At 62.6% G+C, this 181533-nt stretch carries 167 protein-coding genes and 1 tRNA gene; 53 read left to right on the plus strand and 115 right to left on the minus strand.

What is annotated here, in order from left to right:
- Window positions 1-92: 92 nt before the first annotated feature.
- The 18 genes from GSQ83_RS30940 to GSQ83_RS05140 all read right to left on the minus strand — a co-directional run bounded on the left by GSQ83_RS30940 (window position 93) and on the right by GSQ83_RS05140 (window position 19262).
- Window positions 93-1790, minus strand: coding sequence for an ABC transporter ATP-binding protein (locus tag GSQ83_RS30940; RefSeq protein WP_158801800.1), 1698 nt, complete (start codon window positions 1788-1790; stop codon window positions 93-95).
- A gap of 136 nt (window positions 1791-1926) precedes the next feature.
- Window positions 1927-3558 carry an ABC transporter substrate-binding protein gene (locus GSQ83_RS05060; RefSeq protein WP_158801801.1) on the minus strand — a complete coding sequence of 544 codons (1632 nt, stop codon included), beginning with the start codon at window positions 3556-3558 and terminating at the stop codon, window positions 1927-1929.
- 30 nt (window positions 3559-3588) lie between these two features.
- Window positions 3589-4509, minus strand: a complete 921-nt coding sequence (locus tag GSQ83_RS05065) for an ABC transporter permease (protein ID WP_158801802.1) — start codon at window positions 4507-4509, stop codon at window positions 3589-3591.
- Between the two features lies 1 nt (window position 4510).
- On the minus strand, window positions 4511-5359 hold the full coding sequence (locus GSQ83_RS05070; protein WP_158801803.1) for an ABC transporter permease: 849 nt from the start codon (window positions 5357-5359) through the stop codon (window positions 4511-4513).
- 287 nt (window positions 5360-5646) lie between these two features.
- Window positions 5647-6561, minus strand: coding sequence for an SRPBCC family protein (locus tag GSQ83_RS05075; protein WP_158801804.1), 915 nt, complete (start codon window positions 6559-6561; stop codon window positions 5647-5649).
- 21 nt (window positions 6562-6582) lie between these two features.
- Window positions 6583-7413, minus strand: a complete 831-nt coding sequence (locus tag GSQ83_RS05080) for a phosphoenolpyruvate hydrolase family protein (protein ID WP_158801805.1) — start codon at window positions 7411-7413, stop codon at window positions 6583-6585.
- A gap of 1 nt (window position 7414) precedes the next feature.
- On the minus strand, window positions 7415-8620 hold the full coding sequence (locus tag GSQ83_RS05085; RefSeq protein WP_174246626.1) for a Tm-1-like ATP-binding domain-containing protein: 1206 nt from the start codon (window positions 8618-8620) through the stop codon (window positions 7415-7417).
- 25 nt (window positions 8621-8645) lie between these two features.
- Window positions 8646-9728 carry an ABC transporter ATP-binding protein gene (locus GSQ83_RS05090; protein WP_158801807.1) on the minus strand — a complete coding sequence of 361 codons (1083 nt, stop codon included), beginning with the start codon at window positions 9726-9728 and terminating at the stop codon, window positions 8646-8648.
- A 10-nt stretch (window positions 9729-9738) separates the two neighbouring features.
- The gene (locus GSQ83_RS05095) at window positions 9739-10800 is read right to left on the minus strand and encodes an ABC transporter ATP-binding protein (RefSeq protein ID WP_158801808.1); all 1062 of its coding nucleotides are present in this window, start codon (window positions 10798-10800) and stop codon (window positions 9739-9741) included.
- Window positions 10797-11072 (minus strand): hypothetical protein, encoded by a 276-nt coding sequence (locus GSQ83_RS05100; protein ID WP_158801809.1) that lies wholly within the window; start codon window positions 11070-11072, stop codon window positions 10797-10799. The genes GSQ83_RS05095 and GSQ83_RS05100 overlap by 4 nt, the downstream gene beginning before the upstream one ends.
- Window positions 11072-11905 carry a carbohydrate ABC transporter permease gene (locus GSQ83_RS05105; RefSeq protein ID WP_158801810.1) on the minus strand — a complete coding sequence of 278 codons (834 nt, stop codon included), beginning with the start codon at window positions 11903-11905 and terminating at the stop codon, window positions 11072-11074. The genes GSQ83_RS05100 and GSQ83_RS05105 overlap by 1 nt, the downstream gene beginning before the upstream one ends.
- Window positions 11902-12876 carry a carbohydrate ABC transporter permease gene (locus GSQ83_RS05110; RefSeq protein WP_158801811.1) on the minus strand — a complete coding sequence of 325 codons (975 nt, stop codon included), beginning with the start codon at window positions 12874-12876 and terminating at the stop codon, window positions 11902-11904. Before GSQ83_RS05110 ends, GSQ83_RS05105 begins: the two co-directional genes overlap by 4 nt.
- 2 nt (window positions 12877-12878) lie before the next feature.
- Window positions 12879-14378 carry an ABC transporter substrate-binding protein gene (locus GSQ83_RS05115; RefSeq protein WP_158801812.1) on the minus strand — a complete coding sequence of 500 codons (1500 nt, stop codon included), beginning with the start codon at window positions 14376-14378 and terminating at the stop codon, window positions 12879-12881.
- 105 nt (window positions 14379-14483) lie between these two features.
- Window positions 14484-15476 carry a dihydroxyacetone kinase subunit DhaK gene (gene dhaK / locus GSQ83_RS05120; RefSeq protein WP_158801813.1) on the minus strand — a complete coding sequence of 331 codons (993 nt, stop codon included), beginning with the start codon at window positions 15474-15476 and terminating at the stop codon, window positions 14484-14486.
- Complete coding sequence (dhaL, locus tag GSQ83_RS05125) at window positions 15473-16102, minus strand: dihydroxyacetone kinase subunit DhaL (protein ID WP_254065509.1); 630 nt, start codon at window positions 16100-16102, stop codon at window positions 15473-15475. The genes dhaK and dhaL overlap by 4 nt, the downstream gene beginning before the upstream one ends.
- Window positions 16103-16152: 50 nt before the next feature.
- Window positions 16153-17022 carry a sugar phosphate isomerase/epimerase gene (locus tag GSQ83_RS05130; RefSeq protein WP_158801814.1) on the minus strand — a complete coding sequence of 290 codons (870 nt, stop codon included), beginning with the start codon at window positions 17020-17022 and terminating at the stop codon, window positions 16153-16155.
- Between the two features lie 14 nt (window positions 17023-17036).
- The gene (locus tag GSQ83_RS05135) at window positions 17037-18200 is read right to left on the minus strand and encodes a Gfo/Idh/MocA family protein (protein WP_158801815.1); all 1164 of its coding nucleotides are present in this window, start codon (window positions 18198-18200) and stop codon (window positions 17037-17039) included.
- 18 nt (window positions 18201-18218) lie between these two features.
- Entirely contained in the window at window positions 18219-19262 is a 1044-nt protein-coding gene (locus tag GSQ83_RS05140) for a TIM barrel protein (RefSeq protein ID WP_216849938.1), read from the minus strand.
- A gap of 397 nt (window positions 19263-19659) precedes the next feature.
- Between GSQ83_RS05140 and GSQ83_RS05145 the strand changes: the two genes are divergently transcribed.
- Window positions 19660-21165, plus strand: a complete 1506-nt coding sequence (locus GSQ83_RS05145; RefSeq protein WP_158801816.1) for an arylsulfatase — start codon at window positions 19660-19662, stop codon at window positions 21163-21165.
- 84 nt (window positions 21166-21249) lie between these two features.
- Here GSQ83_RS05145 and GSQ83_RS05150 read toward each other — a convergent pair whose 3' ends face one another.
- The 5 genes from GSQ83_RS05150 to GSQ83_RS05170 all read right to left on the minus strand — a co-directional run bounded on the left by GSQ83_RS05150 (window position 21250) and on the right by GSQ83_RS05170 (window position 26284).
- Window positions 21250-21816 (minus strand): OmpA family protein, encoded by a 567-nt coding sequence (locus GSQ83_RS05150; RefSeq protein ID WP_158801817.1) that lies wholly within the window; start codon window positions 21814-21816, stop codon window positions 21250-21252.
- A gap of 292 nt (window positions 21817-22108) precedes the next feature.
- The gene (locus GSQ83_RS05155) at window positions 22109-23161 is read right to left on the minus strand and encodes an HAD family phosphatase (protein ID WP_158801818.1); all 1053 of its coding nucleotides are present in this window, start codon (window positions 23159-23161) and stop codon (window positions 22109-22111) included.
- A gap of 62 nt (window positions 23162-23223) precedes the next feature.
- Entirely contained in the window at window positions 23224-24084 is an 861-nt protein-coding gene (locus GSQ83_RS05160) for a hypothetical protein (RefSeq protein ID WP_158801819.1), read from the minus strand.
- A gap of 420 nt (window positions 24085-24504) precedes the next feature.
- A complete protein-coding gene (locus GSQ83_RS05165; RefSeq protein ID WP_158801820.1) occupies window positions 24505-25203 on the minus strand; it encodes an RlmE family RNA methyltransferase in 699 nt (232 codons plus the stop codon).
- Window positions 25204-25213: 10 nt separating this feature from the next.
- Window positions 25214-26284 carry a Ppx/GppA phosphatase family protein gene (locus tag GSQ83_RS05170; RefSeq protein WP_158801821.1) on the minus strand — a complete coding sequence of 357 codons (1071 nt, stop codon included), beginning with the start codon at window positions 26282-26284 and terminating at the stop codon, window positions 25214-25216.
- 54 nt (window positions 26285-26338) lie between these two features.
- Between GSQ83_RS05170 and GSQ83_RS05175 the strand changes: the two genes are divergently transcribed.
- Both GSQ83_RS05175 and GSQ83_RS05180 read left to right on the plus strand, forming a co-directional pair.
- Window positions 26339-27319, plus strand: coding sequence for a glycosyltransferase family 9 protein (locus GSQ83_RS05175; RefSeq protein ID WP_254065510.1), 981 nt, complete (start codon window positions 26339-26341; stop codon window positions 27317-27319).
- Window positions 27316-28641 (plus strand): dihydroorotase, encoded by a 1326-nt coding sequence (locus tag GSQ83_RS05180; RefSeq protein ID WP_158801822.1) that lies wholly within the window; start codon window positions 27316-27318, stop codon window positions 28639-28641. The genes GSQ83_RS05175 and GSQ83_RS05180 overlap by 4 nt, the downstream gene beginning before the upstream one ends.
- 174 nt (window positions 28642-28815) lie before the next feature.
- On the opposite strand, the gene GSQ83_RS05185 is transcribed toward GSQ83_RS05180, so the two are convergent.
- The 4 genes from GSQ83_RS05185 to GSQ83_RS05200 form a co-directional block, all read right to left on the minus strand.
- Entirely contained in the window at window positions 28816-31596 is a 2781-nt protein-coding gene (locus GSQ83_RS05185; RefSeq protein ID WP_158801823.1) for a PAS domain S-box protein, read from the minus strand.
- Between the two features lie 31 nt (window positions 31597-31627).
- Window positions 31628-32065 carry a response regulator gene (locus GSQ83_RS05190; RefSeq protein ID WP_158801824.1) on the minus strand — a complete coding sequence of 146 codons (438 nt, stop codon included), beginning with the start codon at window positions 32063-32065 and terminating at the stop codon, window positions 31628-31630.
- Window positions 32062-34290, minus strand: coding sequence for an ATP-binding protein (locus GSQ83_RS05195; RefSeq protein WP_158801825.1), 2229 nt, complete (start codon window positions 34288-34290; stop codon window positions 32062-32064). Before GSQ83_RS05195 ends, GSQ83_RS05190 begins: the two co-directional genes overlap by 4 nt.
- Before the next feature lie 64 nt (window positions 34291-34354).
- Entirely contained in the window at window positions 34355-34999 is a 645-nt protein-coding gene (locus GSQ83_RS05200; RefSeq protein ID WP_158801826.1) for a sensor histidine kinase, read from the minus strand.
- A 183-nt stretch (window positions 35000-35182) separates the two neighbouring features.
- Between GSQ83_RS05200 and GSQ83_RS05205 the strand changes: the two genes are divergently transcribed.
- Window positions 35183-36091, plus strand: a complete 909-nt coding sequence (locus tag GSQ83_RS05205) for a response regulator (protein ID WP_254065511.1) — start codon at window positions 35183-35185, stop codon at window positions 36089-36091.
- A 68-nt stretch (window positions 36092-36159) separates the two neighbouring features.
- On the opposite strand, the gene eno is transcribed toward GSQ83_RS05205, so the two are convergent.
- Window positions 36160-37437, minus strand: coding sequence for a phosphopyruvate hydratase (gene eno, locus GSQ83_RS05210; RefSeq protein WP_158801827.1), 1278 nt, complete (start codon window positions 37435-37437; stop codon window positions 36160-36162).
- A 68-nt stretch (window positions 37438-37505) separates the two neighbouring features.
- Window positions 37506-38144, minus strand: a complete 639-nt coding sequence (upp, locus tag GSQ83_RS05215; protein WP_158801828.1) for a uracil phosphoribosyltransferase — start codon at window positions 38142-38144, stop codon at window positions 37506-37508.
- Window positions 38145-38531: 387 nt separating this feature from the next.
- Here upp and GSQ83_RS05220 point away from each other — a divergent pair, with 387 nt between their 5' ends.
- Both GSQ83_RS05220 and GSQ83_RS05225 read left to right on the plus strand, forming a co-directional pair.
- Window positions 38532-39659: a glycosyltransferase gene (locus tag GSQ83_RS05220; RefSeq protein ID WP_158801829.1), complete on the plus strand. Its 1128-nt coding sequence runs from the start codon at window positions 38532-38534 to the stop codon at window positions 39657-39659.
- 11 nt (window positions 39660-39670) lie between these two features.
- A complete protein-coding gene (locus GSQ83_RS05225) occupies window positions 39671-40780 on the plus strand; it encodes a glycosyltransferase (RefSeq protein WP_158801830.1) in 1110 nt (369 codons plus the stop codon).
- 247 nt (window positions 40781-41027) lie between these two features.
- Here the strand turns inward: GSQ83_RS05225 and GSQ83_RS05230 are convergent, their stop codons facing one another.
- The 3 genes from GSQ83_RS05230 to GSQ83_RS05240 form a co-directional block, all read right to left on the minus strand.
- Window positions 41028-41348 carry a hypothetical protein gene (locus tag GSQ83_RS05230; protein ID WP_158801831.1) on the minus strand — a complete coding sequence of 107 codons (321 nt, stop codon included), beginning with the start codon at window positions 41346-41348 and terminating at the stop codon, window positions 41028-41030.
- The gene (locus GSQ83_RS05235; RefSeq protein WP_158801832.1) at window positions 41338-41787 is read right to left on the minus strand and encodes a glycosyltransferase family 25 protein; all 450 of its coding nucleotides are present in this window, start codon (window positions 41785-41787) and stop codon (window positions 41338-41340) included. The genes GSQ83_RS05230 and GSQ83_RS05235 overlap by 11 nt, the downstream gene beginning before the upstream one ends.
- 95 nt (window positions 41788-41882) lie before the next feature.
- The gene (locus GSQ83_RS05240) at window positions 41883-45218 is read right to left on the minus strand and encodes an AsmA-like C-terminal region-containing protein (RefSeq protein ID WP_158801833.1); all 3336 of its coding nucleotides are present in this window, start codon (window positions 45216-45218) and stop codon (window positions 41883-41885) included.
- Window positions 45219-45235: 17 nt separating this feature from the next.
- Here GSQ83_RS05240 and GSQ83_RS05245 point away from each other — a divergent pair, with 17 nt between their 5' ends.
- The 3 genes from GSQ83_RS05245 to rbsK are packed head-to-tail and all read left to right on the plus strand — an operon-like array spanning window position 45236 to window position 49582.
- The gene (locus GSQ83_RS05245) at window positions 45236-48184 is read left to right on the plus strand and encodes a bifunctional [glutamine synthetase] adenylyltransferase/[glutamine synthetase]-adenylyl-L-tyrosine phosphorylase (protein WP_158801834.1); all 2949 of its coding nucleotides are present in this window, start codon (window positions 45236-45238) and stop codon (window positions 48182-48184) included.
- The gene (locus GSQ83_RS05250) at window positions 48181-48648 is read left to right on the plus strand and encodes a peroxiredoxin (RefSeq protein WP_158801835.1); all 468 of its coding nucleotides are present in this window, start codon (window positions 48181-48183) and stop codon (window positions 48646-48648) included. Before GSQ83_RS05245 ends, GSQ83_RS05250 begins: the two co-directional genes overlap by 4 nt.
- Window positions 48649-48658: 10 nt before the next feature.
- The gene (rbsK, locus tag GSQ83_RS05255; protein WP_158801836.1) at window positions 48659-49582 is read left to right on the plus strand and encodes a ribokinase; all 924 of its coding nucleotides are present in this window, start codon (window positions 48659-48661) and stop codon (window positions 49580-49582) included.
- On the opposite strand, the gene GSQ83_RS05260 is transcribed toward rbsK, so the two are convergent.
- The 4 genes from GSQ83_RS05260 to GSQ83_RS05275 all read right to left on the minus strand — a co-directional run bounded on the left by GSQ83_RS05260 (window position 49576) and on the right by GSQ83_RS05275 (window position 52965).
- The gene (locus GSQ83_RS05260; protein ID WP_158801837.1) at window positions 49576-49839 is read right to left on the minus strand and encodes a DUF3072 domain-containing protein; all 264 of its coding nucleotides are present in this window, start codon (window positions 49837-49839) and stop codon (window positions 49576-49578) included. The genes rbsK and GSQ83_RS05260 overlap by 7 nt on opposite strands.
- 81 nt (window positions 49840-49920) lie before the next feature.
- Window positions 49921-49995: transfer RNA gene (locus GSQ83_RS05265), tRNA-Gln, on the minus strand.
- 18 nt (window positions 49996-50013) lie between these two features.
- A complete protein-coding gene (locus GSQ83_RS05270; protein ID WP_158801838.1) occupies window positions 50014-50943 on the minus strand; it encodes a 4-(cytidine 5'-diphospho)-2-C-methyl-D-erythritol kinase in 930 nt (309 codons plus the stop codon).
- Window positions 50944-51024: 81 nt separating this feature from the next.
- The gene (locus GSQ83_RS05275; protein WP_158801839.1) at window positions 51025-52965 is read right to left on the minus strand and encodes a tetratricopeptide repeat protein; all 1941 of its coding nucleotides are present in this window, start codon (window positions 52963-52965) and stop codon (window positions 51025-51027) included.
- A 233-nt stretch (window positions 52966-53198) separates the two neighbouring features.
- Here GSQ83_RS05275 and GSQ83_RS05280 point away from each other — a divergent pair, with 233 nt between their 5' ends.
- The 8 genes from GSQ83_RS05280 (at window position 53199) to GSQ83_RS05315 (ending at window position 61830) form a co-directional block, all read left to right on the plus strand.
- Window positions 53199-54206, plus strand: coding sequence for an aldo/keto reductase (locus GSQ83_RS05280; RefSeq protein ID WP_158801840.1), 1008 nt, complete (start codon window positions 53199-53201; stop codon window positions 54204-54206).
- 18 nt (window positions 54207-54224) lie between these two features.
- Window positions 54225-55070, plus strand: coding sequence for a uracil-DNA glycosylase family protein (locus tag GSQ83_RS05285; RefSeq protein WP_158801841.1), 846 nt, complete (start codon window positions 54225-54227; stop codon window positions 55068-55070).
- Between the two features lie 253 nt (window positions 55071-55323).
- A complete protein-coding gene (locus GSQ83_RS05290) occupies window positions 55324-57036 on the plus strand; it encodes a lytic transglycosylase domain-containing protein (protein ID WP_158801842.1) in 1713 nt (570 codons plus the stop codon).
- A gap of 9 nt (window positions 57037-57045) precedes the next feature.
- Window positions 57046-57588, plus strand: coding sequence for a molybdenum cofactor biosynthesis protein B (gene moaB / locus GSQ83_RS05295; RefSeq protein ID WP_158801843.1), 543 nt, complete (start codon window positions 57046-57048; stop codon window positions 57586-57588).
- A 24-nt stretch (window positions 57589-57612) separates the two neighbouring features.
- A complete protein-coding gene (gene recO, locus GSQ83_RS05300) occupies window positions 57613-58380 on the plus strand; it encodes a DNA repair protein RecO (protein WP_158801844.1) in 768 nt (255 codons plus the stop codon).
- Window positions 58373-60589 (plus strand): DNA topoisomerase IV subunit A, encoded by a 2217-nt coding sequence (gene parC, locus GSQ83_RS05305; RefSeq protein ID WP_158801845.1) that lies wholly within the window; start codon window positions 58373-58375, stop codon window positions 60587-60589. The genes recO and parC overlap by 8 nt, the downstream gene beginning before the upstream one ends.
- 120 nt (window positions 60590-60709) lie before the next feature.
- Window positions 60710-61147, plus strand: coding sequence for an antitoxin Xre/MbcA/ParS toxin-binding domain-containing protein (locus tag GSQ83_RS05310; protein ID WP_158801846.1), 438 nt, complete (start codon window positions 60710-60712; stop codon window positions 61145-61147).
- Entirely contained in the window at window positions 61144-61830 is a 687-nt protein-coding gene (locus GSQ83_RS05315) for an RES family NAD+ phosphorylase (RefSeq protein ID WP_174246627.1), read from the plus strand. The genes GSQ83_RS05310 and GSQ83_RS05315 overlap by 4 nt, the downstream gene beginning before the upstream one ends.
- Window positions 61831-61845: 15 nt before the next feature.
- Here the strand turns inward: GSQ83_RS05315 and GSQ83_RS05320 are convergent, their stop codons facing one another.
- The 9 genes from GSQ83_RS05320 to cysK all read right to left on the minus strand — a co-directional run bounded on the left by GSQ83_RS05320 (window position 61846) and on the right by cysK (window position 72016).
- Complete coding sequence (locus GSQ83_RS05320) at window positions 61846-62835, minus strand: ABC transporter permease (protein ID WP_158801847.1); 990 nt, start codon at window positions 62833-62835, stop codon at window positions 61846-61848.
- Entirely contained in the window at window positions 62832-64415 is a 1584-nt protein-coding gene (locus GSQ83_RS05325; RefSeq protein ID WP_216849939.1) for a sugar ABC transporter ATP-binding protein, read from the minus strand. The genes GSQ83_RS05320 and GSQ83_RS05325 overlap by 4 nt, the downstream gene beginning before the upstream one ends.
- On the minus strand, window positions 64405-65361 hold the full coding sequence (locus GSQ83_RS05330) for a substrate-binding domain-containing protein (RefSeq protein WP_158801848.1): 957 nt from the start codon (window positions 65359-65361) through the stop codon (window positions 64405-64407). The genes GSQ83_RS05325 and GSQ83_RS05330 overlap by 11 nt, the downstream gene beginning before the upstream one ends.
- 407 nt (window positions 65362-65768) lie before the next feature.
- Window positions 65769-67403 (minus strand): ABC-F family ATP-binding cassette domain-containing protein, encoded by a 1635-nt coding sequence (locus GSQ83_RS05335; protein WP_158801849.1) that lies wholly within the window; start codon window positions 67401-67403, stop codon window positions 65769-65771.
- Window positions 67404-67497: 94 nt separating this feature from the next.
- Window positions 67498-68799, minus strand: a complete 1302-nt coding sequence (locus GSQ83_RS05340) for an Hsp70 family protein (RefSeq protein ID WP_158801850.1) — start codon at window positions 68797-68799, stop codon at window positions 67498-67500.
- 103 nt (window positions 68800-68902) lie between these two features.
- The gene (locus GSQ83_RS05345) at window positions 68903-69637 is read right to left on the minus strand and encodes a glutathione S-transferase N-terminal domain-containing protein (RefSeq protein ID WP_158801851.1); all 735 of its coding nucleotides are present in this window, start codon (window positions 69635-69637) and stop codon (window positions 68903-68905) included.
- A gap of 19 nt (window positions 69638-69656) precedes the next feature.
- Entirely contained in the window at window positions 69657-70166 is a 510-nt protein-coding gene (locus GSQ83_RS05350; protein ID WP_158801852.1) for a cupin domain-containing protein, read from the minus strand.
- A gap of 58 nt (window positions 70167-70224) precedes the next feature.
- On the minus strand, window positions 70225-71085 hold the full coding sequence (gene cysE / locus GSQ83_RS05355; protein WP_158801853.1) for a serine O-acetyltransferase: 861 nt from the start codon (window positions 71083-71085) through the stop codon (window positions 70225-70227).
- 16 nt (window positions 71086-71101) lie between these two features.
- The gene (cysK, locus tag GSQ83_RS05360) at window positions 71102-72016 is read right to left on the minus strand and encodes a cysteine synthase A (RefSeq protein WP_158801854.1); all 915 of its coding nucleotides are present in this window, start codon (window positions 72014-72016) and stop codon (window positions 71102-71104) included.
- Between the two features lie 300 nt (window positions 72017-72316).
- Here cysK and GSQ83_RS05365 point away from each other — a divergent pair, with 300 nt between their 5' ends.
- Complete coding sequence (locus GSQ83_RS05365; protein WP_158801855.1) at window positions 72317-74038, plus strand: VRR-NUC domain-containing protein; 1722 nt, start codon at window positions 72317-72319, stop codon at window positions 74036-74038.
- Here GSQ83_RS05365 and GSQ83_RS05370 read toward each other — a convergent pair.
- The 7 genes from GSQ83_RS05370 to GSQ83_RS05400 form a co-directional block, all read right to left on the minus strand.
- A complete protein-coding gene (locus GSQ83_RS05370) occupies window positions 74035-74379 on the minus strand; it encodes a DUF302 domain-containing protein (protein WP_216849940.1) in 345 nt (114 codons plus the stop codon). The two genes, GSQ83_RS05365 and GSQ83_RS05370, sit on opposite strands and share 4 nt — an antisense overlap.
- Window positions 74380-74528: 149 nt before the next feature.
- Window positions 74529-75203, minus strand: coding sequence for an antibiotic biosynthesis monooxygenase (locus tag GSQ83_RS05375; RefSeq protein ID WP_158801857.1), 675 nt, complete (start codon window positions 75201-75203; stop codon window positions 74529-74531).
- A 17-nt stretch (window positions 75204-75220) separates the two neighbouring features.
- A complete protein-coding gene (locus GSQ83_RS05380) occupies window positions 75221-76216 on the minus strand; it encodes an alpha/beta hydrolase (protein WP_158801858.1) in 996 nt (331 codons plus the stop codon).
- 171 nt (window positions 76217-76387) lie between these two features.
- Window positions 76388-76801 carry a RidA family protein gene (locus GSQ83_RS05385; protein ID WP_158801859.1) on the minus strand — a complete coding sequence of 138 codons (414 nt, stop codon included), beginning with the start codon at window positions 76799-76801 and terminating at the stop codon, window positions 76388-76390.
- Window positions 76802-76816: 15 nt separating this feature from the next.
- The gene (locus GSQ83_RS05390) at window positions 76817-78292 is read right to left on the minus strand and encodes a 4-hydroxyphenylacetate 3-hydroxylase family protein (RefSeq protein ID WP_158801860.1); all 1476 of its coding nucleotides are present in this window, start codon (window positions 78290-78292) and stop codon (window positions 76817-76819) included.
- A 27-nt stretch (window positions 78293-78319) separates the two neighbouring features.
- Window positions 78320-78787, minus strand: coding sequence for a flavin reductase family protein (locus tag GSQ83_RS05395; RefSeq protein ID WP_158801861.1), 468 nt, complete (start codon window positions 78785-78787; stop codon window positions 78320-78322).
- Window positions 78788-78988: 201 nt separating this feature from the next.
- A complete protein-coding gene (locus GSQ83_RS05400) occupies window positions 78989-79660 on the minus strand; it encodes a DUF1028 domain-containing protein (protein ID WP_158801862.1) in 672 nt (223 codons plus the stop codon).
- Between the two features lie 126 nt (window positions 79661-79786).
- Between GSQ83_RS05400 and GSQ83_RS05405 the strand changes: the two genes are divergently transcribed.
- From GSQ83_RS05405 to GSQ83_RS05410, 3 genes are all read left to right on the plus strand, one after another.
- The gene (locus GSQ83_RS05405; RefSeq protein WP_158801863.1) at window positions 79787-80704 is read left to right on the plus strand and encodes a LysR family transcriptional regulator; all 918 of its coding nucleotides are present in this window, start codon (window positions 79787-79789) and stop codon (window positions 80702-80704) included.
- Window positions 80705-80926: 222 nt separating this feature from the next.
- Window positions 80927-81121, plus strand: coding sequence for a hypothetical protein (locus GSQ83_RS29780; RefSeq protein ID WP_159013900.1), 195 nt, complete (start codon window positions 80927-80929; stop codon window positions 81119-81121).
- 2 nt (window positions 81122-81123) lie between these two features.
- Window positions 81124-81411 carry a hypothetical protein gene (locus GSQ83_RS05410; protein ID WP_216849941.1) on the plus strand — a complete coding sequence of 96 codons (288 nt, stop codon included), beginning with the start codon at window positions 81124-81126 and terminating at the stop codon, window positions 81409-81411.
- Window positions 81412-82015: 604 nt separating this feature from the next.
- On the opposite strand, the gene GSQ83_RS05415 is transcribed toward GSQ83_RS05410, so the two are convergent.
- Both GSQ83_RS05415 and GSQ83_RS05420 read right to left on the minus strand, forming a co-directional pair.
- A complete protein-coding gene (locus GSQ83_RS05415) occupies window positions 82016-84349 on the minus strand; it encodes a hypothetical protein (protein ID WP_158801865.1) in 2334 nt (777 codons plus the stop codon).
- Between the two features lie 651 nt (window positions 84350-85000).
- Entirely contained in the window at window positions 85001-85192 is a 192-nt protein-coding gene (locus tag GSQ83_RS05420) for a hypothetical protein (RefSeq protein WP_158801866.1), read from the minus strand.
- A 206-nt stretch (window positions 85193-85398) separates the two neighbouring features.
- Between GSQ83_RS05420 and GSQ83_RS05425 the strand changes: the two genes are divergently transcribed.
- Window positions 85399-85653, plus strand: coding sequence for a DUF1902 domain-containing protein (locus GSQ83_RS05425; RefSeq protein ID WP_158801867.1), 255 nt, complete (start codon window positions 85399-85401; stop codon window positions 85651-85653).
- A gap of 20 nt (window positions 85654-85673) precedes the next feature.
- Here GSQ83_RS05425 and GSQ83_RS05430 read toward each other — a convergent pair whose 3' ends face one another.
- From GSQ83_RS05430 to mdoH, 5 genes are all read right to left on the minus strand, one after another.
- Window positions 85674-86102, minus strand: coding sequence for a hypothetical protein (locus GSQ83_RS05430; RefSeq protein ID WP_158801868.1), 429 nt, complete (start codon window positions 86100-86102; stop codon window positions 85674-85676).
- A gap of 78 nt (window positions 86103-86180) precedes the next feature.
- Complete coding sequence (locus GSQ83_RS05435; RefSeq protein ID WP_158801869.1) at window positions 86181-86420, minus strand: hypothetical protein; 240 nt, start codon at window positions 86418-86420, stop codon at window positions 86181-86183.
- A gap of 326 nt (window positions 86421-86746) precedes the next feature.
- Window positions 86747-87130, minus strand: coding sequence for a DUF427 domain-containing protein (locus GSQ83_RS05440; RefSeq protein ID WP_158801870.1), 384 nt, complete (start codon window positions 87128-87130; stop codon window positions 86747-86749).
- Between the two features lie 64 nt (window positions 87131-87194).
- Window positions 87195-87797: a TetR/AcrR family transcriptional regulator gene (locus GSQ83_RS05445; RefSeq protein ID WP_216849942.1), complete on the minus strand. Its 603-nt coding sequence runs from the start codon at window positions 87795-87797 to the stop codon at window positions 87195-87197.
- Window positions 87798-87829: 32 nt separating this feature from the next.
- Complete coding sequence (gene mdoH, locus GSQ83_RS05450) at window positions 87830-89542, minus strand: glucans biosynthesis glucosyltransferase MdoH (RefSeq protein WP_158801871.1); 1713 nt, start codon at window positions 89540-89542, stop codon at window positions 87830-87832.
- A gap of 137 nt (window positions 89543-89679) precedes the next feature.
- Between mdoH and GSQ83_RS05455 the strand changes: the two genes are divergently transcribed.
- Genes GSQ83_RS05455 through GSQ83_RS05465 form a run of 3 tightly spaced genes read left to right on the plus strand, consistent with a single transcriptional unit; the run spans window position 89680 to window position 92059 of the window.
- Complete coding sequence (locus GSQ83_RS05455; RefSeq protein ID WP_158801872.1) at window positions 89680-90630, plus strand: zinc-binding alcohol dehydrogenase; 951 nt, start codon at window positions 89680-89682, stop codon at window positions 90628-90630.
- A 3-nt stretch (window positions 90631-90633) separates the two neighbouring features.
- Window positions 90634-91038 (plus strand): 6-carboxytetrahydropterin synthase, encoded by a 405-nt coding sequence (locus GSQ83_RS05460; RefSeq protein ID WP_158801873.1) that lies wholly within the window; start codon window positions 90634-90636, stop codon window positions 91036-91038.
- A complete protein-coding gene (locus GSQ83_RS05465; protein WP_158801874.1) occupies window positions 91025-92059 on the plus strand; it encodes a glycosyltransferase family 4 protein in 1035 nt (344 codons plus the stop codon). Before GSQ83_RS05460 ends, GSQ83_RS05465 begins: the two co-directional genes overlap by 14 nt.
- Before the next feature lie 4 nt (window positions 92060-92063).
- On the opposite strand, the gene GSQ83_RS05470 is transcribed toward GSQ83_RS05465, so the two are convergent.
- From GSQ83_RS05470 to GSQ83_RS05500, 7 genes are all read right to left on the minus strand, one after another.
- Window positions 92064-92804, minus strand: coding sequence for a RibD family protein (locus GSQ83_RS05470; protein ID WP_216849943.1), 741 nt, complete (start codon window positions 92802-92804; stop codon window positions 92064-92066).
- Between the two features lie 74 nt (window positions 92805-92878).
- Window positions 92879-93916: an ABC transporter ATP-binding protein gene (locus tag GSQ83_RS05475; RefSeq protein WP_158801876.1), complete on the minus strand. Its 1038-nt coding sequence runs from the start codon at window positions 93914-93916 to the stop codon at window positions 92879-92881.
- Between the two features lie 15 nt (window positions 93917-93931).
- On the minus strand, window positions 93932-95482 hold the full coding sequence (locus tag GSQ83_RS05480) for an iron ABC transporter permease (RefSeq protein WP_158801877.1): 1551 nt from the start codon (window positions 95480-95482) through the stop codon (window positions 93932-93934).
- A 19-nt stretch (window positions 95483-95501) separates the two neighbouring features.
- Window positions 95502-96545, minus strand: coding sequence for an iron ABC transporter substrate-binding protein (locus GSQ83_RS05485; protein ID WP_158801878.1), 1044 nt, complete (start codon window positions 96543-96545; stop codon window positions 95502-95504).
- A gap of 124 nt (window positions 96546-96669) precedes the next feature.
- Window positions 96670-97497 (minus strand): carbohydrate ABC transporter permease, encoded by an 828-nt coding sequence (locus GSQ83_RS05490; RefSeq protein WP_158801879.1) that lies wholly within the window; start codon window positions 97495-97497, stop codon window positions 96670-96672.
- Window positions 97494-98399 (minus strand): carbohydrate ABC transporter permease, encoded by a 906-nt coding sequence (locus GSQ83_RS05495; RefSeq protein WP_158801880.1) that lies wholly within the window; start codon window positions 98397-98399, stop codon window positions 97494-97496. The genes GSQ83_RS05490 and GSQ83_RS05495 overlap by 4 nt, the downstream gene beginning before the upstream one ends.
- A 27-nt stretch (window positions 98400-98426) precedes the next feature.
- Window positions 98427-99704, minus strand: coding sequence for a sugar ABC transporter substrate-binding protein (locus GSQ83_RS05500; protein WP_216849944.1), 1278 nt, complete (start codon window positions 99702-99704; stop codon window positions 98427-98429).
- Window positions 99705-99818: 114 nt separating this feature from the next.
- Here GSQ83_RS05500 and GSQ83_RS05505 point away from each other — a divergent pair, with 114 nt between their 5' ends.
- The 3 genes from GSQ83_RS05505 to GSQ83_RS05515 all read left to right on the plus strand — a co-directional run bounded on the left by GSQ83_RS05505 (window position 99819) and on the right by GSQ83_RS05515 (window position 103751).
- On the plus strand, window positions 99819-100823 hold the full coding sequence (locus GSQ83_RS05505; RefSeq protein WP_216849945.1) for a questin oxidase family protein: 1005 nt from the start codon (window positions 99819-99821) through the stop codon (window positions 100821-100823).
- On the plus strand, window positions 100820-101998 hold the full coding sequence (locus tag GSQ83_RS05510; RefSeq protein ID WP_158801883.1) for an amidohydrolase family protein: 1179 nt from the start codon (window positions 100820-100822) through the stop codon (window positions 101996-101998). Before GSQ83_RS05505 ends, GSQ83_RS05510 begins: the two co-directional genes overlap by 4 nt.
- Before the next feature lie 73 nt (window positions 101999-102071).
- Window positions 102072-103751 carry a cyclic nucleotide-binding domain-containing thioredoxin-disulfide reductase gene (locus GSQ83_RS05515; RefSeq protein ID WP_158801884.1) on the plus strand — a complete coding sequence of 560 codons (1680 nt, stop codon included), beginning with the start codon at window positions 102072-102074 and terminating at the stop codon, window positions 103749-103751.
- A 41-nt stretch (window positions 103752-103792) separates the two neighbouring features.
- On the opposite strand, the gene GSQ83_RS05520 is transcribed toward GSQ83_RS05515, so the two are convergent.
- Window positions 103793-105229, minus strand: a complete 1437-nt coding sequence (locus GSQ83_RS05520; protein ID WP_158801885.1) for a carbohydrate porin — start codon at window positions 105227-105229, stop codon at window positions 103793-103795.
- A gap of 191 nt (window positions 105230-105420) precedes the next feature.
- Between GSQ83_RS05520 and GSQ83_RS05525 the strand changes: the two genes are divergently transcribed.
- From GSQ83_RS05525 to GSQ83_RS05535, 4 genes are all read left to right on the plus strand, one after another.
- The gene (locus GSQ83_RS05525; protein WP_158801886.1) at window positions 105421-106257 is read left to right on the plus strand and encodes a helix-turn-helix domain-containing protein; all 837 of its coding nucleotides are present in this window, start codon (window positions 105421-105423) and stop codon (window positions 106255-106257) included.
- 130 nt (window positions 106258-106387) lie between these two features.
- Complete coding sequence (locus tag GSQ83_RS05530) at window positions 106388-106750, plus strand: nuclear transport factor 2 family protein (protein WP_158801887.1); 363 nt, start codon at window positions 106388-106390, stop codon at window positions 106748-106750.
- A gap of 95 nt (window positions 106751-106845) precedes the next feature.
- The gene (locus GSQ83_RS29595; RefSeq protein WP_174246628.1) at window positions 106846-107013 is read left to right on the plus strand and encodes a DUF6726 family protein; all 168 of its coding nucleotides are present in this window, start codon (window positions 106846-106848) and stop codon (window positions 107011-107013) included.
- Between the two features lie 140 nt (window positions 107014-107153).
- Window positions 107154-107906 (plus strand): hypothetical protein, encoded by a 753-nt coding sequence (locus tag GSQ83_RS05535; protein WP_158801888.1) that lies wholly within the window; start codon window positions 107154-107156, stop codon window positions 107904-107906.
- 32 nt (window positions 107907-107938) lie between these two features.
- Here GSQ83_RS05535 and urtE read toward each other — a convergent pair whose 3' ends face one another.
- From urtE to urtA, 5 genes are all read right to left on the minus strand, one after another.
- Window positions 107939-108634 carry an urea ABC transporter ATP-binding subunit UrtE gene (gene urtE / locus GSQ83_RS05540; RefSeq protein WP_158801889.1) on the minus strand — a complete coding sequence of 232 codons (696 nt, stop codon included), beginning with the start codon at window positions 108632-108634 and terminating at the stop codon, window positions 107939-107941.
- Window positions 108635-108645: 11 nt separating this feature from the next.
- The gene (urtD, locus tag GSQ83_RS05545; RefSeq protein WP_158801890.1) at window positions 108646-109407 is read right to left on the minus strand and encodes an urea ABC transporter ATP-binding protein UrtD; all 762 of its coding nucleotides are present in this window, start codon (window positions 109405-109407) and stop codon (window positions 108646-108648) included.
- Window positions 109404-110570 carry an urea ABC transporter permease subunit UrtC gene (gene urtC, locus GSQ83_RS05550; RefSeq protein WP_158801891.1) on the minus strand — a complete coding sequence of 389 codons (1167 nt, stop codon included), beginning with the start codon at window positions 110568-110570 and terminating at the stop codon, window positions 109404-109406. The genes urtD and urtC overlap by 4 nt, the downstream gene beginning before the upstream one ends.
- Window positions 110567-112207: an urea ABC transporter permease subunit UrtB gene (gene urtB, locus GSQ83_RS05555; protein WP_158801957.1), complete on the minus strand. Its 1641-nt coding sequence runs from the start codon at window positions 112205-112207 to the stop codon at window positions 110567-110569. The genes urtC and urtB overlap by 4 nt, the downstream gene beginning before the upstream one ends.
- A 114-nt stretch (window positions 112208-112321) precedes the next feature.
- A complete protein-coding gene (gene urtA / locus GSQ83_RS05560; RefSeq protein ID WP_158801892.1) occupies window positions 112322-113686 on the minus strand; it encodes an urea ABC transporter substrate-binding protein in 1365 nt (454 codons plus the stop codon).
- A gap of 170 nt (window positions 113687-113856) precedes the next feature.
- Between urtA and GSQ83_RS05565 the strand changes: the two genes are divergently transcribed.
- The gene (locus GSQ83_RS05565; RefSeq protein ID WP_158801893.1) at window positions 113857-117240 is read left to right on the plus strand and encodes an ATP-binding protein; all 3384 of its coding nucleotides are present in this window, start codon (window positions 113857-113859) and stop codon (window positions 117238-117240) included.
- Window positions 117237-118121, plus strand: coding sequence for a DNA-binding response regulator (locus GSQ83_RS05570; protein ID WP_158801894.1), 885 nt, complete (start codon window positions 117237-117239; stop codon window positions 118119-118121). Before GSQ83_RS05565 ends, GSQ83_RS05570 begins: the two co-directional genes overlap by 4 nt.
- 14 nt (window positions 118122-118135) lie before the next feature.
- Here the strand turns inward: GSQ83_RS05570 and GSQ83_RS05575 are convergent, their stop codons facing one another.
- From GSQ83_RS05575 to GSQ83_RS05605, 7 genes are all read right to left on the minus strand, one after another.
- Window positions 118136-119071 (minus strand): acetamidase/formamidase family protein, encoded by a 936-nt coding sequence (locus GSQ83_RS05575; RefSeq protein ID WP_158801895.1) that lies wholly within the window; start codon window positions 119069-119071, stop codon window positions 118136-118138.
- Between the two features lie 61 nt (window positions 119072-119132).
- Window positions 119133-119759, minus strand: coding sequence for an urease accessory protein UreG (gene ureG, locus GSQ83_RS05580; protein WP_158801896.1), 627 nt, complete (start codon window positions 119757-119759; stop codon window positions 119133-119135).
- A gap of 584 nt (window positions 119760-120343) precedes the next feature.
- Window positions 120344-121015 (minus strand): urease accessory protein UreF, encoded by a 672-nt coding sequence (locus GSQ83_RS05585; RefSeq protein WP_158801897.1) that lies wholly within the window; start codon window positions 121013-121015, stop codon window positions 120344-120346.
- Window positions 121008-121493: an urease accessory protein UreE gene (gene ureE / locus GSQ83_RS05590; RefSeq protein ID WP_158801898.1), complete on the minus strand. Its 486-nt coding sequence runs from the start codon at window positions 121491-121493 to the stop codon at window positions 121008-121010. The genes GSQ83_RS05585 and ureE overlap by 8 nt, the downstream gene beginning before the upstream one ends.
- Window positions 121494-121627: 134 nt before the next feature.
- Complete coding sequence (gene ureC / locus GSQ83_RS05595) at window positions 121628-123334, minus strand: urease subunit alpha (protein WP_158801899.1); 1707 nt, start codon at window positions 123332-123334, stop codon at window positions 121628-121630.
- Between the two features lie 4 nt (window positions 123335-123338).
- Window positions 123339-123650 carry an urease subunit beta gene (locus GSQ83_RS05600; protein ID WP_158801958.1) on the minus strand — a complete coding sequence of 104 codons (312 nt, stop codon included), beginning with the start codon at window positions 123648-123650 and terminating at the stop codon, window positions 123339-123341.
- 8 nt (window positions 123651-123658) lie between these two features.
- Entirely contained in the window at window positions 123659-123961 is a 303-nt protein-coding gene (locus GSQ83_RS05605; RefSeq protein WP_158801900.1) for an urease subunit gamma, read from the minus strand.
- 217 nt (window positions 123962-124178) lie between these two features.
- Between GSQ83_RS05605 and GSQ83_RS05610 the strand changes: the two genes are divergently transcribed.
- Window positions 124179-124670 carry a hypothetical protein gene (locus GSQ83_RS05610; RefSeq protein ID WP_158801901.1) on the plus strand — a complete coding sequence of 164 codons (492 nt, stop codon included), beginning with the start codon at window positions 124179-124181 and terminating at the stop codon, window positions 124668-124670.
- Window positions 124671-124676: 6 nt separating this feature from the next.
- Here GSQ83_RS05610 and GSQ83_RS05615 read toward each other — a convergent pair whose 3' ends face one another.
- The 4 genes from GSQ83_RS05615 to GSQ83_RS05630 form a co-directional block, all read right to left on the minus strand.
- Window positions 124677-125555: an urease accessory protein UreD gene (locus tag GSQ83_RS05615; RefSeq protein ID WP_158801902.1), complete on the minus strand. Its 879-nt coding sequence runs from the start codon at window positions 125553-125555 to the stop codon at window positions 124677-124679.
- 82 nt (window positions 125556-125637) lie between these two features.
- On the minus strand, window positions 125638-126714 hold the full coding sequence (locus tag GSQ83_RS05620) for an NAD(P)-dependent alcohol dehydrogenase (RefSeq protein ID WP_158801903.1): 1077 nt from the start codon (window positions 126712-126714) through the stop codon (window positions 125638-125640).
- 384 nt (window positions 126715-127098) lie between these two features.
- Window positions 127099-127635: a Dps family protein gene (locus GSQ83_RS05625; RefSeq protein ID WP_158801904.1), complete on the minus strand. Its 537-nt coding sequence runs from the start codon at window positions 127633-127635 to the stop codon at window positions 127099-127101.
- Window positions 127636-127843: 208 nt separating this feature from the next.
- Window positions 127844-128317: a nuclear transport factor 2 family protein gene (locus GSQ83_RS05630; protein ID WP_158801905.1), complete on the minus strand. Its 474-nt coding sequence runs from the start codon at window positions 128315-128317 to the stop codon at window positions 127844-127846.
- 451 nt (window positions 128318-128768) lie between these two features.
- Between GSQ83_RS05630 and GSQ83_RS05635 the strand changes: the two genes are divergently transcribed.
- Window positions 128769-129110 carry a hypothetical protein gene (locus GSQ83_RS05635; RefSeq protein WP_158801906.1) on the plus strand — a complete coding sequence of 114 codons (342 nt, stop codon included), beginning with the start codon at window positions 128769-128771 and terminating at the stop codon, window positions 129108-129110.
- 68 nt (window positions 129111-129178) lie between these two features.
- Here the strand turns inward: GSQ83_RS05635 and GSQ83_RS05640 are convergent, their stop codons facing one another.
- The 10 genes from GSQ83_RS05640 to GSQ83_RS05685 form a co-directional block, all read right to left on the minus strand.
- The gene (locus GSQ83_RS05640) at window positions 129179-130189 is read right to left on the minus strand and encodes a substrate-binding domain-containing protein (RefSeq protein ID WP_158801907.1); all 1011 of its coding nucleotides are present in this window, start codon (window positions 130187-130189) and stop codon (window positions 129179-129181) included.
- 89 nt (window positions 130190-130278) lie between these two features.
- Entirely contained in the window at window positions 130279-131322 is a 1044-nt protein-coding gene (locus GSQ83_RS05645) for an ABC transporter permease (RefSeq protein WP_158801908.1), read from the minus strand.
- Window positions 131319-132122 (minus strand): ATP-binding cassette domain-containing protein, encoded by an 804-nt coding sequence (locus tag GSQ83_RS05650; protein WP_158801909.1) that lies wholly within the window; start codon window positions 132120-132122, stop codon window positions 131319-131321. The genes GSQ83_RS05645 and GSQ83_RS05650 overlap by 4 nt, the downstream gene beginning before the upstream one ends.
- 230 nt (window positions 132123-132352) lie before the next feature.
- Entirely contained in the window at window positions 132353-132517 is a 165-nt protein-coding gene (locus GSQ83_RS05655) for a hypothetical protein (RefSeq protein WP_158801910.1), read from the minus strand.
- 429 nt (window positions 132518-132946) lie between these two features.
- Entirely contained in the window at window positions 132947-134137 is a 1191-nt protein-coding gene (locus GSQ83_RS05660; protein ID WP_158801911.1) for an alpha/beta fold hydrolase, read from the minus strand.
- A 70-nt stretch (window positions 134138-134207) separates the two neighbouring features.
- A complete protein-coding gene (locus tag GSQ83_RS05665) occupies window positions 134208-134978 on the minus strand; it encodes an SDR family NAD(P)-dependent oxidoreductase (protein WP_158801912.1) in 771 nt (256 codons plus the stop codon).
- Window positions 134968-136167 (minus strand): L-2-hydroxyglutarate oxidase, encoded by a 1200-nt coding sequence (gene lhgO, locus GSQ83_RS05670; RefSeq protein ID WP_216849946.1) that lies wholly within the window; start codon window positions 136165-136167, stop codon window positions 134968-134970. Before lhgO ends, GSQ83_RS05665 begins: the two co-directional genes overlap by 11 nt.
- Entirely contained in the window at window positions 136167-137681 is a 1515-nt protein-coding gene (locus GSQ83_RS05675; RefSeq protein ID WP_174246629.1) for a sugar ABC transporter ATP-binding protein, read from the minus strand. The genes lhgO and GSQ83_RS05675 overlap by 1 nt, the downstream gene beginning before the upstream one ends.
- A gap of 7 nt (window positions 137682-137688) precedes the next feature.
- Window positions 137689-138699, minus strand: a complete 1011-nt coding sequence (locus GSQ83_RS05680) for an ABC transporter permease (RefSeq protein WP_158801914.1) — start codon at window positions 138697-138699, stop codon at window positions 137689-137691.
- A 29-nt stretch (window positions 138700-138728) separates the two neighbouring features.
- Window positions 138729-139823: a substrate-binding domain-containing protein gene (locus tag GSQ83_RS05685; protein ID WP_158801915.1), complete on the minus strand. Its 1095-nt coding sequence runs from the start codon at window positions 139821-139823 to the stop codon at window positions 138729-138731.
- 256 nt (window positions 139824-140079) lie between these two features.
- Here GSQ83_RS05685 and GSQ83_RS05690 point away from each other — a divergent pair, with 256 nt between their 5' ends.
- From GSQ83_RS05690 to GSQ83_RS05705, 4 genes are read left to right on the plus strand one after another with little or no spacing between them, the layout of a single operon-like run.
- Entirely contained in the window at window positions 140080-140787 is a 708-nt protein-coding gene (locus tag GSQ83_RS05690; RefSeq protein WP_158801916.1) for a GntR family transcriptional regulator, read from the plus strand.
- Window positions 140788-140823: 36 nt separating this feature from the next.
- Complete coding sequence (locus GSQ83_RS05695; RefSeq protein ID WP_254065514.1) at window positions 140824-142449, plus strand: GMC family oxidoreductase; 1626 nt, start codon at window positions 140824-140826, stop codon at window positions 142447-142449.
- Window positions 142450-142497: 48 nt separating this feature from the next.
- Window positions 142498-143286 carry an N-acyl homoserine lactonase AttM gene (gene attM / locus GSQ83_RS05700; RefSeq protein ID WP_158801917.1) on the plus strand — a complete coding sequence of 263 codons (789 nt, stop codon included), beginning with the start codon at window positions 142498-142500 and terminating at the stop codon, window positions 143284-143286.
- Between the two features lie 8 nt (window positions 143287-143294).
- Complete coding sequence (locus tag GSQ83_RS05705) at window positions 143295-144020, plus strand: SDR family NAD(P)-dependent oxidoreductase (RefSeq protein WP_158801918.1); 726 nt, start codon at window positions 143295-143297, stop codon at window positions 144018-144020.
- 47 nt (window positions 144021-144067) lie between these two features.
- On the opposite strand, the gene GSQ83_RS05710 is transcribed toward GSQ83_RS05705, so the two are convergent.
- The 3 genes from GSQ83_RS05710 to GSQ83_RS05720 are packed head-to-tail and all read right to left on the minus strand — an operon-like array spanning window position 144068 to window position 146953.
- Window positions 144068-144886, minus strand: coding sequence for an ATP-binding cassette domain-containing protein (locus tag GSQ83_RS05710; RefSeq protein WP_158801919.1), 819 nt, complete (start codon window positions 144884-144886; stop codon window positions 144068-144070).
- Between the two features lie 5 nt (window positions 144887-144891).
- Window positions 144892-145941: an ABC transporter permease gene (locus GSQ83_RS05715; RefSeq protein WP_158801920.1), complete on the minus strand. Its 1050-nt coding sequence runs from the start codon at window positions 145939-145941 to the stop codon at window positions 144892-144894.
- 49 nt (window positions 145942-145990) lie between these two features.
- The gene (locus GSQ83_RS05720) at window positions 145991-146953 is read right to left on the minus strand and encodes a substrate-binding domain-containing protein (protein WP_158801921.1); all 963 of its coding nucleotides are present in this window, start codon (window positions 146951-146953) and stop codon (window positions 145991-145993) included.
- A gap of 327 nt (window positions 146954-147280) precedes the next feature.
- Here GSQ83_RS05720 and GSQ83_RS05725 point away from each other — a divergent pair, with 327 nt between their 5' ends.
- The 4 genes from GSQ83_RS05725 (at window position 147281) to GSQ83_RS05740 (ending at window position 151306) form a co-directional block, all read left to right on the plus strand.
- On the plus strand, window positions 147281-148333 hold the full coding sequence (locus tag GSQ83_RS05725; RefSeq protein WP_158801922.1) for a LacI family DNA-binding transcriptional regulator: 1053 nt from the start codon (window positions 147281-147283) through the stop codon (window positions 148331-148333).
- Window positions 148334-148448: 115 nt separating this feature from the next.
- A complete protein-coding gene (locus tag GSQ83_RS05730) occupies window positions 148449-149342 on the plus strand; it encodes a sugar phosphate isomerase/epimerase (protein WP_158801923.1) in 894 nt (297 codons plus the stop codon).
- A gap of 13 nt (window positions 149343-149355) precedes the next feature.
- Window positions 149356-150528, plus strand: coding sequence for a galactonate dehydratase (gene dgoD, locus GSQ83_RS05735; RefSeq protein WP_158801924.1), 1173 nt, complete (start codon window positions 149356-149358; stop codon window positions 150526-150528).
- Window positions 150529-150589: 61 nt separating this feature from the next.
- Window positions 150590-151306: a glutathione S-transferase N-terminal domain-containing protein gene (locus tag GSQ83_RS05740; RefSeq protein ID WP_158801925.1), complete on the plus strand. Its 717-nt coding sequence runs from the start codon at window positions 150590-150592 to the stop codon at window positions 151304-151306.
- Here GSQ83_RS05740 and GSQ83_RS05745 read toward each other — a convergent pair.
- Entirely contained in the window at window positions 151303-152760 is a 1458-nt protein-coding gene (locus GSQ83_RS05745; protein ID WP_158801926.1) for a mechanosensitive ion channel family protein, read from the minus strand. The two genes, GSQ83_RS05740 and GSQ83_RS05745, sit on opposite strands and share 4 nt — an antisense overlap.
- Before the next feature lie 3 nt (window positions 152761-152763).
- Window positions 152764-153708, minus strand: coding sequence for a DUF3365 domain-containing protein (locus GSQ83_RS05750; protein WP_158801927.1), 945 nt, complete (start codon window positions 153706-153708; stop codon window positions 152764-152766).
- A gap of 343 nt (window positions 153709-154051) precedes the next feature.
- Between GSQ83_RS05750 and GSQ83_RS05755 the strand changes: the two genes are divergently transcribed.
- Window positions 154052-154810 carry an SDR family NAD(P)-dependent oxidoreductase gene (locus GSQ83_RS05755; protein WP_158801928.1) on the plus strand — a complete coding sequence of 253 codons (759 nt, stop codon included), beginning with the start codon at window positions 154052-154054 and terminating at the stop codon, window positions 154808-154810.
- 31 nt (window positions 154811-154841) lie between these two features.
- On the opposite strand, the gene GSQ83_RS05760 is transcribed toward GSQ83_RS05755, so the two are convergent.
- The 3 genes from GSQ83_RS05760 to GSQ83_RS05770 all read right to left on the minus strand — a co-directional run bounded on the left by GSQ83_RS05760 (window position 154842) and on the right by GSQ83_RS05770 (window position 158396).
- The gene (locus GSQ83_RS05760; protein WP_158801929.1) at window positions 154842-156368 is read right to left on the minus strand and encodes a peptide transporter; all 1527 of its coding nucleotides are present in this window, start codon (window positions 156366-156368) and stop codon (window positions 154842-154844) included.
- Between the two features lie 126 nt (window positions 156369-156494).
- Window positions 156495-157670 (minus strand): M20 aminoacylase family protein, encoded by a 1176-nt coding sequence (locus GSQ83_RS05765; RefSeq protein ID WP_158801930.1) that lies wholly within the window; start codon window positions 157668-157670, stop codon window positions 156495-156497.
- A 138-nt stretch (window positions 157671-157808) separates the two neighbouring features.
- Window positions 157809-158396 (minus strand): tyrosine phosphatase family protein, encoded by a 588-nt coding sequence (locus tag GSQ83_RS05770; protein ID WP_158801931.1) that lies wholly within the window; start codon window positions 158394-158396, stop codon window positions 157809-157811.
- Between the two features lie 565 nt (window positions 158397-158961).
- On the opposite strand from GSQ83_RS05770, the gene GSQ83_RS05775 reads away from it, so the two are divergent.
- On the plus strand, window positions 158962-159825 hold the full coding sequence (locus GSQ83_RS05775; RefSeq protein ID WP_216849947.1) for a CmcJ/NvfI family oxidoreductase: 864 nt from the start codon (window positions 158962-158964) through the stop codon (window positions 159823-159825).
- 43 nt (window positions 159826-159868) lie between these two features.
- Here GSQ83_RS05775 and GSQ83_RS05780 read toward each other — a convergent pair whose 3' ends face one another.
- The 11 genes from GSQ83_RS05780 to cls all read right to left on the minus strand — a co-directional run bounded on the left by GSQ83_RS05780 (window position 159869) and on the right by cls (window position 171036).
- Window positions 159869-160615: a glucose 1-dehydrogenase gene (locus tag GSQ83_RS05780; RefSeq protein WP_158801932.1), complete on the minus strand. Its 747-nt coding sequence runs from the start codon at window positions 160613-160615 to the stop codon at window positions 159869-159871.
- Between the two features lie 164 nt (window positions 160616-160779).
- Window positions 160780-162030, minus strand: a complete 1251-nt coding sequence (locus tag GSQ83_RS05785; RefSeq protein WP_158801933.1) for a dihydrolipoamide acetyltransferase family protein — start codon at window positions 162028-162030, stop codon at window positions 160780-160782.
- Window positions 162031-163038 carry an alpha-ketoacid dehydrogenase subunit beta gene (locus GSQ83_RS05790; protein WP_158801962.1) on the minus strand — a complete coding sequence of 336 codons (1008 nt, stop codon included), beginning with the start codon at window positions 163036-163038 and terminating at the stop codon, window positions 162031-162033.
- Window positions 163039-163049: 11 nt separating this feature from the next.
- Window positions 163050-164282: a thiamine pyrophosphate-dependent enzyme gene (locus tag GSQ83_RS05795; protein ID WP_158801934.1), complete on the minus strand. Its 1233-nt coding sequence runs from the start codon at window positions 164280-164282 to the stop codon at window positions 163050-163052.
- Window positions 164283-164427: 145 nt separating this feature from the next.
- Window positions 164428-164709 carry a hypothetical protein gene (locus tag GSQ83_RS05800; RefSeq protein ID WP_254065515.1) on the minus strand — a complete coding sequence of 94 codons (282 nt, stop codon included), beginning with the start codon at window positions 164707-164709 and terminating at the stop codon, window positions 164428-164430.
- A 199-nt stretch (window positions 164710-164908) separates the two neighbouring features.
- Window positions 164909-165682, minus strand: a complete 774-nt coding sequence (locus tag GSQ83_RS05805; protein ID WP_158801935.1) for an enoyl-CoA hydratase — start codon at window positions 165680-165682, stop codon at window positions 164909-164911.
- Window position 165683: 1 nt separating this feature from the next.
- Window positions 165684-166583, minus strand: a complete 900-nt coding sequence (gene mmsB, locus GSQ83_RS05810; RefSeq protein ID WP_158801936.1) for a 3-hydroxyisobutyrate dehydrogenase — start codon at window positions 166581-166583, stop codon at window positions 165684-165686.
- A 44-nt stretch (window positions 166584-166627) separates the two neighbouring features.
- Window positions 166628-167770: an isobutyryl-CoA dehydrogenase gene (locus tag GSQ83_RS05815; protein WP_158801937.1), complete on the minus strand. Its 1143-nt coding sequence runs from the start codon at window positions 167768-167770 to the stop codon at window positions 166628-166630.
- Between the two features lie 165 nt (window positions 167771-167935).
- Window positions 167936-168766, minus strand: a complete 831-nt coding sequence (locus GSQ83_RS05820; protein ID WP_158801938.1) for a 3-keto-5-aminohexanoate cleavage protein — start codon at window positions 168764-168766, stop codon at window positions 167936-167938.
- Between the two features lie 54 nt (window positions 168767-168820).
- Window positions 168821-169477 (minus strand): endonuclease/exonuclease/phosphatase family protein, encoded by a 657-nt coding sequence (locus GSQ83_RS05825; protein ID WP_158801939.1) that lies wholly within the window; start codon window positions 169475-169477, stop codon window positions 168821-168823.
- 134 nt (window positions 169478-169611) lie between these two features.
- Window positions 169612-171036, minus strand: a complete 1425-nt coding sequence (gene cls, locus GSQ83_RS05830) for a cardiolipin synthase (protein WP_158801940.1) — start codon at window positions 171034-171036, stop codon at window positions 169612-169614.
- A gap of 170 nt (window positions 171037-171206) precedes the next feature.
- Between cls and GSQ83_RS05835 the strand changes: the two genes are divergently transcribed.
- The 4 genes from GSQ83_RS05835 (at window position 171207) to GSQ83_RS05850 (ending at window position 175168) form a co-directional block, all read left to right on the plus strand.
- The gene (locus GSQ83_RS05835) at window positions 171207-171635 is read left to right on the plus strand and encodes a TIGR03668 family PPOX class F420-dependent oxidoreductase (RefSeq protein WP_158801941.1); all 429 of its coding nucleotides are present in this window, start codon (window positions 171207-171209) and stop codon (window positions 171633-171635) included.
- Between the two features lie 70 nt (window positions 171636-171705).
- Window positions 171706-172542 carry an LLM class F420-dependent oxidoreductase gene (locus GSQ83_RS05840; RefSeq protein ID WP_158801942.1) on the plus strand — a complete coding sequence of 279 codons (837 nt, stop codon included), beginning with the start codon at window positions 171706-171708 and terminating at the stop codon, window positions 172540-172542.
- 133 nt (window positions 172543-172675) lie between these two features.
- The gene (locus tag GSQ83_RS05845) at window positions 172676-173500 is read left to right on the plus strand and encodes an alpha/beta fold hydrolase (RefSeq protein WP_158801943.1); all 825 of its coding nucleotides are present in this window, start codon (window positions 172676-172678) and stop codon (window positions 173498-173500) included.
- Window positions 173501-173674: 174 nt separating this feature from the next.
- A complete protein-coding gene (locus tag GSQ83_RS05850) occupies window positions 173675-175168 on the plus strand; it encodes an FAD-dependent monooxygenase (RefSeq protein WP_158801944.1) in 1494 nt (497 codons plus the stop codon).
- Here GSQ83_RS05850 and GSQ83_RS05855 read toward each other — a convergent pair.
- Together GSQ83_RS05855 and GSQ83_RS05860 are read right to left on the minus strand one after the other, a co-directional pair.
- Window positions 175160-175537 carry a hypothetical protein gene (locus GSQ83_RS05855; RefSeq protein WP_158801945.1) on the minus strand — a complete coding sequence of 126 codons (378 nt, stop codon included), beginning with the start codon at window positions 175535-175537 and terminating at the stop codon, window positions 175160-175162. The genes GSQ83_RS05850 and GSQ83_RS05855 overlap by 9 nt on opposite strands.
- A 164-nt stretch (window positions 175538-175701) precedes the next feature.
- Window positions 175702-176268: a VOC family protein gene (locus GSQ83_RS05860; protein ID WP_254065516.1), complete on the minus strand. Its 567-nt coding sequence runs from the start codon at window positions 176266-176268 to the stop codon at window positions 175702-175704.
- 1129 nt (window positions 176269-177397) lie between these two features.
- On the opposite strand from GSQ83_RS05860, the gene GSQ83_RS05865 reads away from it, so the two are divergent.
- Window positions 177398-178699: a porin gene (locus GSQ83_RS05865; RefSeq protein WP_158801946.1), complete on the plus strand. Its 1302-nt coding sequence runs from the start codon at window positions 177398-177400 to the stop codon at window positions 178697-178699.
- A 102-nt stretch (window positions 178700-178801) separates the two neighbouring features.
- On the opposite strand, the gene GSQ83_RS05870 is transcribed toward GSQ83_RS05865, so the two are convergent.
- On the minus strand, window positions 178802-179092 hold the full coding sequence (locus GSQ83_RS05870; RefSeq protein WP_158801947.1) for a hypothetical protein: 291 nt from the start codon (window positions 179090-179092) through the stop codon (window positions 178802-178804).
- Window positions 179093-179699: 607 nt separating this feature from the next.
- Here GSQ83_RS05870 and GSQ83_RS05875 point away from each other — a divergent pair.
- Window positions 179700-180686: an ABC transporter ATP-binding protein gene (locus tag GSQ83_RS05875; RefSeq protein WP_158801948.1), complete on the plus strand. Its 987-nt coding sequence runs from the start codon at window positions 179700-179702 to the stop codon at window positions 180684-180686.
- A gap of 26 nt (window positions 180687-180712) precedes the next feature.
- A partial coding sequence (locus tag GSQ83_RS30340) for a PotD/PotF family extracellular solute-binding protein (RefSeq protein WP_254065517.1) occupies window positions 180713-181533 on the plus strand: 821 nt, incomplete at its 3' end.

Below are 181533 nucleotides of genomic sequence, written 5' to 3' on the forward strand. Positions count from 1 at the left end.
CTTCGGTGTCGCCACGCGTCGTCTCCTGCGCTGCCAGGAACTCAGCGAATCATAGCCACGCGAAGGTGTCTAGTTATTTCTCGGCCAGGACACTAGCGAGTCGCACCACGTTCCGGCCGGGCCCGTGGGTCCGGCAACGGGACAGCGGCAATGAGTTCGCGTGTGTAATCGACTTGCGGGTTGGCGAACAAGCTCTGTCGTCCGCCGGCTTCAACGATCAGCCCTCCCCGCATGACAGCGACATTGTGGCTCATCCGCTCCACGACAGCCATGTCGTGCGAAATGAAAAGATAGGCGAGACCGAGCGTCTCTTGGAGTTCGAGCATCAGGTCAAGCACGCGCGCGCGCACCGACACATCGAGCGCCGCGACACTTTCATCCGCCACAATAAGCTTGGGCTCCAGCGCGAGCGCCCGCGCAATACAGATGCGCTGGCGCTGGCCGCCGGAAAACTCATGCGGATAGCGCGAGGCGTGATCTGGCAAAAGACCGACGCGGTTGAGAAGTGAGGCAACGCGATCGCGCCGCTCCGCCTTTGTCCCAATGCCATGAATATACAGCGGCTCGGCAATGGCGGCGCCAACGGTCATTCTCGGGTCGAGCGAGGCATAGGGGTCCTGGAAGATCATTTGTGCGACGCGCCTGACAGGCTTCATGGATCCTTCCGAAAGGCCCTGAATTGCGACATCCCCGATCGTCACCTCCCCCAAGAACGGCACAAGACCGAGTACCGCCTTTCCGGTCGTAGACTTGCCCGAACCACTCTCGCCGACGAGCCCAAGGGTTTCGCCCTGGCTGATCGAGAAGGAAACGCCCTGCACCGCCGGAGGGTGGACCGTCCGCCGGCGAAACAAGCTGCCGGCCAAGCCGTAATCGACGGTCAGGTTCTTGACGGAGAGAACAGGCTCCAGCGGCTTCGGCGACGGAGTCTGGGGCATAGGGGTGATGCGAGGAGGCCCGTCACGTCCCGCCATGGCACCGAGACGAGGCACGGCCGCGAGAAGCTCGCGCGTATAGACCTCCCGGGGACACTCAAAAATATCGATCGCCGTGCCGGTTTCGACAATCCTGCCGTTGCGCATGACCACGACGCGGTCAGCCATCTCAGCAACGACGCCCATATCATGGGTGATCAGCATGATCGCCGCGCCGAATTCGCGCTGAAGCTCTCGCATTAGCTTGAGGATTTGCGCTTGCACCGTGACGTCGAGTGCCGTGGTCGGTTCGTCCGCCAGGAGCAGCTTGGGCCGACAGGACAGAGCCATGGCAATCATCACGCGCTGACGCATGCCGCCCGACAGTTCGTGTGGGTATTGCTTCAGGCGCCGGGCCGGATCGCTGATATGCACCACGTCCAACATGTCGCGCGCGCGGCTTTCAACGCTCCCGCCCTCCGAGCCTTGATGCGCCCGGATCGCCTCGAAAAGCTGGGCGCCGATGCTCATCACTGGGTTGAGCGATGTCATCGGCTCCTGGAAAATCATCGCGATCTCAGCACCGCGCACATCACGCATTGCGCCATTGGATATCTTCGTCAGATCGCGCCCGCCGAGGCGAATCGCGCCCTTCGCCACGCGCAGGGACATGTGAGGCAGAAGGCGCATGATCGAAAGGGCGGTAACGGATTTGCCAGAGCCGGACTCGCCTGCGACGCACAGCGTCTCGCCCGGCCCAACGTCGAAACTCACGCCGTCGATAATACGCCGCGCGCCTTCCGGAGTTAGCGCGTCAACGCAAAGATTCTCGATGGCGAGGACGGGTGGTACCGGCTGGCGGATGCCGTCAATCATCGCGCGAAAGCGGCGCGGTCGCGTGCCACGCGCATAGTCTGGCTTCTCCTCAGATCCAACTACTCAAGAAGGAGGGCTGTGCCGGTGACCGCGAGAAGCAGCCACCGGCATTGTCGCGGCGTGTTTGCGGCAGCCGCTACTTGTTCACGTAGATTGCCTCATAGTCGATGACGCGGGTCGGATCGAGATAGACCTCATCCGAGCCACCCATGCGCTTGGATTTGGCGAGGACACGCCGCTCATTGAACACCGGGATCCAGGGCGCGTCATTCTCTTGTATGTCCGTGAAGATCTTCGCCCAAGTCGCGTATCGTGCCTCCGCCTGAGCGGGAACAGGCATGGCATCCGCCGCCTGAGCACGCGCCTCAAACGCCTTGTTGCAAAACCACGACCAGTTCCAGCCACCTTGCACGGCGCTGCCGCAAGCGAGGATGGGCCCATAGAAATCGGAGGGATCAGGGAAGTCCGCGATCCACCCAAGGCCACCGGACCACACCATGGGCGCCTGTCCGGCCGTGCCGCCGGCGGCAATGACATTCGGATTGGCAAGCGCCTTGATCTCGGCTTTCACGCCGATCGCAGCGAAATCCTGCTGGATCGCCTGCGTGATGCGCGGCTGCGGATCTGTGTTGGAAGTGTAAATCGTCGTTGTGAACCCATCCTTCAGGCCGGCCTCGGCGAGCAGTTCCTTGGCCTTTGTGGGATCAAAGGCGTAACCGCTATAGCTCTTGTCGTATCCCGGCATCATCGGCGGCAAAACCTGCGATGCAGGAGTCGCGCGCCCATTGATGATGCGGACAATACGATTCTTGTCGATCGCCATGTTCAACGCCTGCCGCACTTTCGGATTGTCGAGCGGCTTGATCTGCGTGTTCAGCGTCACATAGCTCGTTTCCAACTGCTGGCGATCAACAATCATCCCCTTGAAATCGGGCGACTTCCTCATCTGTAGATATTTAGCGGGCGGAATGCCGTCGCCAGCGATGTCTACTTCACCTTTCTGGAGGCGAAGCAGCGCTACGAGTGGTTCCTGACCGACCTCTACTGTGTAGCTATCGACATAAGGCCGCTCTTTCACGAAATAATTCGGGTTTCTGACGAAGACGAGACGCTGGCCGACCGTCCACTCCTTGAGAAGAAACGCACCGGAACCGACAGGGTGCTTGCCGAAATCCCCCTTGGCAGCATCAACCGCTTCCTTCGGCACGACAGAAGCGAAATTGAGCGCCAACACGTTGAGGAAGGTCGCATCAGGTTGGACAAGGTTGAAGCGAACAGTGTGATCGTCAACCACGACGATGCCGTCCATCGTCTGGCTCTTGCCAGCGGTCATCGTGTCGGCACCCACGATCGAATGAAAGAAGCCTGCACCCGGTCCCTGGGTCTTCGGATTAACCGCGCGCTCGATCGAATATTTCACATCGGCGGCGGTGACTTCGCGCCCATTGCTGAATTTAACGCCGGGATGAATCTTGAAGGTGTAGGTCTTGCCGTCCGGCGATACGTCATAGCTGTCGGCAAGAGCCGGACCAAGCTCCGTCGTTCCCGGCTTATAATCGACGAGCCGCGAGAACATTGCATTGATCATCGACCAGTTCTGCCAGTCATAGCCGACGGCAGGATCCAGCGTGGCGATGTCGTCCTTGTAGGTCACGATGATATCGCCACCTTTGGACGGCGTACCCGAAACAGCAAAGGCGGCAGGCACGAGCGCTGTCGTCGCGAGCATCGCGGCAAACGCCGTCTTCTTCAGCAAGCTCTTTATCATCAACGAACTCCTTTGGTTGCCTTTGGCCGCCTACTGGGCACGGATACGAGGGTCGACGAAGGGTGCGATGAAATCGGCTGCCAGATTGCCAATCACGATGGCGAGGGCTGAGACGAGAGTGACGCCCATGATGATCGGCACGTCAACCTGTTGGATCGCCTGCCAGGCCAGTTGCCCGATGCCCGGCCAACCATAGACCGCCTCGACCACAACCACGCCGCCCATGAACTGGCCGATATCGATTCCGATCATTGCGATGATGGGCAGGATCGCATTCGGCAAAGCGTGCCGCATGACCACGCGACTGACCCGCAAGCCTTTGGCGTGCGCGGTACGCACGTAGTCCTGCCGCAGAACTTCGATCATGGCGGAGCGCACCATGCGCGCATACCAGCCGGCGCCCAATACGCCGAGTGTGACAGCGGGCAAGACGACATTCGCCGGAGTGCCAAAGCCCGACATTGGGAACCAGCCCAGCGTCGCCGCGAAAACGTAGAGAAGCAACAGTGCCACCACGAATTGCGGCGAAGACACACCGACGAAGGACAGCATCATGATCACGCGATCAATCGGGCCATCGCGCAGGACTGCTGCAACGACCCCAAAGGTCAGCCCGAGCACCACTTCAACGAAGATCCCAGCGGCCATGAGGATGAGCGTCGCTGGCAATCGGGCCAGAATGAGCGGCAGCACCTCGGTTTTCTCAGTATACGAACGGCCGAAATCACCATGGAGCAGACCATACAGATAGTGCAAAAACTGTAGGATGAGCGGCTGGTCCAGGCCGAGCTCATGACGGATAGCCGCGACAATCTGCGGGTTCGCGCTGCGCCCCGCAATCAAAACCGCGGGGTCCGCCGGCAGACAATAGAGCAAAACAAACGTGATGGCGGCGACGCCGAGGAGAATGAGCGCGGCTTGCCCAACCCGCCGGGCGAGGAACAACACCATGTCAGCCCCTCCCCCGTTGCGTCGGATCCAGGATGTCGCGCAACGCGTCACCGATCAGGTTGAAGGACAAGGCTGTCGCCAGGATCACCGCGCCAGGTATGAAGACGAGCCAAGGCGCATCCTGGAAGTAACTCTGGCTCTCGAAAATGATATTGCCCCACGAAGGCTGCGGTGGCTGCACGCCAATGCCGAGAAAGCTCAGCGTCGCTTCGAGCAGCACCGTCGTTGCAATCCCAAGCGTGCCCCAGACGATCGCGGTCGGCAAAAGATGCGGCAGAATATGGAAGACAATAATCCGAAAATTGCCCGCACCGAGCGACCGCTCGGCAAGGATGAAATCACGCTCCACGAGGCCGCGGGTTTCCGTGTAAACGATCCGCGCGACCTGCACCCAATTCACCAAAGCGATAACAAGCGCCACGATCCACAGGCTCGGCTTCAACAAAGCCGCGAGGGCTATGGCGAGCAGAAGCGCAGGAAAGGCCATCATCAGATCGGTGAATCGCATGAGAAGACTGCCAATCCACCCGCGCAGATACCCCGCGAGAAGGCCGACAACAAGGCCGATCACGACCGACGTGCCATTGGCGACAAGCCCGATAGTCAGCGACGTCCGGGCGCCAAACAGAAGCCGCGCAAATAAATCCCGGCCGAGCGTATCGGTGCCGAGAAGAAACGCCCGGCTTGGCGGCAAGGGCGCGCCATCCAGGGAGAGGCCATTCGTCAATTGGTCGTCCGGCGAATAATGCGCGATCCACGGCGCGAACAGAGCACCGAAAACCACCAATCCCACCGTCAACAGGCCGATGAGGGCTAAGGGACGCCGTGCAAGCTCGGTGAAGACGCGCATCAGCCGAGACACACCTGGAGGTTGTGCCGCGTTACTCCAACTCCCTCGACGACACTGGCTTGCACGAAAGCGCCTTCACTCGGAACTAGACCACAATATCCAATCGCTAGCAGGTCTACACTGCTCAGGGCGGCCCGCGAGATAAAATTCTCGCACGAATTCCTCGCACGTTGGAATGGCTCTTCCACGGGCTTCCCTGGCTCAGCCGAAGCGAGACCTCCATTCCCTCGGCGAGACGCCGGCCCGGCTGGAACCGGCATCGTCCGGCGACGGTCCCTGCGTCGGCTCTAAGCCACGAGTTTGGCACCCAGCGTATCGAACGCCCGCTGAAAGACTTCATGGTGCACGAACGGAATCAATTGCACGTCATCATGCGCCGAGGCGGTCCAGTCCGCGGTCCACACAGCAAAACACTCGCCCGATGATGTCACATCATGCAAACGGACTTCGGATCGGTAGTTGAGCCAGGGCTGACCGCTTTTGTTGATCCGATAGCCTAAGCTCCGATCGGCATCGGACAGACGGGTGAGTTGCTCCTCCAGCAGCCCGTCACCGAAACGGAAACTTCGGACGCCGGACACCTGGTCGGACCGCGCACCATCCATCATATGCATGTCGGAAATCGCCGGGTGCCATCCGGACATTCCAGCGAAATTGCGCACTTCCCGCCAGACGCCCGAAGCCGCCGCTGGTATCACCGAGGAGCAGAAGACCTTGGCCGGCCGCGAACCTTCCCAGCGTTCCGTGTGTACGACGGGAGAGGCCGCACCGCGCAGTTTGTCCGCCAGCGCCGCCAATCCGACCGCGAATACGGCGTTCGAAACAATATCGACATATTTCCCGGCGTCCTCCGGCTGCTCGTCGAAAGTCGCCGACCAGCGCGCGAAGGTTGCGTCACCGTTCGTCACCGGAATCAACTCCAGTGTCGAGACATAATTCCCGACCGGAAAAGCGGGTGTCTCGAAATTATATGAGAAGCTGTACCGGCTGTCGTCCAGCATCAGCAACCGCTCACGCGCGCCGCCGCCGCCATGAAGTTGCAACGAACGGATGCAACCAACCCTATCGGGTGGGTCGCCTTGCTCGATTTCGCTACTTGAGAGCGCGGGATGCCACGCTGCAAGCGCACCGAAGTCCCGTATGGTGGCCCACACAGTCTCGACTGGCGCCTCGATAATGGCACTCGCATAGGCCTGAGCCATGATATCCTCCCGCCCCGCCGATCAGCGGGTGATCTGCTTGAACCGGCGCGTTTGATCGATCAGCGCCGTCTCGGTCGGCAACCGCTCCATGCTCGATGCGCCGTAGAAGCCATGGCAGGCAGCGCAACGCCGCAGGATGAATTGCGCATCCTCCGGCTGAGCGATGGGCCCTCCATGGCACAGCAGGATGATGTCTTCGCGCACATTTCGAGCCGCCGCTGCAATGGCATTGATGCGCTCCACGCAGTCCGCCAAAGTGAGCGAAGTGGTAGCGCCAATCGCGCCGCCGGTCGTCAGACCCATATGCGCCACCAATATATCCGCCCCAGCCTCGGCCATCGCCCGGGCCTCGTCAGGGTTGAATACATAGGGCGTGGTCAGCAGATCTTTGGCGACGGCCAGGCGGATCATATCCACCTCCAGCGCGTAGCCCATGCCGGTTTCCTCTAGCCCCGTTCGGAATGTGCCGTCGATCAAGCCGACCGTCGGGAAATTCTGCACGCCCGAAAAACCGAGCGCCGCGAGATGGTCAAGAAAATAGTCGAAATTGCAAAATGGATCCGTCCCGTTGACGCCCGCCAATACCGGCGTCCGCCGCACAACAGGCAGCACCTCGCGCGCCATCTCGACGACAATTTCATTGGCATTGCCATAGGCCATCATGCCCGCGAGCGAGCCACGCCCGGCCATCCGGTAACGCCCCGAATTGTAGATCACGATGAGGTCTATCCCACCGGCCTCTTCGCACTTGGCCGACAAACCGGTACCCGCGCCGCCGCCCAGGATCGGCTGCCGATCGCGAACCATGGCATGGAAGCGCGCCATCATCTCGGACCGATTCATACGCGGCATCTCAATCCACCTTCATCACATCGCGGAATTGCTCCAGGACAACAGCCACGAAATCCGGAGAATTCACCCCATGGGGCACCCGGATCAAGCGACGCCGGTCGGTCTGCCGCACAGTCCGTTCCAGCGCCGAAAACAACGCCTCATCGGCCTCCGGATCATGAAACGCCTGGCCTGGTGCATCCAGCAGGGAGACGCCACCTTCGGGCAACAGAAATCGCACCGGCCCGTCGCACAGGTTGAGGCGTTCCGCAATCCAGAGCCCGATACGCTCGTTTTCCTCCGGCGTGGTCCGCATCAGCGTCACCTGCGGATTATGCACATACAGGTTCCGGCCGCGATATTGCGACGGAACCGTATCGCGAGCACCGAAGTTGGCCATGTCGAGCGCGCCGCAAGAACCCACATAGGGCAGCCGCGACCTCGCGATGGCGCCGAAGCGATCCTCGGTACAGGGGAACACGCCGCCCATCAGCAAGTCGCAAACCTCAGTCGTGGTCACGTCGATCACACCCGCCAGCAAGTCGGAATCGGCGAGCTTCTCCATGGACTGCCCACCCGTGCCGGTCGCATGGAAGACGAGGCAGTCGTAGTCGCCCTGCAACCCGGCAACCAGTTGGTTCACGCAGGGCGTGGTGACGCCGAACATGGTCAGGCCGATAGCGGGCCGATCCGCCGCTAAGGACGGTGCAGGGGCGCGCACCATTCCGACCATCGCATTCGCCGCATTGGCGAGCACGATGCGCGAAATCCGGTTCAGCCCGACAAGGTCAGTGACCGAATACATCATCGCGATGTCGCTCGGGCCGACATACGGCGCCACATTGCCCGATGCGACCGTGGACACCAGCAGCTTCGGTGTGCCAATGGGCAGCGCCCGCATCGCCGGCGCCACCAATGCACTCCCGCCCGAACCACCTAGCCCAAGCAGTCCGCCAACATCGTCGCGACTCAATATGAACCGCTCGAGCGCCACCGCCATCGCCGTAACCGAGCGGCCCCGATCGCCAGTGAAAACGGCCTCGGCACCGCCCGCATGATGACGCGCGACCTCGGCCGCCTCGATATCGGCGTGAAACCGATGCGGCTGGGTGGATACATCCACAAGCGCCGCTGCAATGCCCTGCTCGGCAATGATCTTGTGCACGTAAGCGAGCTCGGCGCCCTTCGTATCGCAAGTACCCGCCACGTAAATCCGTCCGCCTGGCATCCCGCCCACCCCTAACGACGCTTCGTCAGCCGAGCGCCCGCACGGCTTCGGGCAGTCGCTGGCCATCATTGAAGAAGACAGTGTGTTCCAGCGGACAACGGATGAACACGGTCGCGCCATCCGCTTGCGGCACACCCGGCGCGGTCTTCGCCTTCAGACGTGCCTCGCCCACCGCGAGACTAAGCAGATTCTGCCCACCGATAGTGATGCTCGAACGCAGCACGCGCGCCGGAACCGTATCCTGCGCGGGATCCAACAATACCTCGACATGCTCCGGCCTAATGCCAAGCGACAGTTCACCAGCCGCCGCCGCGGGCCTCTCTAACGGCCTCGGCAAAACATCGAACCGCAAGCCACTGTCTTCGCCACCCCGCGGTACCAAGAAATTCATGCCGGGATTGCCGAGGAACCAGCCGCCGAAGCGGCTCTCCGGCTTCTCATACATGATCCGAGGCGCGGTGCACTGCGAGATGCGCCCGGCCTGCATCAGCGCGATTTGGTCAGCGAGCGTCATCGCTTCAGTCTGGTCGTGCGTCACATAGATCACGGTCTGCCGCAAGCGCGCGCGGAATTCCTTGAAGGCGCGGATCAAGGCGAGCTTGGCGTGAACTTCGACATTGGTCGTTGGCTCGTCGAAAAGGATAACGTCGCACCGCCGCGCGATGGCACGGCCGACCGCGACTTTCTGCCGCATGCCGACATCGAGATCACCGATATGGCGGTCGCGCTCATCGGAGAGTTGCAGTACCTCCAGCACCTCATCCGCGCGGCGGCGGCGCTCGGCGGCCGACAGGCTGCGATCACGCTGGAGCGGCAGTTCGATATTCTCGATGACGCTGCAGGTCCGATACATCACCGGATACTGGAACACCATCGCCACATCGCGGCGGCGCGGCGCCAGATGAGTCACGTCACGCTCGCCGAATTTGATGCTGCCGCTGGTCGGCATTTCCAGCCCGGCGATCATGCGCATCAATGTCGTCTTGCCGCAGCCGGAGGGGCCGAGCAGGCACGTCACCGTGCCTTCCGCGAAAACCGCGGTGATGTCATCGACCGCCTTGAACTTGTCGAAAGCGCGGGAAAGGTGGCTCAACCGGATGTCAGGCATTCAAGCTCCCTTACCCGCGCCCAACCAACGCCCCGCTGGCGCGATCGAATACCAGCAGCCCCTCGCCGCGCACGACAAATGGAAACGGCGAATCAATGTCGAGATGCGCCACGCTCGGCGAGGGCACCGAAGTTACCAGGGTTTGTCCGCCAGCCTCGAAATACACGACGCATTCGGCGCCGAGGTTTTCCATCAGGCGCACCGTCGCTGGCGCACCATCCGCGCGATAGGCAATCTGTTCCGGGCGCGCCACAACGGCGACCTCGCCCACGAAGTTCGTGGGCGCTGAAAGCGGGAAGTCCACGATCCCGGTGCGGCAAAGCCCACCAGCATCCAGAACCCCGGCCAATACATTGCAGCGGGGGAACCCCACCAACTCCGCCGCCCGTAGGTGGCGCGGCGAATGATAGACCTCGGCCACCGGATTGGCTTCGACGACATGCCCGGCGTCGAGCACGATCAGATCCTCGGCCATAGTAAGCGCCTCCAGACTGTCGGAGGTCACATAGAGGAAGGTCGCGCCCAACTCGGCGCGCATGTCCTTCAGATCCTCCATCAGGCTTTCGCGCAGTTTGAAGTCCAGGCCGACCAGGGGATCGTCCAATAAGAACAGATCGGCGTTCTTCAGCATCCCCCGCGCGATCGCGGCCCGCTGTTTCTCCCCGCCACTCAACTGACTCGGCCGCTTGGACAAAAGCGGATTGATGCCCAGGATCTCGGCGACCTGCCCGACGCGGAGCGCGATCTCGGCGCGGCTCACATGCTGCAACGCCAGCGGATAGGCGATATTGTCGAAAACGCTGACATGCGGAAACAGCGCGAAAGATTGTGGCACGTAGCCGATGCGGCGCTGGGCGGCAGGAACATCGGTAATGTCGCGGTCATCGATCAGGATGCGCCCCTCACTGGGCTGCTCAAGCCCAACCAGCAGGCGCAGCAGCACCGATTTTCCGGCGGCCGGCGGGCCGCACAGCACCGTCAGCCGCTGCGACGCGACCTCCACCGTCACATCGTCGAGCGCCTTGACACCCCGATACGATTGGCTGACGCCTTGCAGACGGACCCGACTCATCCGCCGAGCCGCGCCAGATAGGGCACCAGCAGGATGCCGGCCACGAACACAACCGCGACGATCGCGAGCAACACCAATGTCAGGCGCAAGGCCCGGCCGAGCCCCGCCGTGCGCGGAAGATTACCCACCGCGATGTTCAGGATCGTCGCCACGATCACGGTCAGCAGCCCAAGCTGGTAGCCGCCAAAACTCCACTGCTGCACGATAAGCAGGAAGCCCAGACCCATGATGAGGATCAGCGCCAGTTCGGCGCGAGGCACGATACCGCGCATTACACTTCCCCGCGCACGGTGCCGAAGGTCATCCCTACCAACAAGTAGCGCTGGAAGAAATACACCACGAGTATAGGCGGAACGATGTAGACGGAGGTCAGCGCCGAGATAAACGTCCAGTCCACGCCACCATTGGAATACAGCCCGCTGGCGAGTGCCACCGGAATATTCGACGTAGAGATGCCGCCGATGATGTAGTTGAACAGGAACTCATTCCACACGAAGATGAAGTTGAAGATCGATGCCGCGATCACGCCAGGCATCACCTGCGGCAAAATCGTGCGAGTAATGATCCGCAGCCAGGAGGCTCCGTTGACGATGCCCGTCTCATCGAAGCGCGGCGACACGCCGTCGATGAAGCCCTTCAGGATCCAAACGGAAAACGGGATCGAAAACATCGCGTAGAACAGGATCATACCGGCATAGGTATCCTTCCACCCGAATCCTACATACATCAGATACACGGGCAGGATTGCAGCCGAGCCCGGCAGCATGCGGATCGACAGCAGCAGGAACATCAGGAAGTTGGTTCCCGGCGGTTTGAACCGCGAGAACGAAAACGCCGCCAGGAAAGACACCGCGACAGCGATCAGCACCGCAGCCACCGACAGCACCACGCTGTTGAACAACTGGTGTGGAAAGGAGGCGCTTGAGAAAAGCTTTGTGTAATTCGCGATCGTCGGCGTGAAAATCAGTTTTGGCGGTACGGCGAGAATCTGGTCGGCCGTCTTGAACGAGGACAACACGATCCAGAAGATCGGCGCGAAGAAGATCAGTGCCACCAGCCAAAGCAGCGCGTGATAGGCATGTTCGCGCCAACTGGTCGGCCTCATGATTCTGCCTCCCGCCGCTCGCGCCAGTGCAGCACAAAGATGAAGGTCGCGGTGAAAGCGATGGATATCAGCAGCAGGATCACCGCAAGCGCCGAGGACCACCCCATGTTGAACGCCTCGAAGGCCCGCCGATACAGCGTCATCGCCACGAGCTGAGTGGCGGAGCCGGGGCCGCCATAAGTCATGTCGTAGATCAGGTCCATGGTCTTGAAGGCATCGATCGTGCGCAGCAGTATTCCGAGCATCAGGATGAACTTGCCGTGGTGCAGTACGATCAGCCGCAGCCGCTGATGCCAGGCGAGCCGGTCGATCTCGGCCGCCTCTAGCTCAGCCTTCGGTACCGAGGCCAGGGCGGCCAAGGTCATCAGCACCATGAACGGCGTCCACATCCAGACATCGACGCCGAGAACGGCCGCGAAAGCCACCCGGCCGTCGCCAAGAAAATCGACGCTGGAAAAGCCGAGCCCTCGAATAGCGCTGTTCAAGACGCCAAAAGTCGGATCGTAGATCAGCCGCCAGAAGGTGCCCGCCGCCACCGGCGTCAGCACCATCGGTGAAAACAACATGGTGAGCGCGATCCGCCGCCCCGGCAGCCGGTGGCTGTTCCAGAACAATAGCCCGAGCGCCATGCCCAGCAAGGTCTCGGTGACGACGGCGAAAAACACGAACAGAAAAGTGCGGCTGAGATCAATCCAGACTCCGGAATCGTTCAGGATCGACCTGTAGTTGTAGAGGCCGGCGAAACGCGGTGGCCGGCCGCTCGTGAGTGAGAACCGATAGAAGCCGAGGCCCAGGAGCCACAGCGTTGGGATCAGGTTCCAGACGATGAAGAAGATCAGAACGGGTGCCAGCAACAGAAACGGCAATACGTCGCGCCGCCCAAGGAAACGGGTGAAGCCCTCCCAGGGTCCTGTGCTGGCGACCGGCGCGTCACGCGACTGGTTGATGGTCGCGGGCGCGCCGGGCTCCATCGTTACAGCCGGATACCGCTGCAGGCCCCGGTGGGTTCGGTCTGCGCGGTGCCCTCGTCATACAGGATACCCTGCTGCTTGCAGGCGATATATTTCAGCACCTTCGCTGGGTCCTTGAGCTCGCCGGTCATGTAGCCGGTCCAGCCTTCCTGCTGAACCGCGAGCATCTCGGCATATCGAGGATCGTGCCAGAAGTCGCTGCTGCGCTCGAGCATATACTTATAGGTACGGTTCCACGGATAGATGTCGTCGAAGCCCGGGCTGGTGAGCGTCGCCTTGTCGCAAGGCAAGCCACCACGCTTGAGGTAGTTCGCAGCGGTCTCCGGCAGATACCACCAGCGCATGAAGTCGAGCGCCACGCGCATATGGGCTTTATCGTTGAACGCGTTGATCACCCAGGGCTGGCCACCGATGACATAATTCCGGTTGAGCTTGCCGCTGGCATCCTTGAAGCCCGGCGGCGGCACGACCATCACCTTGCCCTTGAGGGCATCCGGCACCATCGTTGCGCCGGTCGCGACCCACTGCCAGGCCGCGAAGACCTTGCCTTGGGTGAAGGCATCGACCACCTGGGCGATAAAGTAATTCAGCGCACCGGGCGGGTTCCATTGCAGCATGGACTTGTAGAGTTCCATGGCTTTGGCGTTCAGCGGCGTGTCCATGATCCCTTCGACCTGGCCGGTCTTCGGATCCCAGATATCGCCACCCATGCTGCGAATGAAGGAGATCAGCGGGCAGCTCAGAGCGTCATATTCGCGCGAATATTGCATCGCGATGCCGTAATAGCCCTTCTCCGGACGGTTGAAGAAGGCGACGAGCTTCTTCCAATCGTCCAGGTCCATTTTCTCGAAGTCTTCCCAGGTGCGCGGCATCGGGCTGCCGTATTTCGCCTGGTATGCCTCCGCCTCGCCAGGCGCCTCGAGCCAGTCCTTGCGAATGAAGATGCCCTCGATGTCGCCGACCTGCGGAAATCCATAGAGACTATTCGTTCCGTCCGGATAGACCTGATAGGCTTGGCGCACGACAGGCGCATACCACTCGATATCAAGCGACTTGTCCTGAGCGATGATGTCGTTGAGCTTGACGATCCATTTCGGCGTCGCAAGCGCCCCGAGCCATTGGCTGTCGCTGATGATGATGTTGTATTCCTGGCTCTTCGTTGCCAGCGACGTTGCGGCCTTCTGGAACAGCGCGCCGAATGGCGCCCCGGCGAAGGAGAAGGTAACGTCGTAATTATAACGATCCTTCACGTATCTCGCGAAATCCGGAGACATGTCGACGCCGAGGCTGCTTGGTAGCCAGCCCGCGACGCCCAGGATCGACATATGAATCGACTGGCCCGCCAGCGGGTGCGGTTCCTTGCCAGCGGCGCGCGCGATATTCGGCACATACAAAGCGGCGGCGCCTAATGCCGCGGCCCCAGTCAGAAGTGTACGGCGCGGCAAGGACGCCGCCTCGTTCGGCGATATCAGGCTAGGCAAAGCAGGCTCTTTTGTAGCCATGGCCCATTTCCCCTTCTTATGTGGTCCGCTGCGCGGATCCTTTATTGCTTGGAACGCTAGACGGTCACCGATCAAACTGCAACGTCACCAATCGAGCCCAAGGTATTACATCCCCCATCGCAGCCCAGGCGTATGCACGGGCGCATCCCAGAGGGCGACCATATCGCGATCCAGCGCGGAAACCGTCAGCGAGCAGCCCGCCATATCGAGCGCAGTCACGTAGCTGCCCACAAGCGAACGGATCACGGTCAGGCCTCGCTCCTCCAGCCTGGTCCGCGCGGCATGATACATGACGTATAATTCCATGAGCGGCGTGCCGCCGAAGCCGTTGACGAACAGCAGCACCTCGCCACGCGCCTGTCCCAGATCATCAACAATGGCCGCCACCATGTCGCGCGCCAGCGCGTCGGCACCGGCGAGCTTTGCCCGCCGCCGCCCCGGCTCGCCATGAATGCCAACGCCTATCTCGATCTCGTCCTCACCGAGCACGAAAGTCGGCTTGCCGGCCGCGGGCACTGTGCAGCTGGTGAGCGCCACGCCCATCGATCGCGTCGCCTTGTTGACCCGCTCGCCCAGCGCGCGGCAGGCGGCCAGATCCTCGCCCCGCTCGGCGGCGGCACCTACGATCTTTTCCACGACCAGGGTGCCCGCAACGCCGCGTCGCCCGTTCGAGAAAGTCGACATCTCAACCGCCACGTCATCGTCGATCAGCACAGTCTCGATCCGCCGCCCGGCGGCATCCATTTCACGGGCCATGTCAAAGTTCATGACGTCGCCCTCGTAATTCTTGACGATGAACAGCAGCCCTGCCCCGGTATCGACGGCTTCGGCCGCCGCCATCATCTGGTCTGGCGTCGGCGACGTGAACACCTGCCCCGGACACGCCGCGTCCAGCATGCCATACCCAACGAAGCCCGCATGCAGCGGCTCATGGCCACTGCCGCCGCCAGAAATCAGACCGACCTTGCCCGGCTTCGACTTAACGCGGCGAACAAACTTGCGTCCCTCCCCCAGCACGACCAAATCGGCATGAGCTGCCGCGAAACCGTCGAGGCTCTCGGCAAGCACTGTCTCCGGCGCGTTGATGAGCTTCTTCATGGCGTCTCCTCCACAACTCCGCAGATCGCAGCGACAATGAGCGCGGCGGACCGGGCGCCCGCATCCATCCCGCCCACACTGCGCTCGCCCAGGAAAGACGCCCGACCGCGCACCGCCTGCATCCCGGCAGTCGCCTCGGCGGCGGCATGAGCCACAGCCGGCAGGTCGGTGGCATCGCCATGCAAGGCCGTGGCTACCGGCCCCAACACATCCAGCATCGTCTTGTGCCCAAACTCGGCCTTACCCCGCGCCCGCACGGCCGCGACGGCGGCATCCATCGCGGCAGCGGCGTCCGCCCTAGTCGGCGCCTCGGGAAGAACCTTGCCGGCGGCCATGAAGGCCGTGCCGAAAATCGCGCCGGATGCACCGCCCACCGTCATGACCAGCGTGCGACCAACCTCTTGCACAGCCTCCGGCAATGGCTTGGCGGCGATATCATCCAGCTTGGCCGTGACCGCCCCGAAGCCACGGTTCATGTTCAGCCCATGGTCCCCATCGCCCTGGGCCGCATCGATCGCCGTGAGTTCCTCAGCGTGGAGCGCGATCGTCTCGGCCACAGCCTCGATCAGACGCCGCCGCATGGTCTCGTCGATCTGCACACCGCCCTCCGCATTCTTATTTTGCACGAGCGTGACCGAAGGGCCCTGCGAGAGCAAGCCTGTTCGATGATGTGGGACTAAACGGCGCGGGAGGGCTGTCCCGCCCTCGCCCATTGCTCGCGCAGGAAATCATGGCCGAACTGGATGACTTCCTCATCGGAGGGAAAGAAGTCCCGCCAGACCCGCGTGGCCGCCGCCACTTCGGGAAGCGCGCGGCCAAACGCCTCGATCACGTGCCAACCGTCATAGCCAGCCCCGCGTAACGCCGCGAAGGTCGCTGCCCAGGGCACATGACCCTTGCCGGGCGTGCCCCGGTCATTCTCCGAGAGATGGACGTGGCTGATTCTACCGATATGCGGCGCGATTACGCCGACAGGATCTTTTTCCTCGATATTGGCGTGAAAAGTGTCGTACAGCAGCCCGTAATTTGGTTGTTGAACCTCATCCACGATGGCCGCAGCCGACGAAACCGTATTCGTCACGTAACACTCGAAACGATTCAACGGCTCGACGGCAAGCCGGATATTGCGGGCGGCCGCGTATTGGGCCGCAGCGCGATGAACCTCAACAACGCGATGTATTTCGTCTTGCGTGGGCGGCTCACCGGTAAAGACGCCAAGCGGCTGATAGAACGGACCGCACAACACCTCGCCACCCGCAGCCTCGATGCAGTCGATCGCCCACTTCAAATGTGCCAGGCCCGCCTCGCGCACCGCCGGATCACTGCTTGTGCAACTGCGAGCCTCATCCGGAATGACGGTGATGCCGGTGCAGCGCAATCCGCTATCCCGCACCACCTGGCCGACCCGCCGACAGTGTTCGGGCGTACCATCGAATAGCGGCAACTCCACGCCGTCATAGCCGATCTTCTTCAGCCGCTCGAAACGCGGAAAGATTGCCTCGGTGACTGATGGTGTCCACAGCAGCATATTGAAACCGAGGAGCATGGTGTCAGATCCCTCTACGAGGCTGATTGTCCGGTCGCCGCCGGCACCTCGGCCCATTGCCTGTCCCGAGCGGAACGCAGCACGGCGTCCGTGACGTTATCGGTCGCCAGCGCTTCACGAAAGCTCGGCACAGCGCCCCCCGTTCCGGCTAGCCCCGACAGAAAGTCGGCCATCTGATGGATGAAGCTGTGTTCGTATCCAATCTGAAGCCCCGGAACCCACCATTGCTTCATATAAGGATGATCGCCATCGGTTATGTGGATCGACCGCCAACCGCGCAGCGTGCCGGTGTCGCCATGGTCATAGAAGTCCAGCCTGTGCAGGTCGTGCAGATCCCAAGCAATCGAGCCATGCTCGCCGTTAATCTCCAATGTGTAGAGCGCCTTGTGACCCCGCGCATAGCGCGTCGCCTCGAAGGTCGCGAGCGAACCGTTGGCGAAGCGCGCCAGGAAGGCAGATGCGTCGTCGATACCAACTGCCTGCACTTTCCCGGTTTCCACATGCACACGCTGCTTGATAAAAGTCTCGGTCATCGCAGAGACTTCGCTTATTCCCCCGTTCAGCCACATGGCGGTGTCGATGCAATGTGCGAGCAGGTCGCCGGTAACGCCACTGCCAGCCACTGCGGCGTCAAGACGCCATAACCCGGCACCGCCTTGCGGTAGCTCGCTGGAGATTGTCCAGTCCTGCAGGAACTTCGCACGGTAGTGGAAGATGCGGCCCAGCCGTCCCTCATCGATGATCTGTTTCGCAAATGTGACCGCCGGAACACGACGATAGTTGTACCAGACCATATTCGCGACGCCTGCTTGCTCGACAGCCCGCACCATCGCCTCGCTCTCGGCCACGCTACGGCCGAGCGGCTTTTCGCATGCCACCATCTTACCGGCCTTGGCCGCGGCGATCGCGATTTCCGCGTGAGTGCTATTGGGCGTCGCGATGTCGATCAGGTCGATATCGGGCCTTGCCATAAGCGCGCGCCAGTCAGTCTCGACCGTCTCGTAACCCCAGTTCTCGGCGAAAGTCTTCGCCGTCGCCTCGGTCCTCGCGCAAACCGCTTTCAGCACCACATCTTGCGGCAGGTCGAAGAACTTACCGACCTGGCGAAAAGCATTGGAATGTGCCCGGCCCATGAAGCCGCAGCCGACCAAACCAACATTGAGCCTCTGCTTTGCCATGACGCTGCCTACCCGCCGCTATTGCCGCCAACCATGCGCGTCGCGAACCTTCAGCATCGCGCCAAGGATTTCTTCCCATGTTTGGGGCAGCAGCATGACATCATTGGAAAACATGCAGCCATCCCAACAAATATGTTGGAACGCTTTGGTCAGCTGCCCATCCGCGCCACGGAGCCAGGGCGCGGAATCCTTTACCGGATCGAGTTTGCCGTTCGGATCATCAGGCAGACAATGGCGGCCGGTCTTGTCGTGCGAACCAGTCCCCTTCACCGTCGCATCATTCTGCGCAACGTGAAAGTCTAGCGTCCAAGGCCGCAGCGCATCCGTCATTCGCTTCAGCGCCGCCTGCCAGGCGTCCTGGTCGTCCCAGGTGAAATTCGCGGGAAGAAGACGGTCGGCCTCCGCATTGACGCCTAGGGTGTAGAGCAGCGTATGGGCCATGTCGGCCTGAAAACCGAGCCGCTCCGGCCGCCCGACGCCCTCCAGAACTTCCAGCATCGTTCGCACACTTTGCATCCCGCCCCAGCAGATCTCACCTTCCGCAGCAAGGCGTTCGCCATGGGTCTCGGCCACGTCACAGGCACGCTGGAATGTGTCGATGATGAGTTTTGTGTTGCCCGCCGGATCCTTCTCCCAATCCGTGACGCTGGCGGCGGAGTCGATGCGAATGACGCCGCTCGGCCGAATACCAAGCCTGTTCAGCCTCTCACCAATGCTGCAGGCCTTTTCGACCTGTTGCACGAAGCGGCCGCGCTCCTCGGCATTGCCGGCCGCCGAGCCACCACCGACCGGCGGCCAGACCGGCGCCACCAGCGAGCCAATCACCAACCCTTTCGAAGCGACCTGGTCGGCAAGCCGCTTGAGATCGTCGTCCGTGGAATCGATGCTGGTATGTGGCTCGGCCAAAAAAAGATCGACGCCATCGAACCGCTGCCCGTCTACCTCCGTCGCCGCGGTGAGGTCCAACAATGTCTCGAATGCGATGAAGGGCTCCGCGCCCGGCCCCTTGCCGACGATTCCCGGCCACATTGCGTTGTGCATTTTCGGGAAATTGTTTCGCAATCCATCCTCCCTGCCGGCTCTTCATGGCCGGCTCGTCGCAAGCACTCTGGACAGTATCGGCAGGCGAGCCTCAGTGGATAGAATGGTCAATCGCCATCCCGTTAACCACCTTTGCTGCCCGGCTGTAGCGACCATTTGATGACGATCCGCTCTCTCGGTCAAGCATCCTCGCTGGCAGCGTTGGTTAGTAGTTCGCCGCACCGCAACATTGATGGCATCGACCATGCTTACTTTGCGAAGGCCGCGCTGGCGTCTATCGACGGCACGCAGCCTTCAGTTGTCCGCTGCAGGTGTCTCTTTCGCTCTATCGGGCCATGTGGCAGAAATGGTGGTGATCCGGAGGACACCTGCGGGTGGTTCGCTTTAAGCGCGTCGACATAACCAGAAGGGGCAAGCGGTGACAGACCGGAAGCCAAATATCCTCGTGATTTGGGGCGACGACATCGGGCAGACCAATATCAGCGCGTATAGTCGCGGCCTCATGGGCTACCGCACGCCGCATATCGATCGGCTTGCCAAGGAAGGAATGATCTTCACTGACAGCTACGGCGAACAGAGCTGTACTGCCGGGAGATCCGCATTCATTACGGGGCAAAGCGTATTTCGCACCGGCTTGAGCAAGGTTGGGCTCCCCGGCGCGGATCTCGGACTACGGCCGGAAGACCCGACTCTCGCCGAGTTGCTGCGACCGCTCGGTTATGCCACCGGGCAGTTCGGGAAGAACCACTTCGGCGACAAGGACGAATTCTTGCCGACGCAGCATGGGTTCGATGAGTTTTTCGGCTTCCTCTATCATCTCAATGCTTGCGAGGAGCCTGAACAGCGCGACTACCCGAACGAACAGGATTACCCGGAATTCGCCAAGCGGTTTGGGCCTCGAGGCGTGCTCCACTGCAAATCCAATGGGGATGGCAGCCAGACCATCGACGATACCGGGCAGTTGACCGCCAAGAGGATGGAAACGATCGACGATGAGATCGGCGCCAAGACAAGGGATTTCATCGACCGCCATGTGAAAGCCGACAAGCCGTTCTTCGTCTGGACGAACTCGTCGAAGATGCATTTCCGTACCCACCCGAAACCCGAGAGCCTCGGCCAGTCGGGTCGGTGGCAGTCCGAATACCATGATGCCATGATCGACCATGACAAATGGGTCGGCGAATTGCTTCAGCAGCTCGACGATCTCGGAATCGCGGACAATACCATCGTCATCTACGGAACGGATAACGGCCCGCATATGAATTCCTGGCCGGACGCCGGCATGACGCCTTTCCGCAATGAGAAGGATTCCAACTGGGAAGGCGCGTTTCGCATCCCGTGGCTGGTGCGCTGGCCCGGCGTCACGAAGCCCGGCAGCGAATGCAACGAAATCGTCTCGAATCTCGACTGGATGCCGACACTGCTGGCAGCTGCGGGAGATCCGGATATCAAGGAGAAGCTGCTAAAGGGGTATCAGGTAGGGGCTAAAACCTATCGGGTGCATCTCGACGGCTACAATTTCCTGCCGTTCTTCAAAGGTGAAGCCGAGAAGTCGCCTCGCGTGGAGTATTTCTACTTTTCCGACGATGGCGACCTGATGGCTTTCCGCTACGACAATTGGAAGCTCGTCTTCCTGGAGCAGCGGGCTGCCGGCACTCTCCTCATCTGGGCCGAGCCCATGGTCCAGCTGCGCGTACCCAAGCTATTCAATTTGCGCACCGATCCCTATGAGCGTGCCGACATCACGTCGAACACCTATTACGATTGGATGATCAACCACATATACTTGTTTGTTCCGGCGCAGCGGATCGTTGGCAATTTCCTGAGTACATTTGTCGACTATCCGCCGAGACAAAAGGCGGCAAGTTTCTCGATCGACCAGGTGATGGAGAAGCTGGCGCAGCACGGAGGCGGCAGCCACTGACTAACAGGCGTCTCTCGTCCAGCGGCTGCTGTCCGAGAGACGTCGCTATCAAATGTGACTTCTAAGTCGCTAAGTATTCCGCGGCTAGGCCGCAGGTGTGCCGAGCGTCAGCTCAACCCGCCTGTTCTTCGCCCGCCCTTGCGACGTGTCGTTCGATGCGACGGGATCGGCATCTCCGAAGCCCTGCGCCGAGATCAGCTCCGGCTTCACGCCTTGCGAGACAATAAACTGCATGACGTTTTCAGCGCGCTTCTGCGAAAGCTCCTGATTGGTCGTGATGCCCTGCTTCAGCAGCGCCGGACCGATCGGGGTATTGTCCGTGTAGCCATTCACGACGATCTTATTCTCCTGAGATGGAGCAAGCTTCATGGCCAATTTGGCGATGAGGTGCTTACCACGCTCGCTCATCTGCCAGCCGCCCGGCGAGAAGAGCAGATCGCTGTTCACAGTATATTTGATGGCGCCCTGCAACCGGCTGATCTGCGCCTTGTCGGTGGCGATTTGCTGCGACATCGTCGCTGTCTGCTGCTGGAGCTGCGTATTCTCGGCCTGGAGCGCATCGTATTTGCTCTCAGAGACGCCGCATCCCGCCAGCAGTAATGCGGCGAGCAATGGCGCGAAGGGAATTCCGCGCTTCAATATGGTGTTCATGGGCTTCAGTGCCTCTTTTCTTGAATGTACAGCAAAGGCTGTGGACTCGGAGTGAGCAAAGGAAAGCCCGCCAGACTTCCGGCCGGCTCGTTTCCGGCTCTGAGCTTAAGCGGAGAGATCGACCTGCGCTATGCTGTTTCGGTATAAATATAAAACTATCACGGCCAAGCGATGTGCAACTCCGGACAATTCTGCCGCGTCGAAGGCACTCAGGCTCGCCGCAGAACTCTTTATCCGACTGCGCCCGTCCAGAAGCGGCGTCTCGGCACGCACCATCGCCAACGGAGCCGCGTCATTTGGTCGATGGGAATATGCGCTTCCAGTCGTTTTTCATGCTAATGACTGTCCAGCCGCGAGCCTTGGCCTCGTCCATAAGGGACTGCGGGAATGTACCGACCTTGGTATCCGGCAGCCCTCCCGCCGGCCCGTAAGCATATTCGCGGTCCGCGTCGTCGTGATGGACGAGCATTTTCAGCCGCGCCCCGTCCCCCGCGCCCGTCCATTCCAGCATCTCGCGGTCACCGGTGGAATTGCCGAAAGCGGCGTAGGGGCGCTTGCCGATGAAGAGATCGATTCCGACCACCTTGCCGCCGAAATTGTCATCGAAAAACAACTTCGGCATCCGCATCAGTTCCGGCCGGCCGTTCTTGACCACGTAGGTCGTCGCGATACTGGACCCGATGACCTCTTGCGCCGGAATGCCGTAGACGCGCTGGCTGAGGGCGCGCACGAAGTCCTGCCCTCCGCCGGTGACGATGTAGGTCTCGAACTGGTTAGCCCGCAAATATTGCAGCACTTCGAGCATGGGTTGATAGACCAGCTCGGTGTAAAGTCGGTTGTATCTCGGGTGCTTCGCAGTCGCTAGCCACTGCTCGGCGATTGCCCGGAAATCCGCCTGACTCATGCCCGTGTGAGTCTCGGCGAGGATCTTCGCCCAGTCCGCCTCGCCGAAATGCGCCACGGCAGCCATATCATTGTTGAGCACCGCCCTGAATGGCTCTTCCGATCTCCATTCGGGATGCCGCGCAGACAGAGCATGCACACGGTCGAATGCGAACATGGCCTGGGTGTAAAGCGGATGCTCTACCCACAAGGTGCCATCTTGATCGAATGTGGCGATGCGGTCTTCCGGCGGAACGTAATTCGGGCTCCCCTTGTCCGTCGTCGCTCGCACGAAATCCCGTATGGCATCGTTCGCCGGTCCCTCGTTCCATGAGGGTAGGGGATCGGCCGCGGCCTCAGCCCATGCGAATTTCCGGGCGGCGATTGTCGCAAAGGACAGCACCGATAAGCCGGCCAACAAAGCCCGTCGTGGGAAGTCAGCCGGAACGGCGAAATATCTCATGGCGGTTCTCTTTGGCTCGCAACCGAGAATGAGCTAGCGCGAATACGCTGCGGTCACCTGCTCTAGAAGCGAAAGCCGATTCCGACGACTGGCCCGTAGGTGAGCGCCGAGAACGATCTATCTGCGGAATTGCGCAGGCTGCCACTGCCCTGACCTCTTGAACTTTCGATCGCGCGAAAGCCGAACTCCAAATCCACCAGCCTTGTCATGGCATAGGCACCCACGACCGAAGCGCCCCAGCCCCAGGAATTGTCATCAACACCAAGGCCTTGCGCCAGCGCAGCAACCTCGACTCGCCAGCGGGGAGAAGGCACGAAGGTCACGCGGCCGCCAATCCATGGCTGCACAAAACTACCGTTATTCCCGCCGCTGGCATGCAACGGACCCTCTCCCGTAACGGTCTCCGCTGAATTTATGTAAGCGAAGCCGGCGCGGGCATCGACCATGATCGGCACGCCCAACAGATCGCCCGAATAGACTTTGTAGCCAAATCCTGGCGCTATGCGCGTCAGCACAAGTGAAGCATTGGCGCGAAGCTCTCTTCTGCCGAACCGGCCTGTCGCCACGGTCGCGCTTTGGCTGCCATCGACATATTGCATGTCGAGTTCGGCCGACCAGGGCCCGTAGCGGACAAGGCCACTGCCCATGAAAGCCGCGTGCAGACTATGTGCTAGATCGGCCGGGGTCGGAAAACCGGAATCAACATCGACGCTCCCCAGCCTGGACGAGCCCGTATGAATCGTTCCGCTGATCGCGGGCAGCCATAGATAGGGTACTAGTTCCGTTTGGACTTGATACCGGCCGTCCTCCGCGTAGCCGTCCTTGATCGAAAAAAGCTGTGCGCGCGCCGCGCCGGCAGCGAAAAGGAACAGGCCAAATACGGCGGCGCAAAGCGCTGCCGTAAGCGGAATTCGGTCTCTCAACGAACGTTCCCTCGGTGGATGCATGGCACAGTTGCGCATGTGTTGCGCCATCCATCAAGCCGATCTCGTCTTCGCGAGCATGAACTCGCCTTGATACTCATGCGGATATTGGAGAGTTCGTTCGACGCAAGCTCGGTGCAGCGCGGCCGCACTTCGTTCAGGCCGATCTTTGCAGCCGCATCATTTTTCACAATGAAAACAGCCGGACGGCAGTAAATGCTGGCCACGACTCGTCCATCTTGCCGTCGTCAGGGCGCTGCGATGGAAAGGGACGAAGCTTCAGCCAAGCGGCATTAATACCAACTGGCAAAAATATTGACGGATCCGGCGGGCACCGTGTCATGCACGGCGCAGGGCGCCCGACAATCGATGAAGATTATCGCCGCGCGGTTGTCACCAAACGGAAATGACCCGCGCCCGTTAGCCCGCCCGGAACCCCGTCGCCACCACATAAAGCTCGCTCGACTCCTTGCGGCTCGCGGGCGGCTTGGCGTGCCGGACGGTGGCGAAACGGCGCTTCAGCGGGTCCAGCAAGTGCTTCTCGGCACCACCCTGGAATAGCTTCGTCACGAAAGCGCCGCCGGGCTCCAGCATCTCGAAAGCCAGTTCCAGCGCCAGCTCGGCAAGGGTGACGATCCGGATATGGTCGGTCGCCGCATGGCCCGAAGTATTGGGCGCCATATCCGACAGCACCAAAGTCGGCCGGCCGCCCAGCAGCTCGATGATGCGGGCCTGGTACTCCGGGTCGGTCGCATCTCCCTGGATGAGATGCGCGCCGGTTATCGGCTCGATCGCCAGCAGATCGATCCCGACCACCGCCGCCGCCCCGCGATCCAGCGCCACCTGCGTCCACCCGCCGGGTGCCGCGCCAAGGTCAAGCACCCGCGCACCCGCGCCCAGGATATGGAAGCGGTCGTCCAGCTCGATGAGCTTGAAGGCCGCGCGCGACCGCCAGCCCTGGTCCTGAGCTGCCTTCACGTAGGGGTCATTGAGCTGCCGGGTCAGCCAGCGCTGCGAGGCGACGCTACGCTTGGCCGACTTTTTCAGCGTGACGGTGAGCGCCCTTCCGGAACCGGCCGAAGGGCTGCCGCCTCCACGCCGTCCACTTCCAACTGCCATCGGTCGCCTCTCAGCCGGGTGGCGGAACGATGCAGGGGTCGAGACCGACTGGCCCCTTGGCGCGCCGATCCCCCTGCCGCCGCCGGCGACGGATCTGGCGCAGCAGCATGCCTTCGCGCAAGCCACGATCGGCGACGCCCACCTCTGCGGTCGGCCAAACCTCCCGGATCGCCGCGAAAATCGCGCAGCCGGGAAGCACGAAATCGGCTCGGTCGTTGCCGATGCAGGGATGTGCGGCGAGGGCGGCGCGGTCCATGCCGCGCAGGGTAGCGACGGCCTCATCCGCCACCTCGCCCGCCAGAACGACACCATCGACCAAGGGTCGCCGGTAACGCGGCAGCTTCAGCGCAATGCTTGCGACGGTGGTGATGGTGCCGCTGGTTCCGAGAAGGCGGACGCTCGAATGATGCATCTCGAGGCCGATGCGATGGACGTCCTCGAACCGCCACAACCGCTCTGCCACCACATCGACCATTGCGTCGAAGCCGGCCTCGGTGAAGCAGGAATAGGGCGTGCAGGCGCCCAAAGTCATGACCCCGAAGGGCAGCGAGATATAGCCGATGAGCGCCGGGGGCATGCCGCCCGCGTCGAGTCGCACCCAGGCAAGCTCCGTCGACCCGCCGCCGATATCGAAGATCAGCGCACGGCTGCCGCAGCCGGCGAGCAGTGGCGAGCAGCTTTCCAGCGCCAGCTCCGCCTCCTCCCGCGCCGAGATGATACGTATGTCGATGCCGGTCTCGACCCGCACACGGGCGAGGAAATCGGCCCCGTTCAGCGCGCGGCGGCAGGCTTCCGTCGCGACCGCTGTAAGGCCAGCGAGGCGATACCGGGAAAGACGGCCGGCACAGGAGCGCAAGGCGTCCATCGCCCTCTGCATGGCGGGATCCGCCAGCCGCCCAGTCTCCGCTAAACCCTCGCCAAGGCCGACGACGCGGCTGAAGCTCTCGATCACCCGGAAACCGGCGCTGCTCGGCACGCCGAGCATGAGGCGGCAGTTATTGGTGCCCAGGTCGATGGCGCCAAAAATCGGCGGCGGAGGACGCCGGTAGACTGTCGGAACGCCTAGCTCGGCGCCGTTCATGGAGATACTCGCCGCCATGGGTCATAATCACGCCCGGCTCATAAGGACGGCAAGTTGCAAATCTTTAACCCCTCGGCCCCACTGGATGAGAGCCGGCCGGTCGGAACAATTCTGTTCATCACCGCCACCCGCATCGGCGACGCGGTCATCAGCACGGGCCTGCTGGATTATCTCGGCCGCCGCTGGCCCGAGGCGCGCTTCACCGTAGCCTGTGGACCTCTCGCCGCAGGTATCTTCGAGCGCATGCCGGGGCTGGACGGTCTTATCCTCATGCCCAAGCGGAAGCGGGATGGACACTGGTTCGCGCTCTGGGCGCAGGTCGTGCGGCGGCGATGGGATCTCGTGATCGACCTTCGCGGCTCGACCACAGCCTGGTTCATGATGGCGCGGCAGCGCATCGTGCTGCTCGGCGGACGGCGGCTTGGCGGGCGCCGCCCCGGCCTTCGTCTCCAGCACCTCGCGGACCGTCTCGGGCTGCATCCGCCACCCCTGCCCGTTGCCTGGACGTCGGAGGCCGATCGCGCCCGTGCCAACGTCCTGCTGCCGGGAAATGTGCCACTCATCGGCTTGGGTCCGACCGCGAATTGGGCCGGCAAGGTCTGGCCGCCGGAGCGCTTCGTTGCCTTGTTCCACGAACTGCGGACCCGACGCCTGGCAACCGCCCGGCCCGTCATCTTCGCCGGGCCGGGCGAGGCAGAAGCCGCTCTCAGCCGTCCGGTTACTGCGGCACTCCCAGAGGTGATCGACCTATCCGGCCAACTAACGCTTCCCGAAGCGGCGGCCTGCCTCGCCCGGCTCACCTTGTTCGTGGGCAATGATTCCGGCCTGATGCACCTAGCGGCCGCGACAGGTGTGCCGACGCTTGGCTTGTTCGGTCCCTCTCCAGCCGAGGAATACGCACCCTCCGGCCGCCACGCGCGCTTTGTGGTAGCCCCCGGCCCAGTTGGGCAAGCACCGATGACGGCTCTGACGGTGGAGGCCGCGCGCGATGCGGCCCTCGCCCTCCTCCAGGATGAAAGCGGACTCCCGGCATGAGCGACTTCTACGACCTCATCATCCGCAACGGCATCGTGGTGCTGCCCTGGGGCGAGGAACGAGTCGATATCGGCGTCAACCTCGGCCGCGTCGCTCGTATCGGCGTCACCTCAGCCGCCGAGGCCGGTGAAGTCATCGACGCGACAGGCTTGCACGTCCTGCCCGGCCTCATCGACGCCCATACGCATCTCCGCGACCCCCAACAGGCGGATGTCGAGAGCATTCCCTCGGGCACCCGTGGCGCGGTGCTCGGCGGTCTCTGCGCGGTTTTCGACATGCCCAACGGCAACCCCTCGATCACCACGCCAGAAAGGCTACAGACAAAGAAGGACTTCGCCGCGACGCGGTCCTGGTGCGACCTCGGCCTCTATGTCGGCGCGGCAAGGCCGACCATCGACGGCCTAGCGGAGCTGGAACTCTCGGATGGCGTCTGCGCCGTGAAGGTCTTCGCCGGCAGCAGCACCGGCGACCTGCTCATCGAGGATGATGAAACGTTAGAACGCGTGATGCGGACCGGCCGCCGCCGCATCGCCTATCACAGCGAGGACGAGTATCGCCTGCGAGACCGCAAGCACCTCTTCCATGAGGGCATGCCCTATGCGAGCCACGCCGAGTGGCGCGATGTCGAGGCGGCGTTCCTCGGCACCCGCCGCCTCATGGCGCTGGCCCGCCGCACCGGGCGGCCCGCCCATATTCTGCATGTCTCGACGGCGGAGGAACTGGACTACCTGCACGACTATCGCGACATCGCCACGGTGGAGGTGCTGCTCAACCACCTCACCCAATGGGCGCCCGACGCCTATGACCGGCTGGGTCCCTACGCCGTGATGAATCCGCCGATCCGAGACCGTCGTCACGTCGATGCCGCTTGGGCCGCGGTGCGAGACGGGCTCGTGGATGTGGTTGGATCGGATCACGCGCCGCATTCTCGCGCTGCGAAGGAAAGGCCCTGGCCCCTCTGCGCCGCCGGACTGACGGGCGTGCAAACCATCGTGCCGATGATGCTCGACCATGTTTCGGCCGGACGGCTCTCGCTCTCGCGCCTCGCCGATCTCATGTGCGCGGGTCCGGCACGGGTCTATGGCGTCGTCGGCAAGGGCCGCATCGCGCGTGGCTACGACGCGGACTTCACCCTGGTCGACATGAAGCGCCGCCGCCGCATCGAGGACAGCTGGATAGTCAGCCCCTGCGGCTGGACGCCCTTCGCGGGCACGGAAGTGACAGGGTGGCCGATCGCCACAGTGATCCGCGGCCAGATGGTCATGCGCGATGACGAGGTGCTCGGCGAGCCGGCCGGCCGGCTGACGAAATTCATGGGTTAGAGCGTGATGATCGTGATGATCTAATGCTGAGCCGCGATCCAAAGATCCGTCCTGGCACGTGAAAGCGTGCCAACCACGCCTTGCCTTCGTGATGCAATAAAGGCGTGGATGCCCGGCCTTCGCCGAGCATGGCGTGGTGGATTGAGAATGGTTCAAACCCAAAGAAATCACGCACTAAGCCGACGGTCCTATCCGAAAACGGCTTGGCGTATCGCCGGCGCGCCGGCTGTCGAGCGCCGCGCGCACGCGTTCCGCGAGATCCTGGTAGGAGAAAGGCTTGCTGATGAGGTCGACATCAACCTCGACGCGATGATCCCGCGTGACAGCGCCGTCCTCATAGCCCGAGGTGAATAGCACCTTGATCTCTGGCCATTCGTCCCGTGCGGCATCGGCCAGTTGGCGACCATTCATGCCTTCAGGCAGCCCGACATCGGTGAAAAGCAACCTGATCTCACTGTTATGGCGCAGCGCCTGCAGGGCCGCGGCGCCGTTCGCCGCCTGGACCACACTGTATCCCAATTCCTGCAACACGCTTGCCGAATAGGCACGCACCTCCTCATTGTCCTCGACAACAAGGATCATCTCGTTTCCCTCGCTCCCCGGCGCGGCCATGGGCGCCGCGGAACCGCCGTCCGCTTCCTCGGCGATCGTCATTTCGCGCGGCAGATAAATCCGCACCAGCGTGCCTTGGCCGAGGTCGGACGTGATGCGGACATGGCCGCCAGATTGCTTGACGAAGCCATAGACCTGGCTCAGCCCGAGCCCTGTGCCGTGGCCGACATCCTTCGTGGTAAAGAACGGTTCGAAAGCGCGCGCGATGGTTTCCGCCGACATCCCGGAACCAGTATCGTAAATGCCGACCGTCACGTATTGGCCGGGAGGAAGTTCCGGAATCTGTAGTGTCTGGCTACGATCCAGCGTGATGTTGGCGGTCGCGATCGTGAGCCGTCCACCGCCCGACATCGCATCCCGCGCATTGACGGCCAGGTTGAGGATGGAGTTCTCGAGTTGGTTCGGATCAGCCATGGCGAACCAAAGATCCGACGCAGGAACGACATCGATCGTGATATGCGCACCCAGCGTGCGTATCAGCAGATCCGACATACCGCTGATGAGCTTGTTGAGGTCAAGGGACCGCGGCCGCAGCGGTTGTCTGCGCGAGAATGCCAGCAGACGTTGCGTCAGCACGCTCGCCCGCTGGGCTCCCTGCATCGCATTCTCGGCGGCCCGTTCGATCCGTACCGCCGCCGGCCCATCCGGCATTTTGCGCAGATGGCGATGGACACTCTCGAGATTGCCTACGATCACGGTCAGCAGATTGTTGAAATCATGTGCTACACCCCCGGTGAGTTGGCCGATCGTCTCGATCTTCTGCGCTTGGCGCAGACGGTCATGGGCAAGCTTTTCGTCGGTGACATCTCGACCCACGGCGTAGATCGAGCCTTCGGCCAGCACCCAGGTCCATGAAATTGTGCGATAGTTGTCGTCCCGGTGACGCAGCCGCGCCTCGAAACTCTGCGTTGTCAGCCCCTTGCGCAGTCGCTGCAACTCTTCCTGCACGACACCCTCGTCGTCGGGATGCAACAGCTCGATAATGCCAAGCTTGAACAGCTCGCTTTCGGTCCAGTCGAGAATCGCGGACCAGGCAGGATTGACCGCTACGGGCACCAATTGCGGATCAGCGACCATCATAAGGTCTCGCGATAGCTGCCAGGTGCGGTCGCGTTGCAGCGTCCGTTCCAAGACACGCGCCTCCAGCACCTCGTTCGAGCGCAGAAGCGCCTCCTCGGTGCGCTTCTGCCGAGTAATGTCCTGGAGGAACCCCACAAAGCGCGTGCTGATGCCGTTTTCCATCACGGCCTGCCCCAGGATGGCGAGCCAGAAGAGGCGCCGTTCCCGCGTGATCGTGCGAAATTCCTGGGCGAGCCGGCCCGAACTTCCCGCCCGCAATGCCTCTGCAATAGCCGTTCGCAATCGTGGACGATCGTCCAAGTGGCAGCGACGGATGAAGGTCTGGTAGTCGACGGGCTCGTCCGAGGAAAATCCACAGAGTGAGCGGCATCGTTCATCTAGGACCAGGCGGCCATTGCGAGGGTCGAACTCCCAGTTTCCGAGCCGCGCCGCCTCCGCCGCCAGCCGCAGCTTGAGTTCACTCTCCCGCAACGCCTCCTCGGTATGCTTGCGGTTGGTGATGTCGAGGATGGACGTCAGCACATAGCCACGCGCCGCGCCGGAGCCCACCACGAAGACCGAAGACATGTCGGCCCAAATCACCTTCCCCGCTTGGCCGACCAATCGCTTCTCCTGCCGGACGACGCGCGTACCGGCGGGCGGTGTCTTGGCAGCCGACTCCCTGCCTTCTCCGTCAAGCAGGATGGAGGTGGCCTGCAGCCCGACCAACGACTGGTCGCCATAGCCGAGCATGCGATGCAAAGCGGGGTTAGCGCGCAGGATGATGCCGGTAACCGGCTCGACCTCCAGAATGCCGACCTGCACGTTATCGACAGTCGCTTGCAGGCGCCGCTGGCTTTCGCCCAGTCGGCCTTCAGCGAGGCGGGCACGGCGGCGTTCGTCGGCCTCATTGAGCGCGCGGTCGAGCGCCGCCGGCAGTCGATTGAGGCGATGCTTAACCACATAATCCGTGGCGCCGCGCTTCAGCGCGTCCGTCGCGAACTCCTCGCCGATCACACCGGAGACGAAAATGAAGGGGGTGTCCGGCGCCCTGTCCTGGCAGAGGTCGAGCGCCTCCATGCCTTCGAAACCGGGCACCGAGTAATCCGCCAGCACCACGTCCGCGTCACCAAGGCGCGCTACGTAGCTCGCCCGTTCAGTCGCCCGGACAATCAAGAAGCGGCGATCCGTGCGCTCGAGTTGCAGCGTAATCAGCTCCGCATCGATGTTGCTATCCTCCAGCAGGAGGATCGTGGGGGCGCAGACTTCCCTTACCTGGTGCAAGGCTGATTCCACCATGGTTCCCGGCTAGGGGTCATCCGCCGGACGCCCTGTTGTGAACGATCCAGAAATCGCTGAAATCATGAATCATGCGCGAGAAATCCTGGAAGTCGAGCGGCTTGACCACATAGGCGTTGCCCCCCATCCGGTAGCTTTCGGAAATGTCGGATGCCTCGCCGGAAGCGCTCAGCATCACGATCGGGATATGGCGTTTCGCGTGATCAGACTTGAGAATACGCATAACGTCGAGACCGTTCAGTTTCGGAAGCTTAAGATCTAGCAACATCACCGCAGGATCCATGGGAGCCCGGGAAGCGAAGGCATTCCTGCGGTACACGCAGTCCAGCGCTTCCACGCCATCGCGAGCAACAATAATAGGATTATGTAACGAATAACGTTCCAGTACCGCAAGTGTTAATTCGAGATCACGGGCATCGTCTTCGACTAAAATTATGGGACGAGTCTCGCTCATGCGGCATTCCCCAGAGCTCCGGCCGGTAGCTCGAAGGTGAAGGTTGCGCCTTCATCCGGCCGCGCTGCGGCGGAGATCTTTCCCCCGTGGCGCTCGATGATACGCTTTGTGAGTGCCAGGCCGATACCGGTTCCTTCGAATTGCTCGGCTCCGTGCAAGCGCTGGAACACGCCGAAAAGCTTCCCGGCATAACTCATATCGAAACCCGCACCATTATCGACGACACGATAGATTGCCCGGCCTTCGACAGTCTTGCCATCGATCAGGATATGAGCGGGGCTGCGACCGCGAGAATATTTGACCGCGTTATCGATCAGATTGAGAAGGGCTTGGCGCAACAAGGCGGCATCGCCGAAGGTCGGAGGTAGATCGCCGATCTCCATGTTGATATCCCGGCCCTTCAGAGCGCCCTCGAGCGAGCGGAGAACCTCGCGCACCAGCTTACCCATGTCGATCGGCGAGACGGCGAGCTGAGCACGGCCGAGGCGCGAAAAGGACAGCAAGTCGTCCACCAGATGACCGGCTGCCAGCGCGGAATCTGTAATCGTATCGAGGTAGCGGCGCGAGGTAGCGTCGAGCTTCCCTTCGCGCTGGCCCAGCAGCTCGGCGAAGCCGATGATGTGGCGAAACGGCGCACGCAGGTCGTGCGAAACAGAATAGGAAAAGGATTCGAGTTCCGCGTTTGTCCGCTCCAGCGCCGCCGCCATACCCGCTCGGGTCTCCGCCTGCCGAAGCACGAGACCGATGACGGCATGACGAAATTCACGCGCGCTCTCGATCTCGGCGGTCCGCCACGGCGCCGAGCGCTGCGCCACCTTCTGCCGCCACTCAGCGAATGAATGGCGAGGATGGAGCGTCGGCGGTATCTCGCCTCCCCCCTCCACCGATTTGCTCGGCTCACCCGCCCAGCGCAGCGTGCGCTCCACCTCGGGTCGAAACCACATGATGTAGCTCGCATGCAGCTGCGAGATCGAGATTGCCAGCAAGCCGCTCGCGTGGCCGCTGTAGGCCGCGGCGGAGGGAAAGGCGGCCGAAAGACAGTCCGTCTCGTACACGGTATCGACCGGCCGGGCGCGCAGCCATTGACCAAGAATCGCCACTTCCTCCCGTGGCGGGGTTTCCCCCCAAGATTGCACGGCGCCCTGCAGTAGGACGGCACAACCCCCTGCACCCGCGATATGCAGCCACGCCTCAGGGCTATGCCCCAAGGCTCCATCGAGGGTCTCGCTGCGGGCGAGATAGGTGAGCAGCCGCGTGCCGGTCCGCGACAAGGCCAGGCGCTCGGCCGCCTCCGCCATGCGTAGCCGCACACCGATGCGCTGGGCCACCACGCGCCCTGTCATCTCGCAAGCCGCGCGGACCCGCGGCGAGATCATGCGCGGCTCGTCATGATGGCAAGCAATGAGACCCCAGAGCTCGCCGTCGATCACCAGGGAAACGGACATGGAGGCGCGCACGCCCATGTTCCGCAGATATTCGAGATGCACTGGCGAGACGCTACGAAGCGCGCCGAGCGACATATCAAGCTCTCTGCCATCGAGAGGGCTAAGAGGCGGGTCAAGCGGCACTGGCCGATAGTCGACGTCCGTGATGAGCCGCAGGCGGTTCGCGACATAGAGCCGGCGTGCCTGGGCAGGAATATCGCTCGCCGGAAACCGCAGGTCGAAGTAGCGCCGCTCGCCATCGGCTGAGACCTCGGCCAGGACGACGCCGCTGCCGTCCTCGGCAAAGCGATAGGTCATGACGCGGTCGAATCCGCAGAGCGTCGCCACCTCGGCGGCGGCGGCCTCGGCGATATGCGTGATGTTGTCCAGGGGCTCGATAACATCGAGCAAGCGGTGCAAGCGGTGGTGCAATCCACCACTCCTCGGCGGCTCCGCCAGCGCGACTTCAAATTCGAGGAGAATACCCTGCGCCGTAGCATGGCCGCTGACGTGAAAACGATGATCGGCTAGGAATACGAGATCACGGTAAAAAAGCTCCCCACCCGCTAGCCAATCGCGCAGTCTCGAAGAAAGGGGGATGTTTTCCGAGAAGAAGACATCAGCCTGCTTGCCGCGACCTAGCTCATAGCCAAAGAAGGCCGTCGCGTTGGCGCTCGCCTGGACGATTTCGAGAGAATTGCGGTCCAACACGAGAAGCGCGCCATGCGGCTGGATAAATCCAGGTTGATGGATTGGCTCCCGCGCGCAGAGGTCATTCGCCGTGGCGTCCGGCCCGATCATCAACCGCCCCTCTCTCGCAGGTCACGGCAATGCGCCAACGATCAGCCTGTGTCGAGGGGCAGGTTTAGGGAGATGGCAAGGCTTCTGGCTGGGTCGGGAGGCTAACCTGCAAGCGGCCGCCATTGCGCGGCAGCAGAATCTCAGCCGCCAACTGCCGCACATGGCCGTCGATCAGCCGCTCACGCAGCCCGTCGAGCTTGAGTGCCTCCGCCCAGCCGCCTTGAATCGAGAGGGTCACCTCACCCTCGCCTGGACGGGTCGATATCGCGACGAAGCCGCCAATTTCTTTCGCATGGTCAAGATAAGGCGGTACCGCGACCGCAAGGTAGAGCCCGAGCGCGATCGCCTGATCAAGATCAATCATGCTGTGTGCCGCGCAATCGGCCAGACGCAACACACCGCTCGACACTCCCGCGATTTCGACCAGCCCCGCGACAACCTCTCGGATGAGATCATCCATCGGCACCTTCACGAGTTCGCCGGAGGCATAGACCACGCGATAGGCCGCTGCCATCGATTGCACATGCTCTTCAAGGAAACGAATTTCGCCGCGCCGCTCCGCCGGCAGCATCCGCTTCTGCACATTCATTAAACTGACGATAATTTGAAGATTGTTCTTCACGCGATGGTGAAGTTCGCGAACCAAGTCCTGGCGATCCGCGACCACGCTACTGCCGTTACCTGTATCGACGCTGGCCGGAGCTGTCATCGCCTGACCCCATCCACGATGCTTGGCCTCCAATGCCCAGCGTTCTGGAATCGAAGCCCTGCTTGCGCGACTGCATATCGTCGGCGGCAGCCGAAAGACCACCCCTGAGACGCCTCACATCGAGTTCATTGTCATTACAGAATGATCGTCAGTTGCTCGGCGGCGGCTTCTCCGGCATGCAGGTTGCCCAGCGCATGCCGGATCGGCATTCTGCTGGACCTGAACCCGCTGGGCGATACCGCCCGCTTGGATGATTGCCCGATGCACGAAACCGCGAAGATTGCTCAGCATCTCCCCTACCTCCGGCGGTTCGCGCGGGCGCTGACCGGCAGCCAGCGAGGCGGGGACGCCTATGTCGTGACGGCCCTGGAGACCATCTCGGAAGACCCCAAAGCGTTGAGGTCCGATCTCGACCTCAACGCGGCGCTCTACCAGCTTCTGCTCGCGATCTGGGGCGCCGTCCCCGCCAATCGCCAGCACCACGCGCCGACGCTTGCCGATGCGACGGTAGAGGAAGGTCACGACGTGGAGCGCATCACGCCGCTTCCGCGCGTCTGCTTTTTGCTGCATGCGGTGGAAGGCTTTCCGGTCGATACCATCGCGAAGCTGGTCGATCGCCCCGCCGAGCAGGTCGGCAGGCTTATTGACGAAGCCGGCCGGGAGATCGCTGCCCAGCTCCATACCGACGTGCTGATCATCGAGGACGAAACCATCATCTCGATGGACCTTGAGGGCCTGGTGCAGGAACTGGGACACAACGTCATCGGCATCGCCCGCACCCGTGCCGAGGCCATGGCGCTGGCCAACCGCCACGCCCCGGGTCTCATCCTCGCCGATATCCAGCTCGCCGATGGCAGTTCGGGACTGGACGCGGTGAGCGACATCCTGGCGGTTGCGGAAGTGCCGGTGGTTTTCATCACCGCCTATCCCCAGCGCTTGCTGACCGGGGAGCGGCCGGAACCGGCGTTCCTCATAACCAAGCCGTTCCAGCATGAGATCGTGAAGGCGACGCTGAGCCAGGCGCTATTTTTCGATCGCCGCGCGCGCCTGGGCCAGAGGCATACGGAAGGTTCGCGTCTGGCGAGCGCCTAAACGCGCGCACGCCAAACGGGGGCGGATAAGCGCAGCTCCTATCCGCCCCCCCAACGCCTGCGAACACCTTAAATGCGGAGAATGGTCCGCCCGGCGTAGCGCGCGCTGTCGCCCAGGGCTTCCTCGATACGGATAAGCTGGTTGTATTTCGCCACGCGATCGGTGCGCGCGAGGCTGCCAGTCTTGATCTGCCCCGCATTCGTCGCCACCGCGAGGTCGGCGATGGTGGTGTCCTCGGTCTCGCCGGAGCGATGGCTGATGATGCTGGTATAGCCCGCGCGATGGGCGATCTCGACAGCCTCTAGGGTCTCGGTCAACGTGCCGATCTGGTTGACCTTGACGAGGATGGAATTGCCGCAGCCTTCCTCGATGCCCCGCCGCAGCCGCTCCGGATTGGTGACAAACAGATCGTCGCCGACCAGTTGCACCCGGCCGCCCAGCCTTTGGGTGAGCAGCTTCCAGCCCTCCCAGTCGTCCTCGGCGCAGCCATCCTCGATCGAGAGGATCGGGAAACGGCCGCACAGCTTCTCCAGATAGTCGACCATCTGCGCGGAATCGAAGACCTTCCCTTCGCCTTCCATGTTGTAGCGACCATCCGCGAAGAACTCGGTCGAGGCGCAGTCGAGCGCGAACATGACGTCCTCGCCCGGACGATACCCGGCCTTCTCGCAGGCGCCCGAGATGAAGGTGAGCGCCTCCTCGGCCGACTTCAGGGCTGGTGCGAAGCCGCCTTCATCGCCGACATTGGTGTTGTGGCCCGCGTCCTGCAGCGCCTTCTTCAGCGTATGAAAGATCTCCGAGCCCGTCCGCACCGCCTCGGCGATCGTCGCCGCGCCGACCGGCATGACCATGAATTCCTGGATGTCGATCGGGTTGTCGGCATGCTGGCCGCCATTGACGATATTCATCATCGGCACCGGCAGTGTCCGCGCGCTGACGCCCCCTAAATATCGATACAGCGGCAGATCGTATTCGAGCGCCGAGGCCTTGGCGACGGCGAGCGACACGGCCAGGATCGCATTGGCCCCCAGCCGGCGCTTGTTCGGCGTTCCGTCCAGATCGATCATGGTATTGTCGATCTTCACCTGCTCCGAGGCATCGAGACCGCTCAACGCATCAAAGATTTCGCCCTCGACATTGGCGACCGCCGAGGTCACTCCCTTGCCGCCATAGCGCACCTTGTTCCCGTCCCGCAGCTCCGCCGCCTCATGCGCGCCGGTCGAAGCGCCGGAGGGCACGGCGGCGCGGCCGAGGGCGCCGCTTTCCAGCACGACATCGACCTCGACGGTCGGATTGCCGCGACTATCCAGGATCTGGCGGCCGATGATATCTGCGATGGCGGACATGGCGTTTCCCCTTCGAACTGACGCCAGCCGATACGGCGGCGTCACGCTGGTGACAAGAGCCGATCCGGTTACTTCGTGCCGAACAGCCGGTCCCCGGCATCGCCGAGACCCGGCCGGATATAGGCATGTTCATCAAGCTCGCGATCGAGTGCCGCGGTGAAAACATGCACATCGGGATGAGCCGCCTCCATCACCGCGACCCCCTCCGGTGCCGCGAGAAGCGACAGGAAGCGGATCTGGGTGGCCCCGGCCCGCTTGATGAGGTCGACAGCGGCGGCCGCCGAATAGCCCGTGGCCAGCATCGGGTCGACCGCGATGACCAGCCGGTCCTGGATATCCTCCGGAAGTTTCACGAAATATTCCACCGGGCGCTTGCTGATGGGGTCCCGATAGAGGCCGACATGCCCCACCCTGGCCGAAGGCACGAGATCGAGCAGCCCGTCCAGCAGCCCGGCGCCCGCGCGCAGGATGGAGACGAAGCAAAGCTTCTTGCCCGCCAGCAGGGGCGCCATCATCGGCTCCAGCGGAGTTTCGATAGGCACCATCTGCAGCGGCAGATCCCGCATGATCTCGTAGCCCAGCAGCAGGCTGGTCTCCTGCAGCAGAGCACGGAACTCCTTGGTGGACTTGTCCCTCCGCCGCATCAGGGTGAGCTTGTGCTGGACCAGAGGATGATCGACCACCGTCAGATTGGCGAAACGCTTCATGGCGCGGACGTACCTCCCCTGTGGCCCAAGGACCATCCCTATGGTGAAGCGGACGCCCGCACGCGGCAACAGGGTCGCGGGCCTGACGACGTGGGGGGTGCCGACCCGGCTATCCTCCCACAGGACGACACTTATTTCGGTTGCCGCCGTGTACTTCTGCCGCTTGAATTGAGTCATAGCGCGCGAATTTGGAAGCCGCCGGGCAGGAGGTGCTGATGTCGGACCACCACAGCCTGACCTTTCCTCGACCGGGCGCGACCGGCCACCAGCTGATCCGCGTCGGCCCCGTAACACCCGCTGGGCGCGGAATCATCGGCGACTGCTGGGCTGCCTCCGACGTGAGATTCCGACGGGACGGCCACTCTTGCGCGCCGAGTTGAAACGCCAATGACGGTTGCCAGCCCCCGCCGGATCCTTCTTACCACCGACGCCTTGGGTGGCGCCTGGAACTATTCGCTTGGCCTCGCGCGCTCCCTTGCCCGCCGCCGGGTCATGGTCGATCTGGCAGTACTCGGACCGGCACCCTCTCCCGCACAATCCGAGGCGGCGACGCAGGTGACGGGGCTGGCCTTGCACGTAACCGACCTGCCGCTCGACTGGACAGCACCGAACGTTGCAACCGTTGCACGAGCCTCGGCAGCGCTCGCGGAGTTGGCGCAGGCCGTCAACGCCGATACGGCGCAGCTCCACACGCCGGCGCTCGTGGGTCACGGCGAGTGGCCGGTGCCAGTGGTGGCCGTGGTGCACGCCTGTGTCGGCACGTGGTGGGCCGCGTTACATGGCGGTCCCATACCACCCGACCTCGCCTGGCGCGCGGGGCTGGTCGCGGCCGGGCTGCGGCGGGCCGGCGCGATTGTCGCTCCGAGCCAGGCCTTCGCCGATGCGCTGCATAAGGTCTACGGTGATTCTCATATGATCACCGTGGTCCATACTGGCCGCATGCCCGCCGGCCAGCTTGTGCGGGACCACCATTTGCCGCAGCCGGAACGGCATGGCGTGCTGGCAGCTGGCCGGCTTTGGGACCCCGCGAAGAATATGGCGCTGCTGGAAGATGTGGCAGGGCGCCTCGATTTCTCCCTGCGCGCTGCTGGGCCGCTGACGGGGCCGGGCGGCGAGATCGTCCCCCTCCATCATCTGCGGCCGCTCGGCGTGCTGGATGACCGCGCCATGGCCCTCGCAATGGACGAGGCACGGATCTTCGCCTCCCCCGCACGCTACGAGCCCTTCGGCCTGTCCGTGTTGGAGGCGGCGCAAGCCGGGCTGCCGCTTGTCCTCTCGGACATCCCGACCTTTCGCGAATTGTGGGATGGCGCCGCGATCTTCCTGCTACCAACCGACACTGTCGCCTGGACAGAGGCGCTTCGCGACCTGCATGACGACCTTAAATTGTGCCGCCAGCTCGGCAGGAAGGCTCGCACCCGCGCCAATCTTTATGGCGCTGAGCGGCAGGAACGAGCGATGTGGGATCTCCATTCGGCTCTGCTGGCTGAATCCCGCCGCGTCCCCGCCGCCTGAGTTCCTCCTCAATGCGTTTTGTCTACTTCACCCAATCCATCCGGTCCTGCTGGAACCATGGCAACGTGCATTTTCTGCGCGGCGTGGCTCGCGCGTTGCTGCGGTCGGGGCATGCGATCACCATTTACGAACCCGAGGACGGATGGAGCCGCGCGAATCTTCTGCGCAGCCACGGTCCAGCGGCGGATGAGACATTCGCGCGCGTCTTCCCGGATGTCGCCGCCAATAGCCGCTTTCTGTCGGACGATCTCGACGCCATGCTGGACGGTGCGGAGGTCGTCATCGTCCACGAATGGAACGACCCAGCACTGGTCGCCGCAATCGGCCGCAAGCGCGGGTCGGGCGCCGGCTTCCGGCTGCTCTTCCACGATACGCACCACCGCATGGTGAGCGACCCTAAGGCCATGGCCGCCTTCGATCTCTCAGGCTACGACGCGGTACTCGCCTTCGGAGAGTCGCTGAGCGAGGTCTATCGCGGCCAAGGCTGGGGCGGTCGCGTCTTCACCTGGCACCAGGCCGCCGATACCTCGCTGTTCCGTCCACCAGAGACTCCCCAAAGGCGTTACGGCGCGGTGTGGACGGGCAATTGGGGCGATGGCGAGCGCAACGACGAGCTGATCGACTACATGTTCGATCCAATCGTGAAACTCGCAATCCCGTTCGATGTCTATGGCGTACGCTATCCGGGCGAAGCGCTGGCGGAGCTGGCAAAACGCGACATCCGGTATCACGGCTGGACGCCGAATACCGATGTGCCGGCCATACTCGCTCAGCGGGCGTTCACCGTACATGTGCCACGACGCTTCTACGTGGAGCAACTGCCAGGCATACCAACCATCCGCGTCTTCGAGGCTCTGGCCTGCGGCATTCCGCTCCTCTCGGCGCCGTGGTCGGATTCGGAGAGTCTCTTTGCACCGGATCGAGATTTCCTCATGGCCCGGTCTCCGGACGAGATGACGACGCTGATGCGTAACCTCACGAACGACAGCGCGCTGCGCGTTGGTCTGGTGGCGCATGGATTGCGCACGATCCTGCTGCGCCACACCTGCGAACACCGCGCCGACGAACTGCGAGGCATCGTGGCGCGGCTGCAAGGAGTTACCGGAGAGGTCGCCGCGTAGAGCGAGTTGCCGTCCAGGGATCGGCACTGCCGTCGCCTTTCTGGAACGCCGCCATTTCACCACTCGGGCCTGACAATCCAGTATCGAACTGCGATCCAAAGATCCGTCATGGCACGCGAATTGCGTGCGGGGCACCCCGTGCCATCCACGCCTTTGCCTTCGTCACGCAAGCAACGCGTGGATGCTCGGCCTTCGCCGAGCAATGACGTGGTGGAGTGAGCATGGTTCAAACCAAAGTCATCCCGCTCTAATCGACCCAATTTTGGTTGATCGAGGAACGGCTATAGACGTTGTAGGCGATCGGCGGCACGCAGGCGTAAGCTCTGAGTGCACCGTAATGTCGGGCCATCTCGACATCGATTCCATCATTGCGCCAGCCCTCGAAGCCTTCCTTGGGCGACGGCGCGTGCGCATTGCCCAGCGGCAGGCTACGCGCAAGCAGGCGGGCCGCGCCGCCGGGGGAAAGAGTGTAGCCGAGGATCCCGCAAGCGACATGGAGCGGGATCAACCTCGGTTCCACTGCGCTTTCCCGCGCGCAGGAAAATCCCTCGAACACATCATCGCGCACGAAGCCCCAGCCGAGCTGGCGACAGGCCGCCACCGAGATCGATAGTGATCGGATCGGAATGGTTCCAACCCCATAGGATGATGTCCCATCCCTGTACCGTCGCCGCGACCCGCGCCGCGATTTCGGCAAATCTTCGATGCAGGATCGCGTCATCCTCGAAAATGGTGATCGACCGGTTAGTCTCGGCGCTTCGCCGCCAAAGTGTGAGGTGGGAGCGCGCGCAACACAGAGCGGGGAGCGTGTAGGTATTCTCCGCGCCGATCATGCCGTCGTCGAGCAGCGCCTTCCGGGTCACATCAGCCGGCCCGATTGCCTCGAAGCGCCGCGCCACGATGCTACGTGCGTTTTCCGTCTGGAATCGCTGCAGGCGATCTGGCCGATCCGAAAGATTGATCACCCAGGCATCGCCAATCGCTGATACCTCGCCTTGCTCGCCCATTTGCCCGGACCCTCGGAGTGCGCCCTAAACATACCGATATCGATATAAACAGAACGTAAACGACGAGTGGCTTGCGCAACCTCGGTAAGATTCGGCTAAGGCGTCGTTTTAGTCGGTGCGTCGTGGAATCCATCGAATAGCCCGCGCAGAAAGCCAGGCGTCACGAGCGACATCGGATTGACCTTCACATGCGGTGAGTCAATCGAACCTGTCAGCGTATAGGCGGCGGCGAACAGCCCGCCGCCCTTCTCCGGACTGAACAACCGGCCGATCAGCGGGATATGGCCGAGCAGGGAATTGAAGAAATAGGCCGGCACGATCGTGCCCTTGATATCGAAATGGTTGCGCGGCAAATCGATCTGGCCCTCCGCCGTAAGCCCCAGCGAAGCGCTGTAGGCTCGCGCTTCCCGCAGCGTCAGTTGCTCATCCGCCAGGCGGAAAGGTGCCACCATGCGATGAAAGTGCAGGCCGGGGCCCCGCATCAGATCGATCACACCATAGAGCGTCATGAGTTGCAGCATGCGGGCCGCGGTCGGCGCATCATGCAGGTTGAAATCATCCATCTCGGCCTTCCCGCTCAACGGATGGTCCGCCTGCTTGTCGTCATACGTGCCATCGATACGCAGATTGCCGCCCGCGATTGCGTCATAGGCGTTGATGGCCCGCAGCAAGCCGCCGAAGTCATCATCCGTGAGCGTTACCCGCCGCGTCCCGTTCGGCGCCGGGACAACCGTAAAGCGCGCGGGCTTGCCGGAGGGCGGCACAAGCAGCGAGAGATTCGCCCCCGTCATGATGATCCCGTCATCCGCCGCCTGACCCCGTACCTGATCGAGTTCGCGTGATGCTCCGCCGGGCGCCGTGCCAAACAGAATGCGGTCGAGCTGCACGCGAACGCTCCACGGCGTATGCCGCGCGAAATGTTGCTTCGTGCTGACCGTGGACAGTGCCTGATTGGTCGGCGCGGCACTGGTCGTCTTGGCGCCGCCGAAGCGGCCCGAAAGATCCAAGGTCGAACCTGTAACCGCCACCGCATAGCCGCTCCCCGGCTTGACCGGGAAATTCACCGAACCGGCGATATTGGTGCGGCCGAGCACCAGCCTGTCGATCACAAGGCTTGCGAGTTGGCCATCCGCCACCGTCGTCCGCGCCGTCGCCTCCGTCCCCGCCCCAGTGAGCCGGATATTGTCGAGAGCGACGATCTTCTCGCCCTGCAGCGCGAGATGAGCCACGAGGGTCGCGTCCTTCGACCCGCCGCTCCAGCCGATTGGCGCCACCGATAGGTCGCCTTCCCCGAAGGCCGCAGAGGCATCCACATCGGCGCGCCCGTTACGGCGGAGGGTGGCCGCGACGGCAAGCCGGACCGTTCCCCGCACCAACCCACCATTCGGCAGTCCCGCCGCCGCCAGCCGCGTCGTATCCGCGGCTCCTTTGACGTTCACGCGTGTCTGAACCTGATCCGGCGGCCCCCGGCGGAAATCAGAATACAGCGTGAGGTCGAGCGGAATCGTCGCGAGATTGGCGTGTCCCTGAACATTGAGCTGGGACGTATTGGCATCGATCGTGCAACTCCCCTCCGTCAGGTCACGCCCCAGGAGGAGCTTGTGCAAGGCAACGCCCGTGAGCTGGGCATGCACCTTCACGGTAACGTCCGAGGCGAGAACCTTGTCCTTGAGCGGCAAGGTGAGATCGACATGCGTGTCGATATTCCCCGCGGTCGGACTCAGGGCGACTGGTCGGTCTCCCAACAAATGCAGTCTCGGATTGCTGATGAGCGCGAAGGCATCAACCAGCGGCCCCGCCACATTGACCGCGAGCGTCGCCGGCTGCACCGCCGCGTCCAAGCCGCTGATGACCATCGTGCTGTGGCTAACCGTGAGCTTGCCCTGCTGTCCCTTCGAGACCGTGATCTTGATACGGTCCGGTCCGTCGAGCGCGATGGTGCCCGCGACATTGGTCATCGGTGGAATCGGCGGCAGCCAGATCACCGTCAGGCCATCGGCCGTGATCGCCCCGCTCGATTGCGTCAATGCGAGATCATCGAGCGTCTTGCCCAACGTGAGACCGAAGTGGAAGTCGCCATCATGCAAGCCGCCGCTATTGGTCTGCTGGGCAATCCAATCATGTGCGCCTGGGGCCAGCGACGGCGGCCAGTAAATCGGCAGGTCGCCGGTCGCGACATGATCGATCGTCACGCCCAGGCTGGCCTTGCCACCCGGCGCGACATCCGTGCTTCCCGTGAGACCGATGGTTGGCGGTGGCGCCGCACTGACAGGCCCTAGTGCAATCTGCGAACCCGGATCGAGCGTGACCATGCCGCGATCACCATGCGCGGCAACGACCGCGCCCAGGATTGGCACCCGCTTTCCGGCGGCAAGCAAATTGCCCTTGCCCAGAGTGACGCGGCCAGAGAAGTGACCGAGCGTCAGGGCAGGTGTGACATCGATTTCCGTGTCGAGCGAAACAGCCGCCTGGGGTAAGGGCGCATCCTTCAGACGCCCAACGCCCGCCGCGAGACCCGCCGGATCCGGCACATGCGCGCTCGCCTTCAGCGTGACGGCACGACTCGTATCGATTGCCAGCGTGCCGCCAATCGTGCCGGGGCGCGCCCTTTTCACCTGCTCTGCCGGATCGAGCGACATGCTATCCGCGCCGTCGAGCTGCAGAGAGAACGGCCCCTGGACCCCGCCAGCCGCGGCTCTTACCAACGCCACATTGATTGATTGGGCGCGCCACGTCGCACCGAGGGGTCCGTTCTCAACGATCAGCAATCCGCCCTGCAACGTAACGTGGCGCAGTTGGGCGAGCTCAGCGGGGCGTACACGAACCAGGTCGCGGTCATTGCCCGGTGGCTGCGCCAGCACCTTGATGACATCCCGCAATGTCGTCGGCTTTGGCTGATGCAGGCGGCCGGGCACGTCTGGCGAAATCGAACTCAGGCTCGCATCCGACTGCCTTCGCAGCACGAGCTGCAGGTTGCGAGCCGCAATATCACGTGGTGCGAAGACACCTATGGACGCCCAGGCGACCGAAAAATTGACGCTGATCTCGTCCGCCGAGAGCACCGGGCGATGTGCGGCATCCGATGCCTTCACGCCTTGCAGCGTCACCATCCCCGGCGCGTCCGGCCCTTGGCCAAAGCCTTGCCAACCGATCACCGCACTGCGAACGGCAATGCGCAGACGAGGATCTGCCGCCGCCACCAGACGCTCGACGCGCGGTAGCAGAAAGGAAATGTCGATCGGCCCGTCAGCAGCGCGCCAGGCGAGCATCGTCCAACCAACCGCCGCCAGAATCAGCAAGCCCTCGACGGATACGATCAGGAAAGTCGCCGGCCAGCGCAGCCAGCGCGACAGCCGCCGCCGAGTTCGTGGCGGTGGCGCGGTGTAAAAGGGCGCGTCCGCTTCCGGCTCTTGACCTTCCAGTGGCGTCACGCCCAGCTTGCCCGGGAATGCTCGCGCCCCGAACCTCGCTGCCTTGGCCCGCCCCCGCCGACCCCGCCGCGGCGGACCGCTTCGTCGAGCGCCTCAGTGAAATCGCGGGAGACCATGGGCTGCCGCCGGAAATGCTGCGCGCCATCGGCGGCAACAGCGACTACCTGGCTGGTCTCGCCTTGCGTGAAGCGCGAACCCTCCAGCGCTTCGTCGAGGAAGGTGCGGAGGCCGAGGCGGCGCGCGCATTTCTGACGCTCGCCGAAGCCCGCGCCGATTGGCCCCAGCCGAAACTCGCCCAGGCCATGCGGGTCGCCAAGCGGCAGGTGGCGCTGATCACCGGCCTCGCCGACATCACCGGAGCCTGGCCGCTGTCCCGCGTCACCGGCACGCTCAGCCGGCTGGCGGAGGAGACGCTGACCATTGGCGTACGCCACCTGATCCTGGCCGCCCATCACAGGGGCATCCTGCGTCTGCCGGCGCCGGAAACCGACCCCGACAAAGGCTCGGGAGTGACTGTTCTGGCGCTCGGCAAGCTCGGCGGGCGCGAGTTGAACTATTCGAGCGATATCGACCTCATTGTCTTCTACGACCCCGCCGCGGTGGATTTCGGCGGCGACTCCCATGGTGCCTTCTATACCCGGCTCGCGCGTGATCTGGTCAAACTCATGGAGGCAAGAGACGCTGACGGCTACGTCTTTCGTGTCGATCTGCGGCTGCGCCCCGACCCCGCCGCGATGCCGCTCGCCGTCTCGGTGCCGACGGCGCTGACGTATTACGAGACACTTGGCCGGAATTGGGAACGCGCGGCCCTGCTTAAGGCACGCCCCGTCGCGGGAGATCGCAGCCTCGGCGAGGAGATGGTGGAGGCGCTGCGTCCCTTCGTCTGGCGCCGTCACCTCGATTTCGCGGCCATCGCCGATATCCACGCCATGAAGCGCCGGATGGACGCGCATCGCGGCCGGCCCATCCCCACGGGGGAAGACGCGGTGTCGCGTTTGTTGGGTCACGATCTGAAACTCGGGCGCGGCGGCATTCGCGAGATCGAGTTCCTGGCGCAGACGCTGCAACTCGTCTGGGGCGGGCGGGAGCCGATTTTGCGGATTGGCGCCACCTTGCCCGCACTGCGGCTACTCGCGCGGCTGGGTCATCTGCCGAGCGCCGATGCGGCGAGGCTTACCCGCGCCTATCGTTTCCTGCGGCAGGCCGAGCACCGCCTACAGATGGTGGACGACCGGCAAACTCATAAGCTGCCCGATACGCGCGCCGATTTCGCCTGCTTCGCGACCTTCCTCGGCTATCCGACTGCTGACGCCTTCGCGCACGCCGCCCTCGAACATCTCGACGGCGTCCAACAGCTCTTCGACTCTTTCTTCGAAACCGATGAGGGCGACGAGAGCGAGGAAACACTGGACCTTGGCGCCATCGATAAGCCGATCCCGGCGAAGATTGTGGGATGGCTCAAGTCCGCCGGCTTCCAGGATCCGCCGCATATCGTCACGGCCGTTCGGCTTTGGCAGGCAGGCCGCCCGCGTGCCCTGCGGTCGGAGCGTGCTCGCGCCCTGCTCGAACCATTGTTGCCGCGCATCCTGACAGCGCTCGGCGGACAGCCTCAGCCGGACCATGCCTTTTCGCGTTTCGATGCTTTCATCTCCCGCCTGCCCGCGGGCATCCAGCTGCTGTCGCTGTTCCAGAGGAACCCAGCACTGATCGACCGCATCGCCGCTCTGCTGGGCGCCGCCCCTGGTCTTGCCGACCATCTCGCCATCCATCCCGGCGCTCTTGAAGGGCTGCTTGGGTTGGAGGAGGTCCGGATCGAGCCAGCCCGCATGCTGGGACGCCAGCTCGCCGATGCCACGACGCTGGAGGACACCATCGCGCTGACCCGCCATTTCGTCAGCGAGGAGAGCTTCCGCATCGGCGTCGCCACGTTGGAGGGGCGGATGGATGTCGATGCCGCTGGCCTCGCCCGCGCCGCGCTCGCGGATGCCGCGCTGGAAGCCCTCCTCGCGGGGGTCCTGGCGCAGCACGATTCGCGCTACGGACAGCTCGATGGCGGCGGCGTTGTTGTGGTGCTGCTCGGCAAGGGGGGCGGCAGGGAGATGATGCCGGGCTCCGATCTCGATCTCATGCTGATCTACGACATGGCCGAGGATGCCGGAGAGAGCCAAGGTCCCCGTCCGCTGGCGCCCAGCCAGTGGTTCGCGCGCCTCGCCACCGCCTTCACCGGCGCGCTTACCGCGCAGGGCGTCGAGGGTCCCATGTTTCGCGTCGATATGCGGTTACGACCCTCCGGCAGCCACGGCCCGGTGGCCGTCAGCCTCGCCTCCTTCGAACGCTACCACGCATCGGATGCCTGGACGTGGGAGCAGATGTCGCTCACCCGCGCGCGCGTCGTCGCCGGACCCGAGGCATTGCGTGTTCGGGTCGAGGCGGCGATCGCGCAGGCGCTGCTGCCACGCCGGACTCCGGCGACGCTGCGCGAAAACGCTCGCGCGATGCGCGCCCGCATGCTGCGGGACCTGCCGCCGGAGGGTCCTTGGGACGTCAGGCTCCGGCCCGGCGGCATAGTCGAGGTCGAGTTTCTGGCCCAGGTGCTGCAACTCGACTATTTCGGCTGGCTTCCCGAGCGCCGCAGCACCACCACACGGATCGCTCTGCGCCATCTAGAGGAAGACGGTCATCTCTCGGCCGAGGATACGGCGGTATTGATCGGAGCCGATCATCTGTGGCGCACCATCCAGAGTTCGCTGCGGTTGACCGTCGGCCGCCCGACAACGATCGAACTGCCCGAAGCGCCCGCCCGCGTCCTACTCGCGGCGGTGGGGGAGATGACGGTTCCAAGTTTACGCGCCACCATGGACCGCGTGGCGGCGGCGGTGCATGAGCGCTTCGTCCGCCTCATCGGCGATCCTCAGCCTGGCGAAACCCCGCGCAAAGCGCCGCCTGCCAAAGGAGTTTCGGAATGACCCTCACCCCAGGTGACGCCGCTCCCGATTTCGACATGCCGGCTTCCGGCGGTCGCCACGTGAGTCTGAGCGGAATGAGAGGCAAAGCCTTCGTGCTCTACTTCTACCCGAAGGCCGATACCACCGGCTGCACCAAGGAAGCCTGCGCCTTCCAGGAGGCACTGCCGCAACTCGGCGGCCACGGTGTGGAGGTCATCGGCGTCTCGAAGGACCCGATGAAGCCGATCGAGAAATTCGCTGCCAAATATGCGCTGAGCTTCCCTCTCGCCTCGGACGAGGGCGGCGACGTGATCGAGCGCTATGGCTGCTGGGCCGAGAAGGCGATGTACGGCCGCAAATACATGGGCACCGAGCGCACCACCTTCCTCATCGACGCGAAGGGCAAAATCGCCCAGGTCTGGCGCAAGGTCTCGGTCGCCGGTCACGCGGCCGAGGTGCTGCGGGCCGCGGCGGCGTTGGGCTGAGGACGGGGCCATGATCATCGTGATGGGCATCTTCGCCGCCGACCTCACCTTCCTCACGCCGCGCCTGCCGGAATGGACTGAGACCGTCATCGGCAGCGGCTTTCGCATCGGTCCAGGCGGCAAGGGCTCGAACCAGGCGATCGCCGTCGCGCGGCTGGGCGCGAAGGTGCAGTTCATCGCCAAGCTCGGCGAGGATGATTTCGGCCGCATGGCGCGCGGCATCTATGCGGCCGAGGGCGTCGGTACGGATTACCTCGGGACGAGCGCTGAACTTCCCACGGGCGCTGCCGCGATCATTGTGGATGACGGGCGCGCCGAGAACGCGATCATCGTCGTGCCGGGAGCCGCCGCCGCGTTGACGGCGTTGGAGATAGACAACGCCGCGACGGCCTTCGCTGCCTCGAAAGTATTCCTCACGCAGCTTGAGACACCGCTTCCGCCCGTCTTACATGCGCTGCGACGCGCACGCGCGGCCGGGCTCGTCACCATCCTAAATCCGGCTCCTGCGGCGGAACTGCCCGACGAGGTGTTGGGGCTGGTCGACATCCTCACCCCAAATGAGACCGAGGCGGCGGCACTGTCCGGACTTCCCGTTCGCAATCCATCCGAGGCCGAAGCGGCCGCGGATGTGCTCATCGCCCGTGGCGCCGGCGCGGTCATCGTTACTCTCGGCCCCGCAGGGGCCATGTTGCGGCGGCAGGGACGAACCGTGCTGGCAGCCAGCCTGCGCGCGGGCCCTCTCGTGGATACGACAGGGGCAGGCGATTCGTTCAATGCCGCGATTGCCGTCGCGCTCGCCGAGGGCCGCTCGATTGAAGAGGCGCTTCCCTTCGCCTGCGCGGTCGCGGGGCTCAAGGTCACAAAGGCCGGCGCCGGCGCCGGGATGCCCCGCCGGGCGGAGGTGGAGGCGCTGCTTGCGCGCGGGCCTCAGTGATTCCGGCCGCGCCCGGTTGCCGACTGCAACTCATCGATGCGCTTGGAGGCATCCGCCTTCGATAAGTTGGCGTCAAACGCTTCGCCGGCCTCCTCGCTGAGTGTCTTGAGGTAGGAGGCCTGAGCGCCAGTCATGCTTTCTCCGCCGGTGGTCCAATCAGCGGGATCCTTGACCGTGTTGGAGGGCAGCTCGCCCTGCTCCGCTGTTTTCGGATTCGCCTCGGTCTGATCGTCCTGCACTTTGGTTCGAGTAGCCATGACGTCGCTCCGTTCCTGTTTCGTTCGAAACAGATAGAGTGGCGACGCTGGCAAACCAGAGGCTCGGCGATCACGGAGGCGTGGCTGGGGCGGGAGGATTCGAACCTCCGCGTGGCGGAATCAAAATCCGCTGCCTTACCGCTTGGCTACGCCCCAATCGCGAGCGGCGCCTGCTCATAAGGCCGAGGCGGGTGGCACGTAAAGACCTCCGCCCCATCGCCACCACGCTTCTGGCTGCAATCCCGCAGCGGCCACCCCGGCCGCTTCCGGATCCGCAAAGAGCGCGAAGCAAGTAGCCCCCGAACCGCTCATCCGGGCCAGCAGGCAACCCGGCAGCGCACGCAAGGCCGACAGCACCGATCCGATCGAAGGTTCCAGGCTGATCGCCGCCGCTTCCAGATCATTGGGCTCGCCCGTGAGCTGCGCGACCAGCGCGGTCAGGCTCGGCCACCCGGGCGATTCGGGCGCTTCGGGCGCTTCGGGAGAGTAAGGCACGCCAGAGCGAGCGCGGAAGATTGCGGCGGTGGAGACGGCCACTCCGGGATTTGCCAATATCAGCCCCAGCTGGGGCAAGGGGGGGAGCCCGGTCAATTTCTCGCCGATACCCCTCATCCGCGCGGGCAAACGGTCGACACACACCGGCACGTCCGCGCCGAGGCCGACCGCGATGCGACCCATGACGTCAGCGGGCGTCGCGAGGGTCCAGGCAAGATCGAGCAGACGCAGGGCGGCCGCCGCGTCTGATGAGCCACCGCCGATACCGGAAGCGATCGGCAGCGCCTTCTCCAGCACCAGGGCGCCTCGGGGCGCGATACCCGCCTCCGCCGCCAAGGCACGGGCAGCGCGCAGGACCAGGTTGTCGCTCTCGCCGCTCAGACTGGCGCCGAATGGGCCGCAGACGGTCAGCAACAGCGTGTCGGCCGGTTTTACCGACAAGCGGTCCCCGACACCCGCGAAGACCACGAGGCTATCGAGCAGATGGTAGCCATCCGCGCGTTTCCCGGTGACGCGCAGGCTGAGGTTTATCTTGGCTGGCGCGAAACCCAAAGCGTCGGTCGCGGTTTCCGGTGTCCCGGCCAACAGCCTGCCCGTCTGCCCGGTCATGGCACGCTAGGACGCCACGCGGCTCGGCCGAACCCGCGGGCATCGTTACGGGAATGATCTTTGACCGGCATCAGCCGCGCCTCAGTTTTTGGCTGGCAAAGGCGGCTTGATGATCGCGGGCGGGGTAGTTGGCGCAAGCGCCGGCGACGTAGCGGCTGGCGGCGTGGCGCCGGGCGGAATCGCCCCAGGTGTCGCGCCAGGAGACCCGGCGTCGGGGGCCTTTGTCGCCGGCTTCTCGCTCGGCTTCGCAGGCTGCGCGCCACCCGCCGCCGGAGCCTTCGCCGCTGGCGTGTTCACTGGAACCGGCGCGGTTGGCGTGGCCTCGGCAGTCTGGAGCTGCAGCTTGCCCAATAGCTCAGCCGTCAGGCCAGCGTCCGGACCGAGCTGCAACGCGCGGCGCCACTGGAACATCGCCTGCACCCGGCGGCCATCCGCCGCATAGGCGTCGCCGAGATGGGCGTTGATGGTCGGATCATCGGGGGCAAGCTGCACGGCGCGAGTCAGTGTCGCGACGGCTCCCTTCGCATCGCCCTGCCGCATCTGGACATAGCCAAGGCTATCGACGATGGCGCCGCTATCCGGCACCGCCCGCAGCGCCTGCTCGATCATCTGGCGAGCCTGCGGTAGATTCTGCTTCCGCACGGCCCAGCTATAGCCGAGGTAGTTGAGAACATCCGGTTGTGTCGGGGCCAGCTTCAGCGCCTGCTGCAAATCGGCCTGCGCGCGTGGCCAGTCGCCGCCGAGATCATAGGCCATGCCGCGATCGTAATAGACCAGCCAGATCACCGGGCTGCCCGTTGGCAAACGCTTGAGCGCGGCAGTGAAGGATGTCGCCGCATCATTGTAGTGCGCACCGCCGCGCTGAAGATCTCCCAGCGCCAGCAATGGCTCGGCGCTCCAGGGATAGGCCGCGGCGAGGTCGGTTAGCAGCCGGCGTGCATCGGCATCCTGGCCGAGTCGCGTTTCGAGCACCGCGCGACGCATGGCGGCGAGCGGATAGAGCGGATCGCTCTTGCCGATGCTGGCGAGAGGCGCCAGCGCCACAGCGGCGTTGTGCCCGGTATCCGTGACGTCTGAGAGCAGCAACCGGGCGGCGGTGAAATCCGGCCTGAGCTGCAGGGCGAGCTGGAGCAGAATCAGCGTGGTCTGCTGATTGCGCAGCCGCACCGCCGCCGGGACCTGCTGCGAGTTCTGCTGGTCCTGCAAGGCACCGGCAAGATTGACATAGGCCTCCGCCAAACCGTCCGTCGCGTTCCGCACAGGGACAGTCGCGAGATGCGCCTTGAGTGCGGGCACCACCATCGCAAGCGCCAGATCGCCGTTCAGCCCATCCAGCACGCGGTAGGCTCCGGCCTTATCGCCCGAACGCAGATCCCAGCTCGCAACCACCTGCGCGAGCCGGAGATTGACGACGCCGACGCTGCCCTGCACCAAGCCGTAATTCTGCGCGGCGACCGCGATGCGGTCGGCCTGATCGGCGATGAGCGCTGTGTGCAAGGCGTAAATGCTGCGCAGGTTCGGCGCATTCGCCAGGGTCTGCAGCGTGGCGAGCGCGGCGTCTGTCTGGCCGGCGCCCCGCTGCGCCCATGCGATCAGCAACGGCTTCATGATCTTGGTGAGGCCGTCAGGCGTCGGGATGGACTGGTAGCGGTGCAGCGCGTCTTTCCAGCGCCCCGCTCGCGCGCTGGATCCGGCGAGCAGCAGCGCCGCCAGGGGATCATGGGGCACCCCGGTCGCCAGCGCGCTGGCGGTGCCATGATTGCCGGCGAGCAGCTCCAACAGGAAGGCCTCGCCCAGTAGGCCATTCGCGGCCGGGTCCTGCCGCAGCGCCTGACGCATGGCGCTGGCCGCCTGGGGGAAATCCATCCGGCTTGCGGCATATTGCCCGACCAGGAAATCGGCATAAGCGCCTCTACCGGGGGGCAGGGCACCAGCGGCGTCAGGTGGCGTACTCGCGGCGCAAGCGGAGAGCGCGGTCAAAGCCAGCAGAATGCTGCGGCAAAGCATGGGGCCATTTCTCATGGCGGGATGGTATCAGCGGTGGCGGCAGCGCACCATCCGGGCGACCTCGGCAGGCTGGTGCTTTTCCGCGATGTAATGCGGTTTGCGCTCCGGATAGTGTCCAGGTGAGATGTTCAGCGCTCCCGCATTACCGCTGAGCTTTCCGGTCGAATGGCTTGCCGGAGGCGACGGTTCGGAGGAAGCATCGGCGCCGCGGTGGCCAGCCGCGTTGCGCCTCTGGAGGAATAGCGACGATGTACAGCGTGACCTTGGGAAGCGACGGACCGCATGTCACGGGCCTGGGACTTGGCTGCATGGGCATGTCCGACTTCTACGGCGCCGCGGAGCATGACGAGAGCATCGCGACCCTGCGCGCCGCGCGCGACCGCGGCCTCGACTTCTTCGACACCGGCGACTTTTACGGCGCGGGCCACAACGAGCTGCTGTTGCGCGAGGCCTTCGACACCGCCGCCCGTCAGAAGCTGATTTACAGCGTGAAATTCGGCGCCATGCGCGATCCGGCGGGCGGCTTCGTCGGCTTCGACTGCCGGCCGGCCGCGGTGAAGAGCGCGCTCGCCTATTCCCTGCAGCGACTCGGCACGGACTATATCGATATCTACCGCCCCGCCCGCCTGGACCCTGAGGTGCCGATCGAGGAGACAGTCGGGGCGATCGCGCGGTTGGTGGAGGAAGGTTACGTCCGCCACATCGGCCTATCCGAAGTGGGTGTCGCGACCCTGCGGCGCGCCCAGGCGGTGCATCCGATCGCGGATCTGCAGATCGAATTCTCCCTTCTGGCACGCGGGATCGAAGCGGCGATTCTGCCAACCTGCCGCGAGCTTGGCATCGGCATCACCGCCTATGGCGTCCTAGGACGGGGGTTGTTGAGCGGGAGGTGGTCGCCGGACGGCGCGGTCGGCGACACGCGCAAGAACCTGCCTCGCTTCGGCGGCGCGAACCTCGCCCACAACCTCAAGATCGTCGAACGTCTGAAAGCCGTCGCGGTCGAAAAGGGCGTGACCGTCGGGCAACTGGCCATCGCCTGGGTCGCCTGCCAGGGACCCGACATCCTGCCTCTCGCCGGATCGCGGCGGCGGGACCAGTTGGAGGAGGCTCTGGCGGCGCTCGACATCGTCCTGACGCCCGCCGATCTGGAGCGGATCGGGGCCATCGCGCCGCCGGGCGCGGCGGCCGGAGACCGTTATGACCGCCACGGGATGGCGCGGCTCGACAGCGAGACGCCGGAGCCGACCGGGGCATGAGGGAGTCGCTCGCAGTCCATGGATGACCTGGCGCTCCTCCGCCTGCAGATCGAGTGGGGCGCCGACGAGGCGCTCGCCGACACGCCGTTCGACCGCTTGGCGGAACGTGCGAGCGGCGCCAGGCTGGCGGTCGAGAAAACGGCGCCGCCCGAGACCGAAAGCCCCGCCACGTCACCGGCAGCAGCCTTGCGCATGGACTCAGCACTCTCCACGCCCAGCTTGCGTTCCCAGGTGGCCTTCCTCGGCGGGGTCAACCGGCCGGCGCCCGCTCAAGCGGCGGCACTTGCAGCCTCCTGCGAGTCTCTGGAGGCGTTGCGCGCCGCCATAGCGGGCTTCGAGGGCTGCGCATTGCGCGACACCGCGACCAATCTGGTCTTCTCGGACGGCAATCCCGCGGCACCGATCATGATCATCGGCGAGGCTCCGGGCGGCGAAGAGGATCGCGCGGGTCGGCCTTTCGTTGGTCCCTCCGGCCAGTTGCTCGACCGCATGCTAGGGAGCATCGGGCTCGACCGAACCGGGGTTCTGATCACCAACATCATTCCCTGGCGGCCGCCCGGCAACCGGTCACCTTCGGATGTCGAGGTCGCGACCTGCCTGCCGTTCGTCATGCGCCACATCGCGCTGGTCGCCCCGCGCCATGTCCTTTTGCTGGGAGCAACGTCGGCCCGCGCGCTCACCGGCAATAGCCAGGGCATCCGGCGCATTCGCGGCAATTGGTATGATCTTGAAGTTCCCGGTATGGTTGAGCGAGTGCCAGCTTTAGCAACTTATCACCCAGCATATCTAATGCGTACACCTAGCGCGAAAAGAGAAGCCTGGAACGACCTGATTTCACTGCAAGAACGAGTTAAAGATTACTAGCGATTACCATTGTTCATTCCGTAATAGTACGTAAATAAACAATGAGCATTGAACCAAATCACCATTAACTGGCCGGAAATGCTTCCATGAGGGTTGCGATGCTGTAGCGTCTTGTTGTACCGGTCCTCGGATGCGAGGGATCGTCACTACGTTCTCCCGCCTTCTCAATGCCCGCGCTGTCATCGCGAGCGCTGCAATCCTTGCTGGAACGGCCGCGCCCGGTCTCCACGCTCGGGCGCAAGAGAGGGCCACGATGGACAACCAACCGCAGGACCAGGTGGCCTATGCGGTGCCGCGCGTGGCACCTCATGGTAGTGACGGCGTTGCGCTGCCGCAGCCGCTCAATCCCAGCGATGCCGCTCTCGTACGGCAAATTTTCGACCTTCAAGATCGCGGCAAGATCTCAGCCGCCGTGGACACCACGGCCCGGCTCTCCAACCGCATACTGCTCGGCCGCATCCTGGCCGACCGCTATCTCAGCCCACATACGCGCATCGGCGCGCCGGATCTGCGGCAATGGCTGGCGAACTATGGCGACCAGGCGGATGCCCCGGCGATCACCGCGCTCCTTCTTCGTCGGGTGAAGGTGCGCAAGGACATCCCGGCCGTGCCGGCGCTGCCCTCGCTCGCACTGCCGCAGGCTCGGGCAAGCGCCGATCTCGACTTGCGGCCCTCGGATAGCGGCGTCCGGCGACAGCCCGCTTTCGACGCCGGTGTCATCGGGCTGAGCCTCGGCGGCCAGATCAAACAGGCCGTCGCCAGCATCTCGGCGGCGCGGATCGATCCCCTATACGGCGCTACGCTGCGTGCCGAGGTGGCTCGCACCGCTTTCGCCAAGGACCGTAACGGCACCGCCCTCGTGATCGCGCGCCAGGCGATGCAGGAGTCGCATGGCCGTCTCGGCTTGCCCGCCTTTGTCGCCGGCCTCGCTGCCTGGCGTGGGAATGATGACGCGGCCGAAGCACTGTTTGGCCAGGCGGCTAATGCGCCCGCGGCTTCTCACGAGCTCGTCGCGGCGGCCTCCTACTGGGCGGCCCGCGCAGCGCTTCGGGCGGGCAAGGATATGGACTACCTCTCCTGGATGCGACGATCCGCCGCGAGCGGGGATGGGTTCTACGCCATGCTCGCCGATCATATGCTGGGGCAAGACTCGCCAACCGGTGTTTTCGCGAAGCAGACTTTGGGCCTCGCCGATCTCGACGCGCTCGCCAGCAATCCGCGGGCCGAGCGCGCTTTCGCGCTGCTGCAGGTCGGGCAGACCGACGCGGCCGAGGCAGAATTCCGGATGCTCTATCCTGAAATCTCCGGCGATCCGGGATTGCAGCGCGCGCTGATGCTGGTCGCCTGGCAGGCGGGCATGGCGACCTTGGCGAGCCAACTTGCGAGCCTAGATCCGACGCGCGGCAGCGCGACGCCGGTGGTGATCCCGCCGCGCTCGCTATTCCCGCGACACGGGCTGCATGTCGATCCGGCGCTGCTCTATGCGCTGGTCAGGGTCGAATCCAACTTCGACACCAAGGCGGTTTCGGGTGCCGGGGCGCAGGGGCTGCTGCAGCTCATGCCAGCGACCGCCGCTTTCATGAACCATACGGGCAGCGGACACGTTCAGCGCCGCGCCTCAGGCTTGGCCGACCCCGCTTTCAACCTTGAGATGGGCCAGCGTTACCTGAACTATCTGGCGCAACAGACCGATGGCGATCTGCTGCGGATTCTTGTGAGCTACAATGCGGGTCCGACCCAAGCTGACGGCTGGGACAATGCCGCCATCGCGATGCAGGACCCTCTGCTGTATATCGAGATGATCCCGAACCCGGAGACTCGGCACTTCGTATTTGGCGTCTTGCGCTATAGCTGGGCTTACGCGGCGCAGTTGCGGCTCCCCTCGGCGAGTCTGGATGCTCTGGCGGAGGGACAATTCCCCCGTATGACCGCCACCGCCATGGCGGGGTCGCCGACGATCCACTAATATCGGTGGATGGCTGCGGACCCTGTCTTCCTCCCCGTCAACATCGCCGTCCTGACCGTTTCCGATACGCGAAGCCTTGCCGATGATCGCTCGGGCGATACGCTTGTCGCGCGCATCGCGGCGGCGGGGCATCGCGTCGCCGACCGGCGGATCGAGCGGGATGATGCCCTGGCCATCACCGCCGCGCTGCGCGGCTGGATCGCCGATCCCTCGATCGATGTGGTGATCACCACCGGCGGCACCGGCGTCACCGGGCGAGACGTGACGCCCGAGGCCTTCGCGCAGGTGCTCGAAAAGGAAATCACCGGCTTCGGCGAACTCTTCCGGATGCTGAGCTATGCCAAGATCGGCTCGTCAACGATCCAATCCCGTGCGCTCGGTGGTGTGGCCGGGGGCACCTATCTCTTCGCTCTGCCCGGCAGCACGGGCGCCGTCAAAGACGGCTGGGACGACATTCTGGTCACACAGCTCGACAGCCGCCACCGCCCCTGCAACCTCGTCGAGCTTATGCCGCGCCTGAAGGAGCACCTGCCCTCCTCCAGCCAGACATAAACATATCTTTATGTGTGGTAGCTGATGGAATGGGAGGCGCCGGGGCTCGTGCTTGACGGTCGCGCCTATGGCGAGGGCGACCTGATCGTCTCCGTTTTCACCGAGGAACATGGCGTCCATCGCGGTCTTGCGCGGGGTGGGGCGTCTCGGGGACGCGCCGCAAGCTGGCAGGCGGGCAACCTGCTTCACTTGCGGTGGGTCGGACGTCTGCCGGACCAGCTCGGCAGTATCACCGGCGAAGTCATTCAGGCGACCGCCGCTTCCGCTATGGCGGAGGCCGGGCCGCTCGCGCTTCTGCGCGCCGCCTGTGCGGTGGCGGCTGGCGCGTTGCCTGAGCGAGAGGGGCATCCGCGCGTGTTCCTCGGACTGCTGCGTCTGCTGGCCGGCGCCGGAGCCGGCGTTGCGACCGCCGGCGATCTGGCGCGTTGGGAGATGACCCTGCTCGCCGATCTCGGCTATGGACTCGACATCACCCAATGCGCCGTAACGGGCGCCACGGACGACCTGCATTACGTCTCGCCCCGCACCGGCCGGGCGGTGGCCGAGGCCGCCGTCGGGATTTGGCGCGAGCGGCTGCTGCGACTGCCCCCCTTCCTGCGTGACCCCGAGGCGAGCGGCGACGACACGGAATGGCGGGATGCGCTGCGGCTGACCGGCCATTTCCTGGAGCGAGACGCGTTCGGCCACCAGCATCGGCCGCTTCCCGAACCGCGGCGGCATCTCTATGAGACGCTCGACGCGGCGATCCGTTCGCGATCCGTTCCCGTTGCTCCTGGGGGTGCCGATGCCTGATGACCTCGCCGGCCATATCGAGGACGCGCCGCTCGCCGATGCTCTGGGCGAGCGCTACCTCGCCTACGCGCTCTCCACCATCATGTCGCGCAGCCTGCCGGACGTGCGGGACGGGTTGAAGCCGGTCCATCGCCGGCTGGTCTACGCGATGCACCAGCTACGGCTGGACCCGGCGGCGGCGTTCAAGAAATGCGCCCGCGTGGTGGGTGACGTGATGGGTAAGTTCCATCCCCACGGCGACGCCTCGATCTACGAGGCCATGGTGCGGCTCGCGCAGGATTTCGCGGTGCGCTATCCGCTGGTCGAAGGCCAGGGGAATTTCGGCAATATCGACGGCGATAACGCGGCGGCGATGCGTTACACTGAGGCTCGGCTAACCACCATCGCCCAGGCCCTGCTGGAGGGGATCGACGAGGACGCCGTCGATTTCCGCGCCACCTATGACGGCGAGGAGCAGGAGCCGTTGGTGCTGCCCGGCGCCTTCCCGAACCTGCTCGCCAACGGGGCCGCCGGTATCGCCGTAGGCATGGCGACCTCCATCCCGCCGCATAACGCCGGAGAAATCTGCGCCGCCGCGACCTTGCTCATTCGCAAGCCTCAGGCGACTACCGCCGAGTTGCTGCAGTTCATGCCGGGTCCCGACTTCCCCACCGGCGGCGAGTTGGTCGAGGACGGCGCGGCAATTCTGCAGGCTTACGAGACTGGACGCGGCAGCTTCCGGCTGCGCGCGCGCTGGAGCGTGGAGCATGGCAAGCACGGCACCTGGACCATTGTCGTCACCGAAATCCCCTATCAGGTGCAGAAGTCGCGGCTGATCGAGCAGATCGCGGCATTGATGGAGGAACGGAAACTTCCGTTGCTCGCCGATGTTCGGGACGAGAGCGCCGAACTGGTGCGCATGGTTCTCGAACCGAAAAGCCGCACGGTCGAGCCATCGATGCTGATGGAGAGCCTGTTCCGCGCGACGCAACTCGAGACGCGTGTGCCGCTGAATATGAATGTGCTCGATGCGACACGCACCCCGCGCGTGATGCCGTTGCGCGACGTGTTGCGGGCCTGGCTCGATCACCGGCACGAGGTGCTGGTGCGGCGGTCGCGCCACCGGCTGACCGCGATCGAGCGCCGGCTTGAGATTCTCGACGGCTATCTCGCGGTCTTTCTCAATCTCGACGAGGTGATTCGTATCATCCGCGAGGAGGATGAGCCAAAACCCGCGCTGATGCGGCGTTTCGAGATTTCGGATTTGCAGGCCGAGGCAATTCTCAACATGCGGCTGCGTTCGTTGCGCCGCTTGGAGGAGATCGAGCTTCGCAAGGAACACAAGTCTCTCACGAAGGAAGGCAAGGATCTCCGCACGCTGCTCGATAAGGAAGGCATGCGCTGGGACCGCATCGCACAGGAAGTGGAGAAGACGCGCGCCGCCTTTGGCCAGGGTCCGCTGGGCGACCGGCGCACGACCATGGGCGCGGCGCCGCCCGTGGTGGAAATCGACGAGGCGTCTCTGGTGGAGCGCGAGCCGATCACGGTGATCCTGTCGCAGAAGGGCTGGGTGCGCGCGGTGCGCGGGCATCTCGCGAATGATGCTGAGCTACGCTTCAAGGAAGGCGATGCGCTACGCTCCATCGTGGCCTGCGAGACGACCGACCGGCTGTGCCTGCTCGCGACGAACGGCCGCGCCTATACGCTGAAGGCGGCGGATATTCCGCGCGGTCGCGGCGATGGCCAGCCGGTGCGGCTGCTCGCGGAGTTCGGCAACGAGGATGAAGTGGTGGCGTTCTTCACCTGGACCGCGGAGGCCCGATTCCTGCTCGCCTCCTCGCCTGGGCGGGGTTTTCTCGTGAAGGCCGAGGATCTGTTGTCCGAGCGTAAGGCCGGCAAGCAGGTTCTCAACGTGAAGCCCGGCGAGGAGTTGGCCTTATGCGTGGAGGCCGTTGGCGACCACATCGCTGTGGTGGGCGAGAACCGGAAGATGTTGGTGTTCCCTCTGGCCGAGGTGCCGGAGATGGCGCGCGGTACCGGGGTGCAGCTGCAACGCTATAAGGAAGGCGGCATCGCCGATGCGCGGATTTTCCGTCTGGCGGACGGGTTGAGCTGGAAGAGCGGGGAGCGGGTGCGGACCGAGACGAACCTGCGCGACTGGCTGGGAAGTCGTGCCCAGGCGGGTCGCCAGCCGCCGGTGGGCTTTCCCCGGTCGGGGCGGTTCACCTAGGACTTGCGGAGGCGGCCCGGATGGCCGTCAACACGATCAGGTCGCCGCCCTGCGACACGTGATGCTTGACATTGCGCCATTCACTCCGATTCTGGAGTTATCGCAAATTAGGCGCCTCCGTTGTCGATCCACCTCTCCTACCCCGTCACACGCTACGAGCTTGCCCCGCTCATCGACCTCTCTGACCGAACCGAACGGGAGCGGCTGAGTGGGGCGGGGCTGACGGCGTTCTTTGCCATCATGCAGAGGTGGAAAATCCGGGACGAGGATGCGCGCCGCCTCCTCGGCACGATGTCCAACGGCAGTTTCTATGAACTCAAGAAGGATCATGGCCGGCTGCTGGACGAGGACCGGTTGCGGCGGGTTTCCTATCTCGTCGGCGTCTTCAAAGCGTTGAACATCCTCTATGGCGAGGCGCTGGCCGATCGCTGGATGACGATGCCCAATAGCAATCGAATCTTTGCCGACATGACGCCCCTCGCCTATCTCATCCGCGGCGGATTGCCTGCCTTCCAGACGCTGCGGCGGCTGCTCGATGCGCGCCGGGGCGGAATGTGACACCGCGGCTCACGGCACTTCGCCAGAACGATACCCACCGGCTCATCTCTTCCAAATACAGCGACAACGGCGCGAGCGTGCTGGCGCGCCTTACGGCGGACGAGAAGACGCTGGCGGCAATCTTCGATCTCGACCACGCCACCAACGAGCGGCTGCTGGCGGAGAATGAACGGCAGCCGGGGATCGCGCGGGAGGAATTGCTCGGCCCCTCGCCTTGTTTTCGCATCGTCAATGCCGCCTTCACGCATGCGCATCCGCTTGGCAGCCGCTTCAACGGACCGGATCGCGGTGCGTGGTATGCCGCTTTCGAGCTGGGCGCCGCGCAGGCCGAGGTCGCCTGGCACAAGTCGGTGGAATTGGGGGAAATCGGCTACTTCACCGATTCCATGACCTATGACAGCTACCTCGCCGACTTCTCCGCCGCCTTCCACGATATCCGAAACGATGCGGGTTTCGCCGGCTGCCTCGATCCCAACGACTACCGGAAATCGCAGCTTCTGGCCGAAACTTTGGTCGAGACGGGGTCCGCCGGTATCGTCTATCCGAGCGTGCGATACCCGGCCGGGACGTGTCTGGCCTGTTTCCGGCCTGGGTTGGTGACGCATGTGCGGAAACATGCGCGCTATCGGTTCAGCTGGAGTGGCTCGCCGGTACCCGATATCGCGCTGGAAACCACCTACTGACCACGCAATGAATTCTCACCGGTTCGCGTAGCGGCGGCCAAGGCTGCTTAGCCCGACGGCGAGGATCAGGATCGCGCCCTGGAAAACGTATTGATAGAAGGTGGGCGCTCCGAAAATCGCCAAGCCGTTGAAGCCGATGGCGATGATCAGCCCCCCGAATAGTGTGCCGATGATGTGGAACTCGCCGTCCCGCAAGGTAGCCGACCCCAGGAAGACCGCGGCGAAAGCGGTAAGCAGATAGCTATCGGCGGCGCTGGTGGTGCCGCTGCCCAAAGCCGAGGCCAGAAGGATGCCGGTGATCGCGGCGCAGACACCCGCCACCATGAAGCCCATGATCTTGATGCGATCGACACGGATGCCGCTGAACCGCGCGGCGAGCGGATTGCCGCCCACCGCCTGGATGCTTTGACCAATGGAAGTGCGCTCGACCAAAACCCAAAGCAGAGCTGTCACGACAATCATGATGAGCACGTTGTGCGGAATGCCCCACAATCTCCCCAAGGCGATATTGACAAAGCTATCGGGCACGCCCGCGGCAATTGGGGCGCCGCTGGAATAGGCGAAGTTCAGGCCTACGACGATCGTGCCGGTGCCGAGTGTGGCAATCACCGAATTGACGCCGACTTTAGTGACGATGAGGCCGTTGATCAGACCGATCAGCGCGCCGACCAGCAGCACGATCGGAATTGCAACGGCCGGCGGCAGACCGTCATTGACCATGAGGCCGGTGACGAGAACGCCCTCGAAACTGGCGGCGAAACCGATGCTGAGGTCTAGCTCGCCGACGATGACGGCAACGGTCAGGCCGCCCGCAATGATCAAGGCGAGCGCTGCCTGGTTGAGAACGTTGATGCCGTTCGACAGCGTCGGAAAGGCGGCGGGTGCCATGGCGGAGAATGCGCCGATCATGATCACCAGCCCGACGATCGTGCCGTATTTGGCCAGCAGCGACGGCAGCGCGCTGGTTTTCTCCTGCTCGGGCGCGGCGCCTGACGCGGTCGTCATGATGGCTGAGATTCCTCGGTGCTGAGATAGCTGGCCTGGACCAGGGCCTCGCGGGTGATGGCAGCGCCGCGCAGCTCCGTGGCGATGCGGCCCTCCACCATGACGAGGACGCGGTCGCAGAGGCCCGGCAGTTCCTCCGTCTCGGAGGAAATCACGATGATCGACACGCCTTGAGTGGCAAGTTCGCGGATGATGCGATGGATTTCCTGGCGCGCGCCGATATCGACGCCGCGCGATGGTTCGTCGAGGATGAGCACGCGCAGACTACGCGAAAGCCATTTGCCGATCACGACTTTCTGCTGATTGCCGCCGCTGAGTCGGCCGACAGGCGTCGCGACATTGGGCATCTTGATGAGCAGCCGCTGGCTCATCTCCTGCGCCTGTTTATCGCGGCGCCGCATGCTCATAAGTGGCAAAGGTGGCGCGACATGCAGGCCGAGCAGCGAGGTCAGGCTGAGGTTGAAGGCCACGCTCTTCGCCAGCACCAGGCCCTCCGAGCGCCGTTCCTCGGGCACTAGACCCACACCCGCCTCGACCGCATCATGCGGAGTGCGCGGCGTGAAAGCGCGGCCACAGAGCGTCATCTGGCCGCCCTGCATGGCATCGGCGCCGAAGATCAGCCGCACGGTCTCGCTGCGGCCGGAGCCAACGAGGCCACCCAGACCGAGCACCTCGCCCTTATGGAGGTCGAAGCTGACATCGCGTACGGCACTGCCGCGACGGAGGTTCCGGACGCTGAGCGCAATCTCGTCGCTTTCCGGAGCGATCACGTTTGCAGCGGCGAGCGCGAAAGTCTCCGGCTTGTCCGTGCCGACGATCGCTTCGACCAGGCGGGCGCGGTTGAGGCTAGCACGGTCGATTTGCGCAGCGAGCAGGCCGTCCCGGAAAGCTGTCACGTGGTGGCAGAGGCCAGTGATCTCATCAAGCCTATGCGAGACGTACAACACCGCGACGCCATTGCCCGAAAGGTCGCGCACGATGCGGAACAGGTTGTCGCATTCATGGGCCGAGAGGGACGCGGTGGGTTCGTCCATCACGATGAGACGCGATCGGCGCACCAGGGCACGGCAGATCGAGACCAGCCAGCCTTCGGCCACGCTCAACGCGGCAGCGGGAGTTTCAAGCGAAAACCTGATGCCGACGCGGGTGGCAATGGGCTGGACGAGCTGACGCACGCGGCGCCAGTCGACCAGGCCGAGCGTGCTGGCTTTGGGAACGCCGAGCATGATGTTTTGCAGCGCCGACATCCGCGGTACGAGGTTGAGCTCCTGGTGGATGAAGCTCAGCCCGAGCGCGGTCGCCTGATCCGGCGTCGCGATGGAGACGGGCGTGCCGTCCACGGAGATTTCGCCTGCGTCCGGGGATTCCAGCCCAGCGAGGATCTTGATTAGCGTGGACTTGCCGGCGCCGTTCGCACCGACAAGCCCATGGATCTCGCCAGCGCGAAGGTCGAGATCGACACCCTTTAGCGCGCGCACACCGCCATAGTGCTTGCGCAGGCCGGTGACGCGAACCAGTGAAGATACGGTCGCTGGTGTAGCGGTCTCCGCGCCGACAGGCTGGATGGCGCTATTTCCCAAGAGCGTCGGGATGTTCCTTGATGAAGTCAGCGACGGTCGCCGACGTCACCACGACGGGAGGAACCTCGACAGCCTTGGGCTGCCACGACTTTCCAGCGGCGATGGCATCGGCGACCGTATCGACTAGCGTGACGCCCTCCTGTTCGCTGTTCTGCCAAGCCGTGGCTTCCATGAAGCCCTTCTGGATCGCAGCGATGGCCTGGGCGTTGCCGTTCTCGCCATAGACCTTCACATCCGTCCGCATCTGCTGGCGGAGCGCGGAGATGGCGCCGATCGCTGGATCGTCCCAGCAACCCCAGATCGCGAGCTTGCCGCCGGCCGGATGTGCCGCGAGCCAGGCGGTGGCGTATTGCGCGCCGTCCTGGAAATAGCCGGGAATGCGGACCTCGTTCTTGGTGACCTTGATCCCCGGCGTCTTGGCGAGAATGCCATCCATCACCTCCTCGCGCTGCCGGCACACCTCGCCGGTGTGATAGGTCAAAGCGAGCAGTGAGCCGTTGGGACCGAGGTAAGCGGCAGCGGCGGTGATGATCGGGATGGCCAGGGGACCACCGCTGCCATTGGTCGCGACGATGCCGTTGCCGAGCCCACCACCCCAGGTCGCGACCGGAATATTGGCGGCCCTAGCGGCGGCCAGGCCCGCGCCGAGTGAGGTTGCTGGAAAGACGAGATCGATGATCGCGCCGGCTTTCCGCTGCACGAGATTCTGAATCGCGGCATTCGCCTGATCGGCGCTGCCTGCCGCGTCGATAACCGAAACGGTCCAGCCCTTAGCCGCCGCTTCCTTCTGCGCGCCTCGAATGAATCGCGCGTTATTGGCTTCGTTCGCGGAAATCGAGACGAGGCCAAGGAGGAATTTCGGAGATTGCGCCTGTGCGTGAGGCAGTTGGCCCCAGAGCACGGGCACCACGACTGCGGCCAGCAAAAGCAGACGGTGGGTCCGCATCGGGCGTCCTCCTGGATATATCTCTTTGGACAAGAGCATTTTTATGTGGAACCTCGCGGCTCAACCGCAGGCTAGAGGATCAGTCGAGACGGGGTCAATGGGGCGGGAGTTGTGCGCTAACGGGTTAGCAATGAGTTTGGTCTAGCTTTCAACCGACCTTGAAGATCTGCCGTTCCGTACCGTTTCCGTTATGGTGGGATTGATCGGTAAACCGCGACAGCAACACAGAACAGGAACCCGGACCTTGAACTTTCTCTACGAACTTGTCGCTAACCCGTCAGGGACTTGGGCCGCCGCTTCGATGCCGACCAGGATTGTCGCTATCAGCTTAAGTGTCGCGCTCATCTACATGATCGGCAGCGCGATCGTACGCGCGGCAACGACGCGCAGGTAGGTGCTAGCGACACCTATGCGGCCTTGCCCTTTTTCTTCTTCTTTCCCTCTCGCGCGATCTGACTGGGAGCGGGGCTACCGCCCTTCGCGCGGTCGAGCACGAAACGCGCGTATTCCTCCATGTCACCGTCAAATGGCACAACCGTGCCATCGGCGGCGAGCCACAGGCGGTCGGCGACAAGTTCCATGAGCGAACGATCATGGGTGATGAGGATCACCGCGCCCTCGTAGTCGTTCAATGCGTCGAGCAAAGCGCGGCGGCTGTCGATGTCGAGATGGTTCGTGGGCTCGTCCAGAATCAGCAGATGCGGTGCCGCATGAGCGACCAGGTTCAACAGCAGCCGGGCGCGCTCGCCGCCTGACAGATCGAAGACAGTCGTCTCCTGCTTGCTGAAGCCCAACCCCCATTGCGCCAGCCGCGAGCGTCGCGCGGTTTCGCTGATTTCCGGCATGGTGCGTCGGGCGATCTCGAGGGGTGTGTCATCCGGATCCATCGCCTCGATCTGATGCTGATGGAACCAGCCGACTTTGATACGGCCTTCGCGCGCCATGCGGCCGGAGCGGATCGGCAGCACGCCAGCGGCCATCTTCGCGAAAGTCGACTTGCCTGCACCATTGACGCCCAGCAGCCCGATCCGGTCGTCGGTATCGAGCCGCAGGTCGAGGCCGCGCAGGATCGGCGGATCGTCGCCATAACCGACATCGACGTTTTCCAGCCGCATGAGCGGTGGCGCGAGCGGCCGCACGGGCGAGGGCAGGATGAATGGCGACACCCGCTCCTCGATCGTCTCGGCCACCGGCTCCAGCTTGGCGAGGCGCTTCATGCGGGATTGCGCCTGAGCCGCCTTGCTTGCCTTGGCGCGGAAACGATCGACGAAGCTTTGCAGATGGGCCCGCTCGGCCTCCTGCTTCACGCGGGTCGCGGATAGGAGGCGCAGCCTCTCCGCACGCCGGCGCTCGAAATCATCATAGCCGCCGGTATAGAGGTCGAGCTTGCCTTCGGTGACATGCAGAATGTGCTGCACCGAGTTGTTCAGCAATTCGCGGTCGTGGCTGATGATGAGCGCGGAATAGGGATATTTCTGCAGGCGCGCCTCCAGCCACAGCGCGCCTTCCAGGTCGAGGTAGTTCGTGGGCTCGTCCAGAAGCAGAAGGTCAGGCTGGGCGAAAAGTGCGGAGGCCAGAGCCACGCGCATCCGCCAGCCACCGGAGAACTCCGCCATGGGCCGCGCCAGATCCTCGGTCGAGAAGCCGAGGCCGCTCAGGATTTCGGCGGCGCGAGCGGGGGCGCGGTCTGCGTCGATCTCCTCGAGCCGCATGTAGATGTCGCCCATCCGCTCGGGCTCGGCGGTCTCAAGCTCCGCATAGAGCGCGTCGCGGGTCGTGTCGGCAGCGAGGATTGTCTCAATCAGGGAGATCGGGGTCGCCGCGTGCTCCTGATCCACGGCGGCGATACGGGCCGCCTTGGGCACGACGATCTCGCCGCCATCCGGCTGCAAGGTGCCGAGGATGAGCTTGAAGAGGGTCGATTTGCCGACGCCATTCCGGCCGACGAGGCCGACCTTGGAGTTCAGTGGCAGCGTGACGCTGGCGCGGTCGAAGAAGCGGCGTCCCCAAGCGTTGAAGACGAGGTTATCGATCTGGATCATGGTCAGGGGTGCCGAAGAAGGGAGGAGCCGCGAGAGGGCGGGTGCATGGCGCGGCTTCCTACAGGCTTTCCACCCCAGCGACCAATGGTCTTAGTCAGGCGAGGGTCCCGCAGGACGCATCGGCGGCGACCGACCCTTGCCTCGCCCGGTCGCGACCGATCAGCGCCAGCCCCTCCGCGACAGAGACGAATTCGCCCCCGCCTGAGACCTTCTCGGCCCCGAAGCGATGCTCGAACAAAGTGCGGACGGCTGGGACGAAGGAGGTTCCGCCAGTGAGGAAGACACGGTCGATCTCCTCCGGTTTCAGCCGTGCGGCGTCGAGCGCCTGCTGGATGGTGCCAGAGATCCGCCTGAGATCCTCGGCGATCCAGCCCTCGAATTCATGGCGGGCGATCACGCGTTCTGTGGCGAAGTCGCCATGGGCGAAGCGCAGGGTGGCGGTCTCGTCGCGGGATAGTTGGGCCTTCACGGCGCTGACGGTCTGGTAGAGCTGGTAGCCGAGTTCGTCCTCGATCAGGCGGATCAGCGTTCTGAGGCGATGCGGATGGGCGCTGGCGGCGGCCACCTCTTCGATGGCGCGGAGGGTCTTCGGGGCGCGCATAAGCGACAGACGATGCCAGCGGGCGAAGCCGGAGAAGTATTCAGGCGGCACCGGAAGCTCGGTGCCTGTGACGGTATAGACGTCGCCCTTGCCCAGCAGCGGCGAGACCACCTTGTCGATGATGCGATAATCGAAGGTATCGCCGGCGATGCCGATGCCGGCGTAGCCGAGGGGACGGACGCGCGTCGCATTGTGCGGGTCGAAGCGCATGACCGAAAAGTCGCTGGTGCCGCCGCCGAAGTCGCCGACCAGCACCGTCGCGGGCGCCCGCAGGGTGCGGGCGAAGCGATAGCCCGCGGCTTCGGGCTCCAGCGCGACGTCGATGGCGGCGTAGCCGGCTTGCGCGAAGGATGCGCGGAGCCTGGTCTCACCAAACGCATCATCCGCGAACTCACCAGCGAAGCGAACCGGACGCCCGGCGACGACCGACGCCTTGGTGGCATCCACCGGGAGGAGGTCGCGCAGGAAGAGCGAGACCATGTCCTCGAGCGTGAAGATCCGGCCGAAGATATTGGTGCGGGTAAAGCTGCGCTGGGCGAGATACGTCTTCATTGACATGATGAGACGGCTGTCCAGCGGGTCTTCGAGGTAGCTCTGAACGGCGGCGGGACCGGCGGCGTGCTCCAGCGTCCGGCGGCCGCGCGTCTCCTTGGTCCAGAAGCAGAGCACCGTGCGGAAGACATCCAGCGTGGATTGGCCGAGCGGATAGGTCTCGGTGGTTATGCTGCCGTCATCGGCCAGGCTCGCGACCACGCTGTTGGTGGTGCCGAAATCAACGCCGATCAGCCGCGTCATCCGCTGGTTCCCACCCCGTCGAAGGGGGTGGGTTCAACGCGAAGCTCGAGCCGGATGCAAGAGCTACTGAGCGGTAGGTGCCCTGCGGTAAGTCGTAGCCGCGTTACAGGAGGCCGCCGGCGGGCGCCGGGCGGGCGCGCTGATTGTAGAGGAGCTTGGACCGCCGCTCCCGCTCCTCCTCCGGCAGCTTCGCCGGGTCATCGGCTAAATCGGCACCCACTGCCATGCCGCGCTGCACCGCCGGTCGGGCGGCGAGTTCGTTCAGCCAGCGCTTGAAATACGGGAATTCCTCGATGTCCTGGCCTTGCCCCTGCCAGTTCACCGCCCAGGGATAGGAGATCATGTCCGCGATTGAATAGGCATCGCCGGCCAGATAGCGGTGGTTGAACAGCCGGTTGTTCAACACGCCGAAGATCCGATTAACTTCATCGGTGAAGCGCCGCACCGCATAGGACTGGTCGCCCTTGGTATCGCCGAGCCTGCGGAAATGGCCGCATTCTCCGGATTTCGGGCCTTGGTTTGCCATCTGCCAGATCACCCACTCCGTGACCTCGACCTTGCCGCGCAGGTCCTGCGGGAAGAATTTGCCGGCCTTCTCCGCCACATACAGCATGATCGCGCCGGATTCGAAGATGCTGAGCGGCGCTCCGCCATCGGCCGGAGCGTTATCGACCAGCACCGGCATGCGGTGGTTCGGATTGATCGCGAGAAACTCCGCCGTGAACTGGTCGCCGCGACCAATGTTGCAGGGAACGACGCGATAGTCCGAGCCGAGCTCCTCCAGCAGGATGGTTACCTTCTTGCCATTGGGCGTGGGCCAGTAATGCAGATCGAACATCGTCGCGGTTCCTTTTCTGTCAGGCTTCCGGCTGCTTATGGATCGGGTCGATCCATAAGACTTCCTCGGGCGGCTCGATGGGATCGACATCCGTGATATTGACGACCACCGCCTCGTTGTCCGAGCGGACGAGGACGCATTCGAGGGGCTGGTCGGGTGCCGCGTTGATCTCCTGGTGCGGCACATACGGCGGTACGTAGATGAAGTCGCCGGGATTGGCTTCCGCCACGAATTCGAGGCGCTCGCCCCAGCGCATGCGCGCGCGTCCGCGCAACACGAAGATCACACTCTCGAGCGCGCCATGGTGATGCACGCCAGTCTTGGCGTTCGGCTCGATCGTCACCTTGCCGGCCCAGATCTTCTGCGCGCCGACTCTCGCGTGGTTGATCGCGGCCTGGCGAAACATGCCCGGAGTTTGCGCGGTATTGGGATCGAGCTGATCGCCCTTTATCACGCGGACGCCGTCATGCTTCCATGGCGGCGCATCCTTGTCGTGTTCGTGCGAATGGCCGTGATCATGGTCGGTCATGGCGCTATCTCTCCCGCCGGTTATACCGACTTCGCCGGATGCTGGACGCGGCGAGCGGTCAGATCGCGTAGTTGAAGGAGTCGTAGGCCAGTTCGCTCAACAATTCCGTGACGTCGCGATCGGTGCCCGAGGTATCAACACGCACCGGCCGCGCGGGGACGCCGGCTACCGTCGTATACGGCTCCACGCTGTTCAGCACGACGGAACCCGCGGCGATGCGGGCGAAAGGCCCGATCTCGATATTGCCGAGGATCTTGGCGCCGGCACCAATCATCGCGCCGCGCCGCACTTTGGGATGCCGGTCACCGTCGTGCTTTCCGGTCCCGCCGAGAGTCACGTCCTGGAGCAGCGACACGTCATCCTCGATGACCGTGGTGGCGCCGACAACCAAGCCGGTTGCGTGATCGAGGAAAATACCGCGCCCGATCTTCGCGGCAGGGTGGATATCGGTCTGGAACACCTCGGAACTGCGGCTTTGCAGATATAGTGCGAAATCGCATTCGTGTTGCCGCCACAGCCAATGGGTCAGGCGGTGCGCCTGAATGGCGTGGAATCCTTTGAAATACAGAAACGGCTCGATGAGCCGGCTGCAAGCGGGGTCGCGGTCGAGCACCGACGTAATATCGGCGCGCAGCCCCAAACCGATCTCCGGCGTGTCCGACGCCGCGCGATGGAACGCCTGGACAATGAGGGAAAGCGATATCACCTCATTCTTCAGGCGCGTCGCGATGCGGTGAAACATCGCAGCCTCGAAACTCGGCTGGTTCAGGATGGAATCGAGGAACAACGGCGCGAGCATCGGCGCCACCGCATAGGCCTGCTCGGCCTCCAGCCTCAATTGCTGCCAGATCACGTCGGTCTGCGAGTCCTGACTATCGCGCGAGACGATGGTCAGGTGGCTCAGCCTGGGATGCGCCATCACCGGATCACTGATGTCAGATGCTCAGGAAGTCCGGGACCGACAGGTAGCGTTCGCCGGTGTCGTAGTTGAAGCCGAGGACGCGAGAGCCAGACGGCAGGTCCTTTATCTTGGCGGCGATGGCGGCCAGCGTGGCACCTGACGAGATGCCGACCAGCAGTCCCTCCTCCCGCGCCGAACGGCGGGCATAGTGCTTGGCGTCATCCGCCGAGACCTGGATCACGCCATCCAGGAGGCTGGTGTCGAGGTTCGCCGGGATGAAGCCGGCGCCGATGCCCTGAATCGGATGAGGTGCCGGGGCGCCGCCCGAGATGACCGGCGACAAAGCGGGCTCGACCGCGAACGCCTTCAGCTCCGGCCAATGCGCCTTCAGCACGCGCGCGCAGCCTGTGAGGTGCCCACCGGTGCCGACGCCGGTGATGAGCACGTCGAGCCCCTGAGGGAAGTCTGCCAAGATCTCGCGCGCCGTTGTTTGGACATGGATGTCCACGTTGACGGGATTCTCGAATTGCTGAGGGGTCCAGGCACCGGGGGTTTCCGCGAGCAGTTCCTGGGCACGGGCGATCGCGCCCTTCATGCCCTTCTCCCGCGCGGTCAGATCGACGGTCGCGCCATAGGCCTTGGCCAATTGGCGACGCTCGATCGACATGGATTCCGGCATCACCAGGACGAGCTTGTAACCCTTCACCGCGGCGACCATGGCGAGGCCAACGCCGGTATTGCCCGAAGTCGGCTCGATAATGGTGCCGCCGGGCTGGAGCTGGCCGTTCGCCTCGGCGGCCTCGACCATGGCCAGCGCGATGCGATCCTTGATCGAGCCGCCTGGATTAGTGCGCTCGGACTTGATCCACACCTCAGAATCGGGAAATAGGCGAGCCACGCGGATATGCGGCGTGCCGCCGATGGTCGCCAGAACGCTTGAAGCCCTCATTGTCTTTCTCTCAGTGCTAAAAGCGTGACAACGCCTAACGTCGCGGCAGAAATTTCCTCGTCTATCGGACCGTAACACACGGTCGCTCGCCGGTGTATGTCTTCCCGGGAATGCCCCCTTTGCGCTGGAAAGGGTGGGATTAGCGATGGTCGCCCGGCGCTCATTGGGAGAGTTTATGATATGCGAGTGGCTTTTGTATATGGTCATATTCACTAATATAAATAGTCTATCCCTGTGGGCAACTGGCCAATCCTGCACCGCTTCTTGGGGTAAGCCTCGCCGTGCTAGCCTCGCCGCGTGATGAGCACCGCGCCCACACTGCTGCCGCCCGACTACTATCTCGACCACTTCCATCAGGTGATCGACGGCGTCACGTCTCGTTACGGGTTCCTGTTGATCGATGGCGAGAGAGATCATCTCCGGCATGTTATGGGGCTGAGCGTCCCGGCCCGCATGCTTTACGCGCGGCTGGTGAACCGGCGCGGGCCTTGCTTCCGGGTCGGACGCCTCGCCTACCCCGAGATCGGAGCGCTGGACCGCCCTTTGGCGGAGTTGCTCGGGGCGGGGCTGCTTGTAGCGTGCGTGGAGGACCTTGCACCGGGTCCGACGGCGGAAGCGCTCAACTGCTTCACGCATGCCGAGCTCAGGGTGAGCCTGAGAGGCCAAGCGTTGCCGCGGCTGGCTCGCAAGGAAATACTGTTGGCTTGGCTGCACGAATGGGATGGGCGCCCAGCCTGGCTACTACAGTTGCTGACTGGACAGCCAGTCGTTCGGCTGCCGACCGGCGATCCCTGGCATTTTCTACGGTTTCTCTTCTTCGCTGATCTACGCGATAATCTCTCGGATTTCGTGACGCAGGCGCTTGGCCATGTTGTTCTTGAGCAGGTCACGCCCGAGCATCTCCGCGCGCATTTTCAAAATCGCCAGGAAGCCGATGACGCCTATCGCATGGCGATGCTCTATGCGGCGTTCCGTCGTCTACGCGATACCCAATCCGCGTCGGAGACGCTCGGCTGGTGGCATCACCAAAGCGTGGAGCGCGGCGTGCTTACCGCCGGTGTGGCGCTGTTCGACCGGCTGGTCGATCGCCTCGGGCGAAGGCTCGAACGGGAGGGAGCGACGGATGACGCGCTTGCGCTCTATGCGACAAGCCCGGTCGCGCCGGCACGCGAGCGGCAGGCCCGGCTTCTGATCAAGCGTGGCGACCGGGTCGCGGCACGCGCCATAATCGACGCCATGCAGGCGGCGCCATGCCACGCCGAGGAAGACTATACGGGGCGGCAGTTGCTAATGAGACTGGAGAAGACGTCGCGACGCAGCGAGGCGCGGAGCTACCAGGGAACGAGCCGGTGCGTCGTCATCGACTATCCCGAAGGTGGCGTCGAAGCGGCGGTTCTGGCGCATTATCGATCCGAGGGCTGGCACGGAACGCATTCCGAGAACTGGCTATGGAAATCGGGTTTCGGGCTTTTGTTGTGGGACATCATCTACGATCCATCGGTCGGGACGTTTCATTCGCCATTGCAATTCGCGCCCGGCGATCTTCACGAGCCTTTGTTCTACGAACGGCGGAAGGCCGCGATCGAGGACCGCCTGCTTCGCTTGGCGGAACCGCGGGCCGCACTCGCATTGATGGAGCGTCACTACCAGGCCAAGCATGGTATCGCCAACCCGTTTGTTTACTGGCACGACGAGCTGCTTTCCGTTCTTGAGATCATGGTCCATCGGCTGCCGACCGAGGGACTCGCCGCCGCACTCAGGCATTTGGCGCAGGATGTCGGGCGCCGCTCACGCGGCCTGCCCGACTTGTTCCTCTGGACGGATCAGACCTATCGCTTCATCGAGATCAAGTCGGCGAACGACCAGCTCTCCGCGCATCAATATCAATGGCTGCAATTCCTCGAAGAGACCGGGATCCATGTTTCGCTTGAAAGGATCGAGCGGCCGGGTTTCGCGCGCACTCGGAAGGGCGACAAGAGCCGCCCGACGCACACCGGGACCGACGAGGCGCGTTCAGCCTAGGTTGCAGCCTCTTCGGCGACCGCCGCCAACATTGTCGTCATGCCGCCCAGGACTTGCCAAACGCCGGGCAGATCTCCATGCCGCGCTGCAAGCCATTCCGGGTCATCATAGGCGAGCCAGGTTTGGGATGCCTCATCCTCCCAGACCAGGGCTTTGAGTGGCAGATCGATCCCCATCGTTTGTGCCGTTTGCATGAGGGGCGTTCCCGCCTTCGCGTTGCCGAAAATGAGCAGTTCGGTCGGCCGCAGCGTCAAGCCCACCTCCGCAGCGGCTTCGGCATGGTCGATACGCGCCAGAACGGTCACGCCCCGGGCGGTCACCGCAGCGGCGAGACGGTCCATCGTCTCCTTTGGACCGTGGCTGCTTGCACATGTCGTCAAGCCTTCGATCTTCATGGCGATAACCTCTCCCCACAGGCCTAAGATGAGATTTGACGCCGGATACCGATTTGAACGCAAGATCTACGGCGCGCGCGCGATGGCTGTTCGGGCTATTCGTTGGAAGTTCGCGCTGGCGGATAGTATTGCGGCGCCTCCCTGCGGTCGGCCATGCCGTAGTCACGGATAATGCGGACCTGGCGATGACGCAGCCTGCCGGTGTCCGCGACATGTGGCCTCCAACGATCGGCGGCATCAGCATTCCGCCACGAGGCGAGAAGCAGCGCCTTTCCCGGAATGTAGATGCTGTCGAAAAGCTCATGGTCCAACAGTTCCGCGGAGCCAGAGTCGCGCGCACCTAGCTCAACGGAAGGGTCGGCATCTGTGGGGTTTCCGACCGCCATCGGCATCAATTCACTGATGGTCATCCTCTTGGCCTCGCCAACCTCCGTCACATCGAATCTTTGCTCTCGCAAGCTATGACCCTGCGGAATGTTGGTGTCGGCGACGATCTCGCCGACGAGAAGATGATAATCCTCGAATACCTCGAAACGACCTTTTTCCTGAACCCCGTGATGGACTGCCAGCGTGCGCCAACGGATGACCGCCTTCTCGTCTCGCCAGGTTGAGAGCGACAGGAGCCTGCCCTTTCTGCGCCGACTCTCAAACCGTTCATTGTCAATAAAGCCGTCGATCTTCTCGAGTTCGGGCTTCAGGAACCTGGCAAGCTCAAGGTATTCGTCGAACCGTTCGGCTTTGGGTTGGACTTCAAAGATGACAGCGAACATCGTGCTCCTCCTTCGCCTCAGGCGTCGTTTGTGCGATCAGGTGAGTCGTCACCGCACAGGAAAGTCTGCGTCTCGCGATAAAGCGCGCGGCGATTTTCCTCGAGGTGCATGAGATGTGTGGCGCGTCCGATCTTGATGTCGCGCCGGATCCGCGATGCTCGCAAAGCAGACATTAGCCAAGCCGCATCCTTATCCGTGCAGAGGCTGTCCCATTCGCCGCGAATAATCGCGACGGGCGCCTGAATAGAGGCCGGGTCGTAGGCGAGTTCGCCGCCCCATGCGTCGAAAATGTCCTGGAATGCGCCGCTGGGTGTCTTCACCGCCGCGGGATCGCGCTCGCGGCTTTCGGGATCGACTTTGAGATAGGCCTCACCCCATTCCTCGAAATGCCGCTTGAGGAGAACGGGTGGCTCGCCATCGGGAACGTCCGCGACGAACCGGTTCCACTGGTCCGCCAGGGAAATCAGCCGCCAGCCGGGTAGGCGGACGGGATCATCACCGCGCTCGCGCTGGGCGATCGCACCGAAGAAGACTAGGCGGTCGATCAATTCAGGGCAGCGGCTGGCAAGGCGGCCGGCAACGATGCTGCCCCAAGAATGCGCAACGATCGACAGACCTGGAACGCCGTGATGGGCGCAGATGAAGCGAATCGCGGCTTCGAGTTGGAAGCTGGCGTCCTCGGCCCGGCCGAGCGGCGCGTGATTTTCAGCCGCCTCTACCATTTCCGGACAGGGGTCCGAGAGGTTACCGAAACCGTGAAAATCGAGGCCCCAAACATGAAAGCCGGCGTCGCCTAACTCGTCTCGCCAGGAGCGCCCATCGAAGCGATGCGCGATCGAAACCGCCGAGGGAAAAGTGCCGCCATGGACATAGAGCACGACGCGGCGGTTCGGTGTCGTGCTCTGGGCCGGCGGCAGATAGCGCAGGAAGAGCGAAAGCGCAGCATGAGGGCTCGGAACGATGAAGTGCTCTTCGCGCAGGTCTAGCTTCGGCGCTGTGGGCTTGATCGGCATGTCTAAATCTCCAGCCTGAACGCGACCGTTATCTTGGGGGCGTCCCGGATGGATGTCGCGCTCCATTACTTCGGGTAAAGCCGAAGTATGGGTTGACGATGGGTCGCGTATTCCGCGCCCATCTGACGAATGACGCGACAGGCTCGGGCGCGGGCCATGTCTCGGAGGCTCTCAGCCCTGCGGAATGACCGCGATCACGTCGATTTCGACAAGCCATTCGGGTCGGGCCAAAGCAACCACCACAAGCCCCGTGAACACCGGGTAGACGCCCTTCAACCAGCGGCCGAGCACGCCGTAGACCGCCTCGCGATGGCGGATATCGGTGAGATAGATCGTCACCTTGCAGATGTGGCCGAGCTCGGAGCCTGCTTCACGCAAAAGCAGATCGACATTGGCCATCGCCTTTTCCGCCTGGCCCGCGGCGTCACCGATTGCGACGCTCTCCCGGGTGTCGAGGTCCTGAGCGACCTGGCCGCGCAAATAGACAGTGCCATTCGCGACTACCGCCTGGCAGAGATCATTGTCGAGCTTCTGCTCGGGGTAGGTCTCCCGCGTGTTGAACTTGCGGAGGCGCTGATGGGGCATTGTGTGGTCCCTCCCCTACTCGGCCGCCTTCATGAGCGGAGCCTTGCCGGTGACCCGTTCGTTGAGGCCAGCCGATTTGCGCACAAAGTCCAGCGGTTCGTCCCAATTGAAGTTGCGATAGACCGCCGCGAGATGCGCGAAGGGTGGCGATTGCGCGAAAAGCTGGAAGGTCAGCCGGTGCCCGGCATAATCCGAATTCAGCAAATCACGCGCGAAGGCGAGGAGCTTGCGGCGGTCCTCGGCCTCCCAATTCTCGTTGATCGAATAGAATTTCTTGAGCCACGGGGCGGTTTCGGGATCGCGGAAGGCAGCGACATCGGGGGTGACGCAGATCTGGCCGCCACAAAGCTCGCGGGCGATGTGCATCATCTCATGCAGTTGCGAACAGGCGAAGACCCGGCCGGTCATGAGCAGCGACTGGTTCGGCATGAGCAGGCCGCCGGGGCTTTCCTGCGCGGTCACGATCGCCGCCGTCAAATGCGCGTTAATGCCTTCCCGGTAGCAAGCAAGCTGCGCCAGCTTCTCCTGCACCGCCTGCTGCTTGTCGAGGCCGGTTTGCCGCGCGTTGAACAGCGCCGCGCCGATCAGCATATCGGCGAGTTTGAGGTTACGCTGCACGAAAGCAAAGGCGCTGTAGCGGTGCAAGGTCGCGCGGATAAAGGTTGCCGCTTTGGTGTGCCGATAGAAGAGCACGTTCTCCCAGGGAATGAGAACGTCATCGAAGATCACCAGACACTCGACCTCGTCGAAGCGGTTGGAGAGCGGATAGTCCTCGATCGGCGCGCGGCCGGCGAAGCCAGTGCGACAGATGAATTTGAGATTGGGCGAGCCGAAGTCGCAGATGAAGCCGACCGCGTAGTCCGACAGCTCGGCATCGCCCCAATTCGCGATGGTCGGCTTCGTGAAAGCCTGATTGGCGTAGGCCGCTGCGGTCTCGTATTTGGCGCCGCGCACGACGATTCCGGCATCCGTCTCCTTCACGACATGCAAGAGCATATCGGGATCCTGGTCCTGCGGACGTTTGGAGCGATCGCCTTTGGGATCGGTATTGGCCGAGACGTGGAACGGATCCGTCAGAATGGCCTTCTCGACATGGTTGCGGATATTCGCCGAGAAACGCGGATCGACCTGGTTGAGGATGTCCTGCCCGTCGAACAGCGACCACATCTCGCCAATCGTCTCGTCGCCCACACGCGTGACGATGCCGCCGATTTCGTTGAGGACGTGATCGGTCGCCACGCGTTTCGCCTGCCAGTCGGCCTGGGTCCGGGGCAGCTTGAGCGGGATCGAGGAGGGCTCGCCGCTCTCGGAACGGTAAGTCAGGATGTCGGCATGCGCGGGGTCATGCTGCATGTCGTAGAGGCGCGCGCGGATGTCCACGATCGGCTTGAGCATGGGATGAACCGTGACGTCGGGGATCCGCTCGCCATTCATCCAGACCTGGCGACCGTCGCGGAGAGAGTCCCTGTATTGCTGGCCGGTCCGTAGCATTGGCTCTGATTTCCAATCCTGCTCGCGTCACATGGAAGGCGATAGAGCCTGGGCAAGCGCATAGGCCTGCCCAGCATAAACCAAAGGTGAGGCGCTTCCCGCAACCGCATCCTGCACCTTGCCGATGAGCACGGTGTGGCTGCCGGCGTCGAGAACGTGTTCCACGACGCAATGAAATGAGGCGGCGGCACCGGCGAGGTGCAAGGAGCCTTCCCCCGCTTCCACCCAATCCGCACAGGCGAAGTCGAAGGGCTTATGACGAGACGAGCGTCCGGCGAAAACATCGGCGACGTGGGATTGCTTGGAGGACAGCAGGTTCATCGTGAAGATTCCATGGGCCCTCACGGCATCCGCCACCGGGCTGCGCCGGTTGATGCAGGCGAGAACCATGGGCGGATCGGCGGAGACGGAGGCGACAGCACTCACGGTAACCGCCCAGCGGCCCATGTCGCCGGAGGTGGTGATGACCGACACCCCGGTCGCCGCCCCACGCATCGCCCTTATGAACCTTTGGCGCGCTTGGTCTCCGTCCAACTCCTGTGATCGCATGGTACGTCGATCGGACATGGCGGCATCGGCCTTTAGGAGTTCCTGAAGCATGGGTGACCATGGCAGCCGCGGCTGCATTCGTTAAACATATACTTTGTCATCTTTGGTTCAGTAATTCCGATGCAAGAGAGCAGAGTGGTCCCGCGTCTACTCGTCCCCCGGCACCCCGTAGGAGGGCGCAGCTGAAGGATCCAGCGCGCGGGTAACGTAAGCCTCCATCTGCGGCTTCCAGACGTCCCAAAGCGATGCCAGTTCCGTGATCGGAGCCTCGTGCCAATCGACGCGGAGGTCGGCGATCGGCCAGGCGACCTCGCCGGCGATGAGCAGGCCGGCCGAACGGATCGGGCCGGCCTCGCCGCCCGCCGCAAGACCGGCTCGCATCGCGGCGATCACGCGGTCACCCAGATCACCAGGCGTCGTCTCAAAGGCCGCAACGATGCCTTGCGGCACGCCGGGATCGGCGAGCAGGTTGCCGGCGGAGACCACGTCTTGCCCCCGCGCCTCGGCATGGACGCCGAGAACGTGTTCGCCGGAGAAAACGGCGGTCTCGCCGTTCCGGTCGATCAGGGTGAGCTGGCGGTATTCGGGGTGGGGCGCCCCGCGTCGCAAAGCCTCGCAGGCCGGTCCCGCCGCGACCCCGAGCGCCAGCAGGTCGAGGCCGCGCGGCCCGAGCCGCGGATCCGTGATGTTCTGGGTCGTCACCGCCCCCACGTCCGCGCGCAGATGCGCGCAACGGGCGGCGACCGCCGGGGAGGATGAGGCTACGGCTACGGCAAAGCGGCCGGTGGCGGCACAACGAGCGGCGATCGAGAAGGTCATCGGCTTTCCTCTGCCCTAAGTCCGGACAGCGGAGCAGGTCCCGCCGTCCGGAACAAGATCGCGCGCCCTGCCACCGAGGGTTATCCTACCCGGAACTTCGGCAATGACGATTGAGTGGGAGACGCCGTGCGGTTCACGCTCAAGCAGATCGAATATTTCGTTGCCGCCGCTGAAACCGGCAGCATCACCCTGGCCGCGCAGCGCATCCCGATTTCACAGCCCTCCGTCTCCACGGCGGTTGCTGGGCTCGAGGAGCAATTTGGAATCCAGCTTTTCATCCGGCATCACGCCCAGGGTCTGTCGCTCACCACTGCGGGTCACCGCTTCCTCAAGGAGGCGCGGACGCTGCTGCGGCAGGCGGAAGAACTGGAAGCCGCGGCTGGCGAAATCTCGTCACGCGTCTCGGGGCCGCTGGCGATCGGCTGTCTCTCCACCCTCTACCCCCTCATGGTGCCCGAGCTGCTGCAATGCTTTCGCGCCGAACATGGGGCGGTGACCGTCGAGGCGGTGGCCGGAAACCAGATCGAGCTGTTCGAGGGGCTGCGGAATGGCCGGCTTTCCCTGGTGCTGACCTACAACCTCGACATTCCGGCCGACCTCGACTTCACGCCTCTGGCCGAACTGCCGCCCTTCGCCTTCGTCTCCGCGGACCATCGCTTCGCGGACCGCACGTCCGTGAGCCTCGGGGAGCTGGGTGGCGAAGGCTTCATCCTGCTCGACCTGCCGCTGAGCCGCGAGTACTTCCTCGGCCTTTTCGAGAAAGCGGGACTGACGCCGCGCATCATCGGCCGCTTCGCGCATATCGATGTGGTGCGGAGCCTGGTCGCGCGCGGCGAAGGGTTTGGACTTGCGAATGCGCAGCCGAAGAACCGCGCTTCGCTCGACGGGCTGCCGCTGGCCTATCTGGCGCTGGATGACGCGCCGCAGCCGCCGATCCACGGGATCGTCACTCTCAAGGGCTCACGCCGCACGCCGGCAATGCAGGCTTTCCTCGGTCTCTGCCACGACAAGCTGCACAACAAGAAGTTACCCGGAACCGTGTGACTTCCCGCGTTGCGGTCTAGACTGTGGTCGGGTGTCGCGCACCCGCCATAATCTTACGATGTACATTCGTTGCCGCGAAATCAGACCCAACCACGAGGAAGCCCATGGACGTCTCGGAAGGCAAGCCGGCGATCTATGCCGCCGCACAAACGCTCACGAATTTGGAGCGCTAGGAAAGACGATCAAGTCGGTACGCTCGGTCGTAGCGAGCCACAGGATATCGTGGCGGCAGCGGGACTTATCCGGCGCGGCGCGGTCCTTGCCTTAGGCATTCCGCTGGACCAGAAGGGGCCGCAGAATGGGTTGTTCGGTGGGCGGTGGGACCCGATCCATACGATGCTCGCGACCGGTGCCATGTTCTGGCGGAACGTTTCGACCAGGCGACAAACAATCTGCGATATTCTGATGACGCGCTGAACATGTCGATCCAGGCGGCAACGCATTGCGACAGCCTCGGTCACATCTTTCTCGATAATACGATGTACAACGGCTTCGAGGCACGCCATGTCGATAGCGGCGGCGATACCTGCATTCATCGGCTGCCCAGGCCCTTGGAGCCACTCGAAACCGTGACTGGTGGATGCGCCGTCCCCTCTTTTGCTCTCGTGCTTGTCGCGACGGCGATCTGCCGGAGACACGCGAAAAGAACCAACGACCTATGCCTGTTCAAGCGGCGTCACGCCGACCGGCGGCCGCATCCTTGCTGATGCCCTTCATATTCACGGCACAGATCGCGTCTTCTGTGTTCCATAGACGCTCTCGACATCTTCTACGATGTACCGGGAATCGATGTCGTCGTGGCGAAGCATCAAAGCGCCGCATTTATGCGCAGGAGTTATCGACCGCCGCGCAAGTGGGCGCGCCGATCATTGTCCTGATGGTCAGTAACGGACTCTCCGGCAAGAGCCGCATGCATCAGATCCGGCGCTTCCCAGGACGCCCGTCCGCCACCATGATCGAAGGGCCGGACATAGTCGCCTTCTCGGTCGCTTGGCACCTATGCCTAAGGGGTTCGGCCGGCGGCGGGTTGCGAAGCCGCTCTCGGGCGTGCTGTCGCTTATGGGCGCGTCGCACTTCTCGATCTGATCACCGACCGCGATCGGATCGCCCCGACTGTCCGGCCGGCCGACCAGTCCAACGGCAATATACGAGGGGTCATAGCGGGAGGGCTCGCGCGGGCGCGGCCAACTCGATCAGATCGCAGGTGCGTGCGATGACAGAGCAAGGCGCGCCCGCAATCTCCGGGGCGCGCCTTTGTACATCCAGGGCGGCACCGCTAAGGATGCCGCCCCGTGGGACAACCGGCTGTTATCACGTGTACAATGTGGAGTGGACACCGACCAAGGTGATGGTGGTGTTATCGCTCAAGGTCAGGACGTCGGATTTGCCCCAACCAGCGACATTCTCGACGGACTCACTTGCGACCGCGTGCCCGCCGTAGCCTGGATCGAAGAGCAGGGCATCGATACCGATCTTGAAGTTGATGATAGTCTCGCTGCCCCCAGCATGACCGTAGAGGAAGGCATAGAGGTCGGGGCCCGTGCCACCGATCACGATGGAGTCGCCTGAACCACCCACCACCATGTCGGCATTGTTATTGAGCCCGATGAAGGCCTGCCCTGATCCGGTGCGCATTTCCTCGGCGCCGGCGCCGGTGCCGCCTACCATTTCGATGGCGCCCGACCCGCCCGTGATCATCGTGTTACCGCTGCCCGCCGCCAAAGCGAGGGCACCGGAGGCGATGTTGAGCACACCGCCCGAGGCCAGCGTGACATCGCCCGCCGTGCCACCGGCGGAGACGGTGATGATACCGCTGTCTGCGGTGTGGAGGGCGCTGCCGCCGGATCGTAGGAGCATTAAGCCCCCGGTCGCGACCGTGATGCCGCTCGCCTGGACGCCGCTCGATATGCTGAGCGTGGCACCTGACCCGATGGTGCCACCGCTTTCGGCCGCACCCGCCGCGAGTTGCAGGTTAGCGCCCGCTAGGAGAAAAGGATTGGTCACCGTACCGCCGGTGTCGACAGTCAGCATGCCGCCGCTGTGGATATCGGCGAAATCGGCAACGCCCCCCGAAGCGACGTGTTCGGTTCCACCGCCCGACAATGCGAAGTCTTCGTCGAGACCGCCCGAGCTCACGACAACGAGACCGAGGTTACTTTCGCCGAGCGCGTAGCCGCCCGATAAAAGGGTCAGTATCGCGCCGGCAGCGACAGTCACGCCGTGTAAGGTGGCGCCACTCGATACGGTCAGGCTCGCGCCGGACAGGATTGTGCCCGAGCTTTCGATTGCGCCCGCGGCGAGCTGTAGGTCGCCGCCCGCCGAAAGGGTTAAGTCGTACACTGTACCGCCGCTATCGACGATCAGGGTCCCGCCGCTGCTCACCACCCCATCGGAAACCGAGCCGCCCGACAACACATGCTGAGTCCCGCCACTCAATACATATACCTCTTCGGTCCGCGCACCCGCGCTGACGAGAATGAGGCCAGCATCCTGGTCACTACTTCCGTCGTACCCGCCCGCCATAAGGGCGAGCGTTCCGCCGGCGGAGATATTCATGCTGAAAGTGACCGCACCGCTCGATACGGTGAGAGTGGCCCCGGACAGCACGGTGCCATTCTCCTCCAAGGCGCCAGAGGAGAGGGTGATCAGGCCGCCCGAGGATAATTGCGCGAGATGCTCCGTCGCTCCGCTCGAAACGAGAAGGGTGGCGCCCGCAGCGACGGTATCGCTGAAGGCCTTACCGCCGCCACTGAGCACGACGGTGCCGCTATCGGTGGTGCTGGTCGCACTGCCGCCCGACAGCACAACCATCAAGCCGCCGGACTCCACGACGACGCCGGTGGAGGTAACTCCGTTCGAAACGAAGATGGTATTGCCTGATGTGACTGTGTTGGTACTGCTGCTGGTCAGCGATATCCCAATGCCGATGTAGCCCGGATCGCTCCCGCCCTGATACAGGACCAGTGTGCCTCCGAGGGTCGTTGTAGCCGAAGGGGCTGATGCGCCACTCGAAACGTAAATTACACCCGCGATGGATGCGGTTGCACTGCTTGCCACCGCGCCATCATCGACGCCCAATGTGCCCAGAAGCTGCACGAAAGTATCGAGCGCGAAGCCACCGGATAGAACGGTCTCCGCGCCGCCCTCAATAGTGTCGTGGGTCTCCGTTCCTCCTGAGCCAACGATAAGACTACCGCCAGGAGTCACCACGGAGCTTAGTGCCAGACCGCCGCCGCTGACGATGACGGTGCCGCCATCCCCGGTTCCGACAGCGCTCCCGCCCGAGAGCAGGATCAGCGTCCCGCCCGAAGCCACGTCAATGCCGCTGGCAGTGACGCCGCTGGAGATAACGAGCGTGGCGCCGGACGAGACTATGCCGCCGCTTTCGACCGCGCCGGGCTTCAGGTTGAGCACGCCGCCCGAGGACAAATTCGCGCCAAGCTCCGTGCCCCCGCTGGAGACGAGGAGGGTGGCGCCGGCGGCGATGGCATCGCCAGAGTCGATGCCACCGCCGCTGACCACCACGGTGCCGCTATCGGTCGTATTGATGGCGGTTCCGCCGGGTAGCACAAACATCGTGTGGCCGCTTTGAAGTGCGACGCCGCTGGAGGTGATTCCACTCGAAACGAATATGGATGCGGTCAAAGAACTGAACCTTCTATAGGGATTTGCTGAGATCGAGGACTTGTTGAAATCGTGACGTGAGCTGCGCTAAGTGCGAGTATGGTGGCGCGCAGCCTCCGATTCGCATGGCAGTCTGATGGCTCCTGTTGGACGCGAGACGGAGGCGTAAGCCGCTGACGCCCAGGCTTCAGGCAGGGTGGATTGAATTCTTCCTAGCTCAATAAAGATTTTTCAGATTTCATTGGTTATTCATAAAGATTCTTTTTTACTGCGCGGATTGATGATTAATACCTGCTAAAACTCCACTTGATCGTAAGCGTTCTCCGTTGAGTGACATGCCAGACTGCGCCCCCAACAGTACAGCCTTATTTCGGCCTATGCGGGCGCGCTGAGATGAGAGGAACATCGGCGACGACTGGCTAAGAACGTAAATCGATGCTGTGTCGTAATCATTAACACCGGGCAATTTCCGGATTTAATGAGCCGCTACGCCGCTAGGCTTGAATAAGCCCACGACAAAGGGCTGATCCGCAGGATCAAGGGCGCACTCATTTAGAAATGGTGACGGACACAAGCGGGCGCGGCTCCGCGCGGCCCAGACATCATTCTTCTGCCGATTGTCCCCGGCAAGCCCGGTCGCAGCTAGAGGCGTGGGCTTTCAGTGACCTAAAGTCACCAGGCTACTGCCACGAGCGACGGATCGGCTTGAGCCATGACGCGATCTGCCTCCGCGCTTTCGTCCCAGCCGGCCAGCCAGGCGGCCCAGGCGGGCGTCCAGGGCTTGTACGGATTGGCATTCCGTACCGTTCCGGAACCGCGCGCGGTCAGTCCCTCCAGGAAATAAGCCACCTGCCTATGCAGCATCGCCAGCACCTCTGGATCTCACGAGCGACGCACGTGATAGGCGAGTTTCTTAACAAACTCCATCGAAATACACGCGAGGAGCGAGTCTCGCTGCCTAAACCCTCGGCTCCCGTGGTGTTGAGTTGCGAGGACATAGCTTCGGGCGTTTTCTATCTCTACGGCGGGGGAGCCCGGGAAGAAAGCTCTCCGGCTTTGGAGGAACGAGAATGAAGACCTACCGGGTCGAGGCGCATTGGGACGACGAGGATGGCGTCTGGTGGGCTGAGAGCAAGGAGATGCGCGGCCTTGTCGCTGAGGCGGCGACGGTCGAGCTGCTGTCTCAGGTGCTGCAGGATCTTGTTCCGGGACCCATCAGCCTGAATCTACCGGCGGCCCCGTCGGCCGAGCGTTTTCGGTTCCATGAACGCCGGCGGGCCGAGACCGATCAAGCGCGGGAAAGCGTGGCGACCATCCGGCGGTAGCCCGGAGGCAACGGCCGTCGTCAGCCGGGGTTGCAGCGGCGGTGGCTAGCGGGAAAGTCGGAGCATTCAAGACCGCGGGAATCCCACAGGAACTGGATGGCATCCTCCTGGCGGGGCCCACCCACATAGGCCTGGATAACCGCGACCCGACCGTCTGGACCGAAGGTGAAGGTAACGTCGATCGTGCGCCTCGTCTGGCCGTCGAGGGTATTGCTTAAGAATTCCAGACTGTCGCCGGTGGCCATGCCGGCTGCGGACATTGCTGACTGCACCTGATGGCGTGTCGCGCCGCGCAGGGACAAGAGCGACCGCTCGGTCGGTACTCTGCGAGACGCGGAGAGGCTCGCGGCGTCATTGCCGGTGTTCCAGCTTGTCACAAGGATCGCGGCGCTCATCGATGCGAGCAAGACCACAACCGCGACGAGCCCACTCGTCCTCCCGAGGTCCATGACATCCCTTTATTCCGATGTCAGCGCCGCACTTCAGAAACGGCGACAGAGGGCCGGATTTTGGAATGGCGCGCGCCACTAATCTTCTTCGTTGTCCTGAATAAACCTCACGCAGATCGATACTGACGGATCTTGGCGGCTGGAAGGGGCGACTGGCAATGCGATCGGATGGTGCTCCACGTACAGCACTACCAGGAAGCCTGCGGAGCCACGAATGGTGCCGACGACAATTCGATCGCCGGGTACCGGGAGTGTTTCGAAACGGAACGTCCCATAGTTCGAGACATCCTCTTCCCCATGAAGCAACGCATCAATCATCCCGGACCTCCCGGGCTGGGGTTGTTATCCTGGCTGCTGGAACGCGAACTCGCAGGTGTTATTTTCTTGGCGCAACAAGCTAAGACGATCGGCTGGCGCGAAAACACGGCCTCACAAGCTAAACGGCCGCGAGACGCTCCTCGGACGCCCGTTCAGGTGGCGACGATGAACATAGGACGACGGGTGAAGTCAATGCCCAGTTAGTACTACGCACCGACGGTGATGGACGGCCCTCCGTCTCACGCTTTGCGCAAAGCTGGGCGCAAAGCGTGGAAGCGCGGCGCTAGTGGGTCGCGTTGCGCCCTGCGGCGCGAAGTTCCAATCGTTCAGCCTGCTGTACGCTCTTCGATGGAATCGACCCGGTCGGGGTAAAAAGCGACGTGATCCTTGATCGCGGCAACCGCCGCATAAGGCGACTCGTAGGTCCAGACCGCATTGACCGATCGTTCTCCGCCATGCGGGATGCTGTAATACGCGCTGTCACCCTTGTAAGGACAGTATGTGTCATGCTGCGTGCGTGCCAGCAGCGCCATCTCGACATCCTTGCGCGGAATGTATTGGACCGCGGGATAGGATGCCTCACGCAAGGTCAGCGCCGCCCGCGTATCCGCAACGACACGTCCGGCGACAGAAACAATGACGCGAGACGGATTTGCTTCAATTGTGATGGGATGATCGGGTCCAGGTATTTTGATCGGTTTTTCGGCCATGAGTGCAATTCCTTCGTTGAGACTTTGATTTTGGCCAGGCTTCCGCTTGGTGAGCGGCGTCTCCTCAGCGCAAGATCATTGAAAAAAGTACGTGCTCCAGCCGCTGCAAGGGAACCAGGCTGCGCTGTGCCTTTGCCAAAAGAGTAGCGCCTTGCAAGGACGCCACGATGAAGCCCGCGACCTCATCACAGTCGATATCCGCCGACACCTCGCCGGCTTTGACTGCCGCCCTGAGACAATCCGCCACCGACTGCTCGACTTCGGCGAATATCTCCGTCAATCTTTGACGGATGAGCTCACTATGCTCACTCGTTTCGGCGCTGAGATTCCCCAACAAGCAACCGTTGCGTATGGCTTCTGGGGCAAAATGAGTCTTGCTGACATCGAAATAGGCCCGGAGCCGCTGAAGCGGCTGCAACGTCTCGTTCCCAAGCGTTTCGTCAATAGCGCGGCGGTTGTTAGCAAAATACAGCTCGAGAATCTCAAGCCCAAAGGCCTCTTTCGAGGCAAAGTGATTGGTGAAAGACCCCTGCGGCACGCCGGCGGCTTGGACGATGTCACGTACGCTCGCACCGCCAAAGCCACGCTCATGCACCACGCGAAGGCCTTGGGTGAGTATCTTGTCCCGGTTCGAGGGCTTGCGCATCAGGCTAATATGGCCGTCCATATTGATTTGTCAACGTCTCGTCCCGCCGGAAGCTAGGCTTCCTTGACCTTCCCGTGCCAGCTTTCGGCCCTGGCGGAGGTTCCCACCACCTGCTCATGCTCCTTTTCGCCGGGCACGGCACAAAGCCCGACCCGCATCATCCAACGCCCGAGCCTCGGCCAAGCAGTCACGCAGGCGAAGGGAACGGCAAGTAAGGAGCCGGCCAGCGTGGGAAGAGCCCAGGGCAGGGAACCCGGCGATACGCGCCAAAGCGCCGCACCGAAACAGAAACCGAGCAGCAGTTGCGGCCACAGGCCGCGGGCGGCCTCTCCGAACGGGAGGCTCTGGCCTTCGCGCTGCTGCGCCTCCCAAATGATCCGCTGGCCGAACAGCAGCCCGACAATGAAGCGCGTTTGGGCCACCATCATCACGGGGCCGATCATCAGGGTGAACAGGGCATCCGTCATAGCACCAGCGAGCAAACGTGGTGCGCCGCCCCAGCGACGACGCTCCGCCGGACGCATCATAACCTGGAGCACGCCCAGGAGACGTGGCGCGAAACCGAGGGTGAGCATGCCGAAATACATCCCGAAGGCGAGACTGCCGGGGACATGGCCGCGACTGCCGGAGAGGCCGTGGAGAACGCCCGCCGTCAGCATCAGCACCGAAGCGGGCGCCCCAAGATACATGGCGATGGCATTGCAGAGCTGAAACCGGCCCATCGGGAGAAGGCCGGGCCGGCCGACCAGCCGGAGATACTGCAAATTCCCCTGGCACCAGCGGAGATCCCGGCTGATGAAGTCCGGCAAACGCGGAGGGTTTTCCTCCCAACTGCCGAACTCTTCGGCGATGACACGCACCTCCATTCCGGCCGCCCGCATCAGCGTCGCCTCAACCTGATCGTGGCTTAGAAGGTGGCCACCGAGCAGCTGACGCTCCGGCGAAACGGGCAACTCGCAATAGGAGACGAGCGGCCTCAGGCGGATGAGCGCATTGTGGCCCCAATACGGACCGCTCGACCCCTGCCACCAGGCAATCCCCGTGGTGTGCGTGCGCATTCCGTGACGCATGCCGAATTGAAAGATACGAGCGAAAGGGCTCGCGGCTGGGCGCCCGGTCACGAGCGTTTGCAGAATGCCGAGACGGGGGTTGGCCTGCATCACGCGAACCAGCCGCAGAATCGCCGCCGCCGACATCAGGCTGTCAGCATCCAGCACCAGCATGAAATCGACACGGCCCAGAGCGGCGCAGGCGAAATCACGCAGATTGCCTGCTTTGAACCCGGTATTGGCGGGCCGGCGACGATAAAACACGCCATCCTGCGAACCGAAGACAGCAGCCTCCGCCGCGCAGATCTCTGGTTGATTACTGTCACTCAGAACGTGGAACTCAAAATGCTCCGCCTCGCCGGTTGCTCTGAGGTCCTCGCGCATCGTTGCGAGCCGGCTGGCCACGCGTGACACGTCCTCGTGTCGGATCGCGATGCAGATCGCGGTGAGTCGCTCGATCGGCGCGCCTGGTGGGGTCTCGCGCAGGGCGTCGTTCGTGTATGCGGCGGGGTCGCGTGCGCAGCACAGAATGACGAAACCGATGACCGAATTCCAGAAGGCCAGAAGTGTCCAGGGAAGTGCGATCAGGAACAGCACAAGCACGGCCACGCCTGCCACGGACCATCCCGTGGCATAGTTGATATAGCCCATCACGAAGCCGAGCCCGCACCAGCTTGCGAGATTGAGCGCGATCACAAGCTTGCGCCGTGCGCGCAACCGCCTATCCTCGGCAATCGATGGTCTTATGTAAGCCACACTAAGATCGTCCACTAAAGTCTCCGTCATAGCCGTCGTAAACAAACGGACCGAATGTGATCCCCATCGAACCCCAGCCGCTCCCGCGAGCCCTATGGATGTCGGGACCGGGCCGCGCGGAAATTCGCACGCAAGCGATTGGAGATTTGGCCGCCGGGCAAGTGAGCGTTCGGGCTCTTCAAAGCGGGATAAGCCGCGGCACGGAGGCGCTCGTTTTCGGGGGCAAAGTGCCCGAGAGCGAATGGGCGCGGATGCGCTGTCCGTATCAGGAGGGCGACTTTCCGTTCCCGGTGAAATACGGCTATGCCATGGTGGGTCAGGTCGAAGGTGGATCCGTTGCTCTTCAGGGTCGGCGAGTATTTTGTCTCTTCCCGCATCAGACTCGCTTCTTGCTGCCGGAGAATGCCGCGATCGTCTTGCCGGATGATGTACCAATTCACCGCGCTGTCTTGGCGGGTCAGATCGAAACCGCGCTCAACGCGAATTGGGACGCCGCGCCGCGGATCGGCGATCGGATCGCGGTCGTTGGCGGCGGGACAATCGGCTGCCTGGTCGCGTGGCTCTGCGCCCGGATTCCTCGGGCGCGTGTCACTTTGATAGATCCCAACCCCATGCGCGCGGAAGTGGCCAAGACGCTTGGATGTGGCTTCGCTGCCCCGGGAGATGCTGAGGGCGACTGCGACCTGGTGTTCCACGCTTCCGGCACTGGCGAGGGACTCGCCCTTGCAGTCTCGCTGGCCGGATTTGAGGCTGAAATCATCGAATTGAGTTGGTACGGAACGCAGCCGGTCACCATCGCGCTTGGGGGCGCCTTCCATAGTCAGCGCTTGACCCTGCGTAGTTCGCAGGTCGGTGCCGTGGCCCCGGCGCGTCGCGCGCGTTGGAGCCATAAGCGGCGGCTGACCCTGGCGCTGTGCCTCGCCGCCGACCCATGTCTGGACGTGCTCGTCGAGAAAGTGACAAGATTCGATCGCCTTGCCGAGGCATTGCCCGAGATTCTTGGTAAGCCCGGCGCCTTGTTCCATCGTGTATCGTATGAGTTGGAGTGAAAGATGTTCGCCGTCGAAGTACGTGACCACATCATGATCGCCCATAGCCTGCCCGGAGAGGTTTTCGGTCCGGCGCAGAAACTTCATGGCGCGACCTTCATCGTCGATGTCGCGTTTTTCCGCGAGACACTTTCGCCCGACAATATTGTCGTCGATATCGGCCGCGCGCTCGACGCGCTGCGCAAGGCACTGGCGCCGTTGAACTACGCCAATCTTGACGAAGACCCGGCGCTGCGCGGTCAGGTGACCACCACGGAATTCCTCGCGCGCACGATCTTCGATCGCATGGCGCAGGCGCGGCGCGATGGCTGGCTCGGTCCTCATGCGGAGGGCGTGAGCCGGATACGCGTAACGCTCAGCGAATCGCATGTCGCGCGGGCCTGGTACGAGGCGGATGTCGATTCCTGAAGTCGGCTTCGCGATCCCAGGAGACATCGACACCCGCACCGGGGGCTACGGCTATGATCGCCGGCTGATCGTCGGGCTGCGAGCGCAGGGGTTCGCCATCCGCCATCTCGCGTGGCCTGACGGTTTTCCCTCACCGGATGGTACGGCGCTGGCGGCGGCGGCGCGTTCACTGGCATCGCAGCCAGACGGTCGCATCGTCATCGTCGATGGACTCGCCTTCGGCGCGATACCGGAACTCGCTGCCGAGGAAGGCGAACGCCTGCGATTTGTCGCACTCGTCCATCATCCGCTCGTCTTGGAAACGAATGCACCGCGGGGTCTCCACGCGGCCGAGCGGGAAGCTTTGCGCCACACGCGCGCTGTCATCGTCACGAGCAAAGCCACCGCCGAGACGCTACGCCGCGAATATGATGTGCCGATGGGCCACCTCCTTGTAGCACCGCCTGGAACCGACGCGGCGCCGCTCGCACCGCGCCACGGCAGGCCGCCACATCTGCTGTCTCTCGGCGCCGTTACACCGCGGAAGGGGCATGACATTCTCGTGGCGGCATTGGCCCGCATCGCGGATCTGCCTTGGCGCTGCACGATCGCGGGGAGCCTGGACCGCGATATGGATGCTGTTCGCAAACTGCGCGCGCAGATCGAGGCGGTTGGTCTCGGCGGACGGGTGGTGTTGCAAGGTGAAGTGGACGACGTTGGGCCACTCTTCGCAAGCGCGGACCTCTTTGTTCTCGCCAGCCGCCACGAAGGATTTGGCATGGCATATGCGGAGGCTCTGGCACGCGGCTTGCCGATCGTCGGTACGCTCGCCGGCGCCATCCCCGATGTCGTTCCGCGCGAGGCCGGAGCGCTTGTGCCGCCCGGTGATCCGGCCGCCCTCGGCGCTGCGCTACGGCATCTGCTGTCGGACCGCGAGGCGCGGGAAACGGCCGCAAGTGCGTCCCGCCGCGCTGGCGGACAGCTACCGCGATGGGGGGATACGATCGATAGCGTCGCATCGCTCCTCCGCCGTCTGTCCTGACGCCTCACGTGAAGTCGAGGTCGAACAGCACGTCGTCGCCGATCCGATGCGTGCGACAGCGGGGCCGCCTCGCCTCGGCCATATGCGCGATCGGCGGCAGACAGAGACCCGTAGGCCCCGAGCCGATGAGGACGGGGGAGACGCAAACATGCAGCCGATGAAGCGCGCCCGCCGCGACAAAGGCGGAAACAGTGCGGCCCCCGCCTTCAATCAACAGGCGCCGGAGCCCGCGGGCCGCCAAGGCCGCCACCAAAGCATGCGCTTCGATGCGACCGTTCACGGATGGGAGGGCAAGCGCCGTTACGCGCGAGGGCCGGTCTAACGCGCAGGCCTGAACCGCGATGCAATCAACACCATCCTCGGCCAGTATTCGCGCATCTGCGGGTAGACGGCCGTTGGGATCGATGACGACACGAACCGGACTTGGTCCCTCACAGTGACGCACGGTCAATTGGGGGTCGTCCTTGAGCACAGTGCCGATGCCGACCACCACGGCGTCAACCATCGCCCTGAGACGATGCAGGTGAGCGATAGCCTCGCCCCCGCCAATCGTGCGGGAGTGACCGGTGGGTGTCGCGATGCGGCCGTCCAGCGACTGCCCCAACTGGCCAAGAACGAAGGTTCCTCGTGCCTCGGCGATGGGGGCATAGAGCGGCCAAAGGTCGCTCCATTTATCCTGCCGGGCGCTGCTTGCATGCGATGTCGTGGAATGGGACCGAGGCCGCCAATCCGTTATTTCGTCCATCCCAAGCCTCGCTTTCATCCCCTAGAACACGCCGCTGCTTCGATCTATTCGATCCGGCGCTTGTTAGATGAGGATTAACGCGAAACGGGGTAGACGATCACATCTCCTTCGACATGGAGGCCAACCAGGTCGCCCACCGAGGGGCTCACATGCCCTGGCACCAGGGCGGTGACGGCCGTCTGTAGCCCTTCCAGCGCTAACATCACGCTGCAGTCGTGACCGTAATAAGTCACTGATTCGACGGTCGCAGGATGGCCCGTATCCGGACCGCTCAGGCGAATTTGCTCCGGGCGGATGAGGACCTCGGCCGCACCGGGCCGACAAGGGCGTGTCAGCGACAGGGTCCCGAGGAAGCAACTCACATGTTCCCTGGCCACTACTCCCGGCAGCAGCACGGTCTCGCCCAGAAAGCGCGCGAGGGCGACATCGACCGGGTTGCGATAGAGCGCCTTCGGATTGTCCATCTGGACGAGCGCGCCATCCCTCAGCACAGCCACCTCATCGCCCATTGAGAGCGCTTCGGCCTGGTCATGGGTGACGAGCAGCGCTGTGGAGCCGGAGGCGATAAGGGCCTGTGCGACGGCTTGCCGGGTCTCGATGCGAAGTGCCGCGTCGAGTGCGGAGAATGGCTCGTCCAGCAGGATGAGCGGCGGCGACGGCGCCAGCGCCCGCGCGAGTGCGACGCGTTGCTGCTCGCCGCCGGAGAGTTGGTGCGGCAGGCGGTCGGCATAGGATGGCGGCAGGCCGACCATCGTCAGCAGTTCCGTCACCCGGGCACGCGCTCGACGTTGCCTTCGAGGCAATCCGAAGGTGATGTTGTCGGCAACGGCCAGATGGGGGAACAGCGCGCCTTCCTGAGCGACGTAGCCGACATGCCGCTGCTCCGGGCGAAGGTGCAGCCCAGGGCCGGACACCCGGACCCCCGCGATGGTGATGCTGCCCGCATCGGCGCGATCGAAGCCGCAGATGAGGCGGAGAAGCGTGGTCTTGCCGCTGCCGGACGATCCCAGGATTGCGACCAGCCGCCGCGAGTCCACCGATAGCGTCAGGTCGCGCAGCACGGCACCCGATCCGAAGGACTTGGTCAGCCCTTCAAGCCGCAGCTCAGCCATGTCGCACGTCTTCCCTCACGGCAGGTGGGCCGCGCCGAAGCGTCGGGCGAGAACCCAGGCGGAAAGAAGGGAGAGCGCTGCCATCAACGCGGCGTAAGGCGCGGCGGCGGCGAAAGCCAGTGTCGTGGTGTTGGCCCAGACCTGAACCGCTAGCGTGCGCGTGCCGATCGGCGCCATCAGGAGGGTCGCCGTCAACTCGGTCACCACAGAGACGAAGACCATGGCCGCCGCGGCACCCAGGCCCGGCGCCGCCAGCGGCAGCAGTACCCGCAAGGAGGTCGCGAACCATCCGAGACCAGCGGCCCGGCTCGCCTCCTCCAAGCCGCGCTGTACCTGCCCGAATGCGGCGCGCACGCTGACCAGAGCCAGCGGCAGGAACAGGATGGCATAGACGATCATGAGCAACGCTGCGGATTGATAGAGCGGCCGCAGCAGGGTGATCGTCAGCGACACCATCGAAAGCGCGACCACGATGCCGGGCAGACCCTGAGCCAGATAAGCGGTGCGTTCCAGCAGCGCGATAAGCCGCCCGTCATATCGCGTGGCAAGAAAGCCAAGCGGCAGTGCCAGCGCCATCGCGATCGCCGTACCGCCAAGCGCAAGCCTCACCGAGGACCAGGTCGCACTCGCCAACGCGGGTAGATTGACCGCCGCGACCGAGGTCGCAGCGGAGTTATGTTGCGTGCACCAATAGAGAATCATGCCGAGTGGCGCTCCAAGTGTTACCAGAGCCAGAACGGCGAAACCGGCCAGAACCGGCAACCGAAACCAGCCGAGGGCGACAGGCGGCGTACGGCGTGCCGCTCCTCGCGCGACACGGCCATAGCGGGCATTCCCCCTCGCCCATTGCTCGCCCGCCAAACACAGCAGGCACAACAGGATGAGCACCATGCCGAACAAGGCGGCTTCGGAGCTGTCGTAGCTTGTGCGGTAGATGGCGAAGATCTCGGTCGTGAAGGTACGGAAGCGGAGAAGCGCGAAGGCGCCGAACTCGGTCAGTGTGTTCAAGGCCACCAGCAGGATGCCGCCGAGCAACGCGGGACGTAGCTGCGGCAACACGACCCTCGCGAAGCTCCGCCAGGGACCGAGGCCTAGACCGCGTGCCGTCTCCTCAAGCGCAGGGTCCATGCCGCGCAGGGCGGCGGCGACCGGCAGATAGATGAGGGGGAAGTAGGAACAGCTCACCACGAGCAGGGCGCCGCCGAAATCCTGCAGCGCCGGGCTCATGGAGACCCAGGCGAAGCTGGCGATGAAGGATGGGATCGCCAGCGGCACTACCGCCAGCACCGCCCAAAGGCGCCGGCCAGGCAGATCCGTCCGCTCGATGAACCATGCGGCGGCAGTCGCGACGATAGTCGTCACCACCGCCGTCGCCGCGATCAGCCCAAGCGTGTTGAGCAGCAATTCACCGACCAGTGGGCGGAACAGCAGGGAGGCGGCATCCGCCGGGCCGACCCCCGCCGCCAGACCGGCCGTCCAGGCTATGGGGATCAGAACCAGAAGCCCCGCAACCGTCGCCGCCGCGACCAGGGCAGCGGGCGGGCGGCGCGTGGATGTCCAGCTCATCCGCGAGCCGATTGGGGACTCAGATCAAGCCTGCCTCGCGCAGCAGCTTCGCCGCTGGCTGGTCATCCCCAAGCTTGGTCAGGGAGATCGCGGGCGGCTGAAGGTCGGCACGAGGCTTCATCAGCGAGTTCACGGCCACGCCGGCGGCTAGCGGGTACTCGAAGTCGACATCGGATTGCGCCAGCATCGTCTGGGTCGGCTTGGCGACCAGGAAGGCAAGGAACCTCTGCGCCGCTTCCTTGTTCTTGGACGACGCGAGGATGCCCGCGCCCGAGATATTCACCAGCGCTCCCGCATCGCCATTGGTGAAGTGATAGACCTTCGCATGCGTCTTTGCAGCGCCCTGCTCGGTCAGAAGGCGAGCCCAATAGTAGCTGTTGATGATCCCCGTTGCGACCGAGCCGCGATCGACGGCGGCGACCACGCCCTCATCGTCATCGAAGATCTGCGCATTTGCCTTGAGCCCCTTGAGCCAGGCGAGTGTCGCATCGTGCCCCTTCTCGGCCAGCACGGCGCTGACCAGCGGCAGGAAGTCGCTGTCGCTGGGGGCGATGGCGATCTTGCCCTTCCATTCCGGTTTGACGAGATCCAGCATCGACACCGGCAATGCGTCTTCCTTAATCAGCGCTGGGTTGAAGGTCAGCACGTTCTCGCGTGCCAGCACGCCAACCCAATCACCGCTCGGCGCGCTGTCCTCGCGCGGCACGGCCGCCAGCGTGCCCGCATCGACTGGCGCCAGCAGCCCTTTCTCGTCCAGCAACACGAGTTCCGGGGAGTTCTCCGTCATGAAAATGTCGGCCGGGGAAGAAGCACCCTCCTGCACGAGCTGGTTGGCGATGTCCGGCCCCTCGCCCTCATGGGCCTTTACCTTGATCCCGGTCTCCTTCGTGAAGGCGTCGGTCAGCATGTCGATGACCTGCTCATGCTGCGCCGAATAGAGAATGAGGGCCGGCGCGTCCGCGGCCTGGGCTGTGTTCATGACGGCCGGCACGCCCAGCAACGCCGCGAGGGCGGCAAGCACGGGCAACTGCGCATAGTGGTTGCGGCGGAAACTGGGGGACATAGGAGACGGCTCCTGGCGACTGCGTGCGTGGGCATAATTGCGAACGCCTCTCAATTGCAGTCGATAGGGCGTGGCTGAGCCGCGGTCAATCACTCGAAAGGTTTCAGACTGGCTGGCTCGCCTGTCAGTGGACGCCGCGGATCAAGCCGGCGACCAGGAAGCGATTCAGAACGAGTGCCACAAGGATGATGGGGATGGTGCTGATATGGGCCATGGCGCCCAAGGTGCCCCAGCTGCTGGTGGTCGGGCCGCCAAAGGCCGTCAGCAACGCGACCGAGAGCGGACGCGTCTCGGCGCGAGTGAGGAAGGCCGGATTGAGGTAATCGTTCCAGGCGAACATCATGCAGAGCAGCGCAGAGGCTACGACGGAGGTGCGGACAAGCGGCAGCGCCACGCGCCAGAAGGCGCCAAAGCCGCCGCACCCATCGACGATGGCCGCATCCTCGATCTCGGTCGGGACCGTGCGGAAGGCGGTGTACATCATCCAGGCCACGAAAGCCGTGCTGAGCGTGGCGTTCATCAAGATCACCGCCCACCAGGTCCCGAGCAGATGGATTTGCCGCATGAAAAGGTAAAACGGGATGAGTGTGACAACGGTGGGAACGCCACGGATCGCGAGAAACACATAGGCGAGGATAATGGCGCCGCGATGCCGCGCGCGGGCCAATGCGTAACCGCAAGGGATGCCCAGCAGCAGCGAGAGCAGCGTCGATCCGGCGCTGATCACCGCGCTGCCGAGTGTCAGTTTCGCCAAATCGAATTGCTGCGCGATGATGACGAAGTTCGCGAGACCTGGAACGAACCACGGTAGCGGCGGCGTGGATTGTATTGCCCTCGAAGGCTCGTAGGCGGTCAAGGCGAGCCACAGCACAGGTGCCAGAAAAACGACCAGCGCAATTATCACCGCGGAGCGCTGGGCGACCAACGTGGGGCGGGAAAGGCGGCGGCTCATGCCTGGTTCATCCGCCGGTCCAGCGAACGCAGGGTCACAATGAGCAGCGCCACCATCAAGACGATGCACAGGGTCATCAGGATGGAAATGGCTGAGCCATAGCCGATATCGAAGAAGGTCAGTCCTTCTTTGGCGGCGAGGAGCATCAGAAGGTTTGTGCTGTCGCCGGGGCCTCCGGCTGTCGCGGCGAAAACGATGTCGTAGGTTCTGAAAACGTCGGTGAAACGCAGCGCGAGCACAAGGAACAGGGACGGCAGCAGCATCGGCAGGATGATGCGCGTGAGACGCCTGGTGCCACCCGCGCCGTCGATTTCGGCCGCGTCGAGGATATCCGCGGGCAGCGCCTTCAGCGCCGCCAGCAGGATCAGCGCCACCAGCGGCGTCCACTCCCAGACATCGATCCCCATCATCGTCGCCAGCGCCGTATGGGTGTCGCCAAGCAGACCTTGCGGCGGCGCGAGACCGGCTTGCAGAAGCCAATAGCCGATCAGTCCGAAGCTGGGATCGAGCAGCGCCCTGAAGATGAGCCCGACAACGATTGGCGTGACGGTGATCGGCACCAGCATCAAAGTGGTGGCAAATCGGTTGAAGGCGCTGTCCCGCCACAGCAGCAGCGCGAGGCAAAGCCCGCAAACCAATTCGGCCGCGACGCATCCCACGGTGAAGATTATCGTCACCACAAGGGACCGGCGAACGGTGGGATCGGTGAGAGCGTCGGTATAATTTCGCAAGCCGACGAAATGGTGGATCCACGGCTGCATCAGGTTCATCTGAAACAGGCTGAACCCCATGCCGCGCAGGATGGGGTAAAGCGCGAAAACCGCGACATGGATCGCGGCTGGCGCCGCCATCAGACATAGGAAGATCGATCGCCGCTGAAGCGGCGTCAGGCGGAAGCTCATGCTCGGCAATACCCCGTCGAACGGGGATCAGAAATAGCGGAGCGCCTGTGTCTGTGCCGCGCTCAGAGCATCCTGCGGTGACGACGCCCCGACCAATGCGGAATTGACCGCCGTTCCCAGAATATCCTGAATCTGAGGATACTGCGGAACGCGTGGCCGGAAGTCCGGATCGCCATGGGTGAAGCTCTCATCGATCACCGGGAGAAACGGATACTTCTGGTTCAACTGTGGGTCGTGGATTTCGCTTTTGCGTAAGAAGCTGCCAGCGTTGAGGAGGTTGAGCGCCTTGTGGATCTCGGGACTGGTGATCCATTTGATGTAAGCCCAGGCGGCTTCCTTCCGCCGGTCCTCGATATCCGCGTTGATCGCGATGCCCCATCCGCCGATGCCGTAGCGTGGCTTCATGCCGGTCGCGGTCGGGGTCACCATCAGCGCCGCGGTTTCGGTCACTTTGGACTGCGTCGGATCGAAATAACCGAGCGCGCCGACCGACCATGTTTGCATATTCGCGGCAAGCCCGTTGCGAAAGCTCGCCTCGCGGCCATCCCAATCCCAATTGACAGCGCCGGGCGGCGCCGCCTTCTGGAAGAGGTCGCGATACGTCGTCAGACTTTTCACATTCGGCGCGGCATCGAGTGTCGGTTTGCCGTCCTGCACCAGCACACCGCCGACCTCGGCGAGATATTGCATCCAGTCCTGCGCACAGGCCGCGCCCTTTTGGCCGTTTGCAACCCAGCCGTATTGATTCCGGGACTTGTCGGTAAGCTTATACGCCGCCGACACAAGCGCCTGCATGGTGGCGGGCGGTTGCAGATTGGCGGCCTTATAAAGATCCTTGCGATAGGCAAGTACATTCGCGTAGCCGGCGAGCGGAAACGCGACTTGCTTGCCATCATAATTGCCCAGCGCCGGGAACAACACGGGATAGATGTCGTCGAGCTTCATCTCCTCCGCGTCATGCTTCATCCAATCGTTTAGCGTGACGGTATAGCCGGCCTCCGCGAGTTGCGGCGCCCAAACATTATCGGTGGTCGCGAGGTCGTAGCCCTTGGTGTGTCCGACGTAATCCGTGGTGATCTTGGTCTGGAGTTCTCCGTAGCCGAGGATGTCGACCAGTATGGTGACGCCGCTTTCCTGTTTGAATCGCTCAGCGAGCGTCTTGATCCCCGGTGAATACTGGTCGTTGACGCAGGCGAGACGCAGCGTCATGCCGTCGAAAGGCTTGCTCTGGCTCCAGCCGCGTCGGCTCCATGTCATGGCCGCCGCGGTTCCGATACCCGTCGCCAGGAGGGTTCTGCGCTTCATGCTCATCCTAAATTCCACCGCTCCGGACCCCTCAGACCTTACGGGAAGCGAAAAGACCACCGCAAGGTTGAATGCTGCCGGCTTGGCGGGCATCCTGTCGCCATGAATGCAATTGTGACCAATTTGAAGGCAGAGGCGCGCCGCGATAGCGCGGAATTTCCGCCCCTGATGGCCAATCACCTGCCGATGATCCTGGTGGCGCTCGAGCGGCTCGGCGCGACACCGGACCGGCTCCGCCAGTTCGATCGTGTCTATCGGGACAGTAGCGGACTGCATCCGCCGCCACCGCCGATGCGGCCAGTCACCGGCGATCAGTGGATGTCGCTGCTGGGCCAGCGGGCGAGAGAGACGGATCTGCGGGCGTTCTTTGTCCAGCAGGTCGCGCGAACTGGCGGAAAGGTGACGATCCGCGCCGCTCTCCCCGCGCTTGCCCCTGGAATAGGCGCGAGCGCCTTCCATCCCCTGATGCGCCTCGCCTATGGCGTGCTGGAGGATGACGAGGAGGAAATCGGCATCGCCCTCGGCTTCTGGGCCGCGACCTATCTGCCGCTTTGTCCGCCCGGAGCAACCAGCGGTCTCACCTCGGATCCGGCCGAGGTGCTACTGCGCGCCGCAGCTCTACCGGGACTATGCGATGCCATGCCGGAAAGCGATCTCGTCTGGCACAATATGCGGGCTGTCGCGGCGATGCCCTCGTTTGCGGGAGTCGTTGATTGGCTCACCATCGACGGCGAAACACTCGATCGGATGGCCGCGACATCGCTCGCTCTTTTCGCCGGCACGATGAGCTTCGAGGCGCTGCATGCCGTCACCGGTTGTCACTGGCTACGACTTCTGCAACCTGTCGCGCCAGATATGGCGCCGTTGCTGCGGCATTTCTGGGTGGCTATTGCCGCCCTCATGCCGAAGATGGGATTTCCGACGCCACCCTTGGTAGAACAGCTCGCGGATTGGCGGCAAGCACCCTGCCCCGGCTGGTCAGAGATCAAGGCCACTGCCGTCGCTTCAGATGACGAGCACGATCCCAGTCTGGTCTTTTCGGCCTTCGAGGAGTGGCGCCGCACCGGTGACACCCTCTATCGCCACGTCGCCGCGAGACGCGTCGGGCTTGTCGCGTGACGCAACCTCGCAGCTTGACCAATGCTCGCCTTGCCGACGGGCGGCTGGTGGATATCGACCTTCTCGATGGGCGCATCGCCGCCATATCGCCTGCCACAAGCGCGCCTGAAGCGCAGGACCGGTTGGACCTTTGCGGCAGGCTGCTCGTGCCAGGCTTCGTCGATGGTCACATCCATCTCGACAAGACATTGCTCGGATTACCTTTCCAGCCGCATCGGCCAGGCGACAGCATTGCCGAGCGGATCGCCGCTGAAAAAGCCTTGCTGCGCCACCTGCCGATTTCAGTGGAAGCGCGCGCCCATGTTTTGGTGGCGCAGGTGTCTCGCTTCGGCACGATCGCTTTGCGCAGCCATGTCGACATCGACACCGACTACGGACTGTCCAACCTCCACGCGCTGCTGAGCGTGCGCGAGGCCGTCCGCGATGTCATGGACATCCAGATCGTCGCCTTCCCGCAAAATGGCATTTTACGTGATGCTGGCACGGCTGAGTTGCTCGACGAGGCTGTGGCGACTGGCGCGGATCTCGTTGGTGGTCTTGATCCAGCCGGTATCGATGGCGACATCACGGCGCATCTCGATATCGTCTTCGGCATTGCGGAGCGGCGTGGTGTCGGGATCGATATCCACCTGCACGACCCCGGCGCGCTCGGCTGCTTCGAGTTGCGCGACATCGCATCACGAACAATGGCGAGCGGCTTGCAGGGTCGCGTGGCCGTTGCCCATGCCTTCGCGCTGGGCGAGGTCGAGCCCGCGGTCTTTGGCGCCACCGCCGAAGCTCTCGCCCGAGCCGAGGTCGCGATCATGACGAACGAGCCGGGCGCCGCGCCGATGCCGCCAGTGGGTCGCCTGCGCGACGCGGGCGTGCTGGTCTTCGCGGGCTCCGACAATATCCGCGACGCCTGGTCCCCCTATGGCAACGGTGACATGCTGGAGCGGGCAATGCTCATCGGCTACCGCCAGGGCATGATGGCGGATTCGGACCTCTGCCACACCTTCGCCATGGCGACGGCGCTACCGGCGCGCGCTTTGGGGCTGGGCACCGACTACGGGCTGGCCCCGGGCGCGCGAGCCGATCTCGTCGCTCTCGATGCCGGTTCTGTTCCCGAGGCAGTTGCCGGGCGGTCCGGCGGTCGCATCGTGATCAAACGTGGACGCGTGCTCGGCCATCGGTGACGACGGCGCCGCCGAGTGGTCCCCGCCCCGCCGGGACCTATCGGCTCGTGGACCACCGCGTTAGGGTTTGTCGATGACCACTTTCGAGACCCGGCACCATCAGATGTTCCCCACGCTCGACCCCGCCCAGGTCGAGACGGCCAAGCGTTTCGCCAGTGCCGCGCCGACAGCTTTCGCGCCCGGCCAAGTCGTCTACGGGTTTGGCGAGCATCACAGCTCCGCCTGGCTCGTGTTGGAAGGGACGATCGACATAGTGCGGCGGGACGGTCTCGACCGCGAGGCATTGGTCACCACCGAGAGTGTCGGCCAGTTCACGGGCGAATTGAGCCAACTAGCCGGCCAGGGAGCGCTGGCCACTGGGCGAGCCGGGCCGCAGGGCTGCACCGCTTTGCCTTTCGATGCCGCCCATCTTCGCGCGCTCGTCATCGGCTCCGCGGAAATCGGCGAGATCATCATGCGCGCCTTCATCCTGCGCCGCGTCGCTTTGATCGAGGCAGGTGGCTCGGGTTCAGTGCTCGTCGGCATTCCGGGTGCCCCCGACCTTGTGCGGCTCCAAGGTTTCCTGGCGCGCAACGGCTACCCCCACTTGGTGGTGGATGCAGCGGGCACGCCCGAGGGTCGTGCCCTTGTCGAGCGGTTGGGCGTCCTGCCGCAGGATCTCCCCCTGATGGTCTGCGCGAACGGCACCGTGCTGAAGCGGCCGACCGACGCGGAGGCCGGCGTTTGTCTGGGCATCACTCCTGAGCTCGATCCGAACACAATCTACGACGTGGCGGTCGTCGGCGCCGGTCCCGCGGGCCTCGCCACCGCGGTCTATGGTGCGTCCGAAGGCTTGTCGGTTCTCGTCTTCGATCAGCGGGCTTTCGGCGGCCAGGCGGGCGCATCGGCGCGGATCGAGAATTACCTGGGCTTTCCTACCGGCATCTCGGGCCAGGCGCTGGCGGGGCGGGCTTTTAGCCAGGCGCAGAAGTTCGGCGCGCAGCTGGCCATTCCGCTGGAAGTGACGCGTCTCGATTGCAGTCACCGCGAGCAGCGGCCCGACGAGCCTCTGCGCCTGGAACTGTCGAATGGGCAGGCGGTCCGCGCCCACATCGTCGTCGTGGCCTCCGGTGCGCGCTACAGACGGCCCGATATTGCCAACCTCGCGACCTTCGACGGGGCGGGCGTCTCTTACTGGGCGTCGCCGGTGGAAGCCAGGCTTTGCGAAGGTGGGGAAGTGGCCCTGGTTGGCGGCGGCAATTCCGCCGGGCAGGCCGTGGTGTTCCTGGCGCCGAAGGTAAAGCGGCTGCATCTCATCATACGAGGGAAGAGCCTCGAATCCTCTATGTCGCGCTACCTGATCGACCGGATCTCAGCTCTTCCCAATGTGGAGCTGCATAGCGAGACCGAGGTGATCGGCCTGGAGGGAGATCGTACCTCGGGCTTAACTGCGGTGATGTGCCGCAGCCGGAGCAGTGGCGTCACGCAGACACGACCGCTCCGTCACCTCTTCCTCTTCATTGGCGCCGAGCCGAACGGCGGTTGGCTGAGGGGCTGCGTCGCCGTCGACGGCAAAGGCTTTGTCATCACCGGAGCGGGTGTGGATGCCGAGGGGCGAACGGCTCAGCTCCTCGAAACCAATTTGCGAGGCGTCTTCGCGATCGGCGATGTACGCGCGGGTTCGACCAAACGCGTGGCCGCCGCCGTAGGGGAAGGCGCGGCGGTTGTGGCGCAAATCCATGGTGCGCTCGCGAAGGTTGCCCCGCAGATGTGAGGTTTACGCAAGCGCCTCGCGTCAAACCTCGTCAAGCTTCGTCAGAACTCGATGTGGGTTTTGAAACCGAAGACCGCGGCGTTCTGCAGGTTGTCCTGAGCGTTCGGGTGGAAAATGTATTGGAAGTCGGGCTCGAAATTTACGCCGCGAAAGACGTGGATGTCGTAATTCGCTTCCAGTATCTCCTCGTGGGTTTGCACACCGGTCGCGTTGTTGCTGAAGGCTAAACCAAATTCCTGTTCCTGCTGCTGCGCGCTCGTGAGCTGGTTGCTGACGGTCTGGTAGGTGAAGAGCAGCCCGATCGTATCGAGCGGCCGGGCTTTCCAGAAGCCTCCATCGACGAAACCGGCGAAGGCTTCGTCGTGATAGACATTGGCGCCCGGATTACTGTGGATATAGCCTGCCAAGGCGATCAGGCCGGCGGTGTCCCCGTCCCCCTGGCGGATCAACATCTGGTCCGCCAATGCCCAGAACTGAAACTTGCCGCTGCCGGTCAGGGCTGGCGCGGCAGGCGGTGCTGGCGGATTGCCGTTCGCGTCGACGAATTGCGTGTAGGGCGAACTGTCGTAGCCAAAGCCGACCTTGTAGTGACCGATCAAACCGCTTTTGCCGAATTTCGGCTCCCAGGCCAGTTCGACGGGCACTTCGACGCCGCTGTAGCGGGAGGGATCGATATCGAAGCCGGTGCGGTCGAAAACGTCACTATAAAGGAAAGGATCGACGCCATAGAGGCCGATTTGCACATAGGTATCCTCGGTCGGCCGCCCCCGGATCCGGCCGCCGATCGTTGCGTCCGGCCAGGCGCTGAAGCCGAGATCGCCGCCGGATAGCTCCTTCGGATTGCCGCAAAGCCCGTTGTTCATGAAATTGCAGTTGAGCGGCGAGGCAGCGAAATCATTGCCAACCGGCATCACTCCCGCGGCGATGTCGAGGCGGCCATTGAACAGCGTCTCTTCGCCATAAACATAGACGAGGTGAACAGCGACATCGCCGCCGGCGCCATAAATCTCCTGCGCAGGCATCAAATTGTCACCGAAGCCCTCGCTGGCGTTGCTGCCGCCGCGATTGACGAAAACAGTATGGGTCGCGAAGCCCTGGATACCGGCTAACTTCTGCCAGTCGATATCGATCTCGAGCCCGAGCTGATAGGCGGAGCCGAAATCCCGTTGCTTGCCGCCACTCACATTCCCGGCGGATTCCGACGTGTAGTTGAACATGACATTGATCCCGAGCTTGCCGAGATCCGTGCGGATGCCACCCCAGTCACCAAATAAATGTTCGGGCTGGGGAAAGTCATCGAATGGCGAAGCTTGCGGCGCGGTCGTCGAAAGCGAAGCGCTGGGACCAATACCGACGCCACTATTCGACTTTTGGGCCCAAACTGGATTGCCGATTGCCACCGCCAAGAGAGCGATGCCTCCGAGCAAAGCGACGCGGGTGATCAGCTTCCCGATCGATGACTCTCGATTCTTTTCCATTTCCGCGCCACCCTACTCGATTGACATCACGGCTTTGTTTCACCCTTGATAGCACCGTGGCGCCGGTTGTCGAACAGACGGTAGTGCATCAGGGGTCACCACGGAACCGTCGGTTGAGCAATCCGGAAACGGCGGGACCGATTACCTCCCAGGTCATCGGTCGCTCCTGACCGAGGTGGTAGACCGACAGGATGACACTCATCGCGATGCCATCGAGAGCCGGTTCCGTCGCGCCGATCGGCGCCCAGCTTCGGAACTGGCGGCTGCGGCGCCGGCTGAGCCAGCTCGATCTCGCCTTGGACGCGGGCATCTCCCAGCGCCACCTGAGCTTCGTCGAGAGTGGCCGCGCCGCGCCAAGCCGCGACATGGTGCTCCATCTCGCCGAGCAACTCGAAGTGCCTCTTCGCGAGCGCAACATGCTGCTACTTGCCGCCGGTTTCGCGCCTCGCTTCTCGGATCGACCGCTGGACGACCCGGCGCTAGCCGCCGCGCGGGGTGTGGTGGAGGCGATCCTGCGCGCTCATGTGCCGCACCCTGCCCTGGCCGTTGACCGGCACTGGACAATGGTGGCGGCAAATGAAGCGGTGGCGCCTTTGCTGGCTGGCGTGCGCGACGCGGCGCTTTTGCGCGCGCCCGTCAACGTGCTTCGTTTGAGCCTTCATCCTGGCGGCCTCGCCCGTGCCATCGCAAATCTTCAACAGTGGCGTGCTCATGTGCTGGGGCGCCTAAGACGACAGGTGATCGCGAGCGCTGATCCGATTCTGGCCGCTCTGCTCACCGAGTTGTCGGATCTTGCTCCGGACGGGAGGGATCGAACCGTGGTCGAGCCATTCAAGGACGAAATCGCGATACCTTTGGAACTTGATACAGCGCAGGGCCGGTTGTCGCTCATCTCGACGACAACGGTGTTCGGAACACCGACTGAGGTAACATTGTCCGAACTGGCGATCGAAGCCTTTTATCCGGCGGATGGCGCAACAGTGGAGCGACTTCAGCGCCTGAATCAGCCTCAACCCGGCGCGCGCTAAAAAACGCTTCGAGCGCGAACGACTTTATCGCAAAACGATATTCTACGACCAGCGAGGTAATCGACGCGCCGCATCTCCGTGGCGATCATCCTGCCGCCGGACTTTCCCGGTTCATCAAAGGATTTTCTCTATGACCGACGCAGCGACCATCGCGAATCGTTACATTGAAACCTGGAATGAAGCGGACACCATACGGCGACACACGCTCATCGCTAATGGATGGGCCGAGAACGCCAACTACATAGACCCGCTCATGCGTGGCGAAGGCCGCGAAGAAATTTCGGGCCTGATCTCCGCCGTGCAGGAGCGTTTCCCCGGTCACGCTTTTACCTTGATCGGACAACCTGACGGACATGCTGACCGAATTCGCTTTTCATGGCGGCTTGGGGCACAGAACGGACCCTGCATCGCACAGGGAACCGACTTCGCGGTGGTGGATGAGCAGGGACGTCTGCTGAGCGTCACGGGCTTCCTCGATCAGGTCGCGGCCTAGCAGCGCCCTTCCAGCCGGGCGGGCTGCATTGCCTGCTCGGCTCCATCGCCGCCCCGACCTTCTCCATCGAAGGCGGAAGGAGTAAGATAGCGGCGATGGTTCGCGCTTCGCTTCTTCTCGGCCTTCTTGCCTTGTCCGGTTGCGGTCTGTTTGCCGCGCCGTGCCGTGTAACCTCCGCCGCGCTCGATGTCGTGCCGGTCGTCGGCCACGCGGCGGCAACACCTACCAATGGTTGTGCCGCCGCCATCGATCCCGGCGGATAATCAACAGTGACGAGTCACAAGATATTGAGGTGATTGTGTATCGATACAGGTGTCTCGATACACAAATTGGTTGATATTTGACGCTTCCCTCCGTCAAAGAGCCGCCTGAAACGGAATTCTACAGGGTTTAGATAGTTACCATGATAGTGACGGCCGTGGCCGTCGAGGAGGTGCGAGTGCCGTCTGCCGGAGAACGACCAGTTGCCAAAGTCATTGAGGTCGCAGCCGAAAGGCTTGCGACAACAGAGGCTGGTGGCCTGAAATCCGCAGCGAGCCAAGTTTCGCCGAGCCACAACGCTGTAATCCTCTGGACGGGTCTCACCGCCACCGATGAGAAGAATGCCGGCTGGCTGAAGGATATTTTCTCGCATGCCGGCTACGACGCTCCGGGCTCCGCCGAGGCGCCGCCACCGCCCGTCCGGGAGCAGCCCAGGGAGCGCCCGCAAACGCTGGAACAGGCGAGACGGAATGCCGCCCAGCGGCGAGTTGCCCTGACGCGAGTTTATATGGGAGCGATCGCTTGCGGTCTGTTCTTGTCGGTTGCCGCCGCGGCCGGCGTCGCTTGGCCTAGTCTCCAGTCGGCCTTGAGCACTCACAAGCCCGCGCTGGCCGCGACCGCCATCAGCCTCCCGACCAAGCATGTCAGCGCCCTCACCCATCACGTCTCCGTGAACCCTGGTCCAAATCCGGGCGTGGTGCAGCCCGTTCCGGATAGTGACAGCGGATCGAGCCCCTCGGTTTACCCGACACAACCTGTGGAGAAGCCTCCGAAGGCGCTGCTCGACTGGGCGAAGGGCTGGGATCGAGGCAACGCGTCCGCCCAAGCGCCGTCGGTGCCAGCTCGTCCGACAACTTCAGCGAACCCCTCGACACCGCCCGGAGGTTCCTCCTAAAGGCTCGCCCGGCGAGCGACCCGCCCGGTCGCTCAGACCGACAGGTGCCGGCGGACATCTTCCTTGTCCAAGTCATCGCGGGCGCCAGCGACCACAACCACACCCCGATCCATCACGGCGAGCGTCTGCGCGAGTTCGTGCGCGAAGTCGTAATATTGCTCGACCAGCAGGATCGCCATGTCGCCGCGTCCCCGCAGCAACTCGATCACCCGGCCGATGTCTTTGATGATGCTGGGCTGAATGCCTTCCGTCGGCTCGTCCAGCACCAGCAGGCGAGGCCCCATGACCAGGGCGCGTCCGATCGCGAGTTGCTGCTGCTGGCCGCCTGACAGGTCGCCGCCCCGTCGTTTCAGCATGGTCTTGAGGATGGGGAAGAGGTCGAAGATCTCATCGGGCACACGGCGCTTGCCGCGTGGGAGCACCGCGAAGCCGGTCTCCAGGTTTTCCTGGACCGTCAGGAGCGGAAAAATGTCGCGGCCCTGCGGCACCCAGGCAATGCCGCGCTTCGCGCGCTCGTACGCGGGAAGCTTGGAGATCTCCTTGCCCTCCCAGCGGATCGCTCCGTTGCTGATGGGATGCGCGCCGACAATCGCGCGGAGCAGGCTGGTTTTACCCACACCGTTACGGCCGAGGATGGCGGTGACGGACCCCGCCACCGCCTTCACCGATACGCCGCGCAAAGCGACGGCCGCGCCGTAATGCAGGCTGATGCCTTCGACTTCGAGCATCGCTGCGCTCCTTAACGGCCGAGATAGACGTCGATGACGCGCGGATCGGCGCTGACGTGATCGAGCGTGCCCTCCGAGAGCACGCTTCCCTCATGCAGCACCGTGACCTTGACGCCGAGCGCGCGAACGAAGGCCATGTCATGCTCCACCACCACGACGCTGCGCGTGCGGTTGATGTCGCGCAGCAGATGTGCCGTTTGCTCGGTCTCGGAATCGGTCATGCCAGCGACGGGCTCATCGACCAGCAGAAGCTGCGGATCCTGGGCGAGCAGCATGCCGATTTCCAGCCATTGCTTCTGGCCGTGCGAGAGATTGGCTGCGAGCCTGTTGCGATGCGACGTGAGCCTGATGGTTTCAAGCAGCGCCTCGACCTTCTCGGTTTCGGCTGCTGTGCGACGCGCACGAAGCGTGAAGCGGGCGCGACGGTCGCCGGCGAGCGCCAGCAGCAGATTGTCCCAGACGGTGTGGCTTTCGAAGACAGTCGGTTTCTGGAACTTGCGGCCGATACCCAGCGAGGCGATCGCCGGCTCGTCCATACGGGTGAGGTCTGTCGAGGCGCCGAATACAACACGGCCGGCATCCGGCCGGGTCTTGCCCGTGATGATGTCCATCATGGTGCTTTTACCCGCACCATTCGGGCCGATCACCGCGCGCATCTCGCCACGGTCTAGCGTGATGGAGAGGTTGTTAATCGCACGGAATCCATCGAAGGTCTTGTTGACGCCACTGAGGTAGAGAATCGTGTCGGAGGTTGGCCCGATCGGCTGGTTCATGCGGGCTTCTCCATTTCGGCGCCGCTCTCACGCAAATCGGCCTGCACACTGTCGATGGCCGCTATGCCCTGCGGCTCGTCCGAGGTCGGCAAAATAGCGTCCCGCGCATTCTTGCGGCGCAGGCTGCCGACGATTCCGCGCGGCAGGAAGATCGTGACCAGGATGAACAAACCGCCCAGCGCATAGAGCCAAGCGCCGGGCAGTGCGCCCGTCAGGATCGTCTTGCCAAGGTTGACCAGCACCGCGCCTAAGATCGCGCCGGACAAGGTACCCCGACCGCCCACAGCAACCCAGATTACCGCCTCGATGGAATTGGCGGGCGCGAATTCGCTCGGGTTGATGATGCCGACCTGCGGGACATAAAGCGCCCCTCCGATACCTGCGAGCATCGCCGAAAGGGTCCAGACGACGAGCTTGTAGTATTCGGGCCGATAGCCGAGGAACCGCGTGCGGCTTTCGGCATCTCGCATCGCCACCATCACTTTGCCGAAGCGGCTGCCGGTGAGCCAACGCGCGCCGATATAGGCGAGCGCCGTGCAGATCGCGGAGATAACCATCAGCGCGGTGCCGGTGCTGCTGCGGCCGATCGGCGCGCCGAGGATGTCCTTGAAGTCGGTCATCCCGTTATTGCCGCCGAAACCCATGTCGTTGCGGAAGAAGGCGAGCAGCAGCGCGTAGGTCAGCGCTTGAGTGATGATCGAGAGATAGACACCGCCGACGCGGCTGCGGAAAGCAAAGAAGCCGAAGATGGCGGCCAGAACGCCAGGAACGATGAGCGCCATGACGATCGCGAAGGGAAAATGCGCGAAGCCGTGCCAATACCAGGGCAGGTTCTTCCAGCCGAGAAAGATCATGAAATCCGGCAGCTGTGCATTCGCATACACACCGCGTGCGCCGATCTCCCGCGTGAGATACATGCCCATCGCGTAACCGCCGAGGGCGAAGAAAGCGGCATGGCCCAGTGTCAGGATGCCGGCAAAGCCCCAGACAAGATCAACGGCGAGGGCCAGCATCGCGTAGCACAGGTATTTCCCGGCAAGCCCAACGACAAAATCCGAGACATGCAGGGCGCTGGTTGCCGGCGTCCCAAGGTTCAGGATCGCGAGTATCGCCGCGACGACAATGATGATGACGGGCGTTACGGTGAAAGAAAGGCGGGTCATGCCTCCACCGCCCGTCCCTTGACCGGGAACAAGCCACGCGGCCGGCGCTGGATGAACAGGATGATGAGCACGAGCACGACGATTTTACCGAGAACAGCGCCCGCCACCGGCTCCAGAGCCTTGTTGACGATGCCGAGCACGAGCGCCGCGAGCGTCGTGCCCCACAGATTGCCGACACCGCCGAAGACCACCACCATGAAGCTGTCGATGATGTAGTTCTGACCGAGATTCGGCGACACATTGTCGATCTGGCTGAGCGCCACGCCAGCGATCCCGGCGATGCCCGAGCCGAGGCCGAAGGTCATCGCGTCGATCCATGGGGTGCGGATGCCCATGGAGGCCGCCATGCGACGGTTTTGCGTTACCGCCCGCATCCGCAAGCCCAGCGGCGTGTAGCGCATCACCGCCATCAAAGCCGCGAGTACGATAATGGTGAAAACGATGATGGCGAGGCGGTTGAGCGTGATCGTGAGACCACCCAGCGCGAAATAGCCGCTCATCCAGTCCGGCGTGCCGACATTCTGGTTCTCGGCGCCGAAGATGCTGCGGATCGCCTGTTGCAGGATGAGGCTAAGTCCCCAGGTTGCCAGCAAGGTTTCCAGCGGTCGGCCATAGAGGAAGCGGATCATGCAGCGTTCGATCAGGATACCGATCGCACCGGCGACCAGAAAGGCGGCCGGGATCGCGACGATCAGGCTGCTGCCAAACATATCCGGAATATAGGCACGGAAGACCTGCTGCACGCTGAAGGTGACATAGGCGCCGATCATAACCATTTCGCCATGCGCCATGTTGATCACGCCCATCACGCCGAAGGTGATGGCGAGGCCAGCGGCGGCGAGTAGCAAGACGGAACCGAGGCTCAAGCCGTAATAGACTGTCTCCAGCCAGCTCCACAGACGCAGCGTGAAATCGATATGCGCAATGGCGGCGGCGGCGGCGGTTGCCACCGGTCCGTGCTCGCCCTGCAGAGATGAGAGCAGGTTGCGCGCTGGCATATCGTCGCGCGCGGCTACCGCGTGGATGGCGGCGAGCCGCTCGTCGCTGCTCGCGGATGGCGTCGAGAGGATATCGGCGGCTTCCGCTTGCAGGAGTGCCGCACGCGCGGCGGGGTTCTTCTCAATGGAAAGCGCATGCCGCACACCCGGTAGTGTGGCGGCGGCAGGGTTGGCGAAGATCGCGCTCGCGGCGGCCTTGCGGAGCGCCGGATCCGGGGAGGAAAGATCCAGAACGCCAGTCGCCGTCTGGAGCGCATTCTTCACCATATCATTCGCGACGATGCGGCGAACCTGCATGAAAGGTGGGGCGTGAACCGGATCACCTGTCCGCGCGTTCAGCCATTTCCCGGTCTGCGGATCGTGGATGAAGAGAGCGTGGTCGGGACGGTCGTAGCGCCAAGTATAGAGTGCGTTGTTGCCGAGGGCGTCGAGAACCTGATGCGCGCGGGCATCGCCGGACAAGGCAACGGCCTGCACGGCCGAAACGATTGAGTCGAAGCTCTGCGAGGCTAGGCCGGCATAGGGATCGGCAGCCGTATCAGCGCGAGCCTTCGCCCCACCAAAGACAAGAAAAAGGGTAAGCGCCAGGGCACAGCAGAGAGAGGCGAAACCGCGCCGCGTGCCGCCCTTCCCCGCCATCACCCTCGGCAAGTGCCGAGGATGATGAGAGGGGCGCAATGACAGAACCGCGTCGGGAGACTTTCGATCGGACAGACATGCAGCGGGCGTCATGCGCCTCTCCCCCCGTCCCGGTTAGGCCGGTTTAGCGCTGAGGCACTTGCCCTGAACCACGTCGTAATTTCCGCAGGACATTGGCGGCAGCCAGTCGCCGATCAGGTCCTTGCTTTCCGGCAAATACGGCGACCAGGGCTGAGCGACGATGGTGCCGGGGGTCTGCCAAACCACATTGAACTGGCCGTCGCCCTGAATTTCACCGATGAGCACGGGCTTGGTGATGTGGTGGTTGGGCATCATCGTGGCGTAGTCGCCGGTCAGGTTCGGCACGGCGACACCGACCATCGCGTCGATCACGGCGTCCACATCCGTGGTATTCGCCTTCTCGACCGCCTTCACCCACATGTTGAAGCCGATATAGGCGGCTTCCATGGGGTCATTGGTCACCCGCTTGTCGTTTTTGGCGAATTTCTTGAAGTCGCTGATGAACTGGGCATTCGCGGGCGCATCGACGCTCTCGAAGTAATTCCAGGCGGCGAGATGGCCGACCAGCGGCTTGGTGTCGATGCCGGCCAATTCCTGCTCGCCGACGCTGAAGGCCACGACCGGGATGTCGGTCGCCTTGATCCCCTGATTGCCGAGTTCCTTGTAGAAAGGAACATTGGCGTCGCCGTTGATGGTGGAGACCACGGCGGTTTTCTGGCCCGAGGAGCCGAAGCTCTTGATCTGGGAGACGATGCCCTGCCAGTCGGAATAGCCGAAGGGCGTGTAGTTGATCATGATGTCCGAGGCCGCGACGCCCTTGGACTTCAGATAGGCTTCCAGGATCTTGTTCGTGGTGCGGGGATAGACATAGTCGGTTCCGGCCAGAACCCACCGCTTTACGTGCTCGGTGTTCATCAGGTAGTCCACCGCGGGGATCGCCTGCTGGTTCGGCGCCGCACCGGTGTAGAAGACATTGCGGCTGCACTCCTGGCCCTCATACTGGACCGGGTAGAACAGGATGCCGTTCATCTGCTCGAAAACCGGCAGCACCGATTTGCGGGAGACGCTGGTCCAGCAACCGAAAGTGGCCGAGACCTTGTTGACGCTGAGGAGCTGCTTGGCCTTCTCGGCGAAAAGCGGCCAGTTGGAGGCGGGATCGACCACCACGGCCTCGAGCTGACGGCCAAGCACGCCGCCATTCGCGTTCTGCTGGGCAATCAGCATCAGCATGACTTCCTTGAGCGGAGTCTCGCTGATGGCCATGGTGCCGGAGAGTGAATGGAGGATACCGACCTTGATCGACCCGGAGGATTGCGCCCGTGCCCGGCTGCTGCCGAGAACGGTGGTGCCGAGAGTGACCGCGGCGGCCGCGGCCAACCCGAGCTTGCCGAGGTCGCGCCGTCCTGGGCCGGCGGGCGCCACGGATGTGTCTTCGTTTCTGACTGTCTCGTCCGTCATGGGCTCAGCTCCTAAAGGGGGACAGCTTCGTTGCGGGATCGTTCAGCTATACGGCTCCGAAACTGAGCAGCGCTTCGCCGTTGCGCCATACGCGAAACTGCGTATGGCGGGTTTGCGCCGGCCTCCTCTCCTCTTGGCGGCAGCAACGTTGACGGGGAGAGGCTGAGCGGGTGAGCAAGCTTCAACCGGCGGCACCACGCGCGGCACGCCAGCGCATCGTGCCGACGCGGCGGGAGTACAACCGCTGGGTCGCCAATCAGACGCTCGAGGATTACGCTCTCCGCTTCACCGCCAAGAGCGCCCGCAAGTGGTCGGCGCTACGCGTCGCCAATACGGCGCTGGGTGCCGTGTCCTTTCTGGCGCTGGAGGCAATCGGCGGCGGCATTACCCTCGCCTATGGTTTCACCAATAGCGTCGCCGCGATCGTCTTCGTCAGCATCATGATTTTCGCGATCAGCCTGCCGGTTTGCGTGCATGCGGCGCGGGCGGGCGTGGATGTCGATCTGCTCACGCGCGGCGCGGGCTTCGGCTATATCGGCTCGACGATCACCTCGCTGATCTACGCGTCCTTCACCTTCATCTTCTTCGGCATCGAGGCCGTGATTCTCGCGGCGATGCTGCAGGCATTTTTCGGCGTGCCGGAATGGCTCGGATATATTCTTTGCGCCGTCGTGGTGGTGCCACTGGTCACCCATGGCATCACCTTCATCAGCCGGTTGCAGCTGTGGACGCAGCCGATCTGGTTCGTGCTCAACCTGGTGCCGATCGCGGCGATGCTGGTCGTCCATCCGGAATGGCTCGGCGGCTGGGCGCACTATGGCGGAGACCATCAAGCGAGCAACGGTTTTCATCTTGTTGCCTTTGGCGCCGCCGCCTCGATCCTTTTCGCGCTGATCACGCAGACGGCCGAGCAGGTCGATTTCATCCGCTTCCTGCCGCCGCGCAAAAGCATGAGCGGCCTGCGGTGGTGGATGGCGCTGTTGCTCGGCGGTCCTGGCTGGATCGCCATCGATATCGTGAAGCTTCTCGCGGGCTCGCTGCTCGCCTATGCGGCTTTGCGGACCGGGCTTATTCCGTCACGCGCCGTGCAGCCGGCGGAGATGTACCGGCTCGCATTCAGCACCATCGCCTCGCCGGGGATGGCGATCGCGTTGACCGCCGCGCTGGTCGTGCTGTCGCAGATCAAGATCAACGTCACTAATGCCTATGCCGGGTCGCTCGCCTGGTCGAATTTCTTCTCGCGGCTGACCCATAGCCATCCGGGTCGGGTGGTCTGGCTGATCTTCAACATCGCCATCGCCCTGCTGCTGATGGAGACAGGGGTGACCCAAACCATCCAGCATACGCTGGTGGTCTATTCGGATATCGCCGCCGGATGGATGGGCGCGCTGGTGGCGGATCTCGTCGTCAACAAACGCCTGGGGCTCAGCCCCAAGGGAATCGAGTTCAAGCGCGCGCATCTCTTCGACATCAATCCGGTCGGTGTCGGAGCGATGCTGCTGGCGGTGATCCTCTCGCTCTGCGCCTATGCCGGGCTGCTGGGGCCGGTGGCGGGCGCACTTTCGACCTTCGTGGCTTTCGGCTCAGCCTTCGTGGCGGCGCCTGTCATTGCCTGGGCCACCGGCGGGCGAACCTATCTCGCGCGCCGTGGCCGTGCGGCCTGGGCCTCGCGCGGCACCATCCCCTGCCGGGTCTGCGAGCATGCCTTCGAGCCTGAGGATATGGCCTATTGCCCGGTCTATGCCGGACCGATCTGCTCGCTTTGCTGCTCGCTCGATGCGCGCTGCCATGATGCCTGTAAGCCGCATGGCCGCATCGCCGCGCAGGTGACCAAGCCCCTACGGGCGGTGCTGCCTGAGGCAATCGTCAACCTTGTGAACGTGCGGCTGGCGCGCTTCGCCGGCGTGTTCTTCCTCTTCGCCGCCGGCACCGGCCTGTTGCTGGTCGCCATCGCCGCCCAGACGATTGGCGAGGCGCCGTTGACGCATGAGGTGGCGCGCGCGGCGTTCTGGAAGACCTTCCTCATCATGCTGGTGATCGGTGGCGTCGTGTCCTGGCTGGCGGTGCTCGCGCAGGAAAGCCGGCGAACGGCGGAGGAGGAGACCCGGCGGCAGACCGGGCTGCTGCTGGACGAGATCGGCGCGCATCAGCGGACCGACGCGGCGCTGCAACGCGCCAAGGAGGCCGCCGAGGCCGCAAGCCGCGCCAAAAGTCGCTACGTGGTCGGCATAAGCCATGAACTACGCAGCCCGCTCAACGCCATCCTCGGCTATGCGCAGCTTCTGGAAAAGGACACCGACATCCCGGCGCGAAAGCGCGAGGGTTTGCGCATCATCCGGCGCAGCGGCGAACATCTCACCGCGCTGATCGGCGGATTGCTCGATATCTCCAAGATCGAGGCGGGGCATATCGAACTTTACCGCGATGAAATCCGGCTACCGGAATTCCTCGATCACCTCGTGCAGATGATGCAGCTTCAGGCGGAGACGAAGGGCATCGAATTGGTCTATCGCGCGGAAGGGCTGCCCAGCCTGGTCTATGCGGATGAGCATCGCATGCGGCAGGTGCTGATCAATCTGCTCTCCAACGCCATCAAGTTCACCGATCGTGGCCGTGTCACCTTCTCGGTCCGTTACCGCAGCCAGGTCGCCGAGTTCGAGATCGCCGATACCGGCCGCGGCATAGCGGCCAGCGACATCGCGCGTATTTTCGAGCCGTTTCAGCGCGCGGGCGACGCGCAATCGACCCCTGGGACCGGACTTGGCCTGACAATCGTCCGGCTGCTGACCGAGGTCATGGGCGGCGAGGTTACGGTCGCCAGCAGCGAGATCGGCAAAGGAAGCCGTTTCCGGCTGAGGCTCATGCTGTCGGAGGCTGCCGAAACCTTGCGGCCTAGCCCACCAACGCTGGAAATCACCGGCTATCGCGGGCGGCGCCTTACCGTGCTTGTCGCCGATGATGATCCGTCGCAACGCGCGTTGATGCTCGATTTGCTTACGCCGCTCGGCTTCACCGTCATGGGGGCGGCTGGCGGTGTCGATTGCCTGGAGATGGCGGCACAGTGGCGTCCCGATCTCATTCTGCTCGACCTGTCGATGCCCGACATGACGGGATGGGACGTGGCGGCGCGCTTGCGGGACGATGTTTACGCGCGCGCGCCGATCGTCATCATCTCCGCCAATGCGCGGGAGTTGGAGGCAGCGCCGCGCGAAGGGCAGCACCATGACGACGTCATGGCGAAACCGCTGCGGCTCGATCTTCTTCTGGAAACGATCGGGCGGCTGCTCGGCGTCGAATGGATGCGGCTCGAAAGCGATGTCGCGCCCGTCGCTGAATCGGCGGCGACGCTGACACCCGCGCAGCTCGATGAGCTGCGGGCGCTCGCGGCCATCGGCTATGTGCGGGGCATCCGCCAGCGGCTCGACAGCCTGGGCGACGAGTTCCCCGCTTTGAGCGCCGCGCTGGAACCTTTGCGGGCTCCAATCGCTGAATATCGCCTCGACGATTTTGTTCTGGCACTCGACCGCGCCGGTGCCGCGGTGACCGCTTCGTGAACCGGCGCGACATCGTTCTGGTGGTCGATGACTCGCCAGGCACGCTCGGCGTTCTCAATGAGACGCTGGAGAATGCCGGCTACACGGTGCTGATGGCGCAATCCGCTGCCGCGGCGATGATGGTCATCGCGCGGGTGCTGCCCGACATCATCCTCATCGACGCCATGATGCCCGATATGGATGGTTTCGAGGCTTGCCGACGCATGAAGCGGAATCCGGCGCTCGCCTCCGTTCCCATCGTCTTCATGACCGGCCTCACGGAAAGCGAGGATGTGGTACGCGGATTGGAGGCCGGCGGCGTGGATTACGTCACCAAACCGCTGCAACTCGACGAAGTCGTGGCCCGGATAAGCGTCCACCTGATGGGCGCGCGGCGCACGCGAAGCGCTCATGCCGCGCTCGACACCGCCGGCCGCTTCCTGCTCGCGACCGACGCCCAGGGCAATCTCGCCTGGTCAACACCCCAGGCGGCGCGTCTGCTAGCGAAGGCCGGAATCTCGGAAACGGCCTGCGACTGGGTGGCGGCCTGGCTTGGCGAAGCGGGCGAGCGATTGCCAGGAGAAGTCGCGGCGACGGCGGGGCAGTCACCGTTGCTGCAATTCGTCTATGTCGGACGGCTGGCGGCCGATGAACTGCTCTTCCGCGTGCAGGAACGCCAGACATCGAGCGAGGAATCCCGCCTCCGCGAGCGTTTGGGTCTGACCGCGCGCGAGGCCGAAGTTCTGCTCTGGATCGGGCATGGCAAATCGAGCCGGGATATCGCCGAGATCCTTGGTCTCAGTCCTCGCACGGTGCAGAAACACCTGGAGCAGATCTACACGAAACTCGGAGTGGAGAACCGCGCCGCCGCTGCGGCGGTCGCGGTGCGCACCATCGGGTAGGTGGCGACCCGGGATCAGAGCTTGTCTTTTGCCAGCATCATATGCGCGCCCTTCACCATATCGACGATCTGCGTCACCCGCAGATCACCCGCAAGCGAGCACAGCATATAGGCCTGGTTGGGCGAGAGATTGGTGCGGGCGCAGACGTGATCGACCATTTCCAGAACAGCCTGCTTCGCGGCGTCGTCCAAATCCTCATCTAGACCGATCGAGATGAGATGCGTGGCGGTCTCGGCAAAGGGGCGTTTGAGATGCAGGTCGCGCCGCACCGTCAGGCGAAAGGTGCCGGTGAGGCCGATTTCGAGCGCCGAGATGCAGACCTCGCCATCGCCTTGCACGCCGTGACCGTCGCCGGCCATGAACAACGCGCCATCATTGAAGATGGGAAGGTAGAGGGTGGCGCCGGGCTTGAGTTCCTTGTTGTCCATATTGCCGCCGAAAGCGCGCGGCTGCACGGAACTGCACGGACCCCAGGCCGGCGGGGGCGCGACGGCAATGATGCCGAAAAAAGGATCGAGCGGCAGGCGCGTGCCCCAAGGCAGTTCGACCGTCGATGCCGCAAGATCAACCTTCGGATGGATTGTTTCGTAGTCGGTAAAAACCTCCGGCGCCGCGCCAAGCAGGGGCATGATGGCGGTGAACCCCCACTCCATCCAAGGACGCGCCTCCAGGATTTCGACCTCAAGCGTGTCGCCGATGCGCGCGCCCTCCACATAGACCGGGCCACTCATGAAATGACCGCCGTGCGGCTCCGGAAAGGCCTCCAGCCCGCGTCGCCAGATTTCCGGAATGGCGCGCCCGTCTGTTGGCATGCGATCGAGACCGCCGGCTGGCAAAGCGGACAAAGCCACGGTATCGCCGGAGGCGACGCGCAGTACCGGTGGCACCGCGGCATCCAAGATGCCGCGAAGCATGGTCTCGGGGACGAAGGGAAGCTGGTGATGCGCCATGGGACTGATCCTGCGATGCCGTCACCATCGAAAACCAATGTGGGCGCGAGCGCAACCGCTTCTAAGCGGCGCCGGCAAGCCCGCCCTGACGCTCAATGAAAGCGGCGATTTCGGCGACGCCGTGCCCGGCTCGGATATTGGTGAAAACGAAAGGCCGCTCGCCGCGCATTTTGCGGGAATCCCGGTCCATCACTTCCAGGCTGGCGCCGACATGAGGCGCGAGATCGATCTTGTTGATCACCAGAAGATCGCTGCGTGTTATACCGGGCCCACCCTTTCGCGGGATCTTGTCGCCTGCGGAAACGTCGATGACATAGATGGTGATGTCGGCAAGCTCCGGGCTGAAGGTCGCCGCCAGATTGTCGCCGCCGCTTTCAATGAGAATCACATCCAGAGCCGGGAAGCGGCGTCGCAATTCCGCAACACCCGCCATATTGATGCTGGCATCCTCGCGAATGGCGGTGTGCGGGCAGCCACCGGTTTCGATTCCGAGGATGCGATCCGGAGTTAACGAGCCGGCCCGCGTGAGGAACTCGGCATCCTCCTTGGTGTATATGTCGTTGGTGATGGCCGCGATCTCGTAACGGTCACGAAATTGCTTGCAGAGCGCGTCCATAAGCGCGGTCTTACCGGTGCCGACCGGGCCGCCGACGCCGACACGCAGCGGGCCATGGGAAGAAGCATGCATCTCTAAGTCACCTCAATCCGATAAAGGCGCTCCAGGCGCATTACGTGGTTAGCGAGGCGGGGTAGAGCGCGCAAGCAACCGTTTCTCGAGGCGTGGCCCGCACGTCGTTGCGGTGTGCCGCTCGTGGAGCGCACGCCGAGCGATCGGCACAAGTCATTCCGAAGTCGGATCATATCGAATGGCAAAATAAATTCACTGTTAACCTGAAACGGCAATAAAGGTTCTCATTCAACAGATGGAGAATTCTCTTGGGAATGACAAATCCTGCCGGCAAAGCGCGCCTTGGCGTGTCGTCTGCGGGCGAAATTCCGGAACTCGACGACAACGCCTGGAAAAGTCTCCGCGAGTTCTAGGCCAAAACTAAATTTGCTCGAACGCGACGAACCTTCTGCCAGCGTCGAGTAACACCACGCTCTGCAACAACACGGCCCTCACGACGGGCGCGCAGACCTACCAAGGCGGGTTCAGTCCGTCGACGTTTGCGATGTTCACCCTACCGGTACTCGGCCTTGGCTGTGCGGCCTACACCGTTTACAACCGCCGTCAGCCTCTTGGATATGTGCGACCGACCGACGTGTAGCCCGTCAGCTGCGGAACAGACGCGTGTATTGTGTCTCGTGATGCAGGGCAGCCAATTCGGCGCGTAAGGCGGCGGTGCCGAGATCGTCGAGCGTCGCCGCGCGTGTTTCCTCCGCCACGGATAGCAGAACAGGTTCCAGCGCCGCCAGAATGCGCAAGCCCGCCTGCTGGCCCAGAGGCACGAGACGCACCGCCGCCGAAACGAGATTCGCGGCGAAGGCGTGCAGCAAACCCAGCGTCGCCCGCTCCTCTGGCACGCCATGCGCGGCGGCAACGGCGCCGACAGCGATAGGATACGCGATGTCGCCTTCAGCGAGCCGCGCCAAAACAGGCGCCGGCCAGGCGGCGGCGGCGAGGAGGAAGGCGCGGCCCTGGGCAGTCGTCTCCAGAAAGCGTTCGCGGCCGAAGGGCAAGGCGGCGCCAAGTTCCGCCAGTTCAGACAGCGCCGCCCAATCCTCGGCCGTCGTCGCGCGATGACTGTGGCGCAGCAGGATAGCGTCAGTGCGGCCGCTACCTTGTTCCAGGATATCCACGAGCCAGGCGACCAAACCGGCAGTGCTGCGCGCGTCCCCCCTTTCGATCGCCCATTCGAGGCCGTGGCTATAGGCGAAACCTCCTGTTGGGAAGGCCGGAGACAGCCAGGCAAGCAGGCGCAAAAGCCCGCCGTCCTCAGTCATGATGATGGTCGTGGTCGCCGTGATGATGGTGATGGCCGCCAGTGCCGGGGGCGTAGGCGCCGGATTCGGGATCGAATGGCGCGTCGTTCTCCTCCGCGTGTCCGCCGAGACCTTCGACCATTTCGGCTATGACATGGTCGTACCGGATACGTATCTGGCCCGGCAGGAACTGCACCGGAAGATGACGGTTGCCGAGATGCCAGGCGATGCGCATCAGGGCATCCTCGTCATGGGCGTGGATGTCGAGCACGCGCTCCGCCATGGCTTGCACCGCGATGAGCCGCCCGTCCTCCAGGCGCAATGCATCGCCAGCGCGCAGAGCAACGGCTTGGGGAAGGTCGAGCATGACTTCGCCACCAGCCAGAGTTTTGAGGAGGAAGCGGCGACGATGGCGGTGGTCGTGGTCAAGCAACACGGCATCGGTGGCTTCGGACGTGGACCAGCTACCGGCGGGAATGTATTCGGTCGCGCGGATCATGCGAGTGTTACTTACCCGCGACCCACCCCGGCCCCTCCCTTTCAGGGAGTGGACATGCGTTCTGCACCCCTCCCTGAAAGGGAGGGGCCGGGGGTGGATTCGCCCAAGCGGCAAAGCGCAGCATGGTCAGCGCCTCAAAACAAGAAATACCGCTGCGCCATCGGCAACACCGTCGCCGGCTCGCAAGTCAGGATCACGCCATCCGCGCGTACTTCATAAGTCTCGGGATCGACCTCGATTACCGGCGTCGCGTCGTTATGGATCATGGAACGCTTGCCGATCCCGCCACGCGTATTGGAGACCGGCAGCAACTGCCGCGTGAGGCCCAGGCTGCGGCCGAGATCCGCGTCGATCGCCGCACCCGACACGAACAACACTGACGACAACACCAAACTGCGGCCGTAACCGCCGAACATCGGCCGCGCATGCACCGGCTGAGGCGTCGGGATCGAGGCATTGGGATCGCCCATCATCGCCATCGCGATCGTACCGGCTTTCAACACCAGATCGGGCTTCACGCCGAAGAATGCCGGCGACCACAGCACCAGATCGGCGATCTTGCCGACCTCGACCGAGCCGATATAGGCCGAGACACCCTGAGCGATGGCCGGGTTCATGGTATATTTGGCGATGTAGCGCTTCACCCGCGCATTGTCGGCAGCACCATCACCCGGCAAAGCGCCACGCTGCACCTTCATCTTATGCGCTGTCTGCCAGGTCCTCGTGATCACCTCGCCCACACGGCCCATCGCCTGGCTGTCCGAGCTGATGATTGAGAAGGCGCCGAGGTCGTGCAGAATATCCTCCGCCGCGATCGTCTCGCGCCGGATGCGGCTTTCGGCGAAGGCGATGTCCTCGGGGATCGAGGGGTCGAGGTGATGACAGACCATGAGCATGTCGAGATGCTCGTCCAGCGTGTTAAGCGTGTAGGGGCGCGTCGGATTGGTCGAGGACGGGATGACATTGGGCAATCCCGCCACACGGATGATGTCCGGCGCATGGCCGCCGCCCGCGCCTTCCGTGTGGTAGGCGTGGATGGTGCGATCCTTGAAGGCGGCGATCGTGTCCTCGACGAAGCCGCTTTCGTTCAGCGTGTCGGTATGGATCATCACCTGCACGTCGAAGCGATCGGCGACGGAGAGACAGTTGTCGATGGCGGCGGGCGTGGTGCCCCAATCCTCGTGCAGCTTCAGCGCGGCGGCACCGGCACGCACCATTTCCTCCAGCGCCTCGGGGCGCGTCGCATTGCCCTTGCCCGCGAACATGATGTTGATCGGCAGCCCTTCCGCCGCCTGCATCATGCGCCCGAGATGCCAAGGTCCTGGCGTGCAGGTGGTGGCGGAGGTGCCTGTCGCCGGGCCGGTGCCGCCGCCAAGCAGCGTGGTGATGCCGGAAGCCAGCGCTTCCTCGACCTGCTGCGGGCAGATGAAATGCACATGCGCATCGAAACCGCCGGCAGTGAGAATCTTGCCCTCGCCGGCGATGATCTCCGTCCCCGGACCGATGATGATATCGACATTCGGCTGCGTGTCGGGATTACCGGCCTTGCCGATGGCGGCAATGCGGCCGTCCCTGAGCGACACGTCGGCTTTCACGATGCCCCAATGATCGATGATCAGCGCATTGGTGATGACGGTGTCGGCGGCCCCGGCCGCATTGGTGACTTGGGACTGGCCCATGCCGTCACGGATGACCTTGCCGCCGCCGAACTTCACCTCCTCGCCATAAACTGTGAAGTCGCGCTCGACCTCGACGAATAATTCGGTATCGGCCAGCCGTACTCGGTCCCCCACGGTGGGGCCGAACATATGGGCGTAGGAATGGCGGGACATGCGGGCCATGATGTCAGCCTTCCAACGCGCCGTTGATCTCGCCACGGAACCCGTAAACCACACGCTTGCCTCGCAGCGGGATCAGCGTGACCTCCCGGCTCTGCCCCGGCTCGAACCGCACGGCGGTGCCGGCCGCGATATCCAGCCGATAACCGCGCGCCGCGGCCCGGTCGAAGCGCAGCGCTGGGTTAGTCTCCGCGAAATGGTAATGGCTGCCGACCTGCACCGGGCGATCGCCAGTATTCGCAACCGTTAATTTTACTTCGACGGCACCGGCGTTGATCTCGATATCACCCGCTAGAGGCAGAATTTCGCCGGGAATCATGGGGCCGCTCATCGGATCGGCTCATGCACGGTGACGAGCTTCGTACCGTCCGGGAAGGTCGCCTCTACCTGCACGTCCTCGATCATCTCCGGCACGCCCTCCATCACCTGCGCCCGGGTCAGCACATGGGCGCCCGCCTCCATGAGGTCGGCGACGGAGCGGCCGTCCCGCGCCCCTTCCACTACGAAATCGCTGATCAGGGCGATCGCCTCGGGGTAGTTGAGCACCACGCCCCGCTCCAGCCGCCGCCGGGCGACACTGGCGGCCATGCTGATGAGCAGCTTGTCCTTCTCGCGTGGCGTCAGCTTCATCCGGGCCGGTCTCCCTGCAGAACAGCATGCGGCGCTAGCCTGTCGCCTCCCGCCCCGCCATGCAAGACCTGGGCCCTATCCTCGAGACGCCGTAGTGGTTTGAAGGCGCACCTTCCGCCACAACTCACCAATTCTCAATTGATGCCCCCTCAAGAGTTGGGACGCCCGAAAAAGCGGCGGCTCGCGCCGACTCCGGCACTCGAATGGGAAGCCCGCCATGCCCGATGTCTCCAGAATCCGAAACAACTCTTCAATGCAGCGAACGATTGAGCAGCCCTCGAAGCCGTTCATTCTCAAGCAGAAAGCATCCCCCGAAGTAGAGCCGCAAGCGCGGGCTCAGACGACGGCCCAGCATCTGTCGAGCCTCCCCTCAACCCGAGAAAATGTGCCGAGTTTCGGCAAGATGATCGCGTGCTTCGGGAAAATCCTGAAGGAGACGGGGAAACCTGTGGCGCAATCCGAACGTGGATCGATCGTCGATGCGCGAGGCAGCATGATCTATATTAGAGACAAGACCCAGCCGCATATTCTCGTAAGCCACGACGTTAACGATGACAAAACATGCTTCTGGGACATAAGCGACATGAGCTCCGGTAAGCCGAAGCAACTGAAGGGCAAAGATGAAATAAGGGGCATTAAAGTGATGAAGAAAGCTGCGGTAAGCGCCGCCATCAATCCGTACAGATGGTGGGCGTCTGAATTGTTCTGACCGTCGTTACAACCGCCAAGCGCGCGGCAACGGATCGTCGCCGCGCAGCAGGTTGAGCGTCCCGATCATGCTCCGCCGCAAATCCGCGCCATCTGCGGCGACCGCGCGCATCAGCAGGACACCATTCCGGGCGGAGACTCCGACTTCCACCGCCCCATCCTCCATCCTGCCACCGCCAAAACGCTCGCGGAGGATTGGGACCATGCCCTCTCCGTCCGGCGAGATCATCACGATGGTCGCCAACGCGCGGGCATCGGCCGCGATGGCGGCGCGGGCCATGAGGGCGGCAAGATCGCCCTCCAGCCGCAGCATGTCCTGAAAGACCAGCCAGCCGCCGATGCGAATCGCGATGCGGTCGCGGAACGTCGCGTCGCGCAGCACCTCGCCCATCGCGACCCTCCCGAACAGCAACGTCTCGATGCCCAGGAATTGGGCACCGGCCGCTAAATCCACATTCAGGGTGCGATTGACCCGGCAACCCTCGAAGAGGATCGCCTCCTGAGGCAGCCAGTCGAGCGCTGCGCCTTCATCCACTGTGATCCGCGTGGAGATGGTCGCCGGCGGAGAGCCAGTCGTGGCTCGGTAGAAGCGCTCCGCCGCCTGGGTGGTGATGACGGCCCGGCTCCCCTGGGCAGCGTGGAAATCGAGGGTGAGGTCATCACCGCCCGTAATGCCGCCTGCCGTGTTGAGGATCACCGCCTCGGGCGCGGCACCGGGTTCGGGGCGCGGGAAGCGTACCTTGAGACAACCCTCCTGGCGCAATTGCATGAGTGCCGTCACCGGGCCTCTGCGGCCGAAACCTAGATTGAGGCGGCCCCGGGATCGCTGCGCTCGATGAACGGTGCCGAGAACAGGCAAGTCGGCCACCGGCTGCGTGAAGGACATCCCCCGCCACTATCGGTAGCGGCGAAGGATGTCGAGCGGCATTTTTTTCCAGGGCTGTCCCCGGAGTTTCGCCTCGATCGGGTCAGGGCGTGATGGCGACCTTCAGCACACCATCGCGCTGGTTCGCGAACAGATCGTAGGCCTCCTCGATCTGCTCGAGCTTGAAGCGATGCGTCACCAGACCGCCAAGATCAACGCGACCCGAGGAAATCACGTTGAGCATACGCCGCATCCGTTCCTTGCCACCGGGACACAGCGTCGTCCGGATGGATTTATTGCCAAGCCCCGCGGCGAAAGCGTCGAGCGGGATCTTGAGGTCGGATGAATAGACACCCAGGCTGGAAAGCACGCCGCCGGGCCGGATAACGCGCAAAGCGTTCTCGAAGGTAAGTTGCGTACCCAGCGCCTCGATCGCAACGTCGACGCCCCGGCCATCCGTCAACCGCATGATCGCGTCGACCGGATTTTCTTTCTTGAAATCCACGACGATGTCCGCACCCATGCGCTTCGCCATTTCCAGCCGCGCGGGCACGGTGTCGACCACAATGATCGTCGTCGCGCCCATAAGCTTCGCCCCGGCGGTCGCGCATAGCCCGATCGGCCCCTGCGCGAAGACCGCGACGGTGTCGCCGATCTTGATCTCGCCCGTCTCAGCACCCGCGAAACCCGTGGACATGATGTCGGGGCACATCAGCACTTGTTCGTCGGTCACGTCGTCAGCCACCGGAGCCAGATTGGCCATGGCATCTGGAACGCAGACATATTCCGCCTGGCAACCGTCGATCGTGTTGCCAAATTTCCAACCACCGATCGCCTGCCAGCCATGCTTGGTTCCGGCGCCGTCCTGCGAGCCGCAGCCGCATAGACAAGCATGGCTCCAGCCCGAAGGCGTGATGGCCCCGGCGATGACCCGCTGGCCTTCCTTAAAGCCCTGCACCGACGAACCGAGCTTCTCGATGATGCCAACCGGCTCATGGCCAATCGTCAGCCCTTTGGCGACAGGATATTCGCCTTTCAGGATATGCACGTCCGTTCCGCAAATTGTCGTTGTCGTAACGCGGATCAACGCATCTTGCGGGCGAATATCTGGTATCGGTTTGTCGTCGAGAACTATTCGGCCTTTCTCAACGAATATTGCCGCTTTCATCATCTTGGCCATGTTTTCCTCCCTCTAGGACTTTGTCCTCATTGGCCTTGCTCATTGGCCGAGGCTGTCTCGGTATGCTCCTTCCACATCCTCCTGTCATCCGACGAGACCCCGGCATCACGCTCGGCCGAAGCGCGTTTTTTCGGCACCCGCCACGGATGCAGTCGTTGCACAATTTTGTTTTGAGCACAGCCCTGGTGTCGCATGGACCAAAAAAACGCCCACCTCGCTTAGGAAGCGATAAGGCCTTTTCGGACAGGAACGAACGAGTGGGCGCGGGCCGAGCGGCGTCATGCCCTCACCCCACGCGCTTTCTGATATCCCGCTCAGCGGAGTGAACGGGATATCAGAAATCTGTCCGGCGATGGAATGCCGGGTGGTCAATACAGCAATTTGTCAGCTATTCGCGCCGGACCTGTTCCGGGTGATCTCGAACAGGAACCAGGTCCGCCGCTCGGTCTCGTCGATCCACACTTCCAAGAGGCTAGCCGTCGCCACATCCCCATAGGTGTCGCAGGTGTTGTGGACTTCGCGCATCGCGGTCACCAGATGCTGATTGTCGCCAGCCAATTCGGCAAGCATGGCGTGCGGATCGACATACTCGGCATCATTGTCGAGTATTCTCTGCTGGCGGGAAATATCGCCGATCGAGCGCAGCGTATTGCCGCCAATCTTGCGCGCGCGTTCCGCGATTGGATCGGTCATCGCGAAGATCTGGTCGCCATGCTCGTCGAGGAGCAGATGGTAATCCCGGAAATGCGGGCCGCTCATATGCCAGTGAAAGTTCTTCGTCTTCAGATACAATGCGAAGACATCCGCCAGGAGGCCGCCTAGAGCTGCCGAAATATCCCGCGTGGCCGCGGCCTTCAGATCGGTCGGTGTCGCGAGTTGCTCACGTATATGGGCGACCTCGGCGGATTTATTCTTCGTCATGATGCTCCCTCCTGTCGTTCCGGAGCGGTAGCCGCATCCGGGATGGACCAAGAACTCAGATCCATAAGCACTTTCAGCCCGAAGCCGGGCCGGGTCCTGGCGACCAGGAGTCCGCGAGTCCTGCCACCGGTCGTCTCGCATTGCAAGACTTGGGCAAGGAATGCAAACGACGTGTCACTGTATCGCCGCCGTATCGCCCGCCCGACGTCTACAAGCCCAGATCCGAAAGACCGGGGTGATCCATCGGGCGCGGACCCGACCGGTCCCAGTGATACTTCCGCTCACTCTCCTTGATCGGAAGGTCGTTGATGCAGGCAAACCGTCGCCGCATAAGCCCGTCCTCCCCGAACTCCCAATTCTCATTGCCATAAGAACGAAACCAATTGCCGGAGTCATCATGACATTCGTAGGCGAAGCGGACGGCGATCCTGTTTCCCGTGAAAGCCCAGAGTTCCTTGATCAACCGATAGTCGAGCTCCCGTATCCATTTACGCGAGAGGAACTGAATGATCGCGGGGCGCCCCTGGACGAATTCGGCGCGATTGCGCCAGTAACTGTCGACTGAATAGGCGAGCGCCACACCCTCCGGATTGCACGTGTTCCAGCCATTTTCGGCGCCTCGCACCTTTTGGACGGCGGTTTCGTGCGTGAACGGTGGGAACGGCGGCCGGCTCTCGGACATGGTCTATCTCCTCGACGGTAGGGGCAACCAGAATGTGCCGGGACCTTAGGACTTGGGGCAGCCGAATGTCTTCCGTTTTTGCATGCAACACGTGAGGGCGCCCGGAAGCTCCGCTACGTCGCGCGGCCTTCCCAAGCACTCTCGCGCCAGTCGCCGTTTGAACCGGCGGCCTCCTGAACGGTCCGGCGCGCCGCTAACATGCGAATCGACTGGTGCGGAACCGGCGTACCGGCTAGTGAATCGCTCATCCATAGCGATGCAGCTGTCGAGAAGAGGGATGACGCCAATGTATCCTGCCCGCCTTTTGACAAGTGTCATAACTGTCCCACTGCTGCTTGCGACAAGCTGCGCCTATCACAACACGCCGAACGGCACCGTGCTTGGCACGGCGCCCCTCACTTGGACGTTCCCGGTGGCTCCGCCGCCATCACCCTTCGCTGTGGCAAGCCCGATGGAACTGGGGAATCCATCCCCTAGCGCATTGGGTATCCCGGAGAACCTTCCGCTGCCCGCCCCTGACCTGACCGGCGTCTATTCCGGAACGGCGGTAAGCACGTATAATCCGCGGCCGGCGTCGGACTGCGCGGATATAGCCATCAATCGGTCATTTACCGTCGATGGACGTCGAGCTCGCTTCTTCGCCTTTTCCGGCACGGTGAGCACCGATGGACGTCTTGTGATGCAGGCGGGCGACAAATGGATCAGCGGCAGATTTATCGGCAGAACCTTTCAGGGCGAGCTTCTTCGCAAGTATCCAGCCTGTAGCTGGAACCTTACGCTGAGTGCAACCTAGAGCACCCGCCGAGGTTTTGGAAACCAGCGGCCCCATCGGGGTGATGGGGCCGTTTCGTTGATAGCGCTTCAGCGAATGCCACGCTTGATCAGCGGGATCAAAGCATCGATCGACTGTGGTGTTTCCACCCCCGCGCCCGTATTGATGCTCATGCCGGCGAAATGATAGGCGGCCGACAATACGCATTGAGTGACCGGCAGAAAGCCCTGCAAGTAAAGCTGCTGGTCAAGCGTCGCGGTGATATATTTCCCTTGCAGGCCGGCGATGGTCGAGGGCGCAAGGTCAATGCCACCTACAATGATCTGGCCGGGCGCCTTGCCGGCTTGGCGCAGCGCTTGCGGAATGAAACCCGTCACGCCGCCATGCTGCGTGCCGATCGCCTTGAGTTTCGGATGCGATTCGATGAACGCCACCAGGATCGGCACTGCGAGCGAAGAGTCGGAATCGACTTGCGGGGAGATGTTGAGAGTCGTGACCTTCACCCCAGCCTTTTCCAGCGTATCGCGCAACCCGCGATCGGACTGACTCCGCTCCGTCTCGTTGAAGACGCCATATTCGAGCGCTTCGTCCCCGGCCTTTAACCCAGCCGCGAGCATGGCCTGCGCGGTGATCCCACCGCCAATATAGAGATCGACTCCGGCATAGCCGGCGCCCTTGCCGACATAATTCTTAGCGACCTGGGGCAGCGGGGTATTGCCGACAGTGACGATGATCCCCTGCGCCTCCGCCTTGGCAATGAGGGGGCCGAAGGCAGCGTCACCCGGATGGCCCGTGATCGCGATGCAAGTCGGCCGCGCGGCCAGAGCCTGACGAAACTGATCCAGCATCGTCTCCGGATTCCAGGCCGAATACTGCTCGATCACCTTGATGCCAAACGCATGACTCGCATCGGCGGCACCCACCTGGCGTGGCAGCGTCGCGCCATCCCCAGGATTTCCGCCCATTTGCATATAGATCGTCATGCCGGCGCCGAGCGGACCTGGTGTCGTCGATTGCGTGGCATAAGCAGGTGCCGCCACCGCCAATCCTGCGGCGAGCAGGCCGAAGCCCGCGAGCAGAGCAGTGTTATTCATCTTCATCTCGGTTTCCCTTCGTCGTTCGAGCTGCTTCTACTGGGCAGCATTCGGTGAAATGGTCAGGCCAGAAGCCTAGTTGCGCATTGGTCTCCTCATGATCCGCGCCTGAGGCCGACTAGGCCGCCGATGGCACGAAGCTTCGCGGGATTTTCGACCAGAAGATGCAGCGTGACCGCGGAAACAAACACTACGCCCTCGATCGCTTGCACCCAAAATCCGGCGATGCCTGTCGCCACTACACCCGCCTCCAACATGCCAATGATGAAGGTGCCAAAGAAAGTGCCGACGATCGTCGCCGCACCGCCAAATACGGATGTCCCGCCGATGAAAACACCGGCCAAAGCAGGCAACAAGTAGCCCTGCCCCTGGGTCGAGAAGTAGTTGAGGTTTTCGATGGTGAGAAGCACCGACGCAAACCCACCCAACACGCCCATGAGAGTGAAAAGCTTCACCGTCTCGCGGACGACGTTGACGCCGGCGACCCGCGCAACCGTCCGGCTGTCGCCAATGAAAAGGATGTGTTCGCCGAAACGATGACGGTTGAGAATAAACCAGATGAAGATGGCGATCGCGGCCGCCCAAAGCGACTGCATGGGCAGGAATCCAAACAGGTCCGAGGCGAAGGTCTTGTCGACCGATCCGCCCGATAGCTCTTGCAGCGCCGCGGACTGGCCACCTGACAGGATCGAAGCGGCTCCAGCCCAGAAGAACTGCGTGCCGATCGTGACGATAATCGATGGCACCCCAACGATCGCGACGAGAACGCCGTTGACCACGCCGATAAGCGCGCCGCCGGCAAGGGCCGCGAGAACGCCGAGCCATGGATGCCCCAGCGTCGTTTCGCACCAGGCGAAGAGAAAGCCGGAGAATGCCATTACGGAAGGAAAGGAAAGATCGATCTCGCCTGCTGCCACAACCAAGGTGAGGCCAATCGCCAGAATGACCATCGGCGGCACGGTCGTGAGAAATGACAGGTAGATCGGCCAGCCGAGGAAGACCTGCGGCGCCGCGCTCATGAAAAAGACGACGAGAACAACGAAGACCAGAATAATCGGAAGGCCTTCAATCCGCGCAATCGCCGGCAGGAAACCTGTGGCGCTACGGCCAGGCGCCTCGTGCGAAGGGTGAGCGCTCATTGCGCTGGTCCCACCGCGTGGCCGCTATGCTGAAGATCTATCAAGAATGTCGTCAATTGCTCCAGGCTCATCTCCCCGGATCGGATATCCGCGACAATCCGACCCCGATCGAGCACGACAAGCCGGTCAGCAAGCTCATGAACATGCGCGAGATTGTGCTCGATGTAGATGCAGGCCCGACCCGAGGTTTTTATTGAACGCACGAAATCAAGGACTTTCCGGACTTCACTGATCGCGAGAGCAACCGTGGGCTCGTCGAGAATAATGAGGTCGGAATCGAAATGCATCGCTCTGCCGATCGCGATCCCCTGGCGTTCACCACCCGAAAGCTTGGATATCGTGGAATTCGCATCGATTCCCACGCCGCGAAACCCGAGCTGCCGCTTGAGGATGTCGTTCGCAATCCGCCGCTCCTCCGCGACTTTGATAAAGCCAAAGCGATTGGTAATTTGCCGTCCGACGAAAATATTGCGCCAAAGCGGCTGCTTCTCTCCAAGAGATTTTTCTTGGTAGACGGTTTCGAAGCGAAGCCGGTGGGCTTCGCGCACCGAATAACTCGCCCAATCGACAAGCCGGTCACGAATAAACAACCGCCCGGAGGTCGGGCGCAGCACACCCGTCAGAACTTTGATAAGGGTGGACTTTCCCGCCCCGTTGTCACCGATCAGACCAACGATTTCATTATGGCCGATCGCCAGGTCGATCCCCGCGAGCGCCTGGACCTTCCCGTAGGACAGGCTGATATTCTCGGCTCGCACGATATGGTCATAGGATCGCGTCGCCGATGCGCCGCTATCCATGGCGATTGCCTGCTCTCGCAAACCAGGGTCGGGTGTATACCCGACCTCGCAGCAGCGGCATGGCGCCGTCCCTTTATCTGACGCAACCTTCCCCCGGATAGGCAGCCTATCCGTCGTGGTGGGATGAAGGATAGCTTGGGTGGCCATTTCGCAGAAGCGAAAACCGCCCGCGCCGGCGTTCTAGCCGGTCGTCAGTTCGGGGCTATTCGCAGGACGTTCTGTGACGATTCTCACGCCGGGGCCGATATCCCGTGGTCAAGCTTGCGCTGATGGCGCATCCACAGGCTGAACCAGAAATCCGCGCCGGCCGGCTTCTTTGCATCGAACAAGCGGCGAAGGCTCTCCCTGTCCTTCTTTCCGCCATCTTCGACATAGTCCAGATAGATGGCCTGCATCGTCCGGATGCTCCGAGCGAGCGGCTCGTCGAAACCATCCCGAATTACGGAACGGTAGACGTTCGCGAGAATCTCGTCCCTTTGAGTTGGTTCCACCTTGAGGGCTCCTGGCACTACCAGCGCGACGGCGCGTTAGCTTACCCTCATTCTTCGGATCGCTGGGTAGGAGGCAACCTAGCATTTAGGTCCCCTCCTACATTCGGAATGATGATCCTGCCGAGCCGCTTCGGCTAACTCATTGATTCAACGCCTCATTCGAGGTGCGACCTGGGAGCATCCCCCTCCCGCTCACGCTGCCGTCGCTTCCTACAACCTTCCGTCGCTGACGAGAGGCGCCGCCGCACCGGAACGGGCCGATGCGATCGTGTCCGCTCAGGGCCGTGCGCGGGCAGAGAATTTCCTCCATCTCTGACGGCGTGGACACCGCCGTCAGGCCACGTCTCTGAGAAATCCGCGCACGGCCTCGTTGAACTCGAACGGGTTTTCGATCATCGGGTAATGACCCGTTCCCGCGAGCACCGCGATGCGGCTTCCCGGGATCCGGGCCTGAGTTTCCTCCGTGCGACTCTGCGATACGAGCCAGTCCGCGTCACCGCGAAGCAGAAGTACCGGGGAGCGAATGGTCGCGACTTCCTTACGCTTGTCGAAGTTGGCATAGCCGGTGAGGTCGCCGCGCATCGCCTGTGGCGTCGTCCTTGTAATCTGCCATACCACTTCCTTCGCGCGATCCGGCGGCGTGCGGCGGCCTGTCATCGATATAGCCCAGCATTCCAGGATCTGCGAACCATTGAGAAGAAGCATATCCAGAAAAAATTGCGCAACGGTTGGAGTATAGTCCGCGCCCTCCGCTGAAACGACCGCACGATAAGCATCGAGCTTGCGCGCTGCCATTTCAAGAACGAGGTTGCCGCCCATCGAACAACCCATAATCACCGGCCTGTCGAGCTTCAGCGCCGTGATGAGCTTTTCATTTAATTCGGCGTGCTGAGTCAGACTATGAAACGGCCCGGCAGCAGGCTCAATCGTCTTCCCATGCGCCACTGCATCGACGGCGATGACCCGATAGGAATCCGATAGCCCATCGAGAACATGCCGCCACATAAGCGTGTCCTGACAAGCGGCGTGAAAACAGATGATTGGCGGGCCACTCCCCGCCTCCTCGTAGTGAACCCTGATGCCATCGACGTCGATATAGTGCCCCGTCGTCACCGCGCCGGAAGGCTTGGGAGGCGGTGACGATGCTATGGCGGGGGGTGTTTGGTTGACGCGCGCCATAACGGCGAAAGTCAGAGCCATCACCTTCACATCTCGCCAGGCGGCGACAGCGTTGCCGGAAAGCGTAAAATCGCCGAGCCCCGGGGAAAGCCCCTCAAACCAATCAATCTCGCCAGCCAGAAGACGGCGCCACTCCTTGTCTGGACCAGTGACAGTAATATCGGCTCCCATGAGGTCGGCTTCGCCAGAAACCTCCGCATGACTCTGAGAAATCTCTATAACAGCCGCACCTCTATCGTGCCGAAGTTCGAGACGGCCACGAAAATACCGGCTCGCCTCGCGCCATGCCTCATCCGCGTTGAGCGCATTCTCAAGTTTCTGCCACCAGCCTGCTTCAGAAAACATCACTTGGCATCCTCCTAAGTTTTTTGCGGCGTTGGGCCGTCATTTTGTCGAGACGGGTGATGGATCTTCATCAACCGGCGATCGAGTAGCCTCCATCCACCGGAATAGCCGCGCCTGTGACGAAATCTGACGCTGCGCTGGCAAGGAAGACGGCAATTCCCACCATATCGTCAGGCTTTCCCCAGCGGCCGGCGGGCGTGCGCGCAATTACCCGTCCCTCCAGATCCTGCACCTCGGAGCGAGCGGATGCACCCATGGCCGTGTCGATCCAGCCAGGAAGGATCGCGTTCACCTGTATATTGTCCGCGGCCCAAGCGACCGCGAGAGAACGCGTGAGCTGCACCAGGCCCCCCTTGCTAGCGCCATAGGCGGCCCCGAAAGAAGCGCCGAAGAGCGAGAGCATGGAGCCGATATTGATGATCTTGCCCCCTCCGGCGCCCTTCATGGCGGGATAGACATTCTGCGCGCAGAGAAAAGCCGAGGTCAGATTCGTCGCAATGACACTCTGCCATTCTGCGAGGTTCAAATCTTCGGGGCGGTGTCGAGCGACAATGCCCGCATTGTTGATCAGGATATCGACCCGACCCATGCTGCGCTTCGCATCCTCGACCAGTCTCAGACAATCCTCGGGGCGCGAGAGGTCAGCTGTCACAAAACTCGCACGGCCACCGAATTCCTCGACCGCGCCACGAGCCTCAGCGCCCTTCGCGGCGTCCCGACCCGAGAGCACGACATCCGCACCCGCCTGGGCCAATCCACGTGCCATCGCGAGGCCGATGCCTCCGTTACCGCCGGTGACGATCGCGACGCGACCACGGAGATCAAAACGGTCATGCGGCATTGGACATTCCGATCGAGCGTCGAGCGATCATTTCCCCAATCGGGATGGCGGATGTCGCCGCAGGAGATGGAGCGTTGCAGACGTGAAGCATCCGCTCAGTATTCAAAAACAGAAAGTCATGTATCAGTGTTCCGTCTCGCATGACGGCCTGCGCGCGAATCCCTGCCTTGTACGGAAGGAGGTCGGACTCGGCCAAATCTGGACAATATTTCTGGCACTCCGCGAGGTAGCGCCTTTTGGAGAGACTGTTACGCATCTCCGAAATTCCCGATCGCCAGTTCTGGGCGATCACGTTCCAGAATCCCGGAAACCGAAGGAACGTGAGAACGTCCTTCGCATCGACAGAAAACCGGCCGTATCCCTCCCGGGCCATGCCTAGGACGGCATTGGGACCGACCGTCAGGGCCCCCCCTACCATTGGTGTAAGATGGATGCCGAGAAACGGTAGATCGGGATCCGGCACAGGATAAATCATCCGCGTGACGATGTTCGCTTTCTCCGGGCGGACAAGATAGTATTCGCCCCGAAACGGAATGACCTGATGGGTAATCTCAAGCCCACTCAGGCGAGCGAGTCGATCGGATTGAAGTCCAGCGCAAACAACCAGTTTTGCGGCTCGCCACTTTCGTTCACCGGCTGTGATTGTGACCCCCGTGGAGTCTTCGCTAATGCCGTCAACGGCCACGCCCAGTTCGATGGTGCCGCCTGCCACACGAATTTTCGCGGCCATGGCATTGCAGACTAGTCGGTAATCGACAATGCCGCTGTCCCGCACGAATAACGCACCAAGACCGCGGACATTCGGCTCGAAGCTGTGCAGCCCGGCCGCGTCCAACCTCTCAATCGCTATGCCATTTTGCCGCGCATTGACTTCGAGAGCTCCCATCCGCTCAAGCTCGAGTTCGTCCGTGGCAACAACGAGTTTTCCGGGCACGGCGAATGGCACACTATTCTCGCGGCAGAAGGTCTTGGTCGCCTCTGCGCCTTTCCGGCACAAATCGGCCTTCAGGCTACCCGGCTTATAATAGATGCCTGCATGAATGACCCCGCTGTTATGGCCTGTCTGGTGCGCGGCAAGCCCGGACTCTTTCTCCAAAACGACGATGCGCGCGCCGGGCTGCAGGCGACCCAGCTCCAGCGCCGTCGCCAACCCTACGATGCCGCCGCCGATGACACAAACGTCGTGCATCAGGCGGCTGTGGGCTCGGCCACTGCGGCGGGTGCGGTCGCGCTGATTGTCGCTGCCAAAAGGCTATCGCGCGTGAATTTGACACGCGGCAGAAGCGCGGAGATGGCGCCATGGTGGATCACGGCTATCGTTTCCGATAGCGCAAGCAGCTCCTTCACGGAGGTCGAGATGACAATGACGACCGCACCATTGCGCGCCAGTTCGAGTATGATCTCATAAATCTGCCGAATTGCCCCGACATCGACGCCCGAGGTAGGCTCGACGAACACGTAGGCCCTAGCCTCGCGTTTGAGCCACTTCCCGATTACAGCCTTCTGCTGATTTCCGCCGGAGAAATAGCGCATTGCCCGCTCCGGCGCGTCAGGGAGAATTCCCAGACGCTCAACGACGGAACGAGCGTAGCGCCTAGCACGCCCATGTCCGATAAGCCCGACCCGTGACAGATCTCCGAGCGCCGGAAGGGTCACATTCTCTCCAAGGGAAAGATTTGGGAAAAGCGCCTGCTTCCGCCGATCCTCCGGAATCAGCGCGATTCCCGCGGCGCGGGCCTTGGCTGGACTACCGATATCGCAAACCCGTCCATCGATACTGATCGTTCCTCGATAGGCGCCGAGACCGCCCAGGCTTCGCTCGATCTGCTCCATCCCCGCCCCAAGCGGCCCGGTAACTCCGAGAATTTCCCCCGCCCGCAACCGAATCGAGAGCGGCCGGAGCCGATCCGTGGAAAGGTCTTGGAGCTCGAGAATGACCTGAGACTGGGCAAGGCCGGGATTGGAAATGTCAAGTTCCGCCGAGCTGCGATTGACCATCAGTTGGGTCACGACATCTTCGTCGATCTCCTCGCGTTCTAAGGTGCCGGACACCAAACCGTCGCGTAATATTGTCGCGCGATCGCAAAGCTCCTTCACCTCGTTCAGACGGTGGGAGATGTATATGATGGTGATGCCTTCTCTGCGAAAGCGCTCGATAAGACCGAACAGCAGACGCGTCTCTGGCGCCGACAAGCGTGCGGTCGGCTCGTCCAGAATAATCAGCTTGTAGCGCCGATGGAACAGCGTCGCGAGAGTGACCATCTGCATCTCGGCTGCTGTCAGGGTCGAAGCGCGACGGCCAGGATCGATATCCAGGCCGATCTGCTCCATGATGGCGACCGCCTCCCGCCGCATCGCACCTCGGTCGAGCAGTATCCCGCCGGGTTCGTTGCCGAGGACGATATTGTCAGCAACGGTAAAGGAGCCGGCGAGTTCCGAATCCTGATAGACGGCACCGAGCCCAAGGCGATGAGCGTCAATCGGGAGATGTATGGTTACCGGCTTGCCTTCCAGAAGTATTTCGCCGCTCGATGGCGCATAGACTCCGGTCAGAATTTTGATGAGGGTCGATTTTCCCGCACCATTTTCGCCAAGCAACCCATGGATCTCCCCTTGTCTGAAAGAGAGCGAGATCCCCTTGAGTACATGAACACCCGAGAAGTCCTTGCGGACCTCGCGAAGCTCTATGAGAGGCGTTTCCACCAAACCCTCAGATAAACTTGAGGTGAATTTCCTCGCGATTGAGCAGCGCATTTGCGCCAACCGCGAGGATGAGAACGAGGCCGTTGAAAAGCTGACGCGTGGCGAAGGAGATGCCGACCATGTTCATCCCCGAACTCACCATATAGAGGAAGAAGACACCCAGGAGCGTTCCCAGCAAGTGCGGTTTTCCCTTGCCCAGAATTGTAGCGCCGAGGAAGACCGCCGCGAAAGCCTCCAACAGATATCCCTCGCCACCAACCGGCTGGGCTGAGGACGAAATCGAGGTCAGAATAACTCCCCCAATTCCGGCAAAAAGCGCGGAGAGAATAAAAGCCACGATGACCCAGCGATAGACCAGAATGCCCGAGTAATAGGCTGCCATCGGATTGTCACCAACGGCGCCGATATAGTGGCCAGCCCTGCTGCGCGTCGACAGGATGTGCCCCAGGACAAATACGGCCGCGAGCAGGATCACCGGAAATCCGATCGGACCCAAACGCCCCTGCCCTAGAAAACGAAAGGCGACCTGGCCGTAATCCACCGGCACCTGATATCCGTTTGTGAGATACTGATTAATCCCCCCAAGAACGAACATCATTCCAAGCGTCGATACAATCCCTGAAAGTCTGGCGTAGGTGACCAGCAAACCGTTGACCAATCCGATAGCACAGGCAACGACAAGCGCGCCGATGATCGCCAGCTCCCAACCCGTATGAGGAATCAGAAGCGCGGTCGTGATCGAAACCGTGGTCACGACAACACCAATCGAGAGATCGAAGCTCCCCGCCGCGACGACGTAGGTAAGGCCCATCGAGACGAGAGCGCTCACGATCATCGAGAAAAGGATATTGTTGAAGTTCGATACGGTTCCGAAGTAGGGCGACAGAACCGCAAACAGAAGCCCGACGAGGACGATCACGATGATCGTCCCCCATCGCTTCAGGATGCCGAGCGCGAGGTTCGCTTGACTGCGGACGGCGCGTCGTTCCGCCGCGGAGTTCACCGTCGTGCCCGCCATCTCAAAATCCTCGGAACCGTGGCGCGTTACTAGCCACCATACTGCTTGAGTAGCGCTATGGCCTGATCGTCCATCGACTTGAGTTCAGTCAGCGCCTGAGCTGCCTGGTCCTTGGAGATGAAGGAAATCGGCGTCATGTAGGAGTCGTTCGGTACATCCTGCCCTTGGCCGAGCGCGATGGCGAGTTGCCCGACACGGCCGCCGGCGATGTGATAGGGCACATCGGTGCTGAACTGAATCGGACTATCCGGCGATGCCATCTCACTGAGAAGCTGATTCGAGAAGTAGTGATTAGTTACGATCGCTTTGCGGTTCATCTGCTGAAGTGCCTGCGCGGCTCCGATTGTAAGTGGCCACCACCATGAGGTGATCAACTGCAAACTATTAGGATCGGGGTGCGCCTGTAGCAGCGAGAGGCAATTCTCCCGCCCCTTCGATATCTCATCAGTCGTGGACACGCTGCCCGTCATGAAAGGCAACATCTTCATCCGCGGCTCGTATTTCGTCATGAGGGTGAGCATGTCAACCTCTTGGTCAAACGGCGTGTAGAAACCGCGATCCTCGGCGGTTTGCACAATCGTGCCCTGGCGCTGGAGCTTGTTCTGGATCCAATTGCCCATAATCGCACCTGTGCCCCAGGTATCTTCGAGCACAGCCGGCGAATCCTTCGCGTTGACCATGAACCCAACGGTCTTGATGCCGCGGCGATGTGCGTCATCGACGATATAAGCGGTTTCGGATTCGGTCGAATAAATCCCTAGGACCAAAACGTCGATACCGCGATCCAGAAGCTGCCGTGCGGCGTCCTGCTCACTCTGCTTTGAAGGTTCGCCGCGGATCGTTACAAGTTGGCCGCCCATCTCCTGCACGGTTTTAGCGATCTGCCAACAGCCCCGCCGCCACGGCTGATTGAAAGGTCCGTAGTTGAGGCCGAGGCCAACCTTCACCTTTTTCCCGTTCGACTTGATCGCGGGGAAATCATCAGCGGCAACGGCTTTTCGCGCCGTGCCCGCGAGAATGGCAGCGGCACCCGCGCCAAGTGCGAGACCCGCTAGAATGCGTCTGCGATCCGTTGTGAGGGGTTTCGACGTATTGCCATCTGAAGCGGGAGCGACCTCGGTCATTTGGACTGTCCTTCCTTTCCGAATTCTCACGCCACTCGCTCTTTGTGGCGAGGGCTGGCACGGTATTTAGCGGATATCAATCGTGTTACCACCATTGTCAACAATTTTCTGCAACCCTCTGCGCGCTAACGCTCCCGTCCATAGAGCCCTGGCTCGGGCCCAATGGCCGTTGTATGGCGCTCCGGAGCGTGTTAGCATCATTGTCAACAATCATGTGGGCGGCATTGGCCGACCCTGAGACTCTTGGGTGGGAGCGATGCCGACGGAAAGCTCGACAGCGGAGACGTCTCCAACAGGGCGCGCAGGCGATCGGCGACTTCCAGCAATCGTCAACGCACTGCAGCAGGACATCGTCTTTGGCCGCCTCAAACCGCGCGAGAGGCTGGTCGAGGAAGAACTAAGCGAGCGCTTCGTTGTAGGCCGCCACGTTATCCGGGCGGCCCTCGAGGAACTCGGACGTGCGGGTCTTGTACAGCGACGGCAGAATCGCGGGGCGGTTGTCAGCGACTACACTGCCGAGGAGATTGATGAACTCTATGATATCCGCGTCATCCTTCAGCAAGAGGCCGCGAAGCGCGTGGTGCTGCCCGCATCCGCGGACTTCATACGCGAGTTGCGCGACGTGAACGATGTCTACATGACGAGCGGGAAGAATGGCGATCTGAATTCCGCATCGGCGGCCAACGACACATTCCATCAACTCATCTATGGCAATTGTCGCAACCGGCAGCTTGCCGATCTAATCCAGCAATACTGGACCAAAACGGCAGCGATCCATTGCTATGCAATCGCCCATCCGGCCTTGGCGGAACAGTCGCGGCAGGAGCATTTTCAGATCATCGATGCGATGGAGCGTGGCGACCGCGAGGCATTCGAGTCGCTCTGTATCCTCCACATGCAACCCGCGCTGCAGGCCTTCAAGGCAGCCCATGGCGGTTGGATATCCCGGATGGCAGGCGGTTAAATAGAATGGCCAACGCGTGCGTCGGAGGAGAATGAAGTGCGCAACTCGGCACCGGTCGAGACTATGAATTTCGATTACATCATTGTCGGTGCTGGCTCGGCCGGGTGTGTGCTGGCCAATCGCCTGACAGCATCCGGGCGCCACCGCGTCCTGCTCCTCGAAGCGGGCGGGAAGGACAACAATATCTGGATTCATATTCCCATCGGTTATGGAAAGCTGTTCAAGGACCAGCGCGTCAACTGGATGTATCAGACGGAGCCTGAGCCTGAACTCAATAACCGCCGCATTTTCCAGCCGCGCGGCAAAGTGCTTGGCGGTTCCAGTTCGATCAATGGGCTGGTCTACTTGCGGGGCCAAAAGGAGGACTTTGATCTCTGGCGCCAACTGGGCAATACGGGTTGGTCTTATGACGATGTTCTGCCCTACTTCAAAAAGTCTGAAGATCAGCAGCGTGGCGCCGACGAATATCATGGCGTTGGTGGTCCGCTTAGCGTCTCGGATCCTGCCGCGCCGCATGAATTGGTTGAAGCGTTCATCCGCGCCGCCGGGGAAACGGGCTTACCACGAAACGACGACTTCAACGGCGCGACGCAGGAGGGTGCTGGCTACTTTCAAACAACCTCGCGGCGCGGAAGGCGCTGCAGCGCCGCGGTGGCCTTCCTCCGGCCGGCGATGAAGCGTGAAAATCTTGAAGTCTTCACTCACGCGCTGGCGCATAAAGTGCTCTTTGATGGCAAGCGTGCGATCGGCGTCGAATTCGCCCATGAGGGCAAAATCAAACGCGCTTCTGCGGGCCGCGAAGTCATCCTCTCAGGGGGTGCGATAAACTCGCCACAGCTTCTGCAATTGTCAGGCTGGGGACCGGCCGCGCTACTTCAGGATCATGGTATCCCGGTCGTGCAGGATGCGCTTGGCGTCGGTGCCAATCTGCAGGACCATCTGCAGGTTCGCATGGTATTTAAGGCGCGCAAGAAGATCACGGTTAACGACGCATACCATCACCCACTACGACGGCTTGGCATGGGCGCGGAATACCTGTTGCGAAGAACCGGTCCATTGACGATGAGCGCGGGTTTCGGAACCGCTTTCTTCAAAACAAACGAGCGTTACGCGACACCCGATTGCGAGGTGCATTTCATTCTGTTCAGCACCGACAAGATGGGCGAGGGCCTGCACAAGTTCTCAGGGTTTACCGCCTCTGTCTGTCAGCTTCGCCCGGAGAGCCGCGGGTCGCTGCGAATTAAGAGTCCCGATCCCTCGGTGGCACCGGAGATTCGTGTGAACTACCTTGCGACCGCCACGGATCGCCAAGCCAATGTCGACGCTTTGCGCAGGCTTCGTGCGATCGTCAATGCCCCTGCCATGCGCGACTACCTGAAGGAGGAAGCAGAGCCGGGCGTGAAGGTCGAAACCGACGAGCAACTCCTGGCCTACGCCCGAGCCTCCGGCAGCACCATCTATCATCCGACCTGCACCTGCATCATGGGACCAGGGCCCGAAGCGGTTGTATCGCCTAGGCTCAAAGTGCACGGGGCGGAAAGCCTTCGTGTAGTAGATGGCTCGGTCATGCCGCGCCTGGTATCTGGCAATACGAATGCCGCCATCATCATGATCGGCGAAAAGGCTTCCGACATGATATTGGCCGATGCCAAATCCGCATAGAAACGTGCTGATCCTTATCTGGCAGCAGTCAACGAGCGAGGGAATGTGATGTCCGAAATCCGGTTGTATATGTTCCAGACCGGCCGCATCCGGCAGAAAGAAGTCAACATCAAGCTGGGAGCCGGCCAGGGCGAGTTCTACACGCCAATTCCCTGGTTTCTCATCACACACCCGAAGGGCCATGTCGTCATTGACGGCGGCATCGCCGTTGAAGCGGCTGACGATCCACGCGGCTATTGGGGGTCGATCGTGGATATCTACTGGCCTTTCATGTCGGCCGAGGATGGCTGCGTCAACAGATTGCGGGAAATGGGAATCGCGCCGGAGGATATCCGCTACGTTCTGCAATCACACCTGCATCTCGATCATACCGGCGCCTGCGGACGGTTCCCCAACGCAACCCATATCGTGCAGAAGCTGGAATACAATTATGCCTTCACGGCGGATTGGTTCTCGGCTGGCGGCTATATCCGCAATGATTTTGATAGGCCCGGATTGAAGTGGCACTTTCTAGATGGCCCGCTGACTGACGGCTTCGATCTGTACGGCGATGGCGTCATAAAGATGATTTTCACGCCCGGACATGCGCCGGGACATCAGTCGTTTCTTCTCACGCTGCCCGAAAGCGGCACGATACTGCTCACAGTCGATGCGACCTATACGATGGACCACTGGAATGAGAAATGCTTGCCGGGATTCTTGACCTCGGCAATCGAGACAGCCCATTCGGTTCGAAAATTGCGCATGCTCGCGGAACAGACAAACGCGCTTGTTGTGACGGGCCATGATCCAGACATGTGGCCGAGCTTCAAGAAGGCGCCGGACTACTACGCATGAGCCTTGGTATGAAACACTCCTCGGAGCGGTTCAAGGATAGGGTCGCGGTCGTGACCGGTGGCGCATCCGGTCTCGGGCTGGGGATCGCCGAGCGTCTTACGCAGGAGGGCGCACGCGTCAGCGTTTGGGATCGGGCCGAAGCACTCCACTCATTCCATTCGATTTGCCTGGATGTGACCGATGCCGCTGCGGTGGACGCGGCCGCAGCGCAAACGGTGCAGGCCCTCGGTTCGATCGACATTCTGGTGGCGAGCGCGGGAGTCACTGGCCCGAACGCGGTCGCCTGGGAATATCCTCTCGACGCCTGGCGACAGGTCTTCGAGATCAACGTTCACGGACTTTATTTCTGCAATCGAGCGATTATTCCGCACATGCTGGCAAGCGGCTACGGCCGGATCGTCAATGTTGCTTCTGTTGCCGGAAAGGAAGGCAACCCACACGCCGCCGCCTACAGCTCTTCCAAAGCGGCCGTCATCGGCCTGACCAAATCGCTGGGGAAGGAACTCGCGGAAACCAATATCCGCGTGAACTGCGTTACCCCCGCCGCCGTGGCGACGCCGCTCTTCGCACAAATGACAGAGGCGCAAATCGCCTATATGCTCTCGAAAATTCCGATGAAGCGCTTCGGGGAGGTGTCGGAGGTCGCAGCACTCGTCGCCTGGCTTTGCAGCGAGGAATGCTCGTTTTCGACTGGCAGCGTTTTCGATATATCCGGCGGCCGCGCGACTTATTGAGGCGAGTCTATCTGGCGAGAGAGTTGCCCTCGCCAGACCAACCCGCGTTAGTTCACGGGTGTCGGGGCCGGAGTTTCCCCGCGATGCAGCTCGTGCTGCAGCGCATTGAGCCCAGCGCCCCCCGCCATATGGAACATGAGATCGTCCAGGCTAAGTTCCGAACGGGGCGCATCAAGCTCGACTTCACCACGCGCGAGAACCATGAAGTGGTCGCCGACCATGTAGGCGTGATGCGGGTTGTGGGTGATGAAAATAACCCCGATCCCCTGCTCTCTGGCCGCCTGAGCGATGTAGCGCAACACGATGCCCGATTGTGTCACGCCAAGCGCCGCCGTTGGTTCATCGAGGATCAAAACCCGAGCGCCGAAATGGATGGCGCGGGCGATCGCGACCACCTGTCGCTGGCCACCGGAGAGGGTACCGACGGGCTGCTCCAGATCGGACACGTTGATGCCCATCTGGCGCAACTCGACATCCGTCTTGTCCCACATCCCGGCGACATCGAGGCGTCGGAATGGCCAAGTGCCGGTGGTCATCTCCGAACCAAGGAAGAAGTTCCGCCAGATCGACATGAGCGGAACCATCGCCAAGGTCTGGTATACGGCGGAGATCCCGAGATCCAGAGCCTGGCGCGGCGAGCTGAAGTGAACGGGGTTCCCGTCGACGGCATAGACGCCTTCGTCGTGGCCATGCAGCCCGGCGATAATACTGATGAGCGTCGATTTACCCGCTCCGTTGTCACCGAGAATGCAGGTCACCTCGCCTTGCCGAACGGATATGCTGACGTCCTTCAAAGCACTGAAATTTCCATAGCTCTTGCCAACATTGCTGAGCTGAACGATGGGCGCTGAATCATTCTTCGACATATCATTCACCTCGAGCTTGCTCGGGTACGCAACCAGCCATTGAAGACCGTCGCCAGAAGTAGCATCGCGCCGACGAAGAACATAAACCAGTCCGGGTCCCAATCGGCATAGATCACGCCTTCCGTCGTCATGCCGAAAATAAAGGCGCCCAGGGCTGAGCCAATCGCCGAGCCATAGCCGCCCGTCAATAGACAGCCCCCGACCACCGCCGAGGCGATGTAGAGAAGTTCATTGCCGATACCAGCACCCGATTGCACCGTGTCGTAGGCGAAGAGCATGTGCATGCCGGTGAACCACACTGAAAGGCCAACCAGCATGAACAGGCCGATCTTGACCTTTTTCACCGGAATACCCACGGCGCGTGCACTGTCGCCCTGCCCGCCCACCGCGAAGATCCAGTTGCCGACCTTGGTGCGCAACAGAACCCAGGTGCCGAGAAGTGCGAAGATAATCCAATAGACAATGGCGATGCTGATGGTCACTCCGCCGATGGTCAGGCTCGAAGCGAAGACCGCGTGCGCTGAATTGAATCCGGTCATGCCGGATATGTCGTCAGTCGCGACATTTCCGGTCAGAAGCTTGGTGATAGCGATGTTGAGGCCTTGGAGCATCAGGAAAGTCGACAGCGTCACCAGAAAGCTGTGGAGTTTCGTCTTCACCAGCAGATAGCCGTTGAGCGCGCCGATCCCCAGCGACAGCACCAAAGCCGCCAGAACGCCAATCCATACATTGCCGAAGACCTCGGTCGCGAAAATCGCGGCGGCAAGGGACGAAGCGGTGACCGCAACTCCGGCGCTCAGGTCGAACTCCCCACCGATCATGAGGAGTGCTACCGCCACCGCCGGAATTCCCAGCGTTGCGGACTGATAAAGAATCGTCGTGAAAGCGGCCAACTGCCGGAACGGCGGCGCCATGACATAGAAGAAGATGAAGACGAGAATGACGCCGCCCAGCGCGCCGACTTCCGGCCGCTTGAGCACTTTCTTCCACAATGCCTGATGCGCCACCTGGCGGCGCACAAGACGAGGTTCGATTCCTTGTGTGACTGTGGTCACGTTTCCTCCCCTACGGCTTGTGCCGCCGATGTCACTCCACTGAGTCTACTCAGCGCGTTCCTTGCTTGGCGAACTTCGCGACTTCATCAACATTAGTCTTATCGACAAAGGCCGGACCGGTCAGGATAGGGCCGCCGCCGCCGACGACATCGCCATTGATCTTGTAGAGCCACAGCAGATCGATGGCCTCGTAGCCTTCAACGAAAGGCTGCTGATCAACCGCCCATTGCAGCTTGCCTTCCTGGATGAGCTTCACGGCGATAGGCGTAAGATCGAAAGTCCCCACCTTTGCCTTGCTGTTGGCCATAGTAACGGCGGTGAGTGCGGTCGGTGCGAAAGGCGCGCCGAGCGTTACGACATAGCCGACGGTCGGATCCTGCTGAAGCTTCGCAACGATACGGGACTGGGCAGTCGCCATGTCATAGCCAGCGACATAAAGAACGACGAGGTTGCCCTTGAAGGACTTCTTGATGCCATCGCAGCGCTCTTCGAGCTGGACCGCGCCCTGCTGCTGATCGACGCAGATTGCGCTTTTGACGCCTTCGGCGTTGAGCTTCTCGCCCACCGCTTCACCAGCAACCGTCTCATCCTGCCCGACATAGGACATGAGACCCGCCTGCTTCCAATTGTCCCCGCCGGCATTGAAGCCAATAACCGGAACATTGGCTTCTTCAGCCTTCTTGACCATCGGCGACAAGGTGTCGGGGAAGGCAAGGGTCAGCGCTATGCCGTCAACATGCTGCTGCAGCACGTTGTTCACTAACTGCGCCTCGCCCGACGCGGTCGGATTGGCGAGGTAGATCAGCTTCACATTATCCTTCACCGCGGCGGCCTGGGCTCCCTTGCGGATAATGTCCCAGAAAGTGTCGCCCGGCTGGCCATGGGTGATCATGGCGAAGCTGAAATGCGGCGCGGTGGCCGCCGAACTTGTGGCTGGGCTGAACAGGCCGGCAACGGCAAGCGCTGCACCGGCCGCGACGGCGCAGACCGTTTTCTTGTTGGTGTTAGTCATTCTATTTTCCTTCCCCTTCCGCCCCGCATTATACTTCGCGGCGGAACGCATAAACATCAGATCTTCTTGCAGAATGAAATCCCGCAGAGTTCAACTGGCGCAAAAAGTTTGAATGATCTACTGGCTCCCCTCATCTGGTTTTCTTGATTGGGCGATTGGCAGGGCATAAGGACACATCATTCACATCATGTAAATCAAATTCTGATTTAAATCTCCCCGCAGGATATGATCACGAAGTTACGCACCGCGCCCGGGGCAAGATCATCCATAGGCAAACTGCCCAGATTGGGGTTTGACATGATGGAAAACGCATCATAGGTTTAGAGAGTGCCATACAGCCCCATCATCACGGCCGCTTCCCCGCCCGGAAAAACCTGGCGAGCCCCCACCATTCGCGAACTCGCACAGGCGACGGGGCTGGGAACGGCGACGGTCGACCGCGTGCTGAATAATCGCGGCGGCGTCCGGGAAGCGACGCGCCTCAAGGTTCATGATGCGCTCGCGCGGTTGAACGGTCGCCCCGTGGAGGTCGCCGACGCCATCCAGACCAAGATCGCCTTCCTGAGCGAGGCAGGGGCCAGTTTCAATAGATCGCTAGAAGACGCCATGACGAGCTACGGTGCGGCGCATCCCGAAGTCGCTTGCAGCTTCACGGGTGTGGAAACAGGATCAATCGAGGCGCCGGAACTTGCGGGCCTCATCGAGAGACTCGCGGAACATGTTGATGGCCTCGTACTCGCGGTTCCCGATGGGCTGGCGATCAGTCGCGCGGTGCGCGCCGTCATGGCGCGTGGAATTCCGGTGGTCTGCGTCACGACGGATTTACCCACATCGAATCGCCTCGCCTATGTCGGGAGCGACCAGACCAGCGCAGGGGCAACGGCCGCCTACCTGATGGCAAGACTGCTGTGCCTCCGGCCAGGCAAGTTGCTCCTCGTCGTCAGCGCACCCTTCCGTTGCCAAGAGGAACGTGAGCTAGGGTTTCGCCGCGTTCTTCGCTCGGAGTTTCCGCAGCTCGAAGTAGAGGAGCGGGTCAGCTCGCACGACACCCACGAGCAATCATACGTCAATGTGCGAGATTATATCCGCGAGTTCGGTGCACCAGCCGGCATTTACAACGTGGCTGCCGGCAATGTTGGCGTCGCCCGCGCGCTGCGCGAGGCTGGGCTGCAGGACGAAGTGGTCTTTATCGCCCACGAGCTCAACGCCAATTCGCGCATGCTCCTCGAATCCTCCGTGCTTGATCTTGTCATCGGTCATGATCTTGCTCGTGAGGTAGCGTTGAGCGTGGATGCGATCACCACTTACCTCCGGCAGGAATCCGTGCCCGTGATATCGCCGACGGAGGTCTGCGTCTTCACGAAATATAACTGCAATTGAGGGGCCCTCTGGCTTTGACTCGCGGCCCGAGGATGGTGGATAGCTGTCGATAGGACAGCCGCCGGGCCGGCGCCAGAAGCCGTCGTCGCCACGTAAACAATCGGAGGAAAGTTCAATGAACAAACTCGGTGTCCACGCGTTGGTGTGGGAAAAGGGTTGGAGCCGTGACGAATGCGCCCGTGCGGTCGCGCGCTCGGCTGAGGTCGGTTATGATCTGATCGAGATAGTGGCCCTTGATCCAGAGGCGATCGATGTCGCATTTACGCGTAAGCAGCTCGAGCAGGCCGGGATCGGGGCCACGTCTTCATTGGGGCTGGATGCGGAAAGCGATATCTCGAGCAATGACCCGGATAAGACCAAGCGCGGTCAGTTGCGCCTGGAGCAAGCGGTTGCCATGGCCCGCGACATCGGCGCCACCCATGTCTGCGGCATCCTGCACTCCGCTTTCCAGAAATATGCCGTTCCGACCACCGCCGAGGGCGTGGCCCGGTCGGTGGAAGTGCTACAGCGAGTCGCCGAAATGGCCGCGAAAAGCAGTATCACGCTCGGCTTGGAAGTCGTGAACCGCTATGAATCCAATGTGCTCAACACGGCATCCCAGGCGGTCGAAATGTGCAAGCGCATCGGGGCACCGAACGTCAAGGTGCATCTTGATGTCTATCATATGAACATAGAGGAATCCGATATCCGCTCTGCCATTATAGAGACCGGTGATTATCTCGGCTATTTCCACACGGGAGATTCACACCGTGGCTATATGGGTTCGGGCTCGATCGACCTCGCCGGCGTTTTTCGGGCACTCGTCAAAGCCAATTACCAGGGGCCGATCACCTTCGAGTCTTTCTCATCCCGCGTGGTCGGCCAGCCGCTCGAGGGCATCTTGGGTATCTGGCGCAACCTCTGGGAGGACGGATTCGATCTTGCCTCGCATGCCAAGCAATATACGGAAGCTCAACTCAAAGCCGCGCAGGAAGCCGAGAAACAAGCCACCCGCAGCCGTCTCGTATAGTCGGAGACGTTACGTGAAGATCACGTCCATCGGCACGCGCATCGTCAATGCCGAAATGCGAAACTGGGTCTTCGTAAAGGTCGAGACCGATGAGCCAGGACTTTTCGGCTGGGGCGAGGCGACGCTTGAATGGAAAACCCGCTCGGTCGTTGGCGCAATTGAGGATCTGGCGCCGCTGCTGATCGGACGTGATCCGCGTGATATCGAACAAGCCGTGCGAGTCCTAAAGAAGCACAGCTTCTGGCGCCTCGGCGTGATTGGGATGAGTGCGGTCTCCGGGATCGAGATGGCGCTATGGGACATTTTCGGCAAACATCTGGGCGTGCCGGTTTGGCGCCTGCTTGGTGGCAAGGTTCGCGACAAGGTCCGCGTCTATACCCATCTCGGACTTGGGGACATGCGCGCGGTCTACGAAACTCTAGACGCGGCGCCACTGGTCGAGCGCGCGCATGAGGTTGTCGAGCGGGGTTACCGGGCCTTCAAGGCCGTGTTCATTCCCTACACCCACTATCACGCACCACTTCCAGAAGTGGACAAAGTGGCGCGCATGATGGAGGCACTTCGCAAGGCGGTTGGCCCGGACATCGAAGTCATGGTTGATTTCCACGGCCGGCCCGCCAGCGCCGCGGCGGCCCTTGCCTATATCGACGCGCTGGAGCCCGGCCGTCCCATGTTTGTCGAGGAGCCGGTGCCGCCAGGGGAAACCGGCGCCCTAAGGGTGGTCGCCAGTCGCACCAAGGTTCCCTTGGCGGCCGGCGAACGTCTGGTGGATCGCGCCGAGTTCCATGACCTTTTGGCAACATGGGCGGTCGATATCATTCAGCCGGACATCTGCCATTGCGGTGGTCTCCTTGAGGCCAAGAAAATTGCGGGCATGGCGGAAGCGGTTTCCGTCGGCGTGGCGCCGCACAATCCGCTGGGACCGATCGCAGGCGTCGCGGCGTTGCATTTCGCCGTGTCCACGCCCAACCATGTCATCCAGGAAGAGATGGTCGGCGCGGTGCCCTGGTATTTCGACGTCGTCCAGGGACCAATCCGCATGGTTGACGGCTTCTGGCAAATTCCGACGGCACCCGGCCTGGGTGTCGAGGTCAACGAAGCGGAATGCGCCAAACATCCCTTCCAGCCCGAGGTATTTCACACCCGCAATGCCGTCCTTGACGATGGCACGATCGTCGATTGGTAGTTCACTTCAACACACTGTTGCTCCAAAGGCCATTTCTGCCGTGTTCCAAGGGGAAAAATAGATGACGAATTTTTCGGCTTTCCCGATTGCCGCCCGCTGGCCTGCCGTGCATCCGGATCGAATTCAACTTTATTCCGTGCCGACGCCAAACGGCGTGAAGGCCTCGATCGCGCTGGAAGAAATGGGCCTGACTTACGAGCCTCATTTTATCGATATCAGCAAGAACGAGTCATTCAGCCCGGAGTTTCTCTCGCTCAACCCGAATGGCAAGATTCCGGCAATCATCGATCCGGAGGGGCCGGACGGGGTACCCTTCGGCCTGTTCGAATCGGGCGCCATCCTGCTGTACCTTGCTGAGAAAACCGGCCTGTTTCTTCCGACCGATGCGGCTCTGCGCTACGAGACCATCCAATGGGTGTTCTTCCAAATGGCGGCGGTCGGCCCGATGTTCGGCCAACTTGGCTATTTCCACAAATTCGCAGGGCGCGAGATCGCCGATAAACGGCCGCTCGAGCGCTATCAAAACGAATCAAAACGCCTGCTCGGGGTTCTTGAAACCCGCCTCAACGATCGAAAGTGGATCATGGGCGACGACTACACGATCGCCGACATCTCCTTGCTCGGCTGGGTGCGCAACCTGATCGGGTTTTACGGCGCGGGCGATCTCGTCAATTTCGATACCCTGAAATACGTCCCAGTTTGGCTCGAGCGCGGTCTTTCGCGGCCAGCAGTCCAGCGTGGGTTGGAGATTCCAAAACGCCCGGACGTCGGCGCCTAAGGGACGGCCAAAATCGCGACAGCTCCGGTTGCTCGCAAGAGTGGATCGGGCTGCAGAGCCCCGGTTGCGCCGCGGCGTAGAGCGAATGAGAAGCCTGGACCGTGCCCACCGTTCCGTTGCGGTGCGATCTGGGAAACAAAGACTCGGCGCGCCGTCGGATCGGCAATCTCTTGCGAGATAATATCGCCGATCCGGTCTAAATCCGCCTCGCGGCTCGCGGCTCGTTCCACCGCAAATTCGGCATAGGGGCCGATGATGCCAGCAAGCCGTGATGTGAGATGCTGTAGCGCCATCCTGCGCGATGCTTGACCCGTCTCGGCCAAGGCGAATTCAGCATGGTCTGTGGTGCTGGACAGTTCGAAGCTTATCTCACGCACCGCGCCCTGAAGTAGGATACAGCGGCAGCCTTCCAGCCGGTTCGGTACAACGATGCGCTCCCCCGCCGCGTACAGCAGCAGAGTCCCGATCTCTAACGCAGTCTCCGCTGTCAGGCCGCCGCCGGTCGCGGCGGACAGATGCTCCTCCGTCTCACGCAACAGACGCGAAAGCTCTTCCTTTCGCGACTGCGGTGCAAATCCCCAAGCCAAATACCGAGTGTCGGTCGAAGGAATTATCGGCACCGGCCACTCGATACCTTCACGTTGGAAGGCGTACCAGAGCCGACCGAGAACCTGCTCCTCCACCTCGACGCGATCCTCGAAGGAACGAATCCAATACCGCACGCGATAATGCGCCTGCGCGACTTCAGGTTTGAAGACTGCCGGCGCCACCAGAACCGGCAGGCCGACCGCCACCATGGTGAGGTCCGTCACGATCGTCCCGACCAGAGCGCTGATTCGTTGCGGCTCGACGGTAATCGGCGCGACGACGGTGACTTCCACGCGCAGCGGTGCCCCGCGCGCTACCATTTCGATAGTGCCGTCCAAAATGCGCGAACTCGACATCACGACGAGCGAACCATCGGTCTTTCTTGCAGTCACGGAACGCCAGCCGATCGCGGTCACGATGATGGCCTCGCCGTTCTGGATGACGCCGTCGCCGATTCTCAGCACGCGGTCTGCATGGAGTGTGAATCCGGCGATCAGGCCGCCGAGGGTCGATTGCAGTGCCAGCCCGATGATCGCCGTCAGCACGGCAGACGTCGCGAGTACCGTCGTGATATCGACCCCGAAATGGGCCAGAACCGCGGCAAGGCCTGCAATGCCCAAAAGCGCATAGATTCCGGCACGCTCAAACCCGGTCGGCTGTGCCGCGAGCAGAGTTGCGATTCCGATACCGATTACCGCTTCAGCAGCGAGAACGACACAGATCACCGCCGTTACCAGGGAGGCAGCGACATTCAGCATGAAGGCGAGCGTTCCGCCAAACAGCGCGAATTGCTGCGCAATGCCCTGGTACCACCAAAGGGCCACGCATAGCGCGACCAGAACGGCAAGCGCCCGCAAGCGTGACATCGCCTAATCCTCCTTTTTGTCGGGGGGAGTTTCGGGCGGCGGCGGTGCTCCACCGGAAAGCTGGCGTAGCGACTTTCGGAGACTGAGGTTGAGCCGCCCGATGGCGCTACTCAACTGCCTGAGTTCGCGAGTGCCGGAATTGGGCAGGGTAACGTGCTCATTCGTCGTTCGGCTGGCCGCGTCAGCCGCGTCGGCCAGCCTTTGCAGCGGCGTCACCAAGGCGGTCTCAAGAGCCGTGGTCAGGGCAATGTAGGTGATCAGAAAGACGAGCAGCAAACCGGCGGCGAGCGTCGCCGCGAGTTCGGCGGTGCCACGCAATTCATCGGTAATCGGAACGCTGAGCTCCAAAATTCCAACGGTGTCGTTCATCGCCCAACCGAAACCATTGGACGGGCCGTATTCAGCCACCATCGCCGCGGGGGCACGGTCGGGAGTCGAATGGCAGACCAGGCATTGCTGATGATTCACCTTGATCGGCTGAGCAAGATAGAAGAAGTCCTTACCCTGCTCTCGGCGAATGCCTTCGATTTCTTTCAGCGCCGGATTGTCTTGGAATCGCTCGGTGAGCTCCACTTCGTGTGGTGTTGGGCGGTCATTTGGATTGGTCGGGTTAAGGGCAGGCTCTCGATAGATGTAATTCGGATAAGTCTCTCGCAGCCGGTGGAATACGGCGTTCGCGGCATAGAACGGCACCAGCTGCTTGTAGAATTTATCGGGCGGAAGCTGGTTCATCAGATGAAAGACCTCATCATCCGTGAACGAGGTTACGGCGACAGCGCTCGTCAGTAGCAGCCGGGCGTCATTCGAGGCCGTTTCGAGCGCCCGGTTTCGCAGGATTTCATAGACCCCCCCGGCCCCGATCGTGAGCGAGACAATCAGGATCGCCAGGAGTATCCGGCGGATGAGGGCGCTCGTGCCCAGTTTGTCGAGCGAGGGGCCGAGCGCCATGCTAGCGCTCCCCGTTTCGCGTGCGTTCGGCAGGGTCCAGCAGTGGCCTCGCCGAATTACATGAACTTCCGATGGCCATGGAGTCCTTCTCCTCAGCGTCAGAGGTCAAGCACGATCGCCAAGCCAGCGAGCTGGCGACCGGGATGCCCATTCTCGTCAAGCAGCATGAGAGCGGCCCTGGATGGAACCCTAGAAGAAGGAATCACATCCCGAATGAGTCGCAGGGCATCGCCAAATCTTGCTCAAGAGTCATACAGCAGACTACTATAGCAGTGCAAAACTTGCTTTTCTGAAGGCCGCCAAGCCGAGCGGCCGGATGATTCAACTGAGAGGAATGCGAATTATGGGAACGTCCTTAACGGGCACTCGTGTCGTTGTGACTGGAAGCGCCGGAGGTGTCGGACGAGCTGTAGTCAAGGGCCTTGTCGCGGAAGGCGCGCGCATCTGCGCGACGGATATCACGAGTTCGGTTGCCAAGCTCGTGGATGACAATCCCGGCGGTGACATCATCACGATCGAAGGCGACGTGACTAAGGCGACGGATGTCGAGAGGATCTACCGGTTTGCGGAGGAGAAGTTCGGCGGCGTAGACGCGCTCGTCAGCAACGCTGGATATATCATTTCCAAGCAAGTGCACGAAACCACGGAAAAGGAGTGGGATAGCGTTCTTGATGCGAATTCAAAATCATTCTTCTTGATGTCGAAACGCGTTCTGCCGGAAATGCTAGTGCGTGGCGCCGGCTGCATCGTTGCCACTGGGTCCATCTCGGGCGTGCTCGGCTTACCAGCTCAGGCCGCTTACTGCGCAAGCAAAGGTGCGCTGCTGCAATTGGTCCGCCAGATGGCGGTGGACTATGCGGGCAATGGGATTCGCGTCAATGCCGTGGGTCCCGGGTCGATTAACACGCCATTCCTTCAAAGATACCTTGATGGGCTTCCGGATCCGGCTGCCGGCATGGCAGAGATCAAGGCGGCCCATCCGATGGGCCGATGGGCCGAACCGCACGAAATCGCTGATGCCATCATTTTTCTTCTGAGTTCGAAAGCCTCATTCATTACCGGTCAGATGCTGATGGTGGATGGCGGCTATTCAGCCAGGTAGCGCGGCTCTGACGAGCCGCTTAGTCGCCGCCTCAGGAGAGCGCGGCGGCGACGCGGCGAATGGGTGTCGACCAGTCGCCCCAGGCAGGCTGGCGATAGATGCGCAATGTCGGATACCAGGGGCTGTCTTCTCTCCCGCTCAACCAGCGCCAGCAATTGTCGTAGCGATCGAGCAAGTGAACCGGCACGCCCATCGCGCCCGCCAAATGAGCAACGGAAGTGTCGACACTGACCACCGCTTCGAGCGAGGCGATGATCGCCGCCGTATCAGCGAAATCCTCCACCTCGCCCATCGGATCACAGATGCCAAAACCGGATGCTGAGCGTTCCATCTGCAAGCTGACCCAACGCAGGCCATGTACTTCGAGCAGGGGCGCCAACTCCCGAGGGTCGATGCTGCGCCTTTGGTCTATCGCCGCGAGGTGCGGGTCTCGATCACGCGTGGAACCAGCCCAGACCAGGCCAATCCGCCTGCCGTCTTGGGATGATGGCAGGCGCTGTGCCCATCGGGCGGCCAGTTCGGGATCGGCGCGCAAATAGGGGACATCGGCCGGTATCGTTTCCAGCCTCGTGCCGAAGACCTCCGCCAATCGCATGATCGGGCAATGCCAGTCGAACTCGGGCCAGGCTCGATCGTCGGAGAACACCTCGGCCACGCCCGCGACCGTGGCGAGCAGGCGATGCAGGGGCTTAGGCACCCAGAGCAGCACGCGCGCCCCGGCCGCCGCGAGCATCGGCAGGTAGCGGGCGAACTGGATGGTGTCGCCAAGGCCCTCGTCATGCGTGACCAGCACCACCCCTCCCTCTAGCCGCACGCCGGAGGCGAGGGTTGGCAGAAGCGATTGCGGTGGCAGCAAAGCATGGTCAGCCAGCCCAAGTCTTCGGTTCAGGCCGGGCCAGCCTTCCGCGAGCCGTCCGGCCTTTAGCAGCGCCATGCCATGGTTTATCGCAATCCGCGCGTGGCCCGGCGCGAGGCGTCTCGCCTGCTCGAATTGGGCGAAGGCCTCCGAGAACCGCCCCTCGACCCCCAGCAGCACACCAAGATTGCCGAAAGCCGCGGCGGTGCCCCCACCACTCGCCACGACCGCGTGTAGCCGGGCCATCGCCTCGTCAATCTTCCCCGCGTCAGCAAGCACCGCCGCGAGGCCCACATGAGCCACCCAAAGATCAGACTGGAGCGCAATCGCCCGCTCTAGCAGTGCTTGCGCCCGCGGCCCTTCACCAATCTCCTGCGCCCGGCTACCGGCGGCGAACAATAGTCGCGCATCCCGCGGCGCGAGCGCCATCGCGGCTTCCAGATAGCCATCAATGGCGTCCGTTCGCCTTGCCACCGTCAGAAGTTGGATCAGATCATGCGCGGGGTGCTGCGCATCGGGTCGTCGCCGGGCCACGTCGTCCAGAAGATCCGCCGCGAGACCCGGATGACCGCAGCCACCGACCGCCAGTCCAAGGAGAAGCGTGACCTCGAGGTCATCCGCTCGCCGATGATACAGCGGTTCGACCAGGCGCGCCGCTTCACCGAAAATACCAGCGCGCAGCAGCGTGAGCGCCGCGCGCAACGCCTCGCTCCGCTCCCTCGCGTTACCTTCCGTAGGAGAACGCGGTAAATCTCGCATGTCCCTAGCCATGGCGTAAGACCGCTGTGCCGAACGCGCTATCGCAAGCCCGGCACCCCAACCTCTCGGCTAGGCATCGTGCAAAAGTTGCTCCGCCAGAGTCGCCCAGTATGAAGCTCCGATCGGTAGGATCTCGTCGTTGAAATCATAGCGCGGATGGTGGACGCCAGCGTCATCCGCGCCACGCCCACCTCCGAGCAAGATGTAGCTGCCTTGCTTCGCGTTCAGCATGAACGAGAAATCCTCCGCTCCCATGGTCGGCCGCGCCATAGGCTCCACCCTCGCTTCACCGGCAACGCTGGCGGCAGCCGCACGGGTCATCTTCGTGGCCTCTTCGTCATTGACCGTCGCCGGATAGGCGCGCCGGAATGAGACCTCCGCACGAGCACCGAAGCCAGCCGCGATCCCCGTCGCGACGCGATGGACGCCAGCATCGAGAAGATCGCCGATCTCTGGAGAGAACCAACGGGCAGTGCCCGTCATAGTTGCGCGCTCAGGAATCACATTCGGAGCGTTGCCGGCGGAAATATGCCCGATGGTGATCACGCCCGCCTCGGTCGGTTCCATATTGCGCGCGACGAGCGATTGCAGCGCGGTTACGATATGGGCAGCGACCAGGATTGGGTCGATGCCCTCATTGGGCTTGGCGCCATGCGCGCCCTTGCCGGTCACAGTGATCTCAATGTGAGCGGTTGCCGCCATGATTGGCCCATTTCTCCAGGCAAAGGTGCCAGCCCGCAGCGTCGGCCAATTATGCAGGCCGAAGACCTGCTGCATGGGGAAGCGCTCGAAAAGTCCCTCCTGCACCATCAGGTTGCCGCCGCCACCCCCTTCCTCGGCCGGCTGGAAGATGACGTAGACGGTGCCGTCGAAATTGCGCGTCTCGGCGAGGTAGCGAGCCGCACCGAGCAGCATCGTCGTGTGGCCATCATGGCCGCAAGCGTGCATCAAGCCCGGGTTGAGGGATTTGTAGGGGAGATCCGTCTCCTCCAGGATCGGCAGCGCATCCATATCAGCGCGCAAACCGATCGCGCGGTCGCTGTTTCCCCGGCCGCGAATAACCCCCACGACCCCAGTTTGGGCGAGACCCGTGACCACCTCATCCAGACCAAACGACTGCAGCTTCTCCTGCACCAAAGTGCTCGTGCGATGCTCCTGGAACCCAAGTTCCGGGTGAGCATGAAGGTCGCGCCGCCACGCGGTCATGTCGTTATGGAAATCGGCGATACGGTTGATGATCGGCATGGATTTGGGAGCTTCCTGGGTGGGGGCCTAGTGATACAGCGCTGCGGCGACCTTGCTTGCGGCCTACCACGCGCTACAGGCACGAACTCCTCGCCGCAACAGCAAAAGCGCGTTCCAACACGGCGGCCACTCTCGCCATCACCCTAACACGCGCAGAGCCGCGGCGACCTCCCGGCCCCGGCCGCCTCGCTCCATAAGCTCCGCGATGTGAGGTCGCTTTCCGATCTGCAATGCATGGAGCGCGTTCGTGGCCGCCACCAGAGTGCCATGTCGCCGCAGCATCGCGTCGCCGTATTCTATCATCCGGAGATTGGGCCAAGCCTTCTCGCGAATATCGTGAACAGAGGCCACGATGGCTCCGGCCGGCTGGTCGGGCATCGCCTCGGCGAGGATCAGCACCATGGCGGCAGTGGAACGAGATATGCCGGCATGGCAGTGGATCAGGAGATGCGCCGTGGGCTGCGGCTCCGCCATGAGGTTTCGCCCGAATGTCAGAAGACGCTCGACATGCGCAGGCTCCGGCGGTTGTTGGCCCGGGGAGGCTTCGATGACGTCGTGGAAGCGCAGTTCCAACTTCTCATGCTCGCCATAGGTGCCAAACGCCTCCGGTATGGGCGCGTCTGGATCGAGAATGGAAAGCACGTGGCTGGCGCCTGTCGCACGATGACCGGCCAATTCGTCAATCCCGCATACTGTAATTCCGAAAGGCAGATCCAAGACCGTCATGGAATTCCTGTTCGTTTTTTGTCAGGCCACGAGTCGATGGCGGCCCACAACAAATCGCGCCCATTCTCGTCTAACCTTGCCCAAGCGTCGCCGCGCGAATGTCGTATTGCTCTGAGGAGGACTGGCGCACACTCACAGAATCCTACATGACGAATGATATATATGCGATGCTGCAATCGTTTAATTTGAGCTGAGGCGTTATCCGCGTATGGCGACCTACAGAGAAATACAGAACTGGGTGCGTATTAAGAGTGGTTTCGTGCCGAAGACCTGCTGGATAGCGCATGTCAAATCGGACCATGGGTTGATCGAGCGCAATGCTCCCAATCGATTTATGCATCCTGTGCGCTTCCATCCTTGCCCGCCCCAACGTCGCTCGGCAATCGAAGCGGCTTTGCGCCATTTTGGCATGGTGTAGGCGACGGCTCTATCGCCAGCATAGCAAAGAGGCTGATTCCACACGCTTCAATCGTGAATATCTACCATAGACGGCGCGAATGCGTGCTGCTCTCGAAATCGCGCCAAGACTAGCCTACTGTCTCCACTACAGGCAAAGGAGGCCGGCATGGCAGACGGTTACGCTCTGACAAAACCCACTGATGCGGGGGCGCCGCTGATTGCTGGCGCCGTGGAGGGTGTCCTCAATTACCTCTCGCCGATTCCAGACAAGCCGCATACCTATAATTACGAGCCGCCCGCCGGAGTGCCTCGGCAGAATTTCGAGAACGAGGCGCATCGTGTCCTCATCGAGGACTTGCGCGGCCGTGAATCATCTTTCACGACCGATGGACAGGGCTTCGCCGCGGTTCGGCACCGCAGCCGCGAGCGTGACTTCGAGGACGACGCGGCGATCCGCAACTACTACTACCCGGAAAGCGAGGCGCTTTTGGCGGAGCTCCTCGGCGCCCATCGTGTGCTGATCTTCGACCACACCATTCGCCGGCGCCTGCCGGGCCAGTGCGAAAACAGCCCCGGCGCGCGCCAGCCGGTCGCCCGCGTTCATGTTGACCAGACGGACCTTTCCGGGGTGGAGCGTGTGCGGCGCCATCTACCGGACGAAGCAGATAGCCTACTTGCCGGCCGGGTCCGCATCGTGAATCTGTGGCGGCCGATCCGTGGACCGGTGCTCGATCATCCGCTCGCGACAGCCGATGGCGGCAGCCTCGCGCCGCCGGATTTGGTGGCGACTGATCTCCTCTACCCCGAGCGCACAGGCGAGACTTATTCGGTCACCTTCAACCCGGCGCATCGCTGGTACTATTGGTCAGGCATGCAGCCGGACGAAGTGCTGCTGCTCAAATGCTACGACAGCGCGCGCGACGGCCGCGTCCGCCTATCGCCGCATACGGCCTTCGCCGATCCGCGGGTGGACGCCTCCGCGCCGCCAAGGCAGAGCATCGAGCTGCGCGCCTTGGTGTTCGGAGGCTAATTCAACCGTCTCGGCTCCGGCGCGGTGACATGGAAAGCGGTCGCTAGATGCAGCGACCGCCATCCACCTCAAGCGCCACGCCGGTAATCATGCTCGCCGCATCCGAACATAGGAACGTCGCGGCGTTTCCCATATCTTGCGGCGTTGAGAAACGGCCGAGCGGGATGGTGGCAAGGAATTTCGCTCGTCGTTCCGGCGTGTCCTCGCCCAGGAAGGTCTTCAGCAGCGGCGTCTCGCCGGCAACCGGGTTCAGCGCATTCACCCGCAGCCCAAAGGGCGCGAGTTCCACCGCCATCGATCGCGTGGCGGTAATCACCCAGCCTTTCGAGGCATTGTACCAGGTCAGATTAGGGCGCGGGCTGACTCCCGCGGTCGAGGCTATGTTGAGAATCACGCCCGACTTCTTCGCCTTGAAGCGCGGCACGACGTGGCGTGCCGCCAGGTAGATGGCTTTGACATTGACCGCCAAAATCCGGTCGAAGGAATCCTCCGTCAAACCCTCGAGCGGCTGCGGCAGGTGGGCGACGCCGGCGTTATTCACCAGGATGTCCAGGTCGCTGAATTTGTCGTAGGCGCTTGCCACCATCACCGCCACGTCCGCGTCTCGTGACACATCGACCGTGACGGCAAAAGCCTGCGTACCCACGGCCGAGGCGACCCGCTCTGCACTGGCGGTATCGCGATCCGCCACAATCACGCGGGCGCCCGCAGCGACGAAGCTTCGAACGATGCCCTCACCAAAGCCCGATCCACCGCCGGTGACGATGGCAACCTTGCCCTCAAGCGACATGATACCTCCTGTCAGACGAACGCACTTGCCGCTCAGTGGCTTCGTGCGGCATCACCGTATCAGGCACCGAGGCACGGCCTTAGTCTACCCACGACGATCCATTTTCCGAAGTCACATGTGAATCGACAAGCCTACCGCGCACATGGCCGCTTCGGCTCAGCCGGTCATGACGGGTCCATGAAAAGCATCGCGGGACATTCCAGCAGTTCCTTGACGCGCTGGATGAAGGCGGCGGCGTCCCAGCCATCGACTACGCGATGATCGAAAGACGAGGAGAGATTCATCATGGTCCGGATCACCATCTGCCTGTCGCGAACCACCGGCCGCTCGATCATCTTGTTCACGCCGATGATGGCGACCTCCGGCTGATTGATGATGGGCGTCGTCGCCAAACCTCCCATCGGACCGAGACTGGTGATCGTAATCGTCGAACCTGTCAGTTCCGCCCTGTCTGCCTTGCCGACGCGCGCCAAGGCAGTCAGCCGCGTGAGTTCGCCCGCCACCTCCCACATCGAAAGCGCCTCCGCATGCCGCAGGACGGTCACGACAAGGCCGTTCGGCGTCTGCGTGGCGATACCCGCGTGAACCGCCCGATGCCGGTGCAGAACGTCGGCTGTGTCGTCGAAGGTCGCATTGAGCTGCGGATGGTCGGGCAGCGCCACGGACAGCGCGCGGATCAGGAAGGGCAGCAGCGTCAACCTCGGGCGACGATCGGCATGCTTCGTGTTGAGAAGCGTCCGAAGTTCTTCGAGTGCCGTGACGTCGATCTCTTCGATGTAAGAGAAGTGGGGGATGCGGCGTTTGGTGTCCTGCAGGCGTTCCGCGATTTTGCGACGAAGCCCGGTCACCGGGATGGCCTCGGTTCCATTCCGCTGCCCCGTCGTTGGAGCCGCCGCATCTTTGCCGCTCCTGCTCGAATGGGTTTGCAGATCATCCATGGTGATGCGTCCGGCCGGACCGGTACCGACAATAACCTGAAGCTCCACGCCCATCTCGCGGGCACGACGGCGCACAGCAGGAGATGCCTGGGGCGCCTCATCCGCGCGCCCGGGGCCGATCGCTCCTGACGCATCTGCGACAGGAGCGGGTTTGGGTTCCTCGCAACTCTCAATCGCTGGCGGCGCTTGCGCAGTCACAGGCGGGACAGGGGAGTCGATGTCGTTCTCCGTCGCACCCCTGACCTCCAGTACGACAAGTTCGGAGCCGATCGGCCGCTTGTCGCCTTTCGCACCGTTGAGGGCTAACACCGTTCCGCTTACCGGCGAGGTGATCTCAACCGTCGCCTTGTCGGTCAGTATATCGACGAGCGGTTGATCCTCCCGCACCACGCTTCCAACCGAGACATACCAGTCGCCAATCTCGGCCTCCGCCATGCCCTCGCCGATGTCGGGAAGCTTGAAAACGTAGCGGCCCATCTAGGACGCCTCCATCACTTGGCGAAGGGCATCGGCCACGCGCGCCGGGCCGGGGAAATAGCTCCACTCCAAGGCATGCGGATACGGCGTGTCCCAGCCCGCAACACGCAGAATCGGGGCGTACAGCGAGTAAAAGCAGTGCTCCTGCACCAGGGCCGCCAATTCCGCTCCGAAACCGCCTGTCAGCGTCGCCTCATGGACGATAACGCAGCGGCCGGTCTTACGCACGGATTCGACGATCGCATCCAGATCGAGCGGCACGAGCGTCCGCAGATCGAGGATCTCCGCGTCAACCCCGCTTTCCTCGACAGCAGCCAAAGCGACATGCACCATGGTGCCGTATGCCAGAACGGTGACAGTCGATCCCTGCCGCGCCGTCGAGGCCTTGCCGAGCTCGACGCGATAATACTCGGCCGGCACCTCGCCGAGCGGGTGGTTAGTCCAGGAAGTGACGGGCCTATTGTGATGCCCGTCGAACGGGCCGTTATACAATCGCTTGGGCTCGAAGAAGATAACCGGGTCGTCATCCTCGATGGCACTGATCAGCAGGCCTTTCGCGTCATAAGGATTGGAGGGCATGACGGTCTTGATCCCGCAGACATGGGTGAAGATCGCCTCCGGGCTCTGGCTATGGGTCTGTCCGCCGTAAATCCCGCCGCCGCATGGTGTGCGCACAGTGATAGGCGCTGAAAACTCCCCACCGGAGCGATGCCGCAGCCGCGCCGCTTCCGAAATCAGCTGATCGGTGGCCGGGTAAATGTAATCGGCGAATTGAATCTCGACCACAGGCCGCAGGCCATAGGCGCCCATGCCGACGGCCACAGCGAGGATACCGCCCTCCGCGATCGGCGTGTCGAAGGTCCGTGTCCGGCCATGCTTGCGTTGCAGCCCCTCGGTGCAACGAAAGACGCCACCGAAATAGCCGACATCCTCGCCGAAGATCACGACATCCGGATCGCGCGTAAGACAGATATCCAGCGCGGAGTTGATCGCCTGCACCATCGTCATCGCTGCCACGATCAATACCCCGCCTGCTGCCGCTGACGCCTGAGGTGCAATGGCATTTCTTTGAAAACATCCTCAAACATGGTGCCGGGACTGTGACCAGGACCATCGCTCAGCGTGCCATAAGACTGTGCCTCGCGATCCGCCGCGCGTACACGTTCAGTCGCCTCCGCCTCAGCCACGCTGTGCCGTGCCTCGCTCCATTCACCCAGTCGAATAAGATGCTGTTTCAGCCGCAGCATCGGGTCGCCGAGCGGCCAGATATCGGCCTCGCCCTTGGGCCTGTATTTGCTCGGATCGTCCGAGCTCGAATGTGCGTCCGCCCGATAGCTGAACAATTCGATCAGCGTCGGGCCGCCATTGCTGCGCGCGCGGTCGGCAGCCCAACGCGTTACCGCATAGACCGCAAGGAGATCATTGCCATCGACCCGGAGCGCAGGAATACCAAATCCCAAGGCACGCGCGGCGAAGGTCGTCTGCTCGGCACCGGCGATTCCGGAAAAGCTGGAAATCGCCCATTGATTATTGACGACGTTGAGGATGACGGGCGCTTTGAAGATCGAGGCAAAGGTCAGCGCGTGGTGAAAATCCGGCTCCGCCGTCGCACCCTCGCCGATCCAGGCGGCGGCGATGCGGTTGTCATGCTTGTAAGCCGCAGCCATGGCCCAGCCGACGGCTTGACTGAACTGCGTGCCAAGGTTGCCCGAGATCGAGAAAAAGCCGGCTTCCTTGCTTGAGTAAAAGACCGGCATCTGCCTGCCCTTCAGCCGGTCGCGGGAGTTGGAATAGACTTGGCACATCATGTCGACGAGAGACCAGTCTCGCGCGATCAATAGCCCTTGTTGCCGGTAAGTAGGAAAAAGCATGTCGTCACGCGACAAGGCAAACGCCTGTCCGACGGCAATCGCCTCCTCCCCCGTGCATTTCATGTAGAATGACGTCTTGCCCTGGCGCTGTCCGCGATACATGCGGTCGTCATAGGCCCGCGTCAGCAAAATCGCGGCGAGTGCCCGGCGCAGCAGCTCGGGCAGGAGTTTCGGATTCCACGCCCCCGTAGCAATGCCATCCGCGTCCAGCACCCGAATGAGGCTGAACGCCAAGTCGCGGATTTCGGAAGGCCGCACCAGCGGATCTGGACAAGCCGTGTCAGCGGGCTCGGGAATGTTGAGATAGCCGAAATCCGGCCTGTCTCCGGGTCGGTGAAGCGGTTCCGGGATGTGGAGCTGCGGCAACGGCTCGTTTTTCATCTTCGGTTCCCGTGACGGCACGCCGGTCTGGGACGAAGCTAGACACTAGCCGGACCCGCCGCCTTACGGCGAGAATAGCCCCGCACGCTGGCATACGCCTCAGGGTATTCACTCAAGACGAGGACAAGAAGGCATAACCTAAGCTTTATGGCCGGATACTAAGCCCCGCACAGATGACCGCGACGCATTGCACGCCCACAATCTGGCGCAAATTACCCTCGACCAGGTGCAGCATTGTCAGCGGCATCGCATCCATCGCGATCTCCAACCTCACAAGCTCGCCATCCCGGCAAGCCTGCACGCGGTCGGGGATGAGATTCCGCCGAGCGAAAGGGGCGAGAGCGCGAGGCAATAGCCCAGGCTCGGCATCGGCCAGCATCTCGTAACTCACCGCTCGGCACGCGGACTCTTCGGGCATGAACAACATGGGAGAACCTGCAACTTGGTTTCGGACGAGGGCGAAACGCCCGGCTGCCGAACCTCAGCGCGCATGCGCCGGACTGGCTAGGCAGCCGGGGTCGTAATTCGCGCGCCTGAGAACCAAACTTGCATGATCGACATCAAGTACCAGCTCGCATCAGCCGCCAACCCACGGCTTCGCGATTCTCCCATGTCCTGGCCGACAGTCAGCGGTTGCCGAAATTCGCCTTACGCTTTTCCACGAAAGCCGCCATGCCCTCCTTCTGGTCGGCCGTCGCGAACATCGAATGGAACAGGCGCCGCTCGAAGCGCAGGCCCTCGGCCAGCGTCACCTCGTAGGAGCGGTTAATCGTTTCCTTGGTCATCATCACGCCCGGCAGCGACATGCCCGCGATCGTCTCTGCCGTCTTCACCGCCTCCGCGACCAGATCGGCGGCCGGGATAATGCGCGAGACCAGGCCGGAGCGCTCAGCCTCCTCGGCATCCATCACCCGGCCCGTTAGGCACATCTCCATGGCCTTCGACTTGCCGACAAAACGCGTGAGGCGCTGGCTGCCGCCCATGCCGGGCATGATGCCGAGCCTGATCTCCGGCTGGCCGAATTTGGCGGTATCCGCAGCCAGGATGAAATCGCACATCATGGCGAGTTCGCAGCCGCCACCCAACGCGTGGCCCGCCACCGCAGCGATGATCGGCTTGCGAACCGCCGCGAAACGCTCCCACTCGCCGAACCAGTCCCCCGCATACATCTCCCCGTAGGTCTTGTCCTGCATCTCCTTGATGTCGGCGCCCGCCGCGAAGGCCCGCTCCGATCCAGTCAGAACAATGCAGCCGATTCCGTTATCGGTATCCATCGCGGAAACCGCCGCGATCAACTCTTTCATCAATTGGCTATTGAGCGCGTTGAGTGCCTTCGGGCGGTTCAGCGTAATGAGCGCGACGCGGCCGATGGTCTCGACGAGGATCGTTTCATAGGTCATCTCAGTTCCTCTTTTCCGAAAGCTGGCCACGCAGGAGGTGAATGATTGCGGAGAAATCCTCCCCGCCATGCCCCAGCTTCTCGAACAACCCATAAAGCTGCGCGGCCTGGGCGCCCAGCGGCGTGGAGGCACCACTCGAAAGCGATGCCTCCTGGGCAAGTTTCAGGTCCTTCAGCATCAGCGCGGCAGAGAAGCCCGGCTTGAAGTCGTTATTAGCCGGCGAGTTCGGCACCGGACCGGGCACGGGGCAATTCGTGGTCAGCGCCCAGCATTGGCCCGAGGATGTGGACGCAACCTCGAATAGCGCCTGATGGGACAGGCCAAGTTGCTCCGCCAGCACGAAGGCCTCGCAGACCCCAGCCATGGACACGCCGAGGATCATGTTGTTGCAGATCTTGGCGGCCTGCCCCGCCCCGGCCTCACCACAACGCACGATACGCTTGCCCATGCTCCGGAGGATAGGTTCCGCCTTTGCGCAAGCCTCAGCCGACCCTCCGGCCATGAAGGTCAGCGTGCCGGCCTTGGCCCCACCGGTTCCACCCGAAACGGGGGCGTCCAGCGTCAGGCATTCCTTCCCGGCGAGAATGCCATGTGCCTTGCGCGCGCTTGCCACATCGATCGTCGAGCAATCGATCAGGAGCGTGCTGGACTTCACCAAATCGGCGAGCGCGGTCCAAACGGTGATCACATGCTGCCCCGCGGGCAGCATGGTGACGACAGCCTCAGCATCGGCCACGGCATTGGCCACCGTTGCGACAATCCGGATGCCCTGAGCTTGCGCTGCGGCGCAGCACGCGGGCGCAAGATCGAAGCCCGCCACCTCGTACCCAGCCTTTACGAGGTTGGCCGCCATGGGGCCGCCCATATTGCCCAGACCAATGAAACCGATCGTCGTGGCCATGCCGTCTCCTCCCTCGTCGAGCGCGCAGGCTTCGCCTTGGCCGTTCAGCCGTGGCCGAGCAGCGACCGCGCCACGATCACCTGCATGATCTCATTGGTTCCCTCGAGTATCTGATGAACCCGCAGGTCACGCACGATCTTCTCGATGCCGTAGTCGCTGAGATACCCGTATCCGCCATGCAACTGCAGCGCCTGATTCGCCACATCGAAGCTGATGTCGGTGACAAAACGCTTCGCCATGGCGCAGAGCTTAGTCGCGTCGGGTGCCTTCGCATCAAGCGCGGCCGCCGCGCGCCAGAGGAAGGTGCGTGCGGCCTCGAGTTCAGTCGCCATATCGGCCAGCCGGAACTGTAGAGCCTGGAACTCGACCAGAGCCTGCCCAAAGGCTTTCCGCTCCGCCATATAGGCAATCGACCGCTCTAACGCCGCTTTAGCACCGCCGAGCGAACAAGCCGCGATGTTGAGACGGCCGCCGTCCAGCCCAGCCATGGCGATGCCGAAGCCTTTGCCCTCGGCGCCCAATCTATTGGCCACCGGCACCCGAACACCCTCCAGAATCACCGCGCGAGTCGGCTGGGCGTTCCAGCCCATCTTCTTCTCGTTGACACCGAACGAGAGACCGGGCGTGTCCTTCTCGACGATGAGAGCCGAGATGCCGCGTGGCCCATCCGCACCCGTCCGCGCCATCACGATATAGACGTCGCTGGTGCCGGCGCCGGAGATGAACTGCTTCTGCCCGTCCAACACATAGTGCTCGCCGTCCAATACAGCCCGGCTCCTCAAGGCCGCCGCGTCCGAACCGGCACCTGGCTCCGTCAGGCAGTAGCTCGCCAAAAGCTCCATCGCCGTAAGGCCTGGAAGCCACTGCCGCCGCTGCGCCTCCGAGCCGAATTGGTCGATCATCCAAGCGCACATATTCTGGATGGAGACATAGGCAGCGATCGCCGGGCAGCCGGTAGCGAGTGCCTCGAAGATTAGAGTTGCGTCCAGCCGGCTAAGGCCAGACCCGCCGAAATCGTCGCGGACATAGATACCGCCAAACCCAAGCGCCCCGGCCTTCCGAAGGGTATCGACCGGGAAATGCTTTGTCTGATCCCACTCGACGGCAAAGGGCGCCAGTTCCTTGGTTGCGAAGCCAAGCGCCATCTCGCGGATGGCCGCCTGCTCCTCGGTCGGGAGAAAGTCCATAGTGACACCCCGCACCCTGCCGCATCCTCAGCGCGCCGCTCACCATGCCCATAGGCACATCCGAGAGGAAGCCACGGGCGGCATGCTGGTCGCGCGCGAACGGCCCAGTTATGTCAATCGCGCGTTAGCTTTTACCGCCAGAGCGTCGCCAAGCGCGATTCGGACCTAAGCGCCAGCGAGCCCCAGGGCTGAGCGCGCCTCGGCGGCCGTCGCTGGACGGGAGCCGGAGCGCGCGATGGCCTCGACAGCGTGCCTGACCAACTCGGCATTGCTCGTGGCCAAGCGCTCGCGGCTGATCCGGATATTGTCTTCCAGCCCCGTGCGCACACCGTCGCCGCCGCGTGCCAGCACCCAGTCCATGACATGTTTCTGGTTCACGCCGATGCCGGCGGCCGTCCAAGTCGCTTTGGGCAGCACCCGCCGCAACTCACCGAGCATGAGGTCCAGCAAATGCTCCTCCGCCGGCAAGGCGTTCTTCACGCCCATGACGATTTGCACATGCGGTCGCTCATCCATGAGTCCCGCCTCGACCAGGCGCTTGGCTCCATGCAGGTGGCTAAGATCGAAGATCTCGATCTCCGGCCGCACGCCAAAGGTCTTCATCTTGGTCGCCAGATCGGCAACCAGCGTGGCCGAGTTCTCATACACGATCGTTGGGAAGTTGACCGAGCCGGTCGAAAGCGAAGCCATGTCCGGCCTCAATTCCAGCGCATTACCGCGCGCCGCAGGATCACGGCCCCGGCCGCCCGTCGAGAACTGCACGATCATGCCCGGGCAGTGCTTGCGCACACCTTCCTGCACCTGGGCGAAGAGTGCCGGATCGCTGGATGAGCTCTCGTCGGGATTGCGGACGTGGATGTGAACTAGGGAGGCGCCAGCCTCGAAGGCCTCGTGAGTGCTTTCGACCTGCTCCGCAGGAGTTGTGGGAATCGCCGGATTGTCCTTCTTACGCGGCACCGAGCCTGTAATGGCAACGGCTATGACGACGGGCTTCATAAGGTCTCCTCTCCAGCTCGGAGCGCCGCGTCGGGCGCGCCACCCTTGCAGGTATTATGGAACCGAGCGAGCGAGGCGCCAAACGCCGCTATCCGCCGCTGTCGCATGCAGATCCGCGGCAAGCTTCAGCTTGACCACGATCGGACGATGGTCCGAGGTTCCTTTCAAGAGAGCCCTGGCTTCCGAACACGCGAGGCCCCGCACAAGACAGCGATCGAGCCGCACAGGCACCATGTCGCCCGCCATATGCGTCGGCTCGCGAGGACCGACGTCACGGAAATCGGGCAGTAATGCCGGGCCAATAAGATTGTAATCACCCACCAGCGCCGCCCGAAAGGGAAGAATCTTCGCGATGGAACGAAGCTGCCGGCGATTGAGAACCTGCCCGTGCGAAAGGTGCACATTCGCGACGGCGAAGTCTCCAAGCTCGATGATTTGGCTAACGCGCTCGAATATTGCGCCTGATGGAAGTTTCAGCACTCTAGGCCGGCGAAGGAGTGGCAAAGCGCTCCACACCGCGAGACCATGCGGGCGGCCCGGCATCGGGCTGCGCAGATACTGGCCGCCGACCCTCGCCACCAGCCCATCCATCTGTTCAGTGGCTTCCTGCATCAGCAAAACGTCCGGCTGCTCCCGCTGGATCAGCCGAACAACATCGTCGAGCGAGGCTCCGGTGAGGCGGAGCAAGTTCCAGCTGATGAGCTTGATCATTACTTGCACCAAATGGGATTAGTCAGCGGTTTGCAACAGCCAGCGTTTCCGTAGGCTGTCCTCTCGACGAAAGAATGCGATTGAGCCAGGCAGCCGCCCCAGGGTCACGAGCGGCGGAGACTTATAGATTCCGCTCACAGATACGGCAACATCAGTCGCGCACCGGCATCTCGGATCTGCACGAGCAATGAACGGGCAGCCAAATCCGCCTCCATGAGCGGCTTGCCACGGCACCCCAACATACCGGTGCTGAGCAACTTCGCCAGACCCCGATCATAGACTTCAACACAGAGTTCGAAGTTCAGCCGAAATGAACGGATGTCCCAATTGCAGCTACCGATCAGACACCACTGCTTATCGACGACCATGACCTTGGAGTGGTGAAACGGTGACGGGCTCTGCCAGATGCGTACCCCTTCAGTCAGTAGCGGCCCGACATTCGCGCGCGTCCCCCAGTCCACCAACGCGTGGTTGCTCTTTTCCGGAATGACAATGTCTATCTCCACCCCGCGCATCGCGGCGAGAACCAAGGCTGTAATGAGCGCCTCGTCCGGCAGAAAATACGGGCTCATTACGGCAATGCTTTCATGGGCACAGGCGACCGCCTGAAGCACCGCGAACTCTACCTTTTCGAGGTCCTCATCCGGCCCGGAATCAATGACCCGAGCCAATGATCCTTCGGACTGAGGCATGCCCGGCGAGAGGTCACCCTCGTCCAGAACCTCATTCGCGACGAAAGCCCAGTCTCGTACGAAGGCATCGGCAAGCTGCGAGACAATCGGCCCCTCGAACCGGAAATGCAGATCCTGCACCGGTGCCTTCGGATGAGTAGCAAGAACGTTCTCGTCCCCCACATTCAACCCGCCCGTGAACCCCACTGACCCATCGACAACAAGTATCTTTTTGTGCGAGCGCAGGTTGATGAATGGCATCCGCCAGGGCAGCAGCGAATGCATAAACCGGGCCGACGTCACACCTGCGCGTCGCAGCCGATGATAGGCGCGCGACAACAGCCAGCCGCCTCCGATTCCATCGATCAGCACGCGAACCGTGACACCGCGCCGCTTGGCTGCAACCAGGGCTTCGATGAATCGCCCGCCCCAGAGATCGTCGCGGAAGATATAAGATGACATGCTCACGCTGCGTTTTGCCGCATCGATTGCCGCCAGCATCAGGGGATAGGCCTCATCACCGTCATGATAGATCGATGTTGTGGTTCCCGCCATCAATGGGCGACCGGTAATGCGTCCAATGCCACGCTCCAAAGGGGCCAGATTGCTGCCAGCGCCCACAAGCGCGTGCGAGGGCTGATCGTCGGGGCTATCGTCCTGCGGACGCGCCTGACGAGCGCGACGCTTCACGCGGTTGATGCCAAACATCAAATAGGTGATGGCGCCGAGGAATGGCGCGAACCAGACAAGCCCGATCCATCCGACCGCTGACGCCACCTCTCGCTTTCGCAGCAAAATATGGAGCGTGACGATGACGGTGATCAGCGAGCCGACCGCCAGGGTCACATCGGCGCGGACATGGAGCAATAGGAGCCAGATTTCGTCCATAAGCGCGGCAAGCTCTTATCGCAGCTAAGCCTGGAAGCTTAGCGGGAAGGCTATTGCGTGTCGAACGATTAAACCTAGCCTATTTTGACCTGTTCCTAACCTGGAATCTTAACTTAATTGGCATGAGCACGCGTTCGCGCTAAATTCGGCGTTCTTCTGGAGGCGTAGCCATGTTGTCGGCGAGCCAACTGCGCTTCCTGGCCGCTCATCCCGTCGGGCGTCTCGCGACGGCCGACCGCGACGGAGCGCCGCATGTTGTTCCCGTATGCTTTGCGGTGGCTGGCGCCAGCTTGTACATCACCATAGACGAGAAGCCGAAGCGGAACGACAGACCCGTGAAACGTCTGCGCAACATCGCTGAAAACCCAACGGTCGCCATCGTCGTCGATCGCTATGACGAGACCTGGAGTCACCTCGCCTGGATCATGATGCGCGGCCAGGCGGAAATTTTGAACCATGGAGTGGAACACGACGACGCGCAGGCGCTGCTCCGACGCAGATATCCGCAGCTCGGCCCGATGCGAATTGAACATCTCCCGGTCATCGCCGTCCGGATCGAGCGGGTGACGCAGTGGGGCGACTTGTCCTCGACCGCCTAGTTCCGATCCGCGTATAGCCAGGAGGCGCTAGGCCAGCCATACTGAGGCTTCTCACAAGGAGGAAACCACGATGCGCGTCGGTGTTTTCTATTTCCCCACCGATTACGGTATCGATATAATAGAGTTGGCGCAGGCGCTCGAAATACGCGGCTACGAATCTTTGTTCCTATGCGAGCATACACACATTCCGGTCAGCCGCCGCACGCCGTTCCCTGGCGGCGGAGATATTCCCAAGCGCTACATACATACGCATGATCCATTTATCGCCCTGTCTTTTGCCGCGGCCGCCACTACGAAGCTCCTACTCGGCACCGGCGTCTGTTTGGTGCCGCAGCACGACCCTATCGTCCTTGCCAAAACCATAGCCAGCCTCGACCGGTTTTCCAATGGGCGCTTCATCTTTGGAATTGGTGGCGGCTGGAATGTCGACGAGATGGAGAATCATGGCGCCCGCTACGACACGCGCTTCAAGCTCATGCGGGAACGCGTTCTCGCCATGAAGGCGATATGGACACAGGAAGAGGCATCCTATCACGGCGAGATGGTGAACTTCGATCCAATCTGGAGTTACCCAAAACCGCAGCAGCGCCCGCATCCACCAATCCTTCTGGGCGGGGAAACCGATCACACGCTGAAGCGAATTGTAGAATACTGCGATGGCTGGTTTCCGCGCGCTGGGGACGATTTCGATCCGCACAAAGCCGTCGAGCGCCTACGCAAAGCTGCACTAGCGGCCGACCGAGATTTCTCGACATTGTCGACCACGGTATTTCGCGCACCGAGTGACCCGGCGACACTTGCCGCCTATCGTGATGCGGGTATCCAGCGAGCGCTACTTGAAGTGCCCGATCAAAGCCGTGACGAAATCCTCCGGATTCTCGACAAAAACGCGCCGCTTGCCGCCTGAGCAAACCGCTCGCGCGGGCGACCGCGAAAGCACGCTTTACGCTTACGAGAAAATCGCTGCGAGAAAGTCATCGGCGACGATCGCTCCAACGTGCTCTAGTTTCTACGGCAACCATGCTTTGACAGGAGTTCACATGCCCAGCATCACCACTAAGGACGGCACGGAAATCTTCTACAAGGACTGGGGTTCGGGCCAGCCGATCGTGTTCAGTCATGGCTGGCCGCTATCGGCCGATGATTGGGACGCCCAGCTGCTGTTTTTCCTGCATCAAGGCTATCGCGTCATCGCCCATGATCGCCGCGGCCATGGTCGCTCGACCCAAACCGCTGACGGCCACGATATGGACCACTACGCCGATGATCTGGCGGCACTGACGACCCATCTTGATCTGAAGAACGCCATCCATGTCGGCCATTCCACCGGCGGCGGCGAGGTGGCGCGCTATCTGGGACGGCACGGTGAAAGCCGGACGGTCAAGGCAGCGCTCATCAGCGCCGTGCCCCCGCTGATGGTAAAGACGCCGGCCAGTCCACTCGGCCTGCCGAAGGAAGTGTTTGACGGCCTGCAGGCACAACTCGCCGCCAATCGCTCCCAATTCTATCGTGATCTGCCGGTAGGGCCTTTCTACGGCTACAACCGGCCGGGCGCGAAGACCTCTGAGGCCGTCGTCCAGAATTGGTGGCGCCAAGGCATGACCGGCGGAGCCAAGGCGCATTATGATGGCATCGTCGCCTTTTCCCAGACCGATTTCACCGAAGATCTCAAGAAGATCACCATCCCGGTATTGGTTATGCACAGCGAGGACGACCAGATCGTGCCTTATGCCGCGGCGGGGCCTTTGACCGCCAAACTTCTGAAGAACGGAACGCTGAAGACCTATAAGGGCTTCCCGCATGGCATGCCCACGACCGAAGCGGAAACGATCAACGCCGATCTACTGGCGTTCCTCAAAAGCTGAGCCCACCGATCTGCGCCGCAGATTCGACTACTAACGATAACCAGATCGATTGATTTTCCCTCTTCGGCCAGTTCTCGTGTGACACTTGCAGTCGGATCTGGTGGAGGTTGCCGCTTGGGTGCCTCCACCTAATACCTCTGCCCCGATTGCTGAATTTAAAAGGGGAGACATTAAATGGCTGACGTTCTCGTCGTTGGCGCCGGACCGGTCGGCCTTACCATGGCGGCGGAGCTTGCCCGCTACGGCGTCGGGGTCAGGATCATCGACAAGGCATCCCACCCCACCGAGACCTCGAAGGCGCTGGTCCTGTGGAGCAGAACGCTCGAATTGATCGACCGCATGGGATGCACGCCGCACTTCCTGGAAGCGGGTTTTCGAGCCCACGGCGCCTCAATCCGCAGCGGCGGAAGCTTGCTCGGACAAACGCGTCTCGATGATGTCGCCAGCCACTACAATTATGCCCTGATGATTCCGCAGCGGGATACCGAGCGGCTAATGGGCGCGCATCTCGCCACCCTCGGCGTCGAGGTCGAGCGCGAGCTGGAACTGGTCGGATTTTCGGAAGAGGCAAGCGCGGTCGAAGCCCATGTCCGACATGCGGACGGAAGCGATGAGACCGTTAAGGTGTCGTGGCTGATCGGCTGCGATGGTGCTCACAGCGCCGTCCGACACGGCGCAGGCATCGCATTTAGCGGGCAGCCTCAGGGCGACGACTGGGTCCTCGGCGACGTTCGTCTCGACGGGCCCGGCTCCCCACCCACTGACGAGATCGCCGTCTACCTGCACCGCGACGGTGTCCTCACAATTTTCCCGATCCCAGGCGGCCGCGCCCGCGTTGTGGCGACAGTCGGCAAGTCGGACCCCCGCCACCCAAGGCCAGACCCGACGCTCGAGGATATCCAGCGTCTCTGCGACCAGCGCGCCGGCGGCGGCTTTCGGGCCTTCGATCCCGTCTGGCTTTCCAACTTCCTCGTCAACGAGCGGAAGGTCACCCACTACAGTCAAGGACGCATATTCCTGGCAGGCGACGCCGCGCATATCCACAGCCCCGCTGGCGGCCAGGGCATGAACACGGGAATGCAAGACGCGATCAACCTATCCTGGAAGCTCGCAATGGTGATGAAAGGGGCCGCGTCCCCTGCCCTGCTCAACAGCTACAGCCCCGAGCGCAATGCGGTGGGTGAGATGGTACTGCGTAATGCAACCCGTCTGACCGAAATGGCGACGCTTCATAACCCCGCGGCTCAAGCTATCCGCAACGCCGTGCTGCGCTTCGTATTCGGGTTCCACGGCGTCCGGGACAAGCTTGCCGTGACGATGACGGAAATCGAGATTGCCTACGAGAATAGTCCGCTTTCCACGAAAACGTGGCATGCGGGGAACGAATTCGCAGCGGGCTCTCGGCTCGACCCAGCAGTCTATGATGGGCCGGCGCCCGGCACCGGCGACACTCCACGCTTTGTCTTGTTCGCCGCCGATAGGGAAAAGGGTGCGGCGCTAACCGAGCGTTATCCCGACTTACTGGAAGCCACGGTTCGGATACCACCGGACCCGAAACTCATCCTCATCGTCCGGCCTGATTGCTATATCGGGCTATCCGCCGGTGAAGCCGATTGGAAAGAAGCCGGGGCCTACCTCGCGGAGCTGGTATCGTCGCCGCTACGTTGACTCGCCGCCGCGAAAACGGGAAACGCGCTCGACCATGCCGACCATATGCGCGGCGGCCGTGATCGTCAGGGGGTGATGGGTGAACCCAGGCCTCGGCGAAATATAGGCCGCCATCTCGCGCGCAAGAGCGAGCTGGCGGTCGGATGCTTCGGCAAGCAAAGTGATCACAAGATTCTCCAGCGCGATCACCCGGATCCGAAGTTGCACCAGTTCGACATTCGTGAGCGGCAAGGTCTCGGCCTTGGTCTCCCCCAGGCTCGCCGTTTGAGGCATGGGGTGGGACAGGGCACCTCCCTCATTCTCCAAGGTCGAAAGCGCCTCCTGGTACTGCCTCGGATCACTCGGTATGCGGGGCGGCCTTCCAGGCATGACCAAACCTCCTGAACTGAACGCGCCCCGTCCAATCGCTCCGGAGCTACGGGTGGCGGCCATGATTAGTTCACGTGGCAGGCGCATCGACAAGCGATGATGCGCCCTGGGGCCGAGAAGCCGCAGCAGCAGCGGATCTTGAGGCCCGATCGTTTACCCTGGCGTCAATCGGCTCGCGGGTCCCAGAGCCGGCCGGAGAAGTCCGCCTCGTAGCGCTTTCCCCGGGGAAAGCTCACCAACTCCATCTGCATTCCCCAGGGCGAAAGGAAATAAACCCAGGCTTCGCCGCCACTCGGTCCTTCGGTCTTGAATTCTGGCTCGTCCAGGGTGCGCACGCCTTTCTCGCGCAGATAGGCGGTGGCCGAGACGATATCGTCGACGTAGAAGGCGAGATGGTGGCCGCCTATGTCGCTATTCCGGGGTTGGGTTCGGCTTTGATCGTCCACCTCATACTGGAAGATCTCGAAGTTAGCCCCGTTTTTACACCGCACCAGACGGATGTCTCGGATGCGCGCCCGCGGATCGACCCCGAGCTTGTCGCGCATCCGGGTGCCCTTGGCATCCCCTTGCGGGCCAAGCGAGTAGAACACCTCGCAGCCGATGACATCGCGAAAGAAGGCGACCGCCTCCTCAAGATCGGGGACGGTAAAGCCGATGTGGTCTGTGCCCCGCAGACCAGGAATGCCGGGTAAACCCATGGTCGTCCCCTCGTCGGTTCGCGTCTGCTGCATCCTAGCCGCCAGAGCCACGCGGCGTGAAGCGCCCGCAGCGGTCGCTCCGGACGCACTCCCGACTCCAATCGACCGTTCAGTCGAACAGTGTGGGTCTGAGAGGCGGGCATAGGTTCGGAATTCACGTGGCAGCCCGCGCCATCGCCACGCCTGCTAAACGCCGAGCCTAGGGATTAAGCCCAACCTGTGGCGTCTACGCCTCGATCGGCGGACGGCATATGTTCGAGATGACTCATCTTGGTCCGGAGACTGGCGACCGCGCCACCCTGATCGCCATATTCGTGAGACATCCATTTGTCGACGAGAAGAATGGCCCCCGCCGTCATGGCATCTTCTCTCGCATCATAGGTTTCGCGCGGGATCGTCAGGGTGCCTGACGGTTCTTGAATCACGGCTATGGCCCAGGCCCGTGACGCGGACTGGCTGATGACGACCCTTGTCGATCCAAGCTTCGCGGTCTCGTGCCCGTTGAGCGTGAACGACCAAGCAAGCTTTTTAATGTGCTCATTTCTGACCAGACGCCGGCGGGAAGCTCGCTCTTGAGCAACCCGCTCCGACGCCTCAGCGAGATCCGCATCCTCCGTGCCCAGCACAATCCTGCCGCACTTTGGACCAACTAACAGGCCATCCGGATAATCGTCATGTCGCACGTGGTGAAGAATGCCCCCAATCTCAGCTCCGCATAAATCGCACGCATAGTCTCCGAGACCAGCATCGTAGCATCGCAACCATCGCCATCCGGCGAGGGAGACAGCATCAGCCATAGCGACGCTTTTCCTGTTCGATTTTATCCTGCGCCTTCAACGGGAAATCTCTATCCGTTGAGCACGTTAACAGAGTAATCGTAACCGATTATTTCTGGAGCCTGACAATAGTTTGCATCCATTCCCGTCTGGGACACATGCTTTCCAGAGATACCAGACAAGCCAAAACGGTCGGTCCTCGCGAAATATTGAACGGCACCATTCATACACATTTCTAACATAATCTATTCCGCTCGTGTTGTTGCTCCCGGTTGCGTGAAGCGACTAAGCGATAGCGGCCTTAATCAACTCGTTATGCCGAGTCGTGTTGAGGAGCCTTGACGGCTCGTGGCGAACATCAATTGCGGCGGAACGAGGAGGTCTCGATGCGTAGATTACTTTTGGCCTGCGCTGCTGCCGTCAGCGGTGTTGCCGGCATTGCAAGCCTCAACCCAGCCTTGGCGCAGAGCACGTCGGAAAGCGCGGCTCCCGGCACTGTCACGGTTCGGTTGAACGGGCGTGTCAATTGGTATGCTGGCGTCGAGGGGTCGTCAGTCGATAGCCTTCCTGACGGCACCAAGACGAGCACGACAGGGTTCCTTGGCTATATGCGCCTTTATCCTGGTTTCGACGGCGTTGCCGCCAACGGCCTGCATTACGGCGCCGCGGCTGAAATCCGCATCAACGGCGCGAATAATGGCGCCAGTACAAGCGCCAACAACGAGACGCTCTACGTCTTCCAGGCCTATGGCTACCTTGGTTTGCCGCAACTCGGTCAGGTTAGCTTCGGTCAGGAAAACGGGCCGACCGTGATTTTCGAAACCGGCACCTTCGAAGGCTTCAATGATGGTGGCTGGAACGGCGACATTGAGGGACTCGTTCCCGGCCCCGCCAACCCGGTCTATCCCTTCCCGGATAGTGGCGCCGCCTTCAGCCAGACCACGAACAAGATCGTCTACTTGTCGCCCAGTATCGAAGGCTTCCAATTCGGTGTCGGCTTCGAGCCCAATCATGTGCCAGAGAACGTCGGCCCCGTCGTAACCTCTTCACCAACGCCGATCGTCGGTGGTCAGCCGCGCAACCTGATCGATGTCGGCGCACAATACACGAAGACATTCGGTCCGGTCGGCATCCAGGCTGGTGTGGACTACATATCGGCCGGCCAAGCCAACTTTACGGGTGCCGCTCAGCCTTTCACGACGGCGACCAACTACCACAATCTTAATATCGTCTCCGGAGGTTTGACGCTGAGCTACGCGGGCCTCACCATCGGTGGCAACTCCGTCTATGGCGCATTCAATCAGGTCGATGGCGATACCTTCCAGCTTGAACCTCAGGGTGGCAGTAACGCGGCCGGCTGGCTTGCCGGCGCCCAATACACCCTGGGACCGGCCGTGTTCGGCGCGAGCTTCTTCCGCTTCAACACGACAGGCGATCTACCCGGCGGGATCGATGCCGGCAGCACCGCAACGATCAACGCAAATGGCCTGACCAGCGGCCAGCAGCAAAATACCGGTGTCGCGGCAGGCGGAACCTATACCTTGGTGCCTGGCGTGAACCTCTTCGTCGACTATCTGTACGGCTGGCGCAAGCAGAGCGGATTTGACTTCGCGACAGGTGACGCCGGCACCGACCACAACTACGTGCAATCCCAGTTGCTTGGAGTTGGCTCTCAGATTCAATGGTAACGGGGTCGATGATGTAGCAAAGGCGGCGGCTATTTTGTAGCCGCCGCCTTTCTGCGCAGGATGCCGCCGCCGCAGCGGGCTCCTTGAGGGAGCCCGTTTTTGCTATTTGCGTTCCGCCAAATCACCCGCCATCTGCAGCAACTGCTGAGAAACGGCATGATGAAACGGTAGGAGACCCTTCTTCCGTGTTGTCCCGCCGAGCCTCTCCAGTACCGCCACCACGACGGCCACGGCGCTCTCGCGAGATTCGTTGAGCGGCCGCTCCCGCGTCCCCTGGTCGCCTGGCCTCGGCAGGGTGTGGATGACGGTATCCACAAGTGAATCCGCCAAAGAGGTAATGCCAAGGCTTGCGACCTTTACGCTGACTGCATCCGCCGGGATAGCGGCATTCATGCCTCTGCTGGAAGCGCTTGCATGAATGTGACTTAGTCCACGGGATTTCGGGAAATCGACCGCAACATCTCTGGTTGGCATGCTTGAAACCTCGGCAAATTCTACAATGCTCACCTATGAGATCGCCAACCCGGATGCGGGCAACATAGCGACTCGCCGCCAGCTCCGACGCCGTGACCTCAATATCTAAGTTCTCACGGACAGGCACGGTGACGCTACGTGCCAGAGCGGTGAGACATATACACTGAAGTTTGAAAGCAGCCGTTTCGTTTGCATCACTATGCGGTGCGCGCATCTTAACGGCGCCGTTCGTCGCGCCTCCGCCGCGATCGGCATCGCCGAATTGCGACCCGACCGGCCGATCCACATGCGGAGCCTCCCCAGACCGCTGAGGCGCACCGCGGGCAGCAAAACCTCGGGGGATGCTGGGCTTAATCTCCCTCTAGCTCACCGGAACAGGGAGTAGGCACCGGCCGCCCTCGCGGCTGGCCAAACCGCCTGCAAACCGGCCTCCACCCGGACATGGCACGGTGTTTGCATCGCAAACTAGCTGCCGCTTGCTTCGCCGAGCCGAACACAATGATCCGGAACCGGGAAACGCCTATTCATGCAGTCCGCCTCGGACGTCGAACTCATATCCGTCACCAAACGCTATGGCGTGACGGCCGCCGTGTCGGACGTCTCGCTCAAGATCCCGGGCGGCACCTATTGCTGCCTGCTCGGCCCGTCGGGCTGCGGCAAGACCAGCACGCTGCGAATGATCGCCGGGCACGAAATCATCAGCGACGGGGACGTCATTATCGGCGGCGCGAATGTGGGTGACCTGCCGCCCGTCAAGCGCGGCACCGCCATGATGTTCCAGAGCTACGCCCTGTTTCCCCATCTGAATTGCCTCGACAACGTCGCCTTCGGCCTCAAGATGCGCCGCGTCGGCAAGGCCGAACGCCGCGAGCGGGCGCGCGCCTTGCTCGAAATGGTCCGCATGGATGCCTATGCGACCCGCCTGCCCGCCCAACTCTCGGGCGGCCAGCAGCAGCGCGTGGCGCTGGCCCGGGCACTCATCACGCGGCCGAAGGTATTGCTATTGGACGAGCCGCTCTCAGCGCTCGATCCGTTCCTGCGTGGCCATATGCGCGACGAGCTGAAACGGTTGCAGCGGGAATTCGGCATCAGTTTCATCCATGTCACGCATAGCCAAGAAGAGGCCCTGGCGCTGGCCGATCTCGTGGTCGTCATGGACCACGGCCGCATCGTGCAATCCGGGCCGCCCCGCGAGATCTTCGACGCCCCGGCCACCGCTTTCATTGCCCGGTTCATGGGCGGCCACAACGTCATTGAACATGACGGCAACACCATCGCTGTGCGTTCCGATCGCTGCCGCCTGCTGCCGATGACAGCGAATGACGGGCTTCCAGGCGAGGTCTCGTCCATCGAATACCTCGGCGCCACCGTAAAGGTCGCGCTGACCACAGCGGCCGGCGCGGAAATCGTGGCCGTGCTTCCCGATGACAAGTTCTTCGCGGAGCCCTTCTCCGTCGGAAATGCCGCGCGCCTCGCCTGGGCGCCGCGGGACTCGCACCGCTTGCAAGCCTGATCAAGAACAAACCAACAGGAGACGGTATGACGACAAAATCCACACTGCCGCGCCGCGCGCTACTCAAGAGCACTGCGGCCGTTGCGGGCGCCGCCCTGGGTTCCAGCGCGATCACAGGCTTCCCGACGATCTGGGCGCAAAACATCAAGAACATCACGCTGCGCCAATTCGGCACCGGCGTTTCCAACCTCAACGCCATCGCCGATCGCTGCAAGAAGGACACCGGCATCACGCTGTCGATGACGGCGATGGATACCGACGCCGCGGCCCAACGCGCCGTCACTCAGCCGCATAGCTACGACATCGCGGATATCGAGTATTTCACGGTGAAGAAGGTCTTCCCGACCGGCGTGTTGCAGCCGCTCGACGTCAAGAAAATCAAATACTACGACGAGATCGTGCCACTCTTCAAGACCGGCAAGGTCACGCCCACCGCCTCGGTCGGCCAGGGCACCGCGCCCTGTCGCGTGAGCTATGTCGAAGGCGCGACTTCACGCAAATTCGCGCCCGCTCCCACCGAGTGGATGACGCTCATCCCCACCATCTACAACGCCGATACGCTTGGCATCCGGCCGGATCTCGTCGGCAAGCCGATCACGCATTGGAAGGAACTCGTCGACCCTGCCTTCAAGGGCAAAGCCGCGATCATCAACATCCCCTCGATCGGCATCATGGATGCGGCGATGACCATCGAGAGCCTGGGAATGATGAAATACGGCGATAAGGGCAATATGACGAAGCCCGAAATCGACAAGACCATCGCCTTTCTCATCGAGCAGAAGAAATCCGGCCAGTTCCGCGCTTTCTGGAAAAGCTTCGAGGAAAGCGTCGATCTCATGTCCTCGGG

Source organism: Acidisoma sp. L85 (genome assembly GCF_009765865.1).
Lineage (GTDB): Bacteria > Pseudomonadota > Alphaproteobacteria > Acetobacterales > Acetobacteraceae > Acidisoma.

Coding starts and splice junctions, on each gene's coding strand:
- GSQ83_RS05480 (WP_158801877.1), bottom strand. CDS start 95,482: ATGAGCTGGACATCCACGCGCCGCCCGCCCGCTGCCCTGGTCGCGGCG.
- urtB (WP_158801957.1), bottom strand. CDS start 112,207: ATGGCGGGGAAGGGCGGCACGCGGCGCGGTTTCGCCTCTCTCTGCTGT.
- GSQ83_RS05800 (WP_254065515.1), bottom strand. CDS start 164,709: ATGTTGTTCATGCCCGAAGAGTCCGCGTGCCGAGCGGTGAGTTACGAG.
- GSQ83_RS05105 (WP_158801810.1), bottom strand. CDS start 11,905: ATGAGGCCGACCAGTTGGCGCGAACATGCCTATCACGCGCTGCTTTGG.
- rbsK (WP_158801836.1), top strand. CDS start 48,659: ATGATCATCGTGATGGGCATCTTCGCCGCCGACCTCACCTTCCTCACG.
- GSQ83_RS05365 (WP_158801855.1), top strand. CDS start 72,317: ATGAGCACCGCGCCCACACTGCTGCCGCCCGACTACTATCTCGACCAC.
- upp (WP_158801828.1), bottom strand. CDS start 38,144: ATGAAGCGTTTCGCCAATCTGACGGTGGTCGATCATCCTCTGGTCCAG.
- GSQ83_RS05390 (WP_158801860.1), bottom strand. CDS start 78,292: ATGCTACGGACCGGCCAGCAATACAGGGACTCTCTCCGCGACGGTCGC.
- GSQ83_RS05860 (WP_254065516.1), bottom strand. CDS start 176,268: ATGCAGCAGACGCGAACCGACGAGGGGACGACCATGGGTTTACCCGGC.
- GSQ83_RS05130 (WP_158801814.1), bottom strand. CDS start 17,022: ATGCTCCTCGGTTTCAATATGCTGCTGTGGACACCATCAGTCACCGAG.
- ureG (WP_158801896.1), bottom strand. CDS start 119,759: ATGCATGCTTCTTCCCATGGCCCGCTGCGTGTCGGCGTCGGCGGCCCG.
- GSQ83_RS05375 (WP_158801857.1), bottom strand. CDS start 75,203: ATGTTCGCTGTCATCTTTGAAGTCCAACCCAAAGCCGAACGGTTCGAC.
- GSQ83_RS05345 (WP_158801851.1), bottom strand. CDS start 69,637: ATGTTCGATCTGCATTACTGGCCCACGCCCAATGGCAAGAAGGTAACC.
- GSQ83_RS05520 (WP_158801885.1), bottom strand. CDS start 105,229: ATGGAAAAGAATCGAGAGTCATCGATCGGGAAGCTGATCACCCGCGTC.
- GSQ83_RS05250 (WP_158801835.1), top strand. CDS start 48,181: ATGACCCTCACCCCAGGTGACGCCGCTCCCGATTTCGACATGCCGGCT.
- GSQ83_RS05645 (WP_158801908.1), bottom strand. CDS start 131,322: ATGAGCGCTCACCCTTCGCACGAGGCGCCTGGCCGTAGCGCCACAGGT.
- GSQ83_RS05270 (WP_158801838.1), bottom strand. CDS start 50,943: ATGACCGGGCAGACGGGCAGGCTGTTGGCCGGGACACCGGAAACCGCG.
- GSQ83_RS05875 (WP_158801948.1), top strand. CDS start 179,700: ATGCAGTCCGCCTCGGACGTCGAACTCATATCCGTCACCAAACGCTAT.
- GSQ83_RS05070 (WP_158801803.1), bottom strand. CDS start 5,359: ATGCGCGTCTTCACCGAGCTTGCACGGCGTCCCTTAGCCCTCATCGGC.
- GSQ83_RS05385 (WP_158801859.1), bottom strand. CDS start 76,801: ATGCCCCATCAGCGCCTCCGCAAGTTCAACACGCGGGAGACCTACCCC.
- GSQ83_RS05615 (WP_158801902.1), bottom strand. CDS start 125,555: ATGTCCTTCACGCAGCCGGTGGCCGACTTGCCTGTTCTCGGCACCGTT.
- ureE (WP_158801898.1), bottom strand. CDS start 121,493: ATGATCCGCGCGACCGAATACATTCCCGCCGGTAGCTGGTCCACGTCC.
- GSQ83_RS05170 (WP_158801821.1), bottom strand. CDS start 26,284: ATGAACGGCGCCGAGCTAGGCGTTCCGACAGTCTACCGGCGTCCTCCG.
- urtE (WP_158801889.1), bottom strand. CDS start 108,634: ATGCTCGAAGTCGAAGGCATCAGCCTGCATTACGGCGCGGCCGTCGCT.
- GSQ83_RS05425 (WP_158801867.1), top strand. CDS start 85,399: ATGAAGACCTACCGGGTCGAGGCGCATTGGGACGACGAGGATGGCGTC.
- GSQ83_RS05630 (WP_158801905.1), bottom strand. CDS start 128,317: ATGTCCGAGAGCCGGCCGCCGTTCCCACCGTTCACGCACGAAACCGCC.
- GSQ83_RS05840 (WP_158801942.1), top strand. CDS start 171,706: ATGCGCGTCGGTGTTTTCTATTTCCCCACCGATTACGGTATCGATATA.
- GSQ83_RS05320 (WP_158801847.1), bottom strand. CDS start 62,835: ATGACGACCGCGTCAGGCGCCGCGCCCGAGCAGGAGAAAACCAGCGCG.
- GSQ83_RS05825 (WP_158801939.1), bottom strand. CDS start 169,477: ATGATCAAGCTCATCAGCTGGAACTTGCTCCGCCTCACCGGAGCCTCG.
- GSQ83_RS05775 (WP_216849947.1), top strand. CDS start 158,962: ATGGCAGACGGTTACGCTCTGACAAAACCCACTGATGCGGGGGCGCCG.
- GSQ83_RS05820 (WP_158801938.1), bottom strand. CDS start 168,766: ATGAAGCCCGTCGTCATAGCCGTTGCCATTACAGGCTCGGTGCCGCGT.
- cysK (WP_158801854.1), bottom strand. CDS start 72,016: ATGAGGGCTTCAAGCGTTCTGGCGACCATCGGCGGCACGCCGCATATC.
- GSQ83_RS05225 (WP_158801830.1), top strand. CDS start 39,671: ATGCGTTTTGTCTACTTCACCCAATCCATCCGGTCCTGCTGGAACCAT.
- GSQ83_RS05155 (WP_158801818.1), bottom strand. CDS start 23,161: ATGAGATATTTCGCCGTTCCGGCTGACTTCCCACGACGGGCTTTGTTG.
- GSQ83_RS05835 (WP_158801941.1), top strand. CDS start 171,207: ATGTTGTCGGCGAGCCAACTGCGCTTCCTGGCCGCTCATCCCGTCGGG.
- GSQ83_RS05460 (WP_158801873.1), top strand. CDS start 90,634: ATGTTCGCCGTCGAAGTACGTGACCACATCATGATCGCCCATAGCCTG.
- GSQ83_RS05640 (WP_158801907.1), bottom strand. CDS start 130,189: ATGAAGATGAATAACACTGCTCTGCTCGCGGGCTTCGGCCTGCTCGCC.
- cysE (WP_158801853.1), bottom strand. CDS start 71,085: ATGGCGCATCCCAGGCTGAGCCACCTGACCATCGTCTCGCGCGATAGT.
- GSQ83_RS05515 (WP_158801884.1), top strand. CDS start 102,072: ATGACCACTTTCGAGACCCGGCACCATCAGATGTTCCCCACGCTCGAC.
- GSQ83_RS05440 (WP_158801870.1), bottom strand. CDS start 87,130: ATGGCCGAAAAACCGATCAAAATACCTGGACCCGATCATCCCATCACA.
- GSQ83_RS05075 (WP_158801804.1), bottom strand. CDS start 6,561: ATGGCTCAGGCCTATGCGAGTGCCATTATCGAGGCGCCAGTCGAGACT.
- GSQ83_RS05815 (WP_158801937.1), bottom strand. CDS start 167,770: ATGGACTTTCTCCCGACCGAGGAGCAGGCGGCCATCCGCGAGATGGCG.
- GSQ83_RS05605 (WP_158801900.1), bottom strand. CDS start 123,961: ATGAAGCTGACGCCACGCGAGAAGGACAAGCTGCTCATCAGCATGGCC.
- GSQ83_RS05685 (WP_158801915.1), bottom strand. CDS start 139,823: ATGACCGAGGTCGCTCCCGCTTCAGATGGCAATACGTCGAAACCCCTC.
- GSQ83_RS05095 (WP_158801808.1), bottom strand. CDS start 10,800: ATGAGTCGGGTCCGTCTGCAAGGCGTCAGCCAATCGTATCGGGGTGTC.
- GSQ83_RS05650 (WP_158801909.1), bottom strand. CDS start 132,122: ATGGATAGCGGCGCATCGGCGACGCGATCCTATGACCATATCGTGCGA.
- GSQ83_RS05420 (WP_158801866.1), bottom strand. CDS start 85,192: ATGCTGCATAGGCAGGTGGCTTATTTCCTGGAGGGACTGACCGCGCGC.
- GSQ83_RS05235 (WP_158801832.1), bottom strand. CDS start 41,787: ATGGGCGAGCAAGGCGAGGTATCAGCGATTGGCGATGCCTGGGTGATC.
- GSQ83_RS05495 (WP_158801880.1), bottom strand. CDS start 98,399: ATGAGCTTCCGCCTGACGCCGCTTCAGCGGCGATCGATCTTCCTATGT.
- GSQ83_RS05770 (WP_158801931.1), bottom strand. CDS start 158,396: ATGACGGTCTTGGATCTGCCTTTCGGAATTACAGTATGCGGGATTGAC.
- GSQ83_RS05660 (WP_158801911.1), bottom strand. CDS start 134,137: ATGTTTTCTGAAGCAGGCTGGTGGCAGAAACTTGAGAATGCGCTCAAC.
- GSQ83_RS05380 (WP_158801858.1), bottom strand. CDS start 76,216: ATGCCGATCAAGCCCACAGCGCCGAAGCTAGACCTGCGCGAAGAGCAC.
- GSQ83_RS05165 (WP_158801820.1), bottom strand. CDS start 25,203: ATGGCAGTTGGAAGTGGACGGCGTGGAGGCGGCAGCCCTTCGGCCGGT.
- dhaK (WP_158801813.1), bottom strand. CDS start 15,476: ATGAAGAAGCTCATCAACGCGCCGGAGACAGTGCTTGCCGAGAGCCTC.
- GSQ83_RS05435 (WP_158801869.1), bottom strand. CDS start 86,420: ATGATTGATGCGTTGCTTCATGGGGAAGAGGATGTCTCGAACTATGGG.
- GSQ83_RS05680 (WP_158801914.1), bottom strand. CDS start 138,699: ATGGCGGGCACGACGGTGAACTCCGCGGCGGAACGACGCGCCGTCCGC.
- GSQ83_RS29595 (WP_174246628.1), top strand. CDS start 106,846: ATGGTTCGCGCTTCGCTTCTTCTCGGCCTTCTTGCCTTGTCCGGTTGC.
- GSQ83_RS05245 (WP_158801834.1), top strand. CDS start 45,236: ATGCTCGCGCCCCGAACCTCGCTGCCTTGGCCCGCCCCCGCCGACCCC.
- GSQ83_RS05620 (WP_158801903.1), bottom strand. CDS start 126,714: ATGGCCAAGATGATGAAAGCGGCAATATTCGTTGAGAAAGGCCGAATA.
- GSQ83_RS05350 (WP_158801852.1), bottom strand. CDS start 70,166: ATGACCGACCATGATCACGGCCATTCGCACGAACACGACAAGGATGCG.
- GSQ83_RS05290 (WP_158801842.1), top strand. CDS start 55,324: ATGGACAACCAACCGCAGGACCAGGTGGCCTATGCGGTGCCGCGCGTG.
- GSQ83_RS05780 (WP_158801932.1), bottom strand. CDS start 160,615: ATGTCGCTTGAGGGCAAGGTTGCCATCGTCACCGGCGGTGGATCGGGC.
- GSQ83_RS05855 (WP_158801945.1), bottom strand. CDS start 175,537: ATGCCTGGAAGGCCGCCCCGCATACCGAGTGATCCGAGGCAGTACCAG.
- GSQ83_RS05135 (WP_158801815.1), bottom strand. CDS start 18,200: ATGGCAAAGCAGAGGCTCAATGTTGGTTTGGTCGGCTGCGGCTTCATG.
- GSQ83_RS05110 (WP_158801811.1), bottom strand. CDS start 12,876: ATGGAGCCCGGCGCGCCCGCGACCATCAACCAGTCGCGTGACGCGCCG.
- GSQ83_RS05085 (WP_174246626.1), bottom strand. CDS start 8,620: ATGCCAGGCGGACGGATTTACGTGGCGGGTACTTGCGATACGAAGGGC.
- GSQ83_RS05080 (WP_158801805.1), bottom strand. CDS start 7,413: ATGCCGCGTATGAATCGGTCCGAGATGATGGCGCGCTTCCATGCCATG.
- GSQ83_RS05430 (WP_158801868.1), bottom strand. CDS start 86,102: ATGGACCTCGGGAGGACGAGTGGGCTCGTCGCGGTTGTGGTCTTGCTC.
- GSQ83_RS05335 (WP_158801849.1), bottom strand. CDS start 67,403: ATGATCCAGATCGATAACCTCGTCTTCAACGCTTGGGGACGCCGCTTC.
- GSQ83_RS05765 (WP_158801930.1), bottom strand. CDS start 157,670: ATGCCGATCATCAACCGTATCGCCGATTTCCATAACGACATGACCGCG.
- GSQ83_RS05275 (WP_158801839.1), bottom strand. CDS start 52,965: ATGAGAAATGGCCCCATGCTTTGCCGCAGCATTCTGCTGGCTTTGACC.
- GSQ83_RS05220 (WP_158801829.1), top strand. CDS start 38,532: ATGACGGTTGCCAGCCCCCGCCGGATCCTTCTTACCACCGACGCCTTG.
- GSQ83_RS05060 (WP_158801801.1), bottom strand. CDS start 3,558: ATGATAAAGAGCTTGCTGAAGAAGACGGCGTTTGCCGCGATGCTCGCG.
- GSQ83_RS05690 (WP_158801916.1), top strand. CDS start 140,080: ATGCCGACGGAAAGCTCGACAGCGGAGACGTCTCCAACAGGGCGCGCA.
- cls (WP_158801940.1), bottom strand. CDS start 171,036: ATGGACGAAATCTGGCTCCTATTGCTCCATGTCCGCGCCGATGTGACC.
- GSQ83_RS05805 (WP_158801935.1), bottom strand. CDS start 165,682: ATGACCTATGAAACGATCCTCGTCGAGACCATCGGCCGCGTCGCGCTC.
- GSQ83_RS05280 (WP_158801840.1), top strand. CDS start 53,199: ATGTACAGCGTGACCTTGGGAAGCGACGGACCGCATGTCACGGGCCTG.
- GSQ83_RS05865 (WP_158801946.1), top strand. CDS start 177,398: ATGCGTAGATTACTTTTGGCCTGCGCTGCTGCCGTCAGCGGTGTTGCC.
- GSQ83_RS05065 (WP_158801802.1), bottom strand. CDS start 4,509: ATGGTGTTGTTCCTCGCCCGGCGGGTTGGGCAAGCCGCGCTCATTCTC.
- ureC (WP_158801899.1), bottom strand. CDS start 123,334: ATGGCCCGCATGTCCCGCCATTCCTACGCCCATATGTTCGGCCCCACC.
- urtC (WP_158801891.1), bottom strand. CDS start 110,570: ATGACCCGCCTTTCTTTCACCGTAACGCCCGTCATCATCATTGTCGTC.
- GSQ83_RS05100 (WP_158801809.1), bottom strand. CDS start 11,072: ATGCGCGGTATCGTGCCTCGCGCCGAACTGGCGCTGATCCTCATCATG.
- GSQ83_RS05470 (WP_216849943.1), bottom strand. CDS start 92,804: ATGGACGAAATAACGGATTGGCGGCCTCGGTCCCATTCCACGACATCG.
- eno (WP_158801827.1), bottom strand. CDS start 37,437: ATGTCCGCCATCGCAGATATCATCGGCCGCCAGATCCTGGATAGTCGC.
- GSQ83_RS05115 (WP_158801812.1), bottom strand. CDS start 14,378: ATGGCTACAAAAGAGCCTGCTTTGCCTAGCCTGATATCGCCGAACGAG.
- mmsB (WP_158801936.1), bottom strand. CDS start 166,583: ATGGCCACGACGATCGGTTTCATTGGTCTGGGCAATATGGGCGGCCCC.
- urtD (WP_158801890.1), bottom strand. CDS start 109,407: ATGAACCAGCCGATCGGGCCAACCTCCGACACGATTCTCTACCTCAGT.
- GSQ83_RS05790 (WP_158801962.1), bottom strand. CDS start 163,038: ATGACGATGGTGCAGGCGATCAACTCCGCGCTGGATATCTGTCTTACG.
- GSQ83_RS05445 (WP_216849942.1), bottom strand. CDS start 87,797: ATGGACGGCCATATTAGCCTGATGCGCAAGCCCTCGAACCGGGACAAG.
- GSQ83_RS05575 (WP_158801895.1), bottom strand. CDS start 119,071: ATGGCGCATCACCAGCTTCCCTTCGTCCCCGAGACCATGCTTCGCGGC.
- GSQ83_RS05400 (WP_158801862.1), bottom strand. CDS start 79,660: ATGACCTTCTCGATCGCCGCTCGTTGTGCCGCCACCGGCCGCTTTGCC.
- GSQ83_RS05455 (WP_158801872.1), top strand. CDS start 89,680: ATGTCGGGACCGGGCCGCGCGGAAATTCGCACGCAAGCGATTGGAGAT.
- moaB (WP_158801843.1), top strand. CDS start 57,046: ATGGCTGCGGACCCTGTCTTCCTCCCCGTCAACATCGCCGTCCTGACC.
- GSQ83_RS05610 (WP_158801901.1), top strand. CDS start 124,179: ATGCCCGATGTCTCCAGAATCCGAAACAACTCTTCAATGCAGCGAACG.
- GSQ83_RS05740 (WP_158801925.1), top strand. CDS start 150,590: ATGACGAATTTTTCGGCTTTCCCGATTGCCGCCCGCTGGCCTGCCGTG.
- GSQ83_RS05745 (WP_158801926.1), bottom strand. CDS start 152,760: ATGTCACGCTTGCGGGCGCTTGCCGTTCTGGTCGCGCTATGCGTGGCC.
- GSQ83_RS05665 (WP_158801912.1), bottom strand. CDS start 134,978: ATGCCGCATGACCGTTTTGATCTCCGTGGTCGCGTCGCGATCGTCACC.
- GSQ83_RS05500 (WP_216849944.1), bottom strand. CDS start 99,704: ATGAAGCGCAGAACCCTCCTGGCGACGGGTATCGGAACCGCGGCGGCC.
- GSQ83_RS05655 (WP_158801910.1), bottom strand. CDS start 132,517: ATGCAGGCCATCTATCTGGACTATGTCGAAGATGGCGGAAAGAAGGAC.
- GSQ83_RS05850 (WP_158801944.1), top strand. CDS start 173,675: ATGGCTGACGTTCTCGTCGTTGGCGCCGGACCGGTCGGCCTTACCATG.
- GSQ83_RS05340 (WP_158801850.1), bottom strand. CDS start 68,799: ATGACGCGGCTGATCGGCGTTGATTTCGGCACCACCAACAGCGTGGTC.
- GSQ83_RS05535 (WP_158801888.1), top strand. CDS start 107,154: ATGATAGTGACGGCCGTGGCCGTCGAGGAGGTGCGAGTGCCGTCTGCC.
- GSQ83_RS05730 (WP_158801923.1), top strand. CDS start 148,449: ATGAACAAACTCGGTGTCCACGCGTTGGTGTGGGAAAAGGGTTGGAGC.
- GSQ83_RS05395 (WP_158801861.1), bottom strand. CDS start 78,787: ATGCGTGGGGCGGCGACCGGGGTGTCGGTCATCACCACCTCCGGCGAC.
- GSQ83_RS05485 (WP_158801878.1), bottom strand. CDS start 96,545: ATGTCCCCCAGTTTCCGCCGCAACCACTATGCGCAGTTGCCCGTGCTT.
- GSQ83_RS05465 (WP_158801874.1), top strand. CDS start 91,025: ATGTCGATTCCTGAAGTCGGCTTCGCGATCCCAGGAGACATCGACACC.
- GSQ83_RS05410 (WP_216849941.1), top strand. CDS start 81,124: ATGTCGATCCAGGCGGCAACGCATTGCGACAGCCTCGGTCACATCTTT.
- GSQ83_RS05750 (WP_158801927.1), bottom strand. CDS start 153,708: ATGGCGCTCGGCCCCTCGCTCGACAAACTGGGCACGAGCGCCCTCATC.
- GSQ83_RS05625 (WP_158801904.1), bottom strand. CDS start 127,635: ATGACGAAGAATAAATCCGCCGAGGTCGCCCATATACGTGAGCAACTC.
- GSQ83_RS05285 (WP_158801841.1), top strand. CDS start 54,225: ATGGATGACCTGGCGCTCCTCCGCCTGCAGATCGAGTGGGGCGCCGAC.
- GSQ83_RS05200 (WP_158801826.1), bottom strand. CDS start 34,999: ATGACAGCTCCGGCCAGCGTCGATACAGGTAACGGCAGTAGCGTGGTC.
- GSQ83_RS05785 (WP_158801933.1), bottom strand. CDS start 162,030: ATGGGCCGCTACGTTTTCAAGCTTCCCGACATCGGCGAGGGCATGGCG.
- GSQ83_RS05870 (WP_158801947.1), bottom strand. CDS start 179,092: ATGAATGCCGCTATCCCGGCGGATGCAGTCAGCGTAAAGGTCGCAAGC.
- GSQ83_RS30940 (WP_158801800.1), bottom strand. CDS start 1,790: ATGATTGACGGCATCCGCCAGCCGGTACCACCCGTCCTCGCCATCGAG.
- GSQ83_RS05755 (WP_158801928.1), top strand. CDS start 154,052: ATGGGAACGTCCTTAACGGGCACTCGTGTCGTTGTGACTGGAAGCGCC.
- attM (WP_158801917.1), top strand. CDS start 142,498: ATGTCCGAAATCCGGTTGTATATGTTCCAGACCGGCCGCATCCGGCAG.
- GSQ83_RS05195 (WP_158801825.1), bottom strand. CDS start 34,290: ATGATCGGGCCGGACGCCACGGCGAATGACCTCTGCGCGCGGGAGCCA.
- GSQ83_RS05710 (WP_158801919.1), bottom strand. CDS start 144,886: ATGTCGAAGAATGATTCAGCGCCCATCGTTCAGCTCAGCAATGTTGGC.
- GSQ83_RS05090 (WP_158801807.1), bottom strand. CDS start 9,728: ATGCCTGACATCCGGTTGAGCCACCTTTCCCGCGCTTTCGACAAGTTC.
- GSQ83_RS05525 (WP_158801886.1), top strand. CDS start 105,421: ATGACACTCATCGCGATGCCATCGAGAGCCGGTTCCGTCGCGCCGATC.
- GSQ83_RS05475 (WP_158801876.1), bottom strand. CDS start 93,916: ATGGCTGAGCTGCGGCTTGAAGGGCTGACCAAGTCCTTCGGATCGGGT.
- GSQ83_RS05370 (WP_216849940.1), bottom strand. CDS start 74,379: ATGGACCGTCTCGCCGCTGCGGTGACCGCCCGGGGCGTGACCGTTCTG.
- GSQ83_RS05180 (WP_158801822.1), top strand. CDS start 27,316: ATGAGCGACTTCTACGACCTCATCATCCGCAACGGCATCGTGGTGCTG.
- GSQ83_RS05490 (WP_158801879.1), bottom strand. CDS start 97,497: ATGAGCCGCCGCCTTTCCCGCCCCACGTTGGTCGCCCAGCGCTCCGCG.
- GSQ83_RS05720 (WP_158801921.1), bottom strand. CDS start 146,953: ATGACTAACACCAACAAGAAAACGGTCTGCGCCGTCGCGGCCGGTGCA.
- GSQ83_RS05585 (WP_158801897.1), bottom strand. CDS start 121,015: ATGACTGAGGACGGCGGGCTTTTGCGCCTGCTTGCCTGGCTGTCTCCG.
- recO (WP_158801844.1), top strand. CDS start 57,613: ATGGAATGGGAGGCGCCGGGGCTCGTGCTTGACGGTCGCGCCTATGGC.
- GSQ83_RS05530 (WP_158801887.1), top strand. CDS start 106,388: ATGACCGACGCAGCGACCATCGCGAATCGTTACATTGAAACCTGGAAT.
- GSQ83_RS05260 (WP_158801837.1), bottom strand. CDS start 49,839: ATGGCTACTCGAACCAAAGTGCAGGACGATCAGACCGAGGCGAATCCG.
- GSQ83_RS05635 (WP_158801906.1), top strand. CDS start 128,769: ATGGAACTGGGGAATCCATCCCCTAGCGCATTGGGTATCCCGGAGAAC.
- lhgO (WP_216849946.1), bottom strand. CDS start 136,167: ATGCACGACGTTTGTGTCATCGGCGGCGGCATCGTAGGGTTGGCGACG.
- GSQ83_RS05150 (WP_158801817.1), bottom strand. CDS start 21,816: ATGAACACCATATTGAAGCGCGGAATTCCCTTCGCGCCATTGCTCGCC.
- GSQ83_RS05795 (WP_158801934.1), bottom strand. CDS start 164,282: ATGAAAAACGAGCCGTTGCCGCAGCTCCACATCCCGGAACCGCTTCAC.
- GSQ83_RS05330 (WP_158801848.1), bottom strand. CDS start 65,361: ATGCGGACCCACCGTCTGCTTTTGCTGGCCGCAGTCGTGGTGCCCGTG.
- parC (WP_158801845.1), top strand. CDS start 58,373: ATGCCTGATGACCTCGCCGGCCATATCGAGGACGCGCCGCTCGCCGAT.
- urtA (WP_158801892.1), bottom strand. CDS start 113,686: ATGACGGACGAGACAGTCAGAAACGAAGACACATCCGTGGCGCCCGCC.
- GSQ83_RS05705 (WP_158801918.1), top strand. CDS start 143,295: ATGAAACACTCCTCGGAGCGGTTCAAGGATAGGGTCGCGGTCGTGACC.
- GSQ83_RS05845 (WP_158801943.1), top strand. CDS start 172,676: ATGCCCAGCATCACCACTAAGGACGGCACGGAAATCTTCTACAAGGAC.
- GSQ83_RS05190 (WP_158801824.1), bottom strand. CDS start 32,065: ATGAGCGAGACTCGTCCCATAATTTTAGTCGAAGACGATGCCCGTGAT.
- GSQ83_RS05600 (WP_158801958.1), bottom strand. CDS start 123,650: ATGATTCCCGGCGAAATTCTGCCTCTAGCGGGTGATATCGAGATCAAC.